At 67.0% G+C, this 230686-nt stretch carries 194 protein-coding genes, 1 tRNA gene and 2 riboswitches (2 of these 197 only partly in view); of the genes, 113 read left to right on the top strand and 82 right to left on the bottom strand.

The features are described 5' to 3' along the window. The 13 genes from ruvC to queC all read left to right on the top strand — a co-directional run. Positions 1-508 carry the 3' portion of a crossover junction endodeoxyribonuclease RuvC gene (ruvC, locus tag LMF57_RS15525; protein WP_093818726.1) on the top strand. Its footprint begins 14 nt before the window's first position, so 508 of the gene's 522 nt are visible here — the last part of the coding sequence; the start codon falls outside the window, past its left edge; its stop codon occupies positions 506-508. A 13-nt stretch (positions 509-521) separates the two neighbouring features. After that, on the top strand, positions 522-1115 hold the full coding sequence (gene ruvA / locus LMF57_RS15520) for a Holliday junction branch migration protein RuvA (protein ID WP_006386266.1): 594 nt from the start codon (positions 522-524) through the stop codon (positions 1113-1115). A gap of 47 nt (positions 1116-1162) precedes the next feature. After that, positions 1163-3082: a potassium transporter Kup gene (locus LMF57_RS15515; protein WP_140225622.1), complete on the top strand. Its 1920-nt coding sequence runs from the start codon at positions 1163-1165 to the stop codon at positions 3080-3082. A 419-nt stretch (positions 3083-3501) separates the two neighbouring features. Further along, positions 3502-4542, top strand: coding sequence for a Holliday junction branch migration DNA helicase RuvB (gene ruvB, locus LMF57_RS15510; protein ID WP_025874674.1), 1041 nt, complete (start codon positions 3502-3504; stop codon positions 4540-4542). Next, positions 4532-4969: a tol-pal system-associated acyl-CoA thioesterase gene (gene ybgC, locus LMF57_RS15505; RefSeq protein WP_032975136.1), complete on the top strand. Its 438-nt coding sequence runs from the start codon at positions 4532-4534 to the stop codon at positions 4967-4969. The genes ruvB and ybgC overlap by 11 nt, the downstream gene beginning before the upstream one ends. 10 nt (positions 4970-4979) lie before the next feature. Then, entirely contained in the window at positions 4980-5759 is a 780-nt protein-coding gene (gene tolQ, locus LMF57_RS15500; RefSeq protein ID WP_025874672.1) for a protein TolQ, read from the top strand. A gap of 24 nt (positions 5760-5783) precedes the next feature. Further along, positions 5784-6212: a protein TolR gene (tolR, locus tag LMF57_RS15495; RefSeq protein ID WP_025874671.1), complete on the top strand. Its 429-nt coding sequence runs from the start codon at positions 5784-5786 to the stop codon at positions 6210-6212. Next, on the top strand, positions 6202-7257 hold the full coding sequence (gene tolA, locus LMF57_RS15490) for a cell envelope integrity protein TolA (protein ID WP_088100991.1): 1056 nt from the start codon (positions 6202-6204) through the stop codon (positions 7255-7257). Before tolR ends, tolA begins: the two co-directional genes overlap by 11 nt. A gap of 250 nt (positions 7258-7507) precedes the next feature. Next, the gene (gene tolB, locus LMF57_RS15485) at positions 7508-8827 is read left to right on the top strand and encodes a Tol-Pal system beta propeller repeat protein TolB (protein WP_132824659.1); all 1320 of its coding nucleotides are present in this window, start codon (positions 7508-7510) and stop codon (positions 8825-8827) included. Positions 8828-8891: 64 nt separating this feature from the next. Continuing rightward, positions 8892-9410 carry a peptidoglycan-associated lipoprotein Pal gene (gene pal / locus LMF57_RS15480; RefSeq protein WP_025874668.1) on the top strand — a complete coding sequence of 173 codons (519 nt, stop codon included), beginning with the start codon at positions 8892-8894 and terminating at the stop codon, positions 9408-9410. A gap of 3 nt (positions 9411-9413) precedes the next feature. Next, a complete protein-coding gene (gene ybgF / locus LMF57_RS15475; RefSeq protein ID WP_229290171.1) occupies positions 9414-10232 on the top strand; it encodes a tol-pal system protein YbgF in 819 nt (272 codons plus the stop codon). Positions 10233-10469: 237 nt separating this feature from the next. Next, positions 10470-11171 carry a 7-carboxy-7-deazaguanine synthase QueE gene (gene queE / locus LMF57_RS15470; RefSeq protein WP_229290170.1) on the top strand — a complete coding sequence of 234 codons (702 nt, stop codon included), beginning with the start codon at positions 10470-10472 and terminating at the stop codon, positions 11169-11171. A 77-nt stretch (positions 11172-11248) separates the two neighbouring features. Further along, entirely contained in the window at positions 11249-11914 is a 666-nt protein-coding gene (queC, locus tag LMF57_RS15465) for a 7-cyano-7-deazaguanine synthase QueC (RefSeq protein WP_025874665.1), read from the top strand. A gap of 130 nt (positions 11915-12044) precedes the next feature. Here the strand turns inward: queC and LMF57_RS15460 are convergent, their stop codons facing one another. Next, positions 12045-13004: a DUF2268 domain-containing putative Zn-dependent protease gene (locus LMF57_RS15460; RefSeq protein ID WP_229290169.1), complete on the bottom strand. Its 960-nt coding sequence runs from the start codon at positions 13002-13004 to the stop codon at positions 12045-12047. Positions 13005-13178: 174 nt separating this feature from the next. Between LMF57_RS15460 and LMF57_RS15455 the strand changes: the two genes are divergently transcribed. Then, positions 13179-13254, top strand: a tRNA-Lys gene (locus tag LMF57_RS15455). A 73-nt stretch (positions 13255-13327) separates the two neighbouring features. Here the strand turns inward: LMF57_RS15455 and LMF57_RS15450 are convergent. Then, positions 13328-13636, bottom strand: coding sequence for a hypothetical protein (locus LMF57_RS15450; RefSeq protein WP_229290168.1), 309 nt, complete (start codon positions 13634-13636; stop codon positions 13328-13330). 78 nt (positions 13637-13714) lie between these two features. Next, a complete protein-coding gene (locus tag LMF57_RS15445; protein ID WP_229290167.1) occupies positions 13715-14071 on the bottom strand; it encodes a hypothetical protein in 357 nt (118 codons plus the stop codon). A 715-nt stretch (positions 14072-14786) separates the two neighbouring features. Here LMF57_RS15445 and LMF57_RS15440 point away from each other — a divergent pair. Together LMF57_RS15440 and LMF57_RS15435 are read left to right on the top strand one after the other, a co-directional pair. Further along, positions 14787-15632: an alpha/beta hydrolase-fold protein gene (locus LMF57_RS15440; protein WP_229290166.1), complete on the top strand. Its 846-nt coding sequence runs from the start codon at positions 14787-14789 to the stop codon at positions 15630-15632. Positions 15633-15715: 83 nt separating this feature from the next. Continuing rightward, positions 15716-16651: an alpha/beta hydrolase-fold protein gene (locus LMF57_RS15435; RefSeq protein ID WP_229290165.1), complete on the top strand. Its 936-nt coding sequence runs from the start codon at positions 15716-15718 to the stop codon at positions 16649-16651. Between the two features lie 102 nt (positions 16652-16753). Here the strand turns inward: LMF57_RS15435 and LMF57_RS15430 are convergent, their stop codons facing one another. Further along, a complete protein-coding gene (locus LMF57_RS15430; RefSeq protein ID WP_025874652.1) occupies positions 16754-17179 on the bottom strand; it encodes a response regulator in 426 nt (141 codons plus the stop codon). A gap of 92 nt (positions 17180-17271) precedes the next feature. Beyond that, complete coding sequence (locus LMF57_RS15425; RefSeq protein ID WP_229290164.1) at positions 17272-18039, bottom strand: CPBP family glutamic-type intramembrane protease; 768 nt, start codon at positions 18037-18039, stop codon at positions 17272-17274. 150 nt (positions 18040-18189) lie between these two features. On the opposite strand from LMF57_RS15425, the gene LMF57_RS15420 reads away from it, so the two are divergent. After that, the gene (locus tag LMF57_RS15420; protein ID WP_117311141.1) at positions 18190-18513 is read left to right on the top strand and encodes a zf-TFIIB domain-containing protein; all 324 of its coding nucleotides are present in this window, start codon (positions 18190-18192) and stop codon (positions 18511-18513) included. A gap of 107 nt (positions 18514-18620) precedes the next feature. Here the strand turns inward: LMF57_RS15420 and LMF57_RS15415 are convergent, their stop codons facing one another. The 6 genes from LMF57_RS15415 to LMF57_RS15390 all read right to left on the bottom strand — a co-directional run bounded on the left by LMF57_RS15415 (position 18621) and on the right by LMF57_RS15390 (position 25593). Beyond that, positions 18621-19133 carry a GNAT family N-acetyltransferase gene (locus LMF57_RS15415; protein ID WP_117311139.1) on the bottom strand — a complete coding sequence of 171 codons (513 nt, stop codon included), beginning with the start codon at positions 19131-19133 and terminating at the stop codon, positions 18621-18623. 81 nt (positions 19134-19214) lie between these two features. After that, complete coding sequence (locus tag LMF57_RS15410; RefSeq protein WP_229290163.1) at positions 19215-20174, bottom strand: copper resistance protein B; 960 nt, start codon at positions 20172-20174, stop codon at positions 19215-19217. Beyond that, on the bottom strand, positions 20171-21982 hold the full coding sequence (locus LMF57_RS15405) for a copper resistance system multicopper oxidase (protein ID WP_229290162.1): 1812 nt from the start codon (positions 21980-21982) through the stop codon (positions 20171-20173). The genes LMF57_RS15410 and LMF57_RS15405 overlap by 4 nt, the downstream gene beginning before the upstream one ends. A 75-nt stretch (positions 21983-22057) precedes the next feature. Continuing rightward, positions 22058-22444 carry a CopL family metal-binding regulatory protein gene (locus tag LMF57_RS15400; protein WP_229290161.1) on the bottom strand — a complete coding sequence of 129 codons (387 nt, stop codon included), beginning with the start codon at positions 22442-22444 and terminating at the stop codon, positions 22058-22060. A gap of 174 nt (positions 22445-22618) precedes the next feature. Next, positions 22619-24424, bottom strand: a complete 1806-nt coding sequence (gene recQ, locus LMF57_RS15395) for a DNA helicase RecQ (RefSeq protein ID WP_229290160.1) — start codon at positions 24422-24424, stop codon at positions 22619-22621. 620 nt (positions 24425-25044) lie between these two features. Further along, a complete protein-coding gene (locus LMF57_RS15390; RefSeq protein WP_088100980.1) occupies positions 25045-25593 on the bottom strand; it encodes a Dps family protein in 549 nt (182 codons plus the stop codon). Positions 25594-25679: 86 nt separating this feature from the next. On the opposite strand from LMF57_RS15390, the gene hrpA reads away from it, so the two are divergent. Next, entirely contained in the window at positions 25680-29765 is a 4086-nt protein-coding gene (gene hrpA, locus LMF57_RS15385) for an ATP-dependent RNA helicase HrpA (RefSeq protein ID WP_229290159.1), read from the top strand. A gap of 138 nt (positions 29766-29903) precedes the next feature. Here the strand turns inward: hrpA and LMF57_RS15380 are convergent, their stop codons facing one another. Beyond that, positions 29904-30440: a hypothetical protein gene (locus tag LMF57_RS15380; RefSeq protein ID WP_080150500.1), complete on the bottom strand. Its 537-nt coding sequence runs from the start codon at positions 30438-30440 to the stop codon at positions 29904-29906. A 130-nt stretch (positions 30441-30570) separates the two neighbouring features. Between LMF57_RS15380 and LMF57_RS15375 the strand changes: the two genes are divergently transcribed. Continuing rightward, complete coding sequence (locus tag LMF57_RS15375; RefSeq protein ID WP_229290158.1) at positions 30571-32727, top strand: bifunctional (p)ppGpp synthetase/guanosine-3',5'-bis(diphosphate) 3'-pyrophosphohydrolase; 2157 nt, start codon at positions 30571-30573, stop codon at positions 32725-32727. 30 nt (positions 32728-32757) lie between these two features. Beyond that, positions 32758-34323, top strand: coding sequence for a hypothetical protein (locus LMF57_RS15370; RefSeq protein WP_229290157.1), 1566 nt, complete (start codon positions 32758-32760; stop codon positions 34321-34323). Here the strand turns inward: LMF57_RS15370 and LMF57_RS15365 are convergent. After that, on the bottom strand, positions 34320-36419 hold the full coding sequence (locus tag LMF57_RS15365) for a glycosyltransferase (RefSeq protein ID WP_208083317.1): 2100 nt from the start codon (positions 36417-36419) through the stop codon (positions 34320-34322). The genes LMF57_RS15370 and LMF57_RS15365 overlap by 4 nt on opposite strands. Before the next feature lie 95 nt (positions 36420-36514). Between LMF57_RS15365 and mrcB the strand changes: the two genes are divergently transcribed. The 4 genes from mrcB (at position 36515) to tsaB (ending at position 42818) form a co-directional block, all read left to right on the top strand. Beyond that, a complete protein-coding gene (gene mrcB, locus LMF57_RS15360; protein WP_229290156.1) occupies positions 36515-38956 on the top strand; it encodes a penicillin-binding protein 1B in 2442 nt (813 codons plus the stop codon). Beyond that, on the top strand, positions 38953-39489 hold the full coding sequence (locus tag LMF57_RS15355) for a hypothetical protein (protein WP_229290155.1): 537 nt from the start codon (positions 38953-38955) through the stop codon (positions 39487-39489). Before mrcB ends, LMF57_RS15355 begins: the two co-directional genes overlap by 4 nt. Before the next feature lie 557 nt (positions 39490-40046). Then, positions 40047-42095: an ATP-dependent DNA helicase gene (locus LMF57_RS15350; RefSeq protein WP_229290154.1), complete on the top strand. Its 2049-nt coding sequence runs from the start codon at positions 40047-40049 to the stop codon at positions 42093-42095. A 9-nt stretch (positions 42096-42104) separates the two neighbouring features. Next, a complete protein-coding gene (gene tsaB / locus LMF57_RS15345; RefSeq protein WP_117311119.1) occupies positions 42105-42818 on the top strand; it encodes a tRNA (adenosine(37)-N6)-threonylcarbamoyltransferase complex dimerization subunit type 1 TsaB in 714 nt (237 codons plus the stop codon). Positions 42819-43348: 530 nt separating this feature from the next. Here tsaB and LMF57_RS15340 read toward each other — a convergent pair. Further along, positions 43349-44233 carry an energy transducer TonB gene (locus LMF57_RS15340; protein ID WP_229290153.1) on the bottom strand — a complete coding sequence of 295 codons (885 nt, stop codon included), beginning with the start codon at positions 44231-44233 and terminating at the stop codon, positions 43349-43351. Then, on the bottom strand, positions 44233-45180 hold the full coding sequence (gshB, locus tag LMF57_RS15335; protein ID WP_117311115.1) for a glutathione synthase: 948 nt from the start codon (positions 45178-45180) through the stop codon (positions 44233-44235). Before gshB ends, LMF57_RS15340 begins: the two co-directional genes overlap by 1 nt. A gap of 240 nt (positions 45181-45420) precedes the next feature. On the opposite strand from gshB, the gene pilG reads away from it, so the two are divergent. From pilG to LMF57_RS15300, 7 genes are all read left to right on the top strand, one after another. Then, positions 45421-45822 (top strand): twitching motility response regulator PilG, encoded by a 402-nt coding sequence (pilG, locus tag LMF57_RS15330; protein WP_005418455.1) that lies wholly within the window; start codon positions 45421-45423, stop codon positions 45820-45822. 18 nt (positions 45823-45840) lie between these two features. Beyond that, complete coding sequence (locus LMF57_RS15325) at positions 45841-46203, top strand: response regulator (RefSeq protein ID WP_117311113.1); 363 nt, start codon at positions 45841-45843, stop codon at positions 46201-46203. Then, positions 46203-46733, top strand: coding sequence for a chemotaxis protein CheW (locus LMF57_RS15320; protein WP_093818702.1), 531 nt, complete (start codon positions 46203-46205; stop codon positions 46731-46733). Before LMF57_RS15325 ends, LMF57_RS15320 begins: the two co-directional genes overlap by 1 nt. 41 nt (positions 46734-46774) lie before the next feature. Beyond that, a complete protein-coding gene (locus LMF57_RS15315) occupies positions 46775-48811 on the top strand; it encodes a methyl-accepting chemotaxis protein (protein ID WP_025877752.1) in 2037 nt (678 codons plus the stop codon). A 100-nt stretch (positions 48812-48911) separates the two neighbouring features. After that, on the top strand, positions 48912-55574 hold the full coding sequence (locus LMF57_RS15310) for an Hpt domain-containing protein (RefSeq protein ID WP_229290152.1): 6663 nt from the start codon (positions 48912-48914) through the stop codon (positions 55572-55574). After that, positions 55561-56892: a chemotaxis protein CheB gene (locus LMF57_RS15305; protein WP_229290151.1), complete on the top strand. Its 1332-nt coding sequence runs from the start codon at positions 55561-55563 to the stop codon at positions 56890-56892. Before LMF57_RS15310 ends, LMF57_RS15305 begins: the two co-directional genes overlap by 14 nt. Further along, a complete protein-coding gene (locus LMF57_RS15300) occupies positions 56889-57353 on the top strand; it encodes a chemotaxis protein CheW (RefSeq protein WP_229290150.1) in 465 nt (154 codons plus the stop codon). Before LMF57_RS15305 ends, LMF57_RS15300 begins: the two co-directional genes overlap by 4 nt. A gap of 145 nt (positions 57354-57498) precedes the next feature. Here LMF57_RS15300 and LMF57_RS15295 read toward each other — a convergent pair whose 3' ends face one another. Together LMF57_RS15295 and bioA are read right to left on the bottom strand one after the other, a co-directional pair. Further along, entirely contained in the window at positions 57499-58236 is a 738-nt protein-coding gene (locus LMF57_RS15295) for a 16S rRNA (uracil(1498)-N(3))-methyltransferase (protein WP_117311105.1), read from the bottom strand. Further along, the gene (gene bioA, locus LMF57_RS15290; RefSeq protein ID WP_229290149.1) at positions 58227-59618 is read right to left on the bottom strand and encodes an adenosylmethionine--8-amino-7-oxononanoate transaminase; all 1392 of its coding nucleotides are present in this window, start codon (positions 59616-59618) and stop codon (positions 58227-58229) included. Before bioA ends, LMF57_RS15295 begins: the two co-directional genes overlap by 10 nt. A gap of 77 nt (positions 59619-59695) precedes the next feature. Here bioA and nudE point away from each other — a divergent pair, with 77 nt between their 5' ends. Genes nudE through LMF57_RS15270 form a run of 4 tightly spaced genes read left to right on the top strand, consistent with a single transcriptional unit; the run spans position 59696 to position 62233 of the window. Beyond that, a complete protein-coding gene (gene nudE / locus LMF57_RS15285; RefSeq protein WP_093818697.1) occupies positions 59696-60259 on the top strand; it encodes an ADP compounds hydrolase NudE in 564 nt (187 codons plus the stop codon). After that, positions 60256-61059, top strand: coding sequence for a 3'(2'),5'-bisphosphate nucleotidase CysQ (cysQ, locus tag LMF57_RS15280; protein WP_025877764.1), 804 nt, complete (start codon positions 60256-60258; stop codon positions 61057-61059). Before nudE ends, cysQ begins: the two co-directional genes overlap by 4 nt. 14 nt (positions 61060-61073) lie before the next feature. Continuing rightward, entirely contained in the window at positions 61074-61910 is an 837-nt protein-coding gene (mazG, locus tag LMF57_RS15275) for a nucleoside triphosphate pyrophosphohydrolase (RefSeq protein WP_088100967.1), read from the top strand. Continuing rightward, complete coding sequence (locus LMF57_RS15270; RefSeq protein ID WP_089236521.1) at positions 61907-62233, top strand: YnfA family protein; 327 nt, start codon at positions 61907-61909, stop codon at positions 62231-62233. The genes mazG and LMF57_RS15270 overlap by 4 nt, the downstream gene beginning before the upstream one ends. Before the next feature lie 17 nt (positions 62234-62250). Here the strand turns inward: LMF57_RS15270 and LMF57_RS15265 are convergent, their stop codons facing one another. The 5 genes from LMF57_RS15265 to LMF57_RS15245 are packed head-to-tail and all read right to left on the bottom strand — an operon-like array spanning position 62251 to position 69234. Continuing rightward, positions 62251-63435, bottom strand: coding sequence for a GDSL-type esterase/lipase family protein (locus LMF57_RS15265; RefSeq protein WP_208082455.1), 1185 nt, complete (start codon positions 63433-63435; stop codon positions 62251-62253). A 14-nt stretch (positions 63436-63449) separates the two neighbouring features. Beyond that, positions 63450-64202 carry a glucose 1-dehydrogenase gene (locus tag LMF57_RS15260; protein WP_208082456.1) on the bottom strand — a complete coding sequence of 251 codons (753 nt, stop codon included), beginning with the start codon at positions 64200-64202 and terminating at the stop codon, positions 63450-63452. A 45-nt stretch (positions 64203-64247) separates the two neighbouring features. Next, complete coding sequence (locus LMF57_RS15255; RefSeq protein ID WP_033831792.1) at positions 64248-65552, bottom strand: MFS transporter; 1305 nt, start codon at positions 65550-65552, stop codon at positions 64248-64250. Beyond that, positions 65549-67798, bottom strand: a complete 2250-nt coding sequence (locus LMF57_RS15250; protein WP_229290148.1) for an oligoalginate lyase — start codon at positions 67796-67798, stop codon at positions 65549-65551. The genes LMF57_RS15255 and LMF57_RS15250 overlap by 4 nt, the downstream gene beginning before the upstream one ends. Next, entirely contained in the window at positions 67795-69234 is a 1440-nt protein-coding gene (locus tag LMF57_RS15245; protein ID WP_229290147.1) for a polysaccharide lyase 6 family protein, read from the bottom strand. Before LMF57_RS15245 ends, LMF57_RS15250 begins: the two co-directional genes overlap by 4 nt. A 243-nt stretch (positions 69235-69477) precedes the next feature. Here LMF57_RS15245 and LMF57_RS15240 point away from each other — a divergent pair, with 243 nt between their 5' ends. The 6 genes from LMF57_RS15240 to gcvH all read left to right on the top strand — a co-directional run bounded on the left by LMF57_RS15240 (position 69478) and on the right by gcvH (position 76965). Next, positions 69478-72369, top strand: a complete 2892-nt coding sequence (locus tag LMF57_RS15240; protein ID WP_229290146.1) for a TonB-dependent receptor — start codon at positions 69478-69480, stop codon at positions 72367-72369. Between the two features lie 102 nt (positions 72370-72471). After that, the gene (locus LMF57_RS15235; RefSeq protein WP_059064840.1) at positions 72472-73215 is read left to right on the top strand and encodes a FadR/GntR family transcriptional regulator; all 744 of its coding nucleotides are present in this window, start codon (positions 72472-72474) and stop codon (positions 73213-73215) included. A gap of 121 nt (positions 73216-73336) precedes the next feature. Continuing rightward, positions 73337-74296 (top strand): SPFH domain-containing protein, encoded by a 960-nt coding sequence (locus LMF57_RS15230; RefSeq protein WP_229290145.1) that lies wholly within the window; start codon positions 73337-73339, stop codon positions 74294-74296. 1 nt (position 74297) lies between these two features. After that, positions 74298-74732, top strand: a complete 435-nt coding sequence (locus tag LMF57_RS15225; protein ID WP_140225663.1) for an NfeD family protein — start codon at positions 74298-74300, stop codon at positions 74730-74732. Positions 74733-75362: 630 nt separating this feature from the next. Further along, positions 75363-76475 (top strand): glycine cleavage system aminomethyltransferase GcvT, encoded by a 1113-nt coding sequence (gene gcvT / locus LMF57_RS15220; protein WP_208081714.1) that lies wholly within the window; start codon positions 75363-75365, stop codon positions 76473-76475. A gap of 94 nt (positions 76476-76569) precedes the next feature. Beyond that, positions 76570-76965: a glycine cleavage system protein GcvH gene (gcvH, locus tag LMF57_RS15215; protein ID WP_093818684.1), complete on the top strand. Its 396-nt coding sequence runs from the start codon at positions 76570-76572 to the stop codon at positions 76963-76965. A 69-nt stretch (positions 76966-77034) separates the two neighbouring features. On the opposite strand, the gene LMF57_RS15210 is transcribed toward gcvH, so the two are convergent. Further along, positions 77035-77556 carry a hypothetical protein gene (locus tag LMF57_RS15210; RefSeq protein ID WP_208081713.1) on the bottom strand — a complete coding sequence of 174 codons (522 nt, stop codon included), beginning with the start codon at positions 77554-77556 and terminating at the stop codon, positions 77035-77037. A gap of 184 nt (positions 77557-77740) precedes the next feature. On the opposite strand from LMF57_RS15210, the gene LMF57_RS15205 reads away from it, so the two are divergent. Next, complete coding sequence (locus tag LMF57_RS15205) at positions 77741-78256, top strand: histone (RefSeq protein ID WP_117311080.1); 516 nt, start codon at positions 77741-77743, stop codon at positions 78254-78256. Between the two features lie 63 nt (positions 78257-78319). Here the strand turns inward: LMF57_RS15205 and LMF57_RS15200 are convergent, their stop codons facing one another. After that, a complete protein-coding gene (locus LMF57_RS15200) occupies positions 78320-79240 on the bottom strand; it encodes a LysR family transcriptional regulator (RefSeq protein ID WP_208081712.1) in 921 nt (306 codons plus the stop codon). A gap of 111 nt (positions 79241-79351) precedes the next feature. On the opposite strand from LMF57_RS15200, the gene LMF57_RS15195 reads away from it, so the two are divergent. Beyond that, on the top strand, positions 79352-80110 hold the full coding sequence (locus LMF57_RS15195) for an SDR family oxidoreductase (RefSeq protein WP_208081711.1): 759 nt from the start codon (positions 79352-79354) through the stop codon (positions 80108-80110). Positions 80111-80218: 108 nt separating this feature from the next. Here LMF57_RS15195 and LMF57_RS15190 read toward each other — a convergent pair whose 3' ends face one another. Then, complete coding sequence (locus LMF57_RS15190) at positions 80219-81619, bottom strand: serine hydrolase domain-containing protein (RefSeq protein WP_117311075.1); 1401 nt, start codon at positions 81617-81619, stop codon at positions 80219-80221. Positions 81620-81906: 287 nt separating this feature from the next. Between LMF57_RS15190 and LMF57_RS15185 the strand changes: the two genes are divergently transcribed. Next, positions 81907-83235, top strand: coding sequence for an MFS transporter (locus tag LMF57_RS15185; RefSeq protein ID WP_208081710.1), 1329 nt, complete (start codon positions 81907-81909; stop codon positions 83233-83235). Positions 83236-83266: 31 nt separating this feature from the next. Continuing rightward, on the top strand, positions 83267-83617 hold the full coding sequence (locus tag LMF57_RS15180) for a DUF1304 domain-containing protein (RefSeq protein WP_229290144.1): 351 nt from the start codon (positions 83267-83269) through the stop codon (positions 83615-83617). Between the two features lie 499 nt (positions 83618-84116). On the opposite strand, the gene LMF57_RS15175 is transcribed toward LMF57_RS15180, so the two are convergent. The 3 genes from LMF57_RS15175 to LMF57_RS15165 all read right to left on the bottom strand — a co-directional run bounded on the left by LMF57_RS15175 (position 84117) and on the right by LMF57_RS15165 (position 88048). Beyond that, the gene (locus tag LMF57_RS15175) at positions 84117-84584 is read right to left on the bottom strand and encodes a hotdog fold domain-containing protein (protein ID WP_229290143.1); all 468 of its coding nucleotides are present in this window, start codon (positions 84582-84584) and stop codon (positions 84117-84119) included. A gap of 72 nt (positions 84585-84656) precedes the next feature. Further along, complete coding sequence (locus LMF57_RS15170) at positions 84657-87134, bottom strand: acyl-CoA dehydrogenase (protein ID WP_117311066.1); 2478 nt, start codon at positions 87132-87134, stop codon at positions 84657-84659. Beyond that, positions 87131-88048 (bottom strand): alpha/beta hydrolase, encoded by a 918-nt coding sequence (locus LMF57_RS15165; RefSeq protein WP_208082894.1) that lies wholly within the window; start codon positions 88046-88048, stop codon positions 87131-87133. The genes LMF57_RS15170 and LMF57_RS15165 overlap by 4 nt, the downstream gene beginning before the upstream one ends. 142 nt (positions 88049-88190) lie before the next feature. Between LMF57_RS15165 and LMF57_RS15160 the strand changes: the two genes are divergently transcribed. Continuing rightward, positions 88191-88793: a TetR/AcrR family transcriptional regulator gene (locus LMF57_RS15160; protein WP_025877807.1), complete on the top strand. Its 603-nt coding sequence runs from the start codon at positions 88191-88193 to the stop codon at positions 88791-88793. Positions 88794-88928: 135 nt separating this feature from the next. On the opposite strand, the gene LMF57_RS15155 is transcribed toward LMF57_RS15160, so the two are convergent. The 3 genes from LMF57_RS15155 to LMF57_RS15145 all read right to left on the bottom strand — a co-directional run bounded on the left by LMF57_RS15155 (position 88929) and on the right by LMF57_RS15145 (position 93928). Then, positions 88929-91685 (bottom strand): TonB-dependent receptor, encoded by a 2757-nt coding sequence (locus tag LMF57_RS15155; protein ID WP_208082895.1) that lies wholly within the window; start codon positions 91683-91685, stop codon positions 88929-88931. Between the two features lie 374 nt (positions 91686-92059). Then, positions 92060-92914 (bottom strand): hypothetical protein, encoded by an 855-nt coding sequence (locus LMF57_RS15150; RefSeq protein WP_117311061.1) that lies wholly within the window; start codon positions 92912-92914, stop codon positions 92060-92062. A gap of 120 nt (positions 92915-93034) precedes the next feature. Next, entirely contained in the window at positions 93035-93928 is an 894-nt protein-coding gene (locus tag LMF57_RS15145) for an Hsp33 family molecular chaperone HslO (RefSeq protein WP_117311060.1), read from the bottom strand. Between the two features lie 77 nt (positions 93929-94005). Between LMF57_RS15145 and mtgA the strand changes: the two genes are divergently transcribed. The 3 genes from mtgA to LMF57_RS15130 all read left to right on the top strand — a co-directional run bounded on the left by mtgA (position 94006) and on the right by LMF57_RS15130 (position 96277). Then, entirely contained in the window at positions 94006-94755 is a 750-nt protein-coding gene (mtgA, locus tag LMF57_RS15140) for a monofunctional biosynthetic peptidoglycan transglycosylase (protein WP_117311059.1), read from the top strand. A 111-nt stretch (positions 94756-94866) separates the two neighbouring features. Then, positions 94867-95886 carry a glycosyltransferase family 2 protein gene (locus LMF57_RS15135; RefSeq protein WP_140225676.1) on the top strand — a complete coding sequence of 340 codons (1020 nt, stop codon included), beginning with the start codon at positions 94867-94869 and terminating at the stop codon, positions 95884-95886. Further along, positions 95846-96277: a CBS domain-containing protein gene (locus LMF57_RS15130; protein ID WP_140225677.1), complete on the top strand. Its 432-nt coding sequence runs from the start codon at positions 95846-95848 to the stop codon at positions 96275-96277. The genes LMF57_RS15135 and LMF57_RS15130 overlap by 41 nt, the downstream gene beginning before the upstream one ends. Before the next feature lie 497 nt (positions 96278-96774). On the opposite strand, the gene LMF57_RS15125 is transcribed toward LMF57_RS15130, so the two are convergent. The 4 genes from LMF57_RS15125 to LMF57_RS15110 form a co-directional block, all read right to left on the bottom strand. Beyond that, a complete protein-coding gene (locus tag LMF57_RS15125) occupies positions 96775-98700 on the bottom strand; it encodes an AsmA family protein (RefSeq protein WP_229291399.1) in 1926 nt (641 codons plus the stop codon). Positions 98701-98861: 161 nt separating this feature from the next. Beyond that, positions 98862-99500 (bottom strand): hemolysin III family protein, encoded by a 639-nt coding sequence (locus tag LMF57_RS15120; RefSeq protein ID WP_025877819.1) that lies wholly within the window; start codon positions 99498-99500, stop codon positions 98862-98864. A 96-nt stretch (positions 99501-99596) separates the two neighbouring features. Next, positions 99597-101201, bottom strand: a complete 1605-nt coding sequence (locus tag LMF57_RS15115) for a peptide chain release factor 3 (protein ID WP_229290142.1) — start codon at positions 101199-101201, stop codon at positions 99597-99599. A 74-nt stretch (positions 101202-101275) separates the two neighbouring features. Continuing rightward, positions 101276-102160 carry a M23 family metallopeptidase gene (locus tag LMF57_RS15110; protein ID WP_229290141.1) on the bottom strand — a complete coding sequence of 295 codons (885 nt, stop codon included), beginning with the start codon at positions 102158-102160 and terminating at the stop codon, positions 101276-101278. 138 nt (positions 102161-102298) lie between these two features. Next, positions 102299-102417: riboswitch (SAM riboswitch) on the top strand. Positions 102418-102493: 76 nt separating this feature from the next. On the opposite strand from LMF57_RS15110, the gene LMF57_RS15105 reads away from it, so the two are divergent. From LMF57_RS15105 to LMF57_RS15095, 3 genes are read left to right on the top strand one after another with little or no spacing between them, the layout of a single operon-like run. Further along, positions 102494-103525, top strand: a complete 1032-nt coding sequence (locus LMF57_RS15105; protein WP_229290140.1) for a homoserine O-succinyltransferase — start codon at positions 102494-102496, stop codon at positions 103523-103525. Next, on the top strand, positions 103522-104757 hold the full coding sequence (locus tag LMF57_RS15100; protein ID WP_117311052.1) for an O-succinylhomoserine (thiol)-lyase: 1236 nt from the start codon (positions 103522-103524) through the stop codon (positions 104755-104757). Before LMF57_RS15105 ends, LMF57_RS15100 begins: the two co-directional genes overlap by 4 nt. Continuing rightward, positions 104754-105821 carry a homoserine dehydrogenase gene (locus tag LMF57_RS15095; protein ID WP_117311051.1) on the top strand — a complete coding sequence of 356 codons (1068 nt, stop codon included), beginning with the start codon at positions 104754-104756 and terminating at the stop codon, positions 105819-105821. Before LMF57_RS15100 ends, LMF57_RS15095 begins: the two co-directional genes overlap by 4 nt. Positions 105822-105911: 90 nt before the next feature. Here LMF57_RS15095 and LMF57_RS15090 read toward each other — a convergent pair whose 3' ends face one another. Then, entirely contained in the window at positions 105912-106907 is a 996-nt protein-coding gene (locus tag LMF57_RS15090; RefSeq protein ID WP_117311050.1) for an alpha/beta hydrolase, read from the bottom strand. 110 nt (positions 106908-107017) lie between these two features. Then, a complete protein-coding gene (locus LMF57_RS15085) occupies positions 107018-108400 on the bottom strand; it encodes an L-serine ammonia-lyase (RefSeq protein WP_025877828.1) in 1383 nt (460 codons plus the stop codon). Between the two features lie 101 nt (positions 108401-108501). Between LMF57_RS15085 and LMF57_RS15080 the strand changes: the two genes are divergently transcribed. After that, complete coding sequence (locus tag LMF57_RS15080; RefSeq protein WP_025877830.1) at positions 108502-108732, top strand: glutaredoxin family protein; 231 nt, start codon at positions 108502-108504, stop codon at positions 108730-108732. 89 nt (positions 108733-108821) lie between these two features. On the opposite strand, the gene LMF57_RS15075 is transcribed toward LMF57_RS15080, so the two are convergent. From LMF57_RS15075 to LMF57_RS15065, 3 genes are read right to left on the bottom strand one after another with little or no spacing between them, the layout of a single operon-like run. Beyond that, positions 108822-109394, bottom strand: a complete 573-nt coding sequence (locus LMF57_RS15075) for a YceI family protein (protein ID WP_117311049.1) — start codon at positions 109392-109394, stop codon at positions 108822-108824. Positions 109395-109397: 3 nt separating this feature from the next. Beyond that, entirely contained in the window at positions 109398-109970 is a 573-nt protein-coding gene (locus LMF57_RS15070) for a cytochrome b (protein WP_117311048.1), read from the bottom strand. Then, entirely contained in the window at positions 109967-110611 is a 645-nt protein-coding gene (locus LMF57_RS15065; RefSeq protein WP_117311047.1) for a YceI family protein, read from the bottom strand. The genes LMF57_RS15070 and LMF57_RS15065 overlap by 4 nt, the downstream gene beginning before the upstream one ends. 164 nt (positions 110612-110775) lie before the next feature. On the opposite strand from LMF57_RS15065, the gene LMF57_RS15060 reads away from it, so the two are divergent. Both LMF57_RS15060 and LMF57_RS15055 read left to right on the top strand, forming a co-directional pair. Further along, positions 110776-114321, top strand: a complete 3546-nt coding sequence (locus LMF57_RS15060) for an ATP-binding protein (RefSeq protein WP_208081528.1) — start codon at positions 110776-110778, stop codon at positions 114319-114321. A gap of 96 nt (positions 114322-114417) precedes the next feature. After that, positions 114418-117948, top strand: coding sequence for a hybrid sensor histidine kinase/response regulator (locus LMF57_RS15055; RefSeq protein ID WP_229290139.1), 3531 nt, complete (start codon positions 114418-114420; stop codon positions 117946-117948). 617 nt (positions 117949-118565) lie between these two features. Here LMF57_RS15055 and mdtD read toward each other — a convergent pair. The 5 genes from mdtD to LMF57_RS15030 all read right to left on the bottom strand — a co-directional run bounded on the left by mdtD (position 118566) and on the right by LMF57_RS15030 (position 123198). Continuing rightward, positions 118566-119975, bottom strand: a complete 1410-nt coding sequence (mdtD, locus tag LMF57_RS15050) for a multidrug transporter subunit MdtD (RefSeq protein ID WP_025876990.1) — start codon at positions 119973-119975, stop codon at positions 118566-118568. A gap of 92 nt (positions 119976-120067) precedes the next feature. Continuing rightward, positions 120068-121150 (bottom strand): uroporphyrinogen decarboxylase, encoded by a 1083-nt coding sequence (gene hemE / locus LMF57_RS15045; RefSeq protein ID WP_229290138.1) that lies wholly within the window; start codon positions 121148-121150, stop codon positions 120068-120070. Positions 121151-121178: 28 nt separating this feature from the next. Next, a complete protein-coding gene (locus tag LMF57_RS15040; protein WP_117311043.1) occupies positions 121179-121418 on the bottom strand; it encodes a WGR domain-containing protein in 240 nt (79 codons plus the stop codon). A 128-nt stretch (positions 121419-121546) separates the two neighbouring features. Continuing rightward, positions 121547-122659 (bottom strand): 3-dehydroquinate synthase, encoded by a 1113-nt coding sequence (gene aroB / locus LMF57_RS15035; protein WP_117311042.1) that lies wholly within the window; start codon positions 122657-122659, stop codon positions 121547-121549. Continuing rightward, the gene (locus LMF57_RS15030) at positions 122656-123198 is read right to left on the bottom strand and encodes a shikimate kinase (RefSeq protein ID WP_208081391.1); all 543 of its coding nucleotides are present in this window, start codon (positions 123196-123198) and stop codon (positions 122656-122658) included. The genes aroB and LMF57_RS15030 overlap by 4 nt, the downstream gene beginning before the upstream one ends. A gap of 98 nt (positions 123199-123296) precedes the next feature. Here LMF57_RS15030 and LMF57_RS15025 point away from each other — a divergent pair, with 98 nt between their 5' ends. Then, the gene (locus LMF57_RS15025) at positions 123297-123500 is read left to right on the top strand and encodes a dodecin family protein (RefSeq protein WP_025876997.1); all 204 of its coding nucleotides are present in this window, start codon (positions 123297-123299) and stop codon (positions 123498-123500) included. Between the two features lie 6 nt (positions 123501-123506). Here the strand turns inward: LMF57_RS15025 and LMF57_RS15020 are convergent, their stop codons facing one another. After that, on the bottom strand, positions 123507-124334 hold the full coding sequence (locus tag LMF57_RS15020; RefSeq protein ID WP_229290137.1) for a kinase: 828 nt from the start codon (positions 124332-124334) through the stop codon (positions 123507-123509). Between the two features lie 40 nt (positions 124335-124374). Here LMF57_RS15020 and pdxH point away from each other — a divergent pair, with 40 nt between their 5' ends. Further along, positions 124375-124974: a pyridoxamine 5'-phosphate oxidase gene (pdxH, locus tag LMF57_RS15015; protein ID WP_229290136.1), complete on the top strand. Its 600-nt coding sequence runs from the start codon at positions 124375-124377 to the stop codon at positions 124972-124974. A gap of 9 nt (positions 124975-124983) precedes the next feature. Further along, positions 124984-125331: a hypothetical protein gene (locus LMF57_RS15010; RefSeq protein WP_208081388.1), complete on the top strand. Its 348-nt coding sequence runs from the start codon at positions 124984-124986 to the stop codon at positions 125329-125331. A 123-nt stretch (positions 125332-125454) separates the two neighbouring features. Here LMF57_RS15010 and prpR read toward each other — a convergent pair whose 3' ends face one another. Next, positions 125455-127038 (bottom strand): propionate catabolism operon regulatory protein PrpR, encoded by a 1584-nt coding sequence (gene prpR / locus LMF57_RS15005; protein ID WP_229290135.1) that lies wholly within the window; start codon positions 127036-127038, stop codon positions 125455-125457. Positions 127039-127194: 156 nt separating this feature from the next. Between prpR and prpB the strand changes: the two genes are divergently transcribed. The 10 genes from prpB to pbpC all read left to right on the top strand — a co-directional run bounded on the left by prpB (position 127195) and on the right by pbpC (position 143482). Then, on the top strand, positions 127195-128088 hold the full coding sequence (gene prpB / locus LMF57_RS15000) for a methylisocitrate lyase (RefSeq protein ID WP_229291398.1): 894 nt from the start codon (positions 127195-127197) through the stop codon (positions 128086-128088). 35 nt (positions 128089-128123) lie between these two features. After that, positions 128124-129281 carry a 2-methylcitrate synthase gene (gene prpC, locus LMF57_RS14995; protein WP_229290134.1) on the top strand — a complete coding sequence of 386 codons (1158 nt, stop codon included), beginning with the start codon at positions 128124-128126 and terminating at the stop codon, positions 129279-129281. A gap of 109 nt (positions 129282-129390) precedes the next feature. After that, entirely contained in the window at positions 129391-132009 is a 2619-nt protein-coding gene (acnD, locus tag LMF57_RS14990) for a Fe/S-dependent 2-methylisocitrate dehydratase AcnD (RefSeq protein ID WP_140225692.1), read from the top strand. A gap of 101 nt (positions 132010-132110) precedes the next feature. After that, a complete protein-coding gene (locus LMF57_RS14985; protein ID WP_032976603.1) occupies positions 132111-132353 on the top strand; it encodes a type II toxin-antitoxin system ParD family antitoxin in 243 nt (80 codons plus the stop codon). Next, positions 132350-132676, top strand: coding sequence for a type II toxin-antitoxin system RelE/ParE family toxin (locus tag LMF57_RS14980; protein WP_208081385.1), 327 nt, complete (start codon positions 132350-132352; stop codon positions 132674-132676). The genes LMF57_RS14985 and LMF57_RS14980 overlap by 4 nt, the downstream gene beginning before the upstream one ends. Continuing rightward, positions 132673-133221 carry a hypothetical protein gene (locus LMF57_RS14975; protein ID WP_208081384.1) on the top strand — a complete coding sequence of 183 codons (549 nt, stop codon included), beginning with the start codon at positions 132673-132675 and terminating at the stop codon, positions 133219-133221. The genes LMF57_RS14980 and LMF57_RS14975 overlap by 4 nt, the downstream gene beginning before the upstream one ends. Positions 133222-133224: 3 nt before the next feature. Further along, a complete protein-coding gene (gene prpF, locus LMF57_RS14970) occupies positions 133225-134403 on the top strand; it encodes a 2-methylaconitate cis-trans isomerase PrpF (protein ID WP_229290133.1) in 1179 nt (392 codons plus the stop codon). A 102-nt stretch (positions 134404-134505) separates the two neighbouring features. After that, on the top strand, positions 134506-135966 hold the full coding sequence (locus LMF57_RS14965; protein WP_229290132.1) for a bifunctional 2-methylcitrate dehydratase/aconitate hydratase: 1461 nt from the start codon (positions 134506-134508) through the stop codon (positions 135964-135966). Between the two features lie 174 nt (positions 135967-136140). Beyond that, a complete protein-coding gene (locus tag LMF57_RS14960; RefSeq protein ID WP_229290131.1) occupies positions 136141-141048 on the top strand; it encodes an alpha-2-macroglobulin in 4908 nt (1635 codons plus the stop codon). Positions 141049-141097: 49 nt separating this feature from the next. Continuing rightward, on the top strand, positions 141098-143482 hold the full coding sequence (gene pbpC, locus LMF57_RS14955) for a penicillin-binding protein 1C (RefSeq protein ID WP_117311031.1): 2385 nt from the start codon (positions 141098-141100) through the stop codon (positions 143480-143482). A gap of 697 nt (positions 143483-144179) precedes the next feature. On the opposite strand, the gene LMF57_RS14950 is transcribed toward pbpC, so the two are convergent. Then, positions 144180-144761 carry a ferritin-like domain-containing protein gene (locus LMF57_RS14950; protein ID WP_033831761.1) on the bottom strand — a complete coding sequence of 194 codons (582 nt, stop codon included), beginning with the start codon at positions 144759-144761 and terminating at the stop codon, positions 144180-144182. Positions 144762-144791: 30 nt separating this feature from the next. Further along, positions 144792-145274: a peroxiredoxin gene (locus LMF57_RS14945; protein ID WP_025877032.1), complete on the bottom strand. Its 483-nt coding sequence runs from the start codon at positions 145272-145274 to the stop codon at positions 144792-144794. 259 nt (positions 145275-145533) lie between these two features. Here LMF57_RS14945 and LMF57_RS14940 point away from each other — a divergent pair, with 259 nt between their 5' ends. Then, a complete protein-coding gene (locus tag LMF57_RS14940; RefSeq protein WP_025877033.1) occupies positions 145534-146424 on the top strand; it encodes a DnaJ C-terminal domain-containing protein in 891 nt (296 codons plus the stop codon). A 287-nt stretch (positions 146425-146711) separates the two neighbouring features. On the opposite strand, the gene pilH is transcribed toward LMF57_RS14940, so the two are convergent. Next, positions 146712-147083: a twitching motility response regulator PilH gene (gene pilH, locus LMF57_RS14935; protein WP_005410644.1), complete on the bottom strand. Its 372-nt coding sequence runs from the start codon at positions 147081-147083 to the stop codon at positions 146712-146714. 88 nt (positions 147084-147171) lie between these two features. After that, positions 147172-148167 carry a YhdH/YhfP family quinone oxidoreductase gene (locus tag LMF57_RS14930; RefSeq protein ID WP_229290130.1) on the bottom strand — a complete coding sequence of 332 codons (996 nt, stop codon included), beginning with the start codon at positions 148165-148167 and terminating at the stop codon, positions 147172-147174. A gap of 152 nt (positions 148168-148319) precedes the next feature. Between LMF57_RS14930 and hflK the strand changes: the two genes are divergently transcribed. The 5 genes from hflK (at position 148320) to LMF57_RS14905 (ending at position 152941) form a co-directional block, all read left to right on the top strand. Then, positions 148320-149456 (top strand): FtsH protease activity modulator HflK, encoded by a 1137-nt coding sequence (gene hflK, locus LMF57_RS14925; protein ID WP_229290129.1) that lies wholly within the window; start codon positions 148320-148322, stop codon positions 149454-149456. After that, on the top strand, positions 149453-150316 hold the full coding sequence (locus tag LMF57_RS14920) for a protease modulator HflC (RefSeq protein WP_025877040.1): 864 nt from the start codon (positions 149453-149455) through the stop codon (positions 150314-150316). The genes hflK and LMF57_RS14920 overlap by 4 nt, the downstream gene beginning before the upstream one ends. Positions 150317-150383: 67 nt before the next feature. After that, complete coding sequence (locus tag LMF57_RS14915; RefSeq protein ID WP_025877042.1) at positions 150384-150569, top strand: DUF2065 family protein; 186 nt, start codon at positions 150384-150386, stop codon at positions 150567-150569. Between the two features lie 291 nt (positions 150570-150860). Next, positions 150861-152153: an adenylosuccinate synthase gene (locus tag LMF57_RS14910; RefSeq protein WP_229290128.1), complete on the top strand. Its 1293-nt coding sequence runs from the start codon at positions 150861-150863 to the stop codon at positions 152151-152153. Positions 152154-152284: 131 nt separating this feature from the next. After that, the gene (locus LMF57_RS14905) at positions 152285-152941 is read left to right on the top strand and encodes a hypothetical protein (protein ID WP_229290127.1); all 657 of its coding nucleotides are present in this window, start codon (positions 152285-152287) and stop codon (positions 152939-152941) included. 30 nt (positions 152942-152971) lie between these two features. Here LMF57_RS14905 and LMF57_RS14900 read toward each other — a convergent pair whose 3' ends face one another. Together LMF57_RS14900 and LMF57_RS14895 are read right to left on the bottom strand one after the other, a co-directional pair. Continuing rightward, a complete protein-coding gene (locus LMF57_RS14900; protein ID WP_229290126.1) occupies positions 152972-153628 on the bottom strand; it encodes a M23 family metallopeptidase in 657 nt (218 codons plus the stop codon). 4 nt (positions 153629-153632) lie between these two features. Continuing rightward, complete coding sequence (locus LMF57_RS14895) at positions 153633-154598, bottom strand: L,D-transpeptidase family protein (protein ID WP_229290125.1); 966 nt, start codon at positions 154596-154598, stop codon at positions 153633-153635. Positions 154599-154831: 233 nt separating this feature from the next. Here LMF57_RS14895 and LMF57_RS14890 point away from each other — a divergent pair, with 233 nt between their 5' ends. Both LMF57_RS14890 and LMF57_RS14885 read left to right on the top strand, forming a co-directional pair. Then, a complete protein-coding gene (locus tag LMF57_RS14890; RefSeq protein ID WP_117311024.1) occupies positions 154832-156958 on the top strand; it encodes a methyl-accepting chemotaxis protein in 2127 nt (708 codons plus the stop codon). Positions 156959-157019: 61 nt separating this feature from the next. Next, on the top strand, positions 157020-157184 hold the full coding sequence (locus LMF57_RS14885; protein WP_162887682.1) for a hypothetical protein: 165 nt from the start codon (positions 157020-157022) through the stop codon (positions 157182-157184). Here LMF57_RS14885 and LMF57_RS14880 read toward each other — a convergent pair. Next, positions 157181-157654 (bottom strand): hypothetical protein, encoded by a 474-nt coding sequence (locus LMF57_RS14880; protein ID WP_229290124.1) that lies wholly within the window; start codon positions 157652-157654, stop codon positions 157181-157183. The genes LMF57_RS14885 and LMF57_RS14880 overlap by 4 nt on opposite strands. 21 nt (positions 157655-157675) lie before the next feature. Continuing rightward, positions 157676-159772 (bottom strand): catalase, encoded by a 2097-nt coding sequence (locus LMF57_RS14875; protein ID WP_229290123.1) that lies wholly within the window; start codon positions 159770-159772, stop codon positions 157676-157678. 118 nt (positions 159773-159890) lie between these two features. On the opposite strand from LMF57_RS14875, the gene LMF57_RS14870 reads away from it, so the two are divergent. From LMF57_RS14870 to LMF57_RS14860, 3 genes are all read left to right on the top strand, one after another. Continuing rightward, positions 159891-160613: an AraC family transcriptional regulator gene (locus LMF57_RS14870; RefSeq protein WP_025877061.1), complete on the top strand. Its 723-nt coding sequence runs from the start codon at positions 159891-159893 to the stop codon at positions 160611-160613. A gap of 75 nt (positions 160614-160688) precedes the next feature. Then, entirely contained in the window at positions 160689-162065 is a 1377-nt protein-coding gene (locus tag LMF57_RS14865) for an amino acid permease (protein ID WP_229291397.1), read from the top strand. 102 nt (positions 162066-162167) lie between these two features. Next, entirely contained in the window at positions 162168-162578 is a 411-nt protein-coding gene (locus tag LMF57_RS14860) for a VOC family protein (protein ID WP_229290122.1), read from the top strand. Between the two features lie 100 nt (positions 162579-162678). Here the strand turns inward: LMF57_RS14860 and gcvP are convergent, their stop codons facing one another. Continuing rightward, entirely contained in the window at positions 162679-165546 is a 2868-nt protein-coding gene (gene gcvP / locus LMF57_RS14855) for an aminomethyl-transferring glycine dehydrogenase (RefSeq protein ID WP_229290121.1), read from the bottom strand. 61 nt (positions 165547-165607) lie between these two features. Further along, positions 165608-165710, bottom strand: a riboswitch (glycine riboswitch). Between the two features lie 299 nt (positions 165711-166009). Between gcvP and LMF57_RS14850 the strand changes: the two genes are divergently transcribed. The 3 genes from LMF57_RS14850 (at position 166010) to LMF57_RS14840 (ending at position 168744) form a co-directional block, all read left to right on the top strand. Then, positions 166010-167236, top strand: a complete 1227-nt coding sequence (locus tag LMF57_RS14850) for a multidrug effflux MFS transporter (RefSeq protein WP_229290120.1) — start codon at positions 166010-166012, stop codon at positions 167234-167236. Positions 167237-167377: 141 nt separating this feature from the next. Further along, positions 167378-168274 carry a siderophore-interacting protein gene (locus tag LMF57_RS14845; protein ID WP_229290119.1) on the top strand — a complete coding sequence of 299 codons (897 nt, stop codon included), beginning with the start codon at positions 167378-167380 and terminating at the stop codon, positions 168272-168274. Between the two features lie 77 nt (positions 168275-168351). Further along, a complete protein-coding gene (locus LMF57_RS14840; protein ID WP_229290118.1) occupies positions 168352-168744 on the top strand; it encodes a hypothetical protein in 393 nt (130 codons plus the stop codon). Between the two features lie 121 nt (positions 168745-168865). On the opposite strand, the gene LMF57_RS14835 is transcribed toward LMF57_RS14840, so the two are convergent. The 4 genes from LMF57_RS14835 to LMF57_RS14820 all read right to left on the bottom strand — a co-directional run bounded on the left by LMF57_RS14835 (position 168866) and on the right by LMF57_RS14820 (position 175571). After that, positions 168866-170830: a M2 family metallopeptidase gene (locus LMF57_RS14835; RefSeq protein WP_208083083.1), complete on the bottom strand. Its 1965-nt coding sequence runs from the start codon at positions 170828-170830 to the stop codon at positions 168866-168868. A 528-nt stretch (positions 170831-171358) separates the two neighbouring features. Further along, a complete protein-coding gene (locus tag LMF57_RS14830) occupies positions 171359-173008 on the bottom strand; it encodes a phosphoethanolamine--lipid A transferase (RefSeq protein ID WP_229290117.1) in 1650 nt (549 codons plus the stop codon). Next, positions 173005-173757 (bottom strand): phosphatase PAP2 family protein, encoded by a 753-nt coding sequence (locus tag LMF57_RS14825; protein WP_229290116.1) that lies wholly within the window; start codon positions 173755-173757, stop codon positions 173005-173007. The genes LMF57_RS14830 and LMF57_RS14825 overlap by 4 nt, the downstream gene beginning before the upstream one ends. Before the next feature lie 110 nt (positions 173758-173867). Then, positions 173868-175571, bottom strand: a complete 1704-nt coding sequence (locus LMF57_RS14820) for a glycosyltransferase family 39 protein (protein WP_229290115.1) — start codon at positions 175569-175571, stop codon at positions 173868-173870. 132 nt (positions 175572-175703) lie between these two features. Here LMF57_RS14820 and LMF57_RS14815 point away from each other — a divergent pair, with 132 nt between their 5' ends. After that, a complete protein-coding gene (locus LMF57_RS14815; RefSeq protein ID WP_025877081.1) occupies positions 175704-176414 on the top strand; it encodes a response regulator transcription factor in 711 nt (236 codons plus the stop codon). After that, complete coding sequence (locus tag LMF57_RS14810; RefSeq protein WP_140225711.1) at positions 176404-177684, top strand: sensor histidine kinase; 1281 nt, start codon at positions 176404-176406, stop codon at positions 177682-177684. The genes LMF57_RS14815 and LMF57_RS14810 overlap by 11 nt, the downstream gene beginning before the upstream one ends. An 87-nt stretch (positions 177685-177771) precedes the next feature. On the opposite strand, the gene LMF57_RS14805 is transcribed toward LMF57_RS14810, so the two are convergent. Next, the gene (locus tag LMF57_RS14805) at positions 177772-178161 is read right to left on the bottom strand and encodes a VOC family protein (RefSeq protein ID WP_208083077.1); all 390 of its coding nucleotides are present in this window, start codon (positions 178159-178161) and stop codon (positions 177772-177774) included. A gap of 156 nt (positions 178162-178317) precedes the next feature. Here LMF57_RS14805 and LMF57_RS14800 point away from each other — a divergent pair, with 156 nt between their 5' ends. Both LMF57_RS14800 and LMF57_RS14795 read left to right on the top strand, forming a co-directional pair. Continuing rightward, positions 178318-179568 carry a DUF819 family protein gene (locus LMF57_RS14800; RefSeq protein WP_025877087.1) on the top strand — a complete coding sequence of 417 codons (1251 nt, stop codon included), beginning with the start codon at positions 178318-178320 and terminating at the stop codon, positions 179566-179568. Between the two features lie 176 nt (positions 179569-179744). After that, on the top strand, positions 179745-180884 hold the full coding sequence (locus tag LMF57_RS14795) for a DUF3103 family protein (protein ID WP_165780905.1): 1140 nt from the start codon (positions 179745-179747) through the stop codon (positions 180882-180884). A 374-nt stretch (positions 180885-181258) separates the two neighbouring features. Here the strand turns inward: LMF57_RS14795 and LMF57_RS14790 are convergent, their stop codons facing one another. Both LMF57_RS14790 and LMF57_RS14785 read right to left on the bottom strand, forming a co-directional pair. Continuing rightward, positions 181259-181483 carry a CstA-like transporter-associated (seleno)protein gene (locus tag LMF57_RS14790; RefSeq protein ID WP_025877091.1) on the bottom strand — a complete coding sequence of 75 codons (225 nt, stop codon included), beginning with the start codon at positions 181481-181483 and terminating at the stop codon, positions 181259-181261. Further along, on the bottom strand, positions 181483-183564 hold the full coding sequence (locus LMF57_RS14785; protein ID WP_025877093.1) for a carbon starvation CstA family protein: 2082 nt from the start codon (positions 183562-183564) through the stop codon (positions 181483-181485). The genes LMF57_RS14790 and LMF57_RS14785 overlap by 1 nt, the downstream gene beginning before the upstream one ends. Positions 183565-183833: 269 nt before the next feature. On the opposite strand from LMF57_RS14785, the gene LMF57_RS14780 reads away from it, so the two are divergent. After that, positions 183834-184685, top strand: a complete 852-nt coding sequence (locus tag LMF57_RS14780; RefSeq protein ID WP_117311010.1) for a pirin family protein — start codon at positions 183834-183836, stop codon at positions 184683-184685. 195 nt (positions 184686-184880) lie between these two features. Here the strand turns inward: LMF57_RS14780 and LMF57_RS14775 are convergent, their stop codons facing one another. The 4 genes from LMF57_RS14775 to LMF57_RS14760 all read right to left on the bottom strand — a co-directional run bounded on the left by LMF57_RS14775 (position 184881) and on the right by LMF57_RS14760 (position 189914). Then, positions 184881-185339 (bottom strand): hypothetical protein, encoded by a 459-nt coding sequence (locus LMF57_RS14775; RefSeq protein ID WP_117311009.1) that lies wholly within the window; start codon positions 185337-185339, stop codon positions 184881-184883. A 196-nt stretch (positions 185340-185535) separates the two neighbouring features. Next, complete coding sequence (gene aqpZ / locus LMF57_RS14770; RefSeq protein WP_032951977.1) at positions 185536-186255, bottom strand: aquaporin Z; 720 nt, start codon at positions 186253-186255, stop codon at positions 185536-185538. A 121-nt stretch (positions 186256-186376) separates the two neighbouring features. Next, positions 186377-187240: a pirin family protein gene (locus LMF57_RS14765; RefSeq protein ID WP_229291396.1), complete on the bottom strand. Its 864-nt coding sequence runs from the start codon at positions 187238-187240 to the stop codon at positions 186377-186379. Between the two features lie 610 nt (positions 187241-187850). Then, positions 187851-189914, bottom strand: a complete 2064-nt coding sequence (locus LMF57_RS14760; RefSeq protein ID WP_229290114.1) for a 3-hydroxyacyl-CoA dehydrogenase NAD-binding domain-containing protein — start codon at positions 189912-189914, stop codon at positions 187851-187853. 235 nt (positions 189915-190149) lie between these two features. Here LMF57_RS14760 and rpoE point away from each other — a divergent pair, with 235 nt between their 5' ends. The 9 genes from rpoE (at position 190150) to recO (ending at position 198799) form a co-directional block, all read left to right on the top strand. Beyond that, complete coding sequence (rpoE, locus tag LMF57_RS14755; RefSeq protein WP_025877103.1) at positions 190150-190770, top strand: RNA polymerase sigma factor RpoE; 621 nt, start codon at positions 190150-190152, stop codon at positions 190768-190770. Then, positions 190767-191648: a sigma-E factor negative regulatory protein gene (locus tag LMF57_RS14750; RefSeq protein ID WP_229290113.1), complete on the top strand. Its 882-nt coding sequence runs from the start codon at positions 190767-190769 to the stop codon at positions 191646-191648. Before rpoE ends, LMF57_RS14750 begins: the two co-directional genes overlap by 4 nt. Positions 191649-191722: 74 nt before the next feature. Beyond that, complete coding sequence (locus LMF57_RS14745; protein WP_229290112.1) at positions 191723-193255, top strand: DegQ family serine endoprotease; 1533 nt, start codon at positions 191723-191725, stop codon at positions 193253-193255. 182 nt (positions 193256-193437) lie between these two features. Next, positions 193438-195231: a translation elongation factor 4 gene (gene lepA / locus LMF57_RS14740; RefSeq protein ID WP_049465871.1), complete on the top strand. Its 1794-nt coding sequence runs from the start codon at positions 193438-193440 to the stop codon at positions 195229-195231. 54 nt (positions 195232-195285) lie between these two features. After that, positions 195286-196080: a signal peptidase I gene (gene lepB, locus LMF57_RS14735; RefSeq protein ID WP_025877111.1), complete on the top strand. Its 795-nt coding sequence runs from the start codon at positions 195286-195288 to the stop codon at positions 196078-196080. Positions 196081-196114: 34 nt separating this feature from the next. Next, entirely contained in the window at positions 196115-196498 is a 384-nt protein-coding gene (locus LMF57_RS14730) for a DUF4845 domain-containing protein (RefSeq protein WP_117311006.1), read from the top strand. After that, positions 196488-197168 carry a ribonuclease III gene (gene rnc, locus LMF57_RS14725; protein WP_208081921.1) on the top strand — a complete coding sequence of 227 codons (681 nt, stop codon included), beginning with the start codon at positions 196488-196490 and terminating at the stop codon, positions 197166-197168. The genes LMF57_RS14730 and rnc overlap by 11 nt, the downstream gene beginning before the upstream one ends. Then, entirely contained in the window at positions 197165-198061 is an 897-nt protein-coding gene (gene era / locus LMF57_RS14720) for a GTPase Era (RefSeq protein ID WP_025877117.1), read from the top strand. Before rnc ends, era begins: the two co-directional genes overlap by 4 nt. A gap of 18 nt (positions 198062-198079) precedes the next feature. After that, positions 198080-198799, top strand: coding sequence for a DNA repair protein RecO (gene recO, locus LMF57_RS14715; protein WP_208081920.1), 720 nt, complete (start codon positions 198080-198082; stop codon positions 198797-198799). A gap of 554 nt (positions 198800-199353) precedes the next feature. On the opposite strand, the gene LMF57_RS14710 is transcribed toward recO, so the two are convergent. Next, complete coding sequence (locus LMF57_RS14710) at positions 199354-200076, bottom strand: response regulator (protein WP_025879186.1); 723 nt, start codon at positions 200074-200076, stop codon at positions 199354-199356. A 128-nt stretch (positions 200077-200204) separates the two neighbouring features. Here LMF57_RS14710 and rlmD point away from each other — a divergent pair, with 128 nt between their 5' ends. Then, positions 200205-201539, top strand: coding sequence for a 23S rRNA (uracil(1939)-C(5))-methyltransferase RlmD (gene rlmD, locus LMF57_RS14705; protein ID WP_229290111.1), 1335 nt, complete (start codon positions 200205-200207; stop codon positions 201537-201539). Between the two features lie 60 nt (positions 201540-201599). On the opposite strand, the gene LMF57_RS14700 is transcribed toward rlmD, so the two are convergent. After that, positions 201600-202220 carry a hypothetical protein gene (locus tag LMF57_RS14700; protein ID WP_229290110.1) on the bottom strand — a complete coding sequence of 207 codons (621 nt, stop codon included), beginning with the start codon at positions 202218-202220 and terminating at the stop codon, positions 201600-201602. A 94-nt stretch (positions 202221-202314) separates the two neighbouring features. Between LMF57_RS14700 and LMF57_RS14695 the strand changes: the two genes are divergently transcribed. The 8 genes from LMF57_RS14695 to LMF57_RS14660 all read left to right on the top strand — a co-directional run bounded on the left by LMF57_RS14695 (position 202315) and on the right by LMF57_RS14660 (position 208393). Beyond that, the gene (locus tag LMF57_RS14695) at positions 202315-202800 is read left to right on the top strand and encodes a CYTH domain-containing protein (protein WP_025879183.1); all 486 of its coding nucleotides are present in this window, start codon (positions 202315-202317) and stop codon (positions 202798-202800) included. A 48-nt stretch (positions 202801-202848) separates the two neighbouring features. Next, a complete protein-coding gene (locus tag LMF57_RS14690; RefSeq protein ID WP_229290109.1) occupies positions 202849-203556 on the top strand; it encodes a DsbA family oxidoreductase in 708 nt (235 codons plus the stop codon). 160 nt (positions 203557-203716) lie between these two features. After that, positions 203717-204724: a beta-N-acetylhexosaminidase gene (gene nagZ / locus LMF57_RS14685; protein ID WP_229290108.1), complete on the top strand. Its 1008-nt coding sequence runs from the start codon at positions 203717-203719 to the stop codon at positions 204722-204724. Beyond that, positions 204724-205278 carry a hypoxanthine-guanine phosphoribosyltransferase gene (locus LMF57_RS14680; protein WP_025879180.1) on the top strand — a complete coding sequence of 185 codons (555 nt, stop codon included), beginning with the start codon at positions 204724-204726 and terminating at the stop codon, positions 205276-205278. The genes nagZ and LMF57_RS14680 overlap by 1 nt, the downstream gene beginning before the upstream one ends. An 81-nt stretch (positions 205279-205359) precedes the next feature. Continuing rightward, a complete protein-coding gene (locus tag LMF57_RS14675; RefSeq protein ID WP_025879179.1) occupies positions 205360-206106 on the top strand; it encodes an S-methyl-5'-thioinosine phosphorylase in 747 nt (248 codons plus the stop codon). A gap of 88 nt (positions 206107-206194) precedes the next feature. Then, a complete protein-coding gene (locus tag LMF57_RS14670) occupies positions 206195-206401 on the top strand; it encodes a cold-shock protein (RefSeq protein WP_019183439.1) in 207 nt (68 codons plus the stop codon). A 275-nt stretch (positions 206402-206676) separates the two neighbouring features. Continuing rightward, entirely contained in the window at positions 206677-207945 is a 1269-nt protein-coding gene (locus LMF57_RS14665; RefSeq protein WP_229290107.1) for an NAD(P)/FAD-dependent oxidoreductase, read from the top strand. A gap of 178 nt (positions 207946-208123) precedes the next feature. Beyond that, entirely contained in the window at positions 208124-208393 is a 270-nt protein-coding gene (locus LMF57_RS14660) for a hypothetical protein (RefSeq protein WP_117311951.1), read from the top strand. Positions 208394-208414: 21 nt separating this feature from the next. On the opposite strand, the gene pdeM is transcribed toward LMF57_RS14660, so the two are convergent. Genes pdeM through LMF57_RS14640 form a run of 4 tightly spaced genes read right to left on the bottom strand, consistent with a single transcriptional unit; the run spans position 208415 to position 214104 of the window. Beyond that, complete coding sequence (gene pdeM / locus LMF57_RS14655) at positions 208415-209056, bottom strand: ligase-associated DNA damage response endonuclease PdeM (protein ID WP_080148862.1); 642 nt, start codon at positions 209054-209056, stop codon at positions 208415-208417. Then, positions 209046-211505 carry a ligase-associated DNA damage response DEXH box helicase gene (locus LMF57_RS14650; protein WP_229290105.1) on the bottom strand — a complete coding sequence of 820 codons (2460 nt, stop codon included), beginning with the start codon at positions 211503-211505 and terminating at the stop codon, positions 209046-209048. Before LMF57_RS14650 ends, pdeM begins: the two co-directional genes overlap by 11 nt. Then, positions 211502-213109 carry an ATP-dependent DNA ligase gene (locus LMF57_RS14645; RefSeq protein WP_229290104.1) on the bottom strand — a complete coding sequence of 536 codons (1608 nt, stop codon included), beginning with the start codon at positions 213107-213109 and terminating at the stop codon, positions 211502-211504. Before LMF57_RS14645 ends, LMF57_RS14650 begins: the two co-directional genes overlap by 4 nt. After that, positions 213106-214104: a ligase-associated DNA damage response exonuclease gene (locus LMF57_RS14640; RefSeq protein ID WP_033831729.1), complete on the bottom strand. Its 999-nt coding sequence runs from the start codon at positions 214102-214104 to the stop codon at positions 213106-213108. The genes LMF57_RS14645 and LMF57_RS14640 overlap by 4 nt, the downstream gene beginning before the upstream one ends. Before the next feature lie 114 nt (positions 214105-214218). Between LMF57_RS14640 and LMF57_RS14635 the strand changes: the two genes are divergently transcribed. Continuing rightward, positions 214219-215856 (top strand): acyl-CoA dehydrogenase family protein, encoded by a 1638-nt coding sequence (locus LMF57_RS14635; protein WP_229290103.1) that lies wholly within the window; start codon positions 214219-214221, stop codon positions 215854-215856. A 185-nt stretch (positions 215857-216041) separates the two neighbouring features. On the opposite strand, the gene LMF57_RS14630 is transcribed toward LMF57_RS14635, so the two are convergent. From LMF57_RS14630 to LMF57_RS14620, 3 genes are all read right to left on the bottom strand, one after another. After that, on the bottom strand, positions 216042-216452 hold the full coding sequence (locus LMF57_RS14630; RefSeq protein WP_025879171.1) for a hypothetical protein: 411 nt from the start codon (positions 216450-216452) through the stop codon (positions 216042-216044). Positions 216453-216601: 149 nt separating this feature from the next. Next, a complete protein-coding gene (locus LMF57_RS14625; protein WP_025879170.1) occupies positions 216602-216943 on the bottom strand; it encodes a hypothetical protein in 342 nt (113 codons plus the stop codon). A gap of 124 nt (positions 216944-217067) precedes the next feature. After that, complete coding sequence (locus LMF57_RS14620; protein ID WP_208081954.1) at positions 217068-218243, bottom strand: thiolase family protein; 1176 nt, start codon at positions 218241-218243, stop codon at positions 217068-217070. A 181-nt stretch (positions 218244-218424) separates the two neighbouring features. Between LMF57_RS14620 and LMF57_RS14615 the strand changes: the two genes are divergently transcribed. Continuing rightward, the gene (locus LMF57_RS14615) at positions 218425-221262 is read left to right on the top strand and encodes an autotransporter serine protease (protein WP_229290102.1); all 2838 of its coding nucleotides are present in this window, start codon (positions 218425-218427) and stop codon (positions 221260-221262) included. An 82-nt stretch (positions 221263-221344) separates the two neighbouring features. Here the strand turns inward: LMF57_RS14615 and LMF57_RS14610 are convergent, their stop codons facing one another. Next, a complete protein-coding gene (locus LMF57_RS14610; protein WP_025879167.1) occupies positions 221345-222442 on the bottom strand; it encodes a Glu/Leu/Phe/Val dehydrogenase dimerization domain-containing protein in 1098 nt (365 codons plus the stop codon). 272 nt (positions 222443-222714) lie between these two features. Here LMF57_RS14610 and LMF57_RS14605 point away from each other — a divergent pair, with 272 nt between their 5' ends. Beyond that, positions 222715-223794 carry an HDOD domain-containing protein gene (locus LMF57_RS14605; RefSeq protein WP_117310993.1) on the top strand — a complete coding sequence of 360 codons (1080 nt, stop codon included), beginning with the start codon at positions 222715-222717 and terminating at the stop codon, positions 223792-223794. 3 nt (positions 223795-223797) lie between these two features. On the opposite strand, the gene LMF57_RS14600 is transcribed toward LMF57_RS14605, so the two are convergent. The 3 genes from LMF57_RS14600 to LMF57_RS14590 all read right to left on the bottom strand — a co-directional run bounded on the left by LMF57_RS14600 (position 223798) and on the right by LMF57_RS14590 (position 226789). After that, a complete protein-coding gene (locus tag LMF57_RS14600; protein ID WP_229290101.1) occupies positions 223798-225366 on the bottom strand; it encodes a phospholipase D family protein in 1569 nt (522 codons plus the stop codon). A gap of 177 nt (positions 225367-225543) precedes the next feature. Continuing rightward, positions 225544-226242 carry an RNA pseudouridine synthase gene (locus LMF57_RS14595; protein WP_025879164.1) on the bottom strand — a complete coding sequence of 233 codons (699 nt, stop codon included), beginning with the start codon at positions 226240-226242 and terminating at the stop codon, positions 225544-225546. Between the two features lie 46 nt (positions 226243-226288). Then, complete coding sequence (locus LMF57_RS14590; RefSeq protein WP_229290100.1) at positions 226289-226789, bottom strand: M48 family metallopeptidase; 501 nt, start codon at positions 226787-226789, stop codon at positions 226289-226291. A 61-nt stretch (positions 226790-226850) separates the two neighbouring features. Between LMF57_RS14590 and LMF57_RS14585 the strand changes: the two genes are divergently transcribed. Both LMF57_RS14585 and LMF57_RS14580 read left to right on the top strand, forming a co-directional pair. Further along, positions 226851-227408: a DUF2058 domain-containing protein gene (locus tag LMF57_RS14585; protein WP_033831722.1), complete on the top strand. Its 558-nt coding sequence runs from the start codon at positions 226851-226853 to the stop codon at positions 227406-227408. Positions 227409-227566: 158 nt separating this feature from the next. Next, a complete protein-coding gene (locus LMF57_RS14580; RefSeq protein ID WP_025879161.1) occupies positions 227567-227833 on the top strand; it encodes a DksA/TraR family C4-type zinc finger protein in 267 nt (88 codons plus the stop codon). Positions 227834-228433: 600 nt separating this feature from the next. Here LMF57_RS14580 and LMF57_RS14575 read toward each other — a convergent pair. Continuing rightward, positions 228434-229027 (bottom strand): mechanosensitive ion channel family protein, encoded by a 594-nt coding sequence (locus LMF57_RS14575; protein WP_025879067.1) that lies wholly within the window; start codon positions 229025-229027, stop codon positions 228434-228436. A gap of 35 nt (positions 229028-229062) precedes the next feature. After that, entirely contained in the window at positions 229063-229242 is a 180-nt protein-coding gene (locus tag LMF57_RS14570) for a hypothetical protein (protein ID WP_117310988.1), read from the bottom strand. 126 nt (positions 229243-229368) lie between these two features. On the opposite strand from LMF57_RS14570, the gene LMF57_RS14565 reads away from it, so the two are divergent. The 3 genes in view from LMF57_RS14565 to LMF57_RS14555 are tightly spaced (at most 12 nt apart) and all read left to right on the top strand, a layout consistent with a single transcriptional unit that may run on beyond the window. Next, positions 229369-229947 carry an RNA polymerase sigma factor gene (locus LMF57_RS14565; protein ID WP_032977116.1) on the top strand — a complete coding sequence of 193 codons (579 nt, stop codon included), beginning with the start codon at positions 229369-229371 and terminating at the stop codon, positions 229945-229947. After that, the gene (locus LMF57_RS14560) at positions 229944-230468 is read left to right on the top strand and encodes a hypothetical protein (protein WP_117310987.1); all 525 of its coding nucleotides are present in this window, start codon (positions 229944-229946) and stop codon (positions 230466-230468) included. The genes LMF57_RS14565 and LMF57_RS14560 overlap by 4 nt, the downstream gene beginning before the upstream one ends. A 12-nt stretch (positions 230469-230480) precedes the next feature. Beyond that, positions 230481-230686: the start of a DUF4097 family beta strand repeat-containing protein gene (locus LMF57_RS14555; protein ID WP_032977119.1), read on the top strand. Its footprint extends 673 nt past the window's final position; only the first 206 of its 879 coding nucleotides appear in the window; it begins with the start codon at positions 230481-230483; the stop codon falls past the right edge of the window.

The raw sequence follows: 230686 nt of genomic DNA, 5'->3' as shown, positions 1-230686 counted from the left end.
CGGCATCGACCCGGGTTCACAACGGACCGGGGTCGGCATCATCGATGTCGATGCCAGCGGCCGGGTCAGCCACGTGCATCACCAGCCGCTGGTGCTGCTCGGTGCCGATGACTTCCCGCAGCGCATGAAGCTGCTGGTGCTGGGCCTGGCAGAGCTGTGCCTGCAGTTCCAGCCGCAGGAAGTGGCCATCGAAAAGGTGTTCATGGCGCGCAACCCCGATTCGGCGCTGAAGCTGGGCCAGGCCCGTGGCGCGGCGATTTCGGCGGTGGTGCTGCGCGACCTGCCGGTGCACGAATACGCTGCCAGCGAGATCAAGCTGGCGGTGGTCGGTCGTGGCGGCGCCGAAAAGCAACAGGTTCAACACATGGTCGGGCTCATGCTCAACCTGAAAACCAAGCTGCAGGCCGACGCGGCCGACGCGTTGGCCGTGGCCATCACCCATGCCCACGTAAGGGCAACGGCCAACCGCCTGGGGCTGACTGCCCGCCAGGCGTGGGGCCGCAAATGAGGAGCTGCACGCAATGATCGGTCGACTGCGCGGAATCGTCGCCTACAAGGCGCCGCCGTGGCTGGTGGTGGACGTCAACGGGGTGGGCTACGAGCTGGAGGCGCCGATGAGCACCTTCTACGACCTGCCCGAGCTGGGCCGTGAGGTCACGCTGTACACCCATTATTCGCAGAAGGAAGACAGCGTCTCGCTGTACGGCTTCCTGCGCGAAGGCGAGCGCCGCCTGTTCCGCGACGTGCAGAAGGTCAGCGGCATCGGCGCGAAGATCGCGCTGGCCGTGCTGTCCGGGGTCACCGTCGAAGAATTCGCGCGCATGGTCCAGGCCGGCGACATCACCGCGCTGACCCGCATCCCCGGCATCGGCAAGAAGACCGCCGAGCGCATGGTGCTGGAACTGCGTGACCGCGCGGCGCAGTTCGGTGCCGGTGGCGCACTGCCCACCGGCAGTGGCCCGGCCCCGGCCGATCCGCTGTCCGATGCCACCGTGGCGCTGCAGCAGCTGGGCTACAAGCCCGCCGAGGCGGCGCGGATGGCGCGCGAGGCCTTCAACGAGGGCGACGAAGTGGCCACCGTCATCCGCAAGGCCCTGCAATCGGCGCTGCGCTGAGCCGCTCCGTTTCCTTCCCCATTACCCTGAGCTTCGCCAGGAGCCCCATGTCCAGCAGTCAAACCCCGCACACCGCCGCCCAGGGTGGCCATGGTCACGCTCCCCCCGCCGGGGGCCTGGCGCTGATCATCGGTGCGATCGGCGTGGTCTTCGGCGATATCGGCACCAGCCCGCTGTATACCCTGAAGGAGGCGTTCTCGCCGCACTACGGGCTCAACAGCGACCACGACACCGTGCTGGGTGTGCTGTCGCTGGCGTTCTGGGCGCTGAACATCGTGGTCACCCTGAAGTACGTGACCATCATCATGCGCGCCGACAATGACGGCGAGGGCGGCATCATGGCGCTGATGGCGCTGACCCAGCGCACGCTGCGCAACGGGTCGCGCTCGGCCTATGTGGTCGGCATCCTCGGCATCTTCGGCGCCTCGCTGTTCTTCGGCGATGGGGTGATCACCCCGGCGATATCGGTGCTGGGTGCGGTCGAAGGCCTGGAGGTTGCCGCGCCGGGGCTGCATGCCTTCATCGTGCCGATCACCGTGGTGGTGCTGCTGGCCGTGTTCGCGGTGCAGCGTTTCGGTACCGCGAAGATCGGCAAGCTGTTCGGCCCGATCACCTCGATCTGGTTCATTTCGCTGGCCGCGATCGGCATCTACAACATCGTCGACGCGCCGGAAGTGCTGAAGGCGTTCAACCCGTGGTGGGCGATCCGCTTCTTCATGGAACACGGCTGGCACAGCATCTTCATCCTCGGCGCGGTGGTGCTGGCGGTGACCGGTGGCGAGGCGCTGTATGCCGACATGGGCCACTTCGGTGCCAAGCCGATCCGCCACGCCTGGTACTTCTTCGTGCTGCCCTGCCTGGTGCTGAACTACCTGGGGCAGGGCGCGCTGGTGCTCAACCATCCCGAGGCGGTGAAGAACCCGTTCTTCGAGGCGGTGCCGTCGTGGGCGCTGTACCCGATGATCATCCTGGCCACGATGGCGGCGGTGATCGCCTCGCAGTCGGTGATCACCGGTGCGTTCTCGGTCTCGCGCCAGGCCATGCAGCTGGGCTACATCCCGCGCATGCGCATCAAGCACACCTCGCACGACACCATCGGCCAGATCTACATCCCCGGCATCAACTGGGGCATCGCGGTGATGGTGATCGGCCTGGTGCTGGCCTTCCGCAGCTCGTCCAACCTGGCCGTGGCCTACGGCATCTCGGTGTCGGCCACCATGCTGATCGATACCCTGCTGCTGGCCCTGGTCGCACGTTCGCTGTGGCCCAAGGCACGCAACTGGATCCTGCCCTTGTGCGTGGTGTTCTTCATCATCGATCTGGGCTTTGTCATCGCCAACGGCGCCAAGCTGCTGCAGGGCGCCTGGTTCCCGGTGGTGCTGGGCATCTTCCTGTTCACCATGATGCGCACCTGGCGCCGTGGCCGCGAACTGCTGCGCGACGAGATCCGCAAGGACGGCATCCGCATCGACACCTTCCTGCCGGGCCTGATGCTGGCGCCGCCGGTACGCGTACCCGGCACCGCGGTGTTCCTCACCGCCGACCCGACCGTGGCCCCGCATGCGCTGATGCACAACCTCAAGCACAACAAGGTGCTGCACGAGCGCAACGTGTTCCTGCATGTGGTGACCCTGCCGGTGCCGTACGCGGCGGAAGGGCAGCGCCTGAAGATCGAATCGGTGGGCGATGAGTTCTATCGGGTCTACGTGCGTTTCGGCTTCATGGAGACCCCCGACGTACCGCTGGCGCTGATGCGCTCGTGCGACCACGGCGGTATCTACTTCGACCCGATGGACACCACCTTCTTCGCCAGCCGCGAGACCATCGTCGCCACCGCCAACCGCGGCATGCCGATCTGGCGCGACAAGCTGTTCGCGCTGATGCACCGGAACGCCGCCCCGGCGACGGGCTTCTTCCGGATTCCGGGTAACCGCCTGGTCGAGCTGGGCGCGCAGGTGGAGATCTGACCGCGCGGGGTCGGATCCCTTTTCCACAGGAAAAGGGCTCTGACCCCATGTCCGTGTCATCCAGCTCCATCCACACATGGCGTGGATCTACCGGGTCGACCAAGGTCGACACCCACCAATACCAGGCCATGCCGTGTCGACCAAGGTCGACACCTACCAGGAGCAGGCCATGCCATTCCGGCAGATCGCGGAGATCTGTCGAAGGCGGGGTGGGTCCGGTTGCGGGGGCGTGAGCCGCATGGATGCGGCGACCGAGCTTACATGGACGTACTTGCAGCGCCCCCCGCAACCGGACCCACCCCGCCATCCATCAGGAAACCTGCTTCTGCTGCCGCTTCGGCAGTTGAAGTTGCAGTCGCTTCTGCGGGTGCCGGGCGCAGCCCGGCCGAATCTCCCCGCTTTTACCGCATAATCAGCACATGACCGACGACCGCATCATCGCCGCCGGCGCCACCCGCGAGGATGACGCCGCCGACGCCAGCATCCGACCCAAGCGACTTGCCGATTACCTCGGCCAGGTGCCAGTGCGCGAGCAGATGGAGATCTACATCCAGGCCGCCAAGGGTCGTGGCGATGCGTTGGACCACGTCCTGATCTTCGGCCCACCCGGCCTGGGCAAGACCACCCTCAGCCACGTCATCGCCAACGAACTGGGCGTGGCGCTGCGCGTGACCTCCGGCCCGGTGATCGAGAAGGCCGGCGATCTGGCCGCGCTGCTGACCAACCTGCAGCCGCACGATGTGCTGTTCATCGACGAGATCCATCGCCTCTCGCCGGTGGTGGAAGAAGTGCTGTACCCGGCGATGGAAGATTTCCAGATCGACATCATGATCGGCGAGGGCCCTGCGGCGCGCTCGATCAAGATCGACCTGCCGCCGTTCACCCTGATCGGCGCCACCACCCGCGCCGGCCTGCTGACCGCACCGCTGCGCGACCGCTTCGGCATCGTCCAGCGCCTGGAGTTCTACAGCGTCGAAGAACTGACCCGCATCGTGCGCCGCTCGGCCGCGATCCTGGCCATCGACTGCACCGCCGACGGGGCAGGGGAGATCGCGCGCCGCGCGCGTGGCACCCCGCGTATCGCCAACCGCCTGCTGCGCCGCGTGCGCGATTACGCCCAGGTCAAGGCCGGTGGCCACATCGACCAGACCGTGGCCCAGGCCGCAATGCAGATGCTCAAGGTCGACCCGGAAGGCTTCGACGAGCTTGACCGCCGGCTGCTGAAGACCATGGTCGATTACTTCGACGGTGGCCCGGTGGGCATCGAGTCGCTCGCCGCGGCGCTGTCCGAAGAGCGGGGCACGCTGGAGGACGTGGTCGAGCCGTACCTGATCCAGCAGGGCTTCCTGGTGCGCACCGCGCGTGGCCGCATGGCGACCCACAAGGCCTACCGGCACATGGGTCTGAAGCCGAAGAACCCGCCACAGGACCTGTTTGCCGAGGTCCCCGATGTCGGTTGAACCGCGATTCAGTTGGCCGACACGCATTTACTGGGAAGATACCGACGCTGGCGGGGTGGTCTACCACGCCCGCTACGTGGCCTTCATGGAACGGGCCCGGACCGAATGGATGCGCGCGCTGGGCTACGGCCAGGAGCGCATGCGGTCCGAGCACGGCATGGTCTTCGCGGTGCGCTCCATGCAGATGGACTTCATCAAGCCGGCACGGCTGGATGACCAGCTGCAGGTAAGCGCCACCCTGGTCCAGCTGAAGAAGGCCAGCATGGTCTTCGACCAGCAGGTCCTGCGCGACGGCCAGCTGCTGCTGTCCGCACAGGTCCGCATCGCCGCACTGGACGCGGCCAGTTTCCGCCCGCGTGGCATGGACGATGCCGTCCTTGCCGCGCTGCAACCCCACCTCCACCCCGAATCCGAACAGAACTCTTGAGGAACAACGGATGATCGCAACGCTCCTGGCCCTGCAGGCCACGGTCACCGAGGCTTTGCCGGCTGACGTCAGCAATGCCGCGACCCAGACCCTTGCCCAGGCCACCACCGGCGGCGGCATCAACTACCTCGAACTGATGGCCAAGGCCAGCCTGCCGGTGAAGATCATCGTGCTGGCGCTGCTGGTCGGCTCGTTCGTCAGCTGGGTGATCATTTTCCGCAAGGCCCGCATCTTCAAGCAGGCCACCCGCGAAGCCGACGAGTTCGAGAACCGCTTCTGGTCCGGTGCCGACCTGGGCAAGCTGTACAGCTCGGCCACCGACCGCAGCCGCAATGTCGGCGGCCTGGAAGCCATCTTCGAAGCCGGTTTCCGCGAGTACACCCGCCTGCGCGACAAGCGCCGGCTGGATGGCCGTGCCCAGCTGGAAGGTGCCCAGCGCGCCATGCGCACCACCTACACCCGCGAAGTCGACCAGCTCGAGCGCAACCTGGAACTGCTGGCCAACATCGGCTCGACCGCCCCGTACGTGGGCCTGGTCGGTACCGTGTTCGGCATCATGGTGACCATGCACGACATGATCAGCAGCGGCGCCCAGGCCGGTATCGCCGCCGTCGCCCCGGGCATCTCCGAAGCGCTGTTCGCCACCGCCATCGGCCTGTTCGTGGCGATCCCGGCGGTATGGGCCTACAACCGCTTCACCACCCGCGTGGAGCGCATGTCGGTGCGTTTCGAGACCTTCGCCGACGAGTTCAGCTCGATCCTGCAGCGCCAGAGCGCTGGCGACGAGTAAGCGCCAGACCCGGGAGTCCAAGCCATGTCCGCTGCCATCGGTCGCCGCAAGCGTCGCAAGCTGAAATCGGAAATCAACGTCGTTCCCTATATCGACGTCATGCTGGTGCTGTTGATCATCTTCATGGTCACCGCGCCACTGCTCACCCTGAGCTTCGATGTCGACCTGCCCAATTCCAACGCCAAGGCGCTGGAAAGCAAGCAGGACCCGGTGATCGTCTCGGTGCGCCAGGACGGCCAGCTCAGCCTGAAGCTGCCCGACGCCAAGGAACCCACGGCCGTCACTGCCGAGGAACTGCAGGGCCACCTGTCCGGCATCGCCGCGCAGGACAAGGGAGTGCGCGTGATCGTCGCCGCCGACCGTGCCGTGGCCTATGAAAAGGTCATCGCGGCGATGGACGTGATCAAGCGCGCCAACGTGGACAAGGTAGGCCTGGCCACCGATGCACGCTGACGCCCTGCCGCCACCGCACAAGCAGGAACCCGGCTGGGGCCAGCCGCTGGTGCTGGCCGTGCTGGTGCACCTGCTGGTCGCGTTGATCTTCATCGGCGCCTGGCTGTGGTCACCGCAGCGCAATACCGATGCCGCCGCAGGCGATCCCTCGGTCGAGGCCAGCCTGGCGCTGTCCGCGTCCGAAGCCGCCGCCGCCCGCCAGGCCCTGCGCCAGTCGGAAAAGCTGGAAGACCTGCCGCCGCCGGTGGCCGAACCGATCCCGGTGCCGGAAGACACCATCCCGCCGCCGCAGCCGATTGAAGAGCCGCGCCCGCAGGACGCACCGACGCCGCAGCAGCAACAGGCGCAGGAGCGCGTGGCGCAGCCCGATACCAAGGACCAGGACGCGGTCAGCGCGTTGGCGATCTCGCAGGAAAAGGCCAAGCAGGAGCAGGAAGCCAAGCGCCGCCAGGAGCAGATCGACCTGACCGAGCGCAAGCGCCAGGAAGAGGCCGAGCAGAAGCTGCGCCTGGCCAAGCAGCAGGAGGCGGACGCCAAGAAGAAGCAGGCCGAGCAGGAGCGCCTGGCCGCTGACAAGGCCGAGGCCGAGAAGCAGAAGAAGATCGCCGACATCCGTGCCCGCCGTGAGCAGGCAGAGAAGGAAGCCAAGCTGGCCGAGCAGAAGCTGCGCCAGGTCGCCGCCGCGCGCAATGCCGCAGGCACGGCCGCTGCTGGTGCCAGTGGTGCCGCACAGCCGGCTGCCGGTGGTGGTGGCAGCAGTGATGATCTGTCTGCCAAGTACGCGGCGGCCATCCAGGCCAAGGTGCTGGCGCAGTGGGTGCGTCCGGACAGCGTGCCGCTGGGCCAACGCTGCCAGATCACCATCAACCAGTTGCCGGGCGGTACCGTCCGCAGCGCCACGGTCAGCGCCGGCTGCCCGTTCGATGAGGCCGGCAAGCGCTCGATCGAGGCCGCCGTGCTCAACGCCCAGCCGCTGCCGTACCGCGGTTTCGAGCAGGTATTCGCACGCACGATCAACTTCACGTTCACCGCCCAGGATCGCTGAGGCGCGGGGGCAGGGCGGCCCTTTGGGGCTGTCCCGTCATCCGATGACGCCTTTAGCTCTGGATCGTACGGGCCCGTCCACGCCATGCTTGGGACGCGTCATTCGCACGAAAGGTGGCCGCGACGTTAACGGCATGTGAGAGACCCGGCTGGCACTGACCAGGAATTCACGTACCCTTGGTTCATGATTGCGAAGCGGTTCACTGCCGTTTTGTTATCCCTCGTTCCGGTTCCCCCTATTTGAGCGCTCCATGAAGAAGATGCCTCGCTGGCTTGCCGTGTTTGCGGCCCTGTTGCTGCCCTTTGCTGCCGTCGCGCAGCAGAAGGGGCTGGATATCGACATCATCGGCGGCAATGCCTCCGCCCTCCCGATCACCATCGTGCCGATGCCCTACCAGGGTGCAGCCGGTGCTCCGCAGACCGACGTCGCCGGCGTGGTCCGTGCCGACCTCGAACGTTCGGGCCAGTTCCGCACGCTGCCCGAAGCGCAGATCGTCGAAAAGCCGACCCGCGGTGGCGAGATCCAGTTCCCGACCTGGCGCGCGCTGAAGCAGAACTACATCGTCGTCGGCCGGGTCATGGACGCCGGTGCCGGCGCCTACCGCGTCGAGTACGAACTGTTCGACGTGCCCAAGGGCGAGCGCCTGCTGGGCCTGGCGATGACCGCACGTGGCAATGCCATGCGCGATGTTGCCCACCAGATGGCCGACGCCATCTACGAGAAGATCACCGGTGTCCGTGGTGCCTTCTGGACCCGCATCGCCTACGTGACCGCCAGCGGCAAGGGCGACGCCATGCGCTACGCGCTGATGGTGGCCGATTCGGACGGCTTCAACCCGCAGACCATCGTCCGTTCGGCCGAGCCGCTGCTGTCGCCGTCGTGGAGCCCGGATGGCAACAAGCTGGCCTACGTCAGCTTCGAGCGTGGCAACTCGGCCATCTACATCCAGAACATCTCCACCGGCGCCCGTGAGCTGGTCACCAGCTTCCGCGGCATCAACAGCGCCCCGGCGTTCTCGCCGGACGGTCGCAAGCTGGCCCTGACCCTGTCGCGTTCGGGCAACCCGGAAATCTACGTGATGGATCTGGGCAGCAAGCAGCTGACCCAGCTGACCAACCACTTCGCCATCGATACCGAGCCGACCTGGGCGCCGGACGGCAGCGCGGTGTACTTCACCTCCGACCGCGGCGGCCGTCCGCAGGTGTACAAGGTCGGTGCCGGTGGTGGCAGCGCCGAGCGCGTGACCTTCCAGGGCAACTACAACGCCAAGCCCTCGGTGTCCTACGACGGCAAGAAGATCGCCGTTGCCCAGGGTTCGGGCAACAGCTACAAGATCGCGGTGATGGACAGCTCGCTGGGTTCGCCGCGCTGGAGCACGCTGTCGCCGGGTTCGCTGGACGAGTCGCCGAGCTTCGCGCCCAACGCGAGCATGGTGCTGTATGCCGCCCGCGAGGGTGGTCGTGGTGTGCTGTACGCCGTCTCGGCCGATGCGCGCGTGCGCCAGCGCCTGGTTCTGGCAGACGGTGATGTGCGCGAGCCGGCATGGTCCCCCTACCGTACCCAGCGCTAAAAGAGTGTTAATATTTTCTCTGTATTGAACCCCTCATCGGCTTAGGAGCCACAAAGGTATCGCCATGAACAAGTCCACCCGCGTTCTGCTTGTTTCCCTGCTGTCTGTGGCCGTCCTGGCCGGTTGCTCGAAGAAGGTCAAGGAAGAAGCCCCGGCTCCGGTCGATACCGGCACCTCGACCACCACCCCGACCGGTCCGTCCACCTCCGGCCTGTACGGCCCGGGCGACCTGGACACCGATGCCTGCCTGCGCCAGCGCGTTGTCTACTTCGACCTGGACAAGGAAGACGTGAAGCCGGAATTCCAGGCCATCATGGCTTGCCACGCCAAGTACCTGCGTGACCGTCCGTCCTCGCGCATCACCCTGCAGGGCCACACCGACGAGCGCGGTTCGCGCGCGTACAACCAGGCCCTGGGCGAGCGTCGTGGCAACGGCGTCAACTCGGCACTGCAGGCCAACGGTGGCTCGGCTTCGCAGCTGACCGTCGTGTCCTACGGTGAAGAGCGTCCGGTCTGCACCGAGTCGAACGAGTCCTGCTGGTCGCAGAACCGTCGCGTCGAAATCGTCTACACCGCGCAGTAATCCATGCGCCTTGGCATCAAACTGATGCTGGTCGTTGCGGCAGCCCTCGTGGCTGCCGCACCGGCGCATGCACAACGTCAGAGCCTGGCCGACCGCGTCGGTTCGCTCGAGCAGCAGATGTACAACAACAGTGCCAACCAGGACCTGTTGAACCAGATCAATCAGCTGCGGCAGCAGGTCACCAGCCTGCAGGCCTCGATCGAGCAACTCCAGCACGACAACGCCCAGCTCAAGCAGACCGCCCAGGATCAGTACCTGGATCTGGACAGCCGCCTGAACCGGTTGGAAGGGGGCTCTGCCGCCCCGGCCCTGCCTGCGGTTCCGGCGAGCGCACCGAAGGCTCCTGCAGCCCCGGCAAAACCCGCAGCGGCGGCCACTTCCGAGCGGCCGCCTTCCGTCCATGGTGACCCGGGCAGCCTGGCCGTCACCGGTGACGAGCGTACGTCCTACAACGTGGCCTTCGACGCATTGAAGGCGGGCAAGTACGATGATTCGGCGCAGCTGTTCCTGAGCTTCCTGGAGCTGTACCCGAACGGTGTCTACGCCCCCAATGCGCTGTACTGGCTGGGTGAAAGCTATTACGCCACCCGCAATTTCCCGATGGCCGAGTCCCAGTTCCGCGAACTGCTCTCGCGCTATCCCACCCACGACAAGGCCGCAGGTGGCCTGCTCAAGATCGGGCTCTCGCAGTATGGCGAGGGCAAGGTCGACCAGGCCCAGCAGACGCTGGAGAGCGTCGTGGCGCAATACCCGGGCTCGGATGCCGCGCGTACCGCGCAGGACCGCCTGCAGTCGATCCGCCTCGGCAATCAGATCCGCTGATCCGCTGACCGGGCGTACAATGTGTTCCCCGTAGCGCCGAGCCCTTGCTCGGCTGCTTTCGTTTCCGGGTCGGCAAACCCGTCCGGATCCGGTAGCGCCGGGCCATGCCCGGCGGCTTGCATTACCCGCCGGGCCCTACCCGACCGGCTGCTGTTGTAGAGCCGAGCCATGCTCGGCTGCGTTCGTTACCGGCCACGGTAGCCCACCCGCCACGTGTCCCACCAAGAAGTCCCTGCCATGACCGCCGTTGCCCCGTCCGCCGCCGTCGCCACGCCCAGCGAGATCGTGCAGTCGCCTCTGCCGCGCCTGAAGATCACCGAGATCTTCACCTCCCTGCAGGGCGAAGCCGATACCGCCGGTTGGCCGACCGTGTTCGTGCGCCTGACCGGCTGCCCGCTGCGCTGCCAGTACTGCGACACCGCCTACGCCTTCCACGGCGGCACCTGGTGGGACATCGACGATATCGTGGCCCACGTGCAGGCCCAGGGCGTGCGCCACGTCTGCGTGACCGGCGGCGAGCCGCTGGCGCAGAAGCGCTGCCTGGTGCTGCTGCAGAAGCTGTGCGATGCCGGCCTCGACGTGTCGCTGGAAACCTCCGGTGCGCTGGACGTCAGCGCCGTCGATCCGCGCGTGTCGCGCGTGGTCGACATCAAGACCCCCGGCTCGGCCGAGGTCGCGCGCAACCGCTGGGAAAACCTGCCGCTGCTGACCACGCGTGACCAGATCAAGTTCGTGATCTGCAACCGCGAAGACTACGACTGGGCCAAGGCCATGGTCGCCGAACACCAGCTGGTGCAGCGCACGATGGTGTTCTTCTCACCCAGCAAGGGCGAAATCACTGCCCGCCAGCTGGCCGACTGGATCGTGGAAGACCGGCTGCCGGTGCGCTTCCAGATGCAGTTGCATAAAATCCTGTGGAACGACGAGCCGGGCCGATGAGCCGGCGCAGCGTTTCCTGATGTAGCTCCGGCGCGGGACAGCGTGCTGGCTTTCTCCCCCAACCGGATGATTTACCCATGAAGAAGGCAGTCGTGCTTCTCTCCGGCGGCATGGATTCAGCCGCCGTCATCGCCATGGCCCAGGAACAGGGCTTCGCCGTGCATGCCCTGAGCGTGCGTTACGGCCAGCGCCACACCTCCGAGCTGGATGCCGCCGCACGCGTGGCCAAGGCCCAGGGGGTGATCGTGCACAAGACCGTGGACGTGGACCTGCGCAGCATCGGCGGCTCGGCGCTGACCGACGACATCGACGTGCCCGAGGCGGGCGGCGAGGGCATCCCGGTCACCTACGTGCCGGCGCGCAACACCATCATGCTGTCGCTGGCGTTGGGCTGGGCCGAAGTGCTTGGCGCCAACGACATCTTCTGTGGCGTCAACGCCGTGGACTACTCCGGCTACCCGGATTGCCGCCCAGAATTCATCGCCGCCTTCCAGGCGCTGGCCAACCTGGCGACCAAGTCGGGCGTGGAAGGCGCGGGCATCACCGTGCATGCGCCGCTGCAGTTCCTCAGCAAGGGCCAGATCGTCAGCGAAGGCGTGCGACTGGGCGTGGACTTCGGCCTGACGGTGTCCTGCTACAACGCCGATGCCAGCGGCGCGGCCTGCGGGCATTGCGATGCCTGCCGCCTGCGCGCGCAGGGCTTCGCCGATGCCGGCGTGCCCGACCCGACGCTGTACGCCTGACCGCGCCCGGTGGGTGGTGGGTGCGAACCGTTGGTTCGCACTCCCTATCCCGGCGCTACCGCTGCCCGGCTACCCCGGTGGGTGCGAACCGTTGGTTCGCACCGCCTGACCCGCCGCGCGCGGCCCTGCGCTACCGCTGCTGCAGCCAACCCGATGCTTCAATGAAACCGCGCACCGCAACCGGATCGCTGTAATCCAGCTCGATCATCCGTGCGATCGCCGCCTGCTCATCCGGCTGCTGCCGCATGTACTCCTGCGCGATGCGGTAACCCGCGTAGTACCCCACATCACTCACCCCGAACGCATTACGGGCGCTGTTGTACAGCCAGTTGTCCAGCGCATCGCCATCCATCTCCGCTCTGAAGCGAGCGCGGATCTCCGATTCGTGCAACGGGCCATAGGTGTACAGCGGCAGTGCCGGGCGGCGACCGCTGATCCGCTCGGCGATGTACTCGGCCACGCCCTCGCGGACCGCATATTGCGCGAGCGATCCGGTGGTCTCGCGCTGCTGGGTGTGCACGTACTCATGCAGGTTGTTCTGCGCGTTGTTCGCGCCCGGCGCGCTGTCATAGAAAATCCGCAGGCGACTGCGCAACGGCTCCGGCAGTTCGCTGACATCCACGCTTGCATCGCCGAGTGCCATCTCCGCGCCGATCAGCACCTGGTTGCCCAGCGTGGTGCCGCCTGTGCGCAGCACGCCCACCGCATAGGTGATGCTGGCCGGGCGCAGGGCGGGGTAGAGCTTACGGAACACAGCCAGATCCCGCTCCAGCGTAGCGCTGGCCTGCCGGGCGTTGGCGGTCAGCGGCCGCACCGAGGCCCAGAAGCGCGGCCAGGCGAGCATTGCTTGTTCGTATTCGGCGGCGGTGTAGTTGCGCACCTTCATCAGCGCATGCAGGCCAGGGCTGCCGGGCTCGATATAGCGCTGCTGCACCAGGGCCACACGCTGCGCGGCATCGGGCTCGGTGAGCACCGCATCGTAAGTAGCCCAGAAGCGGCCGATGTCCTCGGTCCGCACCTGTGCAGGCGATGCCGCAGCGGCGGCAAACGGCAGCAGCAGGGCGAGCATCAACGGCAGTGGCAGGCGCATCCATCGCTCCGGGGCAGGGTCGCAGGTGAGATGCGGCGGGTGACGGAAAGGTTTAGAGGCCCGCAGCCGGGGCAGTGCCCGCCGCTGGCTGGCAGCCTGGTAGATCCCCGGCTTCACCCCACCCGGAAAAGTACGGTAGAATGCCCACCCCGCCGAAAGGCAGGGGCCTTGCATGGGCCGTTAGCTCAGTCGGTAGAGCAGAAGACTTTTAATCTTTTGGTCGATGGTTCGAATCCATCACGGCCCACCATTGCAGGCCATGACCTCGGTCATCCAGAAAGGCACCGCCAAGCGGTGCCTTTTTTGTTGCAGAACCTGAGGTCCTACCTGGACTTCGCGCCCTGGGAACGGGCCGCCTCGCGCTCTGCCTCTACCTTGGCGGCAGCATTCGCAGCACGCTCCACTGCGGCGCGCTCTGCGTCGAACCGGGCTTGCCGCTGGGCGCTGTAATTGCGCTCCAGTTCCAGCGAGGCAGTGAAGCTGTCGGGGTGCTTTGCGGCGCACGCCTGCTGCACCAATTGCACGGCACGGTCGGACAGCCCGGGTTGGATGTTGCCGAGCAGGCAGTCGGCGTATGGTACGGAAGCGGCCGGGCTTGCGGCCAGCGCGGCAATGATCATGGCATTCAACATGCGAACCTCCTTGTGTCAGTGTCGATGGAACCCGGAACGGGCCCGGTCCGAGTATGGCTGGATTATGGTGCGGGGTTGCTACTCAGGCCGGATATCCCGGCACACCAGTTCCGCCAGCCCGCGGAAGGCGAAGAACAGCCCTTCGACCACGCCGTCATCCAGATGCCGGTCCGGCGTTGCCATTGATCGGCAGCGATCGGCGGCGTGCAGCATCTCTGCCACGGTCAGCATGCCGACGGCCGCGCGCTCCACGCGTGACAGTGCCACCCTGCGCCCTGCGGGAAGGCTGGTATCAGGCCAGGGCTGGCCGTCTGCACCTTCGCCCGCGCGGATGCGTTCGAGGCAGCCCAGGAACGTGCTCAGTTCGGGCGCAGGGTTGTCATCGTCGTCGTTGACGCTGGCGGCATATGAGGGATAGGGCGGACCTTCGGTCATCTCGGCTTCCTCGGCTCTGGGGTGAGAGTGCCACCGCGTGAGGCGGGTGGCGGACGGTGCGTGGCTGCAAGCCGGGATGAAGTATCGCCATTGACCGGCGGGCACGAAGGCCCCCACGCACCGCCCGCCATAAAGGCCGACGGATCACCCGCCGGCACGGTCCGGAGACAGTGCCGACGGGTGAGCGCAAACAACAAGCGATAACCTCATCACGGGCTTGCAGGCCCGGTGCCACCCGTTGTCGGTGGCGCAGCATGGTGTTTACGCCTGCGCTTGGATTTCAATCAGAAATCTCCGCAAGGACATGCGGAATCCAGACGCGCGACGATGGTGGCGCAGGCCTGACTTGCGCAGCAAGCGTCAGTACACGACGCATTCGTTTCCGCGTCTGGTTGATCGCGCTGGAAGATGCCGCAAACCGCACACTGCGATGCATCTGCCGTGAACCAGCGCGTGTAAAGCTGGCTTCACTTTCGCTATCAATGTCCTCTGTGCGTTCCAGTTGTACCCACCGCATTTCGGTGCAGGTGCGACGATAGTGGCGTCCTTGGCGGTTCAAACACGACACATGGCGGTGCACGCGCGGTATGGGGGCCGTGCCCGGGCGCGAGTCACGGCAAGTCATCCGTGCATGGCGTGGATCTACGCATCTGGCAGGCGCCACTGCGCGCGTCCGGGCGCTATGCTCGGCATCTTTCGCTGGATGGGGCGCCCAATGCGCTTGATCGTGCTGTCACTGTTGTTGTCCTGTGTCTCCGCCGCGCCGCTGATGGCCGCCGAACCGGCGCCTCCGCCGGCGATCGCCTCACCGTTGGTCATCGGCGAGACCTTCACCCTCCAGTCCAAGGCACTGGGCGAAGCCCGCCGCATCAACGTCTACCGCCCGCAGCCGTGGGGCCTGGACCCGAAGACGCCACTGCCGGTGCTGTACATGCCCGACGGCGGCATCGGCGAGGACTTCCTGCACGTGGCCGGGTTGGTGCAGGTGCTGACCGGCAACGGCAGCATGCGCCCGTTCCTGCTGGTCGGCATCGAGAACACCGAGCGCCGCCGCGACATGACCGGCCCGAGCCGTAATCCTGAGGACCAGAAGATCGCGCCACGCATCGGTGGCTCGGCGGCGTACCGTGATTTCCTGCGCGATGAACTGATGCCGCAGATACGCCAGCGTTATGCGACCACCGACGAGCGGGCACTGATCGGTGAATCGCTGGCCGGGTTGTTCGTGATCGAAACGCTGCTGCAGGAACCCACCCTGTTCAACAGCTACATCGCGCTGGACCCCAGCCTGTGGTGGAACCACGGCGCCTTGCTGTCTGGCGCAGGCAAGCAGGTGCCGTCGGTTGCGCGCAGCGGCGCGCGGCTGTTCCTGGCCAGCAGTGGCCAGCCGGAACTGGCTGCGTCGAGCGCACGCTTGGCGGCGGTGCTGCAGCAGGCATCGCCGGCAACGCTGGTGAAGTACCAGCCGCTGCCGGAAGAGACCCACGCTACCATCTACCACCCGGCCGCCCTGCAGGGTCTGCGTACGTTGTTCCCGGTACCGCCGCCTGCGTCGCCTTGAGAGGTTTGGCGCGCAACAGCGCGGTGTGTGAGGATGCATCAGCGGCGCCACCTGGGCGCGCCGCCCGCAACAGGAGAGCGCGGATGCAGCGTGTGCGTGGATGGAGTGTGCTGGCCTGCCTGGCCTTGGCAGGGTGCGCGATGTCGGTGGCGCCGCCGGCAACGCAGAAGGAAGCCAGGGAAAGCGCGACCGCCGTGCCAGGCGTTGTGCTGCCCGATACCGAGTCACTGCGCGTGCATGACCCGATCGGGCGCGACTATGCCCTGTGGGTGGCGTTGCCTGCCGGCTACGCGGCGCATCCGCAGAAGCGTTATCCGGTGGTGTACGTGACCGATGCGCTGTACAGCTTTCCGCTGGTGCGCAGCGTGCGCAACCTGGTGGGGCAGCAGGGCGTCAACATCGAGGATTTCATCCTGGTCGGGTTGCCGCCGCAGGAAGGCCTGACCTCCAAGCAGAGCCGCTCGCGCGACTACACCCCCAGTGATCCTGTGCGCACCCCTGCCGGCTACTACAGCGATGACGTCACCTATGGCGGCGCGGCCCATTACCGCGACTTCCTGGCTGACCACGCGCTGCCGATGATCGATGCGCGCTACCGTACCGATCCGGCCCGGCGCGTGTTTGCGGGTCATTCCTATGGCGCGCTGTTTGGTGCTTACGTGCTGACGACCCAGCCCGACATGTTCGGCACCTACATCCTGTCCAGTCCGTCGCTGTGGTTCGACCAGGGCCTGCTGCCGCGCATGCAGGATGCCGCCCTGATGCCTTCACAGCCCATCCGCGTGCTGCTGTCGGTGGGCGGCTACGAGACGGTCAAGCCGGGGCCACGCTATTCAACGGGCAACGACATGCTGCGGCAGAGCGCCGACTTCGCCGGTCAGCTGCAGCGCAGCGGTCGCAAGCTGCAGGTGGAGAACATCGTGATGGATGGCGAAGACCATCTCACGGTGTATCCGCGCGTGATCACCCGCGCGCTGCTGCAGGTACTCCCGGGCGAAGGACCGTATACCGGCGGCTGACGGCCGGCTCCATCCACGCATGGCGTGGATCTACTGGCAGCATTTTCCGTTCACGCAACGGTGCGCATCGCCGTAGATCCACGCCATGCGTGGATGGCGGCCTCAGGCCGCGCTCGCCTGCGGCGCCGGCATCAGCGCGGCATCGGCGGCATGGCGGAAGCACAGCCGGATCGCATCCAGCAGCTCGCTCATGTTGTAGGGCTTGGGCAGGAAATGGATGCCGTCGTGCAGTTGCGGCAGCACGGCATGCTGGTCCATGCCGGAGGTCACCAGGATCGGCAGCTGCGGATACAGGCTGCGCACGCGGTTGGCGGCCTCGATGCCGCTGACCAGGCCGAGATTGACGTCGGTGAACATCAGGTCGAAGCGCTCTCCGGCGGCCAGCAGGCCCAGCGCGGCTTCGGCGCTGCTGACGCCTGCGACGTGGCAGGCCTGGCTCTCCAGCGCCATCCGGCTCAGTTCACGGGTTTCCTCGGCGTCTTCGATCAGCAGGACGCGTGGTTCAACGTGGCGCTTGGACAGCAGCATGACGCAACAACTCCGGACGGCAGGGCATGAAAGGCGCGCAAGTATGCGCAAGCCCCCAGTGAGCCCCGCGTGCAGGATCAGCTAAGTGGGCGTTACAGCGGATTGCTGCGCTGGCGGCGTACATGCCAGGCCAGCGCTGCCACCGCCAGCAGTGCAGTGCCGATGCGCAGGCTGGTGGCCTGCCAGCCCAGCGCAACGGCGTCGTCGAGGCTGAACACATTCCACGCCAGGTTCATCGACACGTGCAGGGCCAGACCGCACCACAGGGTATTGCCGTCGAGGTGGTCGAGCCAGGCGAAGATGAAGCCGCCGAAGGCGATCACTACGCCGATGAACAGGGCCACGCCGCCGCCGTCGAAGCCGCCGAAGCCCAGCCAGTGCACCATGCCGAACAGCAGGGCCTGCGGCAGCGCGAGCAACGGCCAGGGGCCGCGTACGATCTTCGCCAGCAGCACGAAGCCCAGGCCGCGGAACAGCACTTCTTCGGCCAGCGGGAACAGCACGGCCAGCATCGCGGCGTCCAGCGTCGTCAGCGCCGTGTTGGGCATCCCCAGCAGGGCCAGCCCCAGCCAGCACGGCAGGCTGGCCAGCAGCACCCACAACGGGCCACGCAGGCCGTTTCCGCGCAGGCCGAGGCTGGCCAGCAGGCCCACTCCGCGGGGGCGCAGCAGCGTGGCCAGCAGCAGTGCGACCAGCACCGCCAGCGCGTTGTCCAGCAGGCTGCCACCGTAGGGCATGGGCAGGGCGGGAATCGGCGCGCCCAGCGCGGCACTGATGTCGCGCACGTTCAGGCCGAGGCCAACGCCAAGCAGCACCAGCAACAGGCGGACGCCTGTGGGAATCGAGTCACGGGCAGTCACATGCATTCCTTGCAGCGAGGTCGCGAGGCAGTCTGCAGGGCGGCGGACGTGGTGGCACGCGCCGGAAGTCCCTGTGCCATCGGTCATGCGTTGCCGCACAGTCATCCGCAGACAGGTACAGTCGAGGCCAGACCGACAGGAGCAATGCGAATGCTGTGCCCCGTGTGCAAGACCCAGACCCTGCAGATGGCCGAGCGCCATGGCATCGAGATCGACTACTGCCCGAGCTGCCGTGGCGTATGGCTGGATCGTGGCGAACTCGACAAGATCATCGAGCGCGCCACTGACGGTGCAGGTGCCGCCATGCCGCCGCCAGCGCCCGCGCCTGTGCAACCGCAGGCCGCTCCGCCGCCGGTGATGCATCGCGACACCCGTCATCTCGGCCAGCGCCATGATGACAACCGTGGCCAGTACAGCCAGGGCTACAAGAAAAAGAAGAAGGAAAGCTTCCTGTCGGAGTTGTTCGACTTCTAGGTAGCAGCGTCGCGCCTTGCTCGACTTTGCTCTTTGGGGCGCGCCGACCAAGGTCGGCATCTACCAGGACAGGCGTCGAGCCTGGCTCGACGCTACAGGGACGCGGCTCAGGGCCGGCGCAGGATGAACTCGCGGTCGCGGCTGTCGCCGACGATGAAGTCATACTCGCCGGCCTTGCTGCAGCCGTAGCGCGCGTAGAAGCGCTGCGCGCCGAAGTTCTCTTCCCACACGCCCACCCACAGGGTGCGGCGCTGCGGCTGGTCCAGCCAGGTCATGAAGGCATCCATCAGGCGCGCGCCGTGGCCGCCGTTCTGGTGGCTGGCCAGGATGTACAGCCGCTTCAGTTCGATGTCGCCTTCGCGTGCTTCGGCATGCGGCAGGGTGTTGGCACCGGCGGCCAGATAGCCCACCACCGTCTCACCCTCCAGCAGCAGCCACACCGCGCTGCGCGGGTCGGACAGTTCCGCTCGCTGCGGCTCGGTGCCGTAGTGATCCTGCAGGAACGCGTGCAGATCCTGCGGCGGATAGGAATCGCCCCAGGTTTCGGTATAGGTCGCGATGGCGATCGCCGACAACGCGTCGACGTCGGCCAGGGTGGCGCGGCGGATATGCAACGACATGGTGCAGCCTGCAATGGAACGTGCGGCAGTGTAGCCGGCCCCGGCGGCTACCGGGGCTGGCTGCTGCTCATGATCGGCTGCTCAGAACCACATGCGGATGCCGGCGACCCAGCGTGTGTCGCGTGCATGGTCGCCGGCATAGTCGGCGGTATCGCCGAAAGTCCGTTCGTGGCTGATGCCGATGTACGGGGCGAAGCGGCGATTGAACTCGTAGCGCAGGCGCAGGCCGGCTTCGACCTTGTTGAGGCCGCGGCCGATGCCGTGCTCCGGTTCGTCCTTGCTGGCCACGGTCGCTTCCAGCAGGGGCTGCAGGATCAACCGGTTGGTCAACAGCACGTCGTATTCGATCTCGGCCTTGGCCATCAACTGGCCACCGGAACCGGCATACAGCGTGGCCGAGCTTTCGAATTTGTACGGCGCCAAGCCCTGGATGCCGATCGCCGCCCAGGTGCGTGAATCGGCGGGGCGGAAGTCCTGGCGTACACCGACCAGCACGTCCCACCACGGCGAAATTGCACGCCCGTACAGCGCTTCCACGCCTGATGATTCCGTGCGGCCCTCGCTGCGTTCGCCATCGGTGCGCAGCCACAGACGGTTGATGTTGCCGCCAATCCAGCCGCTGGCCTCCCAGGCCTGGCCGTTGCCGTTCTTTCCATCCCAGTGCTCCAGGCGATCGATCAGCAGCAGGCTGTGGATCTCCGGGGCGTGCTCCATCGCACCATGCGCGATGGGGGGGAACGCGGCCGCACGATCAGCATCGGTGGGGACAGGTATCGGCTCGCGCGGCTGCGTCGGCGCGGGTGTGTCGTGGCCCATTGTCGAGTGATCCATCGCGCCATGGTCCATCTTCGAATGGTCCATCGCACCGTGATCCATCTTCGAATGGTCCATCTTCGAATGATCCACGTCGGCCGCTGGTGTGGCATCGGCAGGAGGCGCGTGTGCGGTCATGTCATGGCCGGCATGGGACTGCGCGAATGCGGGCAGCGCGGCCAACAGGCCGAGGGTCAACAGGCTTGGGGCAAGCAGGGAACGGCTCATTCTTCGATCCTCACTTCGCGCATCATGCCTGCTTCCATGTGGTACAGCAGGTGGCAGTGGTAGGCCCATCGGCCGAGGGCATCGGCGCGTACGCGATAGGTGCGGCGTGTACCGGGCGGCATGTCGATGGTGTGCTTGCGCACCTGGAATTCACCCTGCGCGTTTTCCAGGTCGCTCCATACGCCATGCAGGTGGATCGGGTGCTGCATCATGGTGTCGTTGACCAGCACGATGCGCATGCGCTCGCCGTAGTTCAGGCGCAGCGGTTCGGCGCCGGCGAAGGGAATGCCGTCGAACGACCAGGAGAACTTTTCCATGTGGCCGGTCAGGTGCAGCTCGATCTCGCGGCCGGGCTCGCGGCCATCGGGGTCTTCGAACAGGCTGCGCATCGCACCATAGGTCAGCACCTGGCGGCCGTTGTCGCGCAGGCCGATGCCGGGGTCGTCCAGCTTGGGCTCGGTGGCCGAACTCTGCATGTCCACCAGCGGATTGTTGCGCTCGCTGGCCGGATGCTTTGGCGCTTTGCTGGCGGTCTCGCCGCCGCCATGTGCGCCGTGGCCCATGCTGGCACCGCAGCCGCCTTCCATGCCCTTCATTGCTGCCATGTCGTGGCCGCCGTGGCTACCGCCGCCCATGTCATGACCCATGTCGCTCATCGTCAGCAACGGGCGCGGATCGCGCGCGGGAATCGGTGCCTGCAGCCCATGGCGCACGGCGAGGGTGCCGGCGGCATAACCCGTGCGGCCCATGTCCTGGCAGAAGATTGTGAAGGCATCCTGGCCGCTGGGTTCCACCAGTACGTCGTAGGTTTCGGCCGGGGCGATGCGGAACTCGTCGATGCTGACCGGATGGATGTACTGGCCGTCGGCGGCGACCACGGTCATCTTCAGGCCGGGAATGCGCACGTCGAAGTAGGTCATCGACGCACCGTTGATGAAACGCAGCAGCACCTTTTCGCCACTGCGGAACAGCCCGGTCCAGTTGCCGGCCGGCGCGGTCCCGTTCATCAGGTAGGTGTAGGTGTGCGCGTTGATGTCGGAGATGTCGCTGGGCGTCATCCGCATCCGGCCCCACATGCCGCGGTCGGACAGCGCGGCCGACCAGCCATCGCGACGGGCGTCGCGCAGGAAGTCGGGCAGGGTGCGCTTGTAGTAGTTGTCGTGCTCGGCGAGCTTCTTCATGCGCCGGAACAACGCGCCGGGATCCATGTCGGTCCAGTCGGACAGCATGATCACGTGCTCGCGGTCATGCCGGTACGGCGCCGGTTCGGCCGGGTCGATGATCAGCGCGCCGTACAGCCCCGCCTGTTCCTGGAACAGCGAATGGCTGTGATACCAGTAGGTGCCGGACTGCTTGAGGTCGAAGTGGTAGTGGTAGGTCTCGCCAGGGCCGATGCCGTTGAAGCTCAGGCCCGGCACGCCATCCATGTTGGCCGGCAGCAGGATGCCGTGCCAGTGGATCGAAGTAGGGTGCTGGCCGAGCGTGTTGCGCACGAACAGGTCCACGGTCTGGCCTTCGCGCCAGCGCAGGATCGGTGCCGGCAGCGATCCGTTGACGGTGATCGCCGGGCGGGTGCGGCCGGTGAAGTTGGCCAGCGACTCGCCGATCGCCAGTTCGACGCGGGTATCGCTGATGACCGAAGGTGCGCCGGCCAGGCGTGGCGTGGCAGAAGCGGCGGCGAGCGCGCGCTGCGGGATGCCGGCCGCGGCGATGCCGGCGACCACGCCGCCAGCGGCGATGCCCTGTACGAAAAGACGGCGCGACGGCATGGGCACAGCGCCCGGGCCGGGAGGAATACGGGTACTCATGGTGGTGACTCCAAACACGGAAAGACGCCAGCGCAGGGCCGGCTTCAGTGCGCAGCGCGCACGAGGCGTGTTGGATCAGCCGATGGGAGGGCGTGAGATCGGCGGCAGCGGCGGTGCCGGGCGGCCATTGGCAGGCATCGGCTGCGGGGTCAGGGAAAGACCGGGACTGGTCAGGACAGGCAGTGCCTGCACCGCCAGCAGCGGGTGCTGGGCGCAGCTGCGCACGCAGTCCTTGATCTGGCAGTGTGCGTCGTGCGCGGGGGCCTTAGCCTGCGGCGCCTCGTCGGCCGTCATGCCGGCGTGGTGGTGGCAGTCGGCGTCGCCTTCATCGGTCATCGCCGAGGCCATCGCATGGGCCATGCGGCCCATGTCCTCGTGCCCGCTGGCCATGGCCGCGTTCAGCCCATTGAGCAACAGGCTGAGCATGAGCACGACACGGAGCAGGGTCGAGGCGAGGGACATGGCGCTAATCTAGCGGCAAGTGAGCGGACATGCACATCCGGCTGAACGGGTGGTTCAAGGTTTGAGCCGGGCAAGGGTGCGCAATCGCGCAGCCTGGTAGCGCCGGGCCATGCCCGGCGAGCGTGAAGCGCGGTCGATATGCGGGCCGCCGGGCATGGCCCGGCACTACCGGGGTCACCCCTCTTCGCGCACGATCTCGACCAACCTCGGGCCATAGCGGCTGAGCTTGGTGCCGCCGATGCCACCGACCCGGGCCAGTTCGTCCAGCGAGGTCGGGCGCTGTTCGGCGATGTTGCGCAGGGTGCTGTCGTGGAAGATCACGAAGGCCGGCACGTTCTGCTCGCGCGCCAGCTCGGCGCGCAGGCCGCGCAGCGCATTGAACAGGGCCAGGTCCTGCGGCAGCACCGACAGGCCGGTGCGTTGCGCGCTGCGTTCGCGCCCGGCGCTGGCACTGACCGCATCGCGGCGCATGCTGATCTGGCGGCGACCGGTCAGCACATCGCGGCTGGCATCGGTCAGGCGCAGGCCACCGTGGCCCTCGCTGTCCACTTCCAGCAGGCTGGCGGCCACCAGCTGGCGGAACACGCTGCGCCAGGTACGCGCGTCCAGGTCGCGGCCGATGGCGTAGGTGCTCAGCTTGTCGTGGCCCTGCTGCTTGACCTTCTCGTTCTCGCTGCCGCGCAGGACGTCGATCAGGTGTCCGACGCCGAAGCGCTGGCCACTGCGGTATACACAGCTCAACGCCTTCTGCGCGGGGATGGTGGCATCCCAGGCCGCCGGCGGGGTCAGGCAGTTGTCGCAATTGCCGCAGGGCTTGGGATAGGTCTCGCCGAAACCGGCCAGCAGCACCTGCCGGCGGCACTGCATCGATTCGCAGTACCCCAGCAGGTGGTCGAGCTTGGACCGCTCCAGCTGCTTGCGCTCCTCGCTGGCCTCGGACTGCTCGATCATCTGCTTGAGCAGCACCACATCGCCCAGGCCGTAGCAGAGCCAGGCCTCGGCGGCTTCGCCATCGCGACCGGCGCGGCCGGTTTCCTGGTAGTAGCCTTCCATCGACTTGGGCAGGTCGGTATGGGCGACGAAGCGTACGTCCGGCTTGTCGATGCCCATGCCGAAGGCGATGGTCGCGCACATGACGATGCCGTCCTCGCGCAGGAAACGGCGCTGGTTGTTGGCACGCACTTCCGCGGGCAGGCCGGCGTGGTAGGGCAGGGCATTGAACCCCTGCGTGCACAGGAACTCGGCGGTTTCCTCCACCTTGCGCCGTGACATGCAGTAGACGATGCCGGCCTCGCTGCGATGGCTGCGCAGGAAATCGCCCAGCTGCTTGCGGGCGTTGTCCTTCTGCACCACGGTGTAGCGGATGTTGGGGCGGTCGAAGGAGCTGACGAAGTGACGTGCTTCGGCCAGGTCCAGGCGCTCGGCGATCTCGCGCTGGGTGGGCGGGTCGGCGGTGGCGGTCAGGGCGATCCGCGGAATCTCCGGCCAGCGCTCGTGCAGGACGGTCAGCTGCCGGTATTCGGGGCGGAAGTCGTGGCCCCATTGCGACACGCAATGGGCTTCGTCGATGGCGAACAGGGCGATCCGGCTGCGCGACAGCAGCGACAGGAAGCGGCCGGTCAGCAGGCGCTCGGGAGCGACATAGAGCATGTCGAGCTCACCGGCGAGCAGTTCGCGTTCGACCCGGCCGGCCGTTTCGGCGTCCAGGGTCGAGTTCAGGAATTCGGCGCGCACGCCGAGCTGGCGCAGGGCTTCGACCTGGTCCTGCATCAGCGCGATCAGCGGCGAGATGACGATGCCACAGCCGTCACGCAGCAGGGCGGGCACCTGGTAGCACAGTGATTTGCCGCCGCCGGTAGGCATCAGCACCAGGGCATCGTGACCGGCAGCCACATGCTCCACGATGTCCTGCTGCGGACCACGGAAATCGTCGTAACCAAAGACGCGGCGGAGCAGGTCGTGCGCAGGACGGGAAGCCATCCAGCTAGTTTACCCCGGCAGGGGTTCGGCCGGGTTGCACCCGGCGCCTGCTGTAGTGCCGGCCGCTGGCGGGCAACCCTGGCAACAGCAACAGCAACAGCAACAGCCGGCTCTGGGGTGATCCGTGGTTTGGCGGGGCGGTGTGGGCTTGCAGGACACGCCGTAAACCCGTCCATGGGGGCTCGATGGCGCCATCCATGGCGCCAACGGTCCTGCAAGCCCACACCGCCCCGCCCCCGACAGATTTCCGGTGACGGTTGGTAGATCCACGCCATGCGTGGATGAAATCTGTCAGATATCGACAACCCCAAGAGCTGGCCCGGCAGATCGCGGAGGTCTGTCGAAGGCGGGGTGGGTTCGGTGGCAGGGGTGTCCGCGGCATGGGCCCGAGGCATGCCTCGGGCGGGTTGGGCAGGACGCCCAACCCCGGTCTTGCCGTGTGCGCAGGACAGCGCACACGAGCAAGCCGCGGCCAAGCCCCCATGGACGGGTTTACGGCGTCCCCTGCCACCGGACCCACTCCGCCTACCCACAGGAAGTCAGCTTCTGCTCTGGCTCTGGCCTTGGCTTCAAGGCCTCTGCAGGTGCAGGGCGCAGCCCTGCCGAACCACCCAAAACCCTTACTGGAGCAGCGAGCGCAGCATCCACGCGTATTTCTCGTGGGTCTGCAGGCGCTGGGTCATCAGATCCTCGGTCGGAGCATCGTCGCCCTTGGCAGCCACATCCAGCACTTCACGTGCCGTACGGCATACCGCTTCGTTGGCGACCACCAACTGGCGTACCATTTCACGCCAGTCCGCACTGTCGGTCAGGCCCGGCTCCTCGACGATCGAGGTCAGCGCAGCAAATTCCCGGTAGGAGCCCGGGGCATTGAAGCCCAGTGCGCGGATGCGCTCGGCCACGTCGTCCAGTGCCGCCCACTGCTCGGTGTACTGCGTCTCGAACATGGTGTGCAGCGAGTTGAACATCGACCCGGTGACATTCCAGTGGAAGTTGTGGGTCTTCAGATAAAGCGTGAACGCATCGGCCTGGAACCGCGCCAATCCGTCGGCGATCTTCTTGCGGTCGCCCTGGGTGATCCCGATATCGATGTTGGGGGCCGACGGCGCGGAAGCCGCAAGCTTCTGCTTGCCGGTCTTGGGCTTGGTCGTGCTCTTGGTCTTCGCCATGGGGTTCCTCCTTGTGGAATCGTTGGCCTTCACAATAAATCAGTCGTGATGACTGGTCGCCTTCAAAGTTTTAAACGAACCGATTGATGAACGCTATCGACAAAATGCCGCAGTCCCGCCAGCGCCAACAGCGTGCCGCCATCGACGGCGCCATGAGCCGCGACCGTGGACGATTGCTGGGAATGCTCTCGCGTTGCCAGGCCAAGCCACAGGATGCGGCGTTGGCCGCCAGTTTCGAGCAGGCCTTGCAGGTTTCGGTGCAGCGCCGGCAGGCGCGGGCGCAACAACAGCCGGCCATTACTCTGGACCCACAGCTGCCGATTGCGCGTGAAGCCGAGACCATCACCCAGTTGATCCGCGACCATCAGGTGGTGGTGATCGCCGGTGAAACCGGCTCGGGCAAGACCACCCAGCTACCGAAGCTGTGCCTGGCCGCCGGCCGTGGCCAGGCCGGCATGATCGGCTGCACGCAGCCACGCCGGATCGCCGCGCGTGCGGTGGCCAGCCGTGTCGCGCAGGAACTGCAGAGCGAGCTGGGCCAGCTGGTGGGCTACCAGGTGCGCTTCAACGACAAGGTCGGCGAAGACACCCGCATCAAGTTCATGACCGACGGCATCCTGCTGGCCGAAATCGCCAGTGATCGCTGGCTGTCGAACTACGACACGATCATCGTCGACGAAGCGCACGAACGCAGCCTCAACATCGACTTCCTGCTTGGCTATCTCAAGCAGCTGCTGCGCAAGCGCCCGGACCTGAAGCTGATCGTCACGTCGGCGACCATCGACACCGAGCGCTTCGCCCAGCATTTCGACAACGCGCCGGTGATCAGCGTCGAAGGCCGTACCTATCCGGTCGAGGTGCGCTACCGCGCGCTGGAAGGCGAGGGCGAAGACCAGGGCGAACGCACGGTCAACGATGCGATCGTTGCGGCCATCGACGAAATCACCCGCCTGGATTCCCGTGGCGACGTGCTGATCTTCCTGCCGGGCGAGCGTGAGATCCGCGATGCACACCAGTCACTGGAGCGGCGCAAGTACCGCAATACCGAAGTGCTGCCGCTGTACGCGCGGCTGTCCAACCAGGACCAGGACCGGGTGTTCAACCCCGGCCCGAACCGGCGCATCGTGCTGGCCACCAACGTGGCCGAGACCTCGTTGACGGTGCCGCGCATCCGTTATGTGGTCGACCCCGGTTTCGCCCGCGTCAAGCGTTACAGCCCGCGCAACAAGCTGGACCGACTGCACATCGAGCCGATCTCGCAGGCCAGTGCCAACCAGCGCAAGGGCCGCTGTGGCCGCGTGGCCGAGGGCATCTGCTATCGCCTGTATGCCGAGGCCGATTTCCAGGCACGGGCGGAGTTCACCGATCCGGAAATCCGTCGTTCCAGCCTGGCCGGGGTGATCCTGCGCATGCTGCAGCTTGGCCTGGGCCGCATCGAGGACTTCCCGTTCCTTGAGGCGCCGGATGAGCGGGCCGTCGCTGATGGTTGGCAGCATCTGACCGAGCTGGGGGCGATCGACAGCGAGCGCCACCTGACCGCGATCGGCAAGCAGATGGCGCGCCTGCCGGTGGACGTGAAACTGGCGCGCATGCTGGTGGCGGCGCAGGCGGCAGGCTGCCTGCGACCGATGCTGGTGATCGCCTCGTTCCTGGGCATCCAGGACCCGCGCGAGCGGCCGCCCGAGGCGCGTGGCGCCGCCGACAACGCACACGCGCAGTTCGCTGACGGCCGCTCCGAGTTCGTCGGTGTGCTGCGCCTGTGGGATGCCTATCGCCAGTCCCATGAGGATCTGACCCAGTCCAAGCTGCGCGACTGGTGCGGCCGCCACTTCCTCGGCTTCCTGCGCATGCGGGAATGGCGCGAGCTGCATCGGCAGCTGCGCCTGCTGTGCGAGGAACTGGGCTGGAAGGAAGAGGCCAACGAGGCATCGATGGCCCCGCTGCTGGCCGGCAGCAGTGCGCCGGCTCCGGCGCGCGATGATGCTGCTGCGGTGAAGGCGACCCGTGGCCAGCTGCACCGTGCCGCGCGCCTGGCCCGCGAGGGCAAGGCCGAAACGGCGCCCGCGCCGGTCGCCGCCCGTGCGCAGAAGGACCAGGCGCCCGACGGCGGTGGTTACAGCGAACGCGTTCGCGCCACGGCTTACCAGACCCTGCATCGGGCGTTGGTGGCGGGCCTGCCCACGCAGATCGGCCATCGCAGCGAGAAGGGTGATTTCCAGGCGCCGCGCCAACGCCGTTTCCTGCCGTTCCCCGGTTCGACGCTGTCCAAGCGGCCGCCACCGTGGCTGCTGGCCGCCAACCTGCTGGATACGCAGAAGGTGTGGGGCATGACCCTGGCGGCGATCGAGCCGGACTGGGTTATTGCCGAACTGCCGCACCTGCTGCTGCGCAAGCACTTCGACCCGCACTGGTCGCGTGCGCAGGGCCAGGTGCTGGCCTCCGAGCAGATCAGCCTGTTCGGGCTGGTGCTGGCACCGAAAAAACCGGTGCATTACGGCCGCATCAACGCCGGCGAGGCGCATGACATCTTCGTGCGCCAGGCACTGGTGACCGGTGAGATCAACACCCGCGCCAGCTTCGTGGCCGACAACCAGAAGGTGCTGGAGCAGGCGCGCGAGGAAGAAGCCAAGCTGCGCCGTGCCGGCATTGTTGCCGACGAGGACTGGCAGGCACGCTGGTACCTGGACCGGGTGCCGCCGCAGATCCACTCCGCGTCCGGGCTGGATGCGTGGTGGAAGGCGCTGCCGCCGGAACAGCGCAAGGGCCTGCACTGGTCGTTGATGGATCTGCTGCCGGGCGAAGGCAGCGAGCAGGAGCGCTACCCGAAGTACCTGGCGCTGGGCCAGGCGCGGTTGCCGCTGCACTACCGCTTCGAACCGGGCGCCGACGATGACGGCGTGACCCTGGACGTGCCGCTGCATCTGCTCAATGCACTGGATGCAGTGCAGTTGGGCTGGCTGGCACCGGGTTTCGTTGCCGACAAGGCGGCGGCCTTGATCCGCAGCCTGCCCAAGGCAATGCGGCGCAACTACGTGCCGGCACCGGATTTCGCGCGCGCGTTCTACGAGGCCTTCCCGCAGCCCAGCGCGGACGCAATCACCGGCGAGCTGGCGCGTTTCCTGTCCCGTGCAACGGGGGCAACCGTGGCCGCTACCGATTTCGATCCCGCTTCAATCGAACCGCACCTGCACATGAACCTGCGCCTGCGCGATGAGCAGGGCAAGGTGCTGGCAACCTCGCGCGACCTCGATGTGCTGCGTGCGAAGTTCGGTGGCCGTGCCGGCGATGCGTTCGCCGCACGTGCCGGGCGCGAGATGGCGGCCGATGGCCTGCGCACGTTCCCGGCCTCGCCGATTCCGCTGCAGGTACCGGGCGAGGCCGGCGTGCCGGCCTATCCCGCGCTGAAGGATGAGGGTGACAGCGTTGCACTGCGCATCTTTGCTGATCGCCAACAGGCCGAAGAAGTACACCCGCTCGGCGTGCGGCGACTGCTGGAGATCGGCCTGGGCGAGAAGATCAAGCAGGCACGCAAGCAGTTGCCGGTGGCGGCGAAGACCGGGCTGCTGTACGCCTCGATCGAAACCCAGGAACGCCTGCGTGGCGATCTGGTCGATGCAGCGCTGAATGCCGTGCTGGCCGACGGCCTGGGCGATATCCGCGATGCGGCGGCATTCGAGCAGCGTCGCGAGCACGCCGCAAAAACGCTGTTCGGCGAGGCCATGCAGCGGTTGAAGCTGGCCGAGTCGATCCTTGCCCTGGTGGCCGAGTTGAAGCCGATGCTGGAGGCGCCGTTGATGGGCTGGGCGCGCGGCAATCTGGATGACATGGAAGCGCAGCTGGTTGGGCTGATCCATCCCGGCTTCCTGCGCGACACGCCGGCCGATGCCCTGGCGCAGTACCCGCGCTACCTGAAAGCGATGATCCTGCGCACCGAACGCGCCAAGCGCGATCCCCCGCGTGACCAGGCGCGCATGCTGGAACTGCACCCGTTCCTGGAGGCATTGCAGGTGGGCGAGCAGCAGGGCCTGCGCGAGCGGCCGCAGTGGCAGGCCTTGCGCTGGGATCTGGAGGAGCTGAGGGTTTCGTTGTTCGCCCAGGAGCTGGGCGCACGCACCGGCGTTTCGGCGAAGAAACTGGCGCAGCGGGTGACCGCACTGCGCCAGGCCTCGTAATCCTTGGGCTGGCCCCGCCGGGCACTCGCCGGCGGGGTCAAGCGGAATGGCATCCACGCATGGCGTGGATCTACAGCGGGTCATCGCACGGCGGGTTTCTGCCGCGCGAGAAATCAGCGCGACCGCCTGGCAGCGCCGTTACTTGGTGCGGCGCACCTTGGGCTGGGTGTTCACGCCTTCGACCTTCAGGTACCACACGCCCATCACTCCGGGGCTGATGCTGACCTTCGGCGACTGCTTGCGTACGCCGGAAATCGAGGTGGCATCGGTCTGTTCCCACTGCTGGCCATTGTCCAGCACGTAGATCCGGCCCTTGCCGAAACCGCGGAACTCGCCCTGCAGCACGCCGCTGATCGGCTCGTTGCTGCCGAAATCGAAGAAGCCGCGGTTCTTCACGATCACTTCCTGGCGGCCTTCCTCGCGCGCTTCTTCGCGCACCGCAGCGACGGCCTCGGTGGTGGCGGCTTCAACCTTGCCCTGCAGCCAGCGGTTCAGCGTGGCCAGCTCGGCGGCATTGAGCTTGTCCAGGCCTGCGGCCTTGAATTCGGCCGGTGACATCTGCTGCTGCAGGTCACCCTGCACCACGCGCTGGGCCAGCGCGGGCGCCGACAGGGACAGCAGCACGGCGGCACAGGCCAGCAGGCGAGGGCGGAAAGGCAGGGTGATCGAAGGCATGGCGGAACTCTCCGGTGGATGTCGGCGAGTGTAGCGGCATGTCCACATTCCCGGCGATGCTGGCCGCGGCGATTGTTCCTGAACGGCTGCGGCGCTAGTGTAGGGGCTTCTGTCTTGCCTGCTCGATGCTGTGAACCGCGCTTCCGTCCCCGGCCTGGATGCCTTGTTGAACCGCCCCTCGGCAGCCGTGCTGCCGGCTCCGCTGCGCCAGGCCCTGCGCGGGCATTGGGAAGCGCCGGACTGCGACCCGCAGATGCGTGCCAGCTGGTCGGTGCTGGGCGATACCCTGGACGCGCTGGCGATGCTCTCGGCAGACGAGGGCGCCGTGGTGGCGGCCCTGCTGTTCGATCTGCCGGGCCTGCGCACCCATCTCGACGCACTGCCGCTGGGCAGCCACAAAGCGGCGGTGATCGGCCTGCTTGATGGACAGGATGCGGCCGATCCCGTGTGGGCCCTGCATGCCGGGCGCGAGGCGGGCCGCAACAGCGAAGGCCTGCGCCGGTTGCTGCTGGCGATCATCCGCGACCTGCGGGTGGTACCGATCCTGCTGGCCCGGCAACTGGCGCGCATGCGCGCGGCCGACAAGCTCGATGAGGAGCAGCGCCGCGCGCTGGCCCAGTTGACCCGCGACATCCATGCGCCGCTGGCCAACCGGCTCGGCATCTGGCAGCTGAAGTGGGAACTGGAAGACCTGGCCTTCCGCCACCTGGAGCCGGAAACCTACCGGCGCATCGCGCGTGAGGTCGACGAAACCCGCATCGCCCGCGAACGCTACGTCGAGAACGTGAAGAAGGTGCTGTCGCGCGAACTGGGCGTGCAGGGCATCCGCGCCGAGGTCAGCGGCCGGCCCAAGCACATCTACAGCATCTGGCGGAAGATGCAGAAGAAGCGCCTGGCTTTCGACCAGCTGTATGACATCCGTGCGGTACGGGTGATGGTCGACGACGTGGCTGCCTGCTACGCCGCGCTCGGCGTGGTGCATGCGCTGTGGGCGCCGGTGCCGAGCGAGTTCGACGATTACATCGCCCGGCCCAAGGCCAACGATTACCGCTCGCTGCACACGGCGGTGGTTGGCCCGGAAGGGCGCACCATCGAAGTGCAGATCCGCACCCACGACATGCACGCGCAGGCCGAGCTGGGCGTGGCCGCGCACTGGAAGTACAAGGAAGGCGGCAAGGGCGCGGAGAAGTCGTTCGATCGCAAGATCACCTGGATGCGGCAGCTGCTGGAGCAGGCGCAGGACGGGCAGGGCAATGAACTGGCCGGGGCGCTTGATGCCGAGCTGACCGAAGACCGTGTCTACGCGCTGACCCCGAAGGACGAGGTGCTGGACCTGCCGCAGGGCGCAACACCGCTGGATTTTGCCTATCAGGTGCACACCATGGTCGGACACCGCTGCCGTGGGGCCAAGGTCAACGGCCGCATCGTGCCGTTGACCTACCGCCTGCGCAGCGGGGATCGCGTCGAGATCCTCACCGGCAAGGAGGCCGACCCGCGCCGCGACTGGCTGATGCCGGCCAACGGCTTCCTGGCCAGCAACCGCTCGCGTGAGAAGGTCCGCAGCTGGTTCCACAAGCTGGACCGTGCGCGCAACGTGCAGGCGGGGCGCGAGCTGCTGGAGCGCGAACTGAAGCGGCTGGGCCTGCAGCATTCGGACCTGTCTGCGGCGGCGAAGAAGTTCCACGCCGACAGCGTCGACGACCTGTACATCCAGGTTGCCTTGGGCGATACCGGCCCCAACCAGGTCAGCCGTTCGCTGCTGGAAGCCGAGCGTGCGGCCAGCCAGCCGGCGCCGACGTCGACCTTGCCGCGGCCGACCGCGCGCCGCGAGAACCTGGGCAAGTCCAAGTTCACCGTGCAGGGCGTGGGCAACCTGCTGGTGCAGCTGGCGCGCTGCTGCCAGCCGGTGGCGGGCGAACCGATTGTCGGCTACCTGACCCGTAGCCGTGGTGTCACGGTCCATCGGGCAGACTGTGTGGCACTGGCACGGCTGGCTGCGACCAGCCCGCAGCGGATCCTGCCGGTGGAATGGGGCCAGGCCGGCGGTGGCTATGAAGTGGACGTGGTGGTCGACGCGGTCGACCGCCGCTGGCTGCTGAAGGACATCACCAACCTGATCGCACAGGAAGACGCCTACGTGCTGGACATCCACAGCGACAACGTCCGCAACAGTGGCCGCGCGCATCTGCGCCTGCGGTTGAAGGTCAGCGACTACGGCCAGTTGTCGAATCTGCTGGGCAAGCTCGATGCGTTGCCGGGCGTGAGCGAGGCGCGTCGTCTGGGCTGAGCTTCACGCTGCCCCGGCTACCCTGCACGCATGGAACGCGAGCCCCCGCATCGCTCACACGGCGCCGCACATCCGGCGCTGGATCGCGTTCGCCGTGAAAGCCGCTGGTGGTGGCTGCAGGCGCGCCACGCACGACGGGTGTGGCGTTGGGCACTGCTGGCTGCCGCAGCCGTGTTCGTGCTGCTGGTACTGGTGCGCAAACCGCTGGCGGACTGGTTCTGGGATGAGCCACAGATAGAACAGCTGCTGGCCGAGGGCGATCGCGCACTGAGCGAAGGACGCCTGACCGCGGCCGACGGCAGCGGCGCGCGAGAACGCTATCAGGCGGTACTGGCCCTGGATGGCGACCGTCCGCAGGCACGACAGGGCCTGGCCCGCACCGGTGCGGCAGCGCTGCAGCACTCACGCGAGCGGCTGCGGGCGGGTGACCTGGACGGCTGCGCGCAGGCGCTGGCGTTGGCGCGTGAGCTGCAGGTGCCGCGTGCCGAGGCAGATGCGGTGGCCCAGCAGCTGCAGGCGCGTCGTCGCGCCGGTGCTGGCATCGGTGCATTGCTTGCGCAGGCCCGCAATGCCTTTGCAGCGGGGCGGCTGGATGACGGCGACAGCAGCGCGCTGCCGTTGTTCCAGCGCGTGCTGGCACTGCAGCCGGACAACCTGCCTGCACTGGAGGGGCGCGAGGATGCATTGAGCGATCTGCTGCAGCAGGCGCGTGCACAGGCGGGGCGCGGCGAACTGGCCACGGCGGCAGCGATCCTGCAGCGTGCACGCCAGTTCGATCCAGGTCATTCCGAACTTCCTGCCAGCCAGGAAGCGCTGGCCCGTGCAATCGACCAGCGCCTGCAGCAGGGGCAGCGTGCGCTCAAACGGCAGCAGCTCGAGACGGCTGCCGATAGCTTCCAGGCCGTGCTGGCGGTCACCGCCGACGATCCCACGGCATTGCGTGGGCGCGAGCAGGTCGTGCAGGCGTTGCTGGCGCGCAGCCAGAAGCGGGCCGACGACTTCCAGTTCGAGGCGGCCGACAAGGACGCCGCGCTGGCCGCGGGGCTGGGTGCCTCGCAGGCAGCGCAGCAGCAGCTGGCACAGCGCCTGCAGCGTGCGCGGCAGGCGCGACAGTCGTTGCAGCAGCCGTGCATCAGCGCGGCCCAGCGCGAGCGCCAGCTGCGCGATAGGTTGCGCCAGATCGACCGCGCCGAGCGCGCCGGACAGTGGATCAGCCCTCCCGGTCACAGCGCCTTTGATGCGCTGCGCGAAGCGCAGGCACTGGCGCCGCGCGACAGCCGGGTCAAGGCAGCGGCAGCGCGTCTGCTGCCCGCCAGCCGGTCCTGTTTTGATGACAACCTGCGGCAGAACCGGGTGCAGGCTGCGGGCGCCTGCCTGCAGGCCTGGCAGACCCTGGCGCCGACCGCCACAGGGTTGCCCGATGCGCGTGCCCGCCTGGCACAACGCTGGCTGGCGATCGGCAGCGAACGGCTGGGTCGCGGTGATGTGGAGTTTGCCGCCTCAGCCGTGGAGCAGGTGCGGCGGTTGCAGCCGGATCTGGCCGAGCTTGCCGCGTTCGAGGACCGCCTGCGGCACGCAGGCGGCCACATCGACTAGTCGAGGAACACCCGCTGCACGGTTGCCGATGCGGCATCCAGCGAGAAGTGCTCGGCCACGTTGGCCAGGCCAGCGGCGGCCAGCTGCTGCCACAGCACAGGGTCCTGGTACAGGCGGACCACCGCATCGGCAAAGCCCGCTGCATCGTCGGCCACCAGCACGTCCTGGCCGGCACGCAGGTGCATGCCTTCCACCGCGCAGGTGGTGCCGACCACGGGCTGACCATGGGCCATGCTGAGGTTGATCTTGCCCTTCACGCCGGCGCCGAAACGCAGCGGCGCGATGGCGATGCGGGCACCGTCCATGTACGGAACGATGTCTTCGACGAAGCCATGCATCACCACGCCCGGCTGGGCAGCAGCCAGGTCAAGCAGCGTGTCCGGTGCGCCGGCACCGATGCAATGCAGGCGCACCTGCGGCAGTGCTGCGCGGATGTGCGGGAACACGTCGCCGATGAACCACTCCATCGCGTCCAGGTTCGGCGGATGGCGGAAGCCGCCGACGAACACCAGGTCGTGGCGCTGTGCGAACGGCGCACCCGTGCCGGCGACTTCATGCAGGTTGGAAATCAGTTCCACCCGGACCTGGGGGGCATCGGCCTGCAGCTGTTCGCGCTCGGCGGCGCTGACCAGCACGGTGATGTCGCACTGGTCCATCACTGCCAGTTCGCTGGCGCGGGTGCGTTCGGCGTTGCGCAGCAGGCCAGCATCGCCGGCCACTTCCGCACCCCGGCGTTCGCGCAGGTAGTGCAGGTCGACGGTGTCGAACACGGTGCGCGCCTGCGGCGCATAGCGCTCAAGCAGCGGCAGGCATTCATTGGCGACATGATGGCGCACCATCATCACCACGTTGAAACGGGGGCCGTGGCTGCGCAGCCAGCCTGCGACACCGTCCAGGAAGGGCGCATACCAGACTTCCACGCCCATCCGCTGCAGGGCTTCGGTCGCCACACCGCCGTGTTCGCGCCGGGTGGGCACGAACACCACGTGGGCGCCGCCCTGCAGCAGCAGCCGGATCAGGTTGACCTGGCGCAGCGAGCCGGAGTCACGCTCCGGGCGCGGTACCTCCTCATCGAGGATCAGCACCTGACGGCGGCCGCGCAGCAGCAGCGCCGGCGAGGGCACGTCGCCGACCTTCGGATGGGAGGCCAGTTCAGCGGCCCATCTGGCTGCGAAAATTCCCTGGTTGCGTACCTGGTAGGCCTTCACACCGCTGCCGGTATCGGTGCCGTTGCTGGTGCCTTCATCGTGGATCACCCGGCTGGCCGGTTGCACCAGCACCCGCAGGCCCTGCGCACGCACGCGGAAGGCCAGGTCGGTGTCTTCGTAGTAGGCGGGCTTGTAGCGGGTGTCGAAGCCGCCCAGCTGCTGCCACAGGGCACGTGGCAGCATCAGCGCAGCGCCGGAGCAGTAGTCGACGTCGCGCAGGCTGGCAAAGCGCGGATCATCGGCCGCTTCGAAACGGCCGTAGCTCCAGCCGCTGCCATCGCTGAAGATCACCCCGCCCGATTCCTGCAGGCGGCCGTCGGGGTACAGCAGCTGGCTGCCGACCAGGCCGGCATCGGCGACGGTCGCAAAGGTGTCCAGCAATGCTTCCAGCCAGCCCGGCTGCGGCACGGTATCGTTGTTGAGCAGCACCACATGGCGGCCGCGCGTGCGCGACACGCCATCGTTGCAGGCCTCGATGAAACCACCGTTGTGCTCGCGCACTTCGTAGCGCAGGCCACTGATCTGCGGCATCCACTGCACCGTTGCGTCGCTGCTGCCGTCGTCCACCACCAGGATTTCGCAGGCCACCGACGGCGGGTGCGCGGCCAGGGCGCGCAGGCAGGCCAGGGTATGGTCGACGTGGTTGTAGACCGGAATGACGATGCTGACGTCCGGGGTATCGCTGGTGGGCACCGCAAAGGGAGCGAACGGTTGTGCCGGTGGCAGGTACAGCGGCTTGCGCGGTGCCGGCACCGCGCGCTGGGCGTGCACCCGGATCCGCTGCCAGGTGGCCCGCCAGCCGCGGGTACGCAGGCTGGCCAGGCTGCGGCGGGCCAGGCCGGTCAGGCGATTGATCAGGTAGCGGATTTCGGCCAGGGACATCGCCATCCGGTTGCAACTCCAGCTTAAGCAGGGGGGCCGGGAGAATTCGCCTGCCGCAGCGGCTGGGGTAGACTCGCCAGACCCTACATTGTCGCATTCCCGTGCCCCGACGCTACGATTCAGACGATATCGACGATTTCGACGACGACGACCAGCAGGACGCCGGTCCGCTCTGGCGCCGCCGGCTGATCACCTGGAGCATGGCGGCGGTCGCGTTGGGATTGGGTTTCCTGATCCCCTATACGCTGTACCTGAACCAGCAGGTGACGCAACGCTTCGGTGAACTGCGCTGGCAGATCCCGACGCGCGTCTATGCACGCCCGCTGGTGCTGATGCCCGGCAAGGCGATGGATGCGGCCACCCTGAAGACCGAGCTGGCCGCCTCGGCCTATCGCGATGATGGCCAGGGCAAGGATCCGGCAACCTATGCGGTGCAGGGCGGCCGCTTCGTCATCTCCAGCCGCGGCTACAACGATGTCGATGGCCACGTTGCTGCGCGCCGGGTCGAGCTGTCGCTGTCCGGCGGCAGCATCGCCTCGCTGCGCGACGCCGACAGCCGCAAGGCGCTGAAGGCGGCCCGCATGGATCCTGCGCGCATTGCCACGCTGTATGGGCAGAAGCAGGAAGAACGCCGCCTGATCCGCATGAACGAGGCGCCCGACCTGTTGGTCACTGGCCTGCAGGCGGTCGAGGACAAGGACTTCAACCGCCATCACGGCATCGATCTGTCCGGTATCGCGCGCGCGGTCTGGGTGACCGTCCGCTCCGGTGGGCAGAGCCGCCAGGGCGCGTCCACCCTGACCCAGCAGCTGGCCCGCAGCGGCCTGCTGGGAATCGGCAAGGAACAGACCGTCACCCGCAAGTTCAACGAGGTGCTGTACGCGCTGATCATGGAAGCGCGCTATGACAAGCGCACCATCTTCGAGGCGTACCTCAACCAGGTGTATCTGGGCCAGCGTGGCAGCCAGGCGATCCACGGCATGTCCTCCGGCGCCGAGTTCTGGTTCGGCCGCGATCTGTCCTCGCTGGAAACCGAGCAGATCGCGCTGCTGATCGGCCTGGTCAAGGGGCCGTCGTACTACGATCCGCGGCGCAATCCCGAGCGCGCGCTGGACCGTCGCAACTTCGTGCTGGGCAAACTGCACGAGGCAACCCTGATCGATGATGCCGAGTACCAGCGTGCGTTGAAGGCGCCGTTGGGCGTGCCCAAGACCCCGGGCCTGGTGGCAGCCAACCGCTTCCCGGCCTACGTCGACCTTGTGCGTCGCCAGCTTGCCCACGACTATCCGGAATCGGCCCTGCAGGGCGCCGGCCTGAGCGTGATGAGCGGCATGTCGCCGTCCGCGCAGGCTTATGCCGAAGGTGCGGTCACGCGCACCATCAAGTCGCTGGAAAGCAAGCGTCGCCCCGAGCTGCAGGCCGGCCTGGTGATGACCGACGTGCACAACGGTGACGTGGTGGCGGTGATCGGCAGCCGCGACGTGTCCGAGGTCGGTTTCAACCGCGCCATCGAGGCGCAGCGACCGGTCGGTTCACTGCTCAAGCCGTTCGTGTACCTGCTGGCACTGGCGCAGCCGGACCGCTATTCGCTGGCCACCTGGGTCGACGATTCACCGGTGACGGTGCAGCTCGGCCGCGGCCGCAACTGGAACCCCGGCAATGCGGACAACCGCAGCCACGGCACCGTGCGCCTGATCGACGCACTGGCCCACTCCTACAACCAGGCGACGGTACGGGTGGGCATGCAGGTCGGCCCGGAACGGGTGACCCAGCTGATCCACGTGCTGGCTGGCATCAAGGCCGAGGCGAACCCGGCGGTGATCCTCGGCTCGACCGACCAGAGCCCGTACGCGATGGCGCAGCTGTACCAGTTCCTGGCATCGGGCGGCGAGATCCAGCCGCTGCACGCGGTGCGTGGCGTCCTTGATCCGCAGGGCAAGCTGCTCAAGCGCTACGACAAGACCCCGGCACCGGCACAGGAAGGTGACTCGATCGCCGCCAACCTGATCAGCATCGGCCTGCAGCAGGTGGTGGCCAGTGGTACCGCGCAGCGTTTGAACGCCGATGGCCTGGGCCGCCTGCAGCCGGCCGGCAAGACCGGCACCACCAACGATGGCCGCGACAGCTGGTATGCCGGTTACACCGGCGATCACCTGGCGGTGATCTGGATGGGCAATGACCAGAACGAACAGGCCGGCCTGTATGGCGCCACCGGCGCGATGCGGGTGTGGTCGGGCATCTTCCAGCGCCTGCCGACAGCGCCGTTGAAGGTGAGCAACAAGGGCCTGGACTGGCAGCCGGTTGCGGCCACCGGTACCAACAGCACCGATGAAGGGTGCCCGGGCGCACGCCGCTTCCCGTTCGTGGTGGGCTATGCGCCTGCGTATGAACCGTGCGCACCGGCGGCCTCGCCGGACGCTCAGGAGAGTACGGAAGGCGAGGGCGGCGGCTGGCGCAGCTGGTTCGGCCTTGACCGTAAGCCTGAACCCGCCGCTGAACCTGCCGCAGCACCCGCTGCAGCGACTCCTCCTCCAAGCCGATGATGCCGATGACTATCCGTTCGCTGTTCCAGCCCCTGGTCCTGAGTGGTCTCAGCCTGGCCCTGGCGGCCTGCGTGAGCAGCGCGCCGCAGGTGGTCAAGCCGGTGGACACCACCACGCCTGCACAGCGGCTGGCAGCCGTGGAAGCCGCAGCCGGCCCGGATGACAAGGAACTGTCGGTGCAGCCACTGCGCGATTCCCAGGTTGAGGATCTGCGGCAGACAGCGCTGAGCCAGCGCAAGGCCAATGATCTGGCTGGCGCGGTCGGCAGCCTGGACCAGGCGTTGCAGATCGTGGCCGGTGATCCGTCGGTATTGCAGGAACGCGCGGAACTGGCGCTGCTGCAGGGCCAGTGGGCGGAGGCGGAGAAATTCGCACGCAAGGCTGTGGATCTAGGCTCGAAGACGGGGCCGTTGTGCCGCCGGCACTGGGCGACGATCGAGCAGGCCCGCCTGGCGCGGGGCGAGAAGGAGAATGCGGTGTCCGCGCACGCGCAGATTGAAGGCTGCACGGTGCCGGGGATCAAGCGGTACTGAGGTATTCCACTCCATCGGGCGCAGCCCCCTCTGCGGCGCGCGCGCACTGATGGATGCGGGTGATGGGCCGGGTGGGTGGGGCGTGCAGGACACGCCGTAAACCCATCCATGGGGGCTCGATGGCGCCATCCATGGCGCCAACGGTCCTGCACGCCCCACCCTCCCGGCCCGCCATACATCGCGTGGGCCGCAGGCAAGAACAAAATCAAAATCAAAAGCGGGTCGCGCGCTGCGCGCGCTCGCTGCCATTTCTTTTCTTCTTTCCCGGTTACTCCCACTGCTTCTGAACTGCCAGTCGAGCAAGCTCGACCCTACGCAGCGCGTCCCTCCGTCACCAGGAAACTGTCGAAGGCGGGGGACTGTGGGGTTGCGGGGTGTCCGCGGCATGGATGCCGCGGCCAAGCCCCCAAGGACGGGTTTACGGCGTCCCCGCAACCCCACAGTCCCCCGCCAGTCCCCAGTACAACCCAGAGCCATGAACAGCGCTGTTGCCGTTGCTTGTGCCCCGGCCTGAAACGGGTGCCGGGCAACGCCCGGCCGGGTATCCTTTCCACCTGATGTCCGACCTTGTCCATGCCAGCCGCGAAGCCCTCAGCGAAGGCGGCGCGCTCGCCTCCCATCTGGATGCGTTCGTTCCGCGTCCTGCGCAGCTGCGCCTGACCGAGGCCATTGCCGCGTCGATGCAGCAGCGCGACCTGCTGCTCGCCGAAGCCGGTACCGGCACCGGCAAGACCTTTGCCTATCTGGTGCCGGTGCTGCTGTCCGGAATGCGCACCATCATTTCCACCGGCACGCGCGCGCTGCAGGACCAGCTCTACCACCGTGACCTGCCGCGCGTGCGCCAGGCGCTGGGCGTCGGCGGGCGCAGCGCGCTGCTGAAGGGACGCAGCAACTACCTGTGCCGCTACCGCCTGCAGCAGGCACGCGGCGAGCCTCGCTTCTCCAGCCCGGAACAGGCGGCACAGTTCCAGCGCATCCTGGCCTGGTCCGGCCGCTCGGAATCGGGCGATATCGCCGAACTCGATGGCCTGGCCGACGACTCGCCGCTGCTGCCGATGGTCACCTCCACCGTCGACAACTGCCTGGGCAACGAGTGTCCGTTCTGGGATGACTGCTTCGTCGTGCGGGCCCGCCAGCGTGCCCAGGCCGCCGACCTGGTCGTGGTCAACCACCACCTGCTGCTGGCCGACCTGGCACTGAAGCAGGAGGGCTTCGGTGAACTGCTGCCCGGTGCGCAGGCCTTCGTCATCGACGAGGCCCATCAGCTGCCCGAACTGGCCGCGCAGTTCTTCGGCGAAGGCTTCGGCATGCGCCCCTGGCAGGAACTGGGCCGTGACTGCCTTGTTGAAGCGCGCGGCGTGGGTGGCGCACAGTCTGCACTGCAGGAACCGGTCGATCATCTGCAGCAGGCATTGTCTGCACTGCGTGCTGCGATGGAGGGGCTGCCCGCGCGTGGCACCCAATGGCGCGCACTGGCAATGCCGCAGGTACGCGAGGGTTTCGATGCGGTGATGTCCAGCCTGGTGGTGCTGGAGCAGGCATTGCAACCGCTGCGCGAAGCCGCTGCTGGCCTCGATGCCTGCCATGCGCGGGCACGTGAGGCGATTTCGCGGCTGGGCCGTTGGCTGGGGGATGAAGAACCCGCGCTCGACTTCGATGCCGATCCGGCAGAAGCGACCGCTACCGCTGCTGACGTGCTCTGGTATGAATTGACCGCGCGCGGTTTCCGCTGCCAGCGCACGCCGATGGATGTGTCCGCGCCGCTGCGCGAACATCGCGAGCGCAGCCATGCCGCATGGATCTTCACTTCCGCCACGCTGACCGTTGGCGGTGGCTTCGAGCACATCGCCACGCGCCTGGGCCTGGATGATCCGCAGACGCTGGTGCAGCCCAGCCCGTTCAACTGGCCCGAGCAGGCACTGTGCTACCTGCCTGAAGGCCTGCCGGATCCGGCTGCGCGCGGTTTCGGAACCGCGCTGATCCAGGTGCTGCGTCCGGTGCTGCAGGCGTCGCAGGGCAGGGCATTCCTGTTGTTTGCTTCGCATCGTGCGCTGCGCGAGGCGGCCGAGGCGCTGCGTGATGGGCCCTGGCCGCTGTTCGTGCAGGGCGAAGCGCCGCGCGCGACCCTGCTGCAGCGTTTCCGCGAATCCGGCAATGGCGTGCTGCTGGGCTCGGCCAGCTTCCGCGAGGGCGTGGATGTGGTCGGCGAGGCATTGAGCGTGGTGGTGATCGACAAGCTGCCCTTCGCCACGCCCGATGATCCGGTGTACGAAGCGCGGCTGGATGCCATACGCACCCAGGGCGGCAATCCCTTCCGCGACGAGCAGTTGCCGCAGGCGGTGATTGCCCTGAAGCAGGGCGTTGGCCGCCTGATCCGCAGCGAGACCGACCGTGGCGTGCTGGTGCTGTGCGACCCGCGCCTGCTCAACCGGGGTTATGGCAAGGTCTTCCTGCAGTCGCTGCCGCCGTTCCGGCGAACCCGGGCCCTGGCCGATGTGCAGGCCTTCTTTGCGCCACAATGGGCGCCCGTGGCGGATGCCGCTGCCCCGACCGCCGCCGTGGCGGGGCCGGAGCCGGCTCCCGGCGCCACGTTCCCCCTGTTCTGACCCGATCCGATGAAACTGCTCGCCTTTGAAACCGCCACCGAAGCCTGTTCCGTAGCCCTGCATGTCGATGGGCAGGTACGGGAACGCTTCGAGATCGCCCCCCGCCGGCATGCCGAACTGAGCCTGCCGTGGGCGGAGGAGCTGCTGGCCGAGGCCGGCATCAGCCGCCGCCAGCTGGACGGTATCGCGCTCAGCCGTGGTCCCGGTGCGTTCACCGGTGTGCGCCTGGCGATCGCGTTGGCGCAGGGCATCGCGCTGGCGCTGGATCGGCCGTTGCTGCCGGTGTCGACGCTGCAGGTGCTGGCGCTGCGCGCGCCGGTGGAAGAGAAGCAGATCCTGTCGGCGATCGATGCGCGGATGGGCGAGTTGTACGTGGCACGCTTCGAGCGCGTGGATGGACTGCCGGTGGCGCGGGATGCCGAGCGCGTGTGCGTGCCGGCGGCGGTGTCGTTGCCGGAAGCTGCGTCCGTCTACGGCGTCGGCACCGGGTTTGCCGCGGCCGAGGGCGCGCTGGTCGCGCAGCTGGGTGCTGGCCTGCGCCGCTTCGATGCAACGGCGCTGCCACGTGCAGCGGATGTGCTGGCACTGGCGGTACCGGCGTTCGCACGCGGCGAAGGCATTGCGCCGGAGAAGGTCGAGCCGGCGTACCTGCGGGACAACGTGGCGCTGACGCTGGTCGAGCAGCAGGCGGCGCGGGATGCCAAGGCGAAGGCCAACGGCTGAGCCCCTCGTGGCGGGTGGTGGGTCGCTGAAAGCACAAGCCGTGGGTTGGCCGGGCGGGTGGGATGCGCAGGGCACGCCGTGAATACGTCCATGTAGTCTCGGGCGCGCCATCCATGGCGCTTACGCCCCTGCGCAGCCCACCCGCCCGGCCACGGACAGTTTCCGTGCGCGTTCGCCACGGAAAATCAAAAAAAAATCAAATTCAAAAGCCGGTCGCTTCGCTCGCATCCACGCATCGCGTGGATCTACCGTGCAGGCATGGCGTGGATGCATCGTGTCGACCAAGGTCGACAGCTACCAACAGCAAAGATGCGCCGCGATCGGTCAGGGGTGGGGCGGTGTGGGCTTGCAGGACCGTTGGCGCCATGGATGGCGCCATCGAGCCCCCATGGATGGGTTTACGGCGTGTCCTGCAAGCCCACACCGCCCCGCCAAACCGAACAGCCCAACCGCCGCTCTTGATCTTGACGTTGCAGTTGTCGTTGCTGTTGCTTCCAGCGGGTCCCGGGCCGCAGGCCCGGGCGAAAACCTCACCGGTCGTCGCGCAGTTCGCCACCGGGCAGGAACACCCACGTGCGCGTGACCTGCAGGATGTCGATCTGGTCTTCGCTGTCGGGCAACGGCGGGAACGGTTGCGCCAGCTGGATCACCCGCAGCGCGGCCTCGTCCAGCAGCGGCGTGCCGCTGGACTTCAACACCCGGCTGCTTTCCACGCTGCCGTCGCGGCGTACCCCCACGCTGATCACCACCTGTCCCCCCAGCCGGCGCTGCCGCGCTTCGTCGGGGTAGTTCAGGTTGCCGACCTGCTCGGCGCGGTCCACCCACGCACGCAGGTAATTGGCGTAGGCGTATTCGCGCGTGCTGGCCGACACGAATTTCCGGTTCGGCCGTTTGGCGTACTGCGCTGAACGCAGGTGCACTTCCGCCGCCAGCCGCGCCATTTCGGCATCGCGCTGTTCGCGCGCGGTCATCGGTGCATCCGGGGTTGGTTGCAGCGGGGTGGGGCGCGACTGCGCCACGGCCACGGTGTCCTGGCCATTGCGGCTGCTGACCACCCGCGCCTGCGGTGGCGGCACCGGTGCTGCCGACTGCTGCTGCTGGGGTACCGGACTGATACCGGCCTGGGCCTGCGGCACGATGCCGGCCTGGTTGTCGCGGGGGCGCTGCGCACGATCGTGTTCGCCACCGCCTTCCTGGCTGGCGGCAGCCAGGAAATCGGCCTGCTTCGGGGTCAGCGCGGTGCGGGTCTGGCTGAAGATCACTTCCAGGGTCGGCACCAGCGGCGCGTCGCCTTTCACGGCAAAGCCGACCCCGAGGATCAGCAGGGCGTGCACCAGCACCGACAGGGCGAGGGTGGCGCCCAGCCGCTGCGCTTCACGCGGTGGCGGGGCGAGGACGGCAGGTGCGGCATCCATCAGCGCAGATCGGCCTCGATCGCGTCGAACAGGGTGCCGGCGATGTTCAGGCCGTACTGCGCGTCCAGCTCGCGCACGCAGGTCGGGCTGGTCACGTTGACCTCGGTCAGGTAGTCGCCGATGACGTCCAGGCCGACGAAACGCATGCCGCGACGCTTCATTTCCGGGCCGACCTGGGCGGCGATCCAGCGGTCGCGTTCGCTCAGCGGACGGCCTTCGCCACGGCCACCGGCGGCCAGGTTGCCGCGGAACTCATCGCCCTGCGGAATGCGCGCCAGGCAGTAATCAACCGGCTCGCCATCGACCAGCAGGATGCGCTTGTCGCCGGCAGTGATGTCGGGAATGAACTTCTGGGCCAGGGCGAGCTTGCGGCCGCCGTCGGTCAGCGTTTCCAGGATCACGTTCAGGTTGGGGTCGCCCTGTCCGCTGCGGAAGATCGAGCGCCCGCCCATGCCATCCAGCGGCTTCAGTACCGCCTGGCCGTGTTCCAGCGCGAAGGCCTTCAGTGACTTGGCGTCGCGGCTGACCAGGGTCGGTGGGCAGCACTGCGGGAACAGCAGCGCGGCCAGCTTCTCGTTGTAGTCGCGCAGGCCCTGCGGGTTGTTGACCACGCACGCACCGGCGGCGGCAGCGACATCCAGCACCTGGGTGTCGTAGACATACTCGGCGTCGACCGGCGGGTCCTTGCGCATCAGCACGATCTGGCCGGGACCGAATTCGGTCCGGCTGAATGCGCCCAGCTCGTACCAGCCGGCCGGGTCGTCGCGCACCTGCAGGGGGGCGGTCCAGGCCACGGCCACCCCGCCTTCCAGCGCCAGCCCGCCCGGGCGCACGTAGTGCAGGGCATGGCCGCGGCGCTGGGCTTCCAGCAGCATGGCGAAGGTGGTGTCCTTGGCGATCTTGATGTGGGCGATGGGGTCCATCACCACGATGACGTTCAACGGCATGGGTGCACCTGTCAGGCAAGGCGTTGATGGTAGCGGCAACGCCGGCCGTGCGCCTCCCCGGCGATGTGCAACGCAGCGTCCCTTGCCGGGCTGCGCAGTGATTGCCAATCCGGTCACGTTCAGCCCGGCGCCACGCCCCGCGCCACGGACCGCCCTTGAAGCGGGCGCGGGAAGTGCGATATAGATACGCTTTCGCAGCGGCTCCCGCCAAAGATTGGGCCGTGCGCTTGGGGAATGGCAATGACTGAAAACACGACTGCGGGCGGGGAGCTCGCAGGACTCCGGGTGATGGTCATCGATGACTCGAAGACCATCCGCAGGACTGCGGAAACACTGCTGAAGCGCGAAGGCTGCGAAGTAGTGACCGCGACGGACGGTTTCGAGGCCCTGGCCAAGATTGCCGACCAGCAGCCGCAGATCATCTTCGTCGACATCATGATGCCGCGCCTGGATGGCTACCAGACCTGCGCACTGATCAAGGGCAACCAGCTGTTCAAGGCGACCCCGGTGATCATGCTGTCATCCAAGGATGGTCTGTTCGACAAGGCGCGGGGGCGCATCGTCGGCTCGGAGCAATACCTGACCAAGCCATTCACGCGCGAAGAACTGCTGGGTGCCATCCGCACATACGTCAACGCCTGACCAGGGGGGAAAGGCACAATGGCTCGTATCGTCCTGATCGAGGATTCACCGACCGACCGCGCGGTGTTCACCCAATGGCTGCGCCGTGCCGGCCATGAGGTGCTGGAAGCGGACAACGCCGAAGAAGGCCTGCAGCTGGTCCGCGACCAGGTGCCGCATCTGGTGCTGATGGACGTGGTGCTGCCGGGCATGAGCGGTTTCCAGGCGACCCGGGCAATGGCCCGCGACGCGGCGATCAAGCACATCCCGGTCATCATCGTCAGCACCAAAGCGATGGAAACCGACAAGGCCTGGGGGCTGCGCCAGGGCGCCGCCGACTACATCGTCAAGCCGCCGCGCGAGGAAGAACTCATCGCCCGGATCAACGAGCTGGTGGCCTGATGCGCTCGCCCTTCGACATTCTTGAAGCCTACGAACGGCGCAGCCTGGCCCACGCGGTGCAGCTGCCCGGGCGGCAGTTCGCCCAGGACCTGTGGCGTGGCGTCGGCTACCGTGTTGGCCAGCGTCGGCTGGTGTCCGATTTCCGCGAAGTGGTGGAGATCGTGCCGATGCCGCCGGTGACCCCGGTGCCATGCGCGCAGCCGTGGCTGCTGGGCGTGGGCAACCTGCGCGGCAACCTGTTCCCGGTGGTCGACCTGAAGTACTTCCTGGAAGGGGCGCGCACCGTCCAGCAGGAAGGCCAGCGCGTGCTGATCATGCGCCAGGCCGGTGGCGACGTCGCCCTGACCATCGATGAACTGTTCGGCCAGCGCAGCTTCGAGCTGACCCAGCAGATCGAGGCCGGTTCACTGGCCGAGGGACGCTACGGCCACTTCGTCGATCGCGCTTTCCATGCCGATGGCAACGATTGGGGCGTGTTCTCGCTCTCGCTGCTGTCGCGTACCCCTGAATTCCGGCAAGCCGCGGCCTGAGGCCGGGCATCGCCCCCTGCATTGAAAATCGAGGTTGAACGATGAGTACTGCTTCGGATGCCACCAAGTCAGGCAAGCTGCGGCTGGGCGGCAGCAACCTCTGGCTGGCGCTGCTGGCGCTGTCGATGATCCTGTTCGGTGTAAACACCGGCGTGTCCACTTGGCAGGGCAGCCGCCTGGCCGATGCCGGTTCCAAGGCCGCGGACCTGCAGGTGCTGTCGCAGCAGCTGGCCAACCAGGGCCGTGACGCGGTCGGCGGCAACGCGCAGGCCTTCACCGCCTTCAAGGCCACCCGCAACGCGATCGAGCAGAATGTGTCGACCCTGCAGGGGCGCTACGGCAACGAGCCCGGCGTGTCCGGTGCGATCTCGACGCTGGCCGACACCTGGGCGCCGCTGGGCAAGCAGGCAGGCCAGCTGGTGGCCAGTGAACCGGCGGTACTGGCCCTGGCCGGCAACGCCAACAACTTCTCCGGTGCGGTGCCGGGCCTGCAGGCCCAGTTGAACGAGCTGGTGCGCGCGATGTCCGCCTCCGGCGCGCCGTCGTCGCAGGTCTACAGTGCCCTGCAGCAGGTGGTGGTGGCCGGCTCGATGGCGCGTCGCGTGACTGAAATCCGCGCCGGCGGCACGGCTGCGGCCGCTGCCGGTGACGCGCTGGCCCGCGACATCACCGTGTTCTCGCAGGTGCTCGATGCGCTGCGCAATGGCAACGAGGATCTGGGCATCACCGCCGTGCGCGGCGCTGCCGCCGTCGCTGCGCTGGAGCAGTCGCAGCAGAAGTGGCAGGCGATGAAGCAGGACGCCGACGCGATCCTGGCCAGCTCGCGCCAGCTGTTCGCGGCGCAGTCCGCTGCCTCCGCACTGGGCCAGGGTTCGGCGAAGATGCTGACCGACAGCCGCAAGCTGTTCGAAGCCTTCTCCTCGTTCGGTTCGGTGTCCGACACCCGCCTGTTCCCGAATTTCTGGATCGGCGTGGTGTCCGGTGCGCTGTCGCTGATCGCGATCATCGGTTTCGTCTCCACCAACGTGCGCAGCCGCTCGCGCGAGCAGGAACTGCGCTACCAGACCCAGGTGGAGTTCAACAGCCGCAACCAGCAGGCGATCATGCGGCTGCTGGATGAAATCTCCTCGCTCGGTGAGGGCGACCTGACGGTGAAGGCCTCGGTGACCGAGGACATGACCGGCGCGATCGCGGACGCCATCAACTACGCGGTGGATGAACTGCGCCACCTGGTGACCACCATCAACGACACCTCGGCCAAGGTCGCGCTGTCGACCCAGGAAACGCAGGCCACCGCGATGCAGCTGGCCGAAGCGGCCGGCCACCAGGCCAACCAGATCACCTCGGCGTCGGACCGGATCGGCGAGATCGCCGCCAGCATCGAACAGGTATCGCGCAACTCGGCCGAGTCGGCCGACGTGGCACAGCGTTCGGTGGTGATCGCCGCCGAAGGTGCCGGCGTGGTCCGCGAGACCATCCAGGGCATGGACCAGATCCGCGACCAGATCCAGGAGACCTCCAAGCGCATCAAGCGCCTGGGCGAATCCTCGCAGGAGATCGGCTCGATCGTGGAACTGATCAACGACATTTCCGAGCAGACCAACATCCTGGCATTGAACGCGGCCGTGCAGGCGGCTTCGGCCGGTGAAGCCGGTCGTGGTTTCGCGGTCGTGGCCGACGAAGTGCAGCGCCTGGCAGAACGCACCTCCGGTGCGACCCGACGCATCGAGAACCTGGTGCAGGCCATCCAGGCCGACACCAACGAAGCGGTCACCTCGATGGAACAGACCACCGCCGAAGTGGTGTCCGGTGCACGCCTGGCCGAGGACGCCGGCACCGCGCTGACCGAGATCGAGCGCGTGTCCAACGCGCTCAATACCCTCATCAAGAACATCTCCATCGCCGCCCAGCAGCAGTCGTCGGCGGCGTCGGACATCACCCGCACGATGGGCGTGATCCGCCAGATCACCGGCCAGACCTCGCAGGGTGCCGGGCAGACCGCCGAGTCGATCGGCCACCTGGCGCAGCTGGCCGCCGACCTGCGTCGTTCGGTCGCCGACTTCAAGCTGCCGGCGTGACACGGGCAGGGCGGCGAGCAAGGAACCAGTCGATGAAGCATTTCCATTCCCCACGCCAGGATCCGCGCGACCGTCGCGCGGCGGCGACCGGAGCGCATCCATGAGCAGCCTGCGCGATGCGATGAGCCACGCAGCCCTGGGCTGGGTCAAGCCCGAGCTGGACGAGACCCTGCGCCTGGTGCGCAATGAGGTCGAGTATTTCGCCGAAGACCCGGCCGACAGCAGCCGCATGCGCATCTGCGCCGGCTACCTGCACCAGGTGCAGGGCACGCTGCGCATGGTCGAACTGTATGCACCGGCGATGGTGGCCGAGGAGCTGGAACAGCTCGCCATCGCCGTCGGCAAGGGCGAGGTCGCCGAGCGCGACGAGGCCTGTGCCACCCTGATGCGCGGCAGCGTGCTGCTGCCCGATTACCTGGAGCGCCTGCAGAACGGGCACCGTGACATCCCGATCGTGCTGCAGCCGCTGCTCAACGAGATCCGTGCCGCCCGTGGCGAAGCGCTGATCAACGACAGCGTGCTGTTCGCGTTCGCGCCCGAGTCGGTGACCGCCACCGAAGCGGAACTGGACCATGCACGCGGCAGCCTCAGCGGCCGCAACCGGGAGCTGCTGGACACCGTTGGCAACGCGGTCAAGGAAGAACTGCTGCAGGTCAAGGACGCGCTGGACCTGCACCTGCGTACCGACGGTTCGCCGCAGCAGCTGCAGGAGCAGGTGACCAAGCTGGGTTCGGTGGCCGATACACTGGGCATGCTCGGCCTGGGCGCTGCGCGGGGCGTGGTCGTGCAGCAGCGCGACGCGCTGCGCGGGGTTGTCGAGGGGCGCCAGCAGATCGACGAAGACATGCTGCTGGATATCGCCGGTGCACTGCTCTATGTCGATGCATCGCTGGACGACCAGGTCGCACACCTCGGTGCCAGTGGCAGTGGCCAGGATGATCCGAGCGCGGTGGAGAACCGGCGCACGGTGGAAGTGCTGGCACACGAGGCGATCGCCAATTTCGCCGCCGCCCGCGAGCATTTCGTCGCTTTCATCGAAACCAGCTGGAACCACGCCGAACTGCACGACGTGCCACGCCTGCTCGGCGATGTCTCCGGCGCATTGCGCATGCTCGACCTGGGCACCGCGGCAGACTATCTGCGCGGCGTGCAGCAGTACATCGAAGCCGAACTGATCGGTCGTCAGCGGGTGCCCAGTGGTCGCCAGCTGGACACCCTGGCTGACGCCATGGCCAGCCTGGAGTACTACCTGGAAGCCCTGCGTGACCGCCGTCCGGGTCGCGAGGACATCCTCGACATCACCCGCAGCAGCCTGGAAGCGCTGCGCTACTGGCCGCTGCCCGAGCGCGGCGTGGTCGCTGCCGAAGACGTGCAGCCGGTCATGCGCGAAGCTGTGGTCACGGCAGCCGAGCCGCTGCAGATCGAACCGCTGGATATCGACGTGCAGGCCTCCGCGCCGGCACCGGGTGACGTGCCGGTGCCGCTGCCCGATTTCACCTTCGACCCGCTGCCGGAGGCTATGCCCGCCGACAACGGCCTGATGTTCGGATCGCTGGGTACGCCAGCGTTGTCGGCCGAACCGCACGGCACCCCGGCGCCCCTGTTGTTCGCTGCCTCCAGCGCCCCCGCGCCGGAAGTGCCGCAGTGGGAACTGGGTGGATTCGACGCGCCGGCAGGGAGTGCTGCCGAACGCAGCGACGAGCGTGCGCCGACGTTCGACAGCTTCGATCCGGTGTCCGCCGAGCAGCCCAACACCGCTGCCTGGACGGTGTCCGAAGCGCCGGTGCCGGAAGAGGGCGACACGCAGGCAAGCGCCGTAGACGGCAATGATGACGCCTTCCTGGCGACGTCGTTGGACGAGGCGTCGTCTGCCGCGTCGCTGGACGTGGTCATTTCGCCGGCCTTCGATCCGGTTGCCGCCGAGCAGGACGGCCACACGTCGCTGAGCGACGATGTGGTGTTCCGTTTCGACAGCAGCCTGCTGCACAACGCCGATGACGTGTTGTCGCTGGAGGCAATGGAAACGCTGTCGTTGGACGACGAGCAGGCCTCGCCTGCGACGCTGGAGTTCATTGACGCAGGTGCGGTGGCGCAGGCCGACGATGGCCTGGCCATCACCGAACAGTTCGGCTCCACCGTTGACGGCGACGTTGCGACCGATGCCGCAGTCTACGTCGCACCGGCCGCTGACCTGCCCGCATCCGACGACCTGCCGGCCGTGCCTGCTGCGCCGACCGTGGCACTGGTCGATGTGGATACCATCGCGCCGATCGACTTCAGCGAAGCCGATGCGCAGTTCTTCGCAGAGCTGAATGCCGCCGCCGCCGGCTTCAATCCCCAAGCCATGCAGGCAACCGTCGAGCCGGCCGGAACCGTGCCGCCAGCCGTGGCCGAGGGCGGGTTCGATGCGGGTTTCGACGACGATGCCGAGAACATCGACCAGGACATCCGCGAGGTGTTCCTGGAAGAATTCGACGACGAGCTGGGCAATCTCGGCACGCTGCTGCCGGCATGGCGCATGCAACCGGACAACATGGACCGGCTGCGGCCGATCCGCCGCATTTTCCACACACTGAAGGGCAGTGGCCGCCTGGTCGGCGCACGTACCCTGGGTGAGTTCGCGTGGAAGATCGAGGGCATGCTCAACCGCGTGCTTGATGGCAGCCGTGCCCCCACGCCGGCGGTACTGGCGATGGTCGATCACGCATACACGGCACTGCCGCAGTTGAACGCGGCACTGCGCGATGGCCAGCGGGTCAGTGTCGACCTGCAGGCGATGCAGGCCATCGCCGATCGCGTGGGTGCAGGCGAAGAAACGTTCTACGTTGCGCTGCCGGGCGCCACCGCGCCGACGGCCGAGGCGCCGACCGATGCTGCCGCGCCGCTGGACAGCGCCGTGCCGGATGTCGATGCCCCCGCACAGAGCGCTGTCGAAGCGCCGGGTACCCCGGCCAACATCGACAGCGTGCTGCGTGAGATCCTGGAGGCCGAGGTGGAACTCCACCAGGCCACGCTGCAGGGCTGGTTGCGCTCGGCGCAGCAGGCGCCACAGCCGGTCAGCGATGCGTTGCTGCGCGCGGTGCACACCATGAACGGTGCCTTCGCGATGACCGAGGTGCCGGAAATCACCGCTGTCACTGGCGGCGCCGAGTCGTACATCAAGCGTGCACTGGCTGCAGAAGTGGTGCCGGGTGATGACGCCGTGGCGGCCCTGGACGAGACCGCGCAGGCGATCAACGCGACCATGGACGCGCTGCAGGCCGAGCAGCCGCGGATTGCGCCGCAGGCTGAACTGGCGCAGCGCCTGCAGGCGCTGGCCGGCGAGCTGCCGGAAGCACGCTGGCCGATGGCCGGGCTGGACGTCGAGGATGAAGACGAAGACCCGCTGCTTCCGCTGGTCGCAGAAGTGGATGCCGCCGACGCCGACATGGTCGAGCTGGTGCATGCGGTGGAGAGCGAGCCGGAGGTCGAACGCAACACCGGTGCCGAGGTGCTGGAGGCGCTGCAGGTCAGCGAAAATGCGTTGAGCGATGCGGACCTGGAGTCCGCTGAATTGACCGGCAGCGATGATCTGTCGCGCTACTTCGATGCAGGGTGGCCGTCGATGCCGGACGGCCCGGCGCCGGAATCGACAGCGCAGGTGGCTGCTTCCACTGTCGCCGCAGCGGAGATCGAAGCTGGCCAGGCAGTGACGGCATCGGAAGACGCCGCGTTGACTGCGGTGGACGATCTGTCGCCGTATCTGGACGCCAGCGCACTTCCTGTTGATGACCGCGACCTGGATGTCGCAAACGACCTGAATACGCTGTCGCCGTTCACGCCTGAAACAGCAGAGGACGACGACGCTGCTGCAGTGCCACTCGACAGCGGGCTGTCCAGCCTGCAGGATGAAATGGCTGTGCCGGGCTTCGCAGACCCGATCACCCTGGAAGCCGCGCTCGAGGCCGGCCTTCACGTGATCGACGAGGAGCAGGGCCAGGACGAAGACGGGCAATGGTCCGTGCTCGGCCTGCAGGCCAGCGAACTCGCGCCCGGCGAGGCGGAAGCCTTTGCCGAGGATGCGGACGTCGGCGGGGAGGCGGCGGTCGGTGAAGGAGAGAGCACCGACCAGCCGTCCCCGGCGACGGTGGAAGACGTCGGGGCCGCGGAGACGGCGCAGGACGCCATTTCGCCCTCGCGTTTCTTCGAGCTGGAAGATGCTCCGGGCCAGGTTCCCGCGGCGGACAGCGGCATGATCGTGGTGCCGGTCGCAGCGGAGGCTGCGGCGGTCGACGCTGAACCTCTCGTCATCGACAGCGTCGACGCGGTGGTGCCGGCGGATGCGCCCCTGCTCGAAGCCCAGGCCGAAGAAGCCCAGACCCGCTCCGACTCTGAATCTGAATCCGAAGACAGTGCCGACCTGCTCGACTTCAGCATCCATGACCGCGAGCTGGTCGACATCTTCGTCGAGGAAGGCAAGGACCTGCTGGATCATTGCGATGGGCTGATCAGCGAGCTGCGCGAAGCGCCGCAGGATCGCGAAGCCCTGGCCGGCCTGCAGCGCGATCTGCATACGCTCAAGGGCGGCGCGCGCATGGCGGGCATCAATGCCATCGGTGATCTTGGCCACAGCATCGAATCGCTGCTGGAAGCCGTCGCTGGCGGGCGCACCGAGATCGAACGTGCTGACGTGCAGTTGCTGGAACGCGGTTTCGACCGTCTGCACCAGCTGCTGACGCGCACCGGCGAACACCGCATCGTCGAGCCGGCACAGGATCTGCTCGATGCCTTTGAAGCACGCACCACGACCGATATCTCCGCCGCGGCCAGCGCAGCTGCAGCCAGCGCTGCTGATGCCGTTGAGGCAGAGCAGAGCGCGCAGGCGGCTCCGGCCGTGGCCGTGGTCGATGCCCCGTTGTCGGCACCGTTGCCGGTGGAAGGTTCCAGCGAGGAAGACCCGCTGGCCCGTCCGCAGCAGGAACAGGTGCGTGTGCGCGCCGACCTGCTCGACCGCTTGGTCAACCACGCCGGTGAAGTGGCGATCTATCGTTCGCGCCTGGAACAGCAGCTCGGCGCCTTCCGTGGCGCGATGGGCGAACTGGAACGCACCAATGCGCGTCTGCGCGACCAGCTGCGTCGCCTGGACCTGGAAACCGAAGCGCAGATCGTGGCCCGCTACCAGCGCGAGCAGGACCAGGCCGACCAGAAGTTCGATCCACTGGAACTGGACCGTTTCTCCACCCTGCAGCAGCTCAGCCGCGCGCTGAACGAGTCGGCCGCCGATCTGGGCGGCCTGCAGGGCGTGCTGGATGATCTGTCGCGCCAGTACGATTCGCTCCTGCAGCAGCAGTCGCGTGTCAGTTCGGAACTGCAGGATGGCCTGATGCGCGCGCGCATGGTGCCGTTCGACGGCCTGGTGCCGCGCCTGCGCCGTGTGGTCCGCCAGGCCGGCATGGATACCGGCAAGCAGGTTCACCTGACCCTGGAAGGCACCCACGGCGAGCTCGACCGCAACGTGCTTGATCGCATGGTCGCGCCGCTGGAGCACATGCTGCGCAACTCGGTGGCCCATGGTCTGGAAGCACCGGAGCAGCGTCGTGCCGCCGGCAAGCCGGAAGAAGGTGAAATCGCCATCCGCCTGCACCGCGAGGGCTCGGAAATCGTGCTGGACGTGGCCGATGATGGCGCTGGCCTGGATCGTGAGGCGATCCGCCGTCGTGCCATCGAGCGCGGCCTGCTGCCTGCCGATGCACAGCCGAGCGAACAGGAACTGGACAACCTGATCTTCGCGTCGGGCTTCTCCACCGCCGATCAGGTCAGCCAGCTGGCGGGTCGTGGCGTGGGCATGGACGTGGTCGGCAACGAAGTGCGCCAGCTCGGCGGCTCGGTCGACATCCAGTCGGTGCGTGGCCAGGGCGTGCGCTTCACGCTGCGCCTGCCGCAGACGCTGGCGGTCACCCAGGCGGTGTTCGTGCAGATCGGCGAAACCACCTTCGCGGTGCCGGTCGCCTCGGTCAGTGGCATTGGCCGGCTGTCGCACGAGCGCTTCGAAGCCGCCGACAGCAGCTACCGGTACGGTGGCGAAGACTATCCGCTGTACGACCTCGGCACTCTGGTAGGCCAGGCCCCGGCACGCGCTGACGGCCAGGCCCAGGTGCCGCTGCTGCTGGTCCGCGCCGGCGACCTGCGCGCCGCCGTTGCGATCGACCAGGTGCTGGGCAACCGCGAAGTCGTGGTCAAGCCGGTGGGCCTGCAGATCGCCTCGGTGCCGGGCATCTACGGCGCCACCATCACCGGCGATGGCCGCGTGGTGGTGATCCTGGACGTGGCCCCGCTGGTGCGTCGTTTCTTGGCCAACCCGACCGCGCCGGTACTGGTCAATGCGCCGCGCCAGGAACGGCAGGTGCCGTTGGTGATGGTGGTGGACGATTCGCTGACCATGCGCAAGGTCACCGGCCGCATCCTGGAGCGTCACAACTTCGAGGTGAGCGTCGCCCGCGATGGCGTCGAAGCCCTGGAACAGCTGGAAGAGCGCGTGCCGGACCTGATGCTGCTGGACATCGAAATGCCGCGGATGGACGGTTACGAGCTGGCCACCGCGATGCGTGCCGACCCGCGCTACAAGGACGTGCCGATCGTGATGATCACCTCGCGCAGCGGCGACAAGCACCGCCAGCGCGCCTTCGAAATCGGTGTGCAGCGCTACCTGGGCAAGCCGTACCAGGAGCTGGACCTGATGCGTAACGTGTACGACTTGCTGGGGATTGCCCGTGTCCGTGAGTGACCTCGATCCGGTTCCGGCCGTAGCCCTGCTGGCCCGCCCGGGTGCGGCGCGTGAGCGCCTGCGCGAGGCGTTGGCCCATGCCGACGTGCAGATCGTGCTGGAAGACGATCCCATGACGCTGGAGCCGCAGGCGCTGCATGATGCGCGCCCGCAGTTCGTGGTGATCGCGCTGGAAGCGGCCATTGAAGACGCGCTGGAGCGCCTGGAACCGGCGCTGTCAGCACCCGGCTTGACCCTGGTGTTCGACGAGGCTGAACTGGCCGCGCGTCGCGATGGTTGGGAAGCGCAGCGCTGGGGCCGTCATCTTGCCGCCAAGCTGCACGGCCACCAGCAGGTGCTGCCGCCCGGCGCCGAGGACGAACCGGCATTGCAGCTGGAGCCGGGCCTGCCGTCGACGCCGCCGGTGCCGAAGGAAACCGCGCTGCAGACGCACCTGGAACAGGCCCGTTCGTGGGCCGACGACGTGCCGGCTGATGGCCTCTATTCGCCGCCGGCACACCTGCACGAGCCCGTCGCGCTCGAGCAGGCGCTGGCTGCGCTGCAGCCGGTGCTGCCGGAAACGTCAGCGCCTGTGCAAGCTGCACCGGAACCGCCGCCGGTACCGGCCGCTGCGCCGTCGGTATTCACCGACCACACGGCCTGGTCGCTGGTCGACGAGGGCAGCGACGCGCCAGCAGCGCCACAGGCGGCCGTCACGACCACAGCGGCGGAACCCGCCTTCGATACCGCACATCTTTCATTGGTCGACCTGGACGCCGCCGCACCCGCAGGCAGTCGCGCCGGTGCCCTGCTGGTACTGGCCGGTATCGGCGGTCCCGATGCATTGCGCCGCCTGCTCGCAGCCCTGCCCAGCGGACTGGCCGTGCCGGTGCTGGTGCACATGCGCCTGGACGGCGGCCGCTACGGCAACCTGGTCAAGCAGATGGCGCGCGTATCGCCGCTGCCGGTGCAGCTGGCCGAAGCCGGCCAGCGCGCCACCGCTGGCGAAGTGCACGTGCTGGCCGATGACATCGGCGTGCACGCTGCTGCCGATGGCCTGTATTTCCAGAGCGAAGCGCAGGGCATCTCGATTGCCGCGTTGTCGGCCGAGCACAGCGCGCTGGTGCTGCTCAGCGGTGCCGACCTGGCCCATGTGGGCCCGGCGTTGGACCTCGCCGCCGCCGGTGCCTGGGTGGCCGGGCAGGTGGGCGAAGGCTGCTACGACCCGGCTGCGGCGACGGCCGTGGTCGCCGCCGGCATGGTGGCCGGTGAACCGCAGGAACTGGCGCAGGTGATCGCCGCGCGCTGGGGCCTGGATGACGACGGAGATGCCGCATGAGCTACGCCAGCAATGATGAGATCCGTGGCGTCCTGATCTCGGCCGGTGCCGAACGGGTTCTGCTGCCCAATGCAACCGTGGCCGAGATGATGTCGCGGGTGCCGGTGCAGGCGGTCGCCGACGCGCCGCGCTGGCTGGTGGGTGAGATCGGCTGGCACGGCTGGCAGGTGCCCCTGGTGTCGTTCGCACGGCTCTGCGGGTTGGGCGAAGAGACGGTGGCAGGCCACAACAAGGTGGTGGTGCTCAAGTCCCTCAACGGCAACCCGCAGCGCCCCTACTACGCGCTGTTGACGCAGAGCTTCCCGCAGCTGATTTCGGTACCGCGCGATGGCCTGCTGGCCGACGCGTCCGAGGAAAACCTGCCCGACATCGTGCACATGCGCGTACTGCTGGGCGAACAGAGCGCGCTGTTGCCGAATCTCGACGCGCTGGAAGCTGCGCTGGATTCGCTGGCGTCCTGACCGGAATCCGCCGGGCATGGCCCGGCGCTACCGCAGGCGTTCCGGATATCGGGTAGCGCCCGTCCATGTCCGGCGAGCACAGCGGCCACCGGACCGGTAGCGCCGGGCCATGCCCGGCGAGCGCAGCGGCCAACGAACCGTAGCCTTACCCCAGATCGCCCAGCCGTGCCTGCAAGGCCGCGATTGCGGCCAGGCCTGCGGTTTCCGTGCGCAGGATGCGAGGGCCCAACTGCAGGCCCTGGAAGCCTGCGGCGGCGAGCTGCTCACGGTCACGCGGCGACCAGCCACCTTCCGGGCCGATGGCGATCACCACGCCGCCGGCCGGCGCTGCCTGCAGTGTCGACAGCCGGTGCGCTCCCAGCGGGTCCAGGGTCAACCGCAACGTATCGGCGGGCAGTGCTGCGCTGGCCTGTGCCAGCGACTGCGGCGCTCCTACCTGCGGAATGCGCGCACGACCGGACTGCCCGCAGGCCGACTGCACGACGTTGTTCCAGTGCGCCACGCGTTTTTCCGCGCGTGCTGCATCCAGCTTCACTTCGGTGCGCTCGGCATTCACCGGCACGATGGCGCTCACCCCCAGTTCGGTGGCCTTCTGCAGGATCAGGTCCATCTTCTCGCCCCGAGCAATGCCCTGCAGCAGGGTGATGGTCAGCGGCGACTCGTTGGCGATCGGCTGCACCGCGTCGATGCGTACCTGTACCTCGCGCTTGCCCGCCAGCGTCAGCGTCGCGGTGTAGTCATGGCCATCGCCGTTGAACAGCACGCAGGTGTCACCCTCGCGCAGGCGCATCACCCGCACCAGGTGGTTGGCCGTCTCTTCCGGCAGGGTCACGGTCTGGCCGCTGTGCAGCGCCAGGTCGATGGGGCAGCGGGTCACGCGCATGCAATCGCCTCGTCGATGGCCGCCAGCGTGGTATGCGCCAGCAGCTCCAGTTGTTCGTCATCCACGCAGTACGGTGGCATCCAGTACAGCACGTTGCCCAGCGGGCGCAGCACCACGCCGCGTTTCAGCGCCGCCCTGTAGGCGTGCAGTCCCAGCCGCAGGGCCGGATCGAAGGGCGTGCGCTTGTCACCGTTGCGGGTCAGTTCGAAGGCCACCACCATCCCGGCCTGGCGCACATCGGCCACGTGCGGATGGTCGGCGAACGGCGCGGCCAAGGTGCCCATCACCGAGGCGATGCCGCGATTGCGCGCGATCACATCGTCCTCGACGAAGATGTCCAGCGTGGCCAGCGCTGCCGCACAGGCCAGCGGGTTGCCGGTGTAGCTGTGCGAATGCAGGAAGGCACGCTCGCGCGAATCATCAAGGAAGGCGTCGTACAGCGCCTGCGTGGCCAGCACCGCAGCCAAGGGCAGGAAACCACCGGTCAGGCCCTTGGACAGGCACAGCAGGTCCGGCATCACCCCGGCCTGCTCGCAGGCGAACATCGTGCCGGTGCGGCCGAAGCCGGTGGCGATCTCGTCGGCGATCAGGAACGCACCATGGGCGTCACACAGTTCACGCACGCGCTGCAGATAGGCCGGATCGTGCATGCGCATGCCACCGGCACACTGCAGCCGTGGCTCCAGGATCACCGCGCAGATCTCGCCCGGATGCTGGTCGAACAGCGTGGCCAGCCCATCGGCGGCCTGGCGTGCGCGGTCGGCCGCACTCTGCCCGGGCTCGGCCAGGTAGGCGTCGGGCGAGGGCGCAAACAGGCCCTCGGCCAGCAGCGGCGCATAGACCCGGCGGTACAGCGGAATGTCGGCCAGTGCGAGGGCGCCCAGCGTCTCGCCGTGGTAGCCGTTTTCCAGCGAGACGAAGCGCGTGCGCTGGGTCTCACCGCGGTTCTGGAAATACTGGAAGGCCATCTTCAGCGCCACTTCAACGCCGGCCGAACCGTTGTCGGCGTAGAACACCTTGGCCAACGGCGCGCGGCCGGGCTGGCGCGGCGCGAGGGCCAACAGGCGCTCAGCCAGGGTGATCGCGGGCTCGTGGCCGAACCCGGCCAGCATCACCTGTTCCAGCTGCCCGGCCTGGGCGGCGATGGCGCCGCCGATGCGCGGCTCGGCATGGCCGAACAGGTTGGTCCACCAGCTGCTGACCGCATCCAGGTAGCGGTTGCCGTCGTGATCGATCAGCCAGGCGCCTTCGCCGCGGGCGATCGGCACCAGCGGCAACGTGTCCGGATGCTCGCGCATCTGCGTGCACGGGTGCCACAGAACCTTGAGGTCGCGTTGCCGCCAGTGCTGGACCAGCGGAGAGGGGGTTGGGTCTGCTAGCATTTCGGGCTCATGAACATGTTGCTGCCTGCACATTCTATCGGCCTCGGCGCACGCGCCGTCTGCCCCGGAGATTCCGCGTGAACGATGACCGCGCAAGGCGTCCTCTGCCGATCATCCATCGGATCACCGACGAGGAGAACGGGCCCTTCCAGCGCCAGCACCTGGACCTGGAGTTCTCCAACGGCGAACGCCGTCGCTTCGAACGCCTGGTCAGCCGTGGCCATGGCGCGGTGGTGGTGGTGCCGATGCTGGATGAAGAAACCGTGCTGCTGGTACGTGAATACGCGGCCGGCATGCACCGCTACGAGCTTGGCCTGGTGAAGGGCCGGATCGATGCCGGCGAAACGCCGGAGCAGGCCGCCGACCGTGAGCTGAAGGAAGAGGCCGGCTATGGCGCTCGGCGGGTCGACGTGCTGCGCGCGATGACCCTGGCGCCTACCTACATGAGCCATCAGTCCTGGCTGGTGGTCGCGCGCGACCTGTATCCGGAGAAGCTGGCCGGCGACGAGCCGGAGGAACTGGACGTGGTGCCGTGGAAGCTGGCCGATCTGGACCAGTTGATGCTGCGCGAGGACTTTTCCGAAGGGCGTTCGCTGGCGGCGCTGTTCATCGCCCGCCAGTGGCTGCAGGGAGCACGATGATCAAGCTGACCACGGAACTGCGCGAAACCGCGATCGCCATCGCCCAGGAAGCCGGGCAGGCGATCATGCAGGTCTACAGCAACGGTTTCGATGTGACACTCAAGGACGACGACAGCCCGGTCACCGCTGCCGACCTTGCCGCGGACCGGGTGATCCAGCAGGGGCTGCGCCAGCTGACACCGGACCTGCCGATCCTGTCGGAGGAGTCGCCGCTGGTGCCCTGGGAGCAGCGTCAGCACTGGGGCGCGTACTGGCTGGTCGACCCGCTTGATGGCACCCGCGATTTCGTCAAGCGCAATGGCGAGTTCAGCGTCAACATCGCGCTGATCTACCAGGGCGCCCCGGCGTTCGGCGTGGTCCAGTCGCCAGTCACCGGCATTGTCTGGCACGCGATGCGGGGCGAGCTGGCGTATCGCCGGCAGGGTGTGCATGACACCGTGCTGCGTACCCGTACACCCGCGACTGCGCCCCTTCGCGTCGCCGCCAGCCGCTCGCATCGTTCAGCGGAGACGAATGCCTTGCTGGCCCGCATGGGCGACATCGAGACCGTGGTGCAGGGCTCTTCGCTGAAATTCTGCCGGATCGCCGAAGGCGGACTGGATGTCTATCCGCGGCTGGGCCCGACCTCCGAATGGGATACCGCTGCTGGCCAGTGCGTGCTGCACGCAGCCGGTGGTGCGGTGCTCTCGGTCGGGACCGGCAAGCCGTTCCGCTACAACCGCCGGCCGACGCTGTTGAACGGCGATTTCATGGCGCTGGGTGATACCAGCCTGCCGTGGCGGGACTGGTTGTCCGATTGATCCAGGAGAAACGCATGAGCACGCACGATACCCCTGCCACCGGCAACGCCAGCGCGGAGCTGGAGCGCCTGCTGGCCATCATGGCGCGCCTGCGCGACCCGCAGGGTGGCTGTCCCTGGGACCTGGAACAGAACTTCGCCACCATCGCCCCCTATACGATCGAAGAAGCCTATGAAGTGGCCGACGCGATCGATCGGGGCGACCTCGACGACCTCTGCGATGAACTGGGTGACCTGCTGCTCCAGGTCGTGTTCCATGCGCGCATGGCTGAAGAACAGGGTGCGTTTGCCTTCGCCGAGGTCGCGCGCGCGATCAGCGACAAGATGCAGCGGCGGCACCCGCATGTGTTTGCCGATGTCAGCGTCGACGATGCCGACGGCGTGATGCGTAACTGGGACGCGATCAAGCGTGCCGAGCGCGCCGCAAAGGGCGATCAGGACACCTCGGCGCTGGCCGGGATCTCCCGTGGCCTGCCGGAATGGCAGCGGGCGGTGAAGCTGCAGTCGCGCGCGGCCAAGGTGGGGTTCGACTGGCCCGGTCCGCTGCCGGTACTGGACAAGGCGGCCGAGGAACTGCAGGAACTGCGCGAAGAGTTCGAACGCGGTGACATCGTGGGCAACAAGGCGCGCCTGCAGGAGGAACTGGGTGACCTGCTGTTCGTGTGCGCCAACCTGGCGCGCCATGCGGACATCGATCTGGGTGCCGCGCTGCGTGGGGCCAACCACAAGTTCGAACGTCGCTTCCGTTCGATGGAGGCGCAGGCCGAGGCACAAGGCGATTCGCTGGCCGCACTCGACCTGGATGCGCAGGAAGCGCTCTGGCAGCACGCCAAGGCCACGGAAAAGGCGTGAAAACGCTCGGTCTGTTCCTGCTGACCGCGCTGGCCGAGATCGTCGGCTGCTACCTGCCGTGGCTGTGGCTGCGCAAGGGTGGCAGTATCTGGCTGCTGTTGCCGGCGGCGGCCAGCCTGGCGTTGTTCGCCTGGCTGCTGACGCTGCACCCGACCGCCAGCGGACGCGTTTACGCCGCGTATGGTGGCGTGTACATCGGCACGGCGCTGTTCTGGTTGTGGCTGGTCGACGGCATCCGTCCCAGCCGCTGGGACATGCTGGGGGCTGCGCTTTGCCTGGCCGGCATGGCAGTGATCATGTTCGGGCCGCGGCAACCGGGGTAAACCGGCTCGGCGCTCTTTCAACGCGCGTTGCAGCCCAGCGCCGCCAGGTTGATCGCGTCGGCCATGCGCCGGTAGCCCTCGTCGTTCGGGTGCAGATGATCGCGGGTGATGTCCGCCGGCAGTGATTCCGGCTGTTTCGGATCACGCAGGGCCGCATCGAAATCCACCACACCATCGAAGCCGGTGTCCTGGCTACGCGCCCATTGGTTGATCGCGGTGCGGGTGGCAGCCGATACCGGTTCGTAGCGCTCCGAATCGCCGAAGGGCGTCAGTGTGCCGAGATGAGCGCGGATGCCATGTGCATGCAGCCGGGCAGCCACCTGGCGGTAGCCCAGCAGCATGTCTGCTGCGCTGCGTCCTGGCAGCGGCTGTGCGCCGCCACCGTGGCGGATGTCATTGATGCCTTCGAACAGGATCACCTGGTCCGCGTCGGCCACTGCGATCACGTCGCGATCCAGCCGTGACAGCACGCTGTGGCTGCGGCCATGGTCCAGCAGCTTGTTGCCGCTGATGCCCTGGTTGAGCACCACGAAGCGGTCCGGGCACGCCTGCTGCAGGCGCTGGCCCAAGCGCTCGGGCCATTGGTTGAACGAGCCACGCGAGGCCGTCGCGCCCTCGGTGATGGAATCACCCAGGGCAACGATCACCTGCGGCCGGTCCGCGCGCTGCACCAGTACCGCAGAGAACACGTTCTGCTGGTAGCCCACGCGCACGCTGTCGGCCACCGCGTCCTGCTTTCCGTCGGCCACCCGCACCACCGTACGCCGCACCGCGGGGCGGGTGGGCTGCGGGAAGTACGCGGTCACGCTGATCTCCTGCAGGGCGGCAACCGGCAAGGGCAGTGCATCACTGATCAGCGCTGCGCCCACCGGTACGTCGATGGACGTGCGTCCATCGACGGTGATCGGCAGCGCTGCCGCCTTGCCATCCTTCAGGCGCACCCGTACGTCTTCCACATGCAGCGGCGTGGTGCCCAGTTCGTTGCTGATGCGCAGCCGCAGCGCATCGCCCTTGCTGCCCAGGCGCATGTCCTGGCGCACGGTCTGCGCTGCGAACTGCACGGGCGCGTCAGCGCTGCCATCCTTGCGGTCAGGCGCGGGCGAAGCGGTCCAGGCGGTGACCCAGACCGGTGCGGCCAGCGCCACGGGGGCGGCCACGGCGGTGCCGATGGCCAGGGAAAGCAGGGTGATCCAGCGCTGCATGGGCTTCGGTCCGGTCAGGAGAAGTAGGTGCCGCCGTTGACGTCCAGATTGGCACCGGTGATGAACGCTGCTGCATCCGACGCCAGGTACACCGCCGCATCGGCGGCTTCGTCCGGCAGGCCCTGGCGACGCAGCGGCGTAGCGCCGGCCACCGCCGTACGCACTTCCGGTTTGGTGAATTCGTCATGGAAGCGGGTGGCGATCATGCCGCAGCACAGCGCGTTGACGCGGATACCCTTCGGCCCCAGTTCCTTGGCCATGGCCCGGGTGAAGGTCATCACGCCCGCTTTGGCGGTGGCGTAGATCGCCGCGCCGGGGCCGCCGCCATCGCGACCGGCCTGCGAGGCGAAGTTCACGATCGCCGCGCCTTCACCCATGTGCGGTACCACGGCATGGGTGGTCAGGTAGGTGGAGGTCAGGTTGAGGTCGATGACCTTGTGGAAGAACGCCGGGTCGATGTCGGCCAGCGGACGACGCTCGACCATGCCGCCGGCCACGTTCACCAGCACGTCGATGCGCTGGCCGAATGCAGCCTGCGTTGCTGCGACCAGGCCGGCCACGGCGGCGGGATCGGTGACGTCGGCGCGGTGGGCGATGGCCTGGCCACCGGCCGCCGAGATCAGCGCCAGCGTTTCCTGCGCGCTGGCTTCGTCGTTGGCGTAGTTGAGGCAGACGCGTGCACCGGCCGCAGCCAGCTTGATCGAGACGGCACGGCCGATATCACGGCCACCACCGGTGACGATGGCCACCTTGTCCTGGAACGACATGCGGGAAACTCCTTGGTTTGCGGGGGAATGCGAGGGAATGGGGGCTCAACCGTCGGTGCGGTCGAGCTTGTGGATCGGTCCGGTCCACCACCACAGTGCGGCCAGCGACAGCGGCACCAGTGCGGCGACGAGGATGAAGATCGGTGCATAGGAATGGCGGGTCAGCACCGGCACCAGCCAGGTGGTGATCAACGTTCCGGCCACGGCAGCCAAGCCGCCGAGACCGGCCAGCGTGCCCACCGAGCGGCCGTCGAACAGATCGCCGGGCAGGGTCTGGATGTTGCCGATGGCGATCTGGAAACCGAACAGCACTGCTGCAATCGCCAGCACCGCAAACAGCGGCTGGTTGGCCAGTACCGCGCCCAGCAGGGCCGGTGCCATGATCACGCAGCCCAGCGAAATGGACAGCTTGCGCGCACGGTCCACGCTCTGGCCGGCATTGATCAGGCGCCCCGACAGCCAGCCGCCGCTCAGGCTGCCGAGCATGGCGCCGACGAAGGGCACCCAGGCGAACAGGCCGATTTGCTTGATGTCGAAGCCGAAGGTCTCGGCCAGATAGATCGGCAGCCACGATACGAACAGCCACCAGATCGGATCCAGCAGGAAACGGCAGGCGAGCATGCCCCAGCTCTGCCGGTGGGCCAGCAGCGAACGCACGCTGACCTTCGGTGCATCCACGCGTTGCTGGCCAGCCTGGTCTTCCATGATCAGGCGCCGCTCGGCGTCACTCACCCACGGATGCTTGTCCGGGCCGGCGCGATAGACGAACAGCCATGGCAGCAGCCACAGGAAGCCAAGTGCACCGACCAGCACGAAGGTGCCGCGCCAGCCAAGCCACAGGTACAGGCCGGCGATGGCCGGCGCCGAAACGATGGCACCGATGGACGCGCCCGCGTTGAAGATGCCCTGTGCGAGGGCACGCTCACGCGCGGGGAACCACTCGGCATTGGCTTTCACCGCGCCGGGCCAGGCACCGGCTTCGCTGATGCCCAGCATCGCCCGCACCACGCTGAAGGAGAGCATGGAGTGGGTGACCGAATGCAGCGCGATCGAGATCGACCACACACTGATCGACAACGCGAACCCCAGCCGCGTCCCGATCATGTCGAACAGGCGCCCGAACAGGAACTGGCCGGCGGCATAGAACAGCATGAACACGGTGACCAGCAGTGCGTAATCGTCCTTGGTCGCGCCGACTTCCCTGGCGATCTCCGGCCACATCACCGCCAGTGCATTGCGGTCGATGTAGTTGATCACCGTGGCCACCGCGATCAGGCCGACGATCAGCCAGCGCACGGCCGAGCGCACCGGCACCTTGCGCAGCGTGGCCACGGCCGAGGGGCCGTTCATCGTGCCTCACCCTTGCTGCGGTCCATGCGCGCATGGCTGCCGCTCCAGCGGTAGGCATGGCCATCCACCGTCACGCTGTGTTCGCCCTTCGCGTCGCTGTCGTCGGCCACGCCGAGTGCGATGCGGGCGCCGCTGGCCAGGCGCAGCTCGAGCACCTCGGCGTCATTGCCGCGGGTGCGGATGATCTGCTTGATGCGGCTGTCGGCACCGTGCACGTACTCGGCGGTGCCGTTGTACTCGCCATGCGGCTCCAGAACGCTGAAGAAGGTCACATCCTTCTGTCCTTCCACGCGCTGCAGCAGCGCCGGTTCGCGGCGCAGGTTGAACTCGGGATCATTGGCACCGCTCTCCACCAGCAACGCCTGCGCCGGCGCGCTGCTGCCGAAGCGGTAGGTGTAGAAGCGTCCGTCGAGCAGCCACGCCAGCGTGCGCGGCTCACTGCCGGCCTTGCTGCGTGCGTCCAGCCACAGGTGCTGGTAACCGTTGTCGCTGCCGAGCACCGGGCGCTGGGTGGGGAAATGCTCGGCCTCGAAACCGGTGGTGACGATATGGCCGTTGAAGTGCAGCGGCAGGTCGTAGCGTGCAGCCTTGTCGCCGTGCACCTGCAGCAGGTCCAGCACCACCGGCAGGCCCAGTTCGGGGTGGCGCAGCAGTGCCTGGGTGCGGGTGAACACCACGCCCGGATAGGCATCGCGCATCGTCGCCGAGGCGATCTGGGTATCTGCGTCGGCCTGGAAGAAGCGCACCTGCGGGGCGAGTTCCTCACCGCGCTTCCAGTCGCCCTTGAAGTGGCTCTGCTCGTTCACCACCAGCGTGTTGTGGGCCACGGTCTGCTTGGCCCAGCTGCGGTTCTCGGCCAGATAGATGCCACCGCGCTTGGCTTCCACGTTGAGGAAGCGCGCCGCGCCGTAGTCGGTCACCACGGCGTTGCCATTGTCGTAGAACAGCCAGTTGAGCTTGTCGAAGTGGCCGTGGCCCATGCCCTGCATGGTGTCCTTCTGCACCAGCGCCTGGCCGCGTTCGCCGCCCATGCGCAGGATCGCCAGACCGCCGCGTTCACCGTCCGGGCCGTCGCGCAGCAGCATCGGCCGGTAGTCGAACGGTTTGGCTTTGTTGGCTGCCAACGCCTGCGCCACCTGCAGCCCTTCCGGCGACAGCAGCAGGCGTTTCTGCTGCTGGGCGACCGACAGCAGACGGTCATCGCCGGCCTGCGCATAGGCGATGCCGATGCCAGCCACCAGCTCTTCGGTATCGATGCCCTTGTCCAGGATCGCATCGTTGATCGGGAAGAACAGGCCGTCGTAGCTGGTCTGCACCAGCACGTCCACCGCCTTCAGCAGCACGCCGTCGCGGCGCGCGAAGATCTTCCGCTGCGGCTCGTTGCGTTCGATCGCGTTGGCAAACAACAGGAACGGCGCCAGCGCATAGCGCTGGTAGTAGGGGCCTTCCTCGTAATACCCATCGGGCGAGAACAGCAGGTCGATCTGCCGCAGGAAACCGAACTGGTCATCCTTGCGGCTGCCGCGCAGCGATTTCTCCACCAGTTCGCGATCACGCAGCACGTAGCCGGTCATGCCGGTGGCGGCCACCGCCCAGGTCGCGTGGTTGTGGATCTGGTCGTAGTTCTTCGGCTCGCTGGCCAGGAACTCGGCCATCGGCCGGAACACCTGCGATTCGATGGTCTGCCGATCCTGCGGCGACAGAGCATCGCGGATCGCGTCGTAGCCCTGGATGGCGTTGACCAGCCAGACCGAATCGTTGAGCACCTGCCAGAACACCCGGCCGGGAATCTGCCCGCGTCCTTCCGGATGCGGACCGAGGGTCGGGTAGAGCTTGGCGTACTGCAGCAGCATGTCGCGCGAATAGGCGACATAGGCCTTGTCGCCGGTCAGCCGGTACAGGGTGCCGGCGGCCAGCAGGGCCTGGTAGTTGCGCTTGTGCTGCTCATGGGTGCGGCCGCCGCCCTTGTCCTTCGGCACCGGCACGTCGATGCCGGCCTTCATCATCTTCTGCAGCGAATTCTGCGTACGCGCCTGTTCCTTGGCGAACCACGGATAGCGGCTGCCTTCGCTGGCCATCTGCTGCCACTGCGCGGCGGTCACCAGTACCGGCGCGGTATCGCCTTGTCGCGCGGCTGCGGCAGGTGCCGCCTGCAGCGGTGCCGTCGGCAACAGGGCGAAGGGAGCGGCCAGGGCGAGGGCGAGCGCCAGACGGTGGGAACAAAGGGACAGCGGCTGCAACCTCATCGATCAACTCCGGTGCTGGTGCGTGACAGGGCAACCTCGCCCACCTTGGGATACCAGTGCACCCCCGTCTGTTCGCGCGGGGTCATCGCCAGCGCCGGATCGGCGCCGATGGTGGGCAGGGGCGTTGCCGGCACCCACAGGCCGCTGGCGGCCTGCTGCAGGGTGATGCTGGCGCTGCTCACCCCGCCCGGGAACACGCTGCTGGCCTGCGGCGACTGCACGTTGTTGCTGAAGGCGATGCCGGCCAGCGAACTGGCCGCATTCGGCGGATTTTTGCTGGTGCGGTTGACGATCAGGTTGCCGCTGAAGTGGCTGTTGCTGGCGGCAACCACGAACCCCTTGGTTTCGTCATGGCCCACACCGAAGCTGATCTTCGCCACGTCGACGAAGGTGTTGCGGCTGATGGTCGCGTTGACCACCGGCGCGTAGCCGGACAACGGCGGATTGGCCTGTGCATCCATCACCGCCAGTGCCGAACGGTTGCTGGAGCCGGCCAGCCGTTCGAAGTAGTTGTTGCTGACGGTCTGGTCGGCATTGATGATGCGCACGCCGCCGGTGCCGGCCTTGTCGTCGCCGAAGAAGAGGTTGTCGACCACCCGGTTGCCGTTGCCATGGCGCAGAGTCAGCGCGCCGGCCGAACGATAGAACACGTTGCCGCGGAAGGTATTGCCGCCGGACTTGTTGGAGACGATCTCGGTCTCGCCATCGCAGCCCTCGAACCAGTTGTTCTCCACCGTGCTGTTGGAATCGCTCAGCGAGGTGTCGCTGGTGCCGACACGGATCGTCTCTCCGCCATTGACGCCCAGCGCTGGCCGCGGGCCAAACCAGTTGTGGTCGATGCGGTGTTGGTTGTCCAGGCCCTGGGTGGCATCGCGCACCACCACCACCGTCGGGCCAGCGTTGGTCTTGCCGCGCAGCTGGCTGTGGTCGAGGCGGTTGTTGCTGCCGTACAGCGACACCCAGTAGTCCTGGTCGCTGCCATCGGGGTTGCTGTAGTCATCGATGACCAGGCCGGTGACGCGGCTGTGGCTGGCCACTGCCTTGCTCGACTCGCGGAACGCCACCACGGCGTCGCCCGGGGAGTAGCCGTTGCGGAATACCAGGTTGGAGACCTGCAGGTAGCTGCCGGCCAGGCGCAGGTCCGACCCCCCGCTGAGGATCACCTTGCCCGGCGTCTGCGCGCGCAGCACGATCGGCGCGGCGGCGGTGCCCTGGCCCTTCAGCAGCAGGCGCGCATCGGTCCAGGTGCCATCGGCCAGCACGATTTCATCGCCGGGTTGCAGTGCGGCAGCGGCGGTGGCGAACTCGGCGGCATCACGGACCAGCCAGCTTGCAGCATTCGCCGGTAAACTGGTCAGGCATGTTGCCAGTCCAATTGCGAGGCAATATCCAAGGGTGGGTTTCGAAAGGCGGTGCGAAGTCGGTTGAATGCGCATGAAGTCCTTCCAGAGACGGCGGTGCTGCGGTTTCGGAGTGGGTGTGCATACCACTTGGTAGGTGTGTTGTAAGCCACGTTGCGCGCAAAGTCATGCTGCATCAGCACATGAAATGCCGGGCAACCGGTCTGAATCAAAGGTATTACGAAAAATCCAGTCCAGTTGGTTGACATTTCGGTGTCGGCGTGTCGAAGCTGCGTCCCACGCCTACCGTCCGGGCGATCCTTTGGGAGGAGGAACACCATGCGGCAACCCGCCGGAGTTGTACGTCGTACATCGTTGTCACCCACACCGCTGATCGTGGCACTGCTCGCTGCGCTGGCGGCTTCACCGGCCGTGCAGGCGCAGTCTGCCGGCAGCGGTTCCGGGCAGGACGCCACCACCCTGGACCAGGTCCAGGTCACCGGCATCCGCGAATCGATGCAGAGCTCGATCAACAAGAAGCGCGACGACACGGTGATCGCCGATGTGTTGTCGGCGGACGACATCGGCGACCTGCCCGCGCCATCACTGGCCGATGCGATCGAAACGCTGACCGGTGCCGCCTCGACCCGCGACAAGACCGGCGCATCGGAAATCTCGATCCGTGGTCTCGGCGCCTTCCTCAGCAGCACCAACTTCAACGGCCGCGAGATCACCAACGGCAGCGGCGATCGCTCGGTGAACTTCAACATGTTCCCGGCCGAGCTGATCAATACGGTGGCGATCTACAAGACCCAGCGTGCCGACATCATCGAAGGCGGTGTCGCCGGCACCATCGGGCTGGAAACGGTCAAGCCGCTGGAGTACGGCAAGCGCTCGGCGCAGATCGATCTGCGCGGCAGCTGGGCCGAGTATGACAAGAAGTACCGCGACGACGATGGCATCGGCTATCGCGGTACCGCCAGCTACATCGACCAGTTCGAATTCGGCAACGGCCAGAAGCTCGGCATCTCGCTGGGCATCCAGCGGCTGGAGGGCACCGATCCGGAGGAGAGCATCACCAGCGGCTCCACCTGGTATGCCTGCGATGGCAGGCAGAACGTGGCCAATGCCAACTGCAATGAGGTCAGCGCCCAGGCCATCGCCAACGGCGCGCCGTACTATCTGGTGCCAAGCAGCCGCATCTATCGCCTGAAGCAGGAACGCAATGACCGCCAGAGCGAATTCGCGGCGATCCAGTGGCGGCCCAACGACGTGGTCGAGGTCAACCTCGATTTCGAGCATACCGAGCGCAACTGGGACGAGGACCGCAGCGACCTGAGCCTGTCCAATGCACGACGCGGCATCACCCAGCGCGAGGTGGACGAGGACGGCATCGTCCGCCACCTGCATGGCAGCACTTCCATCGATTCGACCTCCAACCGCTACTGGCGCGGCGAGGAATACACCGGTGGTGGCCTCAATCTGATCCTGCGCCCCAGCCCGGCCTGGGAGCTGTCCACCGATCTTTCCTATTCGCATACCAACCGCCTGGACAGCGAGCGCATGACCCGGCTGCGCGCCAACCAGCGCGACGTCAACAATGCCATCGTGCCGGGCATCAGCAGCGGCGCCACCGGCTATGTCGACTACGACTGGGACTGGCATGGCGAGGTGCCGAGCGTCGCGCTGGCGCCGAACTTCGACCCGAACAACTGGGATGCCTACACCGGCGCGGCGCGGGTGACCTCCAGCGCGACCGAGAACGACCACAAGATCAAGGCCGGCCGCTTCGATGCCAGCTTCATGCCCGAGTCCGGTTTCTTCACCCGCATCAAGGGCGGCGTGCGCGCCAGCCAGGCCGACTACCGCCTGCGCGACAACACCCTGGTGACCGACTACGACCAGCGCGTAGCGGCCGACAAGGCGAAGATCATCGCCGCCAACCGTGCCTGCCGTGCACCGTTCCCGCAGGACGACTTCATGGATGCGGCCAGCGGCAATACGATCTCCTCGTGGGCGTACTTCGATCCGAGCTGCCTCTACGCGTCCTTCCGCGGCACCAGCGACAGTGGCCTGGACCCGGACTTCCAGGACCCGAACAACGTCGATGTGACCGAGAAAACCCGCGCGCTGTACCTGATGGGTGAATTCAGCAGCACGCTGTTCGGCCTGCCGGTCACCGGCAATGTCGGCCTGCGCTGGGTCAAGACCGACGTGCGTTCGGAAGGCGTGCGCACCGATCTGGCGGTCATCGACAACGGCGACGGCACGATCCGCCTGCAACCCACCGGTGATTTCACCACCCAGGTGTTCAAGGCGGGCAACGACAAGCTGCTGCCAAGCCTGAATGCCGCATTCGAGCTGAAGCCGGACCTGTTGCTGCGGGTGGGCGCGTACCGGGCGATGTCACGCCCGGATATCGCCGCACTCGGTGCCGGGCGAACCATCAATGTCAGCAGCGATGCCACCTATACCGGCCTGGCCGACGCGCTGGACGACATCAGTGCCAGCGGCAATCCGGCTGCGCAGCCGCTGATGTCCTGGAACGGCGATGTCTCGCTTGAGTGGTATGCGAACCCGGACACGCTGCTGGCCGGTGCGGTGTACTGGAAGCAGTTCAACGGCGGCACCGCCACCGCGCTGGTGCCGGAGACCTACACCCTCAACGGACAGACGGTGACCGTACCGGTGCGCCAGCAGGTGACCACCGATGAAGACAGCACCCTGACCGGTATCGAGCTCAGTGCCACCCACCGGTTCTCGTACCTGCCCAAGCCGTTCGATGGCCTTGGCTTCAAGGTCAGCTACAACTATGCCGACGCCGACTACCAGACCCAGGATTCGCGGTTGGGCGAGCAGTTGGCCGCCGATGGATCGATCATTCCGGCCATCGTTCCGCCGGCCGGCCTGAGCGGATTCTCGCGGCATGTGCTGTCCGGTTCCCTCTACTGGGATGTGGGCCGCTTCAACATCCAGGCCATCGGCAAGTTCCGTTCGCACTATTACCAGGACTTCACCGGCAACACGGCGCAGCAGAACCGCTACTACGATGACAACACCAGCGTCGACCTGCGCCTGCGTTACCGGGTGAACAAGCAGCTGTCGCTGTCGCTGGAACTGATGAACCTGACCGACGAGCCACGCGTGGCGTACCAGCCGCTTTACGGGAATTTCCGCGAGGTGGTGAGCTACGGGCGGCGCGCGTATTTCGGTGTACGATACAAGTTCTGAACAGGGCGGCGCGGCCAATGGTCGCGCCGTCGCTCCAACCGGACCCGCACCGTGCCCGGTGGCCGGGGACGGGCCCGGAGGGAACCGCCAAGGGTCAGCCGCATGTCCGCCAACCGTCTCTACCAGACCATCGCCGCCAAGCTCCGCAAGCTGATCGAGGATGGCGAATATCCGCCGGGTTCGCGCCTGCCGGGCGAACGTGAACTTGCCGAACGCTTCGGCGTCAGCCGGGTCACCATCCGTGAGGCGGAAATCGCCCTGGAAGCGCAGGGCTGGATCGCGATCCGTATCGGTTCGGGCGTCTATGTGAAGCCGCGCCCGGCCCAGGCTGCCGGCGGGCTGCCCGATATCAGCGCCTTCGACCTGACCGCGGCGCGTGCCGTATTCGAGGCGGAAGCCGCAGCGCTGGCGGCAAGCAATATCGATGAGGCCGGCATCGCCGAGCTGCAGGTGCTGGCTGAAGCGCTGTGCCGGCGTGACCTTACCGATGAAGAGGCCGGCGACTACGACCGTCGCTTCCACCTGGCCATCGCCCGCCTGTCGGGCAACCCGGTGGTCGAGTATTTCGTGCAGCAGATCTGGCGCATGCGCAGCGAGCTGCCGCGGGTGACCGAGGTCTACGCACGGGTGTGCCATGACGATGGTGCCAGCCGCGCCGACGAGCACATGGCGATCTTCGAGGGGCTGCGCGCGCGCGATCCCGTCGCTGCACGCAATGCGATGCGCCATCACTTCCAGCGCCTGTTCGAGGCGATGCTGGAGGCGACCGAAAGCCAGGCGCTGGCCGAGATCCGCCGGCAGACCCAGCAGGACCGCGAGCGCTTTCTGGCCACGACCCGGATCTGAGCGGGTTCATCCTGCAGCGCCGGGCCACGCTCGGCTGCTTTCGGCTGGAACGTGCGGTACCCGCATCGCCTGCATCCACGCGCTATGCTGGGCTCCGGACGTCTCCCATAAGGAAAGCGCGATGTTCCCGACCATGTTCTTCAGCGCGGTGCTGGCCTTCGTGGCCGTGGTCATCCTGTTCAAGGCAGTGCGGATGGTGCCACAGGGCTATGAATGGACCGTCGAGCGGTTCGGCCGTTACACCCACACCATGTCGCCCGGCCTGCATTTCCTGATCCCGATCGTCTACGGGGTGGGGCGCAAGGTGAACATGATGGAACAGGTGCTGGACGTGCCCGGCCAGGAAGTGATCACCAAGGACAACGCCGCCGTGCGCGTCGATGGCGTGGTGTTCTTCCAGGTGCTGGACGCGGCCAAGGCCGCCTACGAGGTATCGGTGCTGGAAGTGGCGATGATCGCCCTGGTGCAGACCAACATCCGTACCGTGATCGGCTCGATGGACCTGGATGAATCGCTCAGCCAGCGCGAGGTGATCAACGCCAAGCTGCTCAGCGTGGTCGACCATGCGACCAACCCGTGGGGCGTGAAGGTCAACCGCATCGAGATCCGCGACATCCAGCCGCCGCGAGACCTGCTCGATGCGATGGCCCGGCAGATGAAGGCCGAGCGCGAGAAGCGCGCGCAGATCCTCGAGGCGGAAGGTTCTAGGCAGTCCGAGATCCTGCGTGCCGAAGGCGAGAAGCAGGCCACGGTGCTGGAAGCGGAGGGGCGGCGCGAGGCCGCATTCCGCGACGCCGAAGCACGCGAGCGCCTGGCCGAAGCCGAAGCCAAGGCGACCCAGGTGGTGTCGGCGGCGATCGCCGACGGCGACGTCCAGGCCATCAATTACTTCATCGCCCAGAAGTATGTGGAAGCGTTCAAGGAACTGGCCACGTCGCCGAACCAGAAGCTGGTGCTGATGCCGATGGAGGCCAGCGGAGTGATTGGTTCGATCGCCGGCGTGGCCGAGCTGGCCAAGCAGGCCCTGTCCAACCAGGAAACCCGGCCGCCGGCAAAGCGGCCGCCATCGATCGGAGGCTGACATGCGCTGGGAAGTCGTTGCCTGGGGTGCGTTGGCCTTGCTGCTGTTCGCCGCCGAAGCGCTGGCGCCCGGCGCGTTCATGCTGTGGATCGGCATCGGTGCGGCGGCGGTGTTCGCGCTGGTAGCGGTGTTCGCCGATATCCCGGTGCTGTGGCAGGTGGTCGCTTTCGTGGTGCTGAGCGTGCTGTCGATCCAGTGCTACCGGCACTGGGGCAGGCCGCGTGCGCGGCAGAGCGACGCGCCGCTGCTGAACCGCCGTGCTGAACAACTGGTCGGGCGGGTGGTGCCCTTGCAGCAGGCCATCGTTGCCGGGCAGGGCAGGGCCAGCATCGACGACGCGTCGTGGCAGGTGAGTGGGCCGGAGCTGCCGGCCGGCACGCTGGTGCGGGTGGTGGCGGTGCAGGGCAGTGCGCTGGTGGTCGAGGCGGTCGCCTAGGTTTCCAGCGAACGGCGCATCCCCTCGTGCGTGGTCGCTGAAAGCAGATGCTGGGTTGGGTCGGGCGGGTGGGCTGTGCAGGGGCGCCGCAAGTACGTCCTTGCAGGCTTGGCCGCGGCATCCATACCGCGGACACCCCTGCCCAGCCCACCCGCCCGACCCCCGACAGTTTCCGTGCGCGTCCAGACCACGGAAAAGAAATCAAAAGCGGGAAGCAAACGCCGGTCGCTGCGCTCTGTGTGCCCGGGGTCGGATCCCTTTCCGCAGGAAAGGGATCCGACCCTTCTCTCCATATATGTATCGACATCCACAACCGCTCTTGCCTTCCGTCCCGTCATCGGGAACCTGTCGGGGTGGGGCGGTGTGGGGTGGAGGGACCGCAGGCGCCATGGATGGCGCCTACGAGCCTACACGGACGTACTTGCGGCGTGTCCCGCAACCCCACATCGCCCCACCAGCCCACAGACGTCGCCGAGCCGATACGCTTTGGCCGTTGCCGTTGCCTGGCTTGTAGAAAGCGCCCGCCGGCCGCAGGCCGGCCAACATCCCCCCGCTGCGCTGCGGCGCGACCTGCGGCCGACCGATCTGGGATAATGCGCGTTCTTGTTTCCTCTGCTGCCGGACCCGGTCATGACCCAGAAGACGCTGCTCAACGATACCCACCGCGCCCTTGGCGCCAAGATGGTCGATTTCGGGGGTTGGGACATGCCCATCCACTACGGCTCGCAGCTGGACGAGCACCACCTGGTGCGTCGTGAGTCGGGCGTGTTCGACGTCAGCCACATGACCGTGGTCGACCTGCGCGGCGACCAGGTCAAGCCGTTCCTGCGCCGCCTGCTGGCCAACTCGGTCGACAAGCTCAAGGCCACCGGCAAGGCGTTGTACTCGTGCATGCTGAATCCGCAGGGCGGCGTCATCGACGACCTGATCGTCTATTACCTGGGCGAGGACTTCTTCCGCATGGTGGTCAACGCCTCCACCCGCGAGAAGGATCTGGCGTGGCTGCGCGAGCAGGCTGCGCCGTTCAACGTCTCGGTCGAACAGCGCCCGGACCTGGCGATCCTCGCCGTGCAGGGCCCGCAGGCGCGCGACATCGTCATCGGCCTGGCCCGCGAAGCCGACCGTGAGTCGCTGGGCAAGCTCGGCCGTTTCGCCGCGCTGCAGGCGCAGTCCGACGACGGCGTTGAACTGTTCGTCGCCCGCACCGGCTACACCGGCGAAGACGGTTTCGAGATCCTGCTGCCGCAGGATGCCGTGGTCGCGTTCTGGAACCGCCTGCTTGCCGCCGGCGTGAAGCCGGCCGGTCTGGGTGCACGCGATACCCTGCGCCTGGAAGCCGGCATGAATCTGTACGGCCAGGACATGGACGAAGCGATCAGCCCGTACGAAGCGGCGCTGGCCTGGACGGTGTCGCTGGACGAAGGCCGTGACTTCATCGGCCGCGACGCGCTGGAAGCGCAGAAGGCCGCCGGCAACGCGCGTCAGATGATCGGCCTGGTGATGGATGAGAAGGGCGTGCTGCGCCATGGCCAGGCGGTCACCACCGCCAGCGGACAGGGCGAGATCCTGTCCGGCACCTTCTCGCCGACCCTGGCCAAGGGCATCGCATTCGCGCGCGTGCCGGCCGGTGAACTCGGCCAGGTCACTGTCGACATCCGCGGCCGCCAGGTGCCGGTGCGGGTGGTCAAGTTCCCGTTCGTGCGCGAAGGCCAGGCCCAGCCCGGCGTGCTCACCGACGCGTGATCCAAACGTGCCGGTTGTCACTGCCAGCAGTGGCGGCCGGTTGGTTACACTAGCCCCGTTTTTTCCACCCCCTGCATATCTCTGGAGCAGTCCCATGAGCGAGATCCCCGGCGACCTCAAGTTCCTCAAGTCCCATGAGTGGGCCCGTGTCGAAGGCAATGGCCGCGTGACCGTCGGTATTTCCGACCACGCCCAGGGCCTGCTGGGTGACCTGGTCTACGTCGAGCTGCCCGAAGTCGGCGCGACCGCCAAGGCCAACGAGCAGATCGCGGTCGTTGAGTCGGTGAAGGCCGCCTCCGACGTCTACAGCCCGGTCAGCGGCACCATCGTCGAGGTCAACTCGGCACTGGCCGACAAGCCGGAAACCATCAACGAAGACGCCTACGGCGATGGCTGGATGTTCGTCGTCGAAGTGTCCAACAGCGACGAGCTCAACGAGCTGCTGGACCCGGACGCGTACGCCGAAGGCCTGGAAGACGACGAGCACTGAGTCGTCGTTTCCCGGTACGAAAACGGCCACCTCCGGGTGGCCGTTTTCGTTTTGCAGAACGCCTCCCACTCATGCCGACCGGTTTGCCGCGTGCCATCGCCACGGCATCAGCCGGTGTTGAGCGCGGGCAAAAGGCGTGCGCAGTTTTGCGCAAATCCGCGTTTCCACCCCCGCGGCGACGCGCCCGGATGTGAAAAGTTTTTGGCCTTGTTGCAGGTCCGTTGTGCTGGCGTTGGCGCGTGCGTTGCCATGCATGGCCGCGTCGCTGCGTGGCGTTCCGCTTCGGACCCCTACATGACGCAGAGTGCTTATTTCAAGTGTTTTTTCTTCGCTGTTCGTGCGCAGTTGATGGCAGCGACGATGCGCGATGCAGTGTTTGCCGGCGCTCGCGGAGGAACATCGGCAGGCGCGGGAAGGCCTTCCGGGACGTGGCGGATGTGAAAATTTTTCGCGGGGGTTGTTGACAGTAAAAAAAACCGTGATTAGGTTTCGCCTCAGCAGACCTTGCCTGCCAAACCGAGTGCGCAGAATCAATCGTCCGATGCGAAGCAGCCCCTTGAAGACCACCGCGATCCTGACGACGGTGGACATGGCCCCGCTTCCCCTCGAGAAATGCAAGGCGACCCCTGTTCCGATGCCTGCTCCGCCGATCGTGGCGGGCATCACCGCATCCGTAACGGCGCGCCCGACGCGCCGGCGGTCCCCGCACGCAGCATGGGCGGGTTTGATCCACCTGGGCGTTTCAACTCCCTATCACTGACGAGGAGCCATCACCATGGCAACCAAGAAAGCTGCGAAGAAAAAGCCCGCCGCCAAGAAAGCGGTGAAGAAAGTCGCCAAGAAGGCCGCTGCCAAGAAGGCAGTGAAGAAGGTCGCGAAGAAGGCGACCGCCAAGAAGGCAGTGAAGAAGGCGGCCAAGAAGGTCGCCAAGAAGGCCACGGCGAAGAAGACAGTGAAGAAGGCGGCCAAGAAGGTAGCCAAGAAGTCCGCTGCCAAGAAGACCGCGAAGAAGGCCGTCAAGAAGGTAGCCAAGAAGGCCACCAGGAAGACTGCCAAGAAAGCCGCCAAGAAGACCACTGCCCGCAAGCCGGCCAAGAAGGTCGCCAAAAAGGCAGTGAAGAAGGCGACAAAGAAGACCGCCAAGAAGGCAGTGAAGAAGACTGCGAAGAAGGCGACCAAGAAGGCTGCCCCGAAGAAGGCTGCCAAGAAGGTTGCCAAGCGCAAGCCGGCCGCCCGCAAGAAGAAGGCCGCTCCGGTGGCCCTTCCGGCAACTCCGGCACCGCTGATCTAAGTACTTCCCGATAGCCGTACCCTGAGACCCCTTCCCCGACTGCCCAGCGGGGAGGGGGTTTTTTTATGGGCTGCCTGCGCCTGGCCAGCTGCGTTCACCCGCTGCGTCGCAGGGAAACCGCTCGACCAGGAAATCCACGAAGCTGCGCAGCCGGGTCGAGTGATACCGGTCGTGCGGATAGACCACGTGCATGGGCCGACCGTGCCGGCCATGTTCCGGCAGCAACGGAACCAGGCTACCCGCATCGATGTCTGCTGCCAGCAGCAGGCTCGACTGCAGGATGATGCCCTGGCCCTGCAGCGCGGCCAGTCGCAACGCTTCGCCGTTGTTGATCTGCAACCGTCCCGAAGGCGGCGCTGGCAATGCCACTTCGTTGCCCAGCCAGTGCGACAGCGCAGCCGGGTCCAGCGACAGGCATTGATGCTGTCGCAGTGCCTGCACGCTGTGCGGCGTGCCATGCCGTGCGAGATAGGCCGGTGACGCACACAGGGTCAGCCGATAGGGGCTGAGCGGGCGCGCCACCAGATGCGTGGTGTCAGCCAGCGTGCCGATGCGGATGGCGGCCTCGAATCCCTCATCGGCCAGTTCGACCACGCGATCGGTCAGGACCAGTTCGACACTGACCTCGGGGTAGCGGTCCATGTAGGTCGACAGTGCCGGCACCAGCGCATGCGTGCCGAAGATCACCGGTGCACTGATCCGCAGCTTGCCCGCCGGTGCCAGATGGTGATGCTGGGCCTGCGCATCGGTTTCCTCCACCAGGCGCAGGATCTCTTTGCAGCGGCCGTAGTAGGCCTCACCGAAAGCGGTCATGTGCTGCCGACGGGTCGTGCGGTTCAACAGCTGCATGCCCAGCCGTTCTTCCAGGGCGCGCAGGTGCTTGCCGGCCATCGTCGCGGAGATGTCCAGTGCCGATGCCGCGGCGCTGAGGCTGCCCTTTTCCACGGCCAGCACATAGACCTGCATGCTCTCCAACAGGTTCATCTGACACCCCGGGTTCTGAATGTTGAAACCTCGCCGGAGTTTATCAATCGAGGGTGTTCAAAGAGCATGTCCGCACGGCCAGATGGGTCGGCAGAACTGGCAGGGCAACACATGAAACTGGATCTTGAAGGACGTACCGCGCTGGTCACCGGCGCAGGCAGCGGCATCGGCGCAGGTGTTGCGCGGGTACTGGCGAGGCAGGGTGTGTGCGTGGCGATCACCGCGCGGCGGCAGGCGCCGTTGCAATCGGTGGCGGCCGCAATCGAGGCGGCGGGTGGGCCGCCACCGATCATGCTGCTGGGCGATCTGACCGACGCCGATGATGTGCGACGCGTCGCCAGCGCGTCGCTGCAGGCGCTGCAGCGAGTGGACATCCTGGTCAACGCGGCCGGTGGTGCGCGGTTGGCCGGGGTTGCCGCAGCAGACGAGGTGTGGGACGAGGCGATGGCACTGAACTTCTCGGCGGCACGACGGCTGACGCAGGCGTTGCTGCCGTCGATGCGGGCCAATGGCTGGGGGCGTGTGATCAACCTCAGCGGATCGATGGAGCCGCGTGCGGTGAATGCCGCGAGCCCGGCGAAGGCGGCGCTGCATCTGTGGAGCAAGGGGTTGTCCTGCGACGTGGCAGGCGAGGGCATCACCGTCAATTCGATCGCACCGGGGCGGATCAACAGCGCGCAGATCCTGGATCGGCTGCATCCCACCGAAGAGAGCCGGCGTGAGTTCATCGCCCGCAACATCCCGATGGGGCGTTTCGGCGAACCAGAGGAGGTGGCGCACCTGGCTGCGTTCCTGGCCTCACCGTTGGCGGGGTACATCACCGGGGCGGTGATTCCGGTGGATGGCGGAATGCACTACTTCGCCCACTAGCCTCCGGCACGAACGGCAAGGACCTGGCGTCATGCGGAGGACGCGCAAGCGCATACGAAAAAGGGCGACCCGAGGGCCGCCCTTCTGCGCAACGTCGAGCTCGCCAGCTCAGCGCGGTGAGGCCACCGCGCGGTTGCCCGAGGCACCCTTGCCCTTGCGCTTGTCCTGCTGCACCGGAGCGGCGCCCTCGGCCATCAGGTTGTCGCTGCCGAAGTCGGTGTCCACGTCCAGCCAGCGCTGCGACGGCAGGCCTAGGGCAGCATCGAGCACGGTCGGCAGCAGGCCGCTGGGCAGGCTGCTTTCGCCGTTCCACATGATGGCGATGCCGAGGTCGCGCTCGGGCACCAATGCAACCAGGCCACGGTAGCCCTGTACCGCGCCGGCATGGAACACGACATCGTGACCGGCGTAGTCGAAGGTGCGCCAGCCCAGCGCGTAGCCGGCCGAGTGCAGGCGTTCGCGGCGCCATCCCGAGCGCATCTCGCCGGGCGTGTTGATCAGGCTGGAGTGCAGAGTCGCCAGCAGCGGTGCCGGCAGCACGTCCGGGCGGTGGCCGGTATGGGCCAGCAGCCACTGCGCCATGTCACTGGCGCTGGCGTTGACGCCGGCAGCAGGGGCGACGCGGTAATAGGTCGGTTTCGGCGTCAGCGACACCCAGCCGTTGCGGCTGCGCACGTGCGGGCGCGCCCAGCGCGAGCTGGCCTGGATGCCGGCCAGGCCGAGGCTGGCATCGTTCATGCCGAGCGGCTTGAAGATGCGGCGTTCGACCGACTGCTCGTAGAAGCTGCCGGAGGCGGCATACACGACGTCGCCGATCAGGCTGAAAGCCACGTTCTGGTAGGCGTAGCAGTCGCCCGGCAGGCACTTCAGGCTGGTGTTGGCCAGCTTCTGGGTCAGCGCGTAGTACTCGGCATTGCCTTCGATGTCGCGGTCGTAGGCGTTGTACGGCAGGCCGACGCGATGGCTGAGTACGTCGGCCACGGTCAGGCGGTCGGTGGCCTCCGGCGAGCTCAGGCGGAAGCCCGGCACATAGTCGGTGACCTTGCTGTCCCAGCGCAGGGTACCGTCGTTGACCAGCAGGCCGGCCATGGTGCCGGCGAAGGCCTTGGACAGCGACGCCAGGCGGAACACGGTGTGCGCGTCGACCGGCAACGGATTGTTGACGTCGGTGACGCCGTAGCCGCGCGCGCTGAGCACGCGGCCGCCCTGCACGATGGCCACGGCCATGCCAGGCACGCGCTCGCCATAGGTGAGCTGCTGCGCCATCGATTCGATGTTGGCGACGTTGAAACCGGCAGCCGGCAACTGCACCTGCGGCACCAGCCCGGTGCGGTAGGCTGCAGGTTGGGTGTGGGCGACGGCGCCACCGGCAGCGGTTTCGATGTTGGTCGGCATCGGCGGCAACGCCGGCGGGGTCTGCGCGGTGGTGGACAAGGCAAGGGGCATCAACATGCCCAGCAAACCGGTGGCCGCCGAACGGATCGGACGACGCAGGCTATTCTTTTTCATCGGTTGGAACCCGTGCGCGACTGCTGGGGATGATTCTAGCGCCGCTTTTCGCCTGTGCACAAACAAAGCGAAGATGAATGCGCATCTCGTTGAAAAAGTTGGATTTTTGACGCCAGAAAAGCGTGTATCACAAGGTGTCCGCCGGGCCTGTCCGTGACACTGCGTTGCAGCCATCGGCGCCGCCTGCGCTGGCGATGTTGCAGTGCATTGGATAACGTACGCGCTTCACTGCCCCCGGAGCCTGCCATGCCGCTGTCCAACCGCCGTTTGCGGGCGAGGGGAGCCGCGTGAGCGCGGCGCGTGAAAGTGGGGCACTGAAGGGCCTGCTGGCCGCGCTGCGCGAGTCGCCGGCGCTGTGGTGGTCGTTCCTGTACTTCTTCTGCCTGCTCAGCGGCTACTACGTGCTGCGGCCGGTACGCGAGGCGATGGCTGCTTCGGCCGACCTGGAGACGGTGTTCCCGGCGGCGTTGATCGCCTGGTTCGCCAGCCATGGGATCGCCCTGAAGGACTTCGTCCTGCAGTTCCTGTTCTCCTGCGTATTCGTGATCATGCTGGTGCTGCAGCCGGTCTATGGTTGGCTGGTCAGCCGCTTCCCGCGGCGGGTGTTCCTGCCGGCGGTGTACGGCTTCTTCATTGCCACCCTGCTGGGCTTCTATGCACTGTTCGACAGCGATGTGCCCGGGCGCGGCATGGCCTTCTTCTTCTGGATCAGCGTCTTCAACCTGTTCGCCGTAGCCGTATTCTGGAGCTTCATGGCCGACGTGTTCTCCAACGCGCAGGCGCGGGCGTACTACGGCTACATCGGTGCGGCCGGCACCATTGGGGCTTTCCTCGGCCCGTTCATCACCAGTGTGCTGGTGCAGCGGGTGGGCATCGCCAACCTGATGCTGGTATCGACTGGCTTCCTGATGATCTGCCTGTTGTGCATCTGGCGGCTGCGTTACTGGGCGGTGCTGCGCGAGCGTGAGCAGCGTTTGGTGTCGGGTGAGCAGCCGATGGGCGGCAGCGTGCTTGATGGCCTGAAGCTGATCGCGCGCGAACCCCTGCTGCGCTGGCTGGCGATCATGGTGCTGTTCGGCGTGGGTGTCGGCACGTTGCTGTACAACCAGCAGGCCACCATCGTGCGTGCCTCGTTCAACGATGCAGGCGCTGCCACTGCCTTCTTCTCGCGCATCGACCTGGCGGTGAACGCGCTGGCGCTGCTGATGCAGGTAGGCCTGACCCGCTGGCTGCTGTCACGCCATGGCATCGCGCCGGCGCTGTTGATTCCCGGCTTTGCGATCCTGATCGGCTTCTCGGTGCTGGCCGCCTCGCCGATGCCGCTGATGGTGGCGGTGGTGCAGGTGATGACCCGCGCCAGTGAGTTTGCTTTGGCCAAGCCGGCCCGCGAAACCATCTACACCCGCGTGGACCGGCAGTGGCGCTACAAGGCTGGCGCGGCGATCGACACGGTGGTCTACCGCGGCGCCGACCTGAGCTTCGCCTGGCTGCACAAGGGGCTGTCGCTGTTCGGTTCGCACGTGGTGTTCGTCGGTGGCGTGGTCGTCGCCGGGTTGATGACCCTGGCGGCGTTCGGCGTGCTGCGCGAAGAGAAGAAGCTGCCGCGCGACCGCTGAGGTCGCCACCCACATTTCGAGGAGAGAATCGATGTCGTCGCTCGCGCTGCTGCTGACCGTGCTGGTCGCTGTGCTGCACCTGTACTTCCTGGTGCTGGAGATGTTCCTGTGGACCCGGCCGCTGGGCCTGAAGACGTTCCGCAATTCACCGGAGAAGGCGGAGACCACGCGCGTGCTGGCGGCCAACCAGGGCCTGTACAACGGCTTCCTGGCGGCGGGCATCGTGGTGGGGCTGGTGCTGGCGCAGCCGGTGCTGGTGACGTTCTCGCTGGTGTGCGTGGTGGTGGCGGGGTGCTATGGCGCCTACAGCGTGAGTCGGCGCATCTTCATGATCCAGGCGGTGCCGGCGATCCTGGCGTTGGTGTTCCGCGCACTGGCGTGATTTCCGGCCAACGGCGCAGCCCCTCGTGGGGTGGTCGCGTAGAGCGGGTCATGTGATGGGTGTGGCGGGTGGGCCGTGCAGGGGACGCTGCAAGTACGTCCATGTAAGCTCGATGGCGCCATCCATGGCGCCAACGCCCCTGCACGGCCCACCCGCCACACCCCTGACAGGTTCCGTGCGCGGCCAGCCCACGGAGAAGAAAAAAGAAGATCAAGAGCAACAGCGGGTCGCTGCGCTCGTGGGTTCTGCGTGCATGAAAAAAAGCGGCCGATGGGTCGCTTTTGCTTTTGCTCTTCTTTTCCTCTTACGTGGGGGACGCCGCAGATATCCGTCCGAGGCCGGAGGGGTGGGGCCGGGCGGGGTATCCGCGCCATGGATGGCGCGGCTAAGCCTACAGGGACGTACTTGCGGCGTCCCCGCATGGACCCACCCCTCCGGCCCAACCGATGAACCGCTTTTCAGCATCCACCCACGAGGGGCTGCGCCGTTCGCGGCAACATCACTTCGCCGGCGACAGCCACATGTCAATCACCGCGCTGAACACCTCCGTCCCCGCGCGGTCGCGCACACTCACCGTCACCGGCAACGCATAGCCTTCGGTCGCCACCACGATCGGCTGCGCCGGCAATGCCGTCGCCTGCATCGTGCCGCGCGCCTTGGCCAGGTACTGCACCTGCATGCCCTTCGGGATCCAGCGCATGCCCTTGGGCAGCGACGCATCGACCATCAGCCCGGCGGTCAGTTCGGCCAGGTTGCACATTGCGATCGCGTGCACCGTGCCGATGTGGTTGCGCACCTTGCGGCGGTCGGCCAGCGTGCCCTCGCAGCGGCCGTTCTCCAGGCGCGTGATGTGCGGCGCGATGCTGGCGAAGTAGGGGGCCTTGAAACAGACCGCGCGCGAGAACAGCCAGGTGCCGGCAGGCCAGCGCTGCAGGCGGTGATAGAGCGAAAGCAGGGGCGTGGACATGGCGGTTTCCGGTTGGCGGACAAAGCGACGGCGGGCCAGGCCCGCCGTCGAGGCAATGCGTGTCGCGGGCGATCAGGCCGCCTGCGAGTGCGGGTCCTTGTTCTGGCGGTCGTAGTAGCTGGCCGCGCGCAGTTCGTGGGTGTCGAAATCGTCCACGGTGATGGTGTCCAGGGTCAGCGTACGCAGCTCTTCCAGCAGGCTGCGCTCGTCCTGGGTGATCACGCCTTCGGCCACGGCCTCGTCGAGCTGGCTGTTGAAGTCCAGCGCCTCGATGCCCTTGCTCTTCAGTGCCTTCAGGAACTTGCGCTCGACCGGCTCGGCCATGATCGCCTTGCTCAGGTAGCTGTTGATGCGGCCACCCGGGTTGTTCTCGCAAGGGGTCAGGAACACGCCGCTGGCGAGGCGGTCGCGGGCTTCGTTGGGTGCCATCAGCAGCGCAGCCACGCGACGGCTCAGGCGGTCACCGGGCGCCTCGGCACGACGGCCCAGCGGGAAGATCAGTGCCCACATCAACCAGCCGATCGGACGGATCGGGAAGTTGCGCAGGGCGGCCGACAGCGATTCCTCGATCTTGTGCACGCTGTCATGGAAGGCCCAGGCCAGCAGTGGCTGGTCGGCCTGCGGCGCGCCTTCGTCGTGGTAACGCTTGAGCATGGCGCTGGTCATGTAGACATGGCTCAGCACGTCGCCCAGGCGGCCGGACAGCGATTCCTTGAACTTCAGCTTGCCGCCGAGCGTCATCATCGAGATGTCGGCCATCAGCGCCAGGTTGGCCGAGTAACGGTCCAGCTTGCGGAAGTAACGGCGGGTGTAGGCATCGCCCGGGGCAGCGCCGAAGCGTGCGCCGGTCAGGCCGAACCAGAACGAACGAACAGCATTGGAGATGCCGTAGCGGATGTGGCCGAACAGGCTGCGGTCGAAGTCCTGCAGGCCGGCACGGGTGTCCGGGTCCTGCGCGGCCTTCATTTCCTTCAGCACCCACGGGTGGCAGAGGATCGCACCCTGGCCGAAGATCAGCAGGCTGCGGGTCATGATGTTGGCGCCTTCCACCGTGATGGCGATCGGCGCGGCCTGCCAGCTGCGGCCGGCGAAGTTGCGCGGCCCCAGGATGATGCCCTTGCCGCCGATCACGTCCATCATGTCCGAGATCACTTCGCGACTCATGGTGGTGCAGTGGTACTTGGCGATCGCCGACGGCACCGACGGCACGTCACCGCGGTCCACGGCAGCAGCGGTGGCCTGCGACAGCGCGCTGATCTTGTACGCCTTGCCACCGATGCGGGCCAGCGCTTCTTCCACGCCTTCGAAGCGGCCGACCGACAGGCCGAACTGCTTGCGGATGCGCGCATAGGCGCCGGTGACTGCGGCACCGGCCTTGGCACCACCGCTGGCGGTGGATGGCAGGGTGATCGAACGACCCACGGCCAGGCACTCGTTGAGCATGTTCCAGCCCTTGCCGGCCATCGCAGCGCCACCGATCAGTTGGGTCAGCGGAATGAACACGTCCTTGCCGCGGATCGGGCCGTTCTGGAACGTCGAGTTCAGCGGGAAGTGGCGACGGCCGATTTCAACGCCGGCGGTCTCGCGCGGCAGCAGGCCCAGGGTGATGCCGATGTCGCGGGTCTGGCCGATCAGGCCATCCGGATCGTACATGCGGAAGGCCAGGCCGATCAGCGAGGCGACCGGCGCCAGGGTGATGTAGCGCTTGTCGAAGGTCAGCTTGACGCCGAGCACCTGCTCGCCGTTCCACTCGCCCTTGCAGACGATGCCGTAGTCGGGAATGGAGGTCGCATCGGAGCCGGCGAACGGACCGGTCAGGCCGAAGCAGGGCACTTCGCGGCCATCGGCCAGACGCGGCAGGTACTGGTCCTTCTGTTCCTGGGTGCCGTAATGCACCAGCAGTTCACCCGGGCCCAGCGAGTTGGGCACGCCGACGGTGGAACTGACCACCGAAGACACCGAGGCCAGCTTCTGGATCACCTTGTGGTGGGCCAGCGCGGAGAAGCCCAGGCCGCCGTATTCCTTCGGAATGATCATGCCGAAGAACTTGTTCTTCTTGATGAAGGCCCACAGTTCCGGCGGCAGGTCGGCATGGACGTGGGTGATCTCCCAGTCGTTGACCATCGTGCACAGCTGTTCGACCGGGCCATCGAGGAAGGCCTGTTCTTCAGCGGTCAGCTGCGGCTTGGGGTAGTTCAGCAGGATGTTCCAGTCCGGATCACCGGTGAACAGTTCGCCTTCGAAGCCGACCGAGCCGGTTTCCAGGGCGATGCGCTCGGTCTGCGACAGCGGCGGCAGCACCTTGCGGAACACCTTCATCATCGGGCCGGTCAGCAGCGGCTTGCGGATGAACGGCAGCAGCAGCGGCACGGCAATCACGGCCAGTACCGCAGCCGCGACGATCGTGGCGGTCTGGTTGACGTAGGGGATGAACCAGCAGGCCACCAGCAGGGCCACGCTGATCAGCGTCCAGGTCAGCAGGCGCATGCGGTGGTAGGCGACGAACGCGCCTGCCAGCAGCAGGGCGAGGAAGGGAATGACGAGGCTCATGAGCGTGCTCCGGTGACGTGCTCGTTTATGGCGGACGAAGCTGCAGCATCCGCTGCGGGCAACACGTCCAGATAGTCCAACACAGTAGCGGTAAAGGCGTCGTTGTCATCACCGGCGACCATGTGCGTGGCCTGCGGCAACTGTACGTGGCGCGCGTGTGGCGCCAATGCCAGGAATTCGGCCACCGTCTGCGGGGTGACCAGATCGCTGCGGCCACCGCTGACCAGCAGCAGCGGGCACTTCACCTGGCGCGCGGCGTCGGCCAGTGCGTCCTGGTGCTGCTCGCTGTCACGTGCCAGTTCGGCCACCAGTCGTGGATCCCAGTGCCAACGCCAGCGGCCGTGGCCGTCATCGCGCAGCAGGGCACGCAGCGAATCCTCGGATTTGCGCGGGCGGTGCGGCATATAGGCCGAAATTACATCCGCAGCCTGCGACAGCGAGGCGAATCCTTGCGGATGCGCGGTCATGAAGGCGAGGATGCGTTCGACGCCAGCGGTATCCCAGCGTGGGGTGATATCCACCAGCACCATGGCCGAGAACAGCCCGGGCCAGCGTGATTCGGCCAACAGGCCGAACAGGCCCCCCATCGAGGCCGCCACCAGCACCGGCGGTCGCGGCTGCTCGCCGGCCAGCACGATCAGGTCATCGGCGAACTGCTCGCCGTGATAAGCCAGGTCGGGCGCATTCCAGTCGGAATCGCCGTGACCGCGGGCATCATAGGCCAGGGTCTGCAGGCCTGCGGCCGACAGGGCTCTGGCCGTGGTCGTCCAGGCGTGGCGGGTCTGGCCAAAGCCGTGCGCGAACAGTACACGCCCGCGACGGCCGGAGGTGCTGGCGGTTGCCGCCAGCGAGGCGCCGTGGGCAGCCTCCAGACGCAGGTCATGGAACGCAGCGGGAGTAGGGGACATAACCATACTCGTTAGTATGGATCGGTTCTGGCGGAAGTCAATACTGCACGGTATGGTTCGTCGCAGGAGTGGCCTGTGGCCGGGCGGTCGACGGTTTCGGCCGCAACCGCGTACTGCAGCGAACCCCGGCGTATGGTTAAATCAGCAGATGAATCAACCTGACGCTTCCGCCGGCGAACCGCGTGCCGGCCGCAACAGCCGCCTGAGTGCCGAAGACTGGGCCCAGGCGGCCCTCGATCTGATTGCCGAGCAAGGCGTCAGCGCCGTCGCGGTGGAACCGCTGGCGCGCCGCCTTGGCGTGACCAAGGGCAGTTTCTATTGGCATTTCCCGTCGCGTGACGCACTGCTGCAGGCCGCGCTGGAACGCTGGGAACTGTTCGAGCAGGAGCAGGTGTTCGGCAGCCTGGAAGACGTGCCGGACCCGCGCGTGCGCCTGCGCCAGCTGTTCCAGATGGTGGCGCATGAAGTGCAGCCGCACATCATCTACAGCGAACTGCTGAAGGCCCTTGACCATCCGATGGTGCGCCCGGTGATCGACCGTGTGTCGCAGCGACGGCTTGATTACCTGATCGCCTCGTTCCGCCAGGCGGGCCTGAGCTCGACCGATGCTCGCCATCGTGCACGCCTGGCGTATGCAGCGTATGTGGGCTTCCTGCAGTTGTCGCTGCAGCTGCAGCAGCCCAAGCAGGCGCGCGAGGACTTCGAAGCGTATGTCGAACACCTGATCGACACGTTGATTCCGAACGGCTGAGCGTTCTTCATCGCTGGATGCAGAAAGGCCGCGGCACTGCTGCGGCCTTTTCTGTTGGCGTTGGCGCCAGCGCAGCGGACGCAAAACAACGGCCCCTTTCGGGGCCGTTGCTGCATCAGCTGATCAGTGGATCGATCAGAACTTCTGCTTGTACTGCATGTACATGTAGCGGCCCGGCAGGTCGTACTGCGGGTCGAACATGTTGTACGAGGTCGAGTACGAGACCGGCGGATCCTTGTCCCACACGTTGTTCAGGCCGACCATGATGGTGCCCTTCCACGGAGTGTTGTAACGGAACTGGATGTCGTGGTAGGTGGTGGCGCCCATGTGGTTCTTGCCGTTCTGGCCATCGGAGCAGTAGCCCACCAGGTCGGCGTCACCCACCGGATCGAACGGGCAGTCTTCGGTCATGCCGGACTTGTAACGCAGGCCGTAGTTGACGCCGAAATCGCCGTAGGACCAATCGACGTACAGGTTGGAACGGATACGCCAGTACGGATCCTGGTCCAGGTAACGGCCGGCGCGGCCATCCAGCGGTGCATCTTCGGTCGACTTCGTATCCCACTTGGACAGGTAGGTGCCGTCCAGGCTGACGGTGAATTGACCGAACGAGGTCTCCGGCAGCTTGTACAGGATGCCCAGATCCCAGCCTTCCACCTTGTACGACGACAGGTTCTGCAGCGGCATGTCGACGTTGGTGATGGTGTAACGCTGGTTGGCAGTGCCGTAGGAGGGATCACGGGTGATCAGGCCACAGTAGGCCGCCTGCTCCTGCGGGGAGCCACCGTAGCAGCGATCCATGATGTCCTGGATCGCCGGGCGGGTGATCGCGTCTTCAATCTCGATCTGCCACCAGTCCAGGGTCACGTTCAGCCCCTGCACGAAGCTCGGGCTCCACACCAGGCCCAGCGTCTTGCTGGTCGAGGTTTCCGGCTTCAGATCCGGATTCGACTTCCAGGTGAACGCCTCCGGCGTCTGCTTGTTGGCGCCGCTGCCGGCACCCGGCTGCTGGAAGTTGGCCGGCACACCTTCGGCGGCGCACTGTGCTGCCACCGCACCGGTGCGACGACCGCTGGAGGCCGAGCACGGATCGGCGTAGGTTTCGAACGAATCGGCGTCGCCGCGATACAGGTTGTTGATGCTCGGTGCGCGGAAGCCTTCGGAGTAGTTACCACGCACCATCAGGTCGTCGATCGGCTTCCAGCGGAAACCGAACTTGTTGTTGGTGGTGTTGCCGAAGTTGCTGTAGTCGGAGAAGCGCGAGGCAACGCTCAGGTCCAGCAGCTTCGCGCCCGGCAGGTCAGCCAGGATCGGAATCGACAGTTCCAGGAAGAACTCGTCCAGGTCGTAGGAGCCCTTGGTCGGTGCCGCACCGTTGCCGGTGCTCAGGCCAGCGGCAATGAACGCGTCCGGATCGAACTGGCCACTTTCCTTGCGGCCTTCATAACCGGCGGCGAAGCCCAGCGCACCCGCCGGCAGCTGCACGATTTCACCGGAGATGTTGGCGTAGTAGCTCTTGGAAACCAGGCTGGCCGAGTCATGCGCGGTGAACGAGGCGTAGTCCAGTGCTTCCTGCGAGATCGCGCCGAGCCCACCCAGCGGATTCATCGGCACACAGCCCGGAATGACAGCACCGCCTGCGGTCAGACAGACGGCCTGGCCACCCTGAATGGCGGACGGACCGTAGGCTTCGTTCAAGCGCTGGACGTTGAACAGGCCATACGTCAGATCATTCTGGTCGGTCTTGTCGTAACGGTAGCCGACGTCCCAGTCGAAGTTGCGGTCGGCGAATTCGAAGAAGCCTTCGAAACCACCGTAGAAGTGCCAGTTCTTGACGTTCTGGTTGAACGAACGGCCACCGGTTTCATTGAAACGGCGATTCACGCCGGTCAGGTCAACGCCGTACGGGTTGTAGATGCTGCTGGCACTGAGGCGACGGCCGGTCACCGGCATCGCCGCGAGCAGCTGCTCGGACTTGCGCTCGTTGTACATCGCCTCGGTACGGAAGGTGATGTTGTCGGTGACGTTGTAGGAACCGGTGGCGAACAGCGAGGTACGCTCGTTCGGGGTCAGCAGGTAGTTGTCCGGCGAGGTGTTGTAACCGTGGACATTGCCGTCGAACGGGGTTTCAACGCCATTGATGATGACGTAGCGCTCGTCATTGCGGATGTAGGAACCCGGGATGCCGGTGCCGCTCTGGCCGCCGAAGAACGGGGGGCCACCGGCGGAGATCTTGCGATCACCTGCCATGACTTCCTTCTCGTTCACATAGGACACGCCCAGCACCAGCGATGCGCGATCGGTGGTGGTGCCGATGGTGAAGTCGGCGGCCTCACGCTCGCCGTCGCCGTCGCTGTACTGGCCCTTGTAGAAGTTCGCCTCGGCGCCGTCGAAGTTCTGCTTGGTGATGATGTTCACCACGCCGGCGATGGCATCCGAACCGTAGATGGTCGAAGCACCGTCCTTCAGGACGTCGATGCGCTCGATCATCGCGGTCGGGATGGTGTTCAGGTCGACGCTGCCGTCCAGGCCGGTGGTCCAGCGGCGACCGTTGACCAGCACCAGGGTGCGCTCGGCGCCCAGGTTGCGCAGGCTGACGCCGGCCGAACCGTCACCGCCGTTGTTGAACGTACGGTTCAGGGCAGCACCGTTGGCGGCAACGCGCTGCAGGATGTCGGCGACTGAGGTCACGCCCTGCTTTTCGATGTCGGCACGGGTCAGGCTCAGCACCGGCTGCGAGGTTTCGATGTCGGTGCTCTTGATGCGCGAACCGGTCACCGAGATGCGATCCAGGTTGGTCGCTTCCTGCGCCTGGGCCGTTACGGACGTCGCCGCACCGGCGATCAGCGCGACGACGACAGCGTCACGCAGCTTGTTGGACTGGAAATTCATTGGCTCTCTCTCTCCAAGAAATCTTGGCTGGGGTAGTGCCTGCGCGGCGGGGCCAAAAATGAGGCTCCAAAATCGCGAGGCTGAATCGATAGTAACGGCCCTCAACCAAAAATTAAAGCTGTGTTAATTCACACTGTGATTACAGATGAATACGCATTGATTTCTTTAATTTCAATGAGTTGTCCAGTCGGGCGTGGCGTCGCCGCACCGTGCACGCCTGTCGTGAGCAGAAAAAAGTTTCAATTGATGCATGTCGCGGTGTATCCGTCTGTAACGGATGAGGGCTTTTCGCACTTGACAGAGGTGTCCAGAAACAATTCGGGCGCCCCAGGGCGCCCGATGTTGAACACAGCGTGTTGGCAATCAACGATCGACTACAGATCCTGCTCGTAGCGCACGTACGGCACGGTGCCGTCATCGTTGCTTTCGTTGCGCGGGGAGAACGGGTTCTTGCCGCGGCTGATCACGTTTTCCGCGCCGACGGTGAGCTGGCCGGACCACGGGGTGCGCCAGGTCAGGCCAATGCCCAGGCCTTCCCACTTGCCGGGCTTGCCGGGAACGTCCACCACGCGGCCGATGATGCTGCCGCTGAAATTGCCGTAGCCGGCGCCCAGGCTCAGGCTCTTGCTGTCCCAGCGGTCAACGAGGGCCGGCGAGGCGTCGGCCAGGGGGACAAGGCGTGCCTTGGCATACGTTCCGGCGATGGAGACGAAGCCTTCGCGACCGATGTTCTTCTGCGCGAATACGGTCAGGTCATTCTGTTCGGCGCGCAGCGCCGGGGTCTTGCTGGGCGTCGCCAGCCAGGCGGGCAGGGTCTCGCGGCCGGTGCCGGCAGTGATTCCCAGGCGGCCGGTACCACGGTTGAGCGCGGCGGTGCCGGTCAGGCGCCGGTTGGAGCCGATGGCGTCATCGTCGTCGCCCAGGCTGGCCAGCATGCAATGGCTGGCCAGTCCGCTGATGCTGGAGCCGCTGCTGCTGTTGCACAGCAGGCCGAGCGAGTCGCCCGAAGACAGGCCGAACGCAGCATCGAGCGAATTGCGGCCGAAATGCCAGCGTGCGCCCACGGCCTGCTCGCCGGTCGGTTCCAGGTACAGCAGGGCCTCGACCTTGCCACTGCCCTTGTTCCAGACCGGAATGACGGTGCGGGTGTCCTTGCTCTGCGCGTGCACGCCCGTGATCGCGCCAAGGGCGATCAGAAGGGCCAGCGGTAGACGCAGGAAGGTACGCATCGGACCAGTTCAGACAGGGACGGGCAGTGAAAGTTCCCGCTGGGGCGGGAACTCGATCCTAGGGTGTTTATGAATTCTTAACAAGCCTTGTTCCTCCCCAGATACAAGACTCATTGGGTATTACTGAAGTCGTTCAGGTGCCGGTACAGCCCCCTGGGCACCGTGGAACAGTATGCCGAACTCCGTCAACGGAAAGTGATACTCCTGTCCGCAGAATTCGCAACGCACGTCCACCGCGCCGGTGTCTTCGGCAGCCGCACGGGCCTCTTCCTCGCCCAGCGAGACCAGCATCGAGGCGACCCGTTCACGCGAACAGGAGCACGCGAAGGACAGGGCCTTGTCACCCACCCGTTCCGCCTTCTCCTCGTGGAACAACCGGTGCAGCAGTTCCTCGGCCGGGGTGGCCAGCAGCTCCGCCTTGCCCAGGGTGTCGAACAGCGCGCTGGCGCGGGACCAGCCATCGTCGTCGCCTTCATCGCCCGGGAGCTTCTGCAGCAGCAGGCCGGCAGCACCGTCGCGGCCGGCGGCCAGCAGCAGCCGCGTCGGCAACTGCTCGGACTGGCGGAAGTAGTCCTCGAACGCTTCATCCAGTTCCGGCGCGGTCAGTGCCACCAGGCTCTGGTAGCGCTGCGGTTCGCGCGGGTCCAGGCCGGGATTCTCGATGGTGATGGCCAGCAGGGCGTCCCGGCCCAGGTCGGTCAGGTCGCGGGGGGCGTCACCGCCCTCGGCAATCTGGACGATGCCGCGCAAGGTGCCAGCGGCGGTGCATTCGGCGAACAGGGTACGCAGCGCGGTAGTGCTGCGCAGCTGGATCGACAGGCGGCCGTCGACCTTGGTGTGGCCGGTGAACAGTGCCGACGCCACGCAGGCTTCGCCGAGCAGTTCGGTGGCGCTGTCCGGATACTCGCCGTGGGACTGGATGTCCTGCCAGGTGGCCTGCAGGCGCACGTGGACGCCACGGACACCGGCGTCGGGGAGCAGGAAACGGATAAGGGAATCGGATTGGGCGGTCATCGGCTCACATCGCGCGGAAACGGGGATGGTTGCCGGATAATGCGCCGACAACCAGGCATAAGAAGGATGCACCAGTAATGGGGGCAGGGGGAGAGCAGGACAAGGTAGTGGCCGCCGCCGACGCGGCACCGCGCGGGCGCTGGCGCTGGAAGCGGCTGCTGTGGCTGCCGGTGCTGTTTGTGGCCTTCAGCTGCCTGCAGGTGCTGGTGCTGCGCTTCATCGATCCGCCGCTGTCCACGGTGATGGTCTGGCGTTTCGGCGAGGCACTGGGTGAAGGCGACTGGTCCTACCGGCTGCACTACCAGTGGCGGGACCTTGACCAGATGGCGCCGAGCCTGCCGATTTCGCTGGTGGCCGCAGAAGACCAACGCTTCCCCGACCACAGCGGGTTCGACCTGCAGGCCATTGAAAAGGCGCGCGACCATAACGCGCGGGGCGGGCGCCTGCGCGGGGCCAGCACGATCAGCCAGCAGGTGGCCAAGAACCTGTTCCTGTGGCAGGGCCGCAGCTGGATCCGCAAGGGCCTGGAGGTCTGGTACACGGTGCTGATCGAAGCCTTCTGGCCGAAGCAGCGGATCCTGGAGATGTACGCCAACATCGCCGAGTTCGGCGACGGTGTGTATGGCGCCCAGGCAGCGGCGCAGACATTCTGGGGCAAGGACGCCGCGCGGCTGAGCCCTGCCGAGAGCGCACGTCTGGCGGCAGTGCTGCCGGCGCCTCGCCGCTACAACGCGGCAAAGCCCGGCCCGTACGTGCAGCGTCGTGCGGCGTGGATCCAGCGGCAGGCACGGCAGCTGGGTGGAGCGGGGTATCTGGCGGAGGACTGAGGGGCACCGACGGCCGCGCAGGTGCGGGGGCCTGCGGTTCTGCTGCCGGAAGCGGGGGGCGGAACGGTGCACTGGCGGGCTGTACACCCGTCAACCACGTACAATCCGGCGATGACTCGTGAGCGTCTTACCTTCGTCATTGCCGCACACAACGAAGAACTGGTGCTGCCCCAGTTGCATCCGCGATTGTGCGCGGTACTGGATGGCCTGGCCGGAATCGATGGACACATCCTGTACGTGGATGACGGCAGCAGTGACGCAACGTGGGCGCTGATGGCGTCGCTGGCCCAGGCCGACCCGCGGGTGTCGGCGCTGAAGCTGTCGCGCAACTTCGGCAAGGAGGCGGCACTGACTGCCGGCCTGGACCATGTGCGTGAAGGCGCGGCGATGATCCTCGACGCCGATGGCCAGGACCCGCCGGAACTGGTGCCGCGCTTTGTAGAGCGCTGGCGCGAAGGCTACGACAACGTCTACGGCACCCGCTTGGTGCGCGACGGTGAGAGTTGGAGCAAACGTGCTGCCGCATCGGTGTTCTACCGGGTCATCGGCAGGCTCTCGCGTACTCCCATTCCGGCCGACACCGGCGATTTCCGCTTGTTGTCACCGCGCGCGCTGAGCGCCCTGCGCGAGATGCGCGAACGGCACCGGTTCATGAAGGGGCTCTTCAGCTGGGTCGGTTTCCGCCGCGTGGCGGTGCCCTATCACCGGCATGCCCGTTTGGCCGGCACCAGCAAGTTCAGCCTGTGGCGGCTGTGGAACTTCGCACTGGAAGGGATCACCGGCTTCTCGACGGTGCCGCTGCGGGCGGCCACCTACATGGGGCTGGCCACTGCGGGGGTGGCCTTCGTGTTCGCCATATGGGTGATCGCCAAGGCAGCCATCTACGGCGACCGGGTGGCCGGGTGGCCGACCATGATGGCGGTGATCCTGTTCCTGGGCGGCGTGCAGCTGATCGCGCTGGGGCTTATCGGCGAGTACCTGGGGCGCCTGTATGAGGAGTCCAAGCAACGGCCGTTGTACCTGGTTGACGCATGGTTGGCCCCTTCCGTGGCAGACTCGGAACTGCAACCCACCCTGGGAGGGCAGGCAGATGACGTCGGTACGGCAACTGTTGGACGGCAAGTCCCCTGAAGTGCATGCGGTCGCGCCCGGCGCGGCGGTGATCGATGCGATCCGGTTGATGGCGCAGCAGGGCATCGGCGCGGTGCTGGTGATGGAGGGCCCGCGACTGGTCGGGATCCTCTCCGAGCGCGATTACGCACGCAAGATCGTGCTTCACGATCGTTCGTCGCGTGACACCGCAGTGTCGGAAATCATGACCGCGAACGTAGTGACAGTGAGCCCCGGTGAGCAGGTGGAACACTGCCTGCAGCTGGTGACCGATTACCGCATCCGCCATCTGCCGGTGGTCGAGGGTGGGCAGGTAGTGGGGGTGATTTCCATCGGTGACCTGGTGAAGTCGGTGATCGATGCGCAGCGGCGCGAGCTGGATCAGCTGCAGCAGTACATCGTGGCGGGGTAAGTTCTGTCGCTGGCGGGCCTGCGGCCCGCCGGCCCGCTTTTCGAAGCCGGAGCAACGGCAAGTGCAAAGGCAAAGCGGCGCCTGCCTGATGTGCGGGAAGGCGAAGGGCATGGCCGTGCAGGACACGCCGTAAACCCATCCATGGGGGCTCGATGGCGCCATCCATGGCGCCAACGGTCCTGCACGGCCATACCCTCCGCCTCAGGACACGTTCCTGCGAGCGCGGTGGCTTTCATCCCGACAATCCGCCGTTGGTAGATGCCAACCTCGGTTGGCACTGCTTTTGATTCTGCTTTCTTCTTTTGATTTTGAATTCCTGCTCCTGTTCCGCGCGCGCAGGGAACTGTCCGAAGCCGGAGCAAGGCGGCAGGCAGGACCGTGAGGCGCATGGATGCGCCGACCGAGCCTACAGGGACGTATTTACGGCGTGTCCTGCCTGTCGCCTTGCTCCGGCTCTACGCGCGGGAGAACGAGGCGCTGCGAACAACGCTGTAAACCTACTTCGCGTAGTGCCCACCGCAGTCGGCATCCTTGCCCGGCCCCAGTTCGATGGTGGCCAGCAGTGCCGCCGGCGGCGCGATGCTGCCCAGCGTCAACGCCACCGCACCCCGGATGCCCAGCGCCTTGAAATCCGGGCGGAACGACGGGTCCTTGAAGGTGCCGCCGATGCGCAGCGGCGAGCGCAGCACCAGGATGCTCCTGTCCTTGGGACGTGGCTTCAGCAGCAGGTCCAGCGTTTCATCGCGCAGGCTGACGTCGCCCTCGCCGAGGATGATCGTATCGGTGGTGTCCACTGCCATCGACCGGGTATGCATCAGGCCCTCGCGCACGCCGAAGTCGGCGAAGGCGCAGCGCAGCGGAATCTGTTTGTCGCCGGTGAACAGGAATTTCAGCGACTCGGTGATATCCAGTCCCGCCACTTCCATCAGCAGGTTGCCGACATGGCCGCGGCCCATGCCCAGCGCCACGTCGCCGCTGCTGCTGCCGAGCATCGCTGCGATCGAGTTGCCGTTGCCGGTCAGATCAATGGCACCGCTGATACCCCCCTTGGCCTGCTCGGCGAGCTTGGCGTCGGGGAACAACTGGCCCAGCTGCACACCGCGCACGCTGGCCTTCAATGAGGTTGCGATCTGTGGCCGACGTGCATCCATGCGGATCGTGCTGCGGACGTCGCCACCGGCAACGCCGAAGTTCAGCGGGTCCAGCCGCAGTACACCATCGTCGAGCAGCAGGTGTGCATCCATGTCGTCCAGCGGCAGCTTCGGTGCATTGATGCGCTGTGCCTTCCAGCGTACGTCCGCGTCCATCGCGCGCAGCTTGCCCAGGTTGTACGGCGTGGCCGGCAGCACTTTGGCGCTGGCGGCCACGCGCGCAGCGTCGGCTCGCTGTTCCGCATTGGCGGTCTCGCCGCCGCCGGTCTTCGGGGGCGCACCGACGAAGCCTGCAAGGTCATCGAAATCGAGGCGGCGCGACACCAGGTTCGCGGTCATCCGTGGGCGTTCCCTGGAGACATCGAACTGCACATCGCCGCCCAGGTCGCTGTCGCCGACTTTGCCGGTGAAGCGCTCGTAGCGCCACACCTGATGATCGCGCTTCAGGCGGCCATCCAGTGCGTAGGGCGGGGAGGGCGGAATTGCGATGCCCAGCAATGGATACAGGTCGGCCAGGTCTTGACCGCTCAGCGCGAACTGCAGGTCGAATACCTGCAGCTGGAACGGGTTGGTCAAGGTGCCGCTGGCAACGGCACGGGTGGCACCGGCGCGGCCATCCAGATGGATGCGGAAGGGATGGGCGCTGTCGGTCAGTTCCAGCGGCGATTCGGTGCCGCCGCTCAGGGTAAAGGGATTGCCCTGCCAGCGGCCCTTGCCAGCCACCAGCAACGGTGGTGCCGCATCGGCCTGTTTCGGTTGCCCGCTGCGCACGTTCACCAGGATGTCGGTGCGGCCGAGTGCGTCGAGGAACTGCAGGCGACCATCGTCGATGAGCAGGCGCTTGAGCTGCGGCGTGGCGCCCCCCTTGCTGTCGCCGAGAAAGTCCCAGTTGCCGGGGTCGCCTTTGCGCGGGGCGGTTTCCAGCAGTACGTCCGGGCGGGTCAGGCGCACTTCGGGCAATTGCACGCTGCCCCGCAGCAGCGGCCACACCCGTATGTCGATTTCGACCCGGTCGGCGCTGACCATGGTGGGCTGCTTTGCCCAGGGCGCATTGGCGAAGGTGAGGGTATCGGCGCGCACGGTGCTGGTGCGACCGAGGTCGACATCCAGGTTGCCGATGTGCAGCGCACGGCCGGTGCGCGCATTTACCGCGCGTTCGACCGGGCCCTTGAACCAGTTCCAGTCCCACAGAGCGATGAGGACCAGGATCGCCGCGAGCAGGAACACCAGCACGGCCAGCCAGCGCTGCCCGCGTGGGCCGGGGCGACGCAGGCGCCAGCGCGACGCCTTGGGATCAGCAGGAGCAGAGGCAGCATTCACGCTGCCATGGTTGCCCCGTCGGGGTGGACGGGGCGCGAAGCGATCATGTGCACCGTGTGCAGGGCCAGTGCCTGCTCGCCGGCCAGGGGCCTGGCGTTACCGCCAATACGGGGTCACAGCACCTGGCGGGTCACGGCGACGAAGTGGCAGACGCTGCCGCCGATCACGAACAGATGCCAGATGGCATGCGAATAGGGGATGGATTCGCGGTGGTAGAAGTACGTACCCAGCGTATAGGACAGGCCGCCGCCGAACAGCCAGGCAAGCGTTCCGCCATCGATCGAGGCCCACATCGGCTTGATCGCCACCACCACCAGCCAGCCCATGGCGATGTAGATCACCGTGGACAGCAGCTTGAAGCGGCCGGTGTAGAACAGCTTGAACACCACGCCGCCGAGCGCCAGCGCCCAGATCGCGGTGAACATGCCCCAGCCCCAGGGGCCGCGCAGGCCGATCAGGGTGAACGGAGTATAGGTACCGGCGATCAGCACATAGATCGCGCAATGGTCGAACACCTTCAGGCGGCCCTTGGCCTGCGGGTGCTGGATGGCGTGGTACAGCGTGGAGGCGGTGTACAGCAGCAGCAGGGCGATGCCGAATACGATCGCGCTGGCCAGCTGCCAGCCATCGCCGTAGATCGCAGCCAGGGTGATCAGTACCGCGCTGGCGGCCAGAGCAAGCACCGCACCCAGCCCGTGGGTCAGGGCGCTGGCAATTTCTTCGCGGATCGAATCAACGGAAGTCGTGGACATGGCATGGGCATCGTCTGCAGGGAGGGGGACCTGCACCCCCCTATCATCGCCGCGATGGCGGGCGCGTGCACCCCCGCCACCGTATGGTCGCTGCAATCAGTTGCCGGTGACCGTATGCGCGGCTTCACGGGTTGCCGAGAAACGCACGTCCGGCGCACGTTCCTGCGCCAGCTGCAGGTTGACCCGGGTCGGCGCCAGGTAGACCAGGTGGCCGGCCGCGTCCAGGGCCAGGTTCAGCGCGTTCTTCTCGCGGAACTCCTCCAGCTTCTTCTCGTTGCTGCAGTGGACCCAGCGCGCCGTGGTCACGCCGACCTGCTCGAAGGTGGCTTCCACGCCGTATTCGTCCTTCAGGCGGTAGGCAGCCACATCGAACTGCAGCACGCCCACCGCGCCCAGGATCAGGTCGTTGCTGGTCAGCGGACGGAAGAACTGGGTGGCGCCTTCCTCGGACAGCTGTGCCAGGCCCTTCTGCAGCTGCTTGAGCTTGAGCGGATCGCGCAGGCGGGCGCGACGGAACAGTTCCGGGGCGAAGTTGGGGATGCCGGTGAAGGTGATCGCCTCGCCTTCGGTGAAGGTGTCGCCGATGGAGATCGTGCCGTGGTTGTGAATGCCGATGACATCGCCCGGCCAGGCCTCGGCGGCGATTTCACGGTCGCTGGCCATGAAGGTCAGCGCATTGGCCAGCTTCATGTCCTTGCCGGTGCGCACGTGCAGGGTCTTCATGCCGGCAGTGAACCGGCCCGAGCAGACGCGCATGAAGGCCACGCGGTCACGGTGCTGCGGGTCCATGTTGGCCTGGATCTTGAACACGAAGCCGGTCAGCTTCGGCTCCTGCGGGGCGACGTCGCGGCCGGTGGTGGAGCGTGCCTGCGGCGACGGCGCATGCTCGACGAAAAAGTCCAGCAGCGGCTGCACGCCGAAGTTGTTCACGCCCGAGCCGAAGAACACCGGGGTCTGCTTGCCGGCCCGATAGGCCTGCAGGTCGAACGGATGGCTGGCACCCTGCACCAGTTCCAGTTCGTCGCGCAGATCGGCCAGCATGCGCTCGCCGATCTTCTCGACCAGCCCGGGTGAATCGATCGACGGAAAGATGGTCGAATCCTGACGGGTGAAGTTGCGGCCCTGCTCGTACAGATGCACTTCGCCGGTGATCAGGTGGACCACGCCCTTCAGGCGCTGGCCCATGCCGATCGGCCAGGTGACCGGTGCGCACTGGATGCCGAGCACGCTTTCAACCTCGTCCAGCAGGTCGATCGGCTCCTTGCCCTCGCGATCGAGCTTGTTGATGAAGGTCATGATCGGGGTGTCGCGCAGGCGGCACACTTCCATCAGCTTGATGGTGCGCTCTTCCACGCCCTTGGCCACGTCGATCACCATCAGCGCCGAGTCCACCGCGGTCAGCACGCGGTAGGTGTCCTCGCCGAAGTCGGCGTGGCCCGGGGTGTCGAGCAGGTTGATGATCTTGCCTTCGTACGGGAACTGCATCACCGAGGAGGTGACGGAGATGCCGCGCTCCTTTTCCAGCGCCATCCAGTCCGAGGTGGCGTGGCGGGCAGCCTTGCGGCCCTTCACCGAGCCGGCCATCTGGATCGCGCCTCCGAACAGCAGCAGCTTTTCGGTCAGCGTGGTCTTGCCGGCGTCAGGGTGGGAAATGATGGCGAACGTGCGGCGACGCGACGCTTCGGTGGCGACTTCGGACATGGCAGTGGCGCCCGCACGGGGCGCTTTTCAAAGAGATAAGCGCCCGATTATACCGGCCTGCCGGCGTCGGCGGGTCAGCGCCCGGCGCTGGCGTCCCCGCTGCCCTCACGGGCGAAGTGCAATTCGCCCTGCGGGGCGAGGATGCGCACCGGCACCGAACGCAGCCCCATGCCCCGGTTGAGCTGCACCACGAAGTGCAGGTGCGGTGCGGTGCTGTAGCCACTGTTGCCGGACAGGCCGATCGGCTGCCCAGCCTGCACGGCCTGGCCGGGACGCACGCGCATGCCGCCGGCCTGCAGGTGGGCGTACATCGCCATGCTGCCGTCGCTGTGCAGGATACGAACGAAGTTGGCGCGTCCGGCATCGCGTTCACGGTCCAGGCCATTGCCGCGGAACCCGTCCTGCACCTGCATCACCGTGCCCTCGCGGGCGGCCAGGACCTGTGTCGCTTCGGGCAGGGCAAAGTCGATGGCGTCGCGATTCTCCTCGTCATCGTGGCTGAACCGGCCTTGCGGCGCCTGGTCCACGCGCAGCTGGACAGCCTCGAACGGCAGGCGGTAGGCGACGTCTTCGGCGCGCGCGGCCGGATTGCCCGGCACCGACTGCAAGCGGAGGTCCAGTTCCTTGCCATTGGAAGGAGAGGGAAGATGGCCCACTACCAGGCTGCCGGTGGCCTGCACCAGTGACTGCAGCGGCAGCCCCTCCACCCGTGTGCCGGGGGCAGCGCGCAGCTCGATCTGCACCGGGCCGGACAGTGGATTGTCGATCCGCGCCTGCCACTGGTCGCCCAGCGACTGCAGGCGCAGGCGGGCCATCGGCGCCGCGTGCGGGGTGGCGCCTGTCGTGCGCGCGGCCGGCGTCTGTGGCACCAGTCCCCAGCCCTGGCGCCAGTCGGCAGCGTTGGCCGTGGCGCTCGCCAGCAGGGGCAGCAGGAGGCAGGGCAGGGGCAGGCGGCGCATCGAAGGCTCCAGCGACATGGACCGCCGGGACTCTACGCAAGCTGTCGGGATGGTGAAAGGGCAGGTTGCTTCGCATTCATCCATCTCTTTATCCGCATGAAGGGATTGACATGCCCGGAAAGGGCTGGCATCGTGACTCCACCATCGAGACCGGCAGAGGGACAGGCCCTTTGAAGCCGGGGCAGCCCGCAGACGCGAAAGCGCCTGCGTAGGTGCCAAATCCTGCGGGGACCGTGGCGTCCACCGAAAGATGGTTCGAACCTGCACCCAACGTGCACGTCGAACGCGAGCCCCGCGAAGGCTCGATGGCCGATTTCCCCAACGGAACCCGCCATGAGCTTCGCCACCAGCACCGTGCTTCGTCCCGAACCCTTTGTCCCCGTCAGCGTGCCGGTCGATGACCGCGTGCACGCCGAGCGCGGCGAGTTCGCCGCCGTGCTGTCGATGCGTCATGCCGGCCCCTGCCCGGTGCGGCTGCGCTATGAGTGGGTCGGTCCGGTCAGCGCACCGGTGGTGGTGCTGGCCGGCGGCATCTCCGCGCACCGCCATGTGGCCGCCAATGCGCAGTTCAGCGAGAAGGGCTGGGCCGAAGGCCTGGTCGGCAGTGGCCGCGCACTGGATCCGCAGCAGCTGCGCGTGCTCGCGTTCGATTTCATCGGCGCCGACGGTGCGTTGGATGTGCCGATCGATACCGCCGACCAGGCCGATGCGCTGGCGCTGCTGCTGGATCACCTCGGCATCCGCGCATTGAAGGCATTCGTCGGCTATTCCTACGGCGCGCTGGTCGGCCAGCAGTTCGCGATCCGCCACCGTGCCCGGGTACGCCAGCTGGTGCTGGCCAGCGGTGCGCACCGCCCGCACCCGTATGCCGCCGCCTGGCGTGCGCTGCAGCGCCGTGCCGTGGCGCTGGGCCAGCTGCAGTGTGGCGAAGACCACGGCCTGGCGCTGGCCCGCCAGTTCGCCATGCTCAGCTACCGCACACCGGAAGAATTCGGCGAACGCTTCGACGCCGCACCGGAGGTGGTCAATGGCCGCGTCCGTGTCGCGGCCGAAGATTACCTCGACGCCGCTGGTGCGCAGTACGTCGCGCGCACGCCGGTCAATGCCTACCTGCGCCTGTCCGAGTCGATCGACCTGCACCGCGTGGATCCGAGCGCGATCCTGCCGCCGACCGTGGTGGTTGCCGTTGAAGGCGATCGCCTGGTGCCACTTGCCGACCTGGTCGGCCTGGTCGAGGGACTGGGCCCACGCGGCAGCCTGCGCGTGCTGCGCTCGCCCTACGGCCACGACGCCTTCCTGAAAGAAACCGATCGCATCGACGCGATCCTCGCCACCGCCTTCCGCACTTCTGGAGAGTCCGCATGAGCCTGCACGCCGCTGAACCGTCCTGTTGTCGCACCACCGCCGCCGTCCGCGCCGGCATCGATCGCGACACCGCCCATGGCGCGGTCACGCCGCCGATCGTGCTGTCGTCGAACTTCAGCTTTGAAGGCTTCGGCAACAAGCGCCAGTACGACTACACCCGCAGTGGCAATCCCACGCGCGACCTGCTGGGTGAGGCGCTGGCCGAACTGGAAGGCGGCGCCGGCGGTGTGGTGACCGCAACCGGCATGGGCGCGATCAACCTGGTGCTGAACGCACTGCTGCAGCCCGGCGACACCCTGGTGGTGCCACACGATGCGTACGGCGGCAGCTGGCGCCTGTTCAACGCGCTGGCAAAGAAAGGCCATTTCGAACTGGTCACCGCCGACCTGACCGACCCGCGCGCGCTGGCCCAGGCCCTGGCCACGCAGCCGAAGCTGGTGCTGGTGGAAACCCCGTCCAACCCGCTGCTGCGCATCACCGACCTGCGCTTCGTGATCGACGCGGCGCACAAAGCCGGTGCGCTGGTGGTGGTCGACAACACGTTCCTGTCGCCGGCATTGCAGCAGCCGCTGTCGTTCGGCGCGGACCTGGTGCTGCACTCCACCACCAAGTACATCAACGGCCACAGCGACGTGGTCGGTGGTGCGGTGATTGCCCGCGATCCCGCCGTGCATGAACAGCTGGTGTGGTGGGGCAATGCCCTGGGCCTTACCGGTTCGCCGTTCGATGCGTTCCTGACCCTGCGCGGCCTGCGTACGCTGGATGCACGCCTGCGCGCGCACCAGGAAAACACCGCCGCGATCGTGGCGCTGCTTGATGCGCATCCTGCGGTGGCCAAGGTCTACTACCCGGGCCTGGCCGATCATCCGGGCCACGCCGTTGCCGCGCGTCAGCAGAGTGGTTTCGGCGCGATGCTGTCCTTCGAACTGGCCAGCTGTGCCGGCGATGATCCGCATGCTGCTGTACGTGCGTTCGTCGATGGCCTGCGTTACTTCACGCTGGCCGAGTCGCTGGGAGGTGTGGAGAGCCTGATCGCTCATCCGGCGACCATGACCCACGCCGCGATGACTGCCGACGCACGCGCGGCTGCGGGCATCAGTGAAGGCCTGCTGCGTCTGTCGGTCGGTATCGAGGGTGAGCGCGACCTGCTGGCCGATCTGGGCAGCGCGCTGGCGCGCGCCGAGGCGGTGATCGATGCGGTGGCGCGCGGCAAACAGGTGGCAGACGCATGAGCGCTTTGCCTGTCGAGATTCCGCTGCTGGGTACCGGCCGCCTGGCGCTGCTCGGAACCGGCACCGTCGGTTCGGCCTTCGTGCAGCGCTACCAGGCGTTGCAGGCGCGTGGGCTGGAACTGCCCAGCGTGCAGTGGCTGGCCAATTCACGCACCGCGCTGGCGATCGACCGCGATCTGGCGTTGCCGCTGGAACTGGCACGGCGTGCGCCGCGTGATGGGCAGAGTTTGCCGCCGTGGGCCAGCGCTGAAGGACTGGAGCGTGGCGACGTGGTGGTCGATGCCACCGCCAGCGAAGATGTAGCGGCGCGCCACGTGCAGTGGTTGGCGCGCGGTGTGCACGTGGTGACCGCCAACAAGCTTGGCCGCGGTGCGCAGCTGTCGCGCGCGCAGGCCATTGCCGATCGTTGCGCCGACAGCGGTGCGCGTTACGGCGATAGCGCCACCGTCGGCGCCGGCCTCCCGTTGCTCAGCAGCCTGCGCGCGCTGGTTGCCGGTGGCGATCACATCCATGCCATCGAGGGCGTGCTTTCCGGTTCGCTGGCGTGGCTGTTCAATCGTTATGACGGCCAGTCGCCGTTCTCGGCGGCGGTGCGTGAAGCGCTGGCGGCCGGCTACACCGAGCCGGACCCACGGCTGGATCTTTCCGGCGAGGATGTGCGCCGCAAGCTGTTGATCCTGGCCCGCAGCAGCGGATTGGCGCTGGACGCGTCGCAGGTGCAGGTCGACTCACTGGTGCCGGATGCGCTGGCTGCGCTGCCGCTGGAAGATGCAGTGAATGCGCTGGAGCAGCTGGATGCGCCGCTGCAGGCGCGTTGGCAGCAGGCGCGCGACAACGGCCGGGTGCTGCGTTTTGTCGGGCGCGTCGATGGCGAGGGTGCGCAGGTGGGCCTGCGTGAGCTGGCTGCCGACCATCCGCTGGCGCAGGGCGCGGGCACCGACAACCGCGTGGCCATCCACAGTGATCGCTACCGCGCGCAGCCGCTGTTGATCCAGGGGCCGGGCGCGGGTGCGGAAGTGACCGCAGCGGCGCTGCTGGATGACGTGCTGCGGATCGTGGGGTGAGCCCAGCCGCCGCTGCGCTCGCCGGGCGTGGCCCGGCGCTACCCACACCGATCCTCGTAGCGCCGGGCCATGCCCGGCGGTTATGGAACTTCAACGCGCCTTGAGCGTCTTCAACAATGCGGCATTGAACTGCTTCGGGTCCTGCACCTGCGGCGAATGGCCCAGTGCCGCGAACTCGACCAGGGTCGAGCCGGGTATCGCCGCCGCTGCCGCTTTGCCCAGTGCCGGGTAGTTGCCCAGCGTTGCCTTCAGTTCGGGCGATGCCTGGTCACGGCCGATCGCCGTGCGGTCCTTCTGGCCGATGAACAAGGTGGTCGGCACCTGCAGGTTCTTCAGTTCGTAGACGACCGGTTGGTTGAACACCATGTCCGAGGTCAGTGCCTGGCTCCAGGCCACCTGCTGCTTGCCCGCGCCTTCGTACATGCCCGACTGCATGCGCGCCCACGGTTCATACGCCGGCTTCCACTTGCCGTCGTAGTACACATCCAGCTGGTAGCGTCGGATGCTGTCATAGCTGATGTTCATTTCGCCGGCATACCACGCGTCCACGCTGCGCCAGGGCACGCCCAGCGCCTTCCAGTCTTCCAGCCCGATCGGATTGACCAGCGAAAGACTGCGCATGTCCTGCGGATACATCAGCGCATAACGGATGGCCAGCATGCCGCCCATCGAATGGCCGACCACATGCACCGGTACATCACCCAGCTGCAGCTGCTGCAGCAGCGCATGGGTATTGTCGGCCAGCTGCCCGAACGAATACTGGTAGCGCTCGGGCTTGCTGGATTTGCAGAAACCCACCTGGTCCGGCGCGATCACCCGGTAGCCTGCCGCCACCAGCGGCTTGATCGTCTCCTTCCAGGTTGCCGCGCAGAAGTTCTTGCCATGCAGCAGCACCACCACGCCGATCGGCTTCTTCTTCGGCGCAACATCCAGATAGGCCATCTCCAAGGCCTGGCGCTGCGATTCCAGTGCAAAGGTCTTCACTGGATAGCCGTAGTCGAAGCCCTCCAGCCGCGGCCCGTAGGTTGGCGCAGCGAGAGCGGACAGCGGAAGGCAGGCGAGCAGGGCGGTGGCGATCACGCGCATGGGACATTCCGGGGCAGGGGGATGCCCGAGCCTAACCGGAAAACGGTGACGGTGTTGTCCGGTCGAGATCGGCACTGCAGAGCCGGGTCGATGCCCGGCCCTGCCGACCATCAGCACTCGATGACGTTCACCGCCAGGCCGCCGCGGCTGGTTTCCTTGTACTTGTCCTGCATGTCGCGGCCGGTATCGCGCATGGTCTTGATGACCTTGTCCAGCGACACCTTGTGCTTGCCGTCGCCGCGCATGGCCATGCGCGAGGCGTTGATCGCCTTCACCGCACCCATCGCGTTGCGCTCGATGCACGGAATCTGCACCAGGCCACCGATCGGATCGCAGGTCAGGCCCAGGTTGTGCTCCATGCCGATCTCCGCCGCATTCTCGATCTGGCTCGGGTTGCCACCCAGCGCCGCGACCAGGCCGCCGGCGGCCATCGAACAGGCTACGCCGACCTCGCCCTGGCAGCCCACTTCGGCGCCGGAGATCGAGGCGTTTTCCTTGTACAGGATGCCGATCGCCGCCGAGGTCAGCAGGAAGTCGAACACCCGCTGTTCGTTCGCGCCCGGGCAGAAGCGGTCGAAGTAGTGCAGCACCGCCGGCAGTACACCCGCCGCGCCGTTGGTGGGTGCGGTGACCACGCGGCCACCGGCAGCGTTCTCTTCGTTCACGGCCAGTGCGTACAGGTTGACCCAGTCCAGCGTGGTCAGCGGGTCGCGCATCGCCGCTTCCGGCTTCGACGACAGCTCGCGGTACAGCGCCGGCGCGCGGCGGCCCACTTTCAGGCCACCCGGCAGCACGCCTTCCTCGCGGATGCCGCGCGCCACGCAGGCCTGCATTGCGCTCCAGATCTCGCGCAGGTTGTCGCGGATCTCGTCCTCGCTGCGCCAGCATTTCTCGTTCTCGAACATCAACTGGGCGATGCTCAGGCCACTGCGCGCAGTCTGCGCCAGCAGCTCGTCGCCGCTCTTGAACGGGTAGGGCAGCGGCGTTTCGTCAGGCACGATACGGTCATCGGCCGCATCGTCCTGGTTGACCACGAAGCCACCACCGACGGAGTAGTAATCGCGGGTGGCCAGCACTTCGTCATCGGCGTTGTACGCAGTGAAGCGCATGCCGTTGGTGTGGTAGGGCAGCTTCTGCCGCTTGTTCAGGCCGAGGTCGCGTTTTTCATCGAAGGCGATCTCGTGCTGGCCCATCAGCATGATCCGCTTGCTGCTGCGGATGCGCTCCAGCGTGGACGGAATGATGTCCGGGTCGATCAGGTTCGGACGCTGCCCTTCCAGGCCGAGCAGGATCGCCTTGTCGGTGCCGTGGCCGCGACCGGTCAGTGCCAGCGAGCCGTACACGTCGGCACGAATGCGCGCGACCTGCGCAAGCTTGCCCGGGTCGAGCAGCCACCGATGGATGAAGCGCTCGGCGGCCCTCATCGGCCCGACGGTGTGCGAGGAGCTCGGGCCAATGCCGATCTTGAAAACGTCGAACGTGCTGACAGCCATGGTTGCCGTACTGCGGGTACCGGGAGAGACCGCTATTCTAGCGGCTCACGCCGCACTTCCATGACTGCGGCGCAGCATTTCCGCCAAGGGAGCAAACCCCGGTGTTGACCCTGTTCCAGCGTGACGACTGCCATCTGTGTGACATGGCCCTGGCCGAACTGGCCAGGGCGCGGGCGCCCGAGTTCGAATCGGTGTTCCTCGATGACCAGCCTGCGCTGGAGGCGCGCTATGGGGCGCGGGTGCCGGTGCTGCGCGATGAGCGCGGCGGGCGGGAGCTGGACTGGCCGTTCGATGCGGCCACGGTGCAGGCCTGGCTGTTGGCGGGCAGGTAGCGCCGGGCCGTGCCCGAGCGCGAAGCGCGAAGCGCGACCAGCGATGGAAGCCGCCGGGCATGGCCCGGCGCTACCAGGACGAAGGCGTCTTACTTCGCGTCGAACTTCACGATCGTGCTGATCGCGGTTTCGTCCGGAATGGTCTTGGTATCAGCCCAGTCGCCGCCACCGACACCGAAATCCAGGCGCTTGACCGTGGCCTTGCCGGTGAGCACCGGCTGCGCGCCGGGCTTCCAGGTGAAAGTGAAGGTGACCGGCTTGCTCACGCCGCGCAGTTCCAGCGTGCCATCGGCGGCGAACTGGTCGTTGCCGAGTGCGCGGAAACCCTTGGCGGTGTAACGCGCGGTAGCAAACTTGCCGACGTTGAAGAAGTCCGCGCCCTGCAGAGTGGAGTCGCGGTCGCTGTTGCCGCTCTTGGCGCCGGCCAGCGGAATCACCACGTCCAGCGAACCTGCGGACGGATTGGCCGGGTCGAAGCTGAGCTTGGTGGCAAAGCCCGGGAAGCTGCCGGTGAACACTTCACCGTCGTACTTGGTGGCAAAGGCCAGGAACGAACCGGCACCCGGCGCCTGGGCGTAATCGGCGGCGAGCACCGGTGCAGTGACGAGCATGCCGGCGAGGGCGGCGGCCACAGCGGCCGGGGTGGTCAGTTTCAGGTTCATCTGTCAGTCCTTCTGGGGAGAGGCGAGCCAGCCACGCGGCAACATCCGGGACAGGGTGGCATCGCGCTGGAACAGGTGGTGGTAGAAGGCAGCACCGGCATGGGCCAGCACCACCGCGATCAACAGCCAGAAGCCGTATTCGTGCAAAGCATGGGATACCGCCACGACCTGCGGGTCCGGCCCGCTCAGCTTGGGCACGTCGACCAGACCGAACCAGCGGAACGGACGCAGGCCGCTGGCCGAGTCGTACAGCCAGCCCGACAACGGGATGGCGAACATCAGCACATACAGCAGCACATGGGTGGCGCTGGCGATGCGCTCCTGCCAGCCCGGCACGCCGGGTACCGGCCTGGGGGCACCGGCATACAGACGCCAGCCCAGGCGCAGCACCACCAGTGCCAGCACGGTGATGCCGATCGACTTGTGCGCGGTATAGACCCAGAAATACTTGGGCGTCTTCGGCAGCTCGCCCATGGTCAGGCCGACGATGCCCAGGGCGAGAATCAGCAGTGCGATCAGCCAGTGCAGGGTCTGGCTGACACTCCCCCAGGCGGCAGGGGTGTTCTTGGCGGTCATGAAGGGTCCTTGGTGGCCGTCTGGCTGTCGGAGTGGGGTTGGGGAGTGGGAGTTCCCGCACGGTCGCTGCGGTCGAGCGTGGCTTCAGCCTCGATCCGTACCTGCACCGCATCACCGATCACGCCCGGCCAGGCGGTGATGCCGAAGGCACGCCGGCTCAGCGTGGTGGTGGCCGAGAAGCCGGCCGTACGCCGGAAGGGCGGCAGCGGATAGCGCTTGATCTGGTTCAGGGTCACTTCCAGCGTGACCTCCTGGTTGACCCCGCGCAGGGTCAGCGTGCCGGTCACATGGGCATGTGTGGCGTCGATCGGTTCGATATGGCGGGAGACGAAGCGGGCGGTAGGGAAGCGTTCGCCATCGAGCAGGCTGCGCGCCAGGGTTGCCTCGTTCCACTTGGCATCACCAAGGTCCAATCGCGACACCGGGATCTCGACGTCCAGTGTCGCATCGCGCCAGTTGTCGCTATCGAACTGCAACTGGCCCTGGCTTCCGGAGATCGTACCCAGCGCCTGCGAATAGCCGGCATGGTCGATCGCAAACAGCACACGGGTGTGCACCGGATCGATGCGGTAGACCTCGTTGCCTGCCCAGGCGGGGGCCACGGCAAGCAGCATCGGCAGCAGGGCCAGGCAGTGGCGCATCGGCGGGGGCTCCGGGAAAAAGACCGTTCGATCATACCCATAGCCTCCGCGCAACGCTGTGTGCACGGCTGCAACAGTTCGTGGTGCCGATGCGGCCGGAAACAGGCTGTTGCAGCGATGGCTGCGGCCCTGTGTGACAATCGGCACAGGACAGGGGGTTCAGGATGAAGAGCGGCTGGCGCCGGTGGTGCCAAGGCATTGCAGGAGCAGGTCTGGTGCTGTTGGCGCTTTCGGCTGCAGCGGCGACCTTGGACATGGCCGGTGAAACACCGCGCCTGCGCCGTTTCGGCGCGGCCGAGGGATTGCCCTCGCGCATGGTGGTGGCGCTGGCCGAAGACCGGCAGGGCCGCGTGTGGGCCGCCACCGACGGCGGCCTGGCCCGCTATGACGGCGGTGAGCTGCGGGTCTGGCAGCACGACCCGGCACAACCGGATTCGCTGCCCGGCAACGAGATCGAAACCCTGCTGGTCGACCCGCTCGACCGGGTATGGGTTGGCATCAACGGCAAGGGGCTGGCCCGGCTGGATGCCGACCGCGAACGCTTCAGGACCTTCGATTCCGTCACTGAGGGGTGCCAGGGACAGTTCTGGACCCTGGCCTATGCCGAGGATGCGCTATGGGTCGGCAGCAGCAGCCATGGGGTCTGCCGCGTCGGCGAAGATGGCTCGCTGCGCCATTTCCAGCATGATCGGGCGCAGCCCGGTGGTCTGCCGAGTGACACCGTCTTCAGCAGTCTGGTGGATGCACAGGGACGGCTGTGGGTGGGCACCGAAGCCGGTGTGGCGCGCTGGAACGGCCATGGCTTTGAAGCCGTGGCGCCGCGCGAACTGGCGGCGGTGAGCGTGCTGCGGCTGAGCCGCGATGCCGATGGCGCGATCTGGGTCGGTACCCAGAACGACGGCCTGTACCGCATCGATGCGCAGGATCGGGTGACGCGACCGGCCTGGGCCGACAGTGCCCGCCTGCGCTCGGCACTGGTGCTGCCCGACAGGCACGGAGGCTACTGGGTGGGAACGTCCGATGGCCTGCTGCGTGGTGACGACCAGGGGTTGCGCAGGTTGGAAGGCGACCGTGGCAGTGGTTTCCTGACCGGCCATAGTGGCGTGCTCGACCTGATGCAGGACCATGAGGGAGGCCTGTGGGTCGCACTGCTGACACAGGGCCTGGCCTACCTGCCGCCCGACTGGCGACGCTTTTCGACCTGGTACCAGTTCGATGGCAAGCCGCTGGACAGCCAGTACCTGTTGAGCGCTGCCAGCGACGGTCGCAGCTACTACGTCGGATCTGCCCATGGCGTCTACCAGATCGATGCACACGGGACGTTGCGCCTGCTGGCCAGCGACCGCGAACTGGGCAGCGGCGCGGTGTGGTCGGTGCTGCCACGTCCCGACGGCAGGCTGTGGCTCGGCCGCGCGGGGCGCATCAGCGTCTACGACCCCGCCACCGGTGTGCTGCGCGACTGGCGCATTGGCGGTGGCGCCGACCTTCGGCAGCGGATCGATCTGATGCGGCAGGCCCCCGATGACACGGTCTGGGTATCGGTGATGAACCTGGGCCTGCAACAGCGCAGTGCCGACGGCCGGCTGCTGCGCAGTTTCGACGGCGCTACGCTGCGAGGCAGCACCGACGCGCCGGTCGAGCAGATCCGCTTCGATGCCAGCGGGCACGCCTGGGTGGTCGGGGAAATGGGCATCTGGCGCGAGCAGGGAGATCGCTTCGAAGCGGTGCCCGGCGTTTCCAGGGGGCCCATCTACGATCTGGTATGGATCGATCCCCGGCAGTTGTGGATCGCACGCCAGGGCGCATTCGAGCGCTACCAGTGGGATGGCCTGAGCCTGCGCCTGATCCAGCGCGTCGATGCCAGTGCCGGCGTGCCGCCGATCAGCATGGGAGGGCTGGCCCTGGCCCGCGACGGCCAGTTGTGGGCGACGACGCCCCGCGGCCTGCTGCGCTGGGATCCGAAGCAGCGTCGCCTGCAGATCTTCAATGAGCGCGACGGCCTGCTCGATGCCGAGTTCACCGGACGCCCACCGGCGATCGATGCCGATGGCCGCGTGCTGGCCGTTACCCAGACCGGCATGGTGGGCTTCGATCCGAATGCTGCCGACGCCGAGCTGCCACCCTCGCAACTGGTGATCGCGCAGGTTCGCGTCCGTCGCGATGATGCGCGCGGCTGGCAGCCCTTGCCGAGCTCCGGCCTGCTGTTGCTGGGGCCCGACGACCGTGACCTGCAGATCGATGCACGGCTGCTGTCCTACGCCAACCCGCAGGGCAACCGCTACCGGTTCCGCGTGCAGGGATACGACCAGAACTGGGTGGAACAGGGCGGGGACGGTCAACGCACGTTGTCGCGGTTGCCGCCCGGCACCTACGCCATCGAGGTGCAGGCCGCGACGGCCAGTGGTCCGTGGACGCCCTCGCAGCAGTTGCGCATCAAGGTACTGCCGCCCTGGTGGCGCAGCGGCATGGCGATCTTCGGCTACGTGATGCTGGGCTCGCTGTTGCTGTTGGCGTTGCTGTGGTCGATCCGCAGGCGGTTGCGGCGACGCCAGCAGTGGCAGTTGACGGTGCACAAGCAGCAGATCGCCGAGCAGGCATCGCAGGCCAAGAGCCGCTTCCTGGCGACCCTGGGCCACGAAGTACGCACGCCGATGACCGGGGTACTGGGCATGAGCGAACTGCTGCTGGCCACCGAACTGGACCCGGTGCAGCGCAGCTATGCCGGCTCGATCCAGCAGGCCGGCAGCCATCTGCTGCGGCTGGTCAACGATGCATTGGACCTGGCCCGGATCGAGGCCGGCCGGCTTGAACTGGACATCCGCCCGTTCGACCTGGGCGGACTGCTGGACCAGGTGCAGGCGTTGATGCAGCCGATGGCACGGCAGCGCAGGCTGGCGTTCCAGCGCGGGCAGGCATTGCCAGGCCCGATCTGCGTCAGTGGCGACGAGATGCGCATCCGCCAGATCCTGCTGAACCTGCTGGGCAACGCGATCAAGTTCACCGAGCGCGGCCATGTCGGCCTGGCGGCGCGCCTGGATGAGGATGGCGGTGCGGTGACGTTCGAGGTCAGCGACAGCGGGCCGGGCATCAATGCCGAGCAGCAGCAGCGCCTGTTCCACCGCTTCGAACAGGCCGACGGCCCGCGTACCGCCTCGCGCTACGGTGGCAGCGGGCTGGGCCTGGCGATCTGCCAGGAACTGGCGGTGGCGATGGGCGGCCGTATCGATGTCGACAGCCAGCCGGGGCGTGGCGCACGCTTCGCAGTGCGGCTGCCGCTGCCTTGGAGCCGGCAGCAGGCCTCCGGCCCTGGCGAGGCAGTGTCGCCGACGCTGCCTGCACTGCGCATCCTGCTGGTCGAGGATGATGCCACCGTTGCCGAGGTCATTGCCGGGCTGCTGCGCAGCCGTGGCCATGAGGTGGTGCACGTGCTGCACGGCCTGGGCGCGCTGTCGGAGATATCCACCGAGGGGTTCGATGTTGGTCTGCTCGACCTGGACCTGCCGGCGCTCGACGGCACTGCCATTGCCCGCCAGCTGCGCGCGATGGGCTACGAGCTGCCGCTGGTGGCCGTTACCGCGCGCTCGGATGCCTATGCCGAGGCGCAGGTGCTTGCGGCCGGATTCGATGGTTTCCTGCGCAAGCCGGTGACCGGCGATCTGCTGGTGGCGGCCATTGCCCAGGCACGCAGCAAGCGCCAGATCATCAGCTGAGCACGGCATCCTGCGGCGTGATTCGCGCAACTTTCGGTTTACCATGCCGACGCCCACGGTGTGGGCATCATCAACAGCAGCGTGAGGAGGCCATCGGTGGTGTATCTGCGGGCAGTGACGCTGCTGATCCTGCTGCTGTGCTGCCTGGTGCCCGCTGCCGCGCAGCCGGTGCCGCCTTCGCCGCGGCAGGTCACCGTGTTCGACGGGTTGCCATCGAACACCGTCAACCGCATGGCCGAGGACCGCTACGGCTACCTGTGGATTGCCACCAACGATGGCCTGGCCCGCTACGACGGGCGCAACTACCGCATCTGGCGTTCCGAAGACGGCCTGCGCGACAACCGCATCTGGAGCGTGCTGGTCGATGCCCGCAACGAGCTGTGGATCGGCACTGAAAATGCCGGCCTGGTGCGGATGTCGGCCGATCGCCGCCAGCTGCGCTTCTACGACCGCAGCAGCCAGCCGCTGATGGGCAGCAACACCGTCTGGAGCCTGGCTGCGACACCGGATGGCGCGATCTGGTTCGGCACCCACGAGGGTGGCCTGTACCGGCTGGACAGCAATGACCGTCTGCAGCGGTTCCTGCCCGAAGCGAACAACCCGCGCAGTCTGCCGGCCGCGTCGGTGCCCTACCTGGCCACGCTTGCCGATGGCAGCCTGTGGGTCGGCACCAAGCATGGCGTGGCGCGCTGGACCGGAACCGATTTCGAACGCATCGGCGGCGACCTGCTGCCCAGCCTGCTGATCAATGGACTGACCGCAGAACCGGACGGCAGCCTCTGGATCAGCACGCTGGCCGGGGCCACGGTGCGGCGCCCGGATGGCCGTTTCGAACCGGTGCCCTGGACCTTGCCCGCCGGCGACCAGGTGCTGGGCATGATGCTGCGCGACGAGCAGGGCGGGCACTGGCTGGACACGCGCAGCGGCCTGGGCCGGGGCATCGATGGCCGCTACCAGAACGTACCGCTGTACAGTGCCATCGCCCGTGGCCTGGTGCGGCCGAACTGGACCGGCGCCTATGAGGACCGCGAAGGCGGCATCTGGCTGGCCAGTACCAATGCCGGCCTGTGGCACCTGCTTCCGCGCTGGTGGCAGTTCTCGGTGTTCTCGCGGCTGGAGGATGATCCCTCCTCGCTGCGCAATTCCTATGTGCTCGGTACCAGCCCCTCCAGCAATGGTGGGGTGTGGACGGTCGGCAGCCACGGCGCGCTGGACCGTTTCAATCCGCGCACGGGCGTGATCGAGCAGCACCGCACCTTCGTCAACGGCATGCACTGGCTGACCTCGGTGCGCGAAGACCGGCAGGGCCAGGTGTGGGTGGGCTCGACCGACGCCCTGATGCGCTACGACCCGCGTCGTGGCGAGCTGCGGCGCTGGGGGCGGGACTCGGGCGCGGACGCGACCATGGAAGGCAACATCGAGGCGATGATGACCTGCGATGGCGACAGCCTGTGGTTGATGCTGTCATCGGGGCTGCAGCAGCGTGATCTGGACGGGCACGTGCGCCGGCGGCTGGAAAACGGCCAGGACGGTCTGCAGGCCGGTCAGCTCAATCTGGACGTGGAATGCGGCCCGCAGGACCGGATCTGGCTGGCCAGCAGCCGCGGCCTGCTGCAATGGCTGCCGGATGCACAACGCTTCCAGCCGGTGCCCGGTGCGCCGGCCACTGCGGTTTATGCCCTGCACGTGGGCAAGGACGGCCAGGTCTGGTTGTCCGAGGATGGTCGGCTGTCGCGGTATCTCTGGAGCCAGGGCCGGCTGGAACGGCAGGCGGTAGTTGGCGCCGAGCAGGGCTATCCGGCGATTTCCGCTACCGGCCTGGTGGTCGACGCGCAGGGCGTGGCGTGGGCCACCAGCGCCCGCGGCCTGGTGCGGGTGAGTGCCGATGGCGAGAGCGTACGCCTGTACGGAGTGCACGATGGGCTGCCCAGCCAGGAGTTCCGCGAACACACCCTGATCGCCTCCTCGGCGGGGCGCATGGTGGCGGGTACCCCCGCCGGTGTGGTGGTGTTCGATCCCGAGCAGGTGCGGCCTTCCACCCGCCGTGCGCCGCTGGTGATCGAGCGGGTGGAGGTACGCCGCAACGAGCAGTTGCTGGACCTGACCCATGACTCGCCGTTGCAGATCGCCGATGGCGACCGCGACCTGCGTATCGTCGCGCGCCTGTTGTCCTTCGCCGATTCGGCTTCCAACACCTACCGCTACCGGTTGGCCGGCTACGACCCGGATTGGGTCGAGGTGGGCCCGGCAGGCGAGCGCCTGTTCTCGCGCCTGCCACCCGGCGCCTACCGGCTGGAAGTGCAGGCGCGCTCGGCCGACCACGTGTGGTCGCGGGTGCAGACCCTGGAATTCCACGTGCAGCCGCCATGGTGGCGCAGCTTGTCCGGCCTGCTGGTGCTGGCCTCGATCGGGTTGCTGCTGACCAGCTGGTTCGCCTGGTTGTACCGGCGCCGGCTGCAGCGCCAGCACGCCTACCAGCTCGCCCTGCACAAGCAGGATCTGGCCGAACATGCATCGGCGGCCAAGACGCGGTTCCTCGCCAATCTCGGCCATGAAATCCGCACGCCGATGACCGGCGTACTTGGCATGAGCGAACTGCTGCTGGCCTCGCCGCTGGATCCGCAGCAGCGCGGCTATACCCAGTCGATCCGGCATGCGGGTGAGCATCTGCTGCACCTGGTCAACGATGCGCTGGACCTGGCGCGGATCGAATCGGGGCGCCTGGAACTGCAGTCCAATGCGTTCGGTCTCCATCGCCTGCTGCAGGATCTGGCCGCACTGATGGGGCCACTGGCTGCACAGAAGGGCCTTCGGTTCATCCTCGACAACCAGTTGCCTGCAGGGCTGCAGGCGACCGGTGATGCGATGCGGGTGCGGCAGATCCTGCTCAACCTGCTGTCCAACGCGGTCAAGTTCACCAGCCGCGGCAGCATCACGCTGCACGCGCGTTGCGAGGACGGGCCGCGTGGGCTGTATTTCGAGGTGCGCGATACCGGTCCAGGCATCAGCCAGGAGCAACAGCAACGGTTGTTCCGGCGCTTCGAGCAGGCCGAGGGTGCGCGTACCGCGGCGCAGTACGGCGGCAGCGGCCTGGGCCTGGCGATCTGCCGCGAGCTGGCACTGGCCATGCAGGGCCGCATTCGCGTGGAAAGCCAGCTGGGAAGTGGCACCTGCTTCGGTGTCAGCCTGCCGCTGCCGCTGCAGCAGGGTGCGGCCAGCGACGGAGGTGCCGACAGTGACGCCGCCGCTGCTGTGGTCAACATGCCGCCGCTGCGGGTGTTGCTGGTGGAGGACGATGCGACCGTGGCCGATGTGATGTGTGGCCTGCTCACCACCCGCGGCCATGAGGTGGTCCACGCGGCCCACGCACTGGCCGCGCTGCGTGAAATCAGCGCGGGGGATTTCGATGTCGGCCTGCTCGATCTGGATCTGCCGGGCCTGAGCGGTTTCGAACTGGCCCAGCATCTGCGCAACCAGGGTTACACGCTGCCGCTGCTGGCAGTGACCGCGCGCACCGACCCGGACCTGCAGCAGCAGGTGGAAGCGGCCGGCATCGGTGGTTTCCTGCGCAAGCCGGTGACCGGTGAGCTGCTGGTGGAAGCGATCGCCCGCGTGCTGGGGCGGTAGGGGTTCGGCAGGGCTGCGCCCTGCACCTGCCGAATCGACGGCAAAGCAAAAGCAAAAGCTGGCATTCCGTGGGATGGCGGGGTGGGGCCGGTTGCGGGGGACGCCGTGAATACGTCCTTGTAGGCTTGGCCGCGGCATCCATGCCGCGGACACCCCCGCAACCGGACCCACCCCGCCTTCGACAGATTTCCGAGAACTCTCGGAATGGCATGGCCTGCTCTTGGTGGGTGTCGACCTTGGTCGACACGTAGATCCACGCCATGCGTGGATGAATCTCCGTCGAAATCGAATATTTCGACAATTGAAAGAACAGCATCCGCGCATGGCGTGGACCCATCAGCCACCGGAAAACTGTCAGAGGTGGGGCGGTGTCGGATTGCGGGGTGTCCGCGGCATGGGCCCGAGGCATGCCTCGGGCGGGCTGGGCAGGACGCCCAACCCCGGTCTTGCCGTGTGCGCAGGAAAGCGCACACGAGCAAGCGGCTGCCAAGCCTACAGGGACGTACTTGCGGCGTCCCCGCAATCCGACACCGCCCCGCCATCCCACGGAATGCCCGCTGTTGCTGTTGCCGTTGCTTCGGCCTCTGCAGGTGCAGGGCGCAGCCCTGCCGAACCCTCTACTCCGCTACTTCTTCTACCTGGCGCGGCTCGGGCTTGGTGTCGGGCAACTGCCAGAAGATCAGCGTCGAGGTGAGCGTGATCGCGCCCACGCACAGGAACGTGGCATGCAGTGCCGCCGTCGCGCCATGGCCTTCCAGCTGCGTGCCGAATGCGGCCAGCAGGCTGCCTGCGGCGGCTGCACCGAAGCCGGCGGCGAGCATCATCACCATCGACAGCAGGCTGTTGCCGGAACTGGCGAACTCACGGTCGAGGTCGCGCAGGGTGACGGTGTTCATCACGGTGAACTGCAGCGAATTGACCGCACCGAAGAACGCCAGCTGCAGCAGGCGCACGGCCAGGTGCTGGCCCGGTGTCATCAGGATGAAGCTGGCCATCGCCAGGCCGACCAGCACGGTGTTGGTCATCAACACGCGGCGATAGCCGTAGCGTTCAACCAGTTTCACCGCCAGCTTCTTCGACACCATGCCTGCGGCGGCCACCGGCACCATCATCAGGCCGGCGTTCATCGGCCCGAGGCCAAGGCCGACCTGCAGCAGCAGCGGAATCAGCATCGGCATGGCACTGCTGCCGATGCGCGAGAACAGGTTGCCGAGAATGCCGATGCGGTAGCTGGGCACGCGGAACAGTGCCAGGGAGAACAGCGGTGCCGTTGAATTTGCCGCGTGCAGCCAGTAACCGACCAGCGCGGCCAGGCCGGCCACGGTCATCAGCATCACCAGCGCGTGTGGTGTACCGAGCCCGGAAATCCCATCCAGTGCCAGCGACAGCACCACCATCGCAAAGGCCAGCATGGCGTAGCCGCGAAGGTCGAACCGGGTGCGGTGGCTGGCGTAGTGGTCGGGCATGATCTTCATCGCCGCGATGAAGCCGATGACGCCGATCGGCAGGTTGATCAGGAACACCCAGTGCCACGAGGCGATCTCGACCAGCCAACCACCCAGCGTCGGGCCGATCAGCGGACCCACCAGTGCGGGAATGGCGATGAAGCTCATCGCACGCAGGAAGTCCTCGCGTGGCACCGAGCGCATCACCGCCAGGCGCCCGACCGGCAGCAGCATCGCGCCGCCGATGCCCTGCAGTACGCGCGCGGCCACCAGCTGATGCAGCTGCTGCGCCATTGCGCAGGCCAGCGAGCCGAGGGTGAACAGGATGATCGCCACCAGGAAGGTGCGTCGGGTGCCGTAGCGGTCGGCGATCCAGCCGGAGGCGGGAATGAAGGTGGCCACTGCCAGCGCGTAGCTGAAGACCACCGACTGCATCTGCAGGGGGCTTTCGCCGAGGCTGGCCGCCATCGCCGGCAGCGCCGTGTTGACGATGGTCGAGTCCAGCATCTGCATGAAGATCGCCAGCGAAACCAGCCACAGCAGGGGACGCTGGCGGGTGTAGGTCGATGGCGCTGTGGACATGGGGCGTGGCCGGTGCAACGTGGGGGGCGCCATGATCGCGCACTGCGGGTCACGGCGCGATCAACATCGCGCCGTGATTGCCTGCGCGATGCTCAGCGTTGGCTGTGTGCGTGCACTGCGTCGACCAGCACCTGTACATGGGCCGGGTCCATGTCCGGCGACATGCCGTGGCCGAGGTTGAACACATGGCCCTCGCGCGAACCACCGTTGCCGGCGGCATAGGTATCGAGCACGCGTGCGGCCGCCGCGGCGATCGCATCAGGCGAGGCATACAACGTGGTCGGGTCCAGGTTGCCCTGCAGCGCTACGCGGCCACCGGTGCGGCGCAGCGCTTCGTCCAGGTCCAGCGTCCAGTCCAGGCCGAGCGCATCGGCGCCGGTCTGCGACAGCGCTTCCAGGTGCAGGCCGGTGCCCTTGCCGAACAGGATCAGCGGCGTGCGCTCGCTGCCTTCGCCGCGCTCCAGGCCTTCGGCGGTGCGCTGCAGATAGCGCAGCGAGAACTCGCGGTACATTGCCGGCGACAGCACGCCGCCCCATGTGTCGAACACCTGCAGGGCCTGCGCACCGGCCGCGCGCTGTGCGCCGAGGTAGGCAATCACCGCGTCGGTGGTTACCTCCAGCAGGCGGTGCAGGGCCTGCGGATGGTTCAGCGCCATCGCCTTGATGCGCGCGAAATCCTTGCTGCCGCCGCCTTCGACCATGTAGCAGGCCAACGTCCACGGGCTGCCGGAGAAACCGATCAGCGGCACCTGGCCATCCAGTTCGCGGCGGATCAGGCGCACCGCGTCCATCACATAGCCCAGGTCCTGCTCCATGTCCGGCACCGCCAGCCTGACGATGGCCGCTTCATCGCGTACCGGGTGGCGGAACTTCGGGCCTTCGCCTTCGACGAAGTACAGCTCCAGGCCCATGGCATCGGGAATGGTGAGGATGTCCGAGAACAGGATGGCCGCGTCCAGCGGGAAGCGGCGCAGCGGTTGCAGGGTGACTTCGCAGGCGATCTCCGGGTTCTTGGCCATGGCCAGGAAGCTGCCGGCCTTGGCCCGGGTGGCGCGATATTCCGGCAGGTAGCGGCCGGCCTGGCGCATCAGCCAGACAGGGGTGCAGTCCACCGGTTCGCGGCGCAGGGCGCGCAGCAGGCGATCGTTGCGGAGAGGGCTGGTCACAGTGGGCATTCCTTGGGCGAAAAGAGCAGCGGCGCAGTCAGTCGCCGTGCGAAAGAATCTGGAAGCCCCGATGCAGTTCGGCATCGCGGGCCTTGTCGTAGGCGTGGCGGGCTTCGTCGGCCGTCAGGTACAGCTCGCGCCGCAGCTGCGAGCGGGCGCCGACGCGGCCGGATTCACGCAGCAGTTCCCAGCCGCCGAACAGGTCCGGGACCAGGGTCAGGCGCAGGAAGCGCGGTGCCTGGGCACCGTCGGCGGATTGTTGCAGGTGGACGTGCATGGCAGCGATTGTAGCGGGGGCGAGGTGAGCCCTGCCGCAACGCTGATCCGGTAGTGCCGGCCGCTGGCCGGCAACCCCATGAAACCTCCCCGGCAGCGCCGCGCCATGCCCGGCGAACGCGGAAGCGGTCAGCCTGCGCCCAGCACCTTCAGTACCGCCGCTTCATCCACGTCCGGTACCACTTCGGCGCGGCCCATGCCACGCCACAGCACCAGGCGCAGGCGGCCGGCCACGTTCTTCTTGTCCAGGCGCATGCGGCCGAGCAGGGCCTGCGGGTCCAGCCCGGCGGGGATTGCCACCGGCAGGCCAAGCTGTTCCAGCAGCGCCTGCAGGCGCACCCGGTCGGTGTCCTCGGCCAGACCCAGGTGGGTGGAGAGGCGGGCCGCCAGCACCATGCCCACCGCGACGGCTTCACCGTGGTTCAGTGCATCGCGCCCCGGCGCGGAGTAGCCCTGTTCGGTTTCGATGGCGTGGCCGAAGGTATGGCCAAGATTGAGCAGGGCGCGTTCGCCCTTCTCGAAGGGATCGCGCTCGACGATGGCGGCCTTGTGCCGGCAGCTGCGGGCGATGGCCTCGGCGATGACCGCATCCTCGCCGGCCGCCAGTGCCTCGGCATGCTGCTGCAGCCACTCGAAGAACACCGCATCGCCCAGTGCGCCGTACTTGACCACTTCGGCCAGGCCGGCGCGCAGCTCGCGCGGCGGCAGGGTAGCCAGCACGCGGGTATCGGCGATCACCGCACGCGGTGGGTGGAACGCACCGACCAGGTTCTTGCCGGCCGGGATATCCACGGCGGTCTTGCCGCCCACCGAGGAGTCGACCATCGCCAGCAGCGTTGTCGGCAGCTGCACGCAGTCGATGCCGCGCATCCAGCAGGCTGCGGCAAAGCCGGCGAGATCGCCGACCACACCACCACCGAGGGCGAACACGCAGGCATCGCGGGTCGCGCCGAGCGCGGCCAGCGCCTCGATGACCGAGCCGAACTCGGCCAGGGTCTTGGAGGCTTCGCCGGCGGCCAGCACATGCTCACCCAGGATCAGGTCCGGGCGTGCGGCCAGCAGGGCCTGCTTGGTGGCATCCAGATAGCGCGGCGCAACCTCGCTGTCGCTGACCAGCAGGACATGGCGGCCACGCACATGGCTGGCCAGTGCGGCGCCGTCGGCCTGGGCGCCGGCACCGATGGTGATGGAATAGGGACGGTCGCCGCCAACGGCGACCTGCAGCAGGGCAGGGGAGGTCATGCAGTGGGGTCCTGTCGCTGCCAGTGCGTGGCCAGCCTGACGACAAGCTGGGCAGTAGCATCGGCGGCGGTAAACGGGTCGGTATCAAGAGTGACATCGGCGAGGTCGCGATACAGCGGGTCGCGATGCGCGGCCAGATCATGCAGCACCTGTTCGCGGTCCGGCCGCTGCAGCAGTGGCCGGGCCTTGTCGCGTGACAGGCGCTCCAGCTGGGCTGCGACGCTGACCCGCAGGTAGACGACAAAGCCTCGCTTGGCGATCAGGGCGCGATTGTCCGGGTCAAGCACGGCACCGCCGCCGGTGGACACCAGCTGGCCACGGCCGGCCAGCACCTGCGCCAGCGCCTGGCGCTCATGGGCACGGAAGCCGGCTTCGCCGGAATGCTCGAAGATCGTGGGAATGCTGGCCCCGGTCGCATCGACGATGGCTTGGTCGACGTCGACGAAGTCCAGCGTGAAGCGCTCGGCGAGGCGGCGGCCGATGCAGGTTTTACCGGCACCCATCGGGCCGATCAGGATCAGGTTCGGAGCGGGATTCATGCCCTCTGATGCTAACACCTCCGTGCCTTGGCCTTTACGTTCTTCACGTCAGGGTGGAGGTTCCTGCGGGGTATCCCGCGCCTGATGGAGTGCCTGCCATGTCGGTTGCCAAGGTCATCGAAATCAATGCGTCCTCGCCCAAGAGCGTGGAGGACGCAGTGCGCAGCGGTTTGAAGAAGGTGTCCGGGACGGTCAAGGGCATCCAGGGCGCCTGGATCAACGAGACCAAGGTGGTCACCGACGGCAACGGTGAGATCACCGAATGGCGGGTGAACCTGCGGGTCACCTTCCTGGTGGAGTGAGGCTGCTCAGCGCAGCCCTTGCACCTGGCGCTGGGCATCCAGCGCCACCACCCGGTCGGCAATGGCCGGCAGCGCACGCAACGCCTGCCGGCTGACCCGCTCGTAGTACTGCACGAAGCGCTCCAGCTGGGGGCGGTTCATGCCGTGCCGCCCCGGCTGGGCCGCCTGCAGGTTCTGCTCCTGCTGCCAGCGCCAACGCGGCACCACCGAAAAATCAGGGGGTTGCAGGAACCACAAGCGGTCGCAACGCTGCCACAGCGCCGGATACTCGCGGGCCAGCGCCTGGTTGCACCAGCGCCGCCACCGGCCATCGGCATCGGCCTCGCGCTCCAGGGCGTTGAGCGGGACATCCAGTTCGGCATCGTCCTGCGCCGGGGTGCCCAGGAACCAGCCCTCGAACACCAGCAGGTCCAGCGGCGTTTGCAGCTGCGGCCACTGCGCTTCGGGCAGGCGCTCGTCGGCCAGCTTGTCGAAGCGGGGCAGGGCCAGGGGCTGTCGTGCGGCCACTGCGTCCAGTACCGCATGTGCCAGCGGCAGGTCGTGGGTGCCCGGTGGGCCGCGGGTGATCAACAGCGGATGCACCTGCCGGGCCAGGCGCTGGCGTTGTGCGCGGGTCAGGTAGACATCGTCGATGGACAGCGTTGCGGCGTTCAGGCCACGCGCGTGGGCACGGGCAACCACCTGCGCGGCCAGCGTCGATTTGCCGCTCCCCTGCAGGCCGCTGATCGCCAATACTGGAACGGCTGTGCTGCTGCCCAGCGCGTCATCCAGCGCCTGCTCGACCACTGTTTCGGGGAATCCTTTCACCTGGGGCATGTACGCAGCGGCGACCATGCCGCCACAATAGCCCAAACCGTGTGAGAAGAATGCTGTCATGAGCGACCTGTACGCCGAAGCCCTGTCGACCTTTGCCGCCCTTTTCGAAGAAGCGAAACAGAGCCGCGAAGTCGAGCCCAATGCGATGACCGTGGCGACCGCCGATGTGCAGGGTCGGCCATCGGCGCGCACCGTGCTGTTGAAGGCGTTCGATGAGCGCGGCTTCGTGTTCTACACCCACCTGGACAGCCACAAGGGCAACGAGCTGCAGGCCAATCCGCAGGCGGCGCTGCTGTTCCTGTGGCGCAGCCTGCGCGAGGCCGGCATCCAGGTGCGCATCGAGGGACGCGTGGAGCAGGTGGCCGATGGCGAGGCCGACGCCTATTTCGCCAGCCGTCCGCGCATGAGCCAGATCGGCGCGTGGGCGTCGCTGCAGTCGAAGACGTTGAACTCGCGCGAGGAGTTCGACGCGCGTGTGGCCGAGGTCGAGGCGCGCTTCGAGGGCAAGGACGTGCCACGCCCGGACGGCTGGAGTGGACTGCGGGTGGTGCCTGACCGCATCGAGTTCTGGTACGGCGCGCAGTTCCGCCTGCACGAGCGCTGGTGCTATGAAGCCGGTGCCGAAGGGCGCTGGAGCAAGCGGCTGTTGTACCCGTAAGGCACCGCGATGCAACGCGTGCCGCTGTATCGCGTGGTGGTGTTCGTGCCGGTGCCTGCGCTGGAGGCGGTGAAACAGGGCATCCTCGCAGTGGACGCGCTGCTGGCCGGCGATTACGAGCACGGCATGTGGTGGTCCGCGCCGGGGTTTGAACAGTTCCGGCCACGCGTGGGTGCGATCCCCGCGCAGGGCGAGGTGGGGCAGACCGAGGTGGTCGACAGTGTGCGGCTGGAGTTCTGCCTGCCGCGCGATCCGGCACGTCTGCGCCGTGTGTTCGAGCAGGGCATCGTGGCGCATCATCCCTGGCAAATGCCGGTGGTGCAGGTGGAAGAGATCGAGCTGCTGTTGGCCGGGTAGATCCACGCCATGCGTGGATGGGGTACTTGGAGAAGGCGGTGCGATCCGAAGTTCGCACCCACCAGGCATCGGTCTGTTCGCTCCTGCCTTGCATCGGTTCTGCACCAACCAGACGGCAGGACGTTACAGCCCCACCGCGCGCAGCCATCGCCACAGCGTGGTGCGTGACACCCCCAGCGCCTGCGCCATGCCTTCGCGGTCATTGCGGTGTTCCTGCAGCAGCGCTTCCAGCTGCGCACGTGGTGGGCGTTTGCCGTTGCTTTCCACCGGCAGTGTGGTGGCGCCTTCGTTCACCAGCTCCGGCGCCAGCTGCAGCAGGCGCGCTGCATCGATCAGGCCGTCGCCGGGCTGCCAGTGGATACGCAGGCGATCAACCAGATTGCGCAGTTCACGCACATTTCCCGGCCAATCGGCAGCGCCAAGTGCTGCGAGCGCTTCTTCGTCCAGCGGTGCATCAATGCCGCGCAGCTGACGGAAGAAATGCTGCGCAAGCAGCGGGATGTCATCGCGCCGCGCACGCAGCGGTGGCAGTGCGATGCGCAGCGCGGCCAGCCGGTAATACAGGTCGCGGCGGAAGCTGCCAGCCGCCGCGCGCTGCTCAAGCGATTGCAGGGTGGCGGCGACCACGCGCAGGTCGACCGGGGTCGGTTCGGTGGCGCCCACGCGCAGCACTTCGCGTTCTTCCAGCACCCGCAGCAGGCGGGTCTGCAATGGCAGCGGCAGTTCGCCGATCTCGTCCAGGAACAACGTACCGCCATCGGCCGCCTCGACCAGGCCGACGCGCCCCCCGCGACGCGCACCGGTGAAGGCGCCGTCGCTGTAGCCGAACAGTTCCGCTTCCAGCAGTGATTCGCTGATCGCACCGCAGTTCAGCGCAACGAAGCGACCGCGACGACCGCTGGCGGCGTGCAGCTGGCGTGCAACCAGTTCCTTGCCGGTGCCGGTCTCGCCGGTAACCAGTACGGTGCTGTCGTGCGGGGCGTACAGCGCGATCTGTGCGCGCACGTCGGCCATCGCATTGCTGTCGCCGAGCAGGGCATGCGCATCGTTGCGTGCGGCGGTGCGGCGGCGCGGAGCAGGCCGGCTGCCGCCGGAGCGGGCCATGGCCTGGGTCAGCTCCAGCGCATGCTCGAACGCCTGCCGCACCGAATCAGCCGAGTACAGCAGCACGCCGGGCAGTCCGGCCTGTTCGGCATGGTCGATGGCCATGCCGGTGCCGACGATCACTTCGATACCGTTGGCGCGCAGGTCGGCGATGCAGTCGCGGGCATCTTCGCGGGTGACGAAGCGGCGGTGCTCGATGTCCAGGCCGAAGCTCTGCTGGAAGCTGCTGAACACCGGCACGTCGCTGGCATGGGTGACCAGGCCGATGCGTGGGGCGATGCGGCGGGCGCGCGCCAGCGCTTCCATCAGGTCGAAGCCATTGGCGTGGATCGGTACCAGCGGCAGGTCCAGGCGACCGCGCAACCAGGCCGCGTTTGAGCCGCCGGCAATCACCACGTCGCAGTGCTCGCGGCGCAGGCGCTGGCCGATCACTTCCACGGCCTCCTCGAAGCCCAGGTTGATCTGCTCGATGCGCGCGCGGCGGTCGAATTCGGGAATGACATCGCCCAGCAGGCCGGTCAGGCGCGAGACGCTGACCGTCCAGATCACCGGGCGGCCGGGGTCGGCATCGGCGTGGCGCAGGGGCGAGCGGGGCAGGTACATGGTGCAGGGATCGGGAATGATGATGTTTCATGATACATCTGTTTCAATGTTTCATATGTTTCACTGCGGTTGACCGGTCATCGCCGTGAAATCAATCGCTTGCAGGTTGGCATGGTGCTTGCGCTTACCTCCCTGTTCTTCAACCTGGATCGCCGCATGACCGTTTCGACCCTCTCTTCCGCCGGTGCCCGCTTCCGCGGGGCGTTGGCTGCCGAATCGCCGCTGCAGGTGATCGGCGCGATCAACGCCAACCATGCGCTGCTTGCCAAGCGCGCGGGTTTTCGTGCCATCTACCTGTCCGGCGGTGGCGTGGCCGCCGGCTCGCTGGGCCTGCCGGACCTCGGCATCAACACCCTGGAAGACGTGCTGGTGGACGTGCGCCGCATCACCGACGTCTGCGACCTGCCGCTGATGGTCGACATCGACACCGGCTTTGGCCCGAGCGCGTTCAACATCGCGCGCACGGTGAAGTCGCTGATCAAGGCCGGCGCGGCCGCCTGCCATATCGAAGACCAGGTCGGCGCCAAGCGCTGCGGTCATCGCCCGGGCAAGGAAATCGTCTCGCAGGGCGAAATGGTCGACCGCGTGAAGGCCGCCGCCGATGCCAAGACCGATCCGGATTTCTTCCTGATCGCGCGCACCGACGCCATCCAGGTGGACGGCGTGGACAAGGCCATCGAACGTGCCATCGCCTGCGTCGACGCCGGTGCCGACGGCATCTTTGCCGAGGCCGCCTATGACCTGGATACCTACCGTCGCTTCGTTGATGCGGTGAAGGTGCCGGTGCTGGCCAACATCACTGAATTCGGCGCGACCCCGCTGTTCAGCCGCGACGAGCTGGCCTCGGCCGGCGTGGCCATCCAGCTGTTCCCGCTGTCGGCGTTCCGCGCCGCCAACAAGGCCGCCGAGAACGTCTACCAGACGGTCCGCCGCGAAGGCCACCAGCGCAACCTGATCGACAGCATGCAGACCCGCGAGGAGCTGTATGACCGTATCGGCTACCACGCCTTCGAGCAGCAGCTCGATGCGCTGTTCGCCGCCAAGAAATAAGCAGTACCCTGCACCATCAAGTTTCGGAGGGAAACATGAACGATACGACCGCAACCCCGACCTTCAAGCCGAAGAAGTCCGTCGCCCTGTCCGGCACCGCTGCCGGCAACACCGCGCTGTGCAGCGTCGGCCGTAGTGGCAACGACCTGCACTACCGTGGCTACGACATCCTGGACCTGGCCAACACCAGCGAGTTCGAGGAAATCGCCTACCTGCTGGTGCATGGCAAGCTGCCGACCCGCGCCGAGCTGGTTTCGTACAAGGCCAAGCTGAAGTCGCTGCGTGGCATTCCGGCCGCGGTGAAGGCCGCGCTGGAAGAACTGCCGCCGTCGGCGCAACCGATGGATGTGATGCGCACCGGCGTGTCCGTGCTCGGCTGCGTGGCGCCGGAGAAGGACGACCACAACCATCCGGGCGCGCGCGATATCGCCGACAAGCTGATGGCCTGCCTCGGTTCGATGCTGCTGTACTGGTACCACTGGAGCCACAACGGCCGTGCGATCGACGTGGAAACCGACGATGACTCCATCGGTGGCCACTTCCTGCACCTGCTGCATGGCGAGAAGCCGCAGGATTCGTGGGTGAAGGCGATGCACACCTCGCTGATCCTGTACGCCGAGCACGAGTTCAACGCCTCGACCTTCGCCTGCCGCGTCATCGCCGGCACCGGCAGCGACATGTACAGCGCGATCTGCGGTGGCATCGGCGCGCTGCGCGGCCCCAAGCACGGCGGCGCCAACGAAGTGGCGTTCGAAGTGCAGAAGCGCTATGACAATCCGGACGAAGCCGAGGAAGACATCAAGGCCCGGGTGGAGCGCAAGGAAGTGGTGATCGGTTTCGGTCACCCGGTCTACACCGTGTCCGATCCGCGCAACAAGGTGATCAAGGACGTCGCCCGCGAACTGTCCGAAGAGCAGTCGAGCATGAAGATGTACGACATCGCCGAGCGCCTGGAAACGGTGATGTGGGACATCAAGAAGATGTTCCCGAACCTGGACTGGTTCAGCGCCGTCAGCTACCACATGATGGGCGTGCCGACCGCGATGTTCACCCCCCTGTTCGTGATCGCCCGCACCGCCGGCTGGAGCGCGCACATCGTCGAACAGCGTATCGACGGCAAGATCATCCGCCCGAGCGCCAACTACATCGGCCCGGAAGATCGCGACTTCGTGGCCATCGACAAGCGTTCCTGATCATCGCCACTGTTGCACTGCTGCATGCATCCGGCCGGCCCCGTGCCGGCCGGATGCCGTCACCGCCGTATTGCCGGCACCCGGCCCGCCACGAGCATTCCGCCAGCCCATGAATACCGATTACCGCAAGACCCTCCCCGGCGCCTCGCTGGACTATTTCGATGCGCGCGCCGCCGTCGACGCGATCCAGCCCGGTGCCTACGCCACGCTGCCGTACGTATCGCGCGTGCTGGCCGAGAACCTGGTGCGTCGCTGCGACCCGGCCACGCTGACCGATTCGCTGAAGCAGCTGATCGAGCGCCGTCGCGACCTGGACTTCCCGTGGTTCCCGGCGCGCGTGGTGTGCCATGACATCCTCGGCCAGACCGCGCTGGTGGATCTGGCGGGCCTGCGCGATGCGATCGCCGACAAGGGCGGTGATCCGGCCAAGGTCAACCCGGTGGTGCCGGTGCAGCTGATCGTCGATCACTCGCTGGCGGTGGAATGCGGTGGTTTCGATCCGCAGGCGTTCGAGAAGAACCGCGCCATCGAGGACCGCCGCAACGAGGACCGCTTCCACTTCATCGACTGGACCAAGCTGGCCTTCGAGAACGTGGACGTGATTCCGCCGGGCAACGGCATCATGCATCAGATCAATCTGGAGAAGATGTCGCCGGTGATCTACGTGCAGGACGGCGTCGCCTTCCCCGATACCTGCGTGGGCACCGACAGCCACACCCCGCATGTGGATGCGCTGGGCGTGATCGCCATCGGCGTGGGCGGCCTGGAAGCGGAGAACGTGATGCTGGGCCGTGCGTCGTGGATGCGCCTGCCGGACATCATCGGTGTCGAGCTGACCGGTCGGCCGCAGCCGGATATCACTGCCACCGACGTGGTGCTGGCCCTGACCGAATTCCTGCGCAAGGAGCGCGTGGTCGGCGCCTGGCTTGAATTCTTCGGCGAAGGTGCCGCTGCACTCACCATCGGTGATCGCGCCACCATCTCCAACATGTGCCCCGAATACGGCGCAACCGCCGCGATGTTCTACATCGACGGCCAGACCATCGACTACCTGCGCCTGACCGGTCGCGAGGAAAAGCAGGTCGCACTGGTTGAAAACTACGCGCGCAGCACCGGCCTGTGGGCCGATGACCTGGCCACTGCGGAATACGAGCGCGTGCTGCACTTCGATCTGTCGACGGTGGTGCGCAACATGGCCGGCCCGAGCAATCCGCATCGCCGCCTGCCGGTATCGGAACTGGTCGAGCGCGGCATCGCCGATGCCGCCAAGCTGGAAGCCGGCAAGGCCGAGCAGGCACAGGGCCTGATGCCCGATGGCGCGGTGATCATCGCTGCCATCACCAGCTGCACCAATACCTCCAACCCGCGCAACGTGATCGCCGCCGGCCTGCTGGCACGCAAGGCCAACGAGCGCGGCCTGCTGCGCAAGCCTTGGGTGAAGTCGTCGCTGGCACCCGGTTCCAAGGCAGTGCAGTTGTACCTGGAAGAAGCGGGCCTGCTGCCGGACCTGGAGAAGCTGGGCTTCGGCATCGTCGCCTTCGCCTGCACCACCTGCAATGGCATGAGCGGCGCGCTGGATCCGAAGATCCAGCAGGAAATCATCGACCGTGACCTGTACGCCACGGCGGTACTGTCGGGCAACCGCAACTTCGACGGCCGCATCCATCCATATGCGAAGCAGGCGTTCCTGGCCTCGCCGCCGCTGGTGATCGCCTACGCCATCGCCGGCACCATCCGCTTTGACATCGAGAAGGATGTGCTGGGTGTGGACACCGACGGCAACGAAGTGCGCCTGAAGGACATCTGGCCGAGTGACGCCGAGATCGATGCGGTGGTGAAGGCGGCGGTGAAGCCGGAGCAGTTCCGCAGCGTCTACAACCCGATGTTCAACGTACGCGTCGAACACGGCGCAGCGGTGAGCCCGCTGTACGACTGGCGCCCGCAGAGCACCTACATCCGTCGTCCGCCGTACTGGGAAGGTGCACTGGCCGGTGAGCGCTCGCTGGCCGGCATGCGTGCGCTGGCGGTGTTGCCCGACAACATCACCACCGACCACCTGTCGCCGTCCAACGCGATCCTGGCCTCGAGTGCGGCTGGCGAATACCTGGCGAAGATGGGCCTGCCGGAAGAGGACTTCAATTCCTACGCCACCCACCGCGGTGACCATCTGACCGCGCAGCGTGCCACCTTCGCCAACCCGAAGCTGTTCAACGAGATGGTGCGCAATGAAGACGGCAGCGTGAAACAGGGTTCGCTGGCGCGCGTCGAGCCGGAGGGCAAGGTGATGCGCATGTGGGAAGCGATCGAGACCTACATGGAGCGCAAGCAGCCGCTGATCATCATCGCCGGTGCCGACTACGGGCAGGGCTCTTCGCGTGACTGGGCCGCCAAGGGCGTGCGCCTGGCCGGCGTGGAGGCCATCGTTGCCGAAGGCTTCGAGCGCATCCACCGCACCAACCTGATCGGCATGGGCGTGCTGCCGCTGGAGTTCAAGCCGGGCACCACCCGCCTGACGCTGGGCATCGATGGCACCGAAACCTTCGACGTCATCGGTGAACGTACGCCGCGCGCCGAGTTGCGCGTGGTCATCCACCGCCGCGACGGCCAGGACGTGATCGTGCCGGTCACCTGCCGCCTGGACAGTGACGAGGAAGTGGCGATCTACGAGGCCGGTGGCGTGCTGCAGCGCTTCGCCCAGGACTTCCTGGAAGGCGCCAAGGTGGCGTGATGCCGGGCTGAATGCCTGCCCCCGGAGGTGGGGGGGCAGGCTTGTCCGACATCAGGGCAGGGCGCACACTGACTTGGCAAAAACTGCCAATGGAGAGTCTCATGGCCACCATGAACATTTCGCTGACCGATCCGCTCAAGCAGTTCGTGGACGAGGAAGTGCGCGAAGGCGGTTACTCCAGTACGTCGGATTACGTGCGCGACCTGATCCGGCAACGCCAGCGGAGCAAGGCCGAGGAGTTGCTCAAGAAGCTGATCGCCGAGGGGCTGGCATCCGGCCCTTCTGCGCCTCTGCCGCCCGATCACTTCGACAAGCTGCGTGAGCGTGCACGGAACCGCAAGTGAAACCCTCGCACTGGTCCCCTGCAGCGGTTCGAGATCTTGACCAGGCTGCAAGCTGGTATGGAGATCAAGGCGGAGAAGCATTGGAGATCGGCTTCGTCGATGCGGTGGAATCCGTGGTGAAGCTGATCGAAGCGCATCCCGGTGCAGGTTCCGCACTGCATGCGGATCTGCTGCCGACCCTCTCAGCGCCGTTGCGCTTTCATCCGGTTCGTCGCTTCGACGGCTATCTGGTCTATTACGTGGAGTTGCCTGCGCACGTTTTCATCGTGCGCATCTGGAATGCCCCCTGGGGGCTGGAAGCGCTGCTGGAGGACGGTTCGTGATCGTTGTGCGTTGCACTGCCAAAGTACTTTCCGCCTTTCGTTGTCCGCGTCGCCCGGAGGAACCGCCAGCCGGCAGGAATCCGTTGGGCGAGTGGTACGCCGACATCGAGTGGTGGCGCTCAATGCCAGTCATCATCATGCTGAACGCGGAAACAGGTGTGACACTTGTCCTGCCTGGCAATGTGAGGAACTTCAGGGAGCTGGAGGAAATCGCTGAATTCCAGTTTCTGGCACTGTGCAAGGTATGTGGCATTGAATCCCCGCTGGCGCAGGAAGAAGCCCGTCATCTGAAGAAGGGATTCATGTGCGCCACCACCCGCAGCCGAAGTCTGGTGGGCTCATTGCAGCAGCGGAAGTTCGAGCTGCTGCTAGGGCTGGAAGATGCGGATTGCACGATTTTTGAAATGGCGCAGAGCTTCTGGACCGGCCTCTTTCTTCCGCCGGGTGGCGCAAAGGGGTTGCACTATCGCAGGCCCATCGAGCTGCTTTCCAGTCGCTTTGCGGAGATTTCCGCCACAAATGATTCATCGCTTCCAGGAAATTGATCAATGACCTTCCTCCCGCAACTCCGTATTCCCGCCACCTACATGCGCGGCGGCACCAGCAAGGGCGTGTTCTTCCGCCTGCAGGACCTGCCTGAAGCCGCACAGGTGCCCGGTTCGGCACGCGATGCACTGCTGATGCGCGTGATCGGTTCGCCCGATCCGTATGGCAAGCAGACCGACGGCATGGGTGGGGCCACCTCCAGCACCAGCAAGTGCGTAATCATCTCCACCGCCTCGGTGCCGGATCACGACGTGGACTACCTGTATGGCCAGGTGTCGATCGATACCGCATTCGTGGACTGGAGCGGCAACTGCGGCAACCTCAGCACCGCCGTTGGTTCGTTCGCGATCGCCAACGGCCTGATCGATCCGGCCCGCGTGCCGCGCGATGGCCTGTGCACCGTGCGCATCTGGCAGGCCAACATCGGCAAGACCATCATCGCCCATGTGCCGATGCGCGATGGGCAGGTGCAGGAGATCGGCGATTTCGAGCTGGATGGCGTGACCTTCCCGGCTGCCGAGATCCAGCTGGAATTCCTCGATCCGTCCGACGATGGTGACGCCGGTGCGATGTTCCCCACCGGCAATCTGGTCGATACGCTGGACGTCCCGGGCGAGGGTAGTTTCGAAGTGACGATGATCACCGCCGGCATCCCGACCATCTTCCTCAACGCCGCCGACCTCGGTTACACCGGCACCGAACTGCAGCCGGCGATCAATGAAGACAAAGCGGCGCTGGAGCGTTTCGAGAAGATCCGTGCCTACGGCGCGCTGCGCATGGGCTTGATCCAGAAACTGGAAGACGCAGCGACCCGCCAGCACACGCCGAAGGTAGCCTTCGTCGCCCCCGCGCAGGATTACGTGTCGTCCAGCGGCAAGGCGATCCCGGCCGCGGACATCGATCTGCATGCCCGCGCGCTGTCGATGGGCAAGCTGCACCACGCGATGATGGGCACCGCTGCAGTAGCGATCGGTACCGCCGCGGCGATCCCCGGCACGCTGGTCAATCGTGCTGCTGGCGGCGGCGAGCGCGAGGCCGTGACCTTCGGGCATCCGTCGGGCACGTTGCGCGTGGGTGCGCAGGCCGCACTCGTTGACGGCCAGTGGACGGTGTCCAAGGCCATCATGAGCCGCAGCGCCCGCGTGCTGATGGAAGGCAAGGTGCGGGTGCCGGCCGAATAGTGCTCTGGTAGATGCCGACCTTGGTTGGCATGCAAGCGCCAACCAAGGTTGGCGACTACCGGGACGCGCGGCCTGACCTGCTTTCCGGCGAGGAGATCGATAATGTCCGACAGCCACACCCCATCCAACACCCGTGCAGCCTGGGATGCGCTGCTGGTGGACATCGTCGACTACGTGCGTGACACGCGCATCGACTCGCCGCTGGCGTTCCAGACCGCGCATCACTGCCTGCTCGACACGCTTGGCTGCGGGTTGGAGGCGCTGTCCTTCCCCGCCTGCAGCAAGCTGCTGGGCCCGCTGGTGCCGGGTATCAGCGTGGCCAATGGCGCGCGCGTTCCCGGCACCAACTTCGTGCTCGATCCGGTGCAGGCGGCTTTCAACATCGGCGCGATGGTGCGCTGGCTGGATTTCAACGACACCTGGCTGGCCGCAGAGTGGGGCCACCCCTCGGACAACCTCGGTGGCATCCTCGCCGTGGCCGACTGGCTTGGCCGCAACGCGGCCGCGTTGAGACGCCCGCCGCCGACCGTGCATGACGTGCTGCTGGCGATGATCAAGGCGCACGAGATCCAGGGCGTGCTGGCGTTACGCAACTCTTTCAACCGGGTCGGCCTGGATCACGTGCTGCTGGTCAAGGTGGCCACCACCGCCGTCGTCGCGCAGATGCTGGGCCTGGACCGCGAGCGGATGCTCAATGCGGTGTCGCTGGCCTGGGTGGATGGACAGGCGCTGCGCACCTACCGGCATGCGCCCAATACCGGTTCGCGCAAAAGCTGGGCGGCCGGTGATGCGACCAGCCGTGGCGTACGCCTGGCGCTGATGGCCGCCACCGGCGAGATGGGCTACCCCAGCGTGCTCAGTGCACCGACCTGGGGCTTCGAAGCGGTATCGATGCATGGCCAGGCGCTGACCCTCGGCCGCCCCTTCGGCAGCTACGTGATGGAGAACGTGCTGTTCAAGATCAGTTTCCCGGCCGAATTCCACGGGCAGACGGCGGTGGAGGCGGCGATCATCCTGCACCAGCAGCTGCGCGCGCAGGGGCGAACGGCCGAGGACATCGAACACATCGCGATCCGTACCCAGGAAGCCTGCATCCGCATCATCGACAAGCAGGGGCCGCTGCACAACCCGGCTGACCGCGATCACTGCGTACAGTACATGGTGGCCATCGCGCTGCTGCATGGGCGGCTGGTGGCCGAGGATTACGAGGACGACATGGCGGCCGATCCGCGCATCGACGCGCTGCGCGCGAAGATGACCTGCCATGAAGACCCGCAGCTCAGCGCCGACTACCTGGACCCGGACAAGCGCAGCATCGCCAACGGGCTGACGGTGCGCTTCAACGACGGCAGCGCGCTGCCGGAGGTGCTGGTGGAGTACCCGCTGGGCCACGCACGCCGGCGCGCAGAGGGTATCCCGCTGCTGATGGACAAGTTCCGTCGGCACCTGGCGCATCGCTTCCCCACCGCACAGCAGCAGCGCATCCTGGCCGCCTCGCTGGATCCGGTGGCGCTGGCGGCGATGCCGGTGACCGACTACGTGGACCTGTACCTGCCGGGGTAGGGGCGCTTTGGTAGGTGCCAACCCTGGTTGGCATGGGCCCAACGCCAACCGGGGGCGGCGGCTACCCCGCCGGGCATGGCCCGGCGCTACCGTTCCGATGCATTCCTGCCGAATCCGCGTCAACGCCTTGACGCGACGCGCCTATAATGGCCACCTCGATCAAGGAGTGACGACATGAGCGGTCCGGCACGGCGGATGCGGTGGGGATGGACGGCAGCATTGCTGGCAGGAGGCCTGTTGCTGGGCCTGGCCGGTTGCCGCAACGACAGCGGGCAGCTGCCAAAGGCCAGCGGCGAAGCCATCGCCACCAAGGCCGAGCAGGTGAAGGAGTTCACCCTGCTGCGCGCCTACCCGGACCAGAAGAGTGAAGGCCTGTCGCTGGCGCTGGAGTTCTCGCGCCCGCTGGTCGGCACCCAGGACTTCGACAAGCTGGTGCGCTTCGAAGAGAAGGTCGGCAACGATGACAGCAGCTGGACCCTGTCCGATGACGGCCTGACCCTGCGCTATCCCTTCGTCGAAGCCGGCAAGGAATTCAGCCTGGTGGTCTCGCCGGACCTGCTGGCCGCTGATGGCAGCCGCTTGGGCAAGGAACTGAAGCAGAAGGTCTTCAGCGGCGAGCTGAAGCCGGTGGCCGGTTTCGCCTCGCAGGGCAGCGTGCTGCCGGCCAAGGACAGCCGCGGCCTGCCGGTGGTGTCGGTGAATGTGCCGGAGGTCGATGTCGAGTTCCTGCGCGTGCGCGAAAAGGATCTGCCGACCTTCTTCAGCCAGTACCAGCGCGGTGGTCGCCGTGGCAGCTGGGAACTGAGCAGCGACTACGAGCGCAGCCCGATCAACAAGCTGGCCGAACCGGTCTACGTCAACCGCTTCATCCTGGGCGGCAAGCAGAACGAGCGGGTGCTGACCTACCTGCCGACCCAGGACATCAAGGAACTGCAGGAGCCGGGGCTGTATTTCGCCCTGCTCAAGCGCACCGGTGACTATGAGGGCGAGTTCGATACCGCGTTCTTCTCGGTCAGCGACATCGGCCTGCACACCCGCGCGTACAAGGACAAGCTGTTCGTCCATACCGCCGCGCTGAAGGACGGTGCGTCGCTGAAGGGCATCGACCTGCGCGTGCTCGATGCCAAGGGCGAAGTGGTGCTGAAGGGCAGTACCGACAGCAATGGCAATGCGCTGCTGAACTACACCCTGGATGCCACCCACGTGCTGGTGGCAAGCAGCGGCAAGGACACCAGTTTCCTGCCCTTCAACCAGCCGGCGCTGGACCTGAGCGAGTTCGCCGTGGCCGGCCGTGACAACGCCTGGTTCGATGTCTATGCCTGGTCGGGCCGCGACCTGTACCGCCCGGGTGAGACGGTGCGCCTGTCGGCGCTGCTGCGCGACAACGACGGCAAGCCGATCAAGAGCCAGCCGGTGTTCCTGCGCCTGAAGCAGCCCGATGGCAAGACCTTCCGCGAAACCCGCGTGCAGCCGGGCGAACAGGGCTACATCAACTTCGAGCAGACCATTCCCGCCGAGGCGCCGACCGGGCGCTGGCAGGTGGAGTTCCGCACCGACCCGGCCAGCAAGGAAGCGATCCAGGGCATGACCCTGCGCATCGAAGAGTTCCTGCCCGAGCGCATGAAGCTGGACCTGGACAGCGCGCAGAAGACGCTGAAGCCGGGTGAAGACCTGCGTCTACAGGCCAACGGCGCCTATCTGTACGGTGCCCCGGCCGATGGCAACCGCTTCACCGCGCGCATGGCGGTGGCCGCCGAGCTGAAGCCGGTGGAGGGCCTGCCGGGCTACTTCTTCGGCGACCCGACCCTGCAGCTGCCGCGCGAAGCCAAGGATGTGATCGATACCACGCTGCCGGCCAATGGTCAGCTGCGCGAAGACGTGTCGTTGCCGGAAGAGGCGACCAAGGCGAAGGCGCCGATCGCGGTGGTGCTGTCCGGCAGCCTGTATGAAACCGGTGGCCGCACGGTCACCCGCACCCTGAAGCGGGTGGTATGGCCGGCCGCCGCACTGGTCGGCGTGCGCCCGTTGTTCAATCCGGACGACGGCGCTGATTCCAACGGCAACGCGCGGTTTGAACTGATGCGCGTGGATGCGGCCGGCAAGCCGCAGCCGGCCAAGGGCCTGAAGATCACCCTGGTGCGCGAGCTGCGCGACTACCACTGGACCTTCAACGACAACCGCTGGGACTACGATTTCACCCGCCGCTTCGAAAACAAGGAAACCCGTACCGTCGATGCCGGCGGCAGCGCGGTGGCCTTCGACTTCCCGGTGGAGTGGGGCGAGTACCGGGTGGACGTGTTCGATCCGTCCACCGGCCTGACCAGCCGTTATCCGTTCCGCGCCGGCTGGAGCTGGGGCGATGACAACCGTGGCCTCGATGCCCGCCCGGACAAGGTCAAGCTGGGCCTGGACAAGACCGGCTACAAGGCCGGCGATACCCTGGAAGTGACGGTGACCCCGCCGCATGCCGGCAAGGGCGTGCTGATGGTCGAGACCGACCGCATGCTGTACGTGCAGGACATCGACGCCAAGCCCGGTGCCACCCACAAGATCCCGGTCACCGCAGACTGGGAGCGCCACGACGTCTACATCACCGCGCTGGTGTTCCGCGGTGGCAGTGCGCCGAGCAAGATCACCCCGGCCCGCGCGGTGGGCGTGGTGCACGTGCCGATGGACCGCAAGGGCCGCACCGTGGCCGTCGGCCTGGCCGCGCCCAAGCAGATGCGACCGGAGCAGGACCTGCCAGTGACGGTCAGCGCACCGCAGCTGGCCGGCAAGGTCGCCCACGTCACTGTTTCGGCCGTGGACGTGGGCATTCTCAACATCACCCGCTTCCCGGTGCCCGATGCCGGCGCGCACTTCTTCGCCCAGCGCCGCCTCGGCATCGATGCCTATGACATCTACAGCCGGGTGATCGAGAGCTTCGACGGCGGCAGTGGCAAGCTGAAGTTCGGCGGCGACATGGCGCTGCAGGCGTTGCCGCAGGCCAAGCGGCCGACCGCGCGCGTGCAGACCGTGGACCTGTTCTCCGGCCCGGTGCAGCTCGATGCCAAAGGCATTGCCCGCATCCGCCTGAAAGTGCCGGATTTCAATGGCACCCTGCGGGTGTCGGCGCTGGTCTACAGCGATGACCAGTACGGCAAGCGCGATGTGGAAACCGTGGTGCGCGCACCGCTCCTGGCCGAGGCCAGCATGCCGCGCGTGCTCGCCCCGGGCGACCGCAGTACGGTGACGCTGGACGTGCAGAACTTCACCGGCAAGCCCGGTCAGTTCAACGTGCGCGTGGACAGCGAAGGCCCGCTCAGCCTGGGCGAAGGCACGCGCAGCGTGCAGCTCAATGCCGATGCTAAGACCACGTTGAGCTTCCCGTTGTCGGCGCGCGAGGGCCACAGCGTGGCCAAGGTGCGCGTGCGTGTGGATGGCAACGGCTTCAAGGCCGACCGCCGCTACGATCTGCCGGTACGCGCGGCGTGGCCGCAGGTACTGCGCTCGCAGGTGCGCACGCTCGATCCGCTGGCGGCGGTGAGCCTGGATGGCAGCCTGATGGACGGGCTGATGTCCGAATCGGTCAATGCTCGCCTGCTGGTCAGCCCGCTGCCGCCGATCCCGTTCGCCAGCGCGCTGCAGGGCGCGTTGAACTATCCGTACGGCTGTGCCGAACAGACCACCAGCAAGGGCTACGCCGCGCTGATCCTGGACCAGGCCACGTCGTCCATGCTCGGCGCTGACGGTCTGGACGCGAAGACCCGCCGCGAGCGCATGGAAGGTGCGTTCGGTCGCCTGGCGTCGATGCAGGTGGCCAACGGCAACTTCTCGATGTGGGGTGACGACGGCTATGTGAACCCGTGGCTGACGCCGTACATCGCCGAGTTCCTGCTCGATGCCAAGGACGGTGGCTTCGCGGTGCCGGACAACGTGCTGCAGAAGGCGCTGAACCGCCTGAGCGAAGACCTGCTGTCCGGTGGCAACCAGTTCTACGGCCAGGAAAAGCGCGAGAGCCTGAAGTTCGCCAACCAGGCGTACTCGGGTTACGTGCTGGCCCGCGTCAACCGCGCGCCGCTGGGTACCCTGCGCACGCTGTACGACAACGAACGCAGCAAGGCCGTGGGTGGCCTGTCGCTGGTGCACCTGGGCGTGGCGCTGTCGCTGCAGGGCGATGCCAAGCGCGGCCAGGCGGCCCTCGCGGCGGGCTTTGCCAAGTCCAGCAGCGAACGCCCGTCGTACTTCGGCGACTACGGCAGTGCCGTACGTGACGATGCGCTGATGATCGCGCTGACCCACGAGAACAAGCTGGCCAAGCCGGCATGGGATGCACGCGCGGTCGATCTTGGCCGTGGCCTGGATGCGCGCCGCAGCAGTGGCTGGATGTGGCTGAGCACGCAGGAACAGGTGGCCATCGCCCGCCTCGGCAAGGCACTGGCCGCCAACCAGCAGGCGCTGGTGGCCGGTGAGCTGGTGATCGGTGGCAACAGCGAGGCCATCGGCGAACGCAAGCTGTTTGGCCGCAACTTCGATGCGGGGCAGCTGGCTGCGGGCGTGCGCTTCACCCCGCAGGGACAGCCGCCGATGTTCGCCAGCATCGACGTGGCCGGCATTCCGCGCAGCGCGCCGGCACCGGACAACAGCGTGATCGGCGTGGAGCGAAGCTACTTCGGCACCGATGGCAAGCCGTGGTCGCCGCGTCCGCTGAAGGAAGGTGAAGCGCTGATCGTGCGGGTCACCATCACCGCCGACAGCGAGATGCCCGATGCGCTGCTGACCGACCTGCTGCCGGCAGGCCTGGAGATCGAGAACCTCAACCTGGGCGATGCCAAGCAGTGGGCCGATGTGGTGGTCGATGGCATCACCATCAGCGACCGCAGCGAAGCGGCCGATACCAAGCACGAAGAGTTCCGCGATGACCGCTACGTGGCGGCGCTGAAGCTCTCGCGTGGCAGCAAGGCCAACGTGTTCTACCTGGTGCGTGCGGTCACTCCGGGTACCTACACGGTGCCGCCGTCGCTGGTGGAGGACATGTACCGGCCGCAGCTGCGTGGCGTCGGCCGCAGCAACCCGACCACGCTGACGGTGGTACAGCCGTGACCGCGCGGACGGGCCGCGACGGCGCGGCCCGTCCCACTGGATGCCGTGGATGAAGGTGGAATCGCTGAAAACGCGGCTGCCGCGCCTGCGGCAGCGGCTGCAACCGCTGTGGCCGTGGCTGCGCTGGGGCATGGCGGCGTTGCTGGCGCTGCTGCTGGTGCTGGATTTCGCCTTCCCGCCGCCGTTGCCCCGGCAACGCGACACCAGCACGCTGGTCGTCGCCGCTGACGGCAGCCCGATGCGGGCGTTCGCCGATGCCGAGGGCGTGTGGCGCTATCCGGCGTCGGTCGACAGCGTGTCGCCGCTGTACCTGCAGGCGCTGCTGACCTACGAGGATCGCTGGTTCTGGCAGCACCCGGGCATCAATCCGCTGGCGATCCTGCGTGCCGGTGGGCAGCTGCTGCGGGGTGGCCGCATCGTCTCCGGAGGCTCGACCCTGACCATGCAGGTGGCGCGCATTCTCGATCCGCATACGCGCACGCCCTGGGGCAAGCTGAAGCAGATGCTGCGTGCGGTGCAGCTTGAGGTGCACCTGTCCAAGCGCGAGATCCTCGCGTTGTATCTGGAGCGCGCGCCCTACGGCGGCACCATCGAAGGCGTGGAGGCGGCCAGCTGGGCCTACCTGGGTAAGCCGGCCGCGCAGCTTTCGCATGCCGAGGCCGCGTTGCTGGCGGTACTGCCACAGGCACCCAGCCGTCTGCGCCCGGATCGTCATCCCGAAGCTGCGCAGAAGGCACGCGACAAGGTGCTGGCGCGCATGGCCGAGCTCGGCGCATGGACGCCGGAGGAAGTGGAAGATGCGCGCATCGAGAACGTGGTCGCACGCTCGCTGCGTCCACCGCTGCATGCGGCACTGCTGGCCCAGCGCCTGCACTCGGCGCATCCGGGGCAGGCGCGGATCCAGAGCAGCATCGACATCGGCCTGCAGCGCACCCTGGAAGAGCGCGTGGCCAGCTATTTCTCCACGCTGCCCGAGCGCACCTCCGCCGCACTGCTGGTGGTCGACAACCAGACCCTGCAGGCGCGTGCGTATGTCGGCACGCTGTCTTTCGGTGATCGGCAACGGCTGGGCCACGTGGACATGGTGCAGGCGTGGCGCTCGCCGGGCTCCACCCTGAAGCCGTTCCTGTATGCCATGGCACTCGATGATGGCCTGATCCATTCCGAGAGCCTGCTGGTGGATGCGCCGCAGAGCTTCGGCAGCTATCGGCCAGGCAACTTCGACATGGCCTTCAACGGCCCGGTCAGTGCTGCCAGTGCGCTGCGCCTGTCGCTGAACGTGCCGTCGGTCGACCTGCTGCAGCGGGTAGGTGCGGCACGCTTCGCCGCGCGCCTGTCGCACGCTGGCATCCAGTTGCGCTTCCCGCCGGGCAGTTCGCCCAATCTGTCGCTGATCCTCGGCGGCACCGGCGCGCGGCTGGAAGACCTGGTCGGTGCGTTCGCTGCGCTCAACCGCAACGGCATTGCCGGCCGCGTGCGCTACACCGATGACGAACCGATGATCGAGCGGCGGCTGGCTTCGCCCGGTGCCAGCTGGATCGTGCGCGAGATGCTGGAATCGAATCCGCGCCCGGGGTACGGCGTTGGCACGTTCGACGTTGGCGGGCGGCCGCGCGTGGCCTGGAAGACCGGAACCAGCTATGGCTACCGCGATGCGTGGGCGATCGGCAGTACCCGCCACTACACCGTGGGCGTGTGGGTGGGGCGCCCCGATGGCACGCCGTTGCCGGGGCAGTACGGCGCGGTCACCGCCTTGCCGTTGATGTTCGAGGTGGTCGACAGCCTGCCACGCCAACGCGGCGATGCGGCGGCCGCGCCGATGCCGGCCGGCGTGACCCAGGCAGACATCTGCTGGCCAACTGGAGAACTGGCCGAAGGGTTGCCAGCGGCACTCTGCCAGCGACGCCTGTCGGCCTATCTGCTGGACGGTGCGGCACCGCCGACGTTCCCCGAACGCGAGGCACGGCGATGGCAGCCTGGCCGCCAACGCTACCTGGCTGACGCGCGCACCGGACTGCGCGTATCAGCTGACTGCAGCGCGCCGCACGAGGAAGTCGCGCGGGAAATCGCGCGATGGCCGGCGCTGTTGTCACCCTGGCTGCCCAAGGCCACCCGCGATGCCTCACAGCTTCCCGCGCTGTCGCCGGACTGTCGCGATGATGGCCGCGAGGCCAGTGTGGCCCTGCATATCGATGGCCTCAACGAAGGCGCAACGCTGGCGCGTGCACCCAATGCCGAACATGGCGTACGCCTGCAGCTGCGCGCATTGGGCAGCGAACAGGCCGTGGACTGGCTGCTGGATGGTCGATGGATCGCGCAGACGCGCGGTGCGCAGCTGATGCAGCGCGAGTTCGCCGATCCGGGCGCGCATACGTTGACCGCGCTGGCTGCCGACGGCGCCTGGACGCAGGTACGGTTCAACGTGCTGCGGTAGCGCCGGGCCATGCCCGGCGGATGTCACGTGATCGGGCACCCACCCGCCGGGTACGGACAGGCGCTACCGGTCCACCATGACCCGGTAGGCGCCAACCTTGGTTGGCATGCGCAGACGCTGCCCACCAAGGTGGGCATCTACCAGGGCGTTAGCCGGGCATGGCCCGGCGCTACCGGTCCACCATGACCCGGTGGATGCCAACCTTGGCTGGCAAGCGCAGAAGTCGCCCACCAAGGTGGGCAACCACCAGGGCGTTCGCCGGGCATGGCCCGGCGCTACCGGTCCACCATGACCCGGTGGATGCCAACCTTGGCTGGCAAGCGCAGACGCTGCCCACCAAGGTGGGTATCTACCAGGGCATTCGCCGGGCATGGCCCGGCGCTACCGGTCCACCGTGACCCGGTAGGTGCCAACCTCGGTTGGCACGCGCAGAAGTCGCCCACCAAGGTGGGCATCTACCAGGGCGTTCGCTGGCATGGTCCGGCGCTACCGGTCCGCCATGCCCCGGTAGGTGCCAAGCTCGGTTGGCACGCGCAGAAGTCGCCCACCAAGGTGGGCAACCACCAGGGCGTTCGCCGGGCATTGCCCGGCGCTACGGGTCCACCATGACCCGGTAGATGCCAACCTTGGTTGGCACGCGCGGAAGCCGCCCACCAAGGTGGGTATCTATCAGGGCGTTAGCTGGCGCGGTGCGGCGCTACTCCCCGATCCAGCCATCCAGCAGGTCGGCGAACTCATCGGCGTGCTCCTCCTCCTGCGCCAGGATCTCCTCCAGGATGCGCTTGGTGGTGGTATCGCTGTCGCCGATGAAGTTGATCATCTCGCGGTAGCTGTCGATGGCGATGCGCTCGGCCACCAGATTTTCGCGGACCATGTCGCGCAGGTCGCTGCCTTCCTTGTATTCGGCGTGCGAGCGTGCGGTCAGCGTGTCCGGATTGAGGTCAGGCTCGCCGCCGAGCTGGACGATGCGTTCGGCCAGCTTGCCGGCGTGCGCCTGCTCCTGCTGTGCGTGTTCGAGGAACTCGCCCTTGACCGCATCGGCCAGCATGCCCTTGGCCATGAAGTAGTGCCGGTAGTAGCGCAGCACGCATACATATTCGGTGGCCAGCGCGTCGTTGAGCAGCTTGATCACCACCTTGCGGTCGGCGCTGTAGCTGTCGGTGATCGCTCCGTCTTCGATGTTCTTCCGTGCCCGCTCGCGCAGGGTCTGGCGATCACTGATGCCAGCGACCTTGGCGGAAGGGGAGGTGTTGCTGGCTTTGGCTGGCTTGTTGGACATGGCTGGCCGGTTTCCTCTGCAGTCAGGGTTTCAGGTGGGCAGGTGATCCAGTACGTAGTCGGCTGACGACACCTCGAACTGGCCGGGCTCCTCGATCCAGGCCGCGCGCACTGTGCCGTCCACCACGTACAGGGCAAAGCGACGCGAACGCGTGCCCATGCCGGATGAACTTGCATCCAGTTCCAGGCCAAGTGCACGGGTCAGTTCGGCATTGCCGTCGGACAACATCAGCAGACCGTCGGGTACGTGCTGGTCGGTGGCCCAGGCTTTCATCACGAACGGGTCGTTGACCGCCACGCAGTAGACATCGATGCCGCGATGGCGGAACGCCTCGAACTTTTCCACGTACCCGGGCAGGTGCCGGGCCGAGCAGGTGGGGGTGAACGCACCGGGCACGGCGAACAGCACCACCTTGCGCCCGTCGAACAGGGCGTGGGTATCGAGGGTCTCGATGCCTTCGCGGATGCGCTTGAGGGTGACTTCCGGAATACGGTCGCCGACATGGATGGTCATGGGAACTCCTTGCTGGGTCAGGGTAGGGGCCAGGAGGGGACGGACGCGTCAAGACATTGGAAAACCCATGTATACACCCCATCTCCGTTGTCCGCGGCGGGCGGTCAGCCACAGCATGGGGCCGGGCGATGGCAGGCGCATTGCGCTGGATCAGTCGGCCTCACCGTTGCCGCACGACCGGCGGCGTAGCATCGCCGGCGCGTAGAATGAACCCGGGGCGGCGCTCACCGGCGCGGCCGAAGCGAATCGAGGTAGCTGGATGGAATTCAAGGATTATTACGCCACCCTGGGGGTGGAACCGAGCGCGGGCGAGGCGGAAATCAAGACCGCCTATCGCCGGCTGGCACGCAAGTACCACCCGGACGTCAGCAAGGAGGCCGGGGCCGAGGACAAGTTCAAGGCCATCAACGAGGCCTACGAGGCGTTGCGTGATCCCGAGAAGCGCGCGGCCTACGACCAGTTGCGCGCGCAGGGCTATCGCCCGGGCGAGGAATTCAACGTGCCGCCGAACTACGGCGGTGGTGGTTTCAATTTCGAGGAAGTGTTCGGCGGCGGTGGCCCCAACGGTGGTTTCAGCGACTTCTTCGAGAGCCTGTTCGCGCGCCAGCGCGGCGGCCAGGGTGCAGGCCCGGGCCCGGGCTTCAGCAGCCATGGCCATGCGCCCAACCGCGATACCCGGGCCAAGTTGTCGGTACCGCTGGAGGCGGCCTACAACGGCGACAGCCTGCGCATTACCGTCAACGGCAAGCAGCTGGATGTGCGCGTGCCCAAGGGCATCCGCCCCGGGCAGGTGATCCGCCTGGCCGGGCAGGGCAACCACGGCGGCAACCTGCTGCTGGAAGTAGAGTACGCCGCCCATCCGCAGTTCGAGGTCGACGGCCGCAACATCCTGTACACGCTGCCGGTCACACCGTGGCAGGCCGCGTTGGGCACCAGCATCAGCGTGCCGACCCTGGGCGGCGCGGTGGAACTGAAGATTCCGGCCGATTCCGACGCAGGTCGCAAGCTGCGGCTGCGTGGGCGCGGCTTGCCGGGCAGTCCGGAGGGTGACCAGATCGTCGAGCTGGAGATTGTCGCCCCGGCGGCGACGGACGACGCGCAGAAGAAGGCCTATCGGAATCTGGCCAAGGCGTTTGGCGAAACGATCTGAAATTCGCTTCGGTGGGTGCGGGCCTCGGTCCGCACGCCCTGCGGTAGTGCCGGCCGCTGGCCGGCAGAGGCGTGCCAACCAAGGTTGGCACCTACCAGAGCAGAGGCGTGCCAACCAAGGTCGGCACCTGCCAGAGCAGAGGCGTGCCAACGAAGGTTGGCACCTGCCAGAGCAGAGGCGTGCCAACCAAGGTTGGCACCTGCCAGAGCAGCGGCGTGCCAACCAAGGTTGGCACCTACCAGAGCAGCGGCGTGCCAACCAAGGTTGGCACCTACCGGAGCGGTGTGTCAGCCCTGACCGGCAAATACCCGTTCCAGCACCTCGGACAGTTCGTCTTCCGAGAACGGCTTGGTGATGTAGGCCTTGGCGCCCTGGCGCATGCCCCACATGCGGTCGGTGTCCTGGTCCTTGGTGGTCACCAGGATCACCGGAATGTGCCGGGTCGCCTCATCGCGGGCGAGCGTGCGGGTCGCCTGGAAGCCATTGAGGTTGGGCATCACCACGTCCATCAACACCAGGTCGGGCAGCTCGGCCTTGGCAGTCTCCACCCCGGCCGCACCATCGGTGGCGGTCAGGATCTGGTGCCCGAGCTTCTCGACGATGCGCTGTATCCCCAACAGCTGCGACGGTGAGTCGTCGACGATCAGAATGCGTGCCATGTTGTTCCCCATGTGATGCCGGAAGTGTAGTGCCGGCATCCTGTTGGCGGGAGGGCGACAGCTGCCGTCCGTCGCCTGCCTGCGACGTTCAGTCGATCCGCACCACCGTGCGGCCAAGCGAGCCGCCCGCCAGCATGCGATCGAACACCGCAGGCAGACCGTCCAGACCGACTTCGGCGGTGCAGATGCGGTCCAGGTGCTGCGGTTTCCACGCGTCACCCAAGCGTGCCCACACTTCTTCGCGCAGCGCGCGGGGGGCATTGGCGGACGAAACGCCGAGCAGCGAGACACCGCGCAGGATGAAGGGCATCACGGTCATGTCCAGCGTCGGGCTGGCGGCCAGTCCCGCACTGACCACGCTGCCGTAAGGCACGGTCTGGGCCAGCAGACTGGCGAGCATCGTCCCACCGGCGTTGTCCAGGCCGCCGCCGAAGCGTGCCGACTGCAGCGGCCCGGTGTCGGCAAGTGCATCGCGCGGCAACACCTCGGCAGCACCGATGTCGCGCAGGAAGTCGCTCTGCTCGGGCTTGCCGCTGATCGCGTGCACGGCATAGCCGGCGCGACTGAAGATGTCCACCGCCAGGGCACCGACCCCGCCGCTGGCGCCGGTGACCGCCAGTGGCCCAAGCTCGGGCGTCTGCCGGTTGTCCTGCAGGCGCAGCAGCGCCAGCGCGGCGGTGAAGCCGGCGGTGCCCAGCACCATCGCCTCGCGCGGGCTCAGCCCGGCCGGCTGGGCGATGACCGCGCTCGATTCCAGTCGCACGTACTGGCTGTAGCCGCCATCACGGGTTTCGCTGAGGCCGCAACCGGTGGCCAGCACGGCATCGCCCTCGCGCCAGGCCGGATCGGTGGAGGCGACCACCGTGCCGGCCACGTCGATCCCGCCCACCAGCGGGAAGCGGCGCACGATGCGGCCTTTGCCGGTGCCGGCCAGGGCATCCTTGTAGTTGACCGAGGACCAGTGGGCGCGGATCAGCACCTGGCCGGGGTTGAGGTCGTCCAGACGCAGCGGGACCAGGCCGCTGCGGTAGCCGGCGTCGTCTTTTTCGATGCGGAAGGCGGTGAACGGGGTGGTGGGGGCCATCGGCGTTGCCTGACTTCGAGGAAAACGCCACCTTACCCGGTCCGGCCCCTTTCAATCCTGCCGGTCCGCCCCATCTTGTATGATCGGTAGTGGTTAACGGCTGGCGTTGCGGGAAGGGCCCGCGTCGCAGCCCACATCTTGATGGAGCGTGCATGGCCTGGAATACACCCGGCGGCAACAAGGGCGGACAAGGCCCCGAGGACAATCGACGCGGGCCGTTCCGGTCGCGCGGCGGTGGCAATGGTGGCGGCTGGGGCGGATTGCCCGGACCGCTGAAGGATCTGTTCGACGGCGGCATCCTGCGTTGGGTGGCGGCGGCAGTGGTCCTGCTGGTGCTGTTCTCCAGCTTCCAGCTGATCGGCGAACAGCAGCGTGGTGTGGTGCTGCGCTTCGGCCAGTTCTCGCGCATCCTGACCCCAGGCCCGAACTTCAAGCTGCCCTGGCCGATCGAATCGGTCACCAAGGTCAACGCCACCGAGATCAAGACCTTTTCGATCCAGGTGCCGGTGCTGACCCGCGATGAGAACATCGTCAATGTCTCGTTGAACGTCCAGTACCGCATCGATGACCCGCAGCAGTACCTGTTCGGCACCGTTGATGCCAACCAGGTGCTGGAGCAGTCGGCGCAGAGCGCGGTGCGCGAGGAAGTCGGCCGCGCCGACCTCAACGCCGTATTGAACAACCGTGGCCCGCTGGCCGTGGCCGCCGAAGAGCGCCTGCAGACATTGCTGCGTGCCTTCAAGACCGGCCTGACCGTGACCGGCCTGACCCTGCAGGACGCCCGCCCGCCGGAGGAGGTCAAGCCGGCCTTCGACGAGGTCAACGGTGCCCAGCAGGTCAAGGAGCGCCTGATCAACGAAGCCCAGGCCTATGCGGCCAAGGTCGTGCCTGAAGCGCGCGGCCAGGCCTCGCGTGCCCGTACCACCGCCGAGGGCTACAAGCAGGCCGTGGTGTCCAAGGCCGAGGGTGATGGTCAGCGCTTCAGCCTGCTGCAGGCCCAGTACAAGGACGCCCCGGAAGTCACCCGCAAGCGCCTGTGGCTGGAAACCGTGCAGCAGGTGCTGAGCGAGAACCGCAAGGTCATTGGTGGCGATGGCCGCCAGCTGATCTACGTGCCGATGACCGGTGATACCCGTGCCAGCACCTCGGCACCGGCGCCGGTACCGAACCCCGATGTGGTGATGCCGTCGCTGCCGGGTACCACCGCAGTGGAAGCTTCCCGTGATCCGGGCCGGCCGGTGGGCCGCCCGACCGGGCGTTCGAGCGGCCGTGAGGAGGGCAGCCGATGAGAAATTCAATCTGGATCGCCGTTGTCGTAGCGGTGCTGCTGGGGCTGCTCGGCTCGGTGTACGTGGTCCGCGAGGACCAGACCGCCATGGTCCTGAACCTGGGCAAGGTGGTGCGTTCGGACATCAAGCCGGGCCTGCACTTCAAGCTGCCGGTGGTGGAAACGGTGCGGGTGTTCGACCGCCGCTTCCAGGTGCTGGACACCGCGCCGGCCCGTTACTTCACGGCCGAGCAGAAGGACGTCAGCGTCGACTTCTTCGCCATCGGTTACATCTCCAACGTGGGTGATTACTTCCGTGCCACCGGTGGCGATCCGCGTATCGCCAACGCCCGCCTGGCACCGATCATCACCGACTCGCTGCGTAACCAGATCAACTCGCGCACCCTGCAGCAGCTGGTCTCCGGCGACCGCAGCGAGCTGATCGCCGAGCAGCTGAAGGGCATCAACGAAGCCGTTGCCGGGCTGGGCATGCAGATGATCGACCTGCGCATCAAGCAGGTGGACCTGCCCACCGACAGCCAGGTGATCAATGACGTGTACGAGCGCATGCGCGCCCAGCGCAAGCAGGAAGCCGCCAAGCTGCGCGCCGAGGGCGAGGAGCAGTCGCTGACCATCCGCGCCCAGGCCGACCGTGACAGCACCGTGCTGATCGCAGAAGCCGAACGCGATGCCCAGCGCCTGCGTGGTGAAGGCGATGCCGAGGCCGCGCGCATCTACGGCAAGGCCGGTTCGGCTGACCCGTCGTTCTACGCGTTCTACCGCAGCCTCGAGGCGTACCGCGGCTCGATGACTGACGGCAACGGCGTGATCGTGCTGGACAAGAACGACCCGTTCCTGCAGTACCTCAAGAACGATCGCTGAGTCCGCACGGCAGTACCTCACGGGGCCCGGCCATACGCCGGGCCTCGTGCTTTTCCGGAGTTCCCCCATGAAAGATCTGTTCGCCGCCGTCTGTCTGGTCGCGGTGCTGGAAGGCCTGTTGCTGTTCGTGGCCCCCGTGGCCTGGAAGCGCATGGCCGAACGCCTGCTGGACCTGCCCAGCCCGGCCCTGCGCAGCTTCGGTGGCCTGGTCCTGCTGGCCGGGCTGAGCCTGCTGTGGTGGGTGCGGCATTAGAAGGGTAGTGCCGGCCGCTGGCCGGCAACCTGGGACTGCCGGCCAGCGGCCGGCACTACCGGGGGGGGGCTGACCGGCTGGTGAAGCCGCCCGTCGGAAAGGTGGCACCGGACCCCGGAAACCCGGATAATGCACAAAAGCCGGACGGGCCTCCCCGTTCGGCTTTTTCCGTGTCTGGGCCATCCATCGCCGGCCGCTCCCCGTTTGGAGCCGCCACCCAAGCGCTGGCCAGCCCCGCTGCGGTTTACCCGTCCGCGGCCCCGATGGCCGCAACAAATAGAGGAACCCGTCATGGGTCAGTCTGTCGTAGTGCTTGGTGCCCAGTGGGGCGATGAAGGCAAGGGCAAGATCGTCGATCTGCTCACTGAGGAAATCGGCGCCGTCGTGCGCTTCCAGGGCGGCCACAATGCCGGCCACACCCTGGTCATCAACGGCAAGAAGACCGTCCTGCACCTGATCCCGTCGGGCATCCTGCGTGACGATGCGCTGTGCCTGATCGGCAACGGCGTGGTGATCTCGCCGGCCGCGCTGCAGAAGGAAATCGCCGAGCTGGAAACCTCCGGCGTGGAAGTGGGTTCGCGCCTGAAGATCTCCCCGGCCGCGCCGCTGATCATGCCGTACCACATCGCCCTGGACCAGGCGCGCGAACGCGCTGCCGGCGGCAAGGCGATCGGCACCACCGGTCGTGGCATCGGCCCGGCCTACGAAGACAAGGTGGCGCGTCGCGGCATCCGCATCGCCGACCTGCATTATCCGAAGCAGCTCGAAGAACTCCTGCGCACCGCGCTGGATTACCACAACTTCGTGCTGACCAAGTACCTGAACACCGACGCGGTCGATTTCCAGAAGACCTTCGACGAGGCGCTGGCCTTCGGCGAGTACGTGCAGCCGATGAAGTCGGACGTTGCCGGCATCCTGCATGACCTGCGCAAGCAGGGTAAGCGCGTACTGTTCGAAGGTGCGCAGGGCGCGCTGCTGGACATCGACCACGGTACCTACCCGTACGTCACCAGCTCCAACACCACCGTCGGTGGTGCGCTGGCCGGTGCCGGCGTCGGCGCCGATGCGATCGACTACGTGCTGGGCATTGCCAAGGCCTACGCGACCCGCGTTGGCGGCGGCCCGTTCCCGACCGAGCTGGACGATGAAGTCGGCCAGGGCATCCGCGACCGCGGCGCCGAATACGGTGCCTCGACCGGCCGCCCGCGTCGCTGCGGCTGGATGGACATCGTCGCGCTGAAGCGCGCGGTGGCCATCAACGGCATCAGCGGCCTGTGCATCACCAAGCTGGACGTGCTGGACGGCATGGAAAAGCTGAAGGTCTGCATCGCCTACGAGTACAACGGCAAGCGTACCGAGTACGCGCCGCTGGACGCGCAGGGCTGGGAAGAGTGCACCCCGGTGTACCTGGAGTTCCCGGGCTGGACCGAAAACACCCACGGCATCACCAACTGGGACGACCTGCCGCCGGCCGCACGCGCCTACCTGCGGTCGCTGGAAGAGCTGGCCGGCTGCCCGATCAGCATCGTCTCTACCGGTCCGGACCGCGACCACACCATGGTCCTGCAGGATCCGTTCGCCTGAGCGATGCGGCGATGCCAGACGCTGCCGCACCGGTAGCGCCGGGCCATGCCCGGCGTCGATGAAAGGAGAAGCCCCGCGAAAGCGGGGCTTTTTCGTTAGTGTGTACGCAATGCCAGCAGGGAAGCGGATCGATGACCGGCGATGTCAGCGCGAAAGGGACGCGGGTGCTGCGGATCACCCTGTGGGTGTTCTGGGGCCTGTGGGCAGTCGCCTGTGTGGTGCTGGCGGTGGGCGCCGTGGCCAACCACCTGGCGTCACGCACGCAGACCCTGCCGCTGGTGCTGAGCCCCGGTGCGAGCGCGGAGATCACGGTCTACCGCTTCATTGATGATCGTCTGCGGTTGCGGCTGCGTTACCCGCCCAACGCCGCCGACCCAGCCCTCGACCCCGACGTGCTGATGCGTGTCGACACCCCCAACGAGCATGCGGACTTCCGTGCGGGCGTGCACTCTGGCCCAGCCGGGACGGATGTTGTGCGCAGGCTGGAAACCGTTGAAACGGCTGTTTTTACCGCCGCGTACTTCGGCTATGGCCGCGGTGATGCATTGCCCCGTGGCCGCTCCTGGCTGCGGGTGGCCGTGCTGGAAGTGGAGCCGGCGCTGGCCGGCAGGCCAGCAACGATCGAAGTGCAGCCGCCGTTGGATCTTCTGAAACTGACCGACCTGGACTACCTCTGGTTGTGGCCGTTCTTCTTCTGGAAACTGGCAGCGCTGCTGCTGCTGGTTCCAGGCATCGCACTGGTGATCTTCACCATCGCGCTGCGCAGGCAGCGTCCACGCGCTGCCTAGGCGCCACGACCAGACCGTGCGGGTCGCGACTTAATCCCCTCCGTCCCCTTTTTTCAGCAATGGATAGGGATTGATCGACTCGCCCTTCCACCATTGCTTCTCCGGGCCCAGCACGTGCACTTCGAAATGCAGGTGCGGCGCTTCGGGGTTGGCGTTGCCGGTGCTGCCGACGTAACCGATCACGTCGCCGCGCTTGATGGTCTGCTTCTCGGCCAGGCCGTCGGCGTAGCGCTGCAGGTGCGCGTAGTAGTAACACCAGCGGCCGCTGGGTTCTAACTGGTAGACGGTCAGGCCGCCGCGCTCGCTGTCGAACAGTTTCTCGACATGGCCATCGGCCACCGCCAGCACCGGTGTGCCGGCAGCAGCCATGATGTCGATCGCATCGTGCACGCGGCCTTCGCTGCGTGCGTCGGTGAACGTGTCCTGCAGTTGCGAGGGCGTGATGCCCTGTACCGGCAGCAGCAGGCCGGAGGGTGCGTCGCCCGTTGCTGCTGGGGCGGGCGCGGCGATTGCCGTTGTCGCCTGCTCCACGGGTACGGCACGGGCGCTGTCGGCCGCAGTGGAGGTCTGCGCCACTGCAAGGGGGCGGGCACCCCTGTCATCGGACGGCGCGCCATCGCGCTGCAGCCACCATCCGGCTGCCACGCCCATCACCAGCCCCAGTACGATCAGTTGCGCTAGTCGCATCCGCTCACTCCTGCATGACGACCGGTACCGACGTATCCACCGCTGCAGCCACGCGCAGCGCATCCCAATTGGTCATGCGCACGCAGCCGTGCGATTCGGTCTTGCCGACATGGCCGGGCACCGGTGTGCCGTGCAGGCCGTAATGGGGTTTGGACAGGTCGATCCAGACCCGGCCGACCGGATTGTTCGGGCCGGGCGGAATCGTGGCCTTGCGATCGCCCTTGCTGGCGTCCCAGAACAGCTTCGGGTTGTAGTGGAAGGGCGGATCCGGGTAGACGCCGAGGATCTTCCACTCTCCGATCGGCAGCGGGTCGTGCTCGCTGCCCGACGATACCGGTACCTGCGCGATCACCTTGCCCTGCGCGTCCAGCAGCTGCAGGGTGGAATCGGATTTGTCGACCACCAGCTTGGCCGCCTTGGGCAACGCAGTGGGCGCAATATTGGGCACCTGGATGCGGCTGCCGGCCTTGCTCAGATCCACACCGGGATTGAGCGCCTTCAGCAGCTCCGGTGCGGCATGGAAGCGCTCGCCCAGCGATTCCTCCACGCTGCTGAAGCCCAGTGCCTTCAGCTTGGCCTGGTCGGCAGGCTTTTTGGGAACAGCGACAAACGGACCGGCCACGTCCTCTGCGGTCAGCGTGTAGCTGGCAAGGGGGCCGACCGAGTCGGCCTGCAGGGCCTTCCAGGTGGCGTCGTCCAGTTCGCCGCTGACCGTCAGCCCGTGCGCTGCCTGGAAGCCGGATACCGCGCGGCGTTGATTGCTGCCCACTTCGCCATCGATTTCGCCCGGAGAGAAATTGGCGCGGTCCAGAAGCACTTGGGCGTGCAGCGGCGAGTGCGCCGCCGTGTCAGGACCGGCCTTTTCGGCGATGGGTGCTGGCAGGCCGGCGGGCGGGGGTGTCTGCGCAAAGGCGGGCGACATCAGCAGCGACAGGGCCAGCAGGGCGGGGCGGCATACGGGCATGGGCATCTCCAGGCAGATCACGCCTGCACCCTGCCCGTAGACGCTGCGCAGCCGCCGTGAAAGAAAACTGATGCCAGCATGAGCAGTGGGGCCGCGCCGCCGGGCCATCCTCCCACCGCAGAAGCGGAAGGCCGGGTCTCACCAAGGTGAACGGCTTCCGACGCAGTCGAGCGGGAGGCGATCAAGATTCCCGGTTGGTGGGCCGATATGGGCGCATCCCCCCGTTTTGGATTCACCCCATGAACTACTTGAGGAACGTCAGGGTCGCCTGGCGTCTTGGGCTTGGCTTTGGCCTGTTGTTGCTGCTGGTTGCCGCCGTGGTCGCTACCGGCGCCACTGCCACGATGGTGCAGAAGCGCGCGATGGAGCAGGTGGTCGAGGTCGGCGTAGCCAAGGTGCGGCTGCTGTCGGAAATGCTCGATGCCAACAACCAGATGATGGTCGTGCGCCGCGAGATGCTGATCCGCCAGGGCGAAGACCGTGCCAACGACGAGCAGCGCATCGCCGCTCTGGTCAAGCGCTACGAGGCCAGTTGGACGGCCTACCAGGCCCTGCCCGGCGATGCCGAAGGCAAGGTGATCGGCGAGACCATCGCCGCCAAGCGCGCGCTCGCCCGTCCGCTCAACAAGCAGACCAGCGAACTGATGGAACAGGGCGATTTCCCCGGCGCCGTGGCGCTGACCCTGGGCCCGGTGCAGGAAGCGGCCAATGGCTGGAACAAGGCACTGGCCGATGGCGTGGCCTATGAAGAAAAGGAAAGCCGCGAGGCCGCTGCCGAGGCGATCCGCCTGGGCGAGCGCAGCCTGCTGCAGCTGCTGGTGCTGGGTGGCGTGGCGCTGCTGGCAGGCATCGCCGCATCGGTGCTGATCGGTCGCAGCATGACCGGCCCGCTGGCGCGTGCAGTGCAGCTGGCCGAGCGCCTGTCCAAGGGTGAACTGGACCAGGAATTCCGCCTGGGTGGCCGTGACGAGCTGACCCAGCTCGGCGAGGCCATGGCCAGCGTGCGCCAGAGCGTTCAGGCCGCCATCGGCGCGCAGCTGCAGATGGCCGAGCAGCATGAAGCCGGTGCGATCCGTTACCGGATGGACGCCAGTGCGTTCCCCGGCGACTTCGGCCGCATGGTGCAGGCCACCAACCACCTGGTCGAATCACACGTGCAGGTGCAGCTGCTGATGGCCGAGGTGATGCAGCGCTATGCCATCGGCGACCTCAGCCGCGATCTGCCCGAGTACCCGGGTGAGAAGGGCACGCTGACCCGTACCCTGGCGGCGGTGAAGCAGAGCCTGATGGCGATCAACGCGCAGATCGATGAACTGGCCCGTGCCGCGCGCGCTGGCGATTTCAGCGTGCGTGGCGACGCCGCGGCATTCCAGTACCAGTTCCAGGCGATGGTGAACCACCTCAACGGCATGATGGCCAGTTCGCAGGCCAGCATCGCCGATGTCTCCGACGTGCTGCGCGCCATCTCGCATGGCAACCTCACCGCGCGCATGGAGGGCGAGTACGAGGGCGTGTTCGCGCGCATGCGTGACGATGCCAATGCCACCACCACGCAGCTGACCGGTATCGTGCGTGGCATCCAGGTGGCCGCCGACAGCATCAACAACGCGGCACAGGAACTGGCGGCCGGCAACAACGATCTGTCGCGCCGTACCGAACAACAGGCCGCGAATCTGGAAGAGGCTGCCGCCTCGATGGAAGAGCTGACCTCGACCGTGCGCCAGAACGCCGAGCTGGCACGCCAGGCCGACAGCGAAGCGCATGCGGCCGGCGTTGCCGTGCGCGAGACCGAGCAGGCCATGGCGCAGATGGCCACGGTGATGGGCGAGATCGACCAGTCTTCGGCGCGCATTTCGGAAATCTCCACGGTGATCGATGGCATCGCCTTCCAGACCAACATCCTGGCGCTGAACGCTGCAGTGGAAGCGGCGCGTGCCGGCGAACAGGGCCGCGGCTTTGCGGTGGTGGCCAGCGAAGTGCGTACGCTGGCACAGCGTGCCGGTGTCGCTGCCAAGGAGATCAAGGAGTTGATCGAGGACGCCGCTGCCAAGGTGCAGAGCGGCCTGGCCGTGACCGTGGAATCGGAAGCCGCCATTGCCCGCGTGGCCCAGGCGAGCTCGCGTACCACCCAGCTGATGAGCGACATCGCCGCCGCCAGCAAGGAACAGGCGGCCGGCATCGAGCAGGTCAACCAGGTGGTGGTGCAGATGGACCAGGTAACCCAGCAGAACGCCGCGCTGGTGGAAGAGGCGACCGCTGCCAGCCGCGCGCTGGAAGAGCAGGCGCATGCGCTGACCACCTCGGTGTCGGTGTTCCAGCTGGAGCAGGGTGGACGCATGCACACCGTGCCTGCACGCGCGGCGTAAGCCCACGGCAGCGCGATGCTGGATGGCGCCCTGCATGCGATGACCCGCATGCAGGGCGTCGATGCTTCGCGTCGCGTTGGCTCAGATGCCATCGACCACGTTGTGGCAGCGCACCGCAGCGACCCTGCGGGTGGACGTACGCGCATTGCCGCCGCGGCAGGCCTGTGCCGAACCGGCCGCCGCGGTGGTGGCCGGTTGGGTGAGGGCGCTGCCCGCTACCGGCTAACTGCCGGCGCGGGTGCGTGCGGCCTTCTTCGCCGCGGTCCTGCGTACCGCCTTTTTTGCTGCACGGGTCTTCGCGGCCTTCTTCGCTGCGGTGCTGCGTGAGGCGCTCTTCTGCGTTGCCTTCCCGGCGGCTGCCTTCTTTGCAGGGACCTTCGCAGGGGCCTTCTTCACCGCCTTCTTTGCAGCAGTCTTCTTTGCAGGCGTCTTCTTCGCAGCGGTCTTCTTCGCCACCTTCTTTGCAGTCGCCTTGCTTGCGGAAGCCTTCTTCGCCGTTGTCTTTCTGGCCACCTTCTTCGTTGCCTTGCGCGCGCTGCCGCTGCGCTTGCCACCACCGTCCTGCTTGTTCACGGTGGCCCAGGCAATGCGCTCGGCCGTGCCTTCGCTGGCACCACGTTCGCGCTCGCTCTCCTCGATATGCTCGGCCTGGCGCTTCTGCTTCTCGGTATAGGCGGATTTGTCACCACGGGGCATGGGGATTCTCCTGTCGGATGGTCAGGCCAGCAGGCGCAGCTTCGGCTCGCGGGCCCACTGGCGGGTGGCGGCAGCGGCGAGGAAGGCCTTGCTGTCTTCGGCCTCCACGGTGCCGGCATCGTTGCCGACGCGCGCTGCCTTCAACAGGGCCTGTGCGCCTTCGTCACTGGCGATGGCTTTCAGGTGCGCCCAGGCATCGCTGACAAAGCCCACGGCTGCCGCTTCCTTGGCCAAGGCCTTGCCGGCGTCGGCACTCAGCACGACCGCCACTGCGTCGAACACCACCGACGGGGTACCGGCCAGCTGTCCATCGGCGGCCTGCGTTTTGCCGTCGCTGAGCGTGGCACCGCCAATTTTCGGCGCGACCAGCTTGACGCTGGCGCCGGCCTTTTCGGCGGACTTGCGCAGAGTGGCGATCACCCGTGCATCGGAGCCCTCGTCGAACAGGATGCCGATGCAGCGCCCCTGCAGCAGGGGCTTGTTGCGGCCGATCACGCGCACCTCGGGTGCGGCGGGCAGGTCCTGTGCAGGGGTTGCCGTCGGTGCCGGGGCGGGCAGGGTGCCCAGGGCCAGCCCGTCGGCCACGCGCTTGGCCAGGCCTTCGTCGATGTTGCGCAGATGGCTGACGGTGCGCACGCGCACCTTCTCGGTTTCCACCTTCGACAGCTCGAATACCAGCGCCGAGGCCAGGTGCGCCTGTTCCGGTGTTTCCAGGCTGCGGAAGAACATCTGCGCCTGGCTGTAGTGGTCGGCAAAGCTCTCCGCGCGGGTGCGGCCCTTGCGCCCATCATCGGCGCTGGCGTGGCTGCGGAAACCGGTGGGCGTCTCGCGCGGGCTGTCTTCCTGCAGCGAGCTGGGGTCGTAGGCCACGCGCCCCTTCGGCACCTGCATCTGCATGTGGCCATCGCGCTGGTGGTTGGCGAACGGGCACTTCGGTGCGTTGATCGGAATCTGGTTGAAGTTCGGTCCGCCCAGGCGGATCAGCTGGGTATCCAGATAGGAGAACAGCCGCCCCTGCAGAAGCGGGTCGTTGCTGAAATCGATGCCCGGCGGCACGTTGGCCGGGCAGAAGGCGACCTGCTCGGTCTCGGCGAAGAAATTGTCCGGCCAGCGGTCCAGCACCATGCGTCCGATCACCTGCAGCGGCACCAGCGACTCGGGGATGATCTTGGTCGGGTCCAGGTGGTCGAACGGGAAGCCATCGGCCTGTTCTTCGGTAAACAGCTGCACGGCCAGCTCCCACTCGGGGAAGTCGCCGCGCTGGATCGCCTCGAACAGGTCGCGGCGGTGGAAATCGTTGTCGGCGGCCTGCAGCTTCAGCGCCTCGTCCCAGACGGTGGACTGCAGCCCCAGCTTCGGCCGCCAGTGGAACTTGACGAAGGTGGAGTTCCCTTCCTCATCCAGCAGGCGGAAGCTGTGGATGCCGAAGCCTTCGATGGTGCGCAGCGAGCGCGGAATCGTCCGGTCGCTCATCGCCCACATGATCATGTGCATCGATTCGGGCATCAGCGAGACGAAATCCCAGAACGTGTCGTGTGCGCTGGCTGCCTGCGGGAAGGCGCGGTCCGGTTCCATCTTCACCGCATGGATCAGGTCGGGGAACTTGATCGCGTCCTGGATGAAGAACACCGGAATGTTGTTGCCGACCAGGTCCCAGTTGCCTTCCCTGGTGTAGAACTTCACCGCGAAGCCGCGCACGTCGCGCGGGGTGTCGACCGAGCCGGCGCCGCCGGCAACCGTGGAGAAGCGGGTGAACACCGGCGTCTTCACCCCGACCTCGGTGAGGATCTTCGCCCGGGTCAACTTGCCCAGCGACCGGGTCAGTTCGAAGAAGCCATGGGCGGCCGAACCGCGTGCATGGACGATGCGCTCGGGAATACGCTCGTGGTCGAAGTGGGTGATCTTCTCGCGCAGCAGGAAGTCTTCCAGCAGGGTGGGGCCACGCGGTCCCTGGCGCAGGGAGTTCTGGTTGTCGGCGACCGGAATGCCCTGGTTGCTGGTCAGTACCGGATGGGCGCCTCCTGCGAGCTGATGCAGTTCATCGCCCTGGCCGCGGCTGTCACGGTCGGCGGAGGTGGTGGCGGGAGCGCGCTTGCCGGTCGGCTTGCTGGCGGCCATGGAGGATCTCCTGGAGCGGGTAGGGGGCAGACCCCAGACAGTGGCGCCGCCGGCGTTAATGCACGGTCCCGTGGGAGTGAACGCGCAGACAAATCGGCGGCTCGGGTATGCTTGCCGCATGCGAGTCGAACCCGCCGACATCGAAGCCCTGTTCGACGCCATTCCGGACGTGCTGTTCTTCATGAAGGACCGCCAGGGCCGCTACACCTACGTCAACCAGACCATGCTGCGACGGCTGGGCCTGCGTGCGCGCAAGGACGTGATCGGACGCACCGCGGCCGAGATCTACCCCACCGGCCTGAGTGCGGACTATGTCGACCAGGACGCACGCGTGCTGTCCGGCGAGGTGATCGAGAACCTGATGGAGCTGCACCTGTTCGCCAACCGCGAACCGGGCTGGTGCCTGACCTGCAAACGCCCGCTGCTGGTGGACGGGCAGGTCGAGGGGCTGATCGGCATTTCCCGCGACCTCGGCCAGAAGGACAGCCTGGGGACCCAGTACGAGCAGCTCCGTCTGGCCTTGGCCCACCTCAATACGCACTACGCCGAGAACGTGCGGATGCAGACGCTGCTGGACATCACCGGGTTCTCGTTGTCCAAGCTGGAGCGCAGCTTCCGCAAGGTGTTCCAGATGACGCCGCAGCAGGTGCTGACCCGGCTGCGGATCCAGATGGCCATGCACCTGCTGCATGGCAACGAGAGCATCGCCTGCATCGGCCAGGCCTGCGGTTTCAGCGACCAGAGCGCGTTCACCCGCAAGTTCAAAGCTGAAACCGGTTTCTCCCCGCGCGCCTACCGCGCCCGCATCGGCGGCAATGTCGGCGAGCCGGTACCGGCCTGAGTTTCCTGCTGCGCTGTGCCTATCCCCGCGGCGGCTGGACACGGTAAGGTGTCGCCCTTGTAGCCGCCGCCAGCCCTGCCGATGCCCGCCACCCCCGATACGACCGCTTCGCCCTCCCGCCTCGGCCATTCGCTCAAGCCACGCCAGCTGATCATGATGGGGCTGGGCAGCGCCATCGGCGCCGGCTTGTTCCTCGGCTCCGGCGTGGGCGTGCAGGCGGCCGGCCCGGCGGTGCTGGTGTCCTACCTGGTGGCCGGTGCGCTGGTGATCATCGTGATGAACGCGCTGGGCGAAATGGCCGCGGCCAAGCCGACCAGCGGTGCGTTCTCGGTGTATGCGGCCGATGCCATGGGCGCCACCGCCGGTGCCACCGTGGGCTGGCTGTGGTGGGTGCAGCTGGTCATCGTGATCGCCGCCGAGGCAGTGGGTGCGGCCGGATTGCTGGCCACGGTCTGGCCGGTGGTGCCGGTACCGATGGCGGCATTGGCCTTCATGCTGTTCTTCACCGCGATCAACCTGCTCGGGGTGAAGAACTTCGGCGAGTTCGAATTCTGGTTCGCCATCCTCAAGGTGGCGGCGATCCTGGCCTTCATCGCCGTGGGCGTGGCGCTGCTGATGGGCTTGCTGCCTCAGGTGGCCTCGCCGGGCCTGAGCAACTTCACCGAGCATGGTGGCTTCGCACCGAAGGGCCTGGCCGGCATCGGCGCGGCGCTGCTGGTGGTGGTGTTCGCCTTCGGTGGCACCGAAATCGTGGCCGTCGCTGCGGCGGAGACCGAAGACCCCGAGCGCAGCATCGCCCGTGCCATCCGCACCGTGGCCTGGCGCATCCTGGTGTTCTACATCGGTTCGCTGAGCGTGATCATCGCTGTGGTGCCGTGGACGAGCGAAGCGCTGAAGTCGCCGTTTGCCGCGGTTCTCGATGTCGCCAACATCCCGGGCGCGGCCACCGCCATCACCCTGATCGCGGTGATCGCCCTGCTGTCAGCGCTCAATGCCAACCTCTACGGCGCCTCGCGCATGATGTATTCGCTGGCACAACGCCGCGAAGCACCGGCCGTGCTGGGCTGGACCGATCCGCGCCAGGTGCCGGTGATCGCGGTGCTGGCCAGCGTCCTGTTCGGCTTTGCTGCCACCATCATGGAACTGCTGTTCCCGGACAAGGTGTTGCCGGTGCTGCTGAACATCGTCGGCTCCACCTGCCTGCTGGTGTGGACGTTGTCGCTGGTCTCGCAGCTGGTGCTGCGCCGTCGCGCCGACCGCCTGGGCACGCGCCTGCCGTTCCGCATGGCGGGCTTCCCGTGGCTGACCGTCTGTGCGCTGGCGATCCTGGCGCTGATCTTCGGCCTGCTGCTGAGTGAAGCGCATACGCGCCTGCAGTTCCTGTCGATGGTGGCGCTGACGGCGACCATCGCGGCCAGCAGCGCCATCGCCCGGCGCATGCGCGAGGCGTGATGGGGCCGCCGGGCATGGCCCGGCGCTACCACGGGGGCTGCACATCCGCCGTGCCATCCTGATCGGGTGGGCCATCACCGGCCCGACGATCGGGAGCACCGCATGCTGCGCAGCCGTCCCTTCCTGATGTTCACCGGCCAGGCCGAAGCGGCGCTGGCCGTGTATGCCGAAGCCTTCGCCGAATTCCGCCTGCTGGCCCTGCAGCGCCACCCGGACGGGGCGGGCGCGGGCGTGCCCGGGCAGGTCCGCCAGGCCATTTTCCTGCTCGGCGGCACCCACTACCTGTGCTTCGACAGCCTGGATGTGCACGACTTCACGTTCACGCCCTCGATGTCGCTGTTCGTCGAGTGTTCCGGCGCCGAATCATTCGAGCGTGCCGCGCGCGTGCTGGGTGACGGCGGGCACTGGCTGATGCCGGTGGGCGAGCAGGATTTCAGCAGCCGCTACGGCTGGGTGCAGGACCGCTTCGGCGTGTCGTGGCAGTTGAGCCTGGGGCAGATGCCCGACCCGTGACGCGTTCTGCCGCTGTGCTCGCCGGGCATGGCCCGGCGCTACCGGAAAACAAGAACGGCCCGCTTGCGCGGGCCGTTCTCATTTCCGATGCCGCGATGGCTTACGCCTCGACTTCGTCATCCTTGTAGGCATCGACCGGGATGCAGGCACACATCACGTTCTTGTCGCCGTACACGTTGTCGACGCGGGCCACCGGCGGCCAGTACTTCTGCAGCTTCAGGCTCGGCAGCGGGAAGGCGGCCAGCTCGCGCGGGTAGGCGTGGGTCCACTCGCTGGCGGTCACGGCCGTGGCCGTGTGCGGGGCGTTCTTCAGCGGGTTGTCCTCGCGGTCCAGGCGGCCGTCTTCGATCGCGGTGATCTCTTCGCGGATCTGGATCATCGCGTCGATGAAGCGGTCCAGCTCGTGCAGCGATTCGCTTTCGGTCGGTTCGACCATCAGCGTGCCGGCCACCGGGAAGCTCAGGGTCGGGGCATGGAAGCCGAAGTCGATCAGGCGCTTGGCCACGTCTTCGGCACCGATGCCGCTGGTCTTCTCCAGCGGACGCACGTCCAGGATGCACTCGTGCGCGACCAGGCCGTTGCGACCGGTGTACAGGGTCTTGAAGTGCGGGGCCAGGCGCTTGGCGATGTAGTTGGCGTTGAGCTGGGCAACCTGGGTGGCCTTGCGCAGGCCTTCGGTGCCCATCATCGCGATGTACATCCAGCTGATCGGCAGGATCGAGGCGCTGCCGAAGCTGGCGGCGCTGACCATGCCGACCGGACCGTTGTCACCCAGCTTGCCCGGCAGGAACGGGGCAAGGTGCGACTTGACCGCACACGGGCCAACGCCCGGGCCGCCGCCGCCGTGCGGGATGCAGAAGGTCTTGTGCAGGTTCAGGTGCGAAACGTCCGACCCCCACTTGCCCGGCTTGGCCACGCCGACCAGGGCGTTCATGTTGGCACCGTCGGTGTACACCTGGCCGCCATGCTTGTGGATGATCTCGCAGATCTCCACCACCTCTTCCTCGAACACGCCGTGCGTGGACGGGTAGGTCATCATGATCGCGGCCAGGCGGTCGCTGTACTTCTCGGCGTTGAGGCGGATGTCTTCAACGTCGACGTTGCCGTTGGCATCGGTCTTGGTGACCACGACCTTCATGCCGCACATCTGCGCCGAGGCCGGGTTGGTGCCATGCGCCGAATCCGGGATCAGGCAGATGTCACGGTGATCTTCGCCACGCGAGCGGTGGTAGGCGCGGATCGCCAGCAGGCCGGCGTACTCGCCCTGCGCACCGGAGTTCGGCTGCAGGCTGACGGCGTCGTAGCCGGTGCACTCGACCAGCATCGCTTCCAGCGAATCGATCAGTTCCTTGTAGCCCAGCGCCTGCTCGGCCGGCACCAGCGGGTGGATCTGCGAGAACTCCGGCCAGGTCACCGGGATCATTTCGGCGGTGGCGTTGAGCTTCATGGTGCACGAGCCCAGCGGGATCATCGTGCGGTCCATCGCCAGGTCCTTGTCGGCCAGCGAACGCAGGTAGCGCAGCAGTTCGTGCTCGCTGTGGTGGGTGTTGAACACCGGGTGGGTCAGGAACGCGGACTGGCGCAGCAGGCCGGCCGGCAGCGCATCGGCGGTGGTGGCATCGAGCGCGTCCACATCAACGGTGGCACCGAACAGCGCGCCTACGGCGACGATGTCGGCGCGGGTGGCGGTCTCGTCCAGGCTGATGCCGACCGAACTGCTGTCGATCGCACGCAGGTTGTAGCCGGCGGCACGGGCCTTGGCATGGATCGCGTCGGCGTCGACACCGGTGACGTGCAGCGTGTCGAAGAAGTCGGCACCGACCTGCACACCGGCAGTGCGCAGCGCGCTGGCCAGGATGGCGGCCAGGCGATGGGTGCGGCGGGCGATGCGGGTCAGGCCTTCCGGGCCGTGGTAGACGGCATACATCGAGGCCATCACCGCCAGCAGCACCTGTGCGGTGCAGATGTTGGAGGTGGCCTTCTCGCGGCGGATGTGCTGTTCGCGGGTCTGCAGGGTCAGGCGGTAGGCCGGGTTGCCCTGTGCGTCGATCGAGACGCCGATCAGGCGGCCCGGCATCGAACGCTTGTAGGCGTCACGGCAGGCCATGAACGCAGCATGCGGGCCACCGAAGCCGAACGGCACGCCGAAACGCTGGCTGTTGCCGACCACGATGTCCGCACCCCATTCGCCCGGAGCAGCCAGCAGGGTCAGTGCCAGCAGGTCGGTGGCCACGGCCACCAGGCCGCCGCGCGCGTGCACAGCATCGACCAGCGCCTTGTAGTCGCCCACCTGGCCGAAGGTGTCCGGGTACTGCAGCAGCAGGCCGAAGGCTTCCGCTTCCAGCGCTTCGGCCGGGGTGCCCACGCGCAGCACGATGCCCATGGGCTCGGCGCGGGTGCGCAGCAGTTCCAGCGTCTGCGGGTGCACGGCGTCGTGCACGAAGAAGGTGTCCGACTTCGACTTGGCCGAGCGCTTGGCCAGGGTCATCGCTTCAGCGGCGGCCGTGGCTTCGTCCAGCAGCGAGGCGTTGGCGATTTCCATGCCGGTCAGGTCGGCGCACAGGGTCTGGAAGTTGATCAGCGCTTCCATGCGGCCCTGCGAGATTTCCGCCTGGTACGGGGTGTAGGCGGTGTACCAGGCCGGGTTTTCCAGGATGTTGCGCAGGATCACGTTCGGCGTGTGGGTACCGTAGTAGCCCTGGCCGATGAAGCTGCGCAGCACGGTGTTCTTGTCGGCGATCGCGCGGATCTTCGCCAGCGCCTGCACTTCGGTGATCGACTCCGGCAGCGCCAGCGGTGCGGGCGACTTGATCTTGGCCGGCACGATGGCATCGGTCATCGCATCCAGTGAGGCGTGGCCGATGACGCCGAGCATCTGCGCGATCTCGGCATCGTTGGGGCCGATGTGGCGCTCGACGAACGCCGAATGGTGCTCGAGCTCACGCAGGGAAGGGGTGTTCTGGGACATGGCGAAGGATCCGTCAGGAAAGGGCACACGCACGGGCACAAGCCGCCGGTCGGCGGTCTGCGGGCGCCCCTCTGTCCTTTTGCCTGAGAGTTTAAAAGCGCGGAAAACCGCAGCTTCGTGCCCCTTCGGCGCCGGATCGAACCGGTCTCTCCAGAGTTCTGTTACGGGTGGTATCGGGCCTGAGCGATTACGGGCGTTGCGCCTTCGGCAGCGGTGACCTGCTTCTCCCACCGTGTTGCCCGCCGATTATAGCTCGTTGCCGGCGCCTGACGGTGGCCCGGGCTGGCCTCACGGGGCTGAATGGCCGATGGCCCGGGCGTGCGTTCTGTGCATCCGTGCATGGCATCGCGTGCATTCCCCACCTATGATGGTGGGATTCTCGTATTCATCTGGCGCCGTCCCTGCTGCAGGGGATCGGCGCCCGCCGTGCGTGTCATGCATGGCCCTGCCGGACGCTTGCCCGATGACCGCCGCCGTTGCTCCTTCCACCCGCCGCATGGCCCTGTTGCTCGCTGGCCTGGCCATGTTCGGTCCGTTCTCGATCGACACCATCTTTCCCGCGTTTCCGCAGCTGGCCCAGCGCCTGGCGGTGGACGAGGTGGCGGTGCAGCAGACCATCAGCGTCTACCTGCTGTTCTACGGCCTGATGAGCGTGGCCCATGGCCCGCTGTCCGATGCGTGGGGACGCAAGCGGGTGATCCTCGGCGGCCTGGTGATCTTCGTCGGCGCCTCGGTGGGCTGTGCGTTGTCTACCGACCTGACCACGCTGCTGGCGTTCCGCGCACTGCAGGGCCTGTCCGCCGGCGTGGGCATGATCGTCGGCCGCGCGGTGATCCGCGATCTGTACCACGGCCACGACGCGCAGCGGCTGATGAGCCAGGTGTCGATGCTGTTCGGTATCGCCCCGGCCATCGCGCCGATCATCGGTGGCTGGATCCTGCTCAGCGGTGCCGGCTGGCCGCTGATCTTCTGGTTCCTGGTGGTATTCGCGCTGGTGCTGCTGGCGGCCACCGCGCGCTTCCTGCCGGAAACCCATCCGGTGGAGGCGCGGATCGCCCTGTCGCCACGCACGTTGCTGCGCGATTACGTGCGCATCGGCTTCAACCCGCGGTTCCTGCGCCTGGCCCTGGCCGGCAGCATCGGGTTCGGCGGCATCTTCCTGTACATCTCCTCGGCGCCGGCCATCGTGATGCAGCACCTGCATCTGGGTGAAGGTGGCTTTGCGTGGTTGTTCATTCCCACCATCGGCGGCATGACCACCGGTTCGTTCCTGTCCGGGCGCATGGCCGGGCACAGCACACCGACCCGGCAGGTCGCGCTCGGTTTCACCCTGTGTGCGGTCTCTGCCGTGTTGAACATCGGCTACGTCACCCTGGCGCCGCAGTTCGCGCTGCCGTGGGCGGTGATGCCGATCTTCCTTGGCGGCATGGGCATGGCGCTGATCTTCCCGATCCTGGCGCTGGCGGTGCTGGACATGTATCCGCTGCAGCGCGGCCTGGCGTCGTCGCTGCAGGCGTTCGTGCAGCTGATGATCAGCACCGTGGTGGCCGGCGTGGTATCGCCGCTGCTGCACAACAACCCGCTGCACCTGGCACTGGGACAGGCGGGCTTCTTCGCGGCCGGCTTCGTGTTCTGGTACTGGGAGCACCAGCGCGAGCGCGCATCAGAGGCAGCCGGCACGGCGCATTGAGCGTCGCGCAGGGGTAGGGCGCGTCATCACGCGCGGATCCGTTGCGGCGCTGCGGGCAGGGATTAGGCCGGGGTTTCCAGCGAGCCGGTTCGTGGGTGCACGACAGCCAGCCATTCCGATGTCGTCGCATGAGGTACCCGCATGGCTGCGCAGCAGACCTACCGCCTGTTCGAGGTGGCGCTGAAGGAGCGCCGCGTTCTTTCTCCTTCCCTGGACCGCATGGTGTTCACCGGCGCCGACGTGGCGCACATGAAGACCGAAGGCCCGGACCAGCGTATCAAGGTGTTTTTCCCCTTGCCCGGCCAGGACGCGCCGGACGTGCCCAGCGGCGAAGACTGGTATGCCCGTTACCGGGCACTGCCCGATGAGGCGCGGCCGCCGATGCGCACCTTTACCCTCCGCCAGCTGCGTGCCGGCGAGTGCGAGGTCGACGTCGACTTCGTGCTGCATGGCCAGACCGGACCGGCCTCGCGCTGGGCCACGCATGCACGGCCGGGCGACCGCGTGGTGCTGCTGGCCCCCGATGCCGACTGTGCGGACAGCAGCGAGGGCTGGGAATGGAAGCCGCCAGCCGGGGTAGGCCAGGTGCTGCTGGTGGCCGATGAGACCGCATTGCCGGCGGTGGCCGGCATCCTCGAGGAACTGGCCGGGCTGGCCGATCCGCCGCGCACGCTGGCCCTGCTGGAGATCGCCCAGGCCGGTGATGCGGTGCCGTTGAAGGCACCGGCCACGGCCGAACTGGTGTGGTTGCCACGCGGGCAGCAGGCCCATGGGCAGCGGTTGCTGCAGGCAGTACAGGCGCGGCTGGCGGCGGCCGCGACCGTCGCCGAGGCTGCCGAGCTGGACGACATCGACGTTGATGCGCAGATCCTGTGGGAGCAGGCTGACGCCAACGCGGACGGCGCGCTGTATGCCTGGGTAGCGGGCGAGGCCGGCGCGGTGATGGCGATCCGCCGGCATCTGCTGAAGGACTGCGGCCTGGATCGCCGCGCGATCACCTTCATGGGGTACTGGCGGCAGGGGCGGGTACTGGACTGAGCCGCTACCGCACCGGCGTGAACCGGCATGCAGGGGGTGTGGGTTATCCTTGCGCCCCCGCAATGCAAGCCCCACTGATGTCGACCTCTTCCAAATCCCGCCGCGACCAGCGCCGTCGCCAGGAACAGCAGGCTGCCAACAAGGCCGCCGCCACCGCCTCGCCCGTCGAGCCGCACGCCGAGCTGCGCGACACGCAGCGCACGCTGCTGGCCGGCATCGTCCGTCGCGATGGCGAATGGGTGCTGGGCATGGATGGCCGCATCGCCGGCCAAAGCGAGAGTGCGGCCCAGGTACTGGCGCTGATCATGCAGGCCGGTGAACTGCACGAACGGCAGGGCACGCCGGTGCGGCTGATCTATTCGGATGTGCTGCGCGATGCGGCGCAGGCCGAAGCCAACGAGAAGGGGCAGACCTTCGAGGAATTCAAGGCCGCGCTGGCCGCGCAGCTGGCGGCGAAGAAGAGCAACTGATCGTCATCGTGGTAGCGCCGGGCCATGCCCGGCGGCTTTTCATTACGCCGCTGCGCTCGCCGGGCATGGCCCGGCGCTACCGAAACGGAAAAGGGCGGATCCTCGCGGATCCGCCCTTTTTTCATTTCGCCGCCGGTGCCGCGTTGGCCTGCCAGCCGCACATCTGGCCTTCGTTCTGCTGCTTCAACCAGGCATTGACCGGGCTGAAGTACTCGATCATCGGGCCGGCATCGAGCTTGTCCGAGCCGGTCAGTTCCTTCAGCGTGGCCTGCCACGGCTGGCTGGCACCCTTGCTCAGCATCGCCCAGTACTTCTGGCCGGCTTCCTTGTTGCCGTAGAAGGTGCACTCGTGCAGCGGGCCCTTGAAGCCGGCGGCATCGCACAGGCCCTTGTAGAACTGGAACTGCAGGATGCGCGCCAGGAAGTAGCGGGTATACGGGGTGTTGCCCGGCACGTGGTACTTGGCACCCGGGTCGAAGAATTCCTCGCCACGGGCGCTGGCCGGGGCCACGCCCTGGTACTTGGCCTTCAGGTCCCACCATGCCTTGTTGTAGTTGTCCGGGGTGATCGAACCATCGAACACGCCCCAGCGCCAGCGGTCGATCATCAGGCCGAACGGCAGGAACGACACGCCCGACAGCGCCATGCGCATCTGGTTGTTGATGACCGCTTCTCGGCTCTCGGTCGGCGCGTCGACCAGCCCGATCGAGCTGAGGTACTTCGGCGTCATCGCCAGCACGATGGTGTCGCCGATCGCCTCATGGAAGCCATCGTTGGCACCGCCCTGGAACAGCGGCGGCAGCGGGTTGTAGGCCAGGTCGTAATAGATGTGGCCCAGCTCGTGGTAGATGGTGGTGAAGTTCTCTTCGTTGGGCTTGATGCACATCTTGGTGCGCACGTCGCCTTCCATGTTCATGTCCCACGCACTGGCGTGGCAGACCACGTCGCGGTCATCGGGCTTGATGAACTGGGTCTTGTCCCAGTACGACTGCGGCAACGACGGCATGCCCAGCGAGACGTAGAAGTCCTGTGCACGCTCGGTCATCTGCTTGGCGGTGCGCAGTTCGGCCTCGCGTTGCGCCTTGTACTGCGCGGCTACGTTCGCATCCTTGCCGGCCTTGGCCAGCGCCGCGCTCAGGTTGGTCTGGTACTGCTTTTCCAGCGCTGCAGTGATGTCCAGGCTGCCGGCGCCCGGGTACGGTTCCAGCTGGTCCCACAGGTTGGACCAGTCCTGCTGCCACATGTTGCCCATCAGGTGCGCGGCGATCAGGCCGTTGCCCACCTCGGCCTTGTCCTTGCCATAGGTCTTGTCCAGCTTGCCGCGCGCGTAGCAGTGCAGCTGCTCGTACATCGGCTTGACCTGTTCCCACAGGCGATCGGTTTCCGGTCCGATCTGCTCCGGCGGCATGTCATAGCCACTGCGCCACATCTGCCCGGCATCGGTGAAGCCCATGCCCTTGGCGCCTTCATTCACCAGGCCGACGAACTTCTGGTAATCACCGCGCATGCTCTTGGTGGTGCTGTGCCAGCCCTGCCAGGCATCGAGCTGCTGGTCATAGTCGCGGCTGCGCGCCAGCACCTGCTCCAGTTCGCCCAGCTGGCGGCAGGAGTTGGGATCGTTGGCGTCGGTGCAGTACTTGCCTGCGCCGTAGCTGCCTTCCATGCGGGTGGCGATCTGGGTCAGCTCGGCCAGCTTGGCCGGGTCCCGCGGCGCCGGCATCGACGACATCAGCTTCAGCAGGTGGATCGCGCGCTTGCTGTCTTCGCTCATCGGCTTGCCATCGAACTTGCCGGCCTGCTCGATCCAGCTGTTGAGCTGGGTCAGCGAACGCTCGTTGGCCTTGGCCGCGATGCGCTCTGAATCGCTGTTGATGTAGGTGGAGGACAGCCACTGCGCCGAGGTCATCTCCGGGTAGGCCGCCTTGAATTCGGCATTGATGCGGGCCACGAACTGGTCGGCGGTTTCGCCGACCGGTGCGCTGCTGCTGGCGGTCTCGGCGCCTGGGGTGGGGTCCTTCTTGCAGGCGGCAAGGGCCAGCGTGGCGGCGGCGATTGCCGAGGCCAGCAGGAGATGACGGTGTTTCACGGGCGATCCTTGGGTGGTGAACGACCGCCGAAGGCTAGTGGGCAGGCGTTGCCACCGCAAGTGGCGGAAGTCGGCCGGGCGGCGCCCGGGGACCGCGACATCGCATGCGCGCTGTCGCTCCCACGCTTCGCTGCGCGAAACGTGGGCCCCACTTACCAGCTCCCAGACCCCCGCCGCTTCGCGGCCGCCCCCTGACTCAGGGGGCGCTGCCCCAGACGCAATTCGGTGATGGCAGTAGATCCACGCCATGCGTGGATGAGATCTGTCAGAAATCGAGACTCAAATTCGGATCCGACCCCGTGCCGACCAACGGTCGGCACCCACCAACAGCAGCGGAAATCTGTCGAAGGCGGGGTGGGTCCGGTGGCGGGGGCGTGAGCGCCATGGATGGCGCGACCGAGCCTCCATGGACGGATTTACGGCGTCCCCCGCCACCGGACCCACCCCGCCTACCCACAGGAAACCCGCTTCTGCTTTTGCTTCGGCCGTTGCCTCTGCGGGTGCAGGGCGCAGCCCTGCCGAACATCCCTAACTCTCGCAGCCGGCGAACAGGTCGCGATCCCGCTCGTACAGCGAGGTCTTCACCTGCATCAGCCCCAGCACCGACGGGAACAGATTGTCGTGGTCGGTGTAGCTGGCCGAGCGCTTGCGCACGCACTGCAGGTCCAGTCCACGGCTGCTGGCGAAGCCCGGCGAGAACCACATCGTCATCGGCACCCGGGTCTGCTCGGCCGGTGCGATCGCGTACGGCACACCGTGCAGGTACAGGCCCTTTTCGCCCAGCGATTCGCCGTGGTCGGACAGGTAGATCATCGCCGTGTCGTAGTCCTGCAGGCCCTGCAGCGTGCCGATGGTCTTGCTCAGGAAGTGATCGGTGTACAGCACGGCGTTGTCGTAACTGTTGGTGATCTCTTCGCGCGAGCAGCGACCGATGTCCTGGGTGTCACAGGTCGGGGTGAAGCGGCGGAAGGCGGCCGGGTAGCGTTCGAAATAGGCCGGGCCATGGTTGCCCAGCTGGTGCAGCACCACCACCCGATCACCCGGGCGCGCACGCACCTGCGTCGCCAGGTCCTGCAGCAGGATCTCGTCCATGCAACGGCCATCGGCACACAGCCCCGGCGTGGTCGCGTCCGACAGCGACTGGAAGTCCAGGCCCTCGCATACGCCCTTGCAGCCGGACTGGTTGTCGCGCCACAGCGGCGCGATGCCCGCGCGGTTCAGTACATGCAGCAGCGACTGGTGCGCACGGATCTTCTTCTCGTCGTACTCGTGGCGTCCCCATGGCGAGAACAGGCAGGGCAGCGAAACCTCGGTGCTGGTACCGCAGGAGTGCATGTCCGGGAAATTGACCACCGCCGCCTGGGCCAGCTCCGGCGTGGTATTGCGGCCACCATTCAGGCCCCAGTTCTGTGCGCGCACCGTTTCGCCCATCACGATCACCAGCAGGCGTGGCTTGCTGGTCGATGCGCGCGGGGTCGCCTTGGCATCGGTACCGATCGGCAGCTTCGGCGCGCGCTGCACCGGGTTGTCGCCGCGCAGGGCACGCGGCAGCCCCAGCAGCACATTGGCCGGCGTGGCCAGGTAGCGCACTTCGCGCTGGTTGCGCATCAGCGCCGACACATCCTGGAAGGACACCAGCGCGCCACCGAGTGCGGTGACCGCAGCGACCAGCAGGAAGCCGATGCGCCACAGCAGGCTGCGGCCCCAGCTGCGGCGGCGCAGGTCAACGCGCCACAGCACCACCATCGGCAACACAGCCAGCAGCAGGACCGGCCACAGCAGCGACACCGTCATCAGTTCGCGGCTTTCCTTGGGGTCGGTAGCCAGCACGTTGCGCAGCATGTCCGCATCCAGATAGATGTGGTAACGGCTCATGTAGTGCGCGGCAAACGCGGTGACCAGCAGCAGCACGCTGATCACCACCTTGGCATTCCAGCGCCACACCAGGATGCCCAGCAGCACGCCGTGCGCACCCAGCAGCAGCAACAGCAGCGAGAGTGCATAGCGCAGGCTGCCCGGATGGCTGGCCATGGCGCTGTGCCAGAACAGGCCATTGCCGGCCACAGCGAAGAACAGGCTGGTCAGTACGATCAGTGCTTCGGTGGACAGCTGCGGCCGCCATGCGCGGATGCTGGCCAGCGTGGGTAGACGGAAGGAGCGTTGGACCGATGCGTTCATGCAACCGCCTCCTGGCGGGTCGAGCGATCCAACTGGCGGCGGACCATCAGGTACAGGCCCAGCGACAGCAGCCAACAGATCAAGGCGGTGGCAATGTCATGCGAAAGGAAGTGGGCGCCGCGCAGCTGCTGGCCGATGCCGAACACCAGGCCGCTGCCGAGGCCGATCCACAGTCCGGCCCAACGCCAGGCGGGGCGCCACAGCAGCGCGAAGAAGTACAGGCACATCCACGCGTATCCGGCGCTTGCGTGGCCGGCGGGGAAGCAGGCGCGGGCGGCCATGCCGGTCGGGCGGCTGCTGAGAAGACCGACGAACGGGTCGTGTCCACCATAGCGCAGCAGATCCCACGGGCAGTCCATCGGCACCAGCGACTTCAGCAGCGAGATCAGCCCGGTGCCGAGTGCCACGGCCACCACCACATACAGCAGCGCCCAGCGCAGCGTCCGATCGCGGCCGCGGCGCCAGTGGTGGAAGCACAGCAGCATCGCCACCAGTGCTGCAGCGGTGCTCAGCCACTTGCCGGCCTTGTGCACCACCGAACGCGTCAGCCATGCATCCTGCAGCGCCCAGCGGCCGCCTTCCAGCCGGAACAGATGGTCGGCCAGCCACTGGTCGCCACCCAGGCCCATCAGCACGGTGAACACCGCAATGCCGATGACAGAAGGCAGCCAAAGATGGGTAACGGCAAAACGCGACGCCAGCAGCGAGGGCGCAAAGGCGAGGGCCGGGACAAGAGGGCGAGCGGGCATGCAGGAGGGGCCGTTACGGGAATCCGCGGCCATGCTCGTCACCGGCATGTCGGAGAAGGGTCGTACATGCGTTTGCGCCGGGTTAATCCGTGCCCGGCGCGAATCATCGTTCAGTCTTCTTCGTCGTTGGCGCCTGCACGCTCGGCATGGCAGGCCGCATCCCAGGCGGTGCCCGGAAGCAACTGCCAACGATTGCGATTGGCAACCCCGATCTCGATGACCTGGGCCGGATCGACACAGGGGCTCATGGCCTTGTCCAGCACCAGCAACCAGCGCTTGTCCGGCGCCTCGGCCAACCATGGACCGGCGTCGTGCCACTGCTCTGCCCACGGCCGCTTGAAGCCGAACTCGCGCACCGGCCGGTCGGCCTGCAGCAGGTTCTGTTCGCGCCAGGCCACCAGCGCCAGCTCCGCATCGGGGCCGATCCGTGTGCCCACCCGGCGCATCACCGCCGACGCCGAGGCGTAGGGGTCCAGCGCCGGTATCAGCACCAGTCCGTACAGCATCCACAGCAGGCCGTGGGTGAGCAGTACCAGCGTGGCCGCGCGTCGTATCCGCAGCCACACCGCCAGCGTCGCTACGGCGATGGCGAAGGTCAGCAGGCCATCGCCGAACACGGGCAGCAGGGTGTCGGGCATCGCCCGCCGTGCCAGCTGCGCCTGCGCCCAGAGGCTGTCGGTCAGCATCATCACGCCAAGCGCGCCGGTGGCCAGCATCAGCAGCAGGCTGTAGCCGAACAGGTAGCGGCGCACGCACAGGCGACGCAGCAGGCCGGGCAACAGCGGCGCCACCGCCAGTGCCATCGCCGGCAGCATCGGCAGCACGTACACCTCGCGCTTGCCGGGGCTGGCAGTGAAGAACAGCAGGACCAGCGCGGCCCAGCCCAGCAGCAGCCACTGGCGCTGGTCGCCGCGACGCAGCCGGCGCCACCACGGTTTGACCATCAGCGGCAGCAGCAGCGCACCCGGCAGCCACAGCGTGGCGATCACCTGCAGGTAGTACCAGACCGGCTGGCGATGGTGCCAGGCGTTGGCATAGCGGGTGCCGGTCTGCTTGAACAACAGTTCGTGGGCGTACGACTGCAGTGATGCACTGGGTTCATGCAGCAGCGCCCAGCCCAGCGGTGCCAGCCACACCGCCGTGCCCAGCAGGAAGGCCGGAATCAGCCACAGCAGGCTGGCGGGGTGGGGGCCGTCCACCGGCCGGCCGCGACGGCGCTGGTACAGCCGCCAGCCCAGCCAGGGCAGCACCATCAGCAAGGGCAGGAAGCCCACCCCCTTGGTCACCGTGCCGACGCCGGCGGCGAAGCCGGCCAGCCACAGGGCCGGCAGGTTGCGGCGCTCGCAGAGGTGGCGCAGCAGGCCCCACAGGGCCAGCGTGGTCATGCCCACCAGCACCATGTCGATCTGCGCGCGCTTGGCCATCAGGCCGAACTGCAGGGTGCAGAACAGTGCGCCAAGCGCGTACAACGAATGCCGTGGCGACCATAGCCGGCGTGCCAGGTCGGACACCAGCCACAGGCTGAGCAGCGCGGCCAGCAGCGACGGCAGCAGGAACGACCACTGCCAGCTGCCGACCACCTGGTGGGCGGCGGCCTGCAGCCACATGAACACCGGCGGCTTCTCGGCGTACAGCTCGCTGCCCCGGTGTGGCAGCAGCCACTCGCCGCTCTCCACCATGGCACGTGCGGCCAGCACGAAGCGTGGTTCGTCCGGTGGCTGCGGCTGGCGCATGCCAAGCCCGGCCGCCAGCGCCATCACGATCAACAACCACAGCAGCGGCAGGTGCCAACGGCGGGGCAGGGCAACGGGCACGGCAGGCTCCGGGAGCAAAACGGCCATTCTGATTAGGGGCACGTGGGAAAGCCGTCGGAGCGGCCGGCATGGCGACCGCATTCCGACATCCGCAGCGCTACCATGGCATGAACTTCCGTGGATGTTTCGTGCATGCGCCTGTTGGTGATCGAGGACAACCGCCAGTTGGTGGCCAACCTGTTCGACTATTTCGAGTCGCGCGGGCATGTGCTCGACGTGGCCCCGGATGGCATCACCGGCCTGCACCTTGCCGGCAGCCACCCGTATGACGCGGTGATCCTGGACTGGATGCTGCCGCGCATGGAAGGCCCGGAAGTGCTGCGGCGGTTGCGCTCCGAGCACGCCTCGGAAGTGCCGGTGATCATGCTGACCGCACGCGACGAACTGCCGGACAAGATCGCCGGCTTCCGCGCCGGCGCAGATGATTACCTGACCAAGCCATTCGCACTGCCGGAACTGGAAGTGCGCCTGGAGGCGCTGCTGCTGCGCGCGCAGGGTCGCAATCCGCGCAAGCGCCTGCAGGTGGGCGACCTGGTGCTGGACCTGGCCAGCCTGGAGGCGCAGCGCGCCGGCCAGGTACTGCACCTGTACCCGGCCTGCCGCAAGCTGCTGGAAGTGCTGATGCGCGCCAGCCCGGGCGCGGTCACCCGGCAGCAGCTGGAATTTGCCCTGTGGGGTGACGAGCCACCGGACGGCGACCTGCTGCGCTCGCATGTGTACGAACTGCGCCGCAGCGTGGACGGCCCCTTTGCCGACAAGCTGATCCACACCCTGCCGCGGGTGGGCTACCGGCTGGCGTCCACCGCAGGCGCGGACGCACGGAACGATGACGATGGCGCGTAAGCCCGGGCCGCTGTACCGGCGGGTGGTGTGGTGGCTGCTGGGCTACCTGGCGCTGATTTCGCTGGCGGTGTTCAGTGTGGGCAACTACGTGCACGAACACGCCGAGCACGCGGCGTGGCGCGCGCTGCTCAATTCCGAACTGGACAGCATCGTCGAGCACACCGAGCACGAGCCGCACTATCGCTGGCAGGACTCGGACACGCTGAGCCTGTTCCGCTTCAATGAAGCCAACATGCCCGCCAGCCTGCGCACCCTGCATCCGGGGTTGCATGACGGGGTGATGATCGGCGAGCGCGAGACGGCGGTGATGGTGCGCGATACCGGCTCGATGGGACGGGTTGCGCTGGCCCTGGACATCTCCGATTTCCACGATCTGGAACAATTCGCAACGCGCTGGGTGATGCTGGCCGGCATCATCATGATCTTCGTCACCGTGTTGATGGCCTCCTTCGGCATGGAGCGCATGGTGCGCCCCTTGAGCCTGCTGGCCCAGCATATCGGTGCACTGCGGCCCGGCGTGCAGGGCCAGCGCATTGACGTCGATCCGCGCGGCAGTTCCGAGCTGCACACCATCGCCGATGCGCTGAACGATTACCTTGATCGCAACGAGCAGTTCGTCGAGCGCGAGCGGGTGTTCATCAGTACCGCAAGCCATGAACTGCGCACGCCGATCGCCGTGATGACCGGTGCCGCCGAACTGGCGCTGGAGCAGCCCGGCCTGCCTGAGCGCGCACGACAGCAGATGCAGCGCGTGCTGCGTACCGCGCAGGGCGTTGAGCAGCTGATCGAGCTGTTGCTGGTGCTGGCGCGTGATCCCGCTCGCCTGGCTGCCCGTGCCGAGCGCATCGCGCTGGACCAGCTGCTGCCGGAGATCGTCGACGACCATCGCCACCTGCTGGGCGACAAGGACCTGAGCATCGGCATCCAGGCCGCGCCGGTCGACATCGTCGCGCCGCTGGCGGTGGTGCAGGCAGCGATCGGCAACCTGCTGCGCAATGCCATCGAGAACAGCGGCCGCGGTCATATCGAGCTGCGCCTGACCTCGGCAGCGGTGTTGACCCTGCAGGATCCCGGCCATGGCATGAGCCCGGAGGAGATCGCAGCGATCCACGCGCGGATGGCCCGCGGTGGGCGCGGCGACCGCGGCGGCATCGGCCTGGAGCTGATTGCGCGGCTGTGCGAGCACCTGGGCTGGACCCTGCAGCTGCAGCCCTGCCAGCCGCGCGGGACCCTGGCCTCGCTCGACTTTGGTACATCGCGGCCAGGCTGACCTGTCCCTCGACCAAGGTCGACGCCTGCCAGGCAATGGCCGCGTGCGTTCCGGTAGGTGCCACCCCTGGTTGGCACGCTGGCCGCGTCACCGCCCCGTTGGCCGCGCCACGTGCTGGTCGATCAGGATCACGTTGCCATCGGGATCGGTCAGCTGCAGATAGGCCGGACCTTCGCCATCGGGATCGGCACGCGCTGTGAGCGCGATGCCCTTGGCGTCCAGCTCGGCCTGTACCTCACGCACGTCCTGGAAGGACCCCAGTTCCTGCTTGTGCTGGTCCCAGCCGGGATTGAAGGTGAGCAGGTTGCCCTCGAACATGCCCTGGAACAGGCCGACCACGATGCCATTGTTGCGCAGTACCAGCCAGTTCTGCGCCGCATCACCACCGGTCACCGAGAACCCCAGCGCTTCGTAGAACGCACGTGAGGTGGCCAGGTCCTTCACCGCCAGGCTGACGGAAAAAGCGCCGAGTTGCATGGGGCAGGCTCCAGTAGGGAATGCAGCGATTCTCGGCAGGCCCACGCGCTGCCGCAAGCAGCGCAGCATGACCCTGCGTGAAGACTATGTTAATTTCGACCCGCGCCGCTTATGCGGCGCTTTTCTTTTCCGCTCTTTCGATCGACAGAGGATCCCATGCCGACCGAACCCGCTACTGCCCTGATCAGCAACGACATCGTTGGCCTTGGTCTGATCGCCGCCACCCTTGCCCTGATCTTCTGGGCCGCCAGTGGCCCGACGCCCCTGCTGAAGAAGATCTTCGCCTGGGTGCCTGCACTGCTGCTGTGCTATTTCATCCCCGCCATCTACAACACCGCCGGTGTCATCGATGGCCACAACACCTCGCTGTACAACCCGGTCGCCCGCGATGTGCTGTTGCCGGCGGCGCTGGTCCTGCTGACCCTGTCGATCGACCTGAAGGGCATCGCCAAGCTGGGGCCGAAGCTGCTGCTGGTGTTCTGCGCCGGCACCGCCGGCATCATGCTCGGCGCCATCGTCTCCTTCCAGGTGATGAAGCTGATCCATCCGGAAACCGTGGCTGGCGACACCTGGGCCGGGATGGCCGCGTTGGCCGGCAGCTGGATCGGCGGTGGCGCCAACATGGTCGCCATGCGCGAAGTGTTCGGCACCGATGCCACCACCTTCGGCCAGTTCGCGGTGGTCGACGTGGCCTGCGCCAGCCTGTGGATGGCGATCCTGTTGTTCATGGCCAACCGCGCCCAGCAGATCGATGCACGCAACGGTGCCGACACCCGCGCCATCGATGAGATGAAGGCGCGCATCAGCGCCTACGAGGCACAGAACGCGCGCATCCCCAGCATGACCGATCTGATGGTGATCGTCGGCGTGGCACTGGGCGGCGTCGGCCTGGCCCATGCCATCGCCGCACCGCTGTCGGGCTGGTTCAAGGCCAATGTCAGCTGGGCCAGCCAGTTCAGCCTCGACAGCCAATTTGTATGGGTGATCCTGCTGTCCACCGCGATGGGCCTGACGCTCAGCTTCACCCGTGCACGCCGGCTGGAAGCGGCAGGCGCCTCGCGCCTGGGCACTGTGTTCCTGTACTTCCTGATCGCCTGCATCGGCATGCAGATGAACCTGTTGTCGCTGCTGGATCGTCCGTGGCTGTTCCTGCTGGGGGCCATCTGGATGGCCACCCACGTGCTTGTGCTGTGGATCGTGGCCAAGCTGGTGCGTGCGCCGCTGTTCTTCTTCGCGATCGGTTCGCAGGGCAACATCGGCGCCGCCGCCTCGGCACCGGTGGTGGCGGCAGCATTCCATCCGACGCTGGCGCCGGTGGGCGTGCTGCTCGGTACGGTCGGTTATGCCACCGGTACCGGCCTGGCGTATGTGACCGGGCTGATCCTGAAGTGGATGGCCAACGGCTGAGCCCTCTCGCGGCCAGCGACGGAAATCAGGAACGGGCAGCGCCGAGCCCACGCTCGGCTGCTTTTCGCCGGACACTGCCGGAACTGTGCGGCACATACCGGAACGTATGGCGCGTGCGTCGTAGCGTGGGAAGCTCCTGCCGGCGTTGCCGGCGACGTTCGATGGGGCCGTCGATGATGAAGCAATGGAGGTTCCGGGTTTCCGCACTGGTGCTGTTGCTGGCCAGCACGGGGGCCTTCGCGCAGGGGCCGGTGAGGGCCGGCGGCGCCGATGTGCAGGTGCTGACCGATGCCGGTGCGCGCGAGGTGGCGGCACTGATCGCCCAGCCAGGGTTCGCCGATGCAGTGCGCAGCTCGCTGCATGCGGCGCCGGAGCAGGGGGTGCCGGTGCAATCGTTGATGGGCCGTTTCGATCCGCAGGCGCAGACGCTGGCCAGTGCATCGCTGGCTGCTGGCGATCGCCAGCTGCGCCAGCGCAAGGGGCTCCCGGCACAGGGGCAGGGGCTGCTGCAGCTGCGTGCGTACGTGCCCGAGGGTCACTCGCTGGCGGCCATCAATGCGCATCCGCTGTGGGTGGCCAGTCTGCCGCGTGGCAATGATCGCGACTGGACCACGATCACCGCCTACGACGCGCAGGGCCGCGCGCATGTACTGGATGCGAAACGGGCCCCGGACTTTCCGGTGCTGATCGTCGACGTCGACACGCGGCGTGCCGTGCAGGAGGGCATGGCCCTGGTCAATGCGGGGCTGAAGGCCCGCGGCCTGCAATCGCCCGAACGCATCCAGCTGTCGGCTGACGGCACGCAGGCGTCGCTGGATATCACCCGCCTGGACCGCATCCGCCTGGCGGACGACCAGGAGCCCTGGGCGCTGGGGGCAGCCGAGGTGTTCGCTGTTGTTTCCGGTCTGCAGGTGGGCGCCACCGCACCGGAGATGGTCACCGTCGACATGCCGTACCTGGACTACGACGGTACCGACTACACCCCGCAGCAACCGCTGATCATCTGGGGCAACTATCGCTTCAACGCTGCCAACGTGCAGCTGTTCGAAGATGACGGCGATACCAACTATCAGGAACTGCTGGTGGCGCTGAGCAACGGCGTCAAAGCCGCGCTGGGCGCCTTCGCACCTGAGTATGCCGTCATCGCCGACATCGCAGGCGCGATCCTCAAGGCCATGCCCACGTCGTGGTTTGCCAATGACATCGACTATATCGACAGCTACTACCTGTTGCAGCGCGGCCAGGCCTACCAGGACCGGATGGGAGCGGCCAACAACGCCAAGGTCACCCTGACCCCGATCACCCTCACGGAATAGTCCCGCCGGGCGGGGCCCGCAACTGCCATGCCCGGATCAATTCCATCGGCATCCATGAACAAAAAAGGGGTCGGATCCGTTTTCCAAAGGAAAACGGATCCGACCCCTGATGTTTCCGCACCGTCACCGGAAATCCGTCAAAGGTGGGGCGGTGTCGGAGTGCGGGGTGTCAGCCGCATGGATGCGGCTGCCAAGCCTACAGGGACGTACTTGCGGCGTCCCCGCACTCCGACACCGCCCCGCCAAACCCACAGAACCCCAGAGCCGACGCTCCGGCAGTTGCAGTTGCAGTTGCAGTTGCAGTTGATGTTGTCGTTGCCGTTGCCGTTGCCTCTGCGGGCGCCGGGCTGCACGCCCGGCACCCACCGGGAACCTCAACAGCAGCGACCACCGTTGCGCCCGCCATACCGCGCTTCCTGCCGCTCGCGGAAGAACGTCTTGTAGTCCATCGGCTCGCGGTCCGGATGCTTCTCCCGCACATGCCGCACATAGTTGTCGTAGTCGGGAATGCCGCAGCACAGCCGCGCCGTCTGCACCAGGCGTCGCCAGATCCGGCGATGCGCCTGGTACTGCCCCACCGGAACCAGTTGTGTACTCATTACAGGTCCACCATTTCATGCGGCTTCAGCGCCACGTACGGGGTCTCGCGGTCGCTGCGCTGCGGATTGCGGCGCGCCGCCACGATCGTCTTGATCGAATACACCAGCACCGACGCCACCACCAGCAGGAACAGCGCGGTCAGGCCGGTGTTGACGTAGGCATTGACCACGATCTGCTGCATCTGCGCGACCGACTTGGCCGGTGCGGTGATCGTGCCGCTGGCCAACGCATCCTGGAACTTGTGTGCCTGTGCCAGGAAGCCCTGCGCCGGATTGCTGTCGAAGATCTTGATGAAACCGGCGTAGGTGGTGCAGATCAGCAGCCACACCGCCGGCACCGCGGTGACCCACGCGTAGCGGTCACGCTTCATCTTGAACAGCACCACCGTGCCCAGCATCAGCGCAATGCCTGCCAGCATCTGGTTGGAGATGCCGAACAACGGCCACAACGTCTGGATGCCGCCGAACGGATCGACCACGCCGGTGTACAGCAGGTAGCCCCACAGCGCCACGCAGCCGGCAGTGCCGATGATGTTGGCAGTCCACGACTCGGTCTTCTTCAGCGCCGGCACGAAATTGCCGAGCAGGTCCTGCAGCATGAAACGACCGGCACGTGTGCCCGCATCCACCGCGGTGAGGATGAACAGTGCTTCGAACAGGATGGCGAAGTGGTACCAGAACGCCATCATCGCGTCGCTGCTGCTGGGGATCGCCTCATGCAGGATCTGCGCGATGCCCACCGCCAGGGTGGGGGCACCACCGGCACGATGCAGGATGGTCGGTTCACCGATCGCTGCCGCCGTGGCGGTCAGCTGTTCGGGGGTGATGGTGAAGCCCCAGGTGTTGGTGATGTAGTGCGCGGCCGAGGCGGCATCGGCACCGATCACCGCCGCCGGGCTGTTCATCGCGAAGTAGATGCCCGGATCGATGATCGAGGCCGCCACCAGCGCCATCACGGCCACGAACGATTCCATCAGCATGCCACCGTAGCCGATGTAGCGCATGTGCGCTTCATTGGCCAGCAGCTTGGGCGTAGTGCCCGAGGAGATCAGTGCATGGAAACCCGACACCGCACCGCAGGCGATGGTGATGAACAGGAACGGGAACATGCCGCCCTTCCACACCGGGCCGTCGCCGCTGGCCGCGAACTGGGTCAGCGCCGGCATCTTCAGTTCCGGCATCACCACCAGGATGCCGATGGCCAGCGCGATGATCGTGCCGATCTTCAGGAAGGTCGACAGGTAGTCGCGCGGTGCCAGCAGCAGCCAGACCGGCAGCACCGAGGCGACGAAACCGTAGCCGATCAGCATCCAGGTGATCTGGGTACCGGTGAAGGTAAAGGCCGGGCCCCAGGTTGGGTCTGCCGCCACCTTGCCACCGAACCAGATCGCGGCGAGCAGCAGCACCAGGCCCACCACCGAGATCTCACCGATCTTGCCCGGCCGGATGTAGCGCATGTAGACGCCCATCAGGATCGCGATGGGCATCGTCGCGATCACCGTGAACATGCCCCACGGGCTTTCCGCCAGTGCCTTGACCACCACCATCGCCAGCACGGCCAGGATGATGATCATGATCAGGAAGGCACCGAACAACGCGATGGTGCCGGGCACCTGGCCCATCTCCTCGCGCACCAGGTCACCCAGTGAGCGGCCGTTGCGGCGGCTGGAGAGGAACAGGACCATGAAGTCCTGCACCGCACCGGCCAGCACCACGCCGACCACAAGCCACAGCAGGCCGGGCAGGTAGCCCATCTGCGCGGCCAGCACCGGGCCGACCAGCGGGCCGGCACCGGCAATGGCGGCGAAGTGGTGGCCGAACAGCACGTGCTTGTTGGTCGGTACGTAGTCCAGGCCATCGTTGTTGATCACCGCCGGGGTGGCCCGGGTCGGATCGAGCTGCATCACCTTGTCGGCGATGAACAGGCTGTAGAAGCGGTAGGCAACCAGGTACAGCGATACCGCCGCGACCACGATCCACAACGCATTGATGTGCTCACCGCGCCGCAGCGCTACCGTGCCCAGGCAGAACGCGCCGAGCAGGGCGAGGGCCGCCCAGCCTATTTTGGAAAAACCTTTCATGAGGTGCTCTCTCCCGGAAAGACAGGCAAAGAGTCCCGCGTGCCCCTGGCAGGGTCAATGTGCACGGGACCATTGTGCGGTAGTACTTTGGTCGTACATGGGTGTGGCAGGTGGCGATGTTCCCTCGCAGCCGACAACGCAGGCGGTGCCGGCGTGCGGACATGACGTGCGGCGAACACCAGGGATGGAACAATCGGTTGCGACGGCATCCATTGGCGTTGCGCGCTGCAGCGTCCATTTTTACCGGCATCCATCCAACAGGAGTCACCATGAGCCTTCCCGAGCCGGTCCGCGTCCTGCGCACCATCCGTGGCATGCCCACCTCCGACGGTGCCGGTGTTCGCCTGACCCGGGTCATCGGCGGCCCCTCGCTGCCCGACCTCGATCCGTTCCTGCTGCTCGACGAATTCGGTACCGATCGCGCCGAGGACTATATCGCCGGTTTCCCCGAGCATCCCCATCGTGGTTTCGAGACCGTCACCTACATGCTCGATGGCCGCATGCGTCATCGCGACAATCACGGCAACGAAGGCCTGCTGACCCCGGGCAGCGTGCAGTGGATGACGGCCGGCCGTGGCCTGGTGCATTCGGAGATGCCCGAGCAGGAAAGCGGGCAGATGCGCGGCTTCCAGCTGTGGGTGAACCTGCCTGCGCGCGACAAGATGACCGCGCCGAAGTACCAGGAATTCGCTCCCGATAAGATCCCGATGGTGCAGCCGGCCGAAGGCGTGCAGGTCAAGGTGATCGCCGGCACGGTCGAGGGCACGGCGGGGCCGATCGCGCAGCCGGCGACCGATCCGCTGTACCTGGACATTGCATTGGAGGCCGATCGTGCCTGGACCTACTCCCTGCCCGAAGGCCACAACGCGTTCGTCTACGTGTTCGAAGGCGGGCTGACGGTGGGCGAGCAGGATGCGGCGCGCGACGTGGCGCGGCAGGAACTGGCGGTGCTGGGCGGCGGCGAGCAGCTGCATCTGTCGGCAGGCAGCGACGGTGCGCGGTTGATCCTGGTGGCGGGTCGTCCGCTGCGCGAGCCGGTGATGCGGCATGGCCCGTTCGTGATGAACACCCGCGAAGAGCTGATGCAGGCCTTCGTCGATTTCCAGGAAGGCAGGTTCTGAGGTCGCGCTGCGGGCCATGCCCACAGCACATTGGTGGCGCCGGGCCATGCCCACAGCACATTGGTAGCGCCGGGCCATGCCCGGCGGATGTCCAGAAGAGCCGGCACGGCCGAAAGCCGCCGGGCATGGCCCGGCGCTACCGATGGATCGGGTGGAAGTGCGGGAATGCTGCAAGGCAGTCATCCCCGCAGCGCCTCAGCGGCCGTCGGCCACGGCAGAGGGCGTCAGGTTCATGCCCTGCGCAAGCTGCTGCAGCGTGCCCAGTTCCTGGGCGCTGTCGGGATACAGCGCGATCTGCGCGTAGCGGCCCTTGTCCAGCTTGACCACGCTGATGCGGCGCTCGGCATAGCCCGGCGGTTGCTGGCCGCCCAGGTCCGGCTGGTACCAGTACATCGATTCACCGGCAAAGCTGCCTTTTTCCTGGCGCAGTGAGCGGGTCAGCGGAATGCCCGGATCGCGCTGGCTGAGCATCAGGCTCAGTACTTCGCGCCCGTCACTGGTGGCCGCGCGGCAGACCAGGAAGCCGGACTGTGCCTGCTGCTGCCATTGCAGGCCGCTGCTGGCGGGCAACGAAGGACAGTCGACCGGGGCCTGCGCGCAGGCAGACGCCGCAACGAACAACAGGCTCGACAGAACAACAGGCGCGAACTTCATGCATCCCCCAAGGTGGCGTGTCGTTGGCACCGCCGGTGACACCGGCGGTCGAGGCATCCCATCCCCGGATGCCGTCCTGCCCGGCGCAAGCACGGGCGGATGACCAGACCTTAACGGAACGTGAGCGATCGCACAAATCGCGGTTACATCCGTAACCATTGCGGCCGAGGGTCGGCCGCAATGGCACGGTCATGGCTCAGCGGTCGTTGCCGATCCACTTGTAGATGATGCCGCCGATCGCACCGCCCAGCAGCGGGGCGACCCAGAACAGCCACAGCTGGCCGGTTGCGCCACTGCCGGCGAAGAAGGCCACCGCCGTGGAGCGGGCCGGGTTCACCGACGTATTGGTCACCGGAATGCTGATCAGGTGGATCAGGGTCAGGGCCAGGCCGATGGCCAGCGGCGCGAAGCCCGCCGGCGCCTTGCCATGGGTCGCGCCCATGATCACGATCAGGAACACGGCCGTGAGCACCACTTCGCACAGGAATGCGGCCGCCACGCTGTAGCCGCCGGGCGACAGCGCACCATAGCCGTTGCTGGCGAACGCGCCGGCTTGGCTGCCATCAATGGCGAAGCCGCTGGCACCGGAGGCGATCTGCAGCAGGATGAAGCCGGCCAGCAGGCCGCCGGCCACCTGGGCGATGATGTAGGGCACCAGATCCCGGGTCGGGAAGCGGCCACCGGCCCACAGGCCCACGCTGACCGCTGGATTGAAGTGCGCACCGGAGATATGGCCGAACGCGTAGGCGCCGGTCACCACGGTCAGGCCGAAGGCCAGGGCCACGCCGAGGAAACCGATACCCAGCGGATTGCCGTCGCCACCGAACTTGGCGGCCAGCACCGCACTGCCACAGCCACCCAGAACCAGCCAGAACGTACCGAGGAACTCGGCGGACAAGCGTTTACCCATGCTCATGTGTTGCACTCCTTTGACGGTCTAAAGTGTGATTTATGTCACATTTCAGTGATCAGCGGGTGACTGTAGCGTCAACGCCGGGTGCAGGGATACACCTTCGGATGTGTGCAACACGCGATGCTCAGTACTGGGGCAGGGGAATGAATTCCTTGTCGTCGCCGGGAATGGTGCCGAAACGTCCGGCTTCCCAGTCGTGCTTGGCCTGCTCGATACGTTCCTTGGAACTGGAAACGAAGTTCCACCACAGATGGCGCGGGCCATCCAGCGGTTCGCCGCCGAACAGCATCGCCTTCACCGGCGTCTTCGCGCGCAGGCGGCCGCGCGCACCGGCTTCGGGAAGCACCAGGTGCTGGGCGGGAATGTCCACACCATCCAGCTGCGCTTGGCCTTCGAGGATGTACAGCGCACGTTCGCGGTGGCCATCATCGATGTCGATCTCTGCATCCGGGTCCAGGTCGATCGCCACGTTGAGCGTGTCGGCGAACACCTTGACCGGCGACTCCTCGCCATAGGCGCGTCCGGCAATGACGCGCAGCCAGGCGCCGTTGCGGCGCTGCTCGGGCAGGGTGGCGGCGGCATGGTGGTAGAAGGCCGGTTCGATTTCCTCATGCGACTTCGGCAACGCAACCCAGGTCTGCATGCCGTGGATCGGGTTGTCATGGTCGCGGTCCGGTTGCGGCGTGCGCTCGGAATGGGCGATGCCGCGGCCGGCGGTCATCCAGTTGACGTCACCGGGACGGATCACCTGGTCCGAGCCCAGCGTATCGCGGTGGCCGATGGCACCGGACCAGAGGTAGGTGACGGTGGCCAGGCCGATATGCGGGTGCGGGCGCACGTCGATGGCGGTACCGGGGTGCATGAGTGCCGGGCCCATCTGGTCGACGAACACGAACGAACCGATGCTGCGGGCCTGCAGGGTGGGCACGGCGCGGCGCACTTCCAGGCCGCCGATGTCGTGTACGCGCGGGGCGATGATGGTGGTCATGCGGGCGTTCTCGCTGGCAGGGATCAAGGCGGTCAGCATCGCATGCGGTGGTGGCGGTGACATTCCCCGTCCGGGTAACAGGTTGTTCCAGCCAACGGCGCAGCCCCTCGTGGCTGAACGCATAAAGCAGATCATGCGCTTGGCCGTGCGGGGTGGGTTCGCAGGACACGCCGTAAACCCGTCCATGGGGGCTCGATGGCGCCATCCATGGCGCCAACGGTCCTGCGAACCCACCCCGCACGGCCTTAGACAGTTTCCGTGGGCGTCCAGCCACGGAAAAGAAAAAATCAAAATCAAAATCAAACGCCGGTCGCTTCGCTCGCATCCACGCAGAGCGTGGACCAAGCGTGTCGCCCAAGGTCGACAGCTACAGGAAATCGCGATTTGCCTACCGTCACCGGAAAACTGTCAGGGGTGGGGCGGTGTGGGTGGGCAGGACCGTTGGCGCCATGGATGGCGCCATCGAGCCTACAGGGACGTACTTGCGGCGTGTCCTGCCCACCCACACCGCCCCGCCAACAAACAGAAAAGCCAGAGCCGGCTGTTGCTCCGGCTCTGGCTCTGGTTTTGGCTTTTGATCCAGCGGGTGCCGGGCCGCAGGCCCGGCTGATCAAACCACCGGTTCGCGCAGTACCGGGTTGTCCCAGCCCGGGCGCGGTGCGAAGCGATCACCGTGACGCTGCTGCAGCGCCTTCAGGCGCTCCACGATGGCATCGGCACCCACCGCACGGATGTGCTGGATCGGACCGCCGCGGAACGGTGCGAAACCGGTACCGAAGATCACGCCCGCGTCCAGCAGGTCCGCGTCGGCCACCACGCCTTCGTGCAGGCACGCCACCGCTTCGTTCAACAACGGCAGGATCAGGCGATCTTCCAGATCGGCAGGCGCCTGATAGTCGCGCGCCACGTCCGGCTTCTTGGCCCGGCCGTTCTCCCAGGTGTAGATGCCCTGGCCATCCTTCTTGCCGCGCTTGTCCGGTTCCACCGTCTGCAGCGCCGCCGGAATCTGCAGGCCCAGGAACGGGGCCAGTTCCTTGCCCACGCCAGCGGCCACGTCCAGGCCTACGGTGTCGATCAGTTCGATCGGGCCCATCGGCATGCCGAACTTCACCGCCGCCTTGTCGATCACCGGGCCCGGAATGCCTTCAGCGTATGCGGTGGCCGCTTCCAGCATGTACGGGAACAGCACGCGGTTGACCAGGAAACCGGGCGTGCCGGCCACCGGCACCGGGAACTTGCCCAGCGCCTTGCAGAAGGCTGCCAGGCGACGCTCGGTTTCGGCCGCCATGCCGTCGTGATGGATGATCTCCACCAACGGCATCTGGGCCACCGGGTTGAAGTAATGCAGGCCGGCGAACTGCGCCGGGCGCTGGATGTGATCGCGCAGCTCCACCAGCGGAATCGACGAGGTGTTGGTGGTCAGCAACGCGTCGAGCTTCATCTTCGGCTCCAGCGTCTGGTACAGCGCACGCTTGGCTTCCGGGTTCTCGATGATCGCTTCAATGACCAGATCGGCCTGCGCCACGCCATTGCCTTCCAGGTCCGCACGCAGGCGAGCGGCGACGGCCGGGCGCTTGCTCTCGTCACGCACCTTCTTGGCGAACAGTGCCTGCGCACGCTCCATGGCCGGGTCGATGAAGCGCTGCTCGCGGTCCTGCAGGGTCACTTCAAAACCCTTGTAGGCGGCCCACGCAGCAATGTCACCGCCCATCACGCCAGCACCGACCACGTGCACGTGGCGGATGCCGGAATCGCCACCGCCCAGGCCCTTCAGGCGTTCGGTGAGGAAGAAGATGCGGATCAGGTTGCGCGCGGTCGGCGTGCTGGCCAGCTTCACTACGGCGCGTCGTTCGGCATCCAGGCGTGCCTGCACCGGCTTGCCGCCGCTGCGCTGCCAGGTGCTGATCAACGCATACGGCGCCGGGTACTGGTCCTTCTTCGCCTTGCGTGCGACCTGCTTGACCATCTGCGGGGCCAGCAGCTGGCGTGCCGGCCAGGTATTGGTCGCCCAGGCCAGCGCACGCTGCTTGAACGGGCGGGTGGTGCCGGACAGTGCCAGCGCCACGGCGGTATCGAGCACGACGGCCGGTGCCACCACCTTGTCGACCAGCCCGATGCCGCGTGCGGCCGAGGCCGACAGCGTGCGTCCGGTCAGCATCATGTCCATCGCCGCCGGTGCGCCGACCAGCTGCGGCAGGCGCGCGCTGCCACCCCAGCCCGGGAAGATGCCCAGCTGGGTTTCCGGCAGGCCGATGCGGGTGGAACTGTCATTGGATGCAACGCGATAACGGCAGGCCAGGGCCAGCTCGGTACCGCCGCCCAGGCAATGGCCATGGATGGCGGCCACGGTCGGGCAGGGCAGTTCTGCCAGCTTCTGGTAGGTCGACTGGCCGCGGCGGATGGCGTCGTTGACGGTGCCGCGGCGATCGAACTCCTGGAACTCATTCAGGTCGGCACCGGCGATGAAGCCTGCCTTCTTGAGGGACTGGATCACCACGCCCTTCGGTGGGTCCATGGCGATGCGCTCCAGCAGGTCGCCCAGCTCCAGCAGCACGTCCTGCGACATTGCGTTGACACTGCTGTCCTGACGATCCAGAGAGAGGACCACCACGCCATCGTCGCGGATCTCGGGGTGCCAGTGGCTGAAGCGGAGACCATCGAAGCTTGAGAGCATGGACGTTCCATCCGGTTGTGTATGGAGAAGGGGGCTATGATCCAGAGGTTGTTTCCCCCGCGTCAAATCCCAATAGCAGGGGTGTGGCGCCCCGGATCGCAGGCCTTGGACCGGAACGTTAACGGAACGGTGGTTAAAAGCTGGTGCGGCGCCAGGTGATCGGCGACTGAACTTTTCCCGGGATTGGCAGTCTCATTGCCCGACGTCGGTTGGGCTGACAGGAGTGCGGCCCCTCATGGCCGATGTTGATACACCTCAGGAGCTGGATCTGGAACTGGTCCGGCGCGTGCAGCACGGCGAGAGTGCCGCCTTCGATGTCCTGGTGCGCAAGTACCAGCATCGGGTCGTGGCCCTGGTCGGCCGCTACATCGCCGACTGGAGTGAATGTCAGGACGTGGCCCAGGACACTTTCATCCGTGCATATCGCGCGATTGGAAGCTTCCGCGGCGACGCCCAGTTCTCAACCTGGTTGCATCGGATCGCCGTGAACACCGCCAAAAACCACCTGGCTTCGCACAATCGCCGCCCGCCGACCGATGACATCGACATCGGCGACGCCGAGCAGTTCGACAGCGGCACACGCCTGCGCGACACCGATACGCCCGAGCGCGAGTTGATGCGCCAGGAACTGGAACAGACGGTGATGAAGGCCGTCAACGCGCTGCCGGAAGAACTCCGGTCGGCGATCACCCTGCGCGAGGTGGAAGGCCTGAGCTACGAGGAAATCGCGCAGAAGATGGGGTGCCCGATCGGCACCGTGCGTTCACGGATCTTCCGGGCGCGCGAGGCGATCGACACCGAACTCCGGCCGCTGCTGGACATCGGCAGTGCCACCCGCGAGAAGAGCCGTATATGACCCGCATTCCGAACAACGAACCGCATAACCACCAGTCTCCCGCCGGGCAACGCCTGGACGAACGCCATCGCCAGCAGCTGTCGGCGCTGGTCGACGGCGAGCTGGGCGCCGATGAAGCGCGTTTCCTGCTGCGCCGGATGGAGCACGACCCCGAGCTGGCCGGTTGCCAGGAGCGCTGGCAGCTGCTGGGCGACGTGATGCGCGGGCAGGCGTCGGCACTGGCTCCTGCCGGGTTCAGTGCCGCCGTGGCTGCCGCCATCGCGGCCGAGCCGGCGCCACAGGCCGAGCCGCGTCGCCAGGTACGTCGCAGTGGCTGGCGGGCCTGGGGCGGCGGCGCCGCCCTGGCCGCGTCGGTGGCCGCCGTCGCGCTGTTCATCGGCGGCGAGAAACTGAAGGAGGCCACGCCGGGTGAACCGCTGACGCCGCAGGTGATCGCCAGCCAGGCGGAACTGCCGCCGGCGCCAACCGCGCCGGCCCCGGTGACCGAAGCATCGGTGGATACCGCCGCGATGGCCGTGGCGGCGGCGCCGGCTGTGGCGATGGCTGCCACCAGCCGTCGCCAGGACGCCCGCCGCGCCAGTGCAACCCGCAGCCAGCAGGCCGCGCGTGCCGCCCAGCGCGATGACGCTCCGCAGCGCGCCATCGCCGCCCTGCAGGCACCGCTGGCTCCGACCGTACCGGCCAACGCCAACCACAACCTGCCATTCGGTGAGGTCGGCGGGCTGCAGGCCCGGCCGTGGCCGCGCTCCAGCCTGGCGCCGACCGCGGGTGGTGCGCTCAATGCCAGTTTCCCGGCCCGCGCCGGCGGTGCCGCGTTCTACCCGTTCGAGCCGCGCCTGCAGGACGACCTGCCGGTGCCGCCGCGCCCGCGCGACTGAGCCGGGCGCCTTCACGCCCCGCCGTCGGCGGGGCCCGTATTCCTCTTTCCATCCGACCCGGAGGTTGCCGTCCGATGACTCCCCGACTTCGCACGCAGGCCATTGGCCTGCTGGCCCTGACCCTTCCCTTGGTGGCCTGCGCGCAGGCGCCGGCGCCTGCCGCCCCGGCCCAGCCTGCGCCGGCCGCGGCGCCGCGGGCGCCTGCACAACCGCTGGTCAGTGGCTTGCCCGACTTCACCAACCTGGTCGAACAGGTCGGCCCGGGCGTGGTCAACGTCGACACCACCATCGTCCGCAACAACCGCCAGGCCTCGCGCGGCCCGATGGGCGACGATGACATGCCGGAGTTCTTCCGCCGCTTCTTCGGCCCTGACTTCCCGATGCCAGGGCAGGGGCCGGGTGGGCAGGATGGCGGTCCCAGCATCAAGGGGCGTGGCATGGGATCGGGCTTCATCATCTCGCCCGATGGCTACGTACTGACCAACTACCACGTGGTGGCCGACGCCAGCGAGGTGAAGGTCAAGCTGGGCGACAGCCGCGAGTTCAGTGCCAAGGTGGTGGGCAGCGACCAGCAGTACGACGTGGCCCTGCTCAAGATCGATGGCAAGAACCTGCCCACCGTGCGCGTGGGCGATTCCAACACCCTGAAGCCGGGCCAATGGGTTGTCGCGATCGGCTCGCCGTTCGGCCTCGACCATTCCGTTACCGCCGGCGTGGTCAGCGCCGTCGGTCGCAGTACGGGGGGGCCGGACCAGCGCTACGTGCCATTCATCCAGACCGACGTGGCGATCAACCAGGGCAATTCCGGTGGGCCGCTGCTGAACACCCGCGGCGAAGTGGTCGGCATCAACTCGCAGATCTTCTCGGCCTCCGGTGGCTACATGGGCATCAGCTTCGCGATCCCGATCGACCTGGCGATGAGCGCGGTCGAGCAGATCAAGAAGAGCGGCAAGGTCACCCGCGGCCAGCTCGGCGCGGTGGTCGAACCGATCGATTCGTTGAAGGCGCAGGGACTGGGCCTGCCCGACAGCCGCGGCGCGCTGGTCAACCAGATCGTGGCCGGCAGTGCGGCCGCCAAGGCCGGCGTGCAGGTGGGCGATGTCATCCGCTCGGTCAACGGCAGCGCGGTCAACAGCTGGTCCGACCTGCCGCCGCTGATCGGTGCGATGGCACCGGGCAGCAAGGTGAACCTGGTGGTTTACCGCGACGGCAAGCCGCATGAGCTTAGTGCCACGCTGACCGCACTGAGCGAGGACGGGCAGGCCAATGTCCGCGGGCCGTCGGCTGGCGGTGGCGAGGCGGCTCCGCAGACCGGTGCCAACGCCCTGCTGGGGCTGGACGTCAGCGACCTGAACGCGGCCCAGCGCAAGCAGTTGGGGCTCAACGGCAATGAAGGCGTGCGCATCACCGGGGTCAAGGGCCAGGCGGCACGCGATGCCGGCCTGTCGCCGGGCATGGTGATCCTGCAGGTCGGCCGCACTGCGGTCGGCAGCGTGGATGCACTGAACCGGGCGTTGTCCAGCTTCAAGAAGGACGACGTGGTGATGCTGCTTGTCCGCACGGCCAACGGCAACAGCGCCTTCGTGGCGGTGAAGGCCGGCCAGTAAGGCTCCTGCCGGGGCCGCTTCGGCGGCGCCGGCGCGGCCCCCGAAGCCCCGCCCCGGCGGGGCTTCGGCCGTTCTGGCCCCGGTCCGATGAGGCAGTTTTCGCGGCCGGGCGCCGGGCATGCGATAATCGACCGTTACCCTGACGACGCCGCGCGCCGCCGCCACCTATGTCTTCTGATTCGATGCGGAACATCCGCAACTTCTCCATCATCGCCCATGTCGACCACGGCAAGTCCACGCTGGCCGACCGCATCATCCAGCTCTGCGGCGGCCTCCAGGCCCGCGAGATGGAAGCGCAGGTGCTCGACTCCAACCCGATCGAGCGCGAGCGTGGCATCACCATCAAGGCGCAGTCGGTGTCGCTGCCGTACGTGGCGAAGGATGGCCAGACCTACCACCTGAACTTCATCGACACCCCCGGCCACGTCGACTTCTCCTATGAAGTCAGCCGCTCGCTGGCCGCCTGCGAGGGCGCGCTGCTGGTGGTCGATGCGGCCCAGGGCGTGGAAGCGCAGTCCGTCGCCAACTGCTACACGGCCGTTGAGCAGGGGCTGGAAGTGGTGCCGGTGATCAACAAGATCGACCTGCCCACCGCCGATATCGAGCGCGCCAAAGCCGAGATCGAGGCCGTGATCGGCATCGATGCCAGCGACGCCGTGCCGGTCAGCGCCAAGACCGGCCTGAACGTGCAGGACGTGCTGGAAGCGATCGTGCATCGCATTCCGGCGCCGGTGCCGCGCGATACCGACAAGCTGCAGGCGCTGATCATCGACTCGTGGTTCGACAACTACCTGGGCGTGGTCTCGCTGGTGCGCGTGATGCAGGGCGAGATCAAGGCCGGTGACAAGCTGCAGGTGATGTCCACCGGCCGCAACCACCAGGTCGACAACGTCGGTGTGTTCACCCCGAAGCGCAAGGTGCTGCCGGCACTGCGCGCGGGCGAAGTGGGCTGGGTCACCGCCAGCATCAAGGACGTGCACGGCGCTCCCGTCGGCGACACCCTGACCCTGGCCGGCGATCCGGCACCGAAACCGCTGCCCGGCTTCCAGGAAATGCAGCCGCGCGTGTTCGCCGGCCTGTTCCCGGTCGATGCCGAGGACTACCCGGACCTGCGCGAAGCGCTGGACAAGCTGCGCCTGAACGATGCCGCGCTGCGCTTCGAGCCGGAAAGCTCCGAAGCGATGGGCTTCGGTTTCCGTTGCGGCTTCCTCGGCATGCTGCACATGGAAATCGTGCAGGAGCGCCTGGAGCGCGAATACAACCTGGACCTGATCAGCACCGCGCCGACGGTGGTGTATGAAGTCCTGAAGACCGATGGCACGATCATCAACATGGACAACCCGGCCAAGCTGCCGCCGGTGAACCATGTGCAGGAGATCCGCGAGCCGATCATCCGCGCCAACGTGCTCACTCCCGAGGAGTACATCGGCAACATCATCAAGCTGTGCGAAGAAAAGCGCGGCAGCCAGATCGGCATCAACTACCTGGGCAGCCAGGTGCAGATCAGCTACGAGCTGCCGATGGCCGAAGTGGTGCTGGACTTCTTCGACAAGCTGAAGTCGGTCAGCCGTGGCTATGCCTCGCTGGACTACCACTTCGTGCGCTTCGATGCCGGTCCGTTCGTGCGCGTGGACGTGCTGATCAACGGCGACAAGGTCGATGCGCTGTCGCTGATCGTGCATCGCAGCCATGCCGATCGTCGTGGTCGCGAGCTGTGCGAAAAGATGAAGGACCTGATCCCGCGCCAGCAGTTCGACGTGGCCATCCAGGCTGCCGTCGGCTCGCAGATCATCTCGCGCACCACGGTCAAGGCCATGCGCAAGAACGTTCTGGCCAAGTGCTATGGTGGCGACGTTTCGCGCAAGAAGAAGCTTCTGGAAAAGCAGAAGGAAGGCAAGAAGCGCATGAAGCAGGTCGGCCGCGTGGAAATTCCGCAGGAAGCGTTCCTGGCCGTGCTGCAGATGGACAACAAATAAGCCCCGAAACCGGCCTTCGGGCCGATCGTCCGGTGACGTTGCAAAGGACCCTGAATGAAACTGTTTGAGATCCTCCTGGTCGTGCTGACCCTGGCCTCCGGCCTGATCCTGCTGGCCGACAAGCTGTACCTGGCCAAGCGTCGCGCCCAGCGCGCCGGCCTGCTCGACACCGAGCCGGTGCTGGTGGACTACTCGCGTGCGTTCTTCCCGGTGCTGGCGATCGTGCTGATCGTGCGCAGCTTCATCGCCGAGCCGTACAAGATCCCGTCCAGCTCGATGATGCCGAACCTGCTGATCGGCGATTTCATCCTGGTCAACAAGTTCTCCTATGGCCTGCGCCTGCCGATCACCAATACCCGCTTCGTGCCGGTCGGCGATCCGGCCCGCGGTGACGTGGTGGTGTTCCACTTCCCCGGCCATGGTGACAACGACCCGGCCAAGGGCGAGAACTTCATCAAGCGCGTGATCGGCGTGCCGGGCGACACCGTCGTGTTCGAAGGCGACGGCGTGATCCTCAACGGCGAGCCGCTGAAGTACGACAACAAGGGCATCTACGCCGGCCACAAGGGCCAGGGCGAGGGCGCCAACCTGCTGGTCGAGCACCTGCCGGGCCGCACCCACACCGTGCTGGAGACCGACTATCCGCGTGGCCAGGGCCAGTGGACGGTGCCGGCGGGCAAGTACCTGGTGATGGGTGACAATCGCGACAACAGCGACGACGGCCGTTTCTGGGGCCTGCTGCCGGAAGAGAACCTGCGCGGCAAGGCATTCCTGATCTGGCTGAACTGCCAGGGCTGGTTCTGCAAGGACGGCTTCGAACCGTCGCGGATCGGCTCGAGCATCAACTGACTTCACATCCACTCGCGTATCTGGGGAGAACGCAATGAAGACGATGAACACGCAGCGCGGCATGACCCTGACTTCGTTCCTGACGGTCCTGATCGTGGTTGGCTTCTTCCTCTACATCGGCATGAAGCTGTTCCCGATGTACCAGGAGTATTACGCGGTGCGCTCGGCGATGAAGAGCCTGGCCAAGGAACCGGGCATCGGCAGCATGGCGCCGGCCAACATCCAGGATCTGTTCTTCAAGCGGCTGTACATCAACTACTCGGACAACGTGAAGCCGGCCAACGTCAAGTTTGATCGCCGCGACAATGGCTGGACCCTCAAGGTCAACTACGAAGTGCGCCGCCCGCTGGTCGGCAACCTGGATGTGGTTGGCAAATTCGATTCTTCCCAGGACCTGACCCGTAGCGGTGCCGAATAAATCTTTCCAACGTGAAGACCTGATCGGTCACGCCTTCCGTGATCCAGACCTGCTCAAGCAGGCGCTGACCCATCGCAGTGCCGGCGCGCCGCATAACGAGCGGCTGGAGTTCCTTGGCGACAGCATCGTCAACATGCTGGTCGCCGAGGCGTTGTACCTGCGCTGGCCCAAGGCCGACGAAGGCGCGATGACCCGCGCCCGCGCCGAGCTGGTGCGCGAGGGTGCGCTGGCGGTGATCGCGCGGACCCTGCAGCTGGGTGACCGGCTGACGATGGGGCCTGGTGAAATGAAGTCCGGCGGCCATCGCCGCGACTCGATCCTGGCCGATGCAGTGGAGGCCGTGGTCGCGGCGATCTATCTGGATGCCGGCTTCGAAGCCTGCCGGGCGAAGGTCCTGCCGTGGTTTGCCGCCTCGATGGAGGCGCTGCCGGCCACCGGACGACCGGAGAAGGACCCCAAGACCCGCCTGCAGGAATGGCTGCAGGGCCGACAGAAGGCGTTGCCACAGTACGAACTGGTGTCAGAATCCGGTGACGACCACGCCAAACACTTCCGGGTACGCTGCAACGTAGCCGACCCCGCCGCCAGCACCGAGGGCGAAGGCTCCTCGCGGCGGATTGCCGAACAACAAGCGGCTGCGGCCGTCCTTGAACAACTGGATTCCAAGTGAGCGAACAAACTCCCCATCATTGCGGCAGCGTGGCCGTCATCGGCCGCCCGAACGTGGGCAAGTCGACCCTGACCAATGCCCTGGTCGGCGCCAAGGTCAGCATCGTCTCCAACCGGCCGCAGACCACCCGTCACCGCCTGCTGGGCATTGCCACCTACCCGGAAGGGCAGCTGGTGCTGGTCGACACGCCCGGCCTGCACAAGGTGCAGAAGCGGGCGATGAACCGGGTCATGAACCGCGCTGCCCGCGGCTCGCTGGAAGGCGTCGACGCCGGCCTGCTGGTGATCGAAGCCGGTCGCTGGGACGAAGAGGACAGCCTGGCCTTCAACGTGCTGCGCGACGCCGGTATCCCGGTGGTGCTGGTGGTCAACAAGATCGACCGCATGAAGGACAAGGGCGCACTGCTGCCGTTCCTGCAGGAAGTGACCGCCGGCCGTGATTTCTCGTCGGTGCATCCGATTTCGGCGCAGAAGCGCAACGGCCTGGAAGCCCTGGTCCGTGACGTGCTGGCGCTGTTGCCGGAAGCCCCGCCGATGTTCGGCGAAGACGAGATCACCGACCGCAGCCAGCGATTCCTGGCCGGCGAACTGGTGCGTGAACAGCTGATGCGCCAGTTGGGCGAAGAGCTGCCGTACGCCACCACGGTGGAGATCGAGCGCTTCACCGAGGATGGCAACCTGCTGCGCATCGGTGCGGTGATCTGGGTCGAGCGCGAAGGCCAGAAGGCGATCGTGATCGGCAAGGGCGGCACCCGCCTGAAGGAGATCGGGGCCAAGTCCCGCCTGCAGATGGAGCGTCTGTTCGGGGCCAAGGTGTTCCTGGAAACCTGGGTGCGCGTGCGTGAAGGCTGGTCCGATGACGAGGCCGCGCTGAAGGCCTTCGGCTACGAATAAGCCGCGAAGGTCGCTTCGATGCTGATCGAGGACGACACCGGCTTCGTGCTGCATGCACGGGCCTATCGCGAGACCAGCCTGCTGGTCGAGGTATTGAGCGCCGAGCACGGCCGGATCGGCCTGCTCGCGCGTGGTGTCTCCACGGCCAAGGGCCAGGTGCTGCGAGCGGCCCTGCAGCCCCTGCAGTGGATCCGCTTCAGCGCGCTGCAGCGTGGCGAACTGGCCCAGCTGCGCGGTGCTGAAGCGCTGGATGTGGCGCCGCGCCTGCTCGGCCAGGCCATGCTGGCCGGGTTCTATCTCAGCGAGTTGACCCTGCGCCTGGCGCCGCGCCAGGACCCGCTGCCAGAGTTGTACCTGGCCTTTGGTGAAGCGCGTGCGCGCCTGGCCGTGGGGGCTGGACTGGCCTGGACCCTGCGCCGTTTCGAACGCGAACTGCTGGCGGCGCTGGGGGTGGGCTTCGATCTGGAGACCGCCAGCGATGGCCAGCCGATCGACCCGGCGGCGCGCTATGAACTGGACCCGCAGGAAGGACCGCAGCGCCTGCTCAGCGAGCGTGGCAGCGAGCGTCGCGCAGCGGCTACCGGTTCGGCACTGCTGGCCCTGGCAGCCGACGACGAACCCGACGCAGCCGATCTGGCCAGCCTGCGGCTGCCGATGCGGCGGGTGCTGGCCCATCACCTGGGCGCGCGCGGGTTGAAGTCGTGGGAGATGCTGGAGCAGCTGACACCCCGGCGTTGAGGGGTGTTCGGCAGGGCTTGCAGCCCTGCACCTGCCGAATCAACGTCAACGTCAACGTCAACGGCAAAAGCTGGCTATCCGTGGGTAGGCGGGGTGGGTCCGGTAGCGGGGGACGCCGTAAACCCATCCCTGGGGGCTTGGCCGCGGCATCCATGCCGCGGACACCCCCGCAACCGGACCCACCCCGCCTTCGACAATTGTCCGCGAGCTGTCGGAACGGCTTCCGCCTCTGGTAGGTGTCGACCTTGGTCGACACGTAGATCCACGCCATGCGTGGATGCTCTTCGTTCAAGTGTCGAAATATTCGATTTCGATGGAGATTCATCCACGCATGGCGCGGATCTACCAGCATTCGGGGAATTGTCGGAGGCGGGTCGGTGTCGGATTGCGGGGTGTCCGCGGCACGGATGCCGCGGCCAAGCCTACACGGACGTACTTGCGGCGTCCCCGCAATCCGACACCGTCCCGCCATCCCGCAGGAAGCTGCTTTGGCTGTTGCCGTTGCTCCGGCTGTTGCCTCTGCAGGTGCAGGGCGCAGCCCCGCCGAGCAACCCTCAGTGCAGCAGGGCCGCTACCGCCGCGCGGAACCCCGCCTGTGCCTGCCCCGATTCGGGCGTGTGATGGAGCTGCCGTACCGCACGTGCCAGTCGCGCTGCACCCACGAACCCGCAGCTGGCCTGCAACCGGTGCAGCTGGCTGCGCAGCTGGCGCTCGTCATGCTGGTCCACCGCCTGTTCGACCGCATCGCGCACGCCCGGCAGTTCGGCCAGGAACAGCTCGCGCAGGGCGATCAGGTGGTTGCGTTGGCCATTGAGCGCTGCCAGGGCGGCGGTTTCGTCCCAGTCCTCCAGGGCCAGCTCGACCGCCGCCGGCGGCACCGTGGAACCGGCGGGGCTGTTGACCAGCGCACGACGGACCGCCTTCAGCAGTTGGTCACGGCCCAGCGGCTTGACCAGGGTGTCGCTGAAACCCGCCTCGCGCAGGCGTGCGTGAATGGCAGCATCGCCGTCGGCGGTATGCGCCAGCGCCGGGGTGTCCGGGTGCGAGCGGCGCAGCTGGTGCAACAGCTGGGCACCATTGCCATCGGGCAGGTTGACGTCGATCAGCCACAGATCGTGGGCACCGGGCTCGGCGCGCGCCAGTGCGCTGGCCAGTGAGTCGGCGGTGTCCACATCTGCTGGTAACGTTTCCAACGCCGCTTTGAAAAAACCACGGCTGATGATGTCGTCCTCGACAAGCAGGAAGCGGGGTCGACTGGCCCGCGGGGTCATCTGCATCAGGGCTGCCTCCATGTCAGCTGGGGTCAATCATCAAGCACGGCGGCGGCGGGCGCAAGCGGCCAGCGGCCCGGCCGGTCAGGATCTGCGACAATACGCCCCCACTTTTGCCCGCAGCCTGTTGCCACGTGGCCCGATCCCGCTCCCGCATCGACCGTACTCCCTTCCAGACCGAGATCCTCGACCTCAGCCATGATGGTCGCGGTGTTGCCCGCCGTGAAGGCGAGGGCGGCAAGGTCACCTTCATCAGCGGCGCCCTGCCGGGCGAAGTGGTGATGGCCGAACAGACCGCCCGCAGCCGCCACTTCGATGAAGCGCGTACGGTGGAAGTGCTGCAGGCCTCGCCGCAGCGGGTGACGCCCAAGTGCCCGCATTTCGGCACCTGCGCCGGCTGCGTGCTGCAGCATCTGGACGAAGACCAGCAGATCGTGGCCAAGCAGCGCGTGCTGATGGACAACCTGGAGCGCATCGGCCATGTGAAGCCGGGCACCGTGCTGCCGCCGCTGGTGGGTGACAGCTGGGGCTACCGCCGCAAGGGCCGGTTTTCGGTGCGCCGGGTCGAGAAGAAGGACAAGACCCTGGTCGGCTTCCGCGAGCAGGACCCGCGCTTCGTCGCGGACCTGCAGCAGTGCCTGACCGTGATCCCGGAAATCGGCACCAAGGTGGAGGTGCTGTCGACCTTCATCGAATCCCTGGATGGCAAGCGCGACATCCCGCAGATCGAATTCATCGCCGGTGACCAGGCCGTGGTGCTGACCGTGCGTCACCTGCGGCCGCTGAGTGACGGTGATCGCGCCGCCTGGGCGGCCTTCGGCCAACAGCACGGCTTTGTCATCTACCTGCAGTCGGGCGGCGTGGATACCGTGCAGCCGCTGGACGGGCAGGGCGTGGCGCTTTCGTTCCGGCTGGCGCCGTGGGATGTCGAACTGGCGTTCCGTCCGCTGGATTTCATCCAGGTCAATGCCAAGCTCAACGAGAAGATGATCGCCCACGCGCTGGACCTGCTTGAACCGGGTGCCGACGAGCGCGTGCTGGACCTGTTCTGTGGCCTGGGCAACTTCACCCTGCCGCTGGCGCGCAAGGTGCGCGAAGTGGTGGGCGTGGAAGGCGATGCCGGGCTGGTGGCGCGTGCGCGTGAGAATGCCGAGCGCAACGGGCTGGCCAACGCGCAGTTCTACAGCGCCGACCTTACCCAGGACCAGCGCAGCACGGCGTGGATGCGCCAGGGCTTTGACAAGCTGCTGCTGGATCCGCCGCGTTCGGGCGCCATCGAAGTGCTGCAGCAGCTGCCGTTGAAGCAGTTCAAGCGCATCGTCTATGTCAGCTGCCATCCGGGCTCGCTGGCCCGCGACGCCGGCTACCTGGTCAACGAACAGGGCTTCACCCTGGTCAGCGCCGGTGCGATGGACATGTTCCCGCATACCGCGCACGTGGAAAGCATCGCGGTGTTCGAAAAGCGCTGATGCCTGCAGCGCCGGGGGCTGCCCGGCGCCTGCCTTGCCGCTTGCAGGCAGGCAATGCGGTCAGTCGGCCGGGGCGTTCTGCCACTGGCCGTCCACGCGCACGAAGGCCATGGACTGCTCGCCGTGCTCGCTGCCGTCGCCCGCGCGCACGGTGCATTCGATGGCGGCCCTGTCGCTGGCGACCTCGCAGTTCCTCACTTCCTGCACCTGCAGGGTGCTGGCAGCCTGTTCGAAGCGTGCGCGCAGGGCAGGGTCGGCCTGCTGCTGCGCCTGCCCGGCGATCCGTTCGCGCAACAGCGCCTGCACCCTTTCCCGGGGCGGCGCCGGTACGGGCACATTGCGCTGGTCACGCAGTGTCCACACGCCGTCCACCAGGGCCAGCCGCAGCAGCTGCGGTCGCGATTCGATGCCTGCGCTGGCGGTGGCGATGCAATCGACGGCGTCGCCGGCCTCGGCGGGGGCACAGCTGTCCAGGGTCTGCAGACGGGGCCGGAACGTCTCGGCAACCAAGCGGCTGCTGCCGCTGGCGGGGCGATCGGCAACGGCCTCGTCGAACATCCGGTCCATCGCAGCCTGTGCCTGCTGCAGCGAAGGTACCGCCGCCGATCCGGCGCTGGCAACGGCGCACGGCAGCAGCGCTGACAGGGCAAGACCGCGACGAAGGCGATGGGAAAGCGTCATGAGCGACCATTCCATGGTTGGGGGGCCGCGCAGTGTAGTCGTGCCCGTCGCCGCGCCGATAGGCAGCGTCTGGCGTGAGCCGCATACTGTGCCCATGGGCATCGAAATCGAACGCAAATTCCTCGTCACCCATGATGGGTGGCGCACCGCCGCGCACCGGGTCATCCCGATGGCGCAGGGCTACATCAACGATCTGGGCGCGCTCGACCGCGGCACCCAGAACGCCTCGGTGCGGGTCCGCATCGAAGGCGACAAGGCCGCGCTGAACCTGAAGTCGCGCACCTTGGGCCATACCCGGCAGGAGTTCGACTATCCGATTCCGGTGCAGGATGCGCGCGACCTGCTGGCGCTGTGCGTCGGCGGCCTGATCGACAAGCGCCGCCATTTGGTCGAGTACGCCGGCCTGACCTGGGAAGTGGACGAGTTCCTCGGCGACAACGCCGGCCTGGTGGTCGCCGAAGTCGAGCTGGACAGCGCCGACCAGGTCATCGACCTACCGGACTGGATCGGCGCCGAAGTGACCGACGACGCCCGCTACTACAACGTCGCTCTGGCCAGCCGCCCCTATTCACAGTGGTGAAACCCTCCGTCCCCTTTTTTCGAGGGTGTCGGCCCCCATGTCGGGGGGATGAGAATCGACATCTACTCCGACGTGGTCTGCCCCTGGTGCTGGATCGGCAAGCATCGCTTCCAGCAGGGTGTGCAGTTGCTGGGCGCCGATGCGCCCGAACTCGAGATCCACTGGCAGCCGTTCCAGCTTGACCCGGATGCGGACACCACCCCGGTGCCACTGCGCGAGGCCTATGTGCGCAAGTTCGGCGGTGCCGAGCGCACCGAGCAGATTCTGGGCCAGACCCAGACCACTGCGCGGGCCGAGGGCCTGCCGATGGACTTCAGCCAAGGCCAGGTGCGGGTAACCACGCTGCCGGCGCATCGCCTGTTGTGGCTGGCTGGCCAGCACGGCGTGCAGGAGGCCGTCGGTGAGGCGCTGTTCCGCGCCCATTTCGAACATGGGCAAAATCTGGCCGACCCGGCGGTGCTGGTCGAGGCCGGCGCCGCCGGTGGCCTTGCCGCAGACGAGATCCAGCAGATGCTGGCCGGCGATCGTGGCCTGGCCGAGGTGGAAGCGGGCCTGGCACAGGCCCACGCACTGGGTATCTCCTCGGTGCCCACCTTCGTCATCGACGGCCGCTGGGCGGTTTCCGGAGCCCAGCCCCCGGAAGCCTTCGCCAACGCGCTGCGCCAGATCGCCGCCGAGCAGGCGGCAGGGCAGGGTGCGGCGGGTGCCCCGGACGGCGGCGACGACACCTGCGGCGCGGACGGCTGCAAGGTCTGACCGACCCGCAGAAGGGGACGGAGGGGGTTGAGTCGCATCCGGCACCAGTGGGTCGATTGCGCCTTGATCCCCTCCGTCCCTTTTTGACCACTGCGCCTGTTGGCCGGTTCTGCGACAATGCGGCACTGCGCCATGCGGGCGCCCGTTGTGGAGATCGACCATGCTGCTGATCGGCGTTGCCGGTACTGAACTGACCGCCCAGGAACGTGAGTGGCTGCAGCACGATGCTGTGGCCGGGGTGGTGCTGTTCAAGCGCAACTTCGCTTCGCGGCAGCAGGTGACCGAACTGTCCGCGGCGATCCGCGCTGCCGCACCGCGCCCGCAGTTGATCTGCGTGGACCAGGAAGGCGGTCGCGTGCAGCGCTTCCGTGAGGGCTTCAGCGAACTGCCGCCGCTGCAGGACATCGGTGTCCAGTACGCCAGGGATCCGGACGCTGCGCTGGCATTGGCCGAGCAGCACGCCTGGCTGATGGCCAGTGAGGTCCGTGCCAGCGGCGTGGACCTGAGCTTCGCCCCGGTGGTCGACCTCGGCCGTGGCAATCGCGCCATCGGCAATCGTGCCTTCAGTGAAGACCCGCAGGTCGTGGCCGCGTTCACCGCCGCCTACGTACGCGGCATGCATGCGGTCGGCATGGCCGCCACCCTCAAGCATTTCCCCGGCCATGGCACCGTGCTGGAAGACACCCACGTGGATACCGCGATCGATCCGCGTGCGCTGGATGAACTGCGCGTACAGGATCTGGTCCCGTTCACGGCCGGTATCGCCGCCGGCGCCGATGCGGTGATGATGGCGCACGTGATCTACCCGCAGGTCGCACCGGAACCCGCTGGTTACTCGCCGCGCTGGATCCAGCAGATCCTGCGTGGCGAGCTCGGCTTCCGCGGCGTGGTGTTCTCCGATGACATCGGCATGGCCGCCTCGCACAGCGCCGGTGGCGTGCCGGCACGCGTGCACGCACACCTGGATGCCGGCTGCGATGTGGTGCTGGTCTGCCACCCGGAGCTGGTCGATGAAGCCCTGCACGCGGTGCAGGGACGCTCCCTCAATACCGCTGCGCTGCTGGGCCTGCTCGGCCGCGGCGCGCTTGGCTGGGATGGCCTGCTGGCCGATGCCCGCCATGGCGACACCCAATCCCGTCTGCTGCAAACCCTTGGAAGAACCGTCTGATGCCGAACCTCACCATTTCCCAGGCCCTGGCCCAAGCCGACCTGCTGGTCGACCGCCCCACCATCGACAAGGCCATTGCCGGCATCGCCGACGCCATTGCGCGCGACTACCAGGGCGAGGTGCCGCTGTTCCTGTCGATCATGCACGGTGCGCTGCCGTTCGCCGGCCAGCTGGCACTGGAGCTGGGCGCGCGTGGCCAGGACGTGCAGTTCGATTACCTGCACGCCACCCGTTACCGCGGTGAGACCACCGGCGGCGACCTGGTGTGGAAGCACAAGCCGGCCACGGCGCTGTTCGGCCGCCGCGTGCTGCTGGTCGATGACATCCTCGACGAGGGTTACACCCTGCAGGGCGTGCGTACCTGGTGCCTGGAGCAGGGCGCGACCGACGTGCGCATTGCCGCGATGACCGTGAAGAAGCACGATCGCGCGCTGCCGGACGTCACCGCCGACTATGCCGGCATCGAGCTGCCGGATCGCTACGTGTTCGGTTTCGGCATGGACGTCAACGAAACCCTGCGCTGCGTGCCGGCCATCTACGCGATGAAGGAATAACAACGCGGCCGCCTGCGGCCTGCGTTTCCTGCCGCCGGCATCCTCGGGTGCCGGCGTTCTTTTTTCTCTGGAGTGCTTTCCATGCAACAGATCGCCCTGGCCGTGATTGGCGGTACCGGTGTCTACAACCTGGCCAAGCTTGACGACGTGCAGACCCACGAGGTCGACACCCGCTTCGGCAAGCCATCCGGCCCGGTGCGGGTCGGGACATTGCTCGGTCATCGCGTGGCCTTCCTTGCACGCCATGGTGAAGGCCATTCGCTGCCGCCGCACAAGATCAACTACCGGGCCAACCTGGCCGCGCTGCAGCAGATCGGCGCGCAGCGGGTGCTGGCGCTGAACACGGTCGGTGGCATCGGTGACGATTTCGGTCCGCGCGTGCTGGCCTGCCCGGATCAGGTAATCGATTACACCTGGGGCCGCATCAGCACGATCTGCGAAGAAGAGGGCACCGACGTGGTGCACGTCGACTTCGGCCATCCGTATACGCCGATGCTGCGCAGCAAGATCCTGGCGGCGGCGAAGGTGACCGGTGTGAAGGTCCACGATGGCGGCTGCTATGGCGCGACCCAGGGCCCGCGGCTGGAAACCATCGCCGAGATCGCGCGCATGCGCCGCGATGGCTGCGATCTGGTGGGCATGACCGGCATGCCCGAAGCGGCGCTGGCGCGTGAGCTGGGGCTGGATTACGCCTGCCTGGCGATCGTTGCCAACTGGGCCGCCGGGTGCGGTGATGGTGAGGAGATCACCATGGCCGAAGTGCTCGCCAATGTGCAGGCCGCCAGCAACGGACTTCCGGAACTGGTCGGCGAATTGGCGAGGGGGTGATTGTCTTCGCGTAACAAGCTTTGCATACTCAGCTTGTGCGCGGGTTCAGCGTACACCACCCATTCATTGCATAAGGTCACGCATCACCATGCCGAACGGTACCGTCAAGTGGTTCAACGACGCCAAGGGATTTGGCTTCATCTCGCCGGAGGACGGCAGCGCCGACGTCTTCGCGCACTTCTCCGCGATCAACTCCAAGGGCTTCCGCAGTCTGCAGGAAGGCCAGAAGGTCACCTACGACGTGACCCAGGGCCCGAAGGGCGCCCAGGCCTCGAACATCGTTCCGGCCGAGTGATCCACTCGATAGTGCGTTGAAAACCCCGCTTCGGCGGGGTTTTTTTTGCTCGCCGTGAAGATGCTCTTGCGGCGGGAGCGCCTGTCCCTGCGTGCGAATGTCCCCCGGCGCCGCCACCACTGCCGGCTCTCCTGCGAAGTAAAGGAGGAGGCAGCCGCGCAGAGGCTGCCGGGGGACATTCGCAGGAGGGCCGGCAGTGGTGGCGGAGCCCGGCACATCTGCTCGGAAGAGGGGCAGCTGATGTACCGCCCCTGCGCCGATGGCACAATGCGGGCATGACGGAACGACTGCGCATCGCCGTGATTGGATACGGCACCGCTGGCCAGGCATTGGCCATCCTGCTCACCCGTGATGGCCACGAGGTGGAGATCTTCGAACGCGTGCCGACCCCCGGGCCGGTGGGTGCGGGATTCCTGCTGCAGCCCAGCGGACTGCAGGTGCTGTGGCAGATGGGCCTGCTTGAGGCCGTGCGTGGCTACGCCATGCCGGTGCACCGGCTGTATGGCGATACGCCGTGCGGGCGCGCGGTGATGGACATGGGCTATGACGGCCTGGATGTGCGCCTGCATGGCATGGGCATGCAGCGCGGGGCGTTGTTCTCGGTGCTGGACCAGGCGCGTGAAGGCGCCGGCGAGCTGCACGTGGGCACGACCATCGTCGAGGTCGATCACCAGCAGGGGCGGCTGCGCGACAGCGACGGTCGCACGCACGGACCGTTCGATCTGGTGGTTGCCGCCGACGGCGCCGCCTCCACGCTGCGCAACGCCGTCGACGGTGGCGCGGCGCTGGACCGGGTGTACCCGTGGGGCGCGCTGTGGTGCCTGTTGCCGGTCGAAGACTGGCCGCACATGCAGCAGCTGCGGCAGCGCTACGTCGCCGCGCGCAAGATGATCGGCCTGCTGCCGGTGGGTACCCGGCCCGGTGACGACACGCCTCGCCTGAGTTTTTTCTGGAGCCTGCCGCGTGCGGACTTCGACCGCTGGCAGGGCGACGGCATGGCGCCCTGGCTGGAAGAACTGCATGCGCTGTGGCCACAGGCGGGCGCGCGCTTCGCCCATCTACGTGACGCCGGTCAGCTGGCGCGTGCGGTGTACCGCGATGCCGTGATGAAGCGTTGGCATCAGGGGCGGCTGGTGTTGGCAGGCGATGCAGCACATGCGATGAGCCCGCAGCTGGGGCAGGGCGTGAACATGGCGCTGCTGGATGCACTGGCACTGCGTGACGCCTTGCGCACCCACGGTGGTGGCGAACCGGCATTGCAGGCCTACCAGGCGCAACGACGTGCGCATGTGGCGGTCTATCAGCGCTGGAGCCGCTGGCTGACGCCGCTGTTCCAGTCCGATCGCGATGCGTGGGCAAAGGCGCGCGATGTGCTGTTGGGACCGATGGGACGACTGCCTGGCGGGCGCGGGCACATGCTGCGCGTGCTCAGCGGCACCCAGCACGGATGGCTGGGCGCGTTGCCGCTCGATCCGGCATTCATCCAGGCGCTTGCCGCTGCGCCCCTGCCGCTACAGGGCGTGGAAATGCCGGCCACCGCGTGAAGCCTTTCGTTACGGCATTTAACGATTGCCTCACCCCGTATGTGCGACAAGAGATGAGCACGCGGCAGCCGCGTCGCCCGCTTTCCTTTTCGTGATCGATCATCGCGTGGCCCGGGTGGCGCCGCCGTCGTTGCCTGCTGCGGCCCGGATGCGCCGCACGATGCACGAGGAGGATGCCATGTTGTTCGCGGTCGAGAAGCTGGAATCGGAAATCTGCAAGCTGCGCGGTCTGCTGCGGATGCTGCACGAGGACCAGCCCGACGTGCTGGAAGATGTGTTCGAGTTTCATGTCGGCAGTCTGATCAGCCACGCAGCACCGGAAAGCCACGGCCATATCCGCGCCTGCGCGCAGGAAATGCTGATGGCGATACAGGCACTGCCGCGCGACGCCGACGAGGCGACGCAGGATTTCAGCCTGATGCGCGGAATCGCCGCTCGCCCGTCGTAATCCCGCGCAGATCTCGACGCGTCAGCGAACCGGTAGCGGCACTACGCTGTCTTCCACACAGGCGAGCAGCTGTTCGCCCGGCGCCAGTACAGGCACCACACCGGCGGTGAATGCCGAGAATGCCGGCAGGATGGTCACGCCGTGGCGCAGCCAGAACGCGGGGAAGCGCCGACGCAGTGCCGGCAACGCAACCTGCGGATGCACATGGCCCGCCAGCACGTGCGCGGAGGCATCGGCCAGCGGCTCGTGCCGCAGCAGGAACGGTCCCCATCGCGCGTCGTCATGCATCTGCACCTGCAGCGCCGCCTTCGGCAGATCCCGGTCGTGATTGCCGCGCACCACGTGGATGTCCAGCGCCGCGTGCTGCTCTCGCCAACCGAGCCATTGCTGATACCAGGCCGCGCGATGCGCCGGGCCGTGCAGGACGTCGCCGAGGATCCATAGTTGCTGGCACTGGTGCATGGTCACCAGGTCCTGCAGGCGCTGCAGGTCATTGCCGGTGCCGCCCGACGGCAGGGCGATTCCCGCACGCCGGAACACGTCCGCCTTGCCCAGGTGCAGGTCGGCGATCAACAACGCGCGCTGCGCCGGCCACAGCAGCGCCCGGCCGCCGAGCAGAAGCATCGACTCACCTCCCAGCTGCAGCGGAAGATCAGCGGCCATGGCGGCGCTCCAGCTGCTGCGCGGCACGCTGCACGCGCGTGCGCCAGTCTTCATTGCTGAACTGCCCACGCAGGCGTTCGGCCCACAAGGGAAATGCCAGCGGGGTCAGTGATGAGGGCCGCTGCAGGGACAACGAACGTGTGGCAATGCGTGCCAGCACCTGCTGCAACCCGGGCAGGTCGAGGCTGTCGTGCAGTACTTCCTGCTCGGCCAATGCCAGCAGCAGATGCTCCGGGTCGTGCTCGCGCAGCACGTCATGCAGCAGTCCGGCGGAGGCCTGCAGCTGGCGCAGCGAGCGTGGCATGCCACCCGGCAGGCTGGGTACCAGCAGGCCCGCCACGCGCGCGATGCCGCGGAACTGGCGGCGCGCCAGCTCGCCCAGGTTCACCGCTTCGCGCAGGTCCTGCAGCAGGTCGCCAGCATCCAGCATTGCCCGCCAGTCTGGTTCCTGCAGATCCACCGGCGTGGCCGGAGCGAGCACCAGGCCATGGTCATTCACTGCATAGCCGATGCTGTTGCGTTGCCGGCGGGTGCAGCGCAGGGCCAGCAGCGCGGCCAGCGCTTCATGCACATGGCGGCCGGCAAAGGGATAGACGAACAGGAACTGGCCTTCGCGTCGGCGCACGTCTTCCACCAGCAGGTGGTCGGGCGATGGCGGCGCAGACAGCTGCGACTGCACTGCCAGCAGCGGCGCAAGCCACCGCGACTCCGCACTCTGGTCGGCGCCTGACAGCACCTTTTCCAGTTCGCGGCCCAGCGGCATCGACAGTGGCAGCTGGCCGCCCTGCCAGCGCGGTACCACGCCATCACCACCACCGCGCGCCACGCGTACGAACGCGGTCATGTCGCGCAGCTGCACCAGCTCCAGCAGCCGCCCCGCAAACTGGAAGCGGTCGCCGCGGCGCAGGCGGCTGGCGAACTGCTCTTCCACCGCGCCCAGGCTGCCGCCACGCAGGAACTGTACGCGCACGCTGCCGTCGCTGCTGATGGTGCCGATCGACAGCCGATGGCGCAGCGCCTGGCGGCGATCGGGCATGCGGTACACGCCGTCGGCATCGCGTACCACCTTATGGAACTCCGGGTACCGGGACAATGCACGTCCGCCCTGCACGATGAAATCGATCACCGCATTCCACTGTGCGTCCTCCAGCGCGGCGAAGGCATGCGTGCCACGGACCTGTTCCAGCAGTGCATCGGCGTTGAAGCCGCCCGCCAGCGCGCAACTGACGGCGTGCTGGGCCAATACGTCCAGCGACAACGTGGGAGGACGTCGCGCTTCGATCACCCCGTCATGCAACGCGTGCCGGGCCGCCGCGTACTCGGCCAGTTCCAGCGCATGGCTGGGAATGCACAGAATCTGGCCGCTGGCACCGGGGCGATGGCGTGCACGCCCGGCGCGCTGGCGCAGGCGCGCCACGCCCTTCGGGCTGCCCAGCTGCAGCACCTGGTCCACTTCCGGAAAGTCCACGCCCAGATCAAGGCTGGAGGTGGCCACCACGCACCGCAGCGTGCCCGCACGCAGTCCGTCCTCAACCTGCTGTCGCAGCGTGGGATCCAATGATCCATGGTGCAGGGCGAGCGTGCCGGCATCTTCCGGCCACACGGCTGCGAGGGCCTGGTGCCACAGTTCCGCCTGCGCACGGGTATTGGTGAAGAGCAGGCTGCTGCGTGCACGGAACAGCGCGTCGAGCACGCGCGGGAGCTGGGAAAGGCCAAGATGCCCGGCCCATGGAAAGCGTTCGCCGGGTTCGGGCAGCAGGCTGCGGATCGTCACCGGCCGCTGCCGTGCACCTTCCACGATCGCTGCCTGTGGACGGTGTGGCAGCAGTACGTCGCGTGCCTGTGGCAGGTTGCCCAGTGTGGCCGACAGCCCCCACAGCTGCATCGCCGGCGCTGCCTCACGCAGCAGCGCCAGATTCAACTGCAGCAGCACGCCACGCTTGTTGCCCAGCAGTTCGTGCCATTCGTCCACCACCACGCAGCGCAGTTGGCGCATGCGCTCAAGGGTGTCGGGATAGCTGAGCAGCAGCGCCAGCGACTCCGGCGTGGTGACCAGCACGTCGATGCGACCTTCGCGGGCCAGGCGCCGGTCGCGGTTGCTGGCATCGCCGCTGCGCAGCCCCACGCGCCAGCCCAGGCCAAGGCCGTCGATCGGTGCCTGCAGCGCACGTGCGGTATCGCTGGCCAGCGCACGCAGCGGCGTTACCCACAGCACCTGCAGCGGGCGTACCGCGCTGGCGCGACGCGGTGCTGGGGGCGGGTCGAGCATCGCCTGCAGCAGGGGGCCGCCGAACATGGCAAGGGTCTTGCCGCTGCCGGTGGGCGTGTGCAGCAGGCCCGATTCGCCCGCCAGATAATGACGCCACATCGCGCGCTGGAAGGGAAGGGGGCGCCAGCCGCGGCTGCCGAACCATGCGTGCAGGCGCTGCAGCGCATCGCTGCGCTTCATCGCGCCAGCGCCTGCAACTGGGCCAGGTGGTCGGCTTCGGCAGCCGGCTTGTCGTGGCGCCAGCGCAGGATGCGGGGAAAGCGTACGGCGATGCCGGACTTGTGGCGCGCGCTGCGGTTGACCGCTTCGAAACCAAGTTCGAACACCTGTTCAGCACTTACGCTGCGCACCGGGCCGAAGCGTTCACGCGTGTGTGCGCGTATCCAGCGGTCGAGGGCGAGGATTTCCTTGTCGTCCAGACCGGAATAGGCCTTGGCCACTGGAACCAGTGTGTCGCCGTCCCAGACGCCGAAGGTGTAGTCGGTGTACAGCGTGCTGCGCCGACCATGGCCTGCCTGCGCGTACAGCAACACCGCATCGATCGTGAGCGGTTCGACCTTCCACTTCCACCAGTCGCCACGGCGACGCCCGGACTGGTAGACCGAATCACGACGCTTGAGCATCAGCCCTTCCACGCCGCGCTCGCGCGATGCTTCGCGCAGCTGCGCGGCATGCTGCCAATCGTCGGCGCCTACCTCAGGCGACAGCTGGATGCGCGGATCGCCGAGCGCGCCGACCACCTCGGCCAACTGCACGCGTCGCTGCTGCAGCGGCAGTGCACGCAGGTCCTCGCCGTCGCGTTCAAGCAGATCGTAGGCGAGCACGCGTACCGGCGTGTTGCGCAGGGTGGCGGCACCGGGTTTGCGGCGCTGGATGCGGGTCTGCAGGGCGGTGAATGCACGCGGCAGATTGTCGGCGTCGTCCCATGCCAGCAGCTCGCCATCGAGCACGCAGCCATCGGGCAGAGACGCTGCCGCCTGCTCGATCTCCGGGAAGCGGCCGTCCAGCCGTTCTTCGCCGCGCGACCACAACGCCACCTCACCCTGGCGCCGCAGCAACTGCAGGCGGATGCCATCCCACTTCCATTCCAGCAGCCAGTGGCTGATGTCGCCCAGCCGCTCGGTGGGCTCGCCCTCCAGCGGCGAAGCGAGGAAGAACGGGTAGGGCTGCTGACGATCGGTCGGCAGTTCTTCGGCAGACAGCAAGGTGGCCAGCAGGCCGGGGGAGGGCGCCCAGTCGCCGAGCATGCGCTGGGCGATGCGGGCGATATCCAGCCCGGACCACTCGGCCAAGGCCTGCTGCACCACGCGCTGCGATACGCCAACGCGCAGCGCGCCGGTCAGCAGCTTGTTGAAGACCAGGCGTTCGGCCGATGCTAGCTGTCGCCAGCCGTCGACCACGGCGGCACGACGCACCGGCTCCGGCTGGTTGGCAACGGCAAGCAGGTGGTGTTCGATCCAATCGGCCAGAGGCCGATCCTCGGCGTCGGTGGCCGGATCATCCAGCAGCAGAGTGAGCGTTTCAGCAAGGTCGCCGACCTGCGCGTAGCTGTCATCGACCAGCCAGGGGGGCAGGCCGGATTCGTCGGCGATCCACGCCCGCAATTCGCCGCTGCCGGCAATCTTCCGCCGCGCGCCGCCCACCTTGCCGCCGCTGAGCAGGTACAGCGCCCACGCTGCGTCATGCGGGCGTGCGTGCTGGAAGTAATCGATCAATGCCGCGCGCTTGTCCAGCGTCGCCGTGCTGCGATCCAGCCGCTGGTACAGCGCGGCGAAGGCCTTCATTCCTCGCCTCCGAAATCGGTGCGGAACGCTTCGGCCGCAACGCCGCGTTCGCGCAGGTACGGAATCAACGCATCGGTGTTGCCGTGGGTGGCAATGACCCGCTGCGCGCCGGTCTGGGTGATGGTCTGCAGCAGCGCTGGCCAATCGGCATGGTCGGAGATCACAAAGCCACGGTCGACGTTGCGCCGGCGGCGGTTGCCGCGCAACTGCATCCAGCCCGAGGCGAAACCGAGCTGGTGACGGCCGAACCGGCGCAGCCAGGGCGTACCGGCGGCCGAGGGCGGGGCCAGGATCAGCTGGCCGGCCGCATCGGGCTGACGCCCCTGTTCGGCAACGGTGAGCGTGTCGAGCATGGGCACACCGGCCTGGCGATAGACGGCCACGCCGTTGGCGATGGCGCCATGCAGCCAGGCGGGCTGGTCATCCACCGCACGCAGCTCGGCAAGCACGCGTTGCGCCTTGCCCAGCGCATAGCAGAGCAGCACTGCCGCTTCGCCCCGCTGCGCGCACTCGCGGCGCCAGGCGGCGATCTCGGCCGCCACGGCACGGGTATCGGGCCAGCGGTAGATCGGCAGCGCAAAGGTCGCCTCGGTGATGAAGGTATCGCAGGGCACCACTTCGAATGCAGTGCAGGTGGGGTCCGGCTGGCGCTTGTAGTCGCCCGACGCCACCCAGACCTGCTCACCATCGTCGATGCGCACCTGCGACGAGCCGAGCACGTGGCCGGCGGGATGCAGCGATACCTGCACCCGGCCCAGCGCGAACGGCACGCCCTCGGCATGCGCGTGCAGCGGCACATCGCCCAGGCGCCAGCGCAGAATCGGCACGCTGCCGGTGCTGCAGTGGTACTCGCCCATGCCCGGACGCGCATGGTCGCCATGGCCATGGGTGATGACCGCGCGCGGTACCGGCCGCCAGGGATCGATATGGAAATCGCCTGCCGCGCAGTACAGCCCTTCCGGCCGCAGTACTACCAGATCGTCGTTGCCTGCCATGCCGTCACTGTGGCGGTCCGGTCGTGCACGTGGCGAGAATCGGCCTGAACGCGGGGTTGCCGGGCGATACGGCACAATCGGGCCGCACACCTCTTGCCGGCGGGGAAGGAACCGATGAGTGGACCGAGCTTCAACAGCAGCGCTCCCTACGAAACCCATGTGGTGCTCAACCAGCCGCCGCCGTTTGCCGGCCGGCAGCTGTGGACCGACGACATCGCATTGATGGAGGCCGTGCAGCGCGAGGGCGCGGCGGCGTTCGCGCCGCGGTTGGCGGTGTACGGAGGGTTGGCTGGCGACGCGCTGTACCGGCTGGGCTTCGATGCCAACCGCGATCGCCCGCGCCTGCGCACCCATGATGCGCAGGGGCATCGCATCGACGCCGTGGAGTTCCATCCGGCGTATCACCAGTTGATGCAGACGGCGAAGGAACATGGCGTGGCAGGGTTGTCCTGGCACGAGCCACAGCCCGGCGCGCATGTCGCGCGCGCTGCGCTGAGCTACCTGCACCACCAGGCCGAGGCCGGCACCAGCTGCCCGTTGACCATGACCCACGCCGCGGTAGCCGTGCTGCGCGGGCAGCCGCATCTGGCCGAGTGGTCGCGCAAGGCCGCCGCACCGGTATACGACCCGCGCGATGTGCCAGTGGCCGACAAGGCCGGCATCACCCTGGGCATGGGCATGACCGAGAAGCAGGGCGGTTCGGATGTGCGCGCCAACACCACCCGCGCCGAACCCATCGACGGCGAGCGCTATCGGCTGATCGGCCACAAATGGTTTTTCTCCGCACCCATGTGCGATGGCTTCCTGGTACTGGCGCAGGCGCCGGCCGGATTGACCTGCCTGCTGATGCCACGGCGCCTGGCCGACGGCGATCGCAATGCATTCCGCCTGATGCGCTTGAAGGACAAGCTGGGCGACTGGGCCAACGCATCCAGCGAAGTGGAGTTCTGTGGCGCACAGGCCTGGCGTGTGGGCGAGGAGGGCCGCGGGGTGGCCACCATCATCGGCATGGTGATGATGACCCGGCTGGACTGCATGCTGGGCGCTGCGGCGGAAATGCGCATGGCGCTGGCGCAGGCGCTGCACCATGCGCGGCATCGGCGCACCTTCGGCAAGCCACTGATGGACCATCCGCTGATGGGCAACGTGCTGGCCGATCTGGCGCTGGAATCGGAAGCGGCCACGGTACTGGCGATGCGCATCGCGCGCGCGGTCGATCGCGCCGGCAGCGATCCGGCCGAGGCCGCGCTCGCGCGGCTGGGTACGGCCTTGGGCAAGTACTGGATATGCAAGCGCGCACCTGCGTTCGTCAACGAAGCGCAGGAATGCCTGGGCGGTGCCGGCTACGTGGAGGAATCGATGTTGCCGCGGCTGTACCGGCAGGCACCGTTGAATTCGATCTGGGAAGGCAGCGGCAACATCCAGTGCCTGGATGTGCTGCGCGCGCTGGCGCGCGAGCCGGAGGTGCTGGCGGCGCTGCACGGTGAACTGGAGGCGGTGGCCGATCGTGATGCGCGTTATGCGTCGGCATTGCAGCAGTGGCGCGATGCGGCAGCGCCGCAGGAGGCACAGGCACGGGTATTCTGCGAACGCACTGCCTTGCTGCTGCAGGCGGCGCTGTTGCTGCGTGCCCGCAGTCCGATGGCCGAAGCGTTCATCCGCAGCCGGCTGCACGGCGAACATGGGTTGGCGTTCGGCACGCTGCCGGCGGGGTTGGATGTGGCGGCGATGCTGGCGCGTGCGCTGCCGTAGGTGACGGCCAACGGCGAAGCCCCTCGTGGTGGGCGCTGCTGGAGCGTGGGCAGGGCCGCGCGGCCTTGGACGGTTTCCGTGCGCGCCCAGCACGGAATCAACAGAAGAAGCGAAAAGCAGAAAAGCCGCGGCGATGCCGCGGCTTTTCCGGTAGCGCCGGGCCATGCCCGACGAAAGCGAAGGCCTCAGTGCTTGGCTTCTTCCTTGGCGGCAGTGGCCTTGGCGTCGTCGGCCACATCGCGGGCCTTGTCGGCAACCTTCTGCGCGGCATCGGCCGTGGCGTCGCTGGCGTGGGCGGCGGCATCGGTGGCTGCGACCTTGGCCTTGTCGGCGGCGGTGGCGGTCGCGGCTGCGGCGCTGTCCAGCGCCTGCTGGGTATCGGCGGCAGCCTGTTCAGAGGCGGCGGCGGTCTTGTCGGCAGCGTCGCGGGTGGCGGCGGCGGCCTTGTCGACGGCATCGCGTGCGGCGACGCCGGCGCTGTCGGCGGCCTGCGCGGCATCCTGCTTGGCCTGTTCGGCTTCCGGGCCCTTGCAGGCAGCCAGTGCGAGCAGCAGGGAGGCGGCCAGCAGGGTAGTGGTCAGCGGACGGATCTTCATGGCGGTCTCCGGTACTGCAATGGATGGGGACGCCAGCCTATTCATACCGTTGTGAAGACCTGGTGGTGACCTGCGCACGGAACTGCGCGCAAAGAAAAAGCCGCTGGCGAACCAGCGGCTTCTTCAGAACAGCTTGAAGAAAGAAGTTATTACTTCTTGGCTTCTTCAGCAGCGTCCTTGGCCTGCTCAGCGGTAGCTTCGGCAGCCTTGGCGGCGTCCTTGGCTTCGCCAGCAGCGGCGTCGGTGGCAGCGCCAGCAGCCTGGGCAGCGGCGTCGACCGAAGCGTCAGCAGCGGTGGCGGCGGTGTCAGCGGCCTGCTGGGCAGCGTCGGCGGTCTGGGCGCCAGCAGCGGCGGCCTGGTCGGCAGCAGCCTGGGCTTCGGTGGCGGCCTGGTTGGCCGAAGCAGCGGCGTCCTGGGCAGCTTCCTGCTTCGAGCAGGCGGCCAGGGCCAGAGCCAGGGACATCGCGACCAGCAGCTTGTTGATGCTCATTGTGTAAATCCTCGTCGTTAGAATTAGGCAACGCGCATGCTGCGCGCCGACAACATGATGACAAGCCAAGATTGGGTGTCAAGCGATCCCGCATTCATTTTTGCGAAATAGTCGTTAAACCCTTTCAGATCAATTCGATGGCGATAGCCGTCGCTTCGCCGCCGCCGATGCACAAGGTGGCAATGCCGCGCTTGCCGCCGCGCGTGCGCAATGCGTTGACCAGGGTGACCACCAGGCGTGCGCCGGAGGCGCCGATCGGATGGCCCAGCGCGCAGGCACCACCATTCACGTTGAGCTTGTCGTGCGCGATGCCCAGTTCGCGCATCGGTGCCATCGCCACCACGGCGAAGGCCTCGTTGACTTCGAACAGATCGACCTGGTCCAGCGACCAGCCGGTCTTCGCCAGCAGGGTGTGGATGGCGCCGATCGGGGCGGTGGTGAACCACTCCGGCTCCTGCGAATGGGTGGCATGGCCGACGATGCGCGCCAGCGGCTGCAGGCCGCGTGCGGCAGCATCTTCTTCGGTCAGCAGGACCACGGCGGCAGCGCCGTCGGAAATGCTGGAGGAACTGGCGGCGGTCACGCTGCCGTCCTTCTTGAAGGCCGGGCGCAGGGTCGGGATCTTGGCAATGTCCGAACGGCTGGGCTGTTCGTCGCTGGCGACCTCGACTTCACCCTTGCGGGTGGCGACCTTCACCGCAACGATCTCGTCGGCGAAGGCGCCGTTGGCCTGGGCTGCCTGTGCGCGCTTGACCGATTCGATGGCGTAGGCGTCCTGCTCTTCGCGGGTGAACTGGTACTTGTCCACGGCGCATTCGGCGAACTCGCCCATGGCCTTGCCGTCGTAGGCATTGACCAGGCCGTCGTGGGCCATGTGGTCCACCGCCTGGAAGTTGCCGAAGCGGTTGCCGGTGCGCGAATTGGGCAGCAGGTGCGGGGCGTTGGACATCGACTCCATGCCGCCGGCGACCACGACCTTGGCCGAACCGGCCTTGATCAGGTCATGCCCGAGCATGATGGCCTTCATGCCCGAACCGCAGACCTTGTTGAGGGTGGTGGCGCCGACCGACAGCGGAATACCGGCGGCGATCGCTGCCTGGCGGGCAGGGGCCTGGCCGAGATTGGCCGGCAGCACGCAGCCCATCAGGACTTCGGAGACGTCGCTGGCAGGAACGCCCGACTGTTCCAGCGCGGCGGCGATGGCGGCCGCGCCGAGGGTCGGGGTTGGAACGCCGTTGAACTGGCCGAGGAAGGAGCCGATGGCGGTGCGCTTGGCGGCGGCGATGACGATGTTGGACATGGCAATCTCGTTGATGCGTGAACAATGTTCGGAAAGGAGACGACGGGCGTTGGATACGGCGCCGTTTCCCGGCAGACTGCGTGGGGGTCGGTCCAGTATAGAGGGTCGGCGAAGACTGCCGCTGGGCAGTACTGGATGCCTGCCCGGAGGGCGGCAGGCCAACGTTCATGGGAAGGAAACGATGGAACGCAAGACGATGGGAAGGTCGGTCCTGGCATCGGCGCTGGCGGTGGCGCTGTCGGCGTGTGGCGGTGGAGGGGGCGGCAGCAACGTGCGCATCGACCCGCCACCGACCACGCCTCCAGTCACGCCCCCGGTCACCCCGCCTCCCGCGTCCAAGCCGCTGGAACCGGCCGTGGATGCGCATCTGGCACAGACCAACGCGCGTGCCGCACAGGCCACTGGCGCGACGGGCCGCGGCGTGCGCATCGGCATCGTCGATTCGGGCGTGCTGCGCAGCGCCGAGGCGTTGAACGGTCGGGTGGTGGCCAACCTCAACTACATCGACCCGAGTCGCAACAATCTCAACGTCGATGACGTGCTCGGCCATGGCACGGCCGTCGCCAGCCTGGCGGCCGGTGCACCGGTGGGGGTCTGGCCCGGCGGCATCGCCCAAGGTGCGGAGATCGTCTCGGCACGCATCATTTCCGACACCACGCCCAAGGATGACGGCAGTGGCAGGGGCAACTCCTTCAGCGGCACGCTGGGCGTGGCCGGCGTCCACCAGGACCTGATCACCTACGGTGTGAAGGTGATGAACAATTCCTGGGGCGGCCTGTACTGGACCGACCTCGGCACCACCGCGCAGGTCGCGGGCGAATATCGCCCCTTCATCATCAATCACGGTGGCCTGGTGGTGTTCGCTGCAGGCAACGAGGGGCGCGACCAGCCCAGCAGCGTGGCTGCGCTGCCCAGCCAGCGTGGCGTCGGCGGATCGCTGCCGGCAGCCGACCTGGAGAAGGGCTGGCTGGTGGCCACCGCGATCGATCCGAACAAGCCGGGTGAGCGTGCGCCGTGGGCCAATGCCTGTGGCGACGCCGCACGCTATTGCCTTGCCGCTCCCGGCAGCGCGGTGTTCCCGGAGCCGGGTACCGGCAAGTACCTGTGGAATTACGGTACGTCCTTCGCTGCACCGCTGATCTCCGGTGCAGCGGCACTGGTCTGGCAGCGCTATCCGTACTTCGACAACGACCTGGTGCGGCAGACCCTGCTCGGCACCGCCACCGACATCGGGGCGCCGGGCGTCGATCCCATCTACGGCTACGGCATGCTCAACGTCGGCAAGGCGGTGAACGGTCCCGGCCGCTTCGACTGGGGCGATGTCACGGTCAATGTCGACGCGGCCTCTTCGGGCTCGATCTGGAGCAACGACATCGCCGGCACCGGTGGCCTGATCAAGCGCGGCGATGGCCGGCTGGAGCTGAGCGGCAACAACAGTTACAGCGGTGCGACCCGCATCGAGCGCGGCAGCCTGGCCCTGCGCGGTGGCGCCGTGATCCGTTCCAACGTGAGCGTTTCCGGTGCCGGCGGTGCCTCGATGGCCGGCCTGCAGTTCATGCCCGGCACGCCGCGGGTGATCGGCAACGTCGACAACGGCGCCAGCGTGGTGTTGGTCAACGCCAACACCACCGCGACCATCGAAGGCAATTACAGCCAGCAGGCGGGTGCGCAGCTGATCGTCGCGCTGGGTGTGAACGCGCTGCAGGTGACCGGCACCGCACGCCTGGCCGGCGGCGTGGTGGTCGATGGCATCGTGTCCGGCTACGTGCCGCAGGTCGGCAGCCGCCAGGGTCTGGTCCATGCCAACGGCGGTATCAACGGCACGTTCACCACGCCGGTGGCTAACACTGGCGCCAACGGCCTGACCCTGCTGCAGGCGCAGTACGGCTATGGCAGCAACGATGCGTGGATGGACCTGACCCAGGTCAACGTTTCGGCAGCCGCATCGGGCCTGGGCGCCAATGCACAGGCATCGGCACTGCGGGTGCAGTCGGCTTTCACCGCGCTGGACCGCAATGCGGATCTGCAGGGCTCGGCGTTCGGCGTGGCCGCAGGCGCGCTGCAGCGTACGTCTGGCGGAACCGATGGCCTGTCGGCGAGCCTGGAGAGCCTGTCCGGACAAGCACATGCGCGCGCTGAAGCATCGACCTTCGACAGCGTGGACATGTCGCGCCGCGCGGTTGCCGAGCGCTTCGACCGCGTGCAGGCTGCGCCGAAGCTGCGTGGCGCCTGGCAGAGCGCGCTGGGCGAAGCCGGGCAGGGCAGCTTTGCCGGCAACGCCGCCGACAGCCAGGGCTGGGTGGCCGGCCAGGACGTGGCACTGGGCAGCAACGGCCTGCTGGGCATGGCCTTTGGCGAAACCCGCAGCAACGGCGGCAGCAACTTCAATGGTGATCGTGGGCGTGACCGCCAGGCGCAGGCGCAGTTCTATGCCGGCTGGAACCTGGGGCGTGGCTATGCGCTGGCCCAGTTCGGCACCGGCCAGTTCACCCGGGAACTGGATCGCCAGTTGCTGCTGGGTGCCGGTGCCTACGGTGTGTCCGCGCGTTACGGCGGGCGTTTCAGCAGTGCCAGCGTCGAAGGCGGCTACCGTTTCGGGCGCATCGGTGCGTCGTTGACACCGTACCTGGGGGCCAGCAGCACCCGTCTGGACACCGATGGCTTCAGCGAGCAGGGCGGCTTCGGCTTCGGCCTGCGCGGTGAGGCGTCGCGTGCACAGCGCAGCCAGATGCTGGCGGGCCTGCGGGGTGAGCGGAAGTGGGGTCGTTGGACCCTGCGCGGCCATGCCGAATGGCAGCAACGGCTGGATGGCGGTGAGCAGGCCTGGCAGGCAAGTTTCGTCGGCGTTGATGCCTGGGCGCCGTTGGCCGGTGTTGACGCACCGCGTGGCAGTGCCTTGTTCGGCCTGGCGCTGGAATCGTGGTGGGGCCGCAATGGCCGCCTGAGCCTGGGTATCGACCAGCGCGTGGGTGGCGATGATGCACGTCAGGCGGCGCTGCGCTACAGCACCGGTTTCTGATCATGGCGCCGGGCTTGCCCGGCGCGTTCATCCGGCGGTGCCGACCCACGGTCGGCACGCGTCCGGTTGCCGAGGGCGGCGCTCAGCCGCCGCGCAGGTCGCCCAGGCGCGGTGTGCTGCGGCCCAGCGGCATCTTCAGCTTGCCGATCGACAGGATGCGCGCTTCTGCGATCCGGTCTGCCGCGCGCTGCGGGGCGATGTTCTCGCGCTGCGACAGTTCGAAGATGCGCGTCAGGTTGTGGTAGATGCTGCGGATCAGCCGCATCGCGCGCTCGCGGTTGTAACCGTCGATTTCCAGCGACACGTTCATCACGCCACCAGCGTTGACCGCGTAGTCAGGCGCATACAGGATGCCGCGCGCATGCAGCTCGTCGCCGATCTCCAGGCTGGACAGCTGGTTGTTGGCGGTGCCACAGATGATCTTCGCCTTGATCCGCGGCAGCGTGTCGGCGTTGATCGCGCCTTCCAGCGCGCACGGCGCGAACACATCGGCGTTTACTTCGTGGATCTCGTCCGGCTTGACTGCCTCGGCGCCGAAATCGTTGACTGCACGATCCACCAGCGCGCTGTCCAGATCGGTCACGTACAGCTTGGCGCCACGGTCGCGCAGCAGCTTCACCAGTTCCATGCCGATATGGCCCAGACCCTGCACCGCGATGCTGGTCTTGCCCACTTCCTCATGGCCGAACTTGAAGCGCATCGAGGCCATCAACGCCTGCAGCGCGCCATAGGCGGTGAACGGCGCCGGATCTCCCGAGCCGCCATGGACCTGGTGCACGCCGGTGACGAACTGGCTCTCCAGGTAGATGTTCTCCATGTCGTTGACGTCGGTGCCGACGTCCTCGGCCGTGATGTAGCGACCACCCAGCGAATCGACATAGCGGCCGAACGCGCGGAACAGCACTTCGGTCTTGTCGACCTTGGGGTCGCCGATGATCACCGCCTTGCCGCCACCGACATTGAGACCGGCCAGTGCATTCTTGTAGGTCATCGTGCGGCTCAACCGCAGCACATCGGCCAGCGCATCGTCGGTGCTGGCGTAGGGGCGCATGCGCACCCCGCCCAGGGCAGGGCCCAGGGTGGTGTTGTGGATGGCGATGATTGCCCGCAGGCCGGCATCCTGGTTGTGGCAGAACACCACCTGTTCGTGGCCGGTGGTTGCGAGGGTTTCGAATAGCATGGGGTCTCCGATGGCGCGATCTGCGGTGAACTGCGGCGAACTGCCAATGAACGGTAGGGTCCGAAAACAAAAAAAGCGACGTCGTCGGTACAGGGGGACGGGTCGCGCGGCGCCATTCTAGTCCATTCGCCCGGGATATGCCGTCGACGCCGGACGCGCCCGGGTTAAAGAAGATGAAAGTGCGGCCGATGCTGCGACGACGGCAGGTCGCCGGATGTGATGAAGGCGCAGGGGCAGGCAGTGGCAGCAGGACAACGACAGGATGGGCGGCGATGACCGCAGCGTGGTGGCGATCTGTGCTCCATTGGCTGTCGCAGCTGACCGGGCAGGCCCCGGCACGCCTGGCCGCAGCCCCCCGCCAGGCCGTGGCGGCCGCGGCGGCCAGCCTGCAGGGCGACGCCTTGCCGGCGGCCGAGGTCGCCGCCCACCTGCAGCGCGGACTGCACGCGCTGGCCCTGTATCCGCGCTTGGCAGGCGAACCGGCGGCGGTCAGCGCATCGGGTCTGGCCGAAGCGGTGGACCGCGCGCTGCAGGACCGCGACTGGGCTACCCGGCAGCTGCCGCGGCGACCGCAACTGCTGCCGCAGCTGATCCAGACGGTCAATGACGACGTTGCATCGGCGCGGGTGATGGCGGCGATCATCGGCCAGGATCCGGTGCTGACCGGCAACCTGCTGCGGATCGCCAACAGCCCGGCCTACAAGGTGCACGAGCGGCCCGTGGAAAGCCTGCAGCGGGCGGTGACCCTGGTCGGCACCGAAGGGGTGCGGCAGATCATCAGCGCCGTGCTGGTGCAGCCGGTGATGCAGGTGCAGTGCGAGGTGTTCCCGCAGTTCAGTTCGATCATATGGGAGCACGCGCTGCTGGCGTCGCGCGCGGCTGCCGACCACGCCCGCACGGTCACCTTCGGCGATGCCTTCGCCGCGCAATGGCTGGGCCTGGTGCAGGGCCTGGGCGCGGCGCTGGTCATGCGTCAACTGCTGCAGGAAGCACAGGTGCGTGGCGAAGAAGTGGAGCCCGCGCTGGCCCTGCAGTTGCTGCAGCAGTGGTCACTGCCGTTGGCGCAGCGGGTGGCAGCAGCGTGGGAACTGCCCGAACCGGTGCATCAGGCCTTGGCGCCTGATGCAGACGGTCCGCTGGCCGACAGCCTGCGCCTGGCCAGCGCCGCTGCGGCGGCCAGCCTGCTGTGCCGGCACGGGCATGCCAGCCAGGGCCGCATGCTGGCCTTGCTGGAACAATTGCCGGCAGCGCCGCCACACGCGCTGCGCTGGATCTGGCGGCGCCTGCATGGGCGCAATGTGGAAACCCTGGACGAAAGCCTGCGCGGCGATGGCGAGGGGAACGCCCCCTGATCGTTACAGCTGGGATTCCAGCGGCAACCAGCTGATCACCCGTGCCGTCCAGCGCTTGCCGAGGCTGCTGCCGGGCTCGGCATCGACCCAGTGCGGCGGCGGCTCGCGCTGCAGCCAGCGCAGCTCATCATCGGCGCCGAGCGCAAGCCACCAGCTGTGTTCCGGGCTGGCCAGGCGCTGGTATTCCGCGCGCAGCTGTGCGCCCAGCGCCGGGTCGTCGAACAGCACGCCCATCTCGGTGTTGAGATAGGCCGAACGCGGATCGAGGTTGAACGATCCGACGAACCCGCGCCGGTCGTCGACCAGCAATGCCTTGGTGTGCAGGCTGGCGCCGCTGCTGCCGAACAGGCTGCCGTCACCGGCCTGGCCGTTCGCCTTCAGTTCGTACAGCTGTACGCCGGCCTTCAGCAGCGGCACCCGGTAGCCCATGTAGCCACCGTGCACGGCAGCCACATCGTTGGCCGCCAGTGAGTTGGTCACCACGCCGACCTGGGCGCCGCGGCCGGCCATCGCCGAAAGGCCGTCCAGCCCTTCGCTGCCGGGGACGAAGTACGGCGAGATCAACAGTGCCTTGTAGCGCGTCGACTGCAGTTGCCGGACCAGTTCGGTGACCAGCCAGTCATCGTGTGCATCGTCGTGGTGCTTCATCGGTGGATCGGACACGATCCGTACCTGCGCACTCCAATGCAGCGGCTCCGGGCTGGGGCGCTGGCGCAGGCGCGACTCGACCACGCGCTGCACGTACGGCTGCGCCTGCGCCTGCAGGGCCTCCCGGTCGGACTGGCGTACCAGCTGGCGCAGCTGCGCCTCGGTGTAGGTCGCCAGCGCCGAGATCGGAATCGCCGCGTCGCTGTTCCAGTAGTCGTCGAAGATCTGGTTGGCCTGCTGCACGGCCGGGCCGGCCACCACCAGGTCCAGGTCCTGGAAATTCACGTCGCTGCGCGCGCTGAAGTATTCCTCGCCGATGTTGCGGCCACCCACGATCGCGATGCGGCCATCGGCGATCCAGCTCTTGTTGTGCATGCGGTGGTTCACGCTGAAGGCGCGTTGCACCAGCTCCAGCGTGCGGGCCAGGCCGCTGCGGTTGCGGAACGGGTTGTACAGGCGAAGCTCGATGTTGGGATGCGCATCGAGCGCCATCATCAACGCATCCTTGTCCTTGGCATTCATGTCATCAAGCAGGATGCGCACGCGCACGCCACGTTCGGCAGCGTCGTACAGCGCCTTGGCCATCAAGTGGCCGATCAGGTCGTCGTGCCAGATGTAGTACTGCAGGTCCAGGCTGCGGCCGGCGTGCTCGGTGATCATCGCGCGGGCAGCGAACGCATCCATGCCATCGCTGAGGAAGGCGACGCCAGACTGCCCGGGATGGGCGGCCTGCAGGGGCATCATCTGCCGATCGATGGGCGTCTGCGCAGGTTGCAGTGGCAGTACCTGCGACGCTTCGCCGCGCGCCTGCGGGGCCAGGTGGTCGGCCAGCAGCAGGCCGGACAGCACCAGCAGAAGCAGGGCGGCGATGATGATCGCGGCCACGCGCAGCAGGCGTCGCCATAGGGGTTTGCGCAGACTCATGGCGCCGATGGTAGATCCTGGCTACGCATGGAGGTAGACCCACGCCTCCGCTTGGATGAACTGCCACCCCGGTAGATCCACGCCACGCGTGGATGAGCTGTCACCGGTAGGTCCACGCCATGCGTGGATGAAGCGCCAACGGTAGATCCACGCCATGCGCGGATGAAGCACCGTGACTCAGAACCGCTCGTCGCTGCCCAGGTACCGCCACTGGCCCACGGCCAGCGGGCCCAGCGCCACCCGGCCAATGCGCAGGCGGCGTACGGCCACGACCTGCAGGCCGGCAGCCGTCACCGCAGTCCTCAGTCCCTTCGCGGTCAGTCCCTTGCCTGCAAAACGCAGGCGCTGCTCGCTCTGCCAGCTGACCTTCGGGCCGCCTGCTTCATGCTGCAGCCGGGCCATCAGCCACGGGCCACGTTCCGGGCCGCCTTCAGCCACTTCGACCAGGTACTCCTGTTCGGTGCGGCCCAGGTTGCGCTGCAGGTGCGCGAGCACCGCCGGATCCTGGCTGACCACCACCAGCCCGTTGTCGTCGGCCGGCAGCGAGGATGCCAGCTGCAGGCCGTGGAAGTGCCGTTGCAGCGGACGGATGTCACTGGCATCCAGTTCGCTGCGGGTCTCGGTACGGATCAGCGCGCACAGGGCATCGGCTGGCACGCCCGCCGGTTTGTGCAGCAGCATGCTGGCGCGCTCGGCCTTGCTGTCGCTGGCCTGCTCGGCCACCACGATGCTGGCGCTCTCGTCCACCGGGCGCTGCGGCTGTTCCACCACTTCACCATCGACGCTGACCCAGCCGCCCTCGATATAGCGCCGCGCTTCACCACGCGGGATGCCGAGCAGGGCGGACAGGCGTTTGTCGAGTCGGGTCGGTTCCATGGCGAAAGGTCGGGCAGGGGGCGCGCAGTGTAGCCGCTACGCCGGCTCAGCGCTGGCCGCGGTTGGCCAGCTCGGTCAGGTACAGGCGGGTATCGAACTCCAGCTGCAGGTAATCCGGCTCCATGTGCTGGCACAGCTGGTAGAAGGCCTTGTTGTGGTCGGCCTCCTTCAGATGGGCCAGTTCGTGCACCACGATCATGCGCAGGAAGGCGGCTGGTGCCTGCCGGAACACGGTGGCGATGCGGATCTCGCGGCTGGCCTTGAGCCGGCCGCCGTGTACACGGGAAATGGCGGTGTGGGTGCCCAAGGCATGCTTGATGACCTCCAGCGTGTTGTCGTAGCAGACCTTGTTGAGCGGCACCGACTTGCGCAGGTAGCGGTCCTTCATGTCCTGGGTGTAGTCGTACAGCTGGCGGTCGCTGCGCACCTCATGCGGGTCGGGGTAGCGCTGCTGCAGCCAGGGGCCGAGCTTGCCCTGTGCCAGCAGATCGCTGACCTGGGCGACCAGGGGTTCGGGGTAGCCGATGAGGTACTTCAGGACAGCCATGCAGGGGCGTCGGCGCGTCGGTAGAATGGGGCATCCAGATTACACGCGGTACGTATCGACCATGGCAAAGCCCAACGCGCTGCAGGAACAATTGCTCAAGGCCGGCCTGGCCAAGAAGTCGCAGGCCAGTGCCGCCGCGCGTGAACAGGCCAAGGCCCGCCAGGGCAAGGCCGAGTCGACGTCGGCGGAGGTCCAGCGTGAAGCTGAACGCGCGCGCGCCGAGAAGATCGAGCGTGACCGTGCGCTCGCTGCCGAGCGCAACGCGCAGGCCAAGCAGGCTGAGCGCAAGGCGCAGGCCAGGCAGATCATCAGCGCCCACGCCGTGCCGCACAAGGGCGAGGACGAGTACCGCTTCAGCGATGGCGCGGTGATCCGCACCCTGTTGATCGATACCAAGCTGCGCAAGGCACTGTCGGTGGGCGTGCTGGTCATCGTGGCCCATGGCGATGGCTACGCGGTGCTGCCACGCGCGGCAGCGGAGAAGGTGCGTGAACGCGCCCCGGAAGCCATCATCGTCGACCATGGCACGCCCGGCTCCAGCGCCGAGATCTCCACCGGCAACGCCGAGGACGACGCCTACTACGCACAGTTCCAGGTCCCCGACGACCTGGTCTGGTAAGAAGAAGGGGACGGAGGGGATTACGTCGTTTCTGCCACAAACGACGTAATCCCCTCCGTCCCTTTTTCTGCTCAGGTTGCTGAAGCGCTGCGGACGCAGATGCCTTTTCCGTGGGTGTATTGTCCCCATATCAGCCGACACACCTGCGGAGGATGGCCATGGCTACCGGTTGGGCCGGAGATGGCGCGGTCCAAGACCAGATCGACGCCACCGTCGACGATGCGATTGCCCGCGCGCGGCGCCAGCTGCGCCAGGGCCCGGGTCTGGAACACTGTGAGGAATGCGACGCGCCGATTCCCTTGGCGCGGCGTCAGGCAGTGCCTGGCGTACGGCTGTGCGTGAACTGTCAGCAGGCGCACGACGAAGAGGAACAGGCGCAGAGTGGCTACAACCGCCGAGGCAGCAAGGACAGCCAACTGCGGTAAGGGTGTTTGGCAGGGCTGCGCCCTGCACCCGCGGTAGTGCCGGCCGCTGGCCGGCAACCTTGAGAGCAACAGCAACAGCAACAGCAACAGCAACAGCAACAGCAAGAGCAACAGCAACAGCAGCAGCGGCATTCCGTGGGATGGCGGGGCGGTGTCGGATTGCGGGGACGCCGTGAATCCATCCCTGGAGGCTTGGCCGCGGCATCCATGCCGCGGACACCCCGCAATCCGACACCGCCCCACCTCTGGCAGTTTCCTGATGTCTGTTGGATCCACGTTGCGCGTGGATGAATTCCGATGGAAATCGAATATTTCGATATTGGATCGAAGAGCATCCACGCGTGGGGTGGATCTACGTGTCGACCAAGGTCGACACCTACCAACAGCAGCCGGGAATTATCGAAGGCGGGGCACTGTGGGTTTGCGGGGTGTGAGCGGCATGGATGCCGCGACCAAGCCTCCAGGGATGGATTCACGGCGTCCCCGCACACCCACAGTGCCCCGCCATCCCACGGAATGCCGGCTTTTGACGTTGACGTTGACGTTGCCTTGGTTTGAAGGCCTCTGCGGGTGCAGGGCGCAGCCCTGCCGAACACCCCCTCAGCCGTCGCCCTGGATGCCGCCGGGCGCCTGCGTCGGGTCGCGCCAGCGCCGCACCGTGCGCTGGAAGAACAGGTTGTTCGGCAGCTGCAGCACCGTGCCCTCGTGGCCGTTGCCGGTTTCCTGCAGCGTGGTGTAGATCAGGTTGACGTCGATCACCCGGCCCTTCAGCCCGGGCTTTTCGCCGTTCTCGAGCACTTCGATGTAGTCATGCAGGCGGAACGGTCGCGTGGTGAAGATCAGCAGCGTGCAGAAGATGTTGGACAGCACGCTCCAGGCCGCGAAGAACGCCACCGCGCCCACCGCAGCGAAACCGGTGAAGGCCGTCCACAGCACCGAGGGCGATGCACCGAGCAGGCTGAGGATGTACAGCACCGCGCTGAAATAGACCACGAAGCTGGTGATCCGGCGCGCGCCCATCACCATTTCCGGCGGCAGCGTGTAGTGGTCGGCGAAGCGGCGGATCAGGCGCCGCGCCAGCACCCGCAGCAGCCAGGCGGCGAGCAGGGTGATCAGGATCTGCAGGGCGATCCCGATGTCATGCAGCCAGGGGTGGGTCCAGGCGGGCAGGTGGTCCTTCAGCGACAACATCATGGGGCGACAACGTGTGACGGAAACGGGGCTTGATGTTACCCGGCGCGTGTCGTCGTTTCGACCGCCTGTGCCCAGGCAAGGCAGACAAGGTCCTGTTTGTGCTGCTGCAGGCAGGCGCGGCCGCTTTCGGCACGCCAGTGCAGGGAAACGTCGAACGCCTGCAGCAGCATGCAGGCCGCTATCGCCAGCAGGGCGGCGCAGGAAGGGCTGGACATGGGAGGCTCCTGGCCGGGCAGGCCTGCGGGGGACCTGTGATGGATGCAGCCAGGCGCGAAAAGGTTGCAACGGAAAAGCCCTCCGGAAGATCTAAACCTTTTTCCGGCAGGCCGCATCCAACGGATATGCTCGACACCACCATGCCCGCGCCGCCTGCCGCCAACGACGTCGTCGACGAAACCGCCTTGGTACGTGCAGCGGCGGCCGGCGATACCGCTGCCTATGAACAGCTGTATCGGCAGCATGCGCCGCGGGTGTTTGCCACCCTGTGGCGGCTGTGTGGCGGGCAGCAGGCGCGTGCCGAGGATGCACTGCAGGAAGCGTTCCTGCAGGCATGGAAGGCACTGCCCGGCTTCCGTTTCGAGAGCAGCCTGTCGACCTGGCTGCATCGGTTGGGAGTGAACGCCGCGCTGATGGAACTGCGCGGTCGTGCCGCCGGGCATGACCATGACAGCCTGGACGACGTGGACGGTGGGCTGCCGGAGATGGCGGTGCATGACGGCTGCGCCGGCACCGAACGCGACCTGGAACGCGCGTTGGCGACCCTGCCGCCGCGCGCACGTGCGGTACTGGTGCTGCACGATATCGAAGGCTGGAAACACCATGAAATCGCCGGCCAGCTGCAGATGGCGGTCGGCAGTTCCAAAGCACAGCTGCATCGCGCGCGCGGCCTGCTGCGCGCGCGCCTGGGAGACATGACATGAGTACGCACGACCCCGATCACGACCTGCTGGCGCGCCTGCGCGCCCTTCCCGCGGAACGCAGCGCACCGGCCGATGGCTGGGAACGCCTGTCGGCGCGGTTGCCACCCCGCGAGCCGGTTGCCGTGCAGGCGCCGTTGGACAACGTGGTGGCCTTGCCACTGCGCACCCGTCGACGCTGGTGGCTGCCGGTTGGCGCGGCGTTGGCAGCCAGCCTCGCGCTCTACGCGGTGGCGCCGTGGCGGCACGCGCCCGAGTCGCTGCCTGCACCCAGCGGCCTGCAGCTGCAGGCCGATGCGATGACCGAACAGTACCGGCAGGCAGTGGCGTCGCTGCCTGATGGCACTGCGCCGGAGTGGCAGCCCGCGCTGCATGAACTGGATCGCAGCGCGGAACAGATCCGCGCCGCGATGGCGCAGGACCCGCGTGCGCCGCACCTGCTTGGACAGCTCAAGCGGACCTATGCGCTGCGGCTCGAACTGACCCGGCAGGCGGCCCAGGCCGCCTCCGGTCTGACAACCTGAGGAGACCCCCCGATGCGAACCCTTTTCCCTCTCTGCGCGGCCCTGCTGCTGGTGCCCGCCATGGCGCTGGCCGATACACGCGTCGATGAACGCCACAATGTTGCTGCAGGCGGCCGCATCGAACTGAGCAACGTCGCTGGCAAGGTGACCGTACGCGGCTGGGACCGCAATGACGTGCAGCTCACCGGCACGCTCAGCGACGGCCTGCAGCTGCGCCA

The organism is Stenotrophomonas sp. SI-NJAU-1, assembly GCF_020883215.1.
Classification (GTDB): domain Bacteria; phylum Pseudomonadota; class Gammaproteobacteria; order Xanthomonadales; family Xanthomonadaceae; genus Stenotrophomonas; species Stenotrophomonas indicatrix.
The sequence above is the reverse complement of the archived record's forward strand: the minus strand, read 5'-3'. Positions and strand labels throughout refer to the sequence as shown.

Bases quoted from the DNA above. Each gene is read 5' to 3' on its own strand.
- LMF57_RS15405 (WP_229290162.1), bottom strand. From the start codon at position 21,982: ATGAGTACCCGTATTCCTCCCGGCCCGGGCGCTGTGCCCATGCCGTCG.
- LMF57_RS14600 (WP_229290101.1), bottom strand. From the start codon at position 225,366: ATGAGTCTGCGCAAACCCCTATGGCGACGCCTGCTGCGCGTGGCCGCG.
- LMF57_RS15100 (WP_117311052.1), top strand. From the start codon at position 103,522: ATGAGCCTGCACGCCGCTGAACCGTCCTGTTGTCGCACCACCGCCGCC.
- ruvA (WP_006386266.1), top strand. From the start codon at position 522: ATGATCGGTCGACTGCGCGGAATCGTCGCCTACAAGGCGCCGCCGTGG.
- LMF57_RS15060 (WP_208081528.1), top strand. From the start codon at position 110,776: ATGAAGAGCGGCTGGCGCCGGTGGTGCCAAGGCATTGCAGGAGCAGGT.
- hflK (WP_229290129.1), top strand. From the start codon at position 148,320: ATGGCCTGGAATACACCCGGCGGCAACAAGGGCGGACAAGGCCCCGAG.
- rpoE (WP_025877103.1), top strand. From the start codon at position 190,150: ATGGCCGATGTTGATACACCTCAGGAGCTGGATCTGGAACTGGTCCGG.
- LMF57_RS14850 (WP_229290120.1), top strand. From the start codon at position 166,010: ATGACCGCCGCCGTTGCTCCTTCCACCCGCCGCATGGCCCTGTTGCTC.
- LMF57_RS14750 (WP_229290113.1), top strand. From the start codon at position 190,767: ATGACCCGCATTCCGAACAACGAACCGCATAACCACCAGTCTCCCGCC.
- LMF57_RS14580 (WP_025879161.1), top strand. From the start codon at position 227,567: ATGGCTACCGGTTGGGCCGGAGATGGCGCGGTCCAAGACCAGATCGAC.
- LMF57_RS14645 (WP_229290104.1), bottom strand. From the start codon at position 213,109: ATGAAGGCCTTCGCCGCGCTGTACCAGCGGCTGGATCGCAGCACGGCG.
- LMF57_RS15205 (WP_117311080.1), top strand. From the start codon at position 77,741: ATGGCAACCAAGAAAGCTGCGAAGAAAAAGCCCGCCGCCAAGAAAGCG.
- LMF57_RS14640 (WP_033831729.1), bottom strand. From the start codon at position 214,104: ATGGCAGGCAACGACGATCTGGTAGTACTGCGGCCGGAAGGGCTGTAC.
- LMF57_RS15040 (WP_117311043.1), bottom strand. From the start codon at position 121,418: ATGCACGTCCACCTGCAACAATCCGCCGACGGTGCCCAGGCACCGCGC.
- nagZ (WP_229290108.1), top strand. From the start codon at position 203,717: ATGCTGCTGATCGGCGTTGCCGGTACTGAACTGACCGCCCAGGAACGT.
- LMF57_RS14605 (WP_117310993.1), top strand. From the start codon at position 222,715: ATGACCGCAGCGTGGTGGCGATCTGTGCTCCATTGGCTGTCGCAGCTG.
- LMF57_RS14900 (WP_229290126.1), bottom strand. From the start codon at position 153,628: ATGCGACTAGCGCAACTGATCGTACTGGGGCTGGTGATGGGCGTGGCA.
- LMF57_RS14895 (WP_229290125.1), bottom strand. From the start codon at position 154,598: ATGCCCATGCCCGTATGCCGCCCCGCCCTGCTGGCCCTGTCGCTGCTG.
- LMF57_RS14905 (WP_229290127.1), top strand. From the start codon at position 152,285: ATGACCGGCGATGTCAGCGCGAAAGGGACGCGGGTGCTGCGGATCACC.
- LMF57_RS15200 (WP_208081712.1), bottom strand. From the start codon at position 79,240: ATGAACCTGTTGGAGAGCATGCAGGTCTATGTGCTGGCCGTGGAAAAG.
- LMF57_RS15110 (WP_229290141.1), bottom strand. From the start codon at position 102,160: ATGCGCCGCCTGCCCCTGCCCTGCCTCCTGCTGCCCCTGCTGGCGAGC.
- LMF57_RS15190 (WP_117311075.1), bottom strand. From the start codon at position 81,619: ATGAAAAAGAATAGCCTGCGTCGTCCGATCCGTTCGGCGGCCACCGGT.
- LMF57_RS15225 (WP_140225663.1), top strand. From the start codon at position 74,298: ATGCGCTGGGAAGTCGTTGCCTGGGGTGCGTTGGCCTTGCTGCTGTTC.
- LMF57_RS14960 (WP_229290131.1), top strand. From the start codon at position 136,141: ATGAGCGGTCCGGCACGGCGGATGCGGTGGGGATGGACGGCAGCATTG.
- hrpA (WP_229290159.1), top strand. From the start codon at position 25,680: ATGAACGCTATCGACAAAATGCCGCAGTCCCGCCAGCGCCAACAGCGT.
- LMF57_RS14810 (WP_140225711.1), top strand. From the start codon at position 176,404: ATGGCGCGTAAGCCCGGGCCGCTGTACCGGCGGGTGGTGTGGTGGCTG.
- LMF57_RS14590 (WP_229290100.1), bottom strand. From the start codon at position 226,789: ATGGCTGTCCTGAAGTACCTCATCGGCTACCCCGAACCCCTGGTCGCC.
- mdtD (WP_025876990.1), bottom strand. From the start codon at position 119,975: ATGTCCACAGCGCCATCGACCTACACCCGCCAGCGTCCCCTGCTGTGG.
- LMF57_RS15515 (WP_140225622.1), top strand. From the start codon at position 1,163: ATGTCCAGCAGTCAAACCCCGCACACCGCCGCCCAGGGTGGCCATGGT.
- LMF57_RS14585 (WP_033831722.1), top strand. From the start codon at position 226,851: ATGGCAAAGCCCAACGCGCTGCAGGAACAATTGCTCAAGGCCGGCCTG.
- LMF57_RS15090 (WP_117311050.1), bottom strand. From the start codon at position 106,907: ATGCGCGTGATCGCCACCGCCCTGCTCGCCTGCCTTCCGCTGTCCGCT.
- recQ (WP_229290160.1), bottom strand. From the start codon at position 24,424: ATGGCTTCCCGTCCTGCGCACGACCTGCTCCGCCGCGTCTTTGGTTAC.
- LMF57_RS15380 (WP_080150500.1), bottom strand. From the start codon at position 30,440: ATGCCTTCGATCACCCTGCCTTTCCGCCCTCGCCTGCTGGCCTGTGCC.
- LMF57_RS15085 (WP_025877828.1), bottom strand. From the start codon at position 108,400: ATGGCTGTCAGCACGTTCGACGTTTTCAAGATCGGCATTGGCCCGAGC.
- LMF57_RS14675 (WP_025879179.1), top strand. From the start codon at position 205,360: ATGCAACAGATCGCCCTGGCCGTGATTGGCGGTACCGGTGTCTACAAC.
- LMF57_RS15260 (WP_208082456.1), bottom strand. From the start codon at position 64,202: ATGTCGTTCCAGGACAAGGTGGCCATCGTCACCGGTGGTGGCCGTGAT.
- LMF57_RS15025 (WP_025876997.1), top strand. From the start codon at position 123,297: ATGTCGGTTGCCAAGGTCATCGAAATCAATGCGTCCTCGCCCAAGAGC.
- LMF57_RS14630 (WP_025879171.1), bottom strand. From the start codon at position 216,452: ATGAAGATCCGTCCGCTGACCACTACCCTGCTGGCCGCCTCCCTGCTG.
- pal (WP_025874668.1), top strand. From the start codon at position 8,892: ATGAACAAGTCCACCCGCGTTCTGCTTGTTTCCCTGCTGTCTGTGGCC.
- LMF57_RS15295 (WP_117311105.1), bottom strand. From the start codon at position 58,236: ATGCGCGTGACCCGCTGCCCCATCGACCTGGCGCTGCACAGCGGCCAG.
- bioA (WP_229290149.1), bottom strand. From the start codon at position 59,618: ATGCTAGCAGACCCAACCCCCTCTCCGCTGGTCCAGCACTGGCGGCAA.
- LMF57_RS15165 (WP_208082894.1), bottom strand. From the start codon at position 88,048: ATGGTTATGTCCCCTACTCCCGCTGCGTTCCATGACCTGCGTCTGGAG.
- LMF57_RS14620 (WP_208081954.1), bottom strand. From the start codon at position 218,243: ATGTCCAACATCGTCATCGCCGCCGCCAAGCGCACCGCCATCGGCTCC.
- LMF57_RS14575 (WP_025879067.1), bottom strand. From the start codon at position 229,027: ATGATGTTGTCGCTGAAGGACCACCTGCCCGCCTGGACCCACCCCTGG.
- LMF57_RS14615 (WP_229290102.1), top strand. From the start codon at position 218,425: ATGGAACGCAAGACGATGGGAAGGTCGGTCCTGGCATCGGCGCTGGCG.
- aroB (WP_117311042.1), bottom strand. From the start codon at position 122,659: ATGACCTCCCCTGCCCTGCTGCAGGTCGCCGTTGGCGGCGACCGTCCC.
- LMF57_RS14650 (WP_229290105.1), bottom strand. From the start codon at position 211,505: ATGAAGCGCAGCGATGCGCTGCAGCGCCTGCACGCATGGTTCGGCAGC.
- LMF57_RS14765 (WP_229291396.1), bottom strand. From the start codon at position 187,240: ATGACCACCATCATCGCCCCGCGCGTACACGACATCGGCGGCCTGGAA.
- LMF57_RS14985 (WP_032976603.1), top strand. From the start codon at position 132,111: ATGGCCACCATGAACATTTCGCTGACCGATCCGCTCAAGCAGTTCGTG.
- LMF57_RS15340 (WP_229290153.1), bottom strand. From the start codon at position 44,233: ATGGATGCCGCACCTGCCGTCCTCGCCCCGCCACCGCGTGAAGCGCAG.
- LMF57_RS14610 (WP_025879167.1), bottom strand. From the start codon at position 222,442: ATGCTATTCGAAACCCTCGCAACCACCGGCCACGAACAGGTGGTGTTC.
- LMF57_RS14790 (WP_025877091.1), bottom strand. From the start codon at position 181,483: ATGAGTACACAACTGGTTCCGGTGGGGCAGTACCAGGCGCATCGCCGG.
- LMF57_RS15415 (WP_117311139.1), bottom strand. From the start codon at position 19,133: ATGTCGTTGCATATCCGCCGCGCCACCCTGGCCGACGTCGACGCGTTG.
- LMF57_RS15160 (WP_025877807.1), top strand. From the start codon at position 88,191: ATGAATCAACCTGACGCTTCCGCCGGCGAACCGCGTGCCGGCCGCAAC.
- LMF57_RS14625 (WP_025879170.1), bottom strand. From the start codon at position 216,943: ATGAGCATCAACAAGCTGCTGGTCGCGATGTCCCTGGCTCTGGCCCTG.
- LMF57_RS14565 (WP_032977116.1), top strand. From the start codon at position 229,369: ATGCTCGACACCACCATGCCCGCGCCGCCTGCCGCCAACGACGTCGTC.
- LMF57_RS15065 (WP_117311047.1), bottom strand. From the start codon at position 110,611: ATGCGCCACTGCCTGGCCCTGCTGCCGATGCTGCTTGCCGTGGCCCCC.
- LMF57_RS15430 (WP_025874652.1), bottom strand. From the start codon at position 17,179: ATGCTGCTGTCCAAGCGCCACGTTGAACCACGCGTCCTGCTGATCGAA.
- pbpC (WP_117311031.1), top strand. From the start codon at position 141,098: ATGAAGGTGGAATCGCTGAAAACGCGGCTGCCGCGCCTGCGGCAGCGG.
- LMF57_RS15325 (WP_117311113.1), top strand. From the start codon at position 45,841: ATGGCTCGTATCGTCCTGATCGAGGATTCACCGACCGACCGCGCGGTG.
- queC (WP_025874665.1), top strand. From the start codon at position 11,249: ATGAAGAAGGCAGTCGTGCTTCTCTCCGGCGGCATGGATTCAGCCGCC.
- LMF57_RS14870 (WP_025877061.1), top strand. From the start codon at position 159,891: ATGCGAGTCGAACCCGCCGACATCGAAGCCCTGTTCGACGCCATTCCG.
- LMF57_RS15435 (WP_229290165.1), top strand. From the start codon at position 15,716: ATGCAGCGTGTGCGTGGATGGAGTGTGCTGGCCTGCCTGGCCTTGGCA.
- LMF57_RS15355 (WP_229290155.1), top strand. From the start codon at position 38,953: ATGATGCCGATGACTATCCGTTCGCTGTTCCAGCCCCTGGTCCTGAGT.
- lepB (WP_025877111.1), top strand. From the start codon at position 195,286: ATGAAACTGTTTGAGATCCTCCTGGTCGTGCTGACCCTGGCCTCCGGC.
- tolQ (WP_025874672.1), top strand. From the start codon at position 4,980: ATGATCGCAACGCTCCTGGCCCTGCAGGCCACGGTCACCGAGGCTTTG.
- LMF57_RS14880 (WP_229290124.1), bottom strand. From the start codon at position 157,654: ATGCCCCGTGGTGACAAATCCGCCTATACCGAGAAGCAGAAGCGCCAG.
- prpB (WP_229291398.1), top strand. From the start codon at position 127,195: ATGACCGTTTCGACCCTCTCTTCCGCCGGTGCCCGCTTCCGCGGGGCG.
- LMF57_RS15265 (WP_208082455.1), bottom strand. From the start codon at position 63,435: ATGCAGCGCTGGATCACCCTGCTTTCCCTGGCCATCGGCACCGCCGTG.
- LMF57_RS14700 (WP_229290110.1), bottom strand. From the start codon at position 202,220: ATGACGCTTTCCCATCGCCTTCGTCGCGGTCTTGCCCTGTCAGCGCTG.
- LMF57_RS15010 (WP_208081388.1), top strand. From the start codon at position 124,984: ATGCAACGCGTGCCGCTGTATCGCGTGGTGGTGTTCGTGCCGGTGCCT.
- LMF57_RS14795 (WP_165780905.1), top strand. From the start codon at position 179,745: ATGAAGCAATGGAGGTTCCGGGTTTCCGCACTGGTGCTGTTGCTGGCC.
- LMF57_RS15250 (WP_229290148.1), bottom strand. From the start codon at position 67,798: ATGAGGTTGCAGCCGCTGTCCCTTTGTTCCCACCGTCTGGCGCTCGCC.
- LMF57_RS15460 (WP_229290169.1), bottom strand. From the start codon at position 13,004: ATGCGCCTGCCACTGCCGTTGATGCTCGCCCTGCTGCTGCCGTTTGCC.
- ybgF (WP_229290171.1), top strand. From the start codon at position 9,414: ATGCGCCTTGGCATCAAACTGATGCTGGTCGTTGCGGCAGCCCTCGTG.
- LMF57_RS14915 (WP_025877042.1), top strand. From the start codon at position 150,384: ATGAAAGATCTGTTCGCCGCCGTCTGTCTGGTCGCGGTGCTGGAAGGC.
- LMF57_RS15175 (WP_229290143.1), bottom strand. From the start codon at position 84,584: ATGTCCACGCCCCTGCTTTCGCTCTATCACCGCCTGCAGCGCTGGCCT.
- cysQ (WP_025877764.1), top strand. From the start codon at position 60,256: ATGATCAAGCTGACCACGGAACTGCGCGAAACCGCGATCGCCATCGCC.
- LMF57_RS14825 (WP_229290116.1), bottom strand. From the start codon at position 173,757: ATGCCCGCTCGCCCTCTTGTCCCGGCCCTCGCCTTTGCGCCCTCGCTG.
- LMF57_RS14690 (WP_229290109.1), top strand. From the start codon at position 202,849: ATGAGAATCGACATCTACTCCGACGTGGTCTGCCCCTGGTGCTGGATC.
- recO (WP_208081920.1), top strand. From the start codon at position 198,080: ATGCTGATCGAGGACGACACCGGCTTCGTGCTGCATGCACGGGCCTAT.
- LMF57_RS14830 (WP_229290117.1), bottom strand. From the start codon at position 173,008: ATGAACGCATCGGTCCAACGCTCCTTCCGTCTACCCACGCTGGCCAGC.
- LMF57_RS15300 (WP_229290150.1), top strand. From the start codon at position 56,889: ATGAGCTACGCCAGCAATGATGAGATCCGTGGCGTCCTGATCTCGGCC.
- LMF57_RS15440 (WP_229290166.1), top strand. From the start codon at position 14,787: ATGCGCTTGATCGTGCTGTCACTGTTGTTGTCCTGTGTCTCCGCCGCG.
- LMF57_RS15020 (WP_229290137.1), bottom strand. From the start codon at position 124,334: ATGGTCGCCGCTGCGTACATGCCCCAGGTGAAAGGATTCCCCGAAACA.
- LMF57_RS14965 (WP_229290132.1), top strand. From the start codon at position 134,506: ATGTCCGACAGCCACACCCCATCCAACACCCGTGCAGCCTGGGATGCG.
- LMF57_RS15120 (WP_025877819.1), bottom strand. From the start codon at position 99,500: ATGTCCACGACTTCCGTTGATTCGATCCGCGAAGAAATTGCCAGCGCC.
- LMF57_RS14635 (WP_229290103.1), top strand. From the start codon at position 214,219: ATGAGTGGACCGAGCTTCAACAGCAGCGCTCCCTACGAAACCCATGTG.
- LMF57_RS14710 (WP_025879186.1), bottom strand. From the start codon at position 200,076: ATGCAGATGACCCCGCGGGCCAGTCGACCCCGCTTCCTGCTTGTCGAG.
- gcvP (WP_229290121.1), bottom strand. From the start codon at position 165,546: ATGTCCCAGAACACCCCTTCCCTGCGTGAGCTCGAGCACCATTCGGCG.
- LMF57_RS15130 (WP_140225677.1), top strand. From the start codon at position 95,846: ATGACGTCGGTACGGCAACTGTTGGACGGCAAGTCCCCTGAAGTGCAT.
- LMF57_RS15410 (WP_229290163.1), bottom strand. From the start codon at position 20,174: ATGAGCCGTTCCCTGCTTGCCCCAAGCCTGTTGACCCTCGGCCTGTTG.
- LMF57_RS15030 (WP_208081391.1), bottom strand. From the start codon at position 123,198: ATGAATCCCGCTCCGAACCTGATCCTGATCGGCCCGATGGGTGCCGGT.
- LMF57_RS14785 (WP_025877093.1), bottom strand. From the start codon at position 183,564: ATGAAAGGTTTTTCCAAAATAGGCTGGGCGGCCCTCGCCCTGCTCGGC.
- LMF57_RS14560 (WP_117310987.1), top strand. From the start codon at position 229,944: ATGAGTACGCACGACCCCGATCACGACCTGCTGGCGCGCCTGCGCGCC.
- LMF57_RS15150 (WP_117311061.1), bottom strand. From the start codon at position 92,914: ATGCGTACCTTCCTGCGTCTACCGCTGGCCCTTCTGATCGCCCTTGGC.
- LMF57_RS15450 (WP_229290168.1), bottom strand. From the start codon at position 13,636: ATGTTGAATGCCATGATCATTGCCGCGCTGGCCGCAAGCCCGGCCGCT.
- LMF57_RS15365 (WP_208083317.1), bottom strand. From the start codon at position 36,419: ATGGCGATGTCCCTGGCCGAAATCCGCTACCTGATCAATCGCCTGACC.
- mtgA (WP_117311059.1), top strand. From the start codon at position 94,006: ATGGGGGCAGGGGGAGAGCAGGACAAGGTAGTGGCCGCCGCCGACGCG.
- ybgC (WP_032975136.1), top strand. From the start codon at position 4,532: ATGTCGGTTGAACCGCGATTCAGTTGGCCGACACGCATTTACTGGGAA.
- LMF57_RS14920 (WP_025877040.1), top strand. From the start codon at position 149,453: ATGAGAAATTCAATCTGGATCGCCGTTGTCGTAGCGGTGCTGCTGGGG.
- ruvB (WP_025874674.1), top strand. From the start codon at position 3,502: ATGACCGACGACCGCATCATCGCCGCCGGCGCCACCCGCGAGGATGAC.
- pdxH (WP_229290136.1), top strand. From the start codon at position 124,375: ATGAGCGACCTGTACGCCGAAGCCCTGTCGACCTTTGCCGCCCTTTTC.
- mazG (WP_088100967.1), top strand. From the start codon at position 61,074: ATGAGCACGCACGATACCCCTGCCACCGGCAACGCCAGCGCGGAGCTG.
- LMF57_RS14760 (WP_229290114.1), bottom strand. From the start codon at position 189,914: ATGCTCTCAAGCTTCGATGGTCTCCGCTTCAGCCACTGGCACCCCGAG.
- LMF57_RS15230 (WP_229290145.1), top strand. From the start codon at position 73,337: ATGTTCCCGACCATGTTCTTCAGCGCGGTGCTGGCCTTCGTGGCCGTG.
- LMF57_RS14950 (WP_033831761.1), bottom strand. From the start codon at position 144,761: ATGTCCAACAAGCCAGCCAAAGCCAGCAACACCTCCCCTTCCGCCAAG.
- LMF57_RS14595 (WP_025879164.1), bottom strand. From the start codon at position 226,242: ATGGAACCGACCCGACTCGACAAACGCCTGTCCGCCCTGCTCGGCATC.
- LMF57_RS15070 (WP_117311048.1), bottom strand. From the start codon at position 109,970: ATGACCGCCAAGAACACCCCTGCCGCCTGGGGGAGTGTCAGCCAGACC.
- tolB (WP_132824659.1), top strand. From the start codon at position 7,508: ATGAAGAAGATGCCTCGCTGGCTTGCCGTGTTTGCGGCCCTGTTGCTG.
- tsaB (WP_117311119.1), top strand. From the start codon at position 42,105: ATGAAACTGCTCGCCTTTGAAACCGCCACCGAAGCCTGTTCCGTAGCC.
- LMF57_RS15350 (WP_229290154.1), top strand. From the start codon at position 40,047: ATGTCCGACCTTGTCCATGCCAGCCGCGAAGCCCTCAGCGAAGGCGGC.
- LMF57_RS14845 (WP_229290119.1), top strand. From the start codon at position 167,378: ATGGCTGCGCAGCAGACCTACCGCCTGTTCGAGGTGGCGCTGAAGGAG.
- LMF57_RS14775 (WP_117311009.1), bottom strand. From the start codon at position 185,339: ATGAAGTTCGCGCCTGTTGTTCTGTCGAGCCTGTTGTTCGTTGCGGCG.
- LMF57_RS14815 (WP_025877081.1), top strand. From the start codon at position 175,704: ATGCGCCTGTTGGTGATCGAGGACAACCGCCAGTTGGTGGCCAACCTG.
- tolA (WP_088100991.1), top strand. From the start codon at position 6,202: ATGCACGCTGACGCCCTGCCGCCACCGCACAAGCAGGAACCCGGCTGG.
- LMF57_RS15255 (WP_033831792.1), bottom strand. From the start codon at position 65,552: ATGAACGGCCCCTCGGCCGTGGCCACGCTGCGCAAGGTGCCGGTGCGC.
- LMF57_RS14660 (WP_117311951.1), top strand. From the start codon at position 208,124: ATGTTGTTCGCGGTCGAGAAGCTGGAATCGGAAATCTGCAAGCTGCGC.
- acnD (WP_140225692.1), top strand. From the start codon at position 129,391: ATGAATACCGATTACCGCAAGACCCTCCCCGGCGCCTCGCTGGACTAT.
- LMF57_RS14860 (WP_229290122.1), top strand. From the start codon at position 162,168: ATGCTGCGCAGCCGTCCCTTCCTGATGTTCACCGGCCAGGCCGAAGCG.
- prpC (WP_229290134.1), top strand. From the start codon at position 128,124: ATGAACGATACGACCGCAACCCCGACCTTCAAGCCGAAGAAGTCCGTC.
- pdeM (WP_080148862.1), bottom strand. From the start codon at position 209,056: ATGGCCGCTGATCTTCCGCTGCAGCTGGGAGGTGAGTCGATGCTTCTG.
- lepA (WP_049465871.1), top strand. From the start codon at position 193,438: ATGCGGAACATCCGCAACTTCTCCATCATCGCCCATGTCGACCACGGC.
- LMF57_RS15320 (WP_093818702.1), top strand. From the start codon at position 46,203: ATGCGCTCGCCCTTCGACATTCTTGAAGCCTACGAACGGCGCAGCCTG.
- LMF57_RS14930 (WP_229290130.1), bottom strand. From the start codon at position 148,167: ATGGCCCCCACCACCCCGTTCACCGCCTTCCGCATCGAAAAAGACGAC.
- hemE (WP_229290138.1), bottom strand. From the start codon at position 121,150: ATGCCCACTGTGACCAGCCCTCTCCGCAACGATCGCCTGCTGCGCGCC.
- LMF57_RS15075 (WP_117311049.1), bottom strand. From the start codon at position 109,394: ATGAACCTGAAACTGACCACCCCGGCCGCTGTGGCCGCCGCCCTCGCC.
- LMF57_RS14800 (WP_025877087.1), top strand. From the start codon at position 178,318: ATGCCGACCGAACCCGCTACTGCCCTGATCAGCAACGACATCGTTGGC.
- LMF57_RS15310 (WP_229290152.1), top strand. From the start codon at position 48,912: ATGAGCAGCCTGCGCGATGCGATGAGCCACGCAGCCCTGGGCTGGGTC.
- LMF57_RS15245 (WP_229290147.1), bottom strand. From the start codon at position 69,234: ATGCGCATTCAACCGACTTCGCACCGCCTTTCGAAACCCACCCTTGGA.
- LMF57_RS15400 (WP_229290161.1), bottom strand. From the start codon at position 22,444: ATGTCCCTCGCCTCGACCCTGCTCCGTGTCGTGCTCATGCTCAGCCTG.
- prpF (WP_229290133.1), top strand. From the start codon at position 133,225: ATGACCTTCCTCCCGCAACTCCGTATTCCCGCCACCTACATGCGCGGC.
- LMF57_RS15155 (WP_208082895.1), bottom strand. From the start codon at position 91,685: ATGAATTTCCAGTCCAACAAGCTGCGTGACGCTGTCGTCGTCGCGCTG.
- LMF57_RS15390 (WP_088100980.1), bottom strand. From the start codon at position 25,593: ATGGCGAAGACCAAGAGCACGACCAAGCCCAAGACCGGCAAGCAGAAG.
- queE (WP_229290170.1), top strand. From the start codon at position 10,470: ATGACCGCCGTTGCCCCGTCCGCCGCCGTCGCCACGCCCAGCGAGATC.
- LMF57_RS15095 (WP_117311051.1), top strand. From the start codon at position 104,754: ATGAGCGCTTTGCCTGTCGAGATTCCGCTGCTGGGTACCGGCCGCCTG.
- pilG (WP_005418455.1), top strand. From the start codon at position 45,421: ATGACTGAAAACACGACTGCGGGCGGGGAGCTCGCAGGACTCCGGGTG.
- LMF57_RS15210 (WP_208081713.1), bottom strand. From the start codon at position 77,556: ATGTCCACCGTCGTCAGGATCGCGGTGGTCTTCAAGGGGCTGCTTCGC.
- LMF57_RS14875 (WP_229290123.1), bottom strand. From the start codon at position 159,772: ATGGCCGCCAGCAAGCCGACCGGCAAGCGCGCTCCCGCCACCACCTCC.
- LMF57_RS14670 (WP_019183439.1), top strand. From the start codon at position 206,195: ATGCCGAACGGTACCGTCAAGTGGTTCAACGACGCCAAGGGATTTGGC.
- LMF57_RS15180 (WP_229290144.1), top strand. From the start codon at position 83,267: ATGTCGTCGCTCGCGCTGCTGCTGACCGTGCTGGTCGCTGTGCTGCAC.
- LMF57_RS14945 (WP_025877032.1), bottom strand. From the start codon at position 145,274: ATGACCATCCATGTCGGCGACCGTATTCCGGAAGTCACCCTCAAGCGC.
- LMF57_RS14730 (WP_117311006.1), top strand. From the start codon at position 196,115: ATGAAGACGATGAACACGCAGCGCGGCATGACCCTGACTTCGTTCCTG.
- LMF57_RS14940 (WP_025877033.1), top strand. From the start codon at position 145,534: ATGGAATTCAAGGATTATTACGCCACCCTGGGGGTGGAACCGAGCGCG.
- LMF57_RS15420 (WP_117311141.1), top strand. From the start codon at position 18,190: ATGCTGTGCCCCGTGTGCAAGACCCAGACCCTGCAGATGGCCGAGCGC.
- LMF57_RS14745 (WP_229290112.1), top strand. From the start codon at position 191,723: ATGACTCCCCGACTTCGCACGCAGGCCATTGGCCTGCTGGCCCTGACC.
- LMF57_RS15115 (WP_229290142.1), bottom strand. From the start codon at position 101,201: ATGTCCGAAGTCGCCACCGAAGCGTCGCGTCGCCGCACGTTCGCCATC.
- LMF57_RS14695 (WP_025879183.1), top strand. From the start codon at position 202,315: ATGGGCATCGAAATCGAACGCAAATTCCTCGTCACCCATGATGGGTGG.
- gcvT (WP_208081714.1), top strand. From the start codon at position 75,363: ATGACCCAGAAGACGCTGCTCAACGATACCCACCGCGCCCTTGGCGCC.
- prpR (WP_229290135.1), bottom strand. From the start codon at position 127,038: ATGTACCTGCCCCGCTCGCCCCTGCGCCACGCCGATGCCGACCCCGGC.
- pilH (WP_005410644.1), bottom strand. From the start codon at position 147,083: ATGGCACGCATTCTGATCGTCGACGACTCACCGTCGCAGCTGTTGGGG.
- LMF57_RS15195 (WP_208081711.1), top strand. From the start codon at position 79,352: ATGAAACTGGATCTTGAAGGACGTACCGCGCTGGTCACCGGCGCAGGC.
- LMF57_RS14680 (WP_025879180.1), top strand. From the start codon at position 204,724: ATGCCGAACCTCACCATTTCCCAGGCCCTGGCCCAAGCCGACCTGCTG.
- LMF57_RS15240 (WP_229290146.1), top strand. From the start codon at position 69,478: ATGCGGCAACCCGCCGGAGTTGTACGTCGTACATCGTTGTCACCCACA.
- LMF57_RS15445 (WP_229290167.1), bottom strand. From the start codon at position 14,071: ATGACCGAAGGTCCGCCCTATCCCTCATATGCCGCCAGCGTCAACGAC.
- LMF57_RS14885 (WP_162887682.1), top strand. From the start codon at position 157,020: ATGCTTCGCGTCGCGTTGGCTCAGATGCCATCGACCACGTTGTGGCAG.
- LMF57_RS15170 (WP_117311066.1), bottom strand. From the start codon at position 87,134: ATGAGCCTCGTCATTCCCTTCCTCGCCCTGCTGCTGGCAGGCGCGTTC.
- LMF57_RS14570 (WP_117310988.1), bottom strand. From the start codon at position 229,242: ATGTCCAGCCCTTCCTGCGCCGCCCTGCTGGCGATAGCGGCCTGCATG.
- gshB (WP_117311115.1), bottom strand. From the start codon at position 45,180: ATGCCGTTGAACGTCATCGTGGTGATGGACCCCATCGCCCACATCAAG.
- LMF57_RS15105 (WP_229290140.1), top strand. From the start codon at position 102,494: ATGAGCTTCGCCACCAGCACCGTGCTTCGTCCCGAACCCTTTGTCCCC.
- LMF57_RS15315 (WP_025877752.1), top strand. From the start codon at position 46,775: ATGAGTACTGCTTCGGATGCCACCAAGTCAGGCAAGCTGCGGCTGGGC.
- LMF57_RS14840 (WP_229290118.1), top strand. From the start codon at position 168,352: ATGTCGACCTCTTCCAAATCCCGCCGCGACCAGCGCCGTCGCCAGGAA.
- LMF57_RS15235 (WP_059064840.1), top strand. From the start codon at position 72,472: ATGTCCGCCAACCGTCTCTACCAGACCATCGCCGCCAAGCTCCGCAAG.
- LMF57_RS14805 (WP_208083077.1), bottom strand. From the start codon at position 178,161: ATGCAACTCGGCGCTTTTTCCGTCAGCCTGGCGGTGAAGGACCTGGCC.
- LMF57_RS15145 (WP_117311060.1), bottom strand. From the start codon at position 93,928: ATGACCGCCCAATCCGATTCCCTTATCCGTTTCCTGCTCCCCGACGCC.
- gcvH (WP_093818684.1), top strand. From the start codon at position 76,570: ATGAGCGAGATCCCCGGCGACCTCAAGTTCCTCAAGTCCCATGAGTGG.
- LMF57_RS14780 (WP_117311010.1), top strand. From the start codon at position 183,834: ATGAGCCTTCCCGAGCCGGTCCGCGTCCTGCGCACCATCCGTGGCATG.
- LMF57_RS14910 (WP_229290128.1), top strand. From the start codon at position 150,861: ATGGGTCAGTCTGTCGTAGTGCTTGGTGCCCAGTGGGGCGATGAAGGC.
- LMF57_RS15370 (WP_229290157.1), top strand. From the start codon at position 32,758: ATGGAACGCGAGCCCCCGCATCGCTCACACGGCGCCGCACATCCGGCG.
- LMF57_RS14890 (WP_117311024.1), top strand. From the start codon at position 154,832: ATGAACTACTTGAGGAACGTCAGGGTCGCCTGGCGTCTTGGGCTTGGC.
- tolR (WP_025874671.1), top strand. From the start codon at position 5,784: ATGTCCGCTGCCATCGGTCGCCGCAAGCGTCGCAAGCTGAAATCGGAA.
- LMF57_RS14665 (WP_229290107.1), top strand. From the start codon at position 206,677: ATGACGGAACGACTGCGCATCGCCGTGATTGGATACGGCACCGCTGGC.
- LMF57_RS15135 (WP_140225676.1), top strand. From the start codon at position 94,867: ATGACTCGTGAGCGTCTTACCTTCGTCATTGCCGCACACAACGAAGAA.
- aqpZ (WP_032951977.1), bottom strand. From the start codon at position 186,255: ATGAGCATGGGTAAACGCTTGTCCGCCGAGTTCCTCGGTACGTTCTGG.